212 protein-coding genes, 8 tRNA genes, 3 rRNA genes, 1 other RNA gene and 1 riboswitch (2 of these 225 cut by a window edge) are annotated in these 226,342 nt (G+C 60.5%); of the genes, 121 read left to right on the top strand and 103 right to left on the bottom strand.

All coding sequences use genetic code 11. The annotated features are described in order from the left end of the window. Positions 1-34, bottom strand: the 5' portion of a protein-coding gene (locus tag ABFB52_RS25130) for a polyprenyl synthetase family protein (protein WP_007950962.1). Its footprint begins 935 nt before the window's first position; the window shows 34 of its 969 coding nt (coding positions 1-34); the start codon lies at positions 32-34; its stop codon lies beyond the left edge, outside the window. 241 nt (positions 35-275) lie between these two features. Here ABFB52_RS25130 and rplU point away from each other — a divergent pair, with 241 nt between their 5' ends. The 5 genes from rplU to ABFB52_RS25105 all read left to right on the top strand — a co-directional run bounded on the left by rplU (position 276) and on the right by ABFB52_RS25105 (position 4,025). Continuing rightward, positions 276-587 (top strand): 50S ribosomal protein L21, encoded by a 312-nt coding sequence (gene rplU / locus ABFB52_RS25125; protein WP_003228361.1) that lies wholly within the window; start codon positions 276-278, stop codon positions 585-587. Positions 588-622: 35 nt separating this feature from the next. Further along, positions 623-880, top strand: coding sequence for a 50S ribosomal protein L27 (rpmA, locus tag ABFB52_RS25120; RefSeq protein ID WP_003228360.1), 258 nt, complete (start codon positions 623-625; stop codon positions 878-880). A gap of 193 nt (positions 881-1,073) precedes the next feature. After that, entirely contained in the window at positions 1,074-2,297 is a 1,224-nt protein-coding gene (gene cgtA / locus ABFB52_RS25115) for an Obg family GTPase CgtA (RefSeq protein ID WP_102686320.1), read from the top strand. 134 nt (positions 2,298-2,431) lie between these two features. After that, entirely contained in the window at positions 2,432-3,550 is a 1,119-nt protein-coding gene (gene proB, locus ABFB52_RS25110) for a glutamate 5-kinase (RefSeq protein WP_045121906.1), read from the top strand. 10 nt (positions 3,551-3,560) lie between these two features. Further along, positions 3,561-4,025 (top strand): CreA family protein, encoded by a 465-nt coding sequence (locus ABFB52_RS25105; protein WP_129972808.1) that lies wholly within the window; start codon positions 3,561-3,563, stop codon positions 4,023-4,025. A gap of 125 nt (positions 4,026-4,150) precedes the next feature. Here ABFB52_RS25105 and rpsT read toward each other — a convergent pair whose 3' ends face one another. Then, complete coding sequence (gene rpsT, locus ABFB52_RS25100; protein ID WP_003228351.1) at positions 4,151-4,423, bottom strand: 30S ribosomal protein S20; 273 nt, start codon at positions 4,421-4,423, stop codon at positions 4,151-4,153. Positions 4,424-4,675: 252 nt separating this feature from the next. On the opposite strand from rpsT, the gene murJ reads away from it, so the two are divergent. The 6 genes from murJ to ispH all read left to right on the top strand — a co-directional run bounded on the left by murJ (position 4,676) and on the right by ispH (position 12,097). Then, positions 4,676-6,214, top strand: coding sequence for a murein biosynthesis integral membrane protein MurJ (gene murJ, locus ABFB52_RS25095; RefSeq protein ID WP_102686319.1), 1,539 nt, complete (start codon positions 4,676-4,678; stop codon positions 6,212-6,214). 129 nt (positions 6,215-6,343) lie between these two features. Beyond that, positions 6,344-7,282, top strand: coding sequence for a bifunctional riboflavin kinase/FAD synthetase (gene ribF / locus ABFB52_RS25090; protein ID WP_085747713.1), 939 nt, complete (start codon positions 6,344-6,346; stop codon positions 7,280-7,282). 13 nt (positions 7,283-7,295) lie between these two features. Next, the gene (gene ileS, locus ABFB52_RS25085) at positions 7,296-10,127 is read left to right on the top strand and encodes an isoleucine--tRNA ligase (RefSeq protein WP_129972809.1); all 2,832 of its coding nucleotides are present in this window, start codon (positions 7,296-7,298) and stop codon (positions 10,125-10,127) included. Further along, on the top strand, positions 10,120-10,632 hold the full coding sequence (lspA, locus tag ABFB52_RS25080; RefSeq protein ID WP_074691487.1) for a signal peptidase II: 513 nt from the start codon (positions 10,120-10,122) through the stop codon (positions 10,630-10,632). The genes ileS and lspA overlap by 8 nt, the downstream gene beginning before the upstream one ends. A gap of 7 nt (positions 10,633-10,639) precedes the next feature. Then, positions 10,640-11,077 (top strand): FKBP-type peptidyl-prolyl cis-trans isomerase, encoded by a 438-nt coding sequence (fkpB, locus tag ABFB52_RS25075; protein ID WP_173892710.1) that lies wholly within the window; start codon positions 10,640-10,642, stop codon positions 11,075-11,077. 75 nt (positions 11,078-11,152) lie between these two features. Beyond that, the gene (gene ispH / locus ABFB52_RS25070; protein ID WP_038361699.1) at positions 11,153-12,097 is read left to right on the top strand and encodes a 4-hydroxy-3-methylbut-2-enyl diphosphate reductase; all 945 of its coding nucleotides are present in this window, start codon (positions 11,153-11,155) and stop codon (positions 12,095-12,097) included. Here ispH and ABFB52_RS25065 read toward each other — a convergent pair. Next, entirely contained in the window at positions 12,069-12,623 is a 555-nt protein-coding gene (locus ABFB52_RS25065; RefSeq protein ID WP_085747716.1) for a GspH/FimT family pseudopilin, read from the bottom strand. The genes ispH and ABFB52_RS25065 overlap by 29 nt on opposite strands. Positions 12,624-12,750: 127 nt before the next feature. Between ABFB52_RS25065 and ABFB52_RS25060 the strand changes: the two genes are divergently transcribed. From ABFB52_RS25060 to thiO, 7 genes are read left to right on the top strand one after another with little or no spacing between them, the layout of a single operon-like run. Next, positions 12,751-13,224 (top strand): GspH/FimT family pseudopilin, encoded by a 474-nt coding sequence (locus ABFB52_RS25060; RefSeq protein ID WP_085747717.1) that lies wholly within the window; start codon positions 12,751-12,753, stop codon positions 13,222-13,224. Further along, positions 13,221-13,670, top strand: coding sequence for a type IV pilus modification protein PilV (gene pilV, locus ABFB52_RS25055; RefSeq protein ID WP_085747718.1), 450 nt, complete (start codon positions 13,221-13,223; stop codon positions 13,668-13,670). Before ABFB52_RS25060 ends, pilV begins: the two co-directional genes overlap by 4 nt. Next, on the top strand, positions 13,667-14,380 hold the full coding sequence (locus ABFB52_RS25050; protein WP_085747719.1) for a prepilin-type N-terminal cleavage/methylation domain-containing protein: 714 nt from the start codon (positions 13,667-13,669) through the stop codon (positions 14,378-14,380). Before pilV ends, ABFB52_RS25050 begins: the two co-directional genes overlap by 4 nt. A gap of 10 nt (positions 14,381-14,390) precedes the next feature. Further along, entirely contained in the window at positions 14,391-14,870 is a 480-nt protein-coding gene (locus ABFB52_RS25045) for a PilX N-terminal domain-containing pilus assembly protein (RefSeq protein ID WP_085747720.1), read from the top strand. Beyond that, entirely contained in the window at positions 14,857-17,949 is a 3,093-nt protein-coding gene (locus ABFB52_RS25040; protein WP_346836109.1) for a PilC/PilY family type IV pilus protein, read from the top strand. The genes ABFB52_RS25045 and ABFB52_RS25040 overlap by 14 nt, the downstream gene beginning before the upstream one ends. A 15-nt stretch (positions 17,950-17,964) precedes the next feature. After that, positions 17,965-18,366, top strand: coding sequence for a type IV pilin protein (locus tag ABFB52_RS25035; protein WP_039771691.1), 402 nt, complete (start codon positions 17,965-17,967; stop codon positions 18,364-18,366). A gap of 56 nt (positions 18,367-18,422) precedes the next feature. Then, positions 18,423-19,523, top strand: a complete 1,101-nt coding sequence (thiO, locus tag ABFB52_RS25030; protein ID WP_085747723.1) for a glycine oxidase ThiO — start codon at positions 18,423-18,425, stop codon at positions 19,521-19,523. A 59-nt stretch (positions 19,524-19,582) separates the two neighbouring features. Here the strand turns inward: thiO and ABFB52_RS25025 are convergent, their stop codons facing one another. The 4 genes from ABFB52_RS25025 to ABFB52_RS25010 form a co-directional block, all read right to left on the bottom strand. After that, positions 19,583-20,929, bottom strand: a complete 1,347-nt coding sequence (locus ABFB52_RS25025) for a sigma-54 dependent transcriptional regulator (RefSeq protein WP_129972811.1) — start codon at positions 20,927-20,929, stop codon at positions 19,583-19,585. After that, complete coding sequence (locus tag ABFB52_RS25020) at positions 20,926-22,515, bottom strand: ATP-binding protein (RefSeq protein ID WP_129972812.1); 1,590 nt, start codon at positions 22,513-22,515, stop codon at positions 20,926-20,928. Before ABFB52_RS25020 ends, ABFB52_RS25025 begins: the two co-directional genes overlap by 4 nt. Continuing rightward, a complete protein-coding gene (locus ABFB52_RS25015) occupies positions 22,505-22,738 on the bottom strand; it encodes a PP0621 family protein (RefSeq protein WP_085747726.1) in 234 nt (77 codons plus the stop codon). Before ABFB52_RS25015 ends, ABFB52_RS25020 begins: the two co-directional genes overlap by 11 nt. 125 nt (positions 22,739-22,863) lie before the next feature. Next, positions 22,864-23,880: an outer membrane protein assembly factor BamD gene (locus tag ABFB52_RS25010; protein ID WP_085747727.1), complete on the bottom strand. Its 1,017-nt coding sequence runs from the start codon at positions 23,878-23,880 to the stop codon at positions 22,864-22,866. Positions 23,881-24,032: 152 nt separating this feature from the next. Here ABFB52_RS25010 and rluD point away from each other — a divergent pair, with 152 nt between their 5' ends. The 8 genes from rluD to ABFB52_RS24970 all read left to right on the top strand — a co-directional run bounded on the left by rluD (position 24,033) and on the right by ABFB52_RS24970 (position 30,909). Further along, on the top strand, positions 24,033-24,995 hold the full coding sequence (gene rluD, locus ABFB52_RS25005; RefSeq protein ID WP_085747728.1) for a 23S rRNA pseudouridine(1911/1915/1917) synthase RluD: 963 nt from the start codon (positions 24,033-24,035) through the stop codon (positions 24,993-24,995). Further along, entirely contained in the window at positions 24,992-25,714 is a 723-nt protein-coding gene (pgeF, locus tag ABFB52_RS25000; RefSeq protein ID WP_129972813.1) for a peptidoglycan editing factor PgeF, read from the top strand. Before rluD ends, pgeF begins: the two co-directional genes overlap by 4 nt. A gap of 129 nt (positions 25,715-25,843) precedes the next feature. Further along, positions 25,844-28,408 carry an ATP-dependent chaperone ClpB gene (gene clpB / locus ABFB52_RS24995; RefSeq protein ID WP_085747730.1) on the top strand — a complete coding sequence of 855 codons (2,565 nt, stop codon included), beginning with the start codon at positions 25,844-25,846 and terminating at the stop codon, positions 28,406-28,408. A gap of 298 nt (positions 28,409-28,706) precedes the next feature. Beyond that, positions 28,707-28,782, top strand: a tRNA-Asn gene (locus tag ABFB52_RS24990). 9 nt (positions 28,783-28,791) lie between these two features. After that, a tRNA-Pro gene (locus tag ABFB52_RS24985) sits at positions 28,792-28,868 on the top strand. Between the two features lie 5 nt (positions 28,869-28,873). After that, a tRNA-Lys gene (locus ABFB52_RS24980) sits at positions 28,874-28,949 on the top strand. Positions 28,950-29,046: 97 nt separating this feature from the next. Continuing rightward, positions 29,047-29,123: transfer RNA gene (locus ABFB52_RS24975), tRNA-Pro, on the top strand. Positions 29,124-29,283: 160 nt separating this feature from the next. Further along, positions 29,284-30,909, top strand: coding sequence for a methyl-accepting chemotaxis protein (locus ABFB52_RS24970; protein ID WP_129972814.1), 1,626 nt, complete (start codon positions 29,284-29,286; stop codon positions 30,907-30,909). Between the two features lie 71 nt (positions 30,910-30,980). Here the strand turns inward: ABFB52_RS24970 and ABFB52_RS24965 are convergent, their stop codons facing one another. From ABFB52_RS24965 to ABFB52_RS24945, 5 genes are all read right to left on the bottom strand, one after another. Then, on the bottom strand, positions 30,981-31,388 hold the full coding sequence (locus ABFB52_RS24965) for an EF-hand domain-containing protein (RefSeq protein ID WP_129972815.1): 408 nt from the start codon (positions 31,386-31,388) through the stop codon (positions 30,981-30,983). A gap of 211 nt (positions 31,389-31,599) precedes the next feature. Continuing rightward, positions 31,600-32,898 (bottom strand): NAD(P)/FAD-dependent oxidoreductase, encoded by a 1,299-nt coding sequence (locus ABFB52_RS24960; protein ID WP_064599500.1) that lies wholly within the window; start codon positions 32,896-32,898, stop codon positions 31,600-31,602. A gap of 63 nt (positions 32,899-32,961) precedes the next feature. After that, the gene (locus tag ABFB52_RS24955) at positions 32,962-33,135 is read right to left on the bottom strand and encodes a DUF3094 family protein (RefSeq protein WP_003228304.1); all 174 of its coding nucleotides are present in this window, start codon (positions 33,133-33,135) and stop codon (positions 32,962-32,964) included. A gap of 51 nt (positions 33,136-33,186) precedes the next feature. Continuing rightward, entirely contained in the window at positions 33,187-33,714 is a 528-nt protein-coding gene (locus tag ABFB52_RS24950) for an MOSC domain-containing protein (protein WP_102686306.1), read from the bottom strand. Beyond that, complete coding sequence (locus ABFB52_RS24945) at positions 33,711-34,337, bottom strand: DUF1780 domain-containing protein (RefSeq protein ID WP_007959580.1); 627 nt, start codon at positions 34,335-34,337, stop codon at positions 33,711-33,713. The genes ABFB52_RS24950 and ABFB52_RS24945 overlap by 4 nt, the downstream gene beginning before the upstream one ends. A 130-nt stretch (positions 34,338-34,467) precedes the next feature. On the opposite strand from ABFB52_RS24945, the gene ABFB52_RS24940 reads away from it, so the two are divergent. The 3 genes from ABFB52_RS24940 to ABFB52_RS24930 all read left to right on the top strand — a co-directional run bounded on the left by ABFB52_RS24940 (position 34,468) and on the right by ABFB52_RS24930 (position 35,902). After that, positions 34,468-34,935: an FAD/FMN-containing dehydrogenase gene (locus ABFB52_RS24940; protein WP_085689765.1), complete on the top strand. Its 468-nt coding sequence runs from the start codon at positions 34,468-34,470 to the stop codon at positions 34,933-34,935. After that, entirely contained in the window at positions 34,932-35,621 is a 690-nt protein-coding gene (locus ABFB52_RS24935) for an energy-coupling factor ABC transporter permease (RefSeq protein ID WP_129972816.1), read from the top strand. Before ABFB52_RS24940 ends, ABFB52_RS24935 begins: the two co-directional genes overlap by 4 nt. A 65-nt stretch (positions 35,622-35,686) precedes the next feature. Continuing rightward, positions 35,687-35,902: a hypothetical protein gene (locus tag ABFB52_RS24930; RefSeq protein WP_129972817.1), complete on the top strand. Its 216-nt coding sequence runs from the start codon at positions 35,687-35,689 to the stop codon at positions 35,900-35,902. 6 nt (positions 35,903-35,908) lie between these two features. On the opposite strand, the gene yacG is transcribed toward ABFB52_RS24930, so the two are convergent. Genes yacG through pilB form a run of 5 tightly spaced genes read right to left on the bottom strand, consistent with a single transcriptional unit; the run spans position 35,909 to position 40,520 of the window. Further along, positions 35,909-36,109, bottom strand: a complete 201-nt coding sequence (yacG, locus tag ABFB52_RS24925; protein WP_011335983.1) for a DNA gyrase inhibitor YacG — start codon at positions 36,107-36,109, stop codon at positions 35,909-35,911. Then, a complete protein-coding gene (gene coaE, locus ABFB52_RS24920) occupies positions 36,106-36,729 on the bottom strand; it encodes a dephospho-CoA kinase (RefSeq protein WP_007959586.1) in 624 nt (207 codons plus the stop codon). Before coaE ends, yacG begins: the two co-directional genes overlap by 4 nt. Further along, entirely contained in the window at positions 36,726-37,598 is an 873-nt protein-coding gene (locus ABFB52_RS24915; RefSeq protein WP_102686305.1) for an A24 family peptidase, read from the bottom strand. The genes coaE and ABFB52_RS24915 overlap by 4 nt, the downstream gene beginning before the upstream one ends. A 1-nt stretch (position 37,599) precedes the next feature. After that, positions 37,600-38,817: a type II secretion system F family protein gene (locus tag ABFB52_RS24910; protein WP_129972818.1), complete on the bottom strand. Its 1,218-nt coding sequence runs from the start codon at positions 38,815-38,817 to the stop codon at positions 37,600-37,602. Positions 38,818-38,819: 2 nt separating this feature from the next. Then, on the bottom strand, positions 38,820-40,520 hold the full coding sequence (gene pilB, locus ABFB52_RS24905; protein WP_085747736.1) for a type IV-A pilus assembly ATPase PilB: 1,701 nt from the start codon (positions 40,518-40,520) through the stop codon (positions 38,820-38,822). 226 nt (positions 40,521-40,746) lie between these two features. On the opposite strand from pilB, the gene ABFB52_RS24900 reads away from it, so the two are divergent. Further along, the gene (locus ABFB52_RS24900; protein WP_085747737.1) at positions 40,747-41,169 is read left to right on the top strand and encodes a pilin; all 423 of its coding nucleotides are present in this window, start codon (positions 40,747-40,749) and stop codon (positions 41,167-41,169) included. A gap of 297 nt (positions 41,170-41,466) precedes the next feature. Beyond that, positions 41,467-41,823 carry a BON domain-containing protein gene (locus ABFB52_RS24895; protein WP_011335977.1) on the top strand — a complete coding sequence of 119 codons (357 nt, stop codon included), beginning with the start codon at positions 41,467-41,469 and terminating at the stop codon, positions 41,821-41,823. A 167-nt stretch (positions 41,824-41,990) separates the two neighbouring features. Here the strand turns inward: ABFB52_RS24895 and ABFB52_RS24890 are convergent, their stop codons facing one another. The 14 genes from ABFB52_RS24890 to dksA form a co-directional block, all read right to left on the bottom strand. After that, positions 41,991-42,287, bottom strand: coding sequence for a DUF2845 domain-containing protein (locus ABFB52_RS24890; RefSeq protein ID WP_085747738.1), 297 nt, complete (start codon positions 42,285-42,287; stop codon positions 41,991-41,993). Then, complete coding sequence (locus ABFB52_RS24885; protein ID WP_129972819.1) at positions 42,287-45,238, bottom strand: DUF748 domain-containing protein; 2,952 nt, start codon at positions 45,236-45,238, stop codon at positions 42,287-42,289. The genes ABFB52_RS24890 and ABFB52_RS24885 overlap by 1 nt, the downstream gene beginning before the upstream one ends. Before the next feature lie 133 nt (positions 45,239-45,371). Continuing rightward, a complete protein-coding gene (locus ABFB52_RS24880) occupies positions 45,372-46,388 on the bottom strand; it encodes a class I SAM-dependent methyltransferase (RefSeq protein ID WP_129972820.1) in 1,017 nt (338 codons plus the stop codon). A 145-nt stretch (positions 46,389-46,533) separates the two neighbouring features. After that, positions 46,534-48,471, bottom strand: coding sequence for an acetate--CoA ligase (gene acs, locus ABFB52_RS24875; protein WP_129972821.1), 1,938 nt, complete (start codon positions 48,469-48,471; stop codon positions 46,534-46,536). 114 nt (positions 48,472-48,585) lie between these two features. Beyond that, positions 48,586-50,250 (bottom strand): glucose-6-phosphate isomerase, encoded by a 1,665-nt coding sequence (gene pgi, locus ABFB52_RS24870; protein WP_011335972.1) that lies wholly within the window; start codon positions 50,248-50,250, stop codon positions 48,586-48,588. Positions 50,251-50,596: 346 nt separating this feature from the next. Next, on the bottom strand, positions 50,597-51,457 hold the full coding sequence (panC, locus tag ABFB52_RS24865; RefSeq protein ID WP_007959604.1) for a pantoate--beta-alanine ligase: 861 nt from the start codon (positions 51,455-51,457) through the stop codon (positions 50,597-50,599). After that, positions 51,454-52,254 carry a 3-methyl-2-oxobutanoate hydroxymethyltransferase gene (gene panB / locus ABFB52_RS24860; protein WP_085747744.1) on the bottom strand — a complete coding sequence of 267 codons (801 nt, stop codon included), beginning with the start codon at positions 52,252-52,254 and terminating at the stop codon, positions 51,454-51,456. The genes panC and panB overlap by 4 nt, the downstream gene beginning before the upstream one ends. 396 nt (positions 52,255-52,650) lie before the next feature. Beyond that, positions 52,651-53,136 (bottom strand): 2-amino-4-hydroxy-6-hydroxymethyldihydropteridine diphosphokinase, encoded by a 486-nt coding sequence (folK, locus tag ABFB52_RS24855; RefSeq protein WP_129972823.1) that lies wholly within the window; start codon positions 53,134-53,136, stop codon positions 52,651-52,653. Between the two features lie 3 nt (positions 53,137-53,139). Then, complete coding sequence (locus tag ABFB52_RS24850; RefSeq protein ID WP_007959609.1) at positions 53,140-54,540, bottom strand: polynucleotide adenylyltransferase PcnB; 1,401 nt, start codon at positions 54,538-54,540, stop codon at positions 53,140-53,142. A 734-nt stretch (positions 54,541-55,274) separates the two neighbouring features. Then, positions 55,275-56,711, bottom strand: coding sequence for a sigma-54 dependent transcriptional regulator (locus tag ABFB52_RS24845; RefSeq protein WP_085747746.1), 1,437 nt, complete (start codon positions 56,709-56,711; stop codon positions 55,275-55,277). A gap of 22 nt (positions 56,712-56,733) precedes the next feature. Beyond that, entirely contained in the window at positions 56,734-59,688 is a 2,955-nt protein-coding gene (locus ABFB52_RS24840; protein WP_007959612.1) for a sensor histidine kinase, read from the bottom strand. Beyond that, positions 59,672-59,848, bottom strand: coding sequence for a hypothetical protein (locus ABFB52_RS24835; protein ID WP_003176118.1), 177 nt, complete (start codon positions 59,846-59,848; stop codon positions 59,672-59,674). The genes ABFB52_RS24840 and ABFB52_RS24835 overlap by 17 nt, the downstream gene beginning before the upstream one ends. A 77-nt stretch (positions 59,849-59,925) precedes the next feature. After that, a complete protein-coding gene (gluQRS, locus tag ABFB52_RS24830; RefSeq protein ID WP_102718629.1) occupies positions 59,926-60,822 on the bottom strand; it encodes a tRNA glutamyl-Q(34) synthetase GluQRS in 897 nt (298 codons plus the stop codon). Positions 60,823-60,905: 83 nt separating this feature from the next. Then, positions 60,906-61,349 (bottom strand): RNA polymerase-binding protein DksA, encoded by a 444-nt coding sequence (dksA, locus tag ABFB52_RS24825; protein WP_039771633.1) that lies wholly within the window; start codon positions 61,347-61,349, stop codon positions 60,906-60,908. A gap of 334 nt (positions 61,350-61,683) precedes the next feature. Between dksA and ABFB52_RS24820 the strand changes: the two genes are divergently transcribed. Further along, positions 61,684-62,856, top strand: coding sequence for a pyridoxal phosphate-dependent aminotransferase (locus ABFB52_RS24820; protein WP_085747748.1), 1,173 nt, complete (start codon positions 61,684-61,686; stop codon positions 62,854-62,856). Beyond that, a complete protein-coding gene (gene sfsA, locus ABFB52_RS24815; protein ID WP_129972824.1) occupies positions 62,856-63,569 on the top strand; it encodes a DNA/RNA nuclease SfsA in 714 nt (237 codons plus the stop codon). Before ABFB52_RS24820 ends, sfsA begins: the two co-directional genes overlap by 1 nt. Here sfsA and ABFB52_RS24810 read toward each other — a convergent pair. Continuing rightward, entirely contained in the window at positions 63,566-63,883 is a 318-nt protein-coding gene (locus tag ABFB52_RS24810) for a Rieske (2Fe-2S) protein (protein WP_085747750.1), read from the bottom strand. The two genes, sfsA and ABFB52_RS24810, sit on opposite strands and share 4 nt — an antisense overlap. Positions 63,884-64,045: 162 nt before the next feature. Here ABFB52_RS24810 and ABFB52_RS24805 point away from each other — a divergent pair, with 162 nt between their 5' ends. The 4 genes from ABFB52_RS24805 to ABFB52_RS24790 are packed head-to-tail and all read left to right on the top strand — an operon-like array spanning position 64,046 to position 67,592. Beyond that, on the top strand, positions 64,046-64,918 hold the full coding sequence (locus tag ABFB52_RS24805; protein WP_102718627.1) for an ABC transporter substrate-binding protein: 873 nt from the start codon (positions 64,046-64,048) through the stop codon (positions 64,916-64,918). Positions 64,919-64,968: 50 nt separating this feature from the next. Then, complete coding sequence (locus ABFB52_RS24800) at positions 64,969-65,952, top strand: iron ABC transporter permease (protein WP_170928972.1); 984 nt, start codon at positions 64,969-64,971, stop codon at positions 65,950-65,952. Continuing rightward, entirely contained in the window at positions 65,952-66,719 is a 768-nt protein-coding gene (locus ABFB52_RS24795; protein ID WP_102718626.1) for a heme ABC transporter ATP-binding protein, read from the top strand. The genes ABFB52_RS24800 and ABFB52_RS24795 overlap by 1 nt, the downstream gene beginning before the upstream one ends. Before the next feature lie 21 nt (positions 66,720-66,740). Continuing rightward, entirely contained in the window at positions 66,741-67,592 is an 852-nt protein-coding gene (locus ABFB52_RS24790; protein WP_129972825.1) for a ChaN family lipoprotein, read from the top strand. A 226-nt stretch (positions 67,593-67,818) separates the two neighbouring features. On the opposite strand, the gene ABFB52_RS24785 is transcribed toward ABFB52_RS24790, so the two are convergent. The 4 genes from ABFB52_RS24785 to ABFB52_RS24770 all read right to left on the bottom strand — a co-directional run bounded on the left by ABFB52_RS24785 (position 67,819) and on the right by ABFB52_RS24770 (position 71,102). Then, the gene (locus ABFB52_RS24785) at positions 67,819-68,601 is read right to left on the bottom strand and encodes a cyclic nucleotide-binding domain-containing protein (protein WP_129972826.1); all 783 of its coding nucleotides are present in this window, start codon (positions 68,599-68,601) and stop codon (positions 67,819-67,821) included. 15 nt (positions 68,602-68,616) lie between these two features. After that, positions 68,617-68,889: a TfoX/Sxy family protein gene (locus ABFB52_RS24780; RefSeq protein WP_003228231.1), complete on the bottom strand. Its 273-nt coding sequence runs from the start codon at positions 68,887-68,889 to the stop codon at positions 68,617-68,619. A 220-nt stretch (positions 68,890-69,109) separates the two neighbouring features. Further along, the gene (locus ABFB52_RS24775) at positions 69,110-69,454 is read right to left on the bottom strand and encodes a pentapeptide repeat-containing protein (protein ID WP_007959639.1); all 345 of its coding nucleotides are present in this window, start codon (positions 69,452-69,454) and stop codon (positions 69,110-69,112) included. Between the two features lie 91 nt (positions 69,455-69,545). Further along, a complete protein-coding gene (locus ABFB52_RS24770; protein ID WP_102718623.1) occupies positions 69,546-71,102 on the bottom strand; it encodes a bifunctional aminoglycoside phosphotransferase/ATP-binding protein in 1,557 nt (518 codons plus the stop codon). 118 nt (positions 71,103-71,220) lie between these two features. Between ABFB52_RS24770 and mrcB the strand changes: the two genes are divergently transcribed. Genes mrcB through ABFB52_RS24755 form a run of 3 tightly spaced genes read left to right on the top strand, consistent with a single transcriptional unit; the run spans position 71,221 to position 74,643 of the window. Beyond that, positions 71,221-73,545 carry a penicillin-binding protein 1B gene (mrcB, locus tag ABFB52_RS24765; protein WP_007959641.1) on the top strand — a complete coding sequence of 775 codons (2,325 nt, stop codon included), beginning with the start codon at positions 71,221-71,223 and terminating at the stop codon, positions 73,543-73,545. Positions 73,546-73,561: 16 nt separating this feature from the next. Then, entirely contained in the window at positions 73,562-74,308 is a 747-nt protein-coding gene (locus ABFB52_RS24760; protein WP_129972827.1) for a hypothetical protein, read from the top strand. After that, positions 74,308-74,643, top strand: a complete 336-nt coding sequence (locus ABFB52_RS24755) for a YqcC family protein (protein ID WP_064599443.1) — start codon at positions 74,308-74,310, stop codon at positions 74,641-74,643. The genes ABFB52_RS24760 and ABFB52_RS24755 overlap by 1 nt, the downstream gene beginning before the upstream one ends. Positions 74,644-74,661: 18 nt before the next feature. Here the strand turns inward: ABFB52_RS24755 and ABFB52_RS24750 are convergent, their stop codons facing one another. Next, positions 74,662-75,078 (bottom strand): DUF4124 domain-containing protein, encoded by a 417-nt coding sequence (locus ABFB52_RS24750; protein ID WP_085747757.1) that lies wholly within the window; start codon positions 75,076-75,078, stop codon positions 74,662-74,664. A gap of 400 nt (positions 75,079-75,478) precedes the next feature. Between ABFB52_RS24750 and ABFB52_RS24745 the strand changes: the two genes are divergently transcribed. The 14 genes from ABFB52_RS24745 to ABFB52_RS24680 all read left to right on the top strand — a co-directional run bounded on the left by ABFB52_RS24745 (position 75,479) and on the right by ABFB52_RS24680 (position 90,942). Then, the gene (locus ABFB52_RS24745; RefSeq protein WP_129972828.1) at positions 75,479-77,203 is read left to right on the top strand and encodes an acetolactate synthase 3 large subunit; all 1,725 of its coding nucleotides are present in this window, start codon (positions 75,479-75,481) and stop codon (positions 77,201-77,203) included. Between the two features lie 2 nt (positions 77,204-77,205). After that, complete coding sequence (gene ilvN, locus ABFB52_RS24740; RefSeq protein WP_003176102.1) at positions 77,206-77,697, top strand: acetolactate synthase small subunit; 492 nt, start codon at positions 77,206-77,208, stop codon at positions 77,695-77,697. 48 nt (positions 77,698-77,745) lie between these two features. Further along, positions 77,746-78,762, top strand: coding sequence for a ketol-acid reductoisomerase (gene ilvC, locus ABFB52_RS24735; protein ID WP_007959661.1), 1,017 nt, complete (start codon positions 77,746-77,748; stop codon positions 78,760-78,762). Positions 78,763-78,909: 147 nt separating this feature from the next. Continuing rightward, positions 78,910-79,767, top strand: coding sequence for a CDP-diacylglycerol--serine O-phosphatidyltransferase (pssA, locus tag ABFB52_RS24730; RefSeq protein WP_039771608.1), 858 nt, complete (start codon positions 78,910-78,912; stop codon positions 79,765-79,767). Between the two features lie 62 nt (positions 79,768-79,829). Continuing rightward, positions 79,830-80,843, top strand: a complete 1,014-nt coding sequence (msrP, locus tag ABFB52_RS24725) for a protein-methionine-sulfoxide reductase catalytic subunit MsrP (protein ID WP_085747758.1) — start codon at positions 79,830-79,832, stop codon at positions 80,841-80,843. Continuing rightward, the gene (gene msrQ, locus ABFB52_RS24720) at positions 80,843-81,466 is read left to right on the top strand and encodes a protein-methionine-sulfoxide reductase heme-binding subunit MsrQ (protein WP_007959665.1); all 624 of its coding nucleotides are present in this window, start codon (positions 80,843-80,845) and stop codon (positions 81,464-81,466) included. The genes msrP and msrQ overlap by 1 nt, the downstream gene beginning before the upstream one ends. Before the next feature lie 541 nt (positions 81,467-82,007). Continuing rightward, a 16S ribosomal RNA gene (locus tag ABFB52_RS24715) occupies positions 82,008-83,544 on the top strand. A 123-nt stretch (positions 83,545-83,667) separates the two neighbouring features. Continuing rightward, positions 83,668-83,744: transfer RNA gene (locus ABFB52_RS24710), tRNA-Ile, on the top strand. Between the two features lie 10 nt (positions 83,745-83,754). Then, positions 83,755-83,830: transfer RNA gene (locus ABFB52_RS24705), tRNA-Ala, on the top strand. Between the two features lie 238 nt (positions 83,831-84,068). Further along, a 23S ribosomal RNA gene (locus ABFB52_RS24700) occupies positions 84,069-86,959 on the top strand. 152 nt (positions 86,960-87,111) lie between these two features. Continuing rightward, positions 87,112-87,227, top strand: a 5S ribosomal RNA gene (rrf, locus tag ABFB52_RS24695). The 16S, 23S and 5S rRNA genes sit together here with 2 tRNA genes alongside, the layout of an rRNA operon. Positions 87,228-87,376: 149 nt before the next feature. Continuing rightward, positions 87,377-88,036 (top strand): paraquat-inducible protein A, encoded by a 660-nt coding sequence (locus tag ABFB52_RS24690; protein WP_007951772.1) that lies wholly within the window; start codon positions 87,377-87,379, stop codon positions 88,034-88,036. Further along, the gene (locus ABFB52_RS24685; RefSeq protein ID WP_007951771.1) at positions 88,023-88,646 is read left to right on the top strand and encodes a paraquat-inducible protein A; all 624 of its coding nucleotides are present in this window, start codon (positions 88,023-88,025) and stop codon (positions 88,644-88,646) included. The genes ABFB52_RS24690 and ABFB52_RS24685 overlap by 14 nt, the downstream gene beginning before the upstream one ends. Then, positions 88,639-90,942: an MlaD family protein gene (locus ABFB52_RS24680; RefSeq protein WP_085745417.1), complete on the top strand. Its 2,304-nt coding sequence runs from the start codon at positions 88,639-88,641 to the stop codon at positions 90,940-90,942. Before ABFB52_RS24685 ends, ABFB52_RS24680 begins: the two co-directional genes overlap by 8 nt. A 69-nt stretch (positions 90,943-91,011) precedes the next feature. On the opposite strand, the gene mksF is transcribed toward ABFB52_RS24680, so the two are convergent. The 3 genes from mksF to mksB are packed head-to-tail and all read right to left on the bottom strand — an operon-like array spanning position 91,012 to position 95,820. Next, positions 91,012-93,852, bottom strand: a complete 2,841-nt coding sequence (gene mksF / locus ABFB52_RS24675; RefSeq protein ID WP_085745416.1) for an Mks condensin complex protein MksF — start codon at positions 93,850-93,852, stop codon at positions 91,012-91,014. Next, positions 93,849-94,550, bottom strand: coding sequence for an Mks condensin complex protein MksE (mksE, locus tag ABFB52_RS24670; protein WP_085745415.1), 702 nt, complete (start codon positions 94,548-94,550; stop codon positions 93,849-93,851). Before mksE ends, mksF begins: the two co-directional genes overlap by 4 nt. Further along, positions 94,540-95,820 (bottom strand): Mks condensin complex protein MksB, encoded by a 1,281-nt coding sequence (gene mksB, locus ABFB52_RS24665; RefSeq protein WP_162803847.1) that lies wholly within the window; start codon positions 95,818-95,820, stop codon positions 94,540-94,542. Before mksB ends, mksE begins: the two co-directional genes overlap by 11 nt. A 231-nt stretch (positions 95,821-96,051) precedes the next feature. Between mksB and ABFB52_RS24660 the strand changes: the two genes are divergently transcribed. Both ABFB52_RS24660 and rimI read left to right on the top strand, forming a co-directional pair. Next, complete coding sequence (locus ABFB52_RS24660) at positions 96,052-96,798, top strand: energy transducer TonB (protein WP_129973087.1); 747 nt, start codon at positions 96,052-96,054, stop codon at positions 96,796-96,798. Next, positions 96,791-97,243: a ribosomal protein S18-alanine N-acetyltransferase gene (gene rimI, locus ABFB52_RS24655; protein WP_129973084.1), complete on the top strand. Its 453-nt coding sequence runs from the start codon at positions 96,791-96,793 to the stop codon at positions 97,241-97,243. The genes ABFB52_RS24660 and rimI overlap by 8 nt, the downstream gene beginning before the upstream one ends. 15 nt (positions 97,244-97,258) lie before the next feature. On the opposite strand, the gene ABFB52_RS24650 is transcribed toward rimI, so the two are convergent. After that, entirely contained in the window at positions 97,259-97,663 is a 405-nt protein-coding gene (locus tag ABFB52_RS24650; RefSeq protein ID WP_129973083.1) for a serine kinase/phosphatase, read from the bottom strand. Between the two features lie 142 nt (positions 97,664-97,805). Between ABFB52_RS24650 and can the strand changes: the two genes are divergently transcribed. After that, the gene (gene can / locus ABFB52_RS24645; RefSeq protein ID WP_011335942.1) at positions 97,806-98,450 is read left to right on the top strand and encodes a carbonate dehydratase; all 645 of its coding nucleotides are present in this window, start codon (positions 97,806-97,808) and stop codon (positions 98,448-98,450) included. Between the two features lie 8 nt (positions 98,451-98,458). Here the strand turns inward: can and ABFB52_RS24640 are convergent, their stop codons facing one another. From ABFB52_RS24640 to ABFB52_RS24620, 5 genes are all read right to left on the bottom strand, one after another. After that, entirely contained in the window at positions 98,459-98,986 is a 528-nt protein-coding gene (locus ABFB52_RS24640; RefSeq protein WP_102687515.1) for an SET domain-containing protein-lysine N-methyltransferase, read from the bottom strand. A 180-nt stretch (positions 98,987-99,166) separates the two neighbouring features. After that, on the bottom strand, positions 99,167-100,339 hold the full coding sequence (locus tag ABFB52_RS24635) for a hypothetical protein (RefSeq protein ID WP_129973082.1): 1,173 nt from the start codon (positions 100,337-100,339) through the stop codon (positions 99,167-99,169). A gap of 61 nt (positions 100,340-100,400) precedes the next feature. Further along, on the bottom strand, positions 100,401-102,128 hold the full coding sequence (locus tag ABFB52_RS24630) for a J domain-containing protein (protein ID WP_129973081.1): 1,728 nt from the start codon (positions 102,126-102,128) through the stop codon (positions 100,401-100,403). A gap of 11 nt (positions 102,129-102,139) precedes the next feature. Beyond that, complete coding sequence (locus tag ABFB52_RS24625) at positions 102,140-103,837, bottom strand: molecular chaperone HscC (RefSeq protein WP_129973080.1); 1,698 nt, start codon at positions 103,835-103,837, stop codon at positions 102,140-102,142. Positions 103,838-104,048: 211 nt separating this feature from the next. Continuing rightward, positions 104,049-105,467 carry a TIGR00366 family protein gene (locus ABFB52_RS24620; RefSeq protein WP_007951749.1) on the bottom strand — a complete coding sequence of 473 codons (1,419 nt, stop codon included), beginning with the start codon at positions 105,465-105,467 and terminating at the stop codon, positions 104,049-104,051. A gap of 199 nt (positions 105,468-105,666) precedes the next feature. Here ABFB52_RS24620 and ABFB52_RS24615 point away from each other — a divergent pair, with 199 nt between their 5' ends. The 5 genes from ABFB52_RS24615 (at position 105,667) to ABFB52_RS24595 (ending at position 109,983) form a co-directional block, all read left to right on the top strand. Continuing rightward, positions 105,667-106,980 carry an MFS transporter gene (locus tag ABFB52_RS24615; protein WP_129973079.1) on the top strand — a complete coding sequence of 438 codons (1,314 nt, stop codon included), beginning with the start codon at positions 105,667-105,669 and terminating at the stop codon, positions 106,978-106,980. A 117-nt stretch (positions 106,981-107,097) separates the two neighbouring features. After that, positions 107,098-108,414, top strand: coding sequence for a PAS domain-containing methyl-accepting chemotaxis protein (locus ABFB52_RS24610; RefSeq protein ID WP_102716929.1), 1,317 nt, complete (start codon positions 107,098-107,100; stop codon positions 108,412-108,414). A gap of 87 nt (positions 108,415-108,501) precedes the next feature. Next, a complete protein-coding gene (locus tag ABFB52_RS24605) occupies positions 108,502-109,101 on the top strand; it encodes a flavin reductase family protein (RefSeq protein ID WP_129973078.1) in 600 nt (199 codons plus the stop codon). A gap of 92 nt (positions 109,102-109,193) precedes the next feature. Continuing rightward, positions 109,194-109,754, top strand: a complete 561-nt coding sequence (locus ABFB52_RS24600; protein ID WP_129973077.1) for a DUF2975 domain-containing protein — start codon at positions 109,194-109,196, stop codon at positions 109,752-109,754. A gap of 7 nt (positions 109,755-109,761) precedes the next feature. Continuing rightward, positions 109,762-109,983, top strand: a complete 222-nt coding sequence (locus ABFB52_RS24595) for a helix-turn-helix transcriptional regulator (RefSeq protein ID WP_129973076.1) — start codon at positions 109,762-109,764, stop codon at positions 109,981-109,983. 87 nt (positions 109,984-110,070) lie between these two features. Here ABFB52_RS24595 and ggt read toward each other — a convergent pair whose 3' ends face one another. Beyond that, positions 110,071-111,903 carry a gamma-glutamyltransferase gene (ggt, locus tag ABFB52_RS24590; protein ID WP_129973075.1) on the bottom strand — a complete coding sequence of 611 codons (1,833 nt, stop codon included), beginning with the start codon at positions 111,901-111,903 and terminating at the stop codon, positions 110,071-110,073. Positions 111,904-112,058: 155 nt separating this feature from the next. On the opposite strand from ggt, the gene ABFB52_RS24585 reads away from it, so the two are divergent. Further along, entirely contained in the window at positions 112,059-113,165 is a 1,107-nt protein-coding gene (locus tag ABFB52_RS24585) for a DUF2817 domain-containing protein (RefSeq protein WP_129973074.1), read from the top strand. 77 nt (positions 113,166-113,242) lie between these two features. Here the strand turns inward: ABFB52_RS24585 and ABFB52_RS24580 are convergent, their stop codons facing one another. From ABFB52_RS24580 to ABFB52_RS24550, 7 genes are all read right to left on the bottom strand, one after another. Next, positions 113,243-113,494 (bottom strand): bacteriocin immunity protein, encoded by a 252-nt coding sequence (locus ABFB52_RS24580; RefSeq protein WP_129973073.1) that lies wholly within the window; start codon positions 113,492-113,494, stop codon positions 113,243-113,245. A gap of 6 nt (positions 113,495-113,500) precedes the next feature. After that, entirely contained in the window at positions 113,501-114,751 is a 1,251-nt protein-coding gene (locus tag ABFB52_RS24575) for an S-type pyocin domain-containing protein (RefSeq protein WP_129973072.1), read from the bottom strand. A gap of 262 nt (positions 114,752-115,013) precedes the next feature. After that, a complete protein-coding gene (locus ABFB52_RS24570; RefSeq protein WP_236191694.1) occupies positions 115,014-115,238 on the bottom strand; it encodes a bacteriocin immunity protein in 225 nt (74 codons plus the stop codon). Continuing rightward, positions 115,238-115,513, bottom strand: coding sequence for a bacteriocin immunity protein (locus tag ABFB52_RS24565; RefSeq protein ID WP_085745396.1), 276 nt, complete (start codon positions 115,511-115,513; stop codon positions 115,238-115,240). Before ABFB52_RS24565 ends, ABFB52_RS24570 begins: the two co-directional genes overlap by 1 nt. A gap of 7 nt (positions 115,514-115,520) precedes the next feature. Further along, positions 115,521-116,768, bottom strand: coding sequence for an S-type pyocin domain-containing protein (locus ABFB52_RS24560; RefSeq protein ID WP_346836108.1), 1,248 nt, complete (start codon positions 116,766-116,768; stop codon positions 115,521-115,523). 224 nt (positions 116,769-116,992) lie between these two features. Beyond that, positions 116,993-117,069: transfer RNA gene (locus ABFB52_RS24555), tRNA-Met, on the bottom strand. Positions 117,070-117,184: 115 nt separating this feature from the next. Beyond that, complete coding sequence (locus ABFB52_RS24550; protein ID WP_129973070.1) at positions 117,185-119,242, bottom strand: methyl-accepting chemotaxis protein; 2,058 nt, start codon at positions 119,240-119,242, stop codon at positions 117,185-117,187. 333 nt (positions 119,243-119,575) lie between these two features. On the opposite strand from ABFB52_RS24550, the gene ABFB52_RS24545 reads away from it, so the two are divergent. After that, positions 119,576-120,793 carry an MFS transporter gene (locus tag ABFB52_RS24545; protein ID WP_129973069.1) on the top strand — a complete coding sequence of 406 codons (1,218 nt, stop codon included), beginning with the start codon at positions 119,576-119,578 and terminating at the stop codon, positions 120,791-120,793. 63 nt (positions 120,794-120,856) lie between these two features. On the opposite strand, the gene ychF is transcribed toward ABFB52_RS24545, so the two are convergent. The 8 genes from ychF to ABFB52_RS24505 form a co-directional block, all read right to left on the bottom strand. After that, entirely contained in the window at positions 120,857-121,957 is a 1,101-nt protein-coding gene (gene ychF / locus ABFB52_RS24540; RefSeq protein ID WP_085607001.1) for a redox-regulated ATPase YchF, read from the bottom strand. 22 nt (positions 121,958-121,979) lie between these two features. After that, positions 121,980-122,564: an aminoacyl-tRNA hydrolase gene (pth, locus tag ABFB52_RS24535; RefSeq protein WP_007951726.1), complete on the bottom strand. Its 585-nt coding sequence runs from the start codon at positions 122,562-122,564 to the stop codon at positions 121,980-121,982. 171 nt (positions 122,565-122,735) lie between these two features. Next, a complete protein-coding gene (locus ABFB52_RS24530) occupies positions 122,736-123,338 on the bottom strand; it encodes a 50S ribosomal protein L25/general stress protein Ctc (protein WP_102687527.1) in 603 nt (200 codons plus the stop codon). 141 nt (positions 123,339-123,479) lie between these two features. Then, a complete protein-coding gene (locus tag ABFB52_RS24525; protein WP_003171603.1) occupies positions 123,480-124,421 on the bottom strand; it encodes a ribose-phosphate pyrophosphokinase in 942 nt (313 codons plus the stop codon). Positions 124,422-124,468: 47 nt separating this feature from the next. After that, positions 124,469-124,543 (bottom strand) — tRNA-Gln (locus ABFB52_RS24520). Positions 124,544-124,580: 37 nt separating this feature from the next. After that, complete coding sequence (gene ispE / locus ABFB52_RS24515; protein ID WP_007951723.1) at positions 124,581-125,432, bottom strand: 4-(cytidine 5'-diphospho)-2-C-methyl-D-erythritol kinase; 852 nt, start codon at positions 125,430-125,432, stop codon at positions 124,581-124,583. A gap of 3 nt (positions 125,433-125,435) precedes the next feature. Continuing rightward, the gene (lolB, locus tag ABFB52_RS24510; protein WP_007951721.1) at positions 125,436-126,053 is read right to left on the bottom strand and encodes a lipoprotein insertase outer membrane protein LolB; all 618 of its coding nucleotides are present in this window, start codon (positions 126,051-126,053) and stop codon (positions 125,436-125,438) included. A gap of 3 nt (positions 126,054-126,056) precedes the next feature. Beyond that, positions 126,057-127,781: a tetratricopeptide repeat protein gene (locus ABFB52_RS24505; protein ID WP_085745392.1), complete on the bottom strand. Its 1,725-nt coding sequence runs from the start codon at positions 127,779-127,781 to the stop codon at positions 126,057-126,059. Positions 127,782-127,963: 182 nt separating this feature from the next. Here ABFB52_RS24505 and hemA point away from each other — a divergent pair, with 182 nt between their 5' ends. The 6 genes from hemA (at position 127,964) to ABFB52_RS24475 (ending at position 133,325) form a co-directional block, all read left to right on the top strand. After that, a complete protein-coding gene (gene hemA / locus ABFB52_RS24500) occupies positions 127,964-129,250 on the top strand; it encodes a glutamyl-tRNA reductase (RefSeq protein WP_007951716.1) in 1,287 nt (428 codons plus the stop codon). Further along, the gene (gene prfA, locus ABFB52_RS24495) at positions 129,247-130,329 is read left to right on the top strand and encodes a peptide chain release factor 1 (protein WP_007951714.1); all 1,083 of its coding nucleotides are present in this window, start codon (positions 129,247-129,249) and stop codon (positions 130,327-130,329) included. The genes hemA and prfA overlap by 4 nt, the downstream gene beginning before the upstream one ends. Next, positions 130,330-131,160, top strand: coding sequence for a peptide chain release factor N(5)-glutamine methyltransferase (gene prmC, locus ABFB52_RS24490; protein ID WP_129973068.1), 831 nt, complete (start codon positions 130,330-130,332; stop codon positions 131,158-131,160). Then, positions 131,154-131,909 (top strand): molybdopterin-synthase adenylyltransferase MoeB, encoded by a 756-nt coding sequence (locus ABFB52_RS24485; protein WP_129973067.1) that lies wholly within the window; start codon positions 131,154-131,156, stop codon positions 131,907-131,909. The genes prmC and ABFB52_RS24485 overlap by 7 nt, the downstream gene beginning before the upstream one ends. Next, the gene (gene murI, locus ABFB52_RS24480) at positions 131,902-132,693 is read left to right on the top strand and encodes a glutamate racemase (protein ID WP_129973066.1); all 792 of its coding nucleotides are present in this window, start codon (positions 131,902-131,904) and stop codon (positions 132,691-132,693) included. The genes ABFB52_RS24485 and murI overlap by 8 nt, the downstream gene beginning before the upstream one ends. A gap of 113 nt (positions 132,694-132,806) precedes the next feature. Continuing rightward, a complete protein-coding gene (locus tag ABFB52_RS24475; RefSeq protein ID WP_039766327.1) occupies positions 132,807-133,325 on the top strand; it encodes an acyloxyacyl hydrolase in 519 nt (172 codons plus the stop codon). Between the two features lie 54 nt (positions 133,326-133,379). Here the strand turns inward: ABFB52_RS24475 and ABFB52_RS24470 are convergent, their stop codons facing one another. The 12 genes from ABFB52_RS24470 to ABFB52_RS24415 all read right to left on the bottom strand — a co-directional run bounded on the left by ABFB52_RS24470 (position 133,380) and on the right by ABFB52_RS24415 (position 143,410). After that, positions 133,380-133,685 carry a YkgJ family cysteine cluster protein gene (locus tag ABFB52_RS24470; protein WP_011335918.1) on the bottom strand — a complete coding sequence of 102 codons (306 nt, stop codon included), beginning with the start codon at positions 133,683-133,685 and terminating at the stop codon, positions 133,380-133,382. Positions 133,686-133,737: 52 nt separating this feature from the next. Beyond that, entirely contained in the window at positions 133,738-134,229 is a 492-nt protein-coding gene (locus tag ABFB52_RS24465; protein WP_129973065.1) for a DUF2878 domain-containing protein, read from the bottom strand. Next, positions 134,222-135,493, bottom strand: a complete 1,272-nt coding sequence (locus ABFB52_RS24460; RefSeq protein ID WP_129973064.1) for a cyclopropane-fatty-acyl-phospholipid synthase family protein — start codon at positions 135,491-135,493, stop codon at positions 134,222-134,224. The genes ABFB52_RS24465 and ABFB52_RS24460 overlap by 8 nt, the downstream gene beginning before the upstream one ends. Continuing rightward, entirely contained in the window at positions 135,480-136,295 is an 816-nt protein-coding gene (locus tag ABFB52_RS24455) for a DUF1365 domain-containing protein (protein WP_129973063.1), read from the bottom strand. The genes ABFB52_RS24460 and ABFB52_RS24455 overlap by 14 nt, the downstream gene beginning before the upstream one ends. Continuing rightward, positions 136,292-137,539 carry an FAD-dependent oxidoreductase gene (locus tag ABFB52_RS24450; protein ID WP_085745385.1) on the bottom strand — a complete coding sequence of 416 codons (1,248 nt, stop codon included), beginning with the start codon at positions 137,537-137,539 and terminating at the stop codon, positions 136,292-136,294. Before ABFB52_RS24450 ends, ABFB52_RS24455 begins: the two co-directional genes overlap by 4 nt. Further along, on the bottom strand, positions 137,536-138,318 hold the full coding sequence (locus tag ABFB52_RS24445) for an SDR family NAD(P)-dependent oxidoreductase (RefSeq protein WP_085745384.1): 783 nt from the start codon (positions 138,316-138,318) through the stop codon (positions 137,536-137,538). Before ABFB52_RS24445 ends, ABFB52_RS24450 begins: the two co-directional genes overlap by 4 nt. Then, entirely contained in the window at positions 138,315-138,737 is a 423-nt protein-coding gene (locus ABFB52_RS24440) for a nuclear transport factor 2 family protein (RefSeq protein ID WP_085745383.1), read from the bottom strand. The genes ABFB52_RS24445 and ABFB52_RS24440 overlap by 4 nt, the downstream gene beginning before the upstream one ends. Beyond that, positions 138,730-140,175: a deoxyribodipyrimidine photo-lyase gene (phrB, locus tag ABFB52_RS24435; protein ID WP_129973086.1), complete on the bottom strand. Its 1,446-nt coding sequence runs from the start codon at positions 140,173-140,175 to the stop codon at positions 138,730-138,732. Before phrB ends, ABFB52_RS24440 begins: the two co-directional genes overlap by 8 nt. Before the next feature lie 20 nt (positions 140,176-140,195). After that, entirely contained in the window at positions 140,196-141,137 is a 942-nt protein-coding gene (locus ABFB52_RS24430) for a MerR family transcriptional regulator (protein WP_102716915.1), read from the bottom strand. Next, the gene (locus tag ABFB52_RS24425; RefSeq protein WP_085745380.1) at positions 141,137-142,099 is read right to left on the bottom strand and encodes a DUF523 and DUF1722 domain-containing protein; all 963 of its coding nucleotides are present in this window, start codon (positions 142,097-142,099) and stop codon (positions 141,137-141,139) included. Before ABFB52_RS24425 ends, ABFB52_RS24430 begins: the two co-directional genes overlap by 1 nt. 112 nt (positions 142,100-142,211) lie before the next feature. After that, the gene (locus ABFB52_RS24420; RefSeq protein ID WP_129973062.1) at positions 142,212-142,427 is read right to left on the bottom strand and encodes a TIGR02450 family Trp-rich protein; all 216 of its coding nucleotides are present in this window, start codon (positions 142,425-142,427) and stop codon (positions 142,212-142,214) included. Then, positions 142,424-143,410, bottom strand: a complete 987-nt coding sequence (locus ABFB52_RS24415; protein ID WP_085745378.1) for an FAD-dependent oxidoreductase — start codon at positions 143,408-143,410, stop codon at positions 142,424-142,426. The genes ABFB52_RS24420 and ABFB52_RS24415 overlap by 4 nt, the downstream gene beginning before the upstream one ends. Before the next feature lie 197 nt (positions 143,411-143,607). Here ABFB52_RS24415 and ABFB52_RS24410 point away from each other — a divergent pair, with 197 nt between their 5' ends. Further along, complete coding sequence (locus ABFB52_RS24410; protein WP_129973061.1) at positions 143,608-144,510, top strand: TIGR01777 family oxidoreductase; 903 nt, start codon at positions 143,608-143,610, stop codon at positions 144,508-144,510. Positions 144,511-144,523: 13 nt separating this feature from the next. Next, positions 144,524-145,549, top strand: coding sequence for a ferrochelatase (hemH, locus tag ABFB52_RS24405; protein WP_129973060.1), 1,026 nt, complete (start codon positions 144,524-144,526; stop codon positions 145,547-145,549). Positions 145,550-145,681: 132 nt separating this feature from the next. On the opposite strand, the gene ABFB52_RS24400 is transcribed toward hemH, so the two are convergent. Next, on the bottom strand, positions 145,682-146,956 hold the full coding sequence (locus tag ABFB52_RS24400; RefSeq protein ID WP_007951684.1) for a uracil-xanthine permease family protein: 1,275 nt from the start codon (positions 146,954-146,956) through the stop codon (positions 145,682-145,684). Between the two features lie 2 nt (positions 146,957-146,958). After that, positions 146,959-147,597, bottom strand: coding sequence for a uracil phosphoribosyltransferase (upp, locus tag ABFB52_RS24395; RefSeq protein ID WP_007951682.1), 639 nt, complete (start codon positions 147,595-147,597; stop codon positions 146,959-146,961). A 165-nt stretch (positions 147,598-147,762) separates the two neighbouring features. Here upp and ABFB52_RS24390 point away from each other — a divergent pair, with 165 nt between their 5' ends. From ABFB52_RS24390 to ABFB52_RS24375, 4 genes are all read left to right on the top strand, one after another. After that, entirely contained in the window at positions 147,763-148,320 is a 558-nt protein-coding gene (locus ABFB52_RS24390) for a hypoxanthine-guanine phosphoribosyltransferase (RefSeq protein WP_007951681.1), read from the top strand. 3 nt (positions 148,321-148,323) lie between these two features. Further along, positions 148,324-148,797: a WbuC family cupin fold metalloprotein gene (locus tag ABFB52_RS24385; protein ID WP_085745375.1), complete on the top strand. Its 474-nt coding sequence runs from the start codon at positions 148,324-148,326 to the stop codon at positions 148,795-148,797. Positions 148,798-148,911: 114 nt separating this feature from the next. Next, positions 148,912-149,391 (top strand): hypothetical protein, encoded by a 480-nt coding sequence (locus ABFB52_RS24380; protein ID WP_085745374.1) that lies wholly within the window; start codon positions 148,912-148,914, stop codon positions 149,389-149,391. Between the two features lie 63 nt (positions 149,392-149,454). Further along, positions 149,455-149,742 (top strand): PA4642 family protein, encoded by a 288-nt coding sequence (locus ABFB52_RS24375; protein WP_007951679.1) that lies wholly within the window; start codon positions 149,455-149,457, stop codon positions 149,740-149,742. A gap of 75 nt (positions 149,743-149,817) precedes the next feature. Here the strand turns inward: ABFB52_RS24375 and mqo are convergent, their stop codons facing one another. Then, positions 149,818-151,326, bottom strand: coding sequence for a malate dehydrogenase (quinone) (gene mqo, locus ABFB52_RS24370; protein WP_102687540.1), 1,509 nt, complete (start codon positions 151,324-151,326; stop codon positions 149,818-149,820). A 700-nt stretch (positions 151,327-152,026) separates the two neighbouring features. Next, complete coding sequence (locus tag ABFB52_RS24365) at positions 152,027-152,260, bottom strand: hypothetical protein (RefSeq protein WP_039766297.1); 234 nt, start codon at positions 152,258-152,260, stop codon at positions 152,027-152,029. Between the two features lie 190 nt (positions 152,261-152,450). Between ABFB52_RS24365 and ABFB52_RS24360 the strand changes: the two genes are divergently transcribed. Next, positions 152,451-153,035 (top strand): YajG family lipoprotein, encoded by a 585-nt coding sequence (locus ABFB52_RS24360; protein WP_007951676.1) that lies wholly within the window; start codon positions 152,451-152,453, stop codon positions 153,033-153,035. A 55-nt stretch (positions 153,036-153,090) separates the two neighbouring features. On the opposite strand, the gene ABFB52_RS24355 is transcribed toward ABFB52_RS24360, so the two are convergent. Beyond that, positions 153,091-153,297 (bottom strand): hypothetical protein, encoded by a 207-nt coding sequence (locus ABFB52_RS24355; RefSeq protein WP_129973059.1) that lies wholly within the window; start codon positions 153,295-153,297, stop codon positions 153,091-153,093. 193 nt (positions 153,298-153,490) lie between these two features. Here ABFB52_RS24355 and ABFB52_RS24350 point away from each other — a divergent pair, with 193 nt between their 5' ends. Further along, on the top strand, positions 153,491-153,769 hold the full coding sequence (locus ABFB52_RS24350) for a hypothetical protein (protein ID WP_011335898.1): 279 nt from the start codon (positions 153,491-153,493) through the stop codon (positions 153,767-153,769). 49 nt (positions 153,770-153,818) lie between these two features. Here ABFB52_RS24350 and ABFB52_RS24345 read toward each other — a convergent pair whose 3' ends face one another. Further along, positions 153,819-154,982 carry a 1-acyl-sn-glycerol-3-phosphate acyltransferase gene (locus ABFB52_RS24345; protein ID WP_170929378.1) on the bottom strand — a complete coding sequence of 388 codons (1,164 nt, stop codon included), beginning with the start codon at positions 154,980-154,982 and terminating at the stop codon, positions 153,819-153,821. A gap of 140 nt (positions 154,983-155,122) precedes the next feature. On the opposite strand from ABFB52_RS24345, the gene ABFB52_RS24340 reads away from it, so the two are divergent. The 3 genes from ABFB52_RS24340 to ABFB52_RS24330 are packed head-to-tail and all read left to right on the top strand — an operon-like array spanning position 155,123 to position 156,236. Then, positions 155,123-155,305, top strand: a complete 183-nt coding sequence (locus ABFB52_RS24340) for a CPXCG motif-containing cysteine-rich protein (RefSeq protein WP_007951671.1) — start codon at positions 155,123-155,125, stop codon at positions 155,303-155,305. A 9-nt stretch (positions 155,306-155,314) separates the two neighbouring features. After that, positions 155,315-155,575, top strand: coding sequence for a DUF2007 domain-containing protein (locus tag ABFB52_RS24335; RefSeq protein WP_011335895.1), 261 nt, complete (start codon positions 155,315-155,317; stop codon positions 155,573-155,575). Positions 155,576-155,612: 37 nt separating this feature from the next. Then, positions 155,613-156,236, top strand: a complete 624-nt coding sequence (locus tag ABFB52_RS24330; protein WP_127799865.1) for an SOS response-associated peptidase — start codon at positions 155,613-155,615, stop codon at positions 156,234-156,236. Between the two features lie 201 nt (positions 156,237-156,437). Here the strand turns inward: ABFB52_RS24330 and ABFB52_RS24325 are convergent, their stop codons facing one another. Further along, positions 156,438-158,579 (bottom strand): methyl-accepting chemotaxis protein, encoded by a 2,142-nt coding sequence (locus ABFB52_RS24325; RefSeq protein WP_129973058.1) that lies wholly within the window; start codon positions 158,577-158,579, stop codon positions 156,438-156,440. A gap of 263 nt (positions 158,580-158,842) precedes the next feature. Here ABFB52_RS24325 and ABFB52_RS24320 point away from each other — a divergent pair, with 263 nt between their 5' ends. Then, entirely contained in the window at positions 158,843-159,661 is an 819-nt protein-coding gene (locus ABFB52_RS24320; protein ID WP_129973057.1) for a M48 family metallopeptidase, read from the top strand. 44 nt (positions 159,662-159,705) lie between these two features. On the opposite strand, the gene ABFB52_RS24315 is transcribed toward ABFB52_RS24320, so the two are convergent. From ABFB52_RS24315 to ABFB52_RS24305, 3 genes are all read right to left on the bottom strand, one after another. Beyond that, on the bottom strand, positions 159,706-160,290 hold the full coding sequence (locus ABFB52_RS24315) for a TMEM165/GDT1 family protein (protein ID WP_129973056.1): 585 nt from the start codon (positions 160,288-160,290) through the stop codon (positions 159,706-159,708). 88 nt (positions 160,291-160,378) lie between these two features. Beyond that, a riboswitch (yybP-ykoY riboswitch) is annotated at positions 160,379-160,501 on the bottom strand. Between the two features lie 40 nt (positions 160,502-160,541). After that, the gene (locus tag ABFB52_RS24310; RefSeq protein ID WP_129973055.1) at positions 160,542-161,540 is read right to left on the bottom strand and encodes a class I SAM-dependent methyltransferase; all 999 of its coding nucleotides are present in this window, start codon (positions 161,538-161,540) and stop codon (positions 160,542-160,544) included. 33 nt (positions 161,541-161,573) lie between these two features. Then, positions 161,574-162,539: a 2-hydroxyacid dehydrogenase gene (locus tag ABFB52_RS24305; protein ID WP_129973054.1), complete on the bottom strand. Its 966-nt coding sequence runs from the start codon at positions 162,537-162,539 to the stop codon at positions 161,574-161,576. A 91-nt stretch (positions 162,540-162,630) separates the two neighbouring features. Here ABFB52_RS24305 and ABFB52_RS24300 point away from each other — a divergent pair, with 91 nt between their 5' ends. From ABFB52_RS24300 to ABFB52_RS24270, 7 genes are all read left to right on the top strand, one after another. Beyond that, a complete protein-coding gene (locus tag ABFB52_RS24300) occupies positions 162,631-163,260 on the top strand; it encodes a LysE family transporter (protein WP_129973053.1) in 630 nt (209 codons plus the stop codon). Between the two features lie 156 nt (positions 163,261-163,416). After that, entirely contained in the window at positions 163,417-165,099 is a 1,683-nt protein-coding gene (locus ABFB52_RS24295; RefSeq protein ID WP_129973052.1) for a fatty acid--CoA ligase, read from the top strand. A gap of 336 nt (positions 165,100-165,435) precedes the next feature. Then, the gene (locus ABFB52_RS24290) at positions 165,436-167,325 is read left to right on the top strand and encodes a DUF1302 domain-containing protein (RefSeq protein ID WP_085745365.1); all 1,890 of its coding nucleotides are present in this window, start codon (positions 165,436-165,438) and stop codon (positions 167,323-167,325) included. A gap of 26 nt (positions 167,326-167,351) precedes the next feature. After that, entirely contained in the window at positions 167,352-168,716 is a 1,365-nt protein-coding gene (locus ABFB52_RS24285) for a DUF1329 domain-containing protein (RefSeq protein ID WP_085745364.1), read from the top strand. A 187-nt stretch (positions 168,717-168,903) separates the two neighbouring features. Continuing rightward, complete coding sequence (locus ABFB52_RS24280; RefSeq protein WP_129973051.1) at positions 168,904-171,639, top strand: LuxR C-terminal-related transcriptional regulator; 2,736 nt, start codon at positions 168,904-168,906, stop codon at positions 171,637-171,639. A 101-nt stretch (positions 171,640-171,740) separates the two neighbouring features. Then, positions 171,741-172,385: an MBL fold metallo-hydrolase gene (locus ABFB52_RS24275; RefSeq protein WP_085745362.1), complete on the top strand. Its 645-nt coding sequence runs from the start codon at positions 171,741-171,743 to the stop codon at positions 172,383-172,385. 114 nt (positions 172,386-172,499) lie between these two features. Beyond that, a complete protein-coding gene (locus tag ABFB52_RS24270) occupies positions 172,500-173,231 on the top strand; it encodes an OmpA family lipoprotein (protein WP_007956806.1) in 732 nt (243 codons plus the stop codon). 67 nt (positions 173,232-173,298) lie between these two features. On the opposite strand, the gene ABFB52_RS24265 is transcribed toward ABFB52_RS24270, so the two are convergent. Beyond that, positions 173,299-173,733, bottom strand: coding sequence for a DUF1043 family protein (locus ABFB52_RS24265; RefSeq protein ID WP_007956803.1), 435 nt, complete (start codon positions 173,731-173,733; stop codon positions 173,299-173,301). Between the two features lie 144 nt (positions 173,734-173,877). Between ABFB52_RS24265 and ABFB52_RS24260 the strand changes: the two genes are divergently transcribed. The 3 genes from ABFB52_RS24260 (at position 173,878) to zapE (ending at position 177,072) form a co-directional block, all read left to right on the top strand. After that, positions 173,878-174,507, top strand: coding sequence for an alpha/beta fold hydrolase (locus ABFB52_RS24260; protein ID WP_129973085.1), 630 nt, complete (start codon positions 173,878-173,880; stop codon positions 174,505-174,507). Positions 174,508-174,531: 24 nt separating this feature from the next. After that, positions 174,532-175,887: a tryptophan--tRNA ligase gene (locus ABFB52_RS24255; protein WP_129973050.1), complete on the top strand. Its 1,356-nt coding sequence runs from the start codon at positions 174,532-174,534 to the stop codon at positions 175,885-175,887. A 90-nt stretch (positions 175,888-175,977) separates the two neighbouring features. Continuing rightward, positions 175,978-177,072 (top strand): cell division protein ZapE, encoded by a 1,095-nt coding sequence (gene zapE / locus ABFB52_RS24250; protein ID WP_039766273.1) that lies wholly within the window; start codon positions 175,978-175,980, stop codon positions 177,070-177,072. A gap of 62 nt (positions 177,073-177,134) precedes the next feature. On the opposite strand, the gene ABFB52_RS24245 is transcribed toward zapE, so the two are convergent. After that, positions 177,135-178,031 (bottom strand): GlxA family transcriptional regulator, encoded by an 897-nt coding sequence (locus tag ABFB52_RS24245; RefSeq protein ID WP_176240469.1) that lies wholly within the window; start codon positions 178,029-178,031, stop codon positions 177,135-177,137. A 246-nt stretch (positions 178,032-178,277) separates the two neighbouring features. Between ABFB52_RS24245 and ABFB52_RS24240 the strand changes: the two genes are divergently transcribed. Next, complete coding sequence (locus ABFB52_RS24240; protein ID WP_085745359.1) at positions 178,278-179,414, top strand: acyl-CoA dehydrogenase family protein; 1,137 nt, start codon at positions 178,278-178,280, stop codon at positions 179,412-179,414. A gap of 137 nt (positions 179,415-179,551) precedes the next feature. On the opposite strand, the gene ABFB52_RS24235 is transcribed toward ABFB52_RS24240, so the two are convergent. Next, positions 179,552-180,592, bottom strand: coding sequence for an NADP(H)-dependent aldo-keto reductase (locus ABFB52_RS24235; protein WP_085745358.1), 1,041 nt, complete (start codon positions 180,590-180,592; stop codon positions 179,552-179,554). A 244-nt stretch (positions 180,593-180,836) separates the two neighbouring features. Here ABFB52_RS24235 and rplM point away from each other — a divergent pair, with 244 nt between their 5' ends. The 7 genes from rplM to ABFB52_RS24200 all read left to right on the top strand — a co-directional run bounded on the left by rplM (position 180,837) and on the right by ABFB52_RS24200 (position 185,722). After that, the gene (gene rplM / locus ABFB52_RS24230) at positions 180,837-181,265 is read left to right on the top strand and encodes a 50S ribosomal protein L13 (RefSeq protein WP_003228062.1); all 429 of its coding nucleotides are present in this window, start codon (positions 180,837-180,839) and stop codon (positions 181,263-181,265) included. A gap of 14 nt (positions 181,266-181,279) precedes the next feature. After that, complete coding sequence (rpsI, locus tag ABFB52_RS24225; RefSeq protein WP_007956794.1) at positions 181,280-181,672, top strand: 30S ribosomal protein S9; 393 nt, start codon at positions 181,280-181,282, stop codon at positions 181,670-181,672. Between the two features lie 268 nt (positions 181,673-181,940). Continuing rightward, positions 181,941-182,534: a ubiquinol-cytochrome c reductase iron-sulfur subunit gene (petA, locus tag ABFB52_RS24220; RefSeq protein ID WP_007917031.1), complete on the top strand. Its 594-nt coding sequence runs from the start codon at positions 181,941-181,943 to the stop codon at positions 182,532-182,534. Continuing rightward, positions 182,534-183,745, top strand: a complete 1,212-nt coding sequence (locus ABFB52_RS24215) for a cytochrome bc complex cytochrome b subunit (RefSeq protein ID WP_007956792.1) — start codon at positions 182,534-182,536, stop codon at positions 183,743-183,745. Before petA ends, ABFB52_RS24215 begins: the two co-directional genes overlap by 1 nt. Next, on the top strand, positions 183,745-184,527 hold the full coding sequence (locus ABFB52_RS24210) for a cytochrome c1 (protein ID WP_007956790.1): 783 nt from the start codon (positions 183,745-183,747) through the stop codon (positions 184,525-184,527). The genes ABFB52_RS24215 and ABFB52_RS24210 overlap by 1 nt, the downstream gene beginning before the upstream one ends. A gap of 147 nt (positions 184,528-184,674) precedes the next feature. Continuing rightward, on the top strand, positions 184,675-185,292 hold the full coding sequence (locus tag ABFB52_RS24205; RefSeq protein WP_011335872.1) for a glutathione S-transferase N-terminal domain-containing protein: 618 nt from the start codon (positions 184,675-184,677) through the stop codon (positions 185,290-185,292). A 16-nt stretch (positions 185,293-185,308) separates the two neighbouring features. After that, a complete protein-coding gene (locus tag ABFB52_RS24200; RefSeq protein ID WP_007956787.1) occupies positions 185,309-185,722 on the top strand; it encodes a ClpXP protease specificity-enhancing factor in 414 nt (137 codons plus the stop codon). A 51-nt stretch (positions 185,723-185,773) separates the two neighbouring features. Here the strand turns inward: ABFB52_RS24200 and ABFB52_RS24195 are convergent, their stop codons facing one another. The 4 genes from ABFB52_RS24195 to ABFB52_RS24180 form a co-directional block, all read right to left on the bottom strand. Continuing rightward, the gene (locus ABFB52_RS24195) at positions 185,774-186,352 is read right to left on the bottom strand and encodes a BON domain-containing protein (RefSeq protein WP_011335871.1); all 579 of its coding nucleotides are present in this window, start codon (positions 186,350-186,352) and stop codon (positions 185,774-185,776) included. Next, a complete protein-coding gene (locus ABFB52_RS24190) occupies positions 186,349-186,942 on the bottom strand; it encodes a phosphoheptose isomerase (RefSeq protein ID WP_007928463.1) in 594 nt (197 codons plus the stop codon). Before ABFB52_RS24190 ends, ABFB52_RS24195 begins: the two co-directional genes overlap by 4 nt. 102 nt (positions 186,943-187,044) lie before the next feature. Continuing rightward, on the bottom strand, positions 187,045-187,407 hold the full coding sequence (locus ABFB52_RS24185) for a YraN family protein (RefSeq protein ID WP_007956783.1): 363 nt from the start codon (positions 187,405-187,407) through the stop codon (positions 187,045-187,047). Then, entirely contained in the window at positions 187,407-189,218 is a 1,812-nt protein-coding gene (locus tag ABFB52_RS24180; RefSeq protein ID WP_129973048.1) for a penicillin-binding protein activator, read from the bottom strand. The genes ABFB52_RS24185 and ABFB52_RS24180 overlap by 1 nt, the downstream gene beginning before the upstream one ends. Positions 189,219-189,395: 177 nt before the next feature. On the opposite strand from ABFB52_RS24180, the gene rsmI reads away from it, so the two are divergent. The 18 genes from rsmI to lpxC all read left to right on the top strand — a co-directional run bounded on the left by rsmI (position 189,396) and on the right by lpxC (position 208,947). After that, the gene (gene rsmI, locus ABFB52_RS24175; RefSeq protein ID WP_085745355.1) at positions 189,396-190,301 is read left to right on the top strand and encodes a 16S rRNA (cytidine(1402)-2'-O)-methyltransferase; all 906 of its coding nucleotides are present in this window, start codon (positions 189,396-189,398) and stop codon (positions 190,299-190,301) included. A gap of 73 nt (positions 190,302-190,374) precedes the next feature. Then, an RNA gene (gene rnpB, locus ABFB52_RS24170) (RNase P RNA component class A) lies at positions 190,375-190,728 on the top strand. A 401-nt stretch (positions 190,729-191,129) separates the two neighbouring features. Then, entirely contained in the window at positions 191,130-191,585 is a 456-nt protein-coding gene (gene mraZ, locus ABFB52_RS24165) for a division/cell wall cluster transcriptional repressor MraZ (RefSeq protein ID WP_007917012.1), read from the top strand. 2 nt (positions 191,586-191,587) lie between these two features. Further along, positions 191,588-192,529: a 16S rRNA (cytosine(1402)-N(4))-methyltransferase RsmH gene (gene rsmH / locus ABFB52_RS24160; protein ID WP_102687561.1), complete on the top strand. Its 942-nt coding sequence runs from the start codon at positions 191,588-191,590 to the stop codon at positions 192,527-192,529. Then, positions 192,526-192,819, top strand: a complete 294-nt coding sequence (gene ftsL / locus ABFB52_RS24155) for a cell division protein FtsL (protein WP_007956777.1) — start codon at positions 192,526-192,528, stop codon at positions 192,817-192,819. The genes rsmH and ftsL overlap by 4 nt, the downstream gene beginning before the upstream one ends. Next, positions 192,819-194,558, top strand: a complete 1,740-nt coding sequence (locus ABFB52_RS24150) for a penicillin-binding protein 2 (RefSeq protein ID WP_170929382.1) — start codon at positions 192,819-192,821, stop codon at positions 194,556-194,558. Before ftsL ends, ABFB52_RS24150 begins: the two co-directional genes overlap by 1 nt. Then, the gene (locus ABFB52_RS24145; RefSeq protein WP_129973047.1) at positions 194,558-196,021 is read left to right on the top strand and encodes a UDP-N-acetylmuramoyl-L-alanyl-D-glutamate--2,6-diaminopimelate ligase; all 1,464 of its coding nucleotides are present in this window, start codon (positions 194,558-194,560) and stop codon (positions 196,019-196,021) included. Before ABFB52_RS24150 ends, ABFB52_RS24145 begins: the two co-directional genes overlap by 1 nt. Continuing rightward, complete coding sequence (gene murF, locus ABFB52_RS24140; RefSeq protein WP_129973046.1) at positions 196,014-197,381, top strand: UDP-N-acetylmuramoyl-tripeptide--D-alanyl-D-alanine ligase; 1,368 nt, start codon at positions 196,014-196,016, stop codon at positions 197,379-197,381. Before ABFB52_RS24145 ends, murF begins: the two co-directional genes overlap by 8 nt. After that, positions 197,381-198,463 (top strand): phospho-N-acetylmuramoyl-pentapeptide-transferase, encoded by a 1,083-nt coding sequence (mraY, locus tag ABFB52_RS24135; RefSeq protein WP_007956769.1) that lies wholly within the window; start codon positions 197,381-197,383, stop codon positions 198,461-198,463. The genes murF and mraY overlap by 1 nt, the downstream gene beginning before the upstream one ends. Before the next feature lie 5 nt (positions 198,464-198,468). After that, positions 198,469-199,815, top strand: coding sequence for a UDP-N-acetylmuramoyl-L-alanine--D-glutamate ligase (gene murD, locus ABFB52_RS24130; protein ID WP_039766248.1), 1,347 nt, complete (start codon positions 198,469-198,471; stop codon positions 199,813-199,815). Between the two features lie 2 nt (positions 199,816-199,817). Continuing rightward, the gene (gene ftsW, locus ABFB52_RS24125) at positions 199,818-201,029 is read left to right on the top strand and encodes a putative lipid II flippase FtsW (RefSeq protein ID WP_170929383.1); all 1,212 of its coding nucleotides are present in this window, start codon (positions 199,818-199,820) and stop codon (positions 201,027-201,029) included. Beyond that, positions 201,019-202,089: an undecaprenyldiphospho-muramoylpentapeptide beta-N-acetylglucosaminyltransferase gene (gene murG, locus ABFB52_RS24120; protein ID WP_011335863.1), complete on the top strand. Its 1,071-nt coding sequence runs from the start codon at positions 201,019-201,021 to the stop codon at positions 202,087-202,089. Before ftsW ends, murG begins: the two co-directional genes overlap by 11 nt. Then, a complete protein-coding gene (murC, locus tag ABFB52_RS24115; RefSeq protein ID WP_102687553.1) occupies positions 202,082-203,542 on the top strand; it encodes a UDP-N-acetylmuramate--L-alanine ligase in 1,461 nt (486 codons plus the stop codon). Before murG ends, murC begins: the two co-directional genes overlap by 8 nt. After that, positions 203,539-204,513 carry a D-alanine--D-alanine ligase gene (locus ABFB52_RS24110; protein ID WP_007956758.1) on the top strand — a complete coding sequence of 325 codons (975 nt, stop codon included), beginning with the start codon at positions 203,539-203,541 and terminating at the stop codon, positions 204,511-204,513. The genes murC and ABFB52_RS24110 overlap by 4 nt, the downstream gene beginning before the upstream one ends. Before the next feature lie 4 nt (positions 204,514-204,517). Beyond that, a complete protein-coding gene (locus tag ABFB52_RS24105; protein WP_007956757.1) occupies positions 204,518-205,384 on the top strand; it encodes a cell division protein FtsQ/DivIB in 867 nt (288 codons plus the stop codon). A 15-nt stretch (positions 205,385-205,399) separates the two neighbouring features. Beyond that, positions 205,400-206,659: a cell division protein FtsA gene (ftsA, locus tag ABFB52_RS24100; RefSeq protein WP_007956755.1), complete on the top strand. Its 1,260-nt coding sequence runs from the start codon at positions 205,400-205,402 to the stop codon at positions 206,657-206,659. Between the two features lie 67 nt (positions 206,660-206,726). Next, positions 206,727-207,923, top strand: a complete 1,197-nt coding sequence (gene ftsZ / locus ABFB52_RS24095; protein ID WP_007956754.1) for a cell division protein FtsZ — start codon at positions 206,727-206,729, stop codon at positions 207,921-207,923. A gap of 112 nt (positions 207,924-208,035) precedes the next feature. Then, entirely contained in the window at positions 208,036-208,947 is a 912-nt protein-coding gene (gene lpxC / locus ABFB52_RS24090) for a UDP-3-O-acyl-N-acetylglucosamine deacetylase (protein ID WP_007956752.1), read from the top strand. A gap of 61 nt (positions 208,948-209,008) precedes the next feature. Here lpxC and ABFB52_RS24085 read toward each other — a convergent pair whose 3' ends face one another. From ABFB52_RS24085 to ABFB52_RS24055, 7 genes are all read right to left on the bottom strand, one after another. After that, on the bottom strand, positions 209,009-210,514 hold the full coding sequence (locus ABFB52_RS24085; RefSeq protein ID WP_129973045.1) for a sensor domain-containing diguanylate cyclase: 1,506 nt from the start codon (positions 210,512-210,514) through the stop codon (positions 209,009-209,011). A gap of 108 nt (positions 210,515-210,622) precedes the next feature. Then, entirely contained in the window at positions 210,623-211,939 is a 1,317-nt protein-coding gene (locus ABFB52_RS24080; RefSeq protein ID WP_129973044.1) for an OprD family porin, read from the bottom strand. 196 nt (positions 211,940-212,135) lie between these two features. After that, positions 212,136-212,357: a hypothetical protein gene (locus tag ABFB52_RS24075; RefSeq protein ID WP_127799824.1), complete on the bottom strand. Its 222-nt coding sequence runs from the start codon at positions 212,355-212,357 to the stop codon at positions 212,136-212,138. Between the two features lie 296 nt (positions 212,358-212,653). Continuing rightward, on the bottom strand, positions 212,654-214,018 hold the full coding sequence (locus ABFB52_RS24070) for a heavy metal sensor histidine kinase (RefSeq protein ID WP_129973043.1): 1,365 nt from the start codon (positions 214,016-214,018) through the stop codon (positions 212,654-212,656). Beyond that, on the bottom strand, positions 214,008-214,685 hold the full coding sequence (locus tag ABFB52_RS24065) for a heavy metal response regulator transcription factor (RefSeq protein ID WP_011335857.1): 678 nt from the start codon (positions 214,683-214,685) through the stop codon (positions 214,008-214,010). The genes ABFB52_RS24070 and ABFB52_RS24065 overlap by 11 nt, the downstream gene beginning before the upstream one ends. Before the next feature lie 8 nt (positions 214,686-214,693). Next, positions 214,694-217,795: a multidrug efflux RND transporter permease subunit gene (locus ABFB52_RS24060; protein ID WP_085606911.1), complete on the bottom strand. Its 3,102-nt coding sequence runs from the start codon at positions 217,793-217,795 to the stop codon at positions 214,694-214,696. After that, positions 217,792-218,952 carry an efflux RND transporter periplasmic adaptor subunit gene (locus ABFB52_RS24055; protein WP_129973042.1) on the bottom strand — a complete coding sequence of 387 codons (1,161 nt, stop codon included), beginning with the start codon at positions 218,950-218,952 and terminating at the stop codon, positions 217,792-217,794. Before ABFB52_RS24055 ends, ABFB52_RS24060 begins: the two co-directional genes overlap by 4 nt. A 920-nt stretch (positions 218,953-219,872) precedes the next feature. Here ABFB52_RS24055 and ABFB52_RS24050 point away from each other — a divergent pair. The 3 genes from ABFB52_RS24050 (at position 219,873) to ABFB52_RS24040 (ending at position 222,331) form a co-directional block, all read left to right on the top strand. Then, positions 219,873-220,232: a DUF6124 family protein gene (locus ABFB52_RS24050; protein WP_011335854.1), complete on the top strand. Its 360-nt coding sequence runs from the start codon at positions 219,873-219,875 to the stop codon at positions 220,230-220,232. A 134-nt stretch (positions 220,233-220,366) separates the two neighbouring features. After that, entirely contained in the window at positions 220,367-220,594 is a 228-nt protein-coding gene (locus ABFB52_RS24045; RefSeq protein WP_039765632.1) for a hypothetical protein, read from the top strand. A gap of 147 nt (positions 220,595-220,741) precedes the next feature. Next, positions 220,742-222,331, top strand: coding sequence for a PAS domain-containing methyl-accepting chemotaxis protein (locus ABFB52_RS24040; RefSeq protein WP_134020500.1), 1,590 nt, complete (start codon positions 220,742-220,744; stop codon positions 222,329-222,331). On the opposite strand, the gene ABFB52_RS24035 is transcribed toward ABFB52_RS24040, so the two are convergent. The 5 genes from ABFB52_RS24035 to norR all read right to left on the bottom strand — a co-directional run. Beyond that, entirely contained in the window at positions 222,328-223,077 is a 750-nt protein-coding gene (locus tag ABFB52_RS24035; protein ID WP_085745342.1) for a YkgJ family cysteine cluster protein, read from the bottom strand. The two genes, ABFB52_RS24040 and ABFB52_RS24035, sit on opposite strands and share 4 nt — an antisense overlap. An 87-nt stretch (positions 223,078-223,164) precedes the next feature. Beyond that, the gene (locus ABFB52_RS24030) at positions 223,165-223,482 is read right to left on the bottom strand and encodes a hypothetical protein (RefSeq protein WP_085745341.1); all 318 of its coding nucleotides are present in this window, start codon (positions 223,480-223,482) and stop codon (positions 223,165-223,167) included. Positions 223,483-223,544: 62 nt separating this feature from the next. Beyond that, positions 223,545-224,003 (bottom strand): N-acetyltransferase, encoded by a 459-nt coding sequence (locus tag ABFB52_RS24025; protein WP_129973677.1) that lies wholly within the window; start codon positions 224,001-224,003, stop codon positions 223,545-223,547. A 27-nt stretch (positions 224,004-224,030) separates the two neighbouring features. Beyond that, positions 224,031-224,933 carry a chemotaxis protein gene (locus ABFB52_RS24020; protein ID WP_129973663.1) on the bottom strand — a complete coding sequence of 301 codons (903 nt, stop codon included), beginning with the start codon at positions 224,931-224,933 and terminating at the stop codon, positions 224,031-224,033. A 307-nt stretch (positions 224,934-225,240) separates the two neighbouring features. Beyond that, a protein-coding gene (gene norR, locus ABFB52_RS24015; protein ID WP_129973664.1) for a nitric oxide reductase transcriptional regulator NorR crosses the window boundary here: on the bottom strand, positions 225,241-226,342 show its 3' portion. Its footprint extends 455 nt past the window's final position; only the last 1,102 of its 1,557 coding nucleotides appear in the window; the start codon falls outside the window, past its right edge — the gene reads right to left on this strand; its stop codon occupies positions 225,241-225,243.

Raw genomic sequence — 226,342 nt, 5'->3', positions numbered from 1 at the left:
CCGCCACCGCGCGGTAGAAAGCTTGGGGTTGCATCAGCGACAGGTGCTCCAGAAGGGTTGCGCGGCATGCTAGGACCCACGTCCGGGCCTGTCAAGGCGCGATGGACGGCCCCTTGCACGACTTCGAAGGCTTGCGTACAATCGCGCACCCTGAACTTCCTGGGCAGCACCTGCCTTACGCAATTGCACTTGGGCCGTTCCAGCCCCATGCAGCCATGCCAGCCAATACCTCTTCTTATAAAGAGCTGGGTGAGCAGGATTATCGGAGAAATACCATGTACGCAGTAATCGTTACCGGCGGTAAGCAATACAAGGTCGCTGAAGGTGAATACCTGAAGATCGAAAAACTGGAAGTCGCTACCGGCGAATCCGTGACTTTTGACCGCGTTCTGTTGGTCGCCAATGGCGACGACGTGAACATCGGCGCACCTGTTGTTGCTGGCGCAACCGTCAAGGCTGAAGTGATCTCCCAAGGTCGTCACGATAAAGTCCGCATCATCAAGTTCCGTCGCCGTAAGCACCACATGAAGCGTATGGGCCACCGCCAGTGGTTCACCGAGATCAAAATCACCGGTATTCAGGCTTAATTACAGCCTAATTCCTCACTAGGAGAATTGAACTCATGGCACACAAAAAAGCTGGTGGTAGTACCCGTAACGGTCGCGACTCAGAAGCCAAACGCCTTGGCGTGAAGATGTATGGCGGCCAGGTCATCAAGGCCGGCAACATCATCGTGCGTCAGCGCGGCACCCAATTCCACGCTGGCTACGGCGTTGGCATGGGTAAGGATCACACCCTCTTCGCGAAAATCGAAGGCGTGATCAAGTTTGAAGTAAAAGGCGCCTTCGGTCGTCGTTACGTGAGCGTTGTCGCAGCCTAACTGCGAGAGTGCTGGAGAAGCCCTGTCTTGCGACGGGGCTTTTTCGTTTGTGGGGTGAGTCTCTTGCAAAGCTGTTTGTATGGGCTGCCGGCGTGCGATGCAGGTCGTGGATTGGGGTCGCTGCGCTCATTTTTGCAAGAGTCTTATGTCTTGATTGTTTTTCGGCTCGTCCGTACGGCGAGAGGCGTTGGTTATGAAGTTTGTTGATGAAGTATCGATCCGCGTAAAGGCTGGCGACGGCGGCAATGGCTGCATGAGTTTCCGTCGGGAAAAATTCATTGAAAACGGCGGTCCGAACGGTGGTGATGGCGGTGACGGCGGTTCCATCTACATGATGGCCGACGAAAACCTCAACACCCTGGTGGACTACCGTTACACCCGGCACTTCGATGCCGAGCGTGGCTCCAACGGCGGCAGCACCGACTGCACCGGCAAGAAGGGTGAAGACCTGATCCTGCGCGTGCCGGTCGGCACCACCGTGATCGACTCCGCCACCCAGGAAGTCATCGGCGACCTGACCAAGGCCGGTCAGAAACTGATGGTGGTGCAGGGCGGCTGGCACGGTCTGGGCAACACCCGTTTCAAATCCAGTACCAACCGTGCGCCGCGCCAGACCACGCCGGGCAAGCCGGGCGAGCAGCGCGACCTGAAACTGGAAATGAAGGTTCTGGCCGACGTTGGCCTGCTGGGCCTGCCGAACGCCGGTAAAAGTACCTTTATCCGTTCGGTATCGGCTGCCAAGCCGAAAGTCGCCGATTACCCGTTCACCACGCTGGTGCCGAACCTGGGTGTGGTCAGCGTCGACCGCTGGAAAAGCTTCGTCATTGCTGACATTCCGGGTCTGATCGAAGGCGCTTCCGACGGTGCCGGCCTGGGCATTCGTTTCCTCAAGCACCTGGCGCGTACCCGTCTGTTGCTGCACCTCGTGGACATGGCGCCGCTGGACGACAGCAGTGCGCCGGACGCCGCTGAAGTGATCGTCAACGAGCTGATCAAGTTCAGCCCGTCGCTGGCTGAGCGTGATCGCTGGCTGGTGCTGAACAAGTGCGACCAGATCCTCGAAGAAGAGCACGAGGAGCGGGTCAAGGAAGTGGTCGAGCGTCTGCAGTGGGAGGGTCCGGTCTATGTGATCTCTGCCATCGCCAAAGAAGGTACCGAGCGCCTGACGCGCGATATCATGCGCTACCTGGAGGATCGTGCCGATCGTTTGGCCAATGACCCGGCCTACAAGGAAGAACTGGCCGATCTCGATCAGCGCATCGAAGACGAAGCCCGTGCTCAGTTGCAGGCGCTGGATGACAAGCGTGCCCTGCGTCGCAGCGGCGTGAAGTCGGTCCATGACATCGGCGACGATGACTGGGACGAAGAAGATGTGGATGACGAAGACGGTCCGGAAATCATTTACGTGCGTGACTGATTCGTTGCAGTAAACTTAAGCGCCGCTCAATCGAGCGGCGTTTTAGTATCTGGAAATCGGTTGGTCACGAATAACCACGAATAACGTCACGGGCAGCGCTGGGTCGCGTTGCCCTCAAGCTAAGGTTGAAGATGATGCGGAGCAAGGTGACAGGTGCGCAGCGTTGGGTCGTGAAGATCGGCAGCGCTTTGCTGACGGCGGATGGCAAAGGGCTGGATCGCGCGGCAATGGGTGTCTGGGTCGAGCAGATGGTGGCTTTGCACGAGGCCGGCGTCGAGCTGGTGCTGGTGTCCTCCGGGGCAGTGGCGGCGGGCATGAGTCGCTTGGGCTGGACCGCTCGACCCAGCGCGATGCACGAGCTCCAGGCCGCTGCCGCAATCGGCCAGATGGGCTTGGTGCAGGCCTGGGAATCGAGCTTTGCCGAGCACGGTCGGCACACTGCGCAGATTCTCCTGACCCATGACGACCTGTCCGACCGCAAGCGCTACCTGAATGCCCGCAGCACCTTGCGCGCGCTGGTCGAGCTGAAAGTCATCCCGGTGATCAATGAAAATGACACCGTGGTCACCGACGAAATCCGTTTCGGCGACAACGATACGCTCGCGGCGCTGGTGGCCAACCTGGTCGAGGCCGATCTGCTGGTGATCCTGACGGATCGCGACGGCATGTTCGACGCCGATCCGCGCAATAACCCTGACGCCCAACTGATTTACGAAGCGCGCGCCGATGATCCGACGCTGGATGCGGTGGCGGGCGGTACTGGTGGTGCATTGGGTCGTGGCGGCATGCAGACCAAGCTGCGCGCGGCGCGGCTGGCGGCACGTTCCGGGGCGCATACCATCATTGTTGGTGGGCGTCTGGAGCGCGTGCTTGATCGTCTGAAGGCGGGTGAGCGCATTGGTACGTTGCTGTCGCCTGAGCGCGGCATGCTCGCGGCGCGCAAGCAGTGGCTGGCCGGACATCTGCAAACCCGTGGCACGCTGGTGTTGGATGATGGTGCGGTTTCCGCGTTGTCCCAGGGTAACAAAAGCTTGCTGCCGGTTGGTGTCAAACTGGTTCAGGGCAGTTTTCGTCGCGGCGAAATGGTGGTTTGCGTGGCACCGGACGGTCGTGAGATCGCCCGTGGCCTGGCCAACTACAGCGCGCTGGAAGCGCAAAAAATCATCGGTCAGTCGTCTGATGCGATTGTCGGTTTACTGGGTTACATGGCTGAGCCGGAACTGGTTCACCGTGACAACCTGATTCTGGTGTAAGGAAAACGCGATGCGCAAGGCAAAAGGATTGTTGGGCTTGTTGGTGGCGCTGCCATTGCTGGCCTCGGCCGAGGAAATCGGTCAGGTATCGACGGTGTTCAAATTTGTCGGGCCCAACGACCGGATCGTGGTCGAGGCATTCGATGATCCGAAGGTTGAAGGTGTGACTTGCTACCTGTCGCGCGCCAAGACGGGTGGTGTGAAGGGTGGGTTGGGTCTGGCAGAGGATCGTGCCGAGGCGTCCATTGCTTGTCGTCAGGTCGGGCCGATCAACTTCAAGGGTGAGTTGAAGGATGGCGAAGAGGTGTTCAAGGAGCGCACTTCGCTGGTGTTCAAGACCATGCAAGTGGTGCGATTCCTCGACAAGAAGCGCAATACGCTGGTGTATCTGGTCTACAGCGATCGTCTGATCGAGGGTAGCCCGCAGAATGCGGTGACGGCGATCCCGATTTTGCCGTGGGCGTCGGCTCGTTAATCGCGCGTAAAAAAAAGAGGAGTCGGTTGGCTCCTCTTTTTTTTGCCTGTGATTTGCTGAGGTCAGAGCAAATCGCAGGCAATAAAAAACCGACCCTGAGGTCGGTTTTTTAATGACTACGTCGCTTAGGCAGCTTCTTTCAGTGCCTTGACGTGGCCATTCAGGCGGCTCTTATGACGAGCAGCCTTGTTCTTGTGGATGATGCCTTTATCGGCCATACGGTCGATAACTGGCACAGCCAGAACGTATGCAGCTTGAGCTTTTTCAGCGTCTTTTGCGTCGATGGCTTTAACTACATTCTTGATGTAGGTACGAACCATGGAACGCAGGCTGGCGTTGTGGCTGCGACGCTTCTCAGCCTGTTTTGCACGTTTTTTGGCGGAAGGTGAGTTGGCCACCGTCGAGCTCCTCGAAAGACTTTTTAGGAAATAGCAAACAAAATAGGCCGCGAATCATGCCGATGAAGAGATGTCTTGTCAAGGGCGCTTGAGACGTTCCGCTAAGTGGTAGGTATAAAGAGGCGGGATATTTATTTCCGGCGCTTGACCTGTAAACTCGCGAGCTTTGGCTCTGTGCTGTTGCGGCGCGGAGTATCGCACAAGTGGGCGCGTTATTCGCCTGCTGTTTATCGACAGGCACACATTCCTTCAATGAATCTGCTCAAATCGTTGGCCGCCGTCAGCTCTATCACGATGCTTTCCCGGATTCTCGGGTTTGTTCGCGACACGCTCATCGCCCGTACCTTCGGCGCCGGAATGGCGACCGACGCCTTCTTCATCGCCTTCAAACTGCCCAATCTGCTGCGCAGGATTTTTGCCGAGGGGGCGTTTTCCCAGGCTTTTGTGCCGATCCTGGCCGAATATAAAAACCAGAAGGGCGAAGAGGCAACTCGCACCTTTATTGCATACGTTTCCGGCCTGCTGACGCTAGTGCTGGCGCTGGTCACCGCGCTCGGCATGATCGCCGCGCCCTGGGTGATCTGGGCCACGGCGCCGGGTTTCACCGATACGCCGGAAAAATTCCAGCTGACCTCCGACCTGCTGCGAGTGACCTTCCCCTATATATTGCTGATCTCCCTGTCTTCACTGGCGGGTGCGATCCTCAATACCTGGAACCGTTTCTCGGTGCCGGCATTCGTGCCGACCCTGCTCAACGTCAGCATGATCGTGTTTTCGCTGTTCCTGACGCCGTACTTCGATCCACCGGTCATGGCCCTCGGCTGGGCAGTGCTGGTTGGTGGTCTGGCGCAGTTGCTCTATCAACTGCCGCACCTGAAAAAGATCGGCATGCTGGTGCTGCCGCGCCTGAATCTGCGTGATACCGGCGTCTGGCGGGTGATGAAACAGATGCTGCCGGCGATCATCGGCGTCTCGGTCAGCCAGATTTCCCTGATCATCAACACCATTTTCGCCTCGTTCCTGGTGGCGGGTTCGGTGTCGTGGATGTATTACGCCGACCGTTTGATGGAACTGCCGTCCGGTGTGCTGGGTGTGGCGTTGGGCACGATTCTGCTGCCGACCTTGGCCAAGACCTACGCCAGCAAGGATCGCCACGAATATTCGCGGATTCTCGACTGGGGCCTGCGCCTGTGCTTCGTGCTGGTGCTGCCGTGTGCGCTGGCGCTGGGGATTCTGGCCGAGCCGTTGACGGTTTCGCTGTTCCAGTACGGCCAGTTCAGCGGTTTTGACGCGGAAATGACGCAGCGGGCGCTGATTGCCTATTCTGTCGGTCTGCTCGGGATTATCGTGATCAAAGTGCTGGCGCCGGGCTTTTATGCGCAACAAAACATCCGTACGCCGGTAAAAATCGCAATCTTCACCCTGGTGGTTACTCAACTGTTCAACCTGGTGCTGATCGGTCCGCTGGCCCATGCCGGTCTGGCGTTGGCGATCAGCGCCGGTGCCTGCCTGAATGCCGGGCTGCTGTTCTATCAATTGCGCAAACAGCAGATGTATCAACCGCAGCCGGGCTGGTTGAAGTTCGGTTTCAAGCTTGTGGTTGCGGTGGCGGTGATGTCGGCGGTGCTGTTGATCGGCATGCATTTCATGCCCGCTTGGGATCAGGGCCACATGTTGGAGCGCTTCCTGCGCCTGGGCGCGTTGGTGGTTGCCGGCGTGGTCGCTTATTTCGGTATGTTGCTGCTGCTTGGTTTCCGCCTGCGCGACTTCAATCGCAAGGCGTTGAACTGAGGTTTCACCCTTGAAAGACGGGCGCGAGCCGGCAGTTTTGTCGGCTCGATCACTTTGGGTTACGGTGTTGCCTGTCGTCGGCCGTCGGGTGTGGTTATAATCGGCCACTTTATGAGCAAGAAGCGCGTTATGCAGCTGGTTCGAGGCCTCCACAATCTGCGCCCCCAGCATCGGGGCTGCGTCGCCACTATTGGCAACTTTGACGGTGTTCACCGTGGTCACCAGGCTATTCTGGCCCGACTGCGTGAGCGTGCGCTCGAGTTGGGCGTACCCAGCTGCGTGGTGATTTTCGAGCCGCAGCCACGGGAATTCTTTGCCCCGGAGACCGCGCCGGCGCGTCTGGCCCGGTTGCGCGACAAGCTGCAACTGCTGGCCGCCGAAGGCGTCGACCGGGTCTTGTGCCTGGCCTTCAACCAGCGCCTGAGCAAACTCAGCGCCAGCGAGTTCGTCGATACCATCCTGGTCGATGGCCTCGGCGTGCAGCATCTGGAGGTCGGTGACGATTTCCGCTTCGGTTGCGACCGTCTCGGTGATTTTGATTTCCTGTTGCAGGCCGGGCAGGTTCACGGTTTTACCGTGGAAGCCGCGCAAACCGTCGAGCTGGACGGCATTCGTGTCAGCAGCACCCAGGTGCGCAACGCGTTGGCCGCCGCCGATTTCGCGCTCGCCGAACGTTTGCTCGGTCGCCGATACCGGATTGCCGGTCGCGTGCTGCATGGCCAGAAACTGGCCCGTCAACTGGGTACGCCCACGGCGAATATTCAACTGAAACGCCGTCGCGTGCCGTTCACCGGGGTTTACCTGGTCGACGTCGACATCGACGGCAAGACCTGGCCCGGCGTCGCCAATATCGGCGTTCGGCCCACGGTCCAAGGTGATGGCAAGGCCCACCTTGAAGTCCATCTTTTAGATTTTGCCGGCGATCTGTATGACCGGCGTTTGACGGTGGTTTTCCACCAGAAGCTGCGTGAAGAGCAGCGTTTCGCCTCCCTGGAGGCATTGAAAACGGCGATCAGCGCGGATGTCGCCGCCGCCCGTGCACTAGCCGCACCTAGCGCCCATCGCTAATGAAGAGCCTTAAATGACCGACTATAAAGCCACGCTAAACCTTCCGGACACCGCCTTCCCAATGAAGGCCGGCCTGCCACAGCGCGAACCGCAGATCCTGCAGCGCTGGGACAGTATTGGCCTGTACGGAAAGTTGCGCGAGATTGGCAAGGATCGTCCAAAGTTCGTCCTGCACGACGGCCCTCCGTACGCCAACGGTACGATCCACATCGGTCACGCACTGAACAAGATTCTCAAGGACATGATCATCCGCTCGAAGACCCTGTCGGGCTTCGACGCGCCGTATGTCCCGGGCTGGGATTGCCACGGCCTGCCGATCGAGCACAAGGTTGAAGTGACCCACGGCAAGAACCTGGGCGCGGACAAGACCCGCGAACTGTGCCGTGCCTACGCCACCGAGCAGATCGAAGGGCAGAAGTCCGAATTCATCCGTCTCGGCGTGCTGGGCGACTTCGCCAATCCGTACAAGACCATGAACTTCAAGAACGAGGCCGGTGAAATCCGCGCCCTCGCCGAAATTGTCAAGGGCGGTTTCGTGTTCAAGGGCTTGAAACCTGTGAACTGGTGCTTCGATTGCGGTTCGGCCCTGGCCGAAGCGGAAGTCGAGTACGAGAACAAGAAGTCCTCGACCATCGACGTAGCGTTCCCGATCGCTGACGAGGCCAAACTGGCCGCCGCATTCGGTCTGCCGTCCCTGGGCAAACCGGCCTCGATCGTGATCTGGACCACCACCCCGTGGACCATCCCGGCGAACCAGGCGCTCAACGTTCACCCGGAATTCACCTACGCTTTGGTCGACATCGGCGACAAGCTGCTGGTGCTGGCTGAAGAACTGGTCGAATCCTGCCTGACCCGTTACGGCGTCGAAGGCACCGTATTGGCCACCGCACCGGGTTCGGCGCTGGAACTGATCAATTTCCGTCACCCGTTCTATGACCGTCTGTCGCCGGTGTACCTGGCCGACTACGTGGAACTGGGCGCCGGCACCGGCGTGGTTCACTCCGCCCCGGCCTACGGCGTGGACGACTTCGTGACCTGCAAGAAATACGGCATGGTCAACGACGACATCCTCAACCCGGTACAAAGCAACGGCGTTTACGTGCCGTCGCTGGAATTCTTCGGCGGCCAGTTCATCTGGAAAGCCAACCCGGCCATCGTTGAAAAACTCACCGAAGTCGGTGCGCTGCTGCACACCACTGTCATCGAACACAGCTACATGCACTGCTGGCGCCACAAGACCCCGCTGATCTACCGCGCCACCGCGCAGTGGTTCATCGGCATGGACAAGGAGCCGGTATCCGGCGACACCCTGCGCGTGCGCTCGCTCAAAGCCATCGAAGACACCAAGTTCGTCCCGGCCTGGGGCCAGGCGCGCCTGCACTCGATGATCGCCAACCGTCCGGACTGGTGCATCTCCCGTCAGCGCAACTGGGGCGTGCCGATCCCGTTCTTCCTGAACAAGGAAAGCGGTGAACTGCACCCACGCACCGTCGAGCTGATGGAAGAAGTCGCCAAGCGCGTTGAAGTCGAAGGCATCGAAGCCTGGTTCAAACTCGACGCGGCCGAACTGCTGGGCGATGAAGCGCCGCAGTACGACAAGATCAGCGACACCCTCGACGTCTGGTTCGACTCGGGCACCACGCACTGGCACGTCCTGCGCGGTTCGCACCCGATGGGCCACGAAACCGGCCCGCGTGCCGACCTGTACCTGGAAGGTTCGGACCAGCACCGTGGCTGGTTCCACTCGTCCTTGCTGACCGGTTGCGCCATCGACAACCACGCGCCGTACCGCGAGCTGCTGACCCACGGTTTCACCGTGGACGAGTCCGGCCGCAAGATGTCCAAGTCCCTGGGCAACGTGATCGCGCCGCAGAAAGTCAACGACACCCTGGGCGCCGACATCATGCGTCTGTGGGTCGCGTCGACCGACTACTCGGGCGAGATGGCCGTGTCCGAGCAGATCCTGCAACGCAGTGCGGATGCCTACCGTCGTATCCGTAACACCGCACGCTTCCTGCTTTCCAACCTGACCGGTTTCAACCCGGCCACCGACCTGCTGCCGGCCGAAGACATGCTGGCGCTGGATCGCTGGGCGGTGGATCGCACCCTGCTGCTGCAACGCGAGTTGCAAGAGCACTACGGCGAATACCGTTTCTGGAACGTCTACTCGAAGATCCACAACTTCTGCGTGCAGGAGCTGGGTGGTTTCTACCTGGACATCATCAAGGATCGCCAGTACACCACCGGCGCCGACAGCAAGGCCCGTCGTTCGTGCCAGACCGCGCTGTTCCACATCTCCGAAGCGCTGGTGCGCTGGATCGCGCCGATCCTGGCGTTCACCGCCGACGAGCTGTGGCAATACCTGCCGGGCGAGCGCAACGAATCGGTGATGCTCAACATCTGGTACGAAGGCCTGACCGAGTTGCCGGAAGGCTTCGAGCTGGGTCGCGAGTACTGGGATCGCATCATGGAAGTGAAGGTGGCGGTCAACAAAGAGATGGAAATCCAGCGCGCGGCCAAGGCCGTCGGTGGCAACCTGCAAGCCGAAGTGACGCTGTTCGCCGAAGACGCGCTGACCGCCGACCTGGCCAAGCTGAGCAACGAGCTGCGCTTTGTCCTGATCACTTCGACTGCCACTGTTGCACCGTTCGTGCAGGCTCCGGCCGATGCTGTGGCCACCGAAGTCAGCGGCCTGAAGCTGAAGATCGTCAAGTCCGCCTTCCCGAAATGTGCCCGTTGCTGGCACTGCCGCGAAGACGTCGGCGTGAACCCGGAGCATCCGGAAATCTGCGGCCGTTGCGTGGACAACATCGATGGCGCCGGCGAGGTTCGTCACTATGCCTAATGCCGTTGGCCGTTTCGGACGGCTGAGCTGGCTCTGGTTGAGCTTGCTGGTTCTGGTCATTGACCAGGCCAGCAAGTTCTACTTCGAAGGCAAGCTCGAGATGTTCCAGCAGATCGTGATCATCCCTGATTACTTCAGCTGGACACTGGCCTACAACACCGGCGCTGCCTTCAGCTTCCTCGCGGACAGTTCTGGCTGGCAGCGCTGGCTGTTCGCCCTGATCGCGATTGCGGTCAGTGCGGTGCTGGTGGTCTGGCTCAAGCGCCTGGGCCGCAACGAAACCTGGCTGGCCATTGCGCTGGCGCTGGTTCTGGGCGGCGCACTGGGCAACCTTTATGACCGCATTGCCCTGGGCCATGTGATCGACTTCATTCTGGTGCACTGGCAGAACCGCTGGTACTTCCCGGCGTTCAACTTCGCCGACAGCGCCATCACCGTTGGCGCGGTGATGCTGGCACTGGACATGTTCAAAACCAAGAAATCCGGAGAAACCGTTCATGACTGAACAGGTATTGGCTGAGCAACGCATCGGCCAGAACACGGAAGTCACCTTGCACTTTGCATTGCGCCTGGAGAACGGCGACACAGTCGACAGCACCTTCGACAAAGCCCCGGCGACCTTCAAGGTCGGCGACGGCAACCTGCTGCCGGGCTTCGAGGCGGCGTTGTTCGGCTTCAAGGCCGGCGACAAGCGTACCCTGACCATTGAACCGGAAAACGCATTCGGCCAGCCAAACCCGCAAAACGTACAGATCATTCCGCGTTCGCAGTTCGCGGACATGGAACTGTCGCCGGGTCTGCTGGTGATCTTCAACGATGCGGCCAATACTGAGCTGCCGGGTGTGGTGAAAGAGTTCGACGACGCGCAAGTGACCGTCGACTTCAACCACCCGCTGGCCGGCAAGACGCTGACCTTTGACGTGGAAATCTTCTCCGTCAAAGCGCTGTAATTGCTGTTCTTCAGGAGCCGGCTGACCGGCTCCTGTAATGATCCAATCTTTCGCGCGCAAGACACGAGGCACCGCATGCAAATCAAACTCGCCAACCCCCGTGGCTTCTGCGCCGGCGTGGACCGGGCGATCGAAATCGTCAACCGCGCCCTGGAGGTTTTCGGGCCGCCGATCTATGTGCGTCATGAAGTGGTGCACAACAAGTTCGTGGTCGAAGACCTGCGCAGTCGTGGCGCGATCTTCGTCGAAGAGCTCGATCAGGTACCGGACGACGTGATCGTGATCTTCAGTGCCCACGGCGTTTCGCAAGCCGTGCGCACCGAAGCCGCCGGCCGTGGCCTGAAAGTGTTCGACGCCACCTGCCCGCTGGTGACCAAGGTGCATATCGAAGTCGCGAAATACAGCCGCGACGGTCGCGAGTGCATCCTGATCGGCCACGCCGGTCACCCGGAAGTCGAAGGCACCATGGGCCAGTACGACGCCAGCAATGGCGGCGCGATCTACCTCGTCGAAGACGAGAAGGATGTCGCCGAGTTGCAGGTGCACAACCCTGAAAAACTCGCCTTCGTCACCCAGACCACGTTGTCCATGGATGACACCAGCCGTGTCATCGATGCGCTGCGTACGCGTTTCCCGGCTATTGGCGGGCCGCGCAAGGACGATATCTGCTACGCCACACAAAACCGTCAGGACGCGGTCAAGCAATTGGCCGACGAATGCGACGTGGTGTTGGTGGTCGGCAGCCCGAACAGCTCCAACTCCAACCGCCTGCGTGAACTGGCCGAGCGCATGGCCACGCCGGCCTACCTGATTGATGGCGCCGAAGACCTGCAAAAAAGCTGGTTCGACGGTGTCGAGCGTATCGGCATCACCGCCGGCGCCTCCGCTCCGGAAGTACTGGTGCGTGGCGTGATTCAGCAGTTGCAGGCCTGGGGCGCCACCGGCGCCGACGAACTGGCCGGGCGTGAGGAGAACATCACGTTCTCGATGCCTAAAGAGCTGCGCGTTCGCTCGATCTGATCGCTTTATCCTTTCGGCATAACGCCTGTTCAGTCTTTTGGCTGGTCAGGCGTACGCGACCGGTTGCTGCCAGCACCACCTGGAGCCGGCTGACCGGCTCGCGAGCCGAGCATAGATGTAACGTCCCCGCCTGAAACTTCCGATCCGGCACCAGTGGCTGGCCCAGGCTGCTGAAGCGTATGTAGCGGCTCACCAGCCAGTTGCCGACAATCGGTATCCGTCCGTCACTCGCCTGCTCGATCAGCAATGGATTACCGGCATCTACCGGACCCTTTCCGCTGATATCCAGAATGATCCGCCAGCCCTGACCCCAATCACCGTTGATGCCATGAATCACCACGCTCTGATTGCGCGTGATGGCCATGGTCCGGGCATTACGAATCCCGTCGAGCAAAGACTGCGCGGCCTGCTGCCGCCGGTTTGATTCGGTGAAGTCCGCCAGCGCCGGACTGACCAGCGACAGAACAATTGCGCCGATCGCCAGTCCCATAAGCAGTTCGACCAGACTGAAACCCTGTTGCGGCATGTGCGCCTCCTCCCTGGATTGTGCACGGCGGCGCAATCCGTGCGCCGCACGCGGTAAATCAACCGGCGCATGCCGGTCGAATGTTCTAGGTTTGTACAGGTATAGCCGACGGCAACGGAGGGCATCGATGGATCATCGTACAAAAGGTTTCACGCTGATCGAGCTGTTGGTGGCGCTCGCGGTGTTTGTGATCCTGATCACGATGGCGGTGCCGGCATTCACCCGTTCGGTGCAGGGCAGCAAGGCCGACACCGAGGTCGGCGACCTGCAACGGGCCCTCAATTACGCAAGGCTCGAGGCGATCAACCGGGGCGTCACCACCCGCTTGCGGCCGAGTGCCGGCGGCACGGTCTGGACCGGTGAACTGTCGGTCTACGACAGTACTGGCACTCCGGCCAATGTATTGCGGGTTGTTCCAGCGATGAGCAGCGGCGCGACTCTGACGCTACCCTCTGGAGTGACCGCGCTGGATTTCAACAACCTGGGCGGGCTGGCGGCACCGTCCACGGCGGTGGCCATCAGTTATGTGCTGGGAACGCAAAGCAGGACGCTGAACGTGTGTCTGAACGGACGAATTCAATTGGGTGGAAATTGCGGATGAGGGCAGGGAGCAAGCACGCACAGGAGGGCATGACGCTGATTGAAGTGCTGGTCGCGTTACTGATTCTGACGGTCGGGTTGCTGGGCGCAGCAGCGGTTCAGCTCAATGCGCTGAAGTACACCGACAGCTCACGGATGACCAGCCAGGCGAGTTTCATCGCCTACGACATGATGGACCGGATCCGTGCCAATTCGGGCGCCGACTACACTGTCACGCCGCCGACTACGGGCAACCTGAGTGTCGCCCGGGATCAGGATCTCTACGACTTCACCACCAACATCGTCAATTTTGGCGGACCGACCGCCACCGGCAGCATCACCCTCAATCAGCGCGTGTACACCATCACCATCACCTGGAGTGACGCGCGTGCTGCCAATACGACCAGTGCAACCCGCAGCTTTGTGCTGACCAGCCGCGCTGCGGTCGATCCGGTGGCCACGCCATGAAGCGCAAAAACCTGGGCTTTGGCCTGATCGAAATGCTGGTTGCTCTGGCGCTGGGGTTGATCGTGGTACTCGGCGTGGTGCAGATTTTCCTGGCGGCGAAGAATACTTACGTCAGCCAGAACAGTGCGGCCGCCATGCAGGAAGACGCGCGGTTCGTGTTGAGCAAGATGATTCAGGAACTGCGCATGGTGGGTATGTTCGGCTGCCTGGGCACGATTACCGATTCCAGCTCGGCGGGGGATTTCAATACGGCGCAGATCACGCCGATCAGCTGGGACAACGCCAACCTCAAGCTGACCCTGGTTACCGCCGATGTCGGCAGTGCGGGCGGGACACCGACCTGGACCGTGGTCTCCGATTGCCGCAACAGCGCCACCGCTTATACCGGCGCGCGGGCGGCGGCGACGGGCCAGATCGCATTTCCGATCCGTCGGCTGGTCTACAGCTTCAGCAACAACCAGATTCTGATGGGCACCGGCAGCGGTAACCCGGCCCAGCAGGTGCTGGTGAACAACGTCAGCGCGTTCACGGTGATGTTTGGTCTTGCGAGTTCCGCGACCGACGTGGCGGCGTCCACCTACAGCGCCAACCCGGGTGATCCGGCGCGGATCCGCAGCGTGCGCCTGAGCCTGACCCTCACTGACCCGAATAACCGGGTCCGCAATCAAACCTTCAACGTGGTTGCCGCCTTGCGCAACCGCTTGCAGTGAGGGGCGAGCGATGAACGTTTCTCTCCATCGGCGACGGTCCCAGGGCGGCATGGTGTTGCTGGTCAGTCTGGTGTTTCTGCTGCTCCTGACGGTGATCGGCCTGTCATCGATGCAGAGCGCCAACCTGCAGGAAAAAATGGCTGGCAGCGTGAGCCTGCGCAATCAATCGTTCCAGACTGCCGAGGCGGCACTGCGTATCGGTGAAAGTGCGGTGCAACTGGACGGCTACGCGCTGGCGGTGTGCGCCAGCACCACTCAATGTGCGCCGCCGGCGGAATCCTCGGTGGTCAGCGCAGCGGGGCTCAACTCCACGTCGGGCGTGACCTGGATCGCCGCTGGCAGCGGGTTTTACGGAGTGCAGAACATCGGCACGACCCTGACGGCGGTGAATGTGCCGAGCAACACCTCGGCGACTTTGTACAGGGTCACGGCCGTCGGCATCGCCGGTACTTCGCGCAGTGTGGTGGAGAGTGTTTATGCGAAGTACTGAGCGACGCTTCAAGTGGCTGTCGCTGCTGCTCGGCATGCTGACCGGGCTTTATCTGGCTGCACCGGCGTTTGCTTTCACGCCGTCCGATTCGCCGCTGTTGAGCGCGGCGGCCGTGCCACCGAACGTGATGTTGATGATCGACGACTCGGGCAGCATGAACAGCATCATTTATGCGACGGGTTTTGATCCGACCGTGGATCGCACGGCGGCCCGCCAGTGCAACGCGGTCATCGGCCTGTGCCTGAGCTCAACTGCCATTACCGGCGATACGATCTTTCTGTCGAGCCTGCCAACCTCCGGCTGCTCCGGCGGTGCCTATGCGTTCTACAACAACAGCCTGACGCCGCTCTGCCTGAAGCTGCCGGATCCGGTGGGCAGCGGCAACACTCGCTATTCGGCGGATTACATTTCCTATGTGGTCGGGCTGGCGATCAACAACGGCACGCGCGACTTCACCACCGGCGCGATTCCCAACGACTACCGGATCAACGTGGCGCGCAACGTTTCCACCGCACTGGTCACCAGCAACCGCAACCTGCGCATGGGTCTGGCCACCTTCAACCCGGCCACCAGCAATAACCCTGGCAACGGTGGTTTCATTGCCCGCTCCATCAGCGACCTGTCACCGGTCAGCGGCAGCGTGACCCAGGCCCAGGCCGACACCAACTACAACGCACTGATTTCGTCGATCAACGGCCTGAGCGCGGTGGCCAACACGCCGCTGGCCGAGACCTACTACGAAATCACCCGCTACATGCGCGGGATGGCGCCGTACTACAACAGCACGCCGAGCACTTACACCAGCCCGATCCAGTACCGCTGCCAGAAAAACTACGGGGTGGTCATTACCGACGGTTTGCCGACCTACGACCGCACCTTTCCGAGCAATGATCCACTGGGTGGCAGCCGCTTGCCGAACTGGGACGGCATCAACAATGACGGGAACAACCTGAACGGGGACGGGGAGGGCGATACGCTGTATCTGGACGATATCGCCAAGTTCGCCTTCGATATCGACATGCGTTCGACCGGTACCGACGCGGCAGGCAAGAGCTGGAATGCGGTGGATTTTCCCAGGCAGAACATGAACACCTACACCGTGGGTTTTACCGCTTCCAACGACATGCTCTCGGACGCCGCCGATTACGGACAGGGCCGCTACTACCAGGCGACCGACAGCGCCGGCCTGAATGCCGCGCTGTCCTCGGCGTTGAGCGACATCACCTCCAAGGCCGGCTCCGGCGGCAGCGGTGTCGCCAGCGGGACGACGCTGGCGAGCGGCACCAGTTATTTCCAGACCAGTTATGACCCCAAGGACTGGCGCGGCACGATCAAGTCCTTTGGCTTCAACTCGGCCGGGGCAGTCAACACCTCGGCGGTATTGTGGACCACCGACACCGCCATCGTGCCCGGCGCTACCGCGCCGACCTACCAGTCGTGGAACACCCTGAACAACGCGGCGGTGACGCTGGCTTACGGCAATTTCTCCCCGGCCCAGCAGACCGTTCTCAGCCAGGGTTTACCCGTCGGCATCAGCGGCATCGACCTGGTCGAATGGAGCAAGGGCACCAACAAGGCCGGGCTCAAAGTGCGCAGCGTATTGCTCGGGGACATCATCAACTCGCCGCTCGTATTGGCTTCGCCCACGGAAAAAACCGCTTCCGATCTGGCCGGTGACACCACCTACAGCACCTACCTGACCACCAAGGCTTCGAACATGAATGCCAGCCTGGTGGTGAACGCCAACGACGGTTTTGTCAGCGTCATCAACTCGGCCAACGGTACCCGGCGCTATGCCTACATGCCGTCCAGCGTATTGCCCTCGCTGCGCCTTATTGCCGATCCGAACTACGTCAACGGCGTCAGCCACAAGTTTCTGGTGGATGGTCAGATCGGTGTGTTCGACGCGCAATTCGGCACGGCCTGGAAAACCCTGGCCATCGGCGGGACGGGGGCCGGTGGCAAGAGTTTCTACGGGCTTCAGCTGTTCGACGCCTCGGCGGGCAACGTTATCCGCGCCTTGTGGGAAGTCAGCGCGCCCGCCACCGCCAGTACTTCCAACGCTTTCAATGATCTGGGTTACGCCTATGCCCGTCCGGAGGTGGCACGCTTGGCCGATGGTCGCTGGGCGGCGTTCATTGCCAACGGTTACGGCAGCAACTCCGGGGTGGCGGCGCTGTATGTGCTGGATGTGCGTGACGGCTCGCTGATCAGGAAAATCGTCATCGACAGTACGGAAACCACCAACGGTTTGTCCTCGGTGAAGCTGCGGGTCAATTCGCAGAACGTGGTACAGGCCGCATATGGTGGTGACTTGAAGGGGCGCTTGTGGAAATTCGACCTGAGCGCCACGTCGTCCGACAGCTGGGGCGTGGCGTTTTCCGGCAAACCGTTGTTCACCACGGCTGGCGGGGCAACTCAGCCAATCACCGCGCAACCGTTGCTGGCGGACAATGCTCTGGGCGGCAAACAGATTTTCGTCGGCACCGGCAAATTCAATGAAACCGCCGACAAGACCAACAAGGATCTGCAGGCGTTCTATTCGGTGTGGGATGCCGATGGCGGGTCGGGCCAGATCACAGTCAGCAGTTTGCAGGCGCAGGCGATTACCGGGGTGTTCTCCGGCAGTACCGGGCAGTTCGTCACCACCAGCCAGAACGACACGACCTATCCAGCGGAGAAGGGCTGGTACCTGCCGCTGGTGTACAACAACGCGTTGACCGGCGAACGGGTGATCAACCAGGCCAGTCTGGTGCTGGGACGCATCGTGTTCACCACGGCCAGTGTCGATACCACCGACCCGTGTTCCAGTTTCGGTACCGGCAAACTGATCGAACTCGATGCGTTCAGCGGTAAGATGCTCAACTACGCGGTGCTCGACACCAACGCTGATGGCGTGGTCGACAGCAACGATACGATTTCCAGCGGCGTGGTGTTCACCGGCGGTATCCCGACCCTGAACGCCATCGTCAACGGTGCATCACGCAAGGTCGTGAACGATTCCAGTGGCGGTATCACCACCCTGGTGGAAAAATCCGGCGGCGGCAGCCGTCGTATCATGTGGCGCCAAATTCAGTAAGCGAGAGTTCGAGGCATGCGCAGATCCAACCGAGGTTTCACCCTGATCGAAATCATGATCGTGATTGCGATCATCGGTATCGTCATCACCATCGGCTATCCGAGCCTCACCGAATACGTGAAGAAGGGCCGCCGTGCCGACGTGGTCAGCAATTTGTCGGAACAGGCACAGATCCTCGAACGCTTCTATTCGAAGAACAACGTCTACACCGGTGTCACCGGGTTGAGCACCGGCAACGATTTCTACACCATCACGCCGACGATCACCGATCAGACCTTCCTGCTGACTGCGACCCGCAAGACCGGCACGGCCATGGCCACTGACAAGTGCGGGGATTTCACCCTCACCAACACCGGTGTCAGAAGCATGAACAACGCGACCACCGGGCTGACCACCAAGGATTGCTGGGGCCGCTGAGCCGCTTAATTTCGGGCGCCATTTGCGCCCACTGTCTTTTTACGGTTGGATCAAACATGACCAGGCAACAGCAAGTGGTGATTGTCGGTGGCGGAGTGATTGGCCTGCTCACCGCGTACAACCTCGCCTCCGAGGTCGGCAGCGTGGTGCTGCTGGATCGTTCGAACGTCGGCCAGGAATCGTCCTGGGCCGGCGGCGGTATCGTCTCTCCGCTGTACCCGTGGCGCTACAGCCCTGCCGTCACCGCGCTGGCGCACTGGTCGCAGGATTTTTATCCACAACTGGGCGAACGCCTTTTTGCCGATACCGGGGTCGATCCCGAAGTGCACACCACCGGCCTGTACTGGCTGGACTTGGATGACGAATCTGAAGCGCTGGCGTGGGCCAAAAGGGAAAACCGCCCACTGCGGGCTGTGGATATCTCGGCGGCGCATGATGCGGTGCCGGTGCTCGGTGGCGGTTTTTCCCGGGCGATCTACATGGCCGACGTAGCCAACGTGCGCAATCCGCGGCTGGTGAAGTCTTTGAAAGCGGCGTTGCAGGCGCTGCCGAACGTGACGATTCACGAGCAGTGTGAAGTCAGCGGGTTTGTCCGTGATGGCGAGCGGGTGGTAGGCGTGCAGACTTCCACGGGTGTGATCGCTGGCGATCAGGTCGTTTTGACCGCAGGCGCGTGGAGCGGCGAATTACTCAAGACTCTGAATCTTTCCCTACCGGTGGAGCCGGTGAAGGGCCAGATGATTCTCTACAAGTGCGCGGCGGATTTCCTGCCGAGCATGGTGCTGGCCAAGGGGCGCTACGCGATTCCGCGCCGCGACGGGCATATTCTCATCGGCAGTACGCTGGAGCACGAAGGCTTCGACAAAACCCCGACGGACAATGCGCTGGAAAGCCTCAAGGCATCGGCGGTCGAACTGTTGCCGGCGCTGGCCGATGCCGAAGTGGTGGGGCACTGGGCCGGGCTGCGGCCGGGCTCGCCCGAAGGCATTCCTTACATTGGCCGGGTTCCGGGTTTTGACGGTCTGTGGCTGAACTGCGGGCATTACCGCAACGGGCTGGTGCTGGCGCCTGCATCCTGTCAGTTGTTTGCCGATGTGATGCTGGGGCGTGCGCCGATCATTGATCCGGCGCCGTATGCACCGGCCGGACGGATCTAGTCAGTTTTTCTTTCGGCGACTGACAAATCGCTTTCGCGGGCAAGCCCGCGAAAGAGGCGTTAATCCAGACCCAGCTTCTTCAGCCTGTAGCGCATCGACCGAAACGAAAGACTCAACCGCTGCGCTGCCGCCGTGCGATTCCAGCGAGTCTCCTCCAGCGCCTGCAGAATCAGTTTGCGTTCGACGCTCTCCAGATAGTCTTCCAGGTTGTCGATTTGCGTGAGATCGGCAATACCACCTTCAGCGGCGGCGTTTCCTTCACTCAGGCGTAAATCCTCGGCCTCGATCGTGCGGTTTTCACACAGGGTGTGCGCCCGCTCAAGCACGTTCTCCAGCTCCCGCACGTTGCCCGGAAAACGGTAGTTTTTCAGCGCCTCTAGGGCATGAGGATGAAGACGTGCAGCCGGTTGCCCGGTGCCATTGGCCAGGCGCTTGAGCATATGGACGGCCAGTGCTTCGATGTCCTCGCGACGTTCGCGCAGGGACGGCACACGCAGTTCGATCACGTTGAGCCGGTAATACAGATCCTGACGAAAACGCTCGGCAGACACTTCCGCGTCGAGGTCCTTGTGCGTTGCGCAGAGGATGCGCACATCGACCACGGTTTCCTGTTGCCCGCCGACGCTGCGCACGGCTTTTTCCTGGATCGCCCGCAGCAGCTTGACCTGCATCGGCAGCGGCAGGTCCGCCACTTCATCGAGAAACAGCGTGCCGCCATGGGCCGCTTGAAACAGCCCCGGTTTATCCTCCACCGCACCGCTGAAACTGCCTTTGCGGTGGCCGAAGAACTCGCTTTCCATCAACTCAGACGGAATCGCCCCGCAGTTCACCGGCACAAATGGCTGGCTGGCGCGCGGGCCCTGCTCATGAATCAATCGGGCCACCAGTTCCTTGCCACTGCCGGACTCGCCGCTGATGTAGACCGGCGCCTGGCTGCGGGCCAGTTTGTCGATCTGTTTGCGCAGGCTGCGCATCGGCGGAGAGTCGCCAAGCAACCGCCGGTCGATCGAAGTGCAGACATTGCCCGGCGCCGGCATGCGCAATGCCGAGCCGACCAGCTCGCGCAGGCGTGTCAGGTCCACCGGTTTGGTCAGGAAGTCGAAAGCCCCGGCTTTCAGGGCGTTGATCGCCGTTTCCAGGCTGCCGTAGGCGGTGATCATTGCCACCGGCAGTTGTGGATAACGTTGCTGAATGTGCTGCACCAGTTCCAGGCCGGTGCCGTCGGGCAGGCGCATGTCGGTCAGGCACAGATCGAAGGTCTCGCGGTGCAGCAGCGCCTGGGCTTCATTGAAATTGCGTGCGCTGAAGGTGTCGAGTTTCATCCGTCCCAGGGTAATTTCCAGGAGTTCGCGGATATCCGGCTCGTCGTCGACGATGAGGATTTTTTGCCGTGGGCTCGTGTTCAACTTTGTTTCCGTCCGTGAGCAAAGGTGATGCGAAAGCAGCCGCCGCCTTGGCGTGATTTGAAGTCTAGGCGCGCTTGATTGCTTTCGCACAGCTCACGGGACAGATAAAGCCCAAGGCCGGTGCCCTGGCTGCTGGTGGTAAAGAACGGTTCGAACAGGTGAGCCTGCTGATCCAGCGGCACGCCGGGGCCGTTGTCCTGCACTTCGAGCACGGCCAGCGTGCTCTCGGGGTCGATGGACAGCGTCAGCCAGACCTCGGCCGGATCGTGCAAAAGGGCGCTGTGGCGCCAGCCGTTGCGTAACAGATTGTCGAGAATCTGCGTGAGCTGGCCGGGATCCATCAACGTGCGGAAATCCCCCGGGCCGATGTGCAGATGAATGTGCTGGCGCTCGCCGGCCTGTTCGCGGCTCTCGCTGACGAACTGCTCCAGCCACGGTTTGAGATCCAGCCGTTGCGGCGCGCTCTGCTGGCGGCGGGACAGTTGCAGGACGTTTTCGATGACTCGGTTCATGCGCAGGGAGTGGTCTTGAATGATCTGCGTCAGACGCCGATCCGCGCCGTCGAGTTCCTCGGATTCCTGCAACAGCTGCGCGGCATGACTGATGGCCCCCAGCGGATTGCGGATTTCATGGGCGATACCGGCGGTCAGCCGGCCCAGCGCGGCCAGTTTCAATTGCTGGGCCTGCTGGGCGATCTGGGCGAGGTCTTCGAGAAACACCAGGGTCTGGCGATTCGGGCTCTGTTCCAGGGCGATGAAGCTCGGCTGCAGCTCCAGGCCGTTGCCGGCGATTTTCAGGCTTTGCGGGCGCAGGGTCGGGTTGTTCAGCCACAGTTGCAGGCGTTCGACCAATGCGCTCGAGTGGTCGTCGATCAAGTCACCTTCAAGATGCGTTTGGCCCAGCAGGATCCTGGCGCTGTGGTTGGCCAGTTGCACCCGGCGCTGTTCGTCGAGCACCAGAATGCCGGTGCGCATGCGTTGCAGGATCAGCGCGTTGAGGGCTTCGAGCCCCACGACCTCGCTGGCGCGCAACTCGGCCAGGTTCTCACTGACTTCGAGACGACGGATCAACCCTTGCACCAGCAGCGAGGCGGCAAAGCACAAGGCGCCGAGGGTGCCGGCCTGCAGATAGTCGTTGGCGCTCAGGGGATGGCTGAAACTCAGCAGAAAGCTGAGCCCGACGATGCCGAGGGTGGCGACGGCGGCGATCAGCAGGCCGATGCGTCGTCGCAGCAAGGTGTTGCTGATGGCCACCGAAACGATCAGCAAGTTGCCGATCGCACTGGCCACACCGCCCGCTGCGTAGAACACGCCGCACAGCAGCAGAATGTCGACCAGTGCCAGAGCGAACAACTGGGCTGGGCGGCGGATGTTCTCGAGAAACACCACCAGCAGGATGTTCAGCACCAGGTACAACCAGCTGCCATTGCGCAGCAACTCGTCGTTGGCCGAGGTCAGCAGGCGGTTGTCCATGTTGCTGGAGATCAGCAACACCAAGGTGATGCCGACACTCAAACGGTACAGATGATAGAGGCGCAGCAGTCGCTGGGCCTGTTTGCTGTCGGCGTTTTCGGCCTCAGCGATCACTGGAACCGGGGCCTTGCTCAAGGTGAGCCTGGCTGCAATACCACTGCTGTTGAAGGTTCAGCGCGCGGTCGCGGGGCAGGTGCACGCCGCAGTGGGCGCAGCGCACCATCGGTGCGGCATCCTGTTCGCGAGGCGGTCGGGCGGACGAGGCGGGGGCCTTGAATTTGCGCCACAACCAGACAGCAGCGGCGATCAAGGCAATCCAGAACAGTAAACGAAGCATGATGGGCGGCTTTTCGGCTAATGATTCGGCAGTTTAGCCAAGGACCCGACAAGCGCACAGCCCAATCACACGCCGCAATAAAAAGGGAGATCCGAAGATCTCCCTTTTTTGCATCACCGAAGTGATCAGTCGAACAGACCGAAGGTCATGTAGCTGAAGATGGAACGGTCGCTGTCGCTCGACTCCGGTTCCGGCTCTTCGATCACGTCGCCGTTTTCGTCTTTTGGCTTGAGCTCGTTCGGGATCGCGTCTTTCGCGTCCTGGAACTGCTTCTGCACGTCCTGGTTGGCGCGGGTCTCTCCCGGCGGCAGCGGCGGACGGGATTCGATCAGGCCCAGAGTGGCCTTGCTCAGGAACGAACGGTTGTCGGCTTCGGCAACGCGAGGCACGAACTGACCGTCCTGCAGGCTCGGGTGGTTCGGGTAGTTGAGCTTCAGGGTTTCCAGGCTGGTGGCCGCCAGTTCGTCCAGATGCAGACGCTGGTAGGCTTCGGTCATTACCGCCAGGCCGTCGCCGACCGATGGGGTCTCCTGGAAGTTTTCCACTACGTAACGGCCACGGTTGGCAGCGGCGACATAGGCCTGACGGGTCAGGTAGTAGTCGGCCACGTGGATTTCGTAGGAAGCCAGCAGGTTGCGCAGGTAGATCATGCGCTGCTTGGCGTCCGGCGAGTAGCGGCTGTTCGGGTAGCGGCTGGTCAGCTGGGCGAACTCGTTGTAGGAGTCGCGGGCGGCGCCCGGGTCACGCTTGGTCATGTCCAGCGGCAGGAAGCGCGCCAGCAGGCCGACGTCCTGGTCGAACGAGGTCAGGCCCTTCAAGTAGTAGGCGTAGTCCACGTTCGGGTGCTGCGGATGCAGACGAATGAAGCGCTCGGCGGCGGACTTTGCAGCTTCCGGCTCCGAGTTCTTGTAGTTGGCGTAGATCAGTTCCAGCTGTGCCTGATCGGCGTAGCGACCGAACGGATAACGCGACTCCAGAGCCTTCAGCTTGGCTGTGGCGCTGGTGTAGCTGTTGTTGTCCAGGTCCTGTTGAGCCTGCTGGTACAGCTCGGCTTCACTCAGGTTTTCGTCTACGACTTCCTTCGATGAGCAAGCAGCGGTCAATGCGAGGATGGCGATCAGCAGCAGGTGTTTCACTTGCATGGCGGCTTGCGTCCCTATGACGGCCGCTGTCTTGGGCGGGGCCGTCCTGTTATGATGAGCGCCCCGTTGAAAAGCCCCGGGGCAAAAGACGCCGTATTTAACCACAAGCGCGCAGCCGAAACCAAAGGCTGTAGCCGACGCCCAGTCCGAGCATGTCCGATAAAATTGAACTTCGCGCAGAGGTGCCGTCCGAATTGGGCGGCCAACGCCTCGATCAAGTCGCCGCCCAACTCTTCGCCGAGCACTCGCGCTCGCGCCTTTCCGCCTGGATCAAAGAAGGTCGCCTGACTGTGGACGGGGCGGTCATCCGCCCGCGCGACATCGTTCATGGCGGTGCCATCCTTGAGCTGACTGCCGAGCAGGAGGCCCAGGGTGAATGGGTCGCTCAGGACATCGAACTCGACATCGTCTATGAAGACGACGACATTCTGGTGATCAACAAGCCTGCGGGCCTGGTGGTGCACCCGGCTGCCGGTCACGCTGATGGCACCTTGCTCAACGCCTTGCTGCACCACGTTCCGGACATCATCAATGTCCCGCGCGCCGGTATCGTGCATCGTCTGGACAAGGACACCACCGGTCTGATGGTGGTGGCCAAGACCATTCAGGCGCAGACCAAACTGGTCGCGCAGCTGCAAAGCCGCAGCGTCAGCCGGATCTACGAGTGCATCGTGATCGGCGTGGTGACCGCCGGCGGCAAGATCAACGCCCCGATCGGTCGTCACGGCCAGCAGCGCCAGCGCATGGCGGTGATGGAAGGCGGCAAGCCGGCCGTCAGCCACTACCGCGTGCTGGAGCGCTTCCGTTCCCACACCCACGTACGGGTGAAGCTGGAAACCGGTCGTACTCACCAGATTCGCGTGCACATGGCGCACATCAACTTCCCGTTGGTCGGCGACCCGGCGTACGGCGGTCGTTTCCGCATTCCGCCGGCCGCGAGCCAGACCATGGTCGAATCCCTCAAGCACTTCCCGCGTCAGGCCCTGCACGCGCGGTTCCTTGAGCTGGATCACCCGACCACCGGTGAGCGCATGAGCTGGGAATCGCCGCTGCCGGAAGATCTGGTGTGGCTGCTGACCCTGCTCAAACAGGACCGCGAGGCATTCATCGGATGAACTGGCTGACGCCGGACTGGCCCGCGCCGGCCAGCGTCAAGGCCTGTGTCACCACTCGCGAGGGCGGCGTCAGCGAGGCGCCGTTCGACAGCCTCAACCTGGGCGATCATGTCGATGACCGTCCCGAGGCCGTCGTCGAAAACCGTCGGCGCCTGACCGAACACTTCTCTATAAAGCCTGTCTGGTTGCAGCAAGTGCACGGGATTGCCGTGGCGCATGCTGATTCGTCCGTGGTGGCCACGGCGGATGCCAGCTGGACGGCAACACCCGGTATCGCGTGTGCGGCGATGACCGCCGACTGCCTGCCGGCGCTGTTCTGCGACCGTGCCGGTACTCGCGTCGCGGCGGCTCATGCCGGTTGGCGTGGATTGGCGGCCGGCGTGCTGGAGGCCACCCTCGACAGTCTGGAAGTGCCCGCCGAAGACGTTCTGGTCTGGCTCGGCCCGGCCATCGGCCCGCAAGCCTTTGAAGTCGGCCCGGAAGTCCGGGAAGTCTTCATCAATCAATTGCCCGAAGCCGAGACAGCCTTTGTCCCGAGCCACAACGCCGGCAAGTTCATGGCCGACATCTATGAGCTGGCGCGACTGCGTCTGGCGGTTCGTGGTGTCACCGCTGTTTATGGTGGCGGTTTCTGTACCGTGACCGATCCGCGCTTCTTTTCTTATCGCCGTGCGTCACGTACCGGTCGCTTTGCCTCCTTAGTCTGGCTTACCCGCTAAACTCTCTGATCTGCATCAACTCCCTGACGCTTGAATCTTCCAGAATCGACCGCATCTATAGCGGTATCTGGCAGGTTTCTTTATTCAGGACGGTTTTCAGGTCCGGCCTGCTCAAAAGGAAGGTGACCCATGCGTATAGACCGTTTAACCAGCAAATTGCAGTTGGCGTTGTCCGATGCCCAATCTTTGGCCGTCGGCCACGATCATCCAGCCATCGAGCCGGCGCATTTGATGCAGGCCATGCTTGAACAGCAGGGTGGTTCGATCAAACCCCTGTTGATGCAGGTGGGCTTCGACGTCAACAGCTTGCGTAAAGAGCTGACCAAAGAGCTCGATCAATTACCGAAAATCCAGAACCCGACCGGCGACGTGAACATGTCGCAGGATCTGGCGCGTCTGCTCAATCAGGCCGACCGTCTGGCCCAGCAGAAGGGCGACCAGTTCATTTCCAGCGAGCTGGTGCTGCTCGCCGCGATGGACGAGAACAGCAAGCTTGGCAAGTTGCTGCTCGGCCAGGGCGTGAGCAAAAAGGCGCTGGAGAATGCGATCAACAACCTGCGCGGTGGCGAGGCGGTGAATGATGCCAACCACGAAGAGTCGCGTCAGGCGCTGGATAAATACACCGTCGACCTGACCAGGCGCGCCGAAGAAGGCAAGCTTGACCCGGTGATCGGCCGTGACGACGAGATCCGTCGCACCATTCAGGTTCTGCAACGCCGCACCAAGAACAACCCGGTGCTGATCGGCGAGCCTGGCGTGGGTAAAACCGCGATTGCCGAAGGACTGGCCCAGCGCATCATCAACGGCGAAGTGCCGGATGGCCTGCGCGGCAAGCGCCTGCTGTCTCTCGATATGGGGGCGCTGATTGCCGGTGCCAAGTATCGTGGCGAGTTCGAAGAGCGCCTGAAAGCGCTGCTCAACGAGCTGTCGAAGCAGGAAGGGCAGATCATTCTGTTCATCGACGAACTGCACACCATGGTCGGCGCCGGTAAAGGCGAAGGCTCGATGGACGCCGGCAACATGCTCAAACCGGCCCTGGCCCGTGGTGAGCTGCATTGCGTCGGCGCGACCACGCTCAACGAGTACCGCCAATATATAGAGAAGGACGCGGCCCTCGAACGGCGCTTCCAGAAAGTGCTGGTGGACGAGCCGAGCGAAGAAGACACCATCGCGATCCTGCGTGGCCTCAAGGAGCGTTACGAGGTTCACCACAAGGTGGCGATCACCGACGGCGCGATCATCGCGGCAGCCAAGCTCAGCCATCGCTACATCACTGACCGGCAACTGCCGGACAAGGCGATCGACCTGATCGACGAGGCGGCCAGCCGCATCCGCATGGAGATCGACTCCAAACCGGAAGTGCTGGATCGTCTGGAGCGGCGCCTGATTCAACTGAAAGTTGAATCCCAGGCACTGAAGAAAGAAAGCGACGAAGCGGCGATCAAGCGCCTGGAAAAACTCCAGGAAGAAATCGTCCGCCACGAGCGTGAGTATTCGGATCTGGAAGAAATCTGGAACTCGGAAAAAGCCGAGGTGCAGGGTTCTGCACAGATTCAGCAGAAGATCGAACAGTCCCGTCAGGAACTGGAAGCCGCGCGCCGTAAAGGCGACCTGAACCGCATGGCCGAGTTGCAGTACGGGGTGATCCCGGATCTGGAACGCAGCCTGCAAATGGTCGACCAGCACGGCAAGAGCGAAAACCAGTTGCTGCGCAGCAAGGTGACCGAAGAGGAAATCGCCGAAGTCGTTTCGAAGTGGACCGGTATTCCGGTGTCGAAAATGCTCGAAGGCGAGCGCGACAAGCTGATGAAGATGGAAAGCCTGTTGCATCAACGCGTGATCGGCCAGGACGAAGCAGTGGTTGCCGTGGCCAACGCGGTGCGGCGTTCCCGTGCCGGGTTGTCCGATCCGAATCGCCCGAGCGGCTCGTTCATGTTCCTCGGCCCGACCGGTGTCGGTAAAACCGAGCTGTGCAAGGCGCTGGCCGAATTCCTCTTTGATACGGAAGAGGCGATGGTGCGGATCGACATGTCCGAGTTCATGGAGAAACATTCCGTGGCACGGCTGATCGGTGCGCCACCGGGCTACGTCGGCTACGAAGAGGGCGGTTACCTGACCGAAGCGGTACGGCGCAAGCCTTACTCGGTGATCCTGCTGGACGAAGTCGAGAAGGCGCACCCGGACGTGTTCAACATCCTGCTGCAAGTGTTGGAGGATGGCCGTCTGACCGACAGTCATGGCCGCACGGTGGACTTCCGCAATACCGTGATCGTCATGACCTCCAACCTCGGTTCGATGCAGATCCAGGAACTGGTCGGTGATCGTGAAGCGCAACGGGCAGCGGTGATGGATGCGATTTCCACCCACTTCCGTCCGGAGTTCATCAACCGGGTCGACGAAGTAGTGATCTTCGAGCCATTGGCGCGGGATCAGATCGCGGGCATTACCGAGATCCAGCTGGGCCGTCTGCGCAGCCGTCTGGCCGAGCGCGAGCTGAAGCTGGAGCTGAGCCCGGAAGCGATGGACAAGCTGATTGCCGTCGGCTACGACCCGGTCTACGGCGCACGGCCGCTGAAGCGGGCGATCCAGCGCTGGATCGAGAACCCGTTGGCGCAGTTGATCCTGTCGGGACGCTTCATGCCGGGCGAGACTGCGACCGGTGTGGTGGAGAACGACGAGATCACGTTCAACTGACGCTCGACGGTGGTGAAGTAATCAAGGCCTCGCAATGCGAGGCCTTTTTTTTCGCCAGGCTGTTGAACTCAAAGGAAAAGGCTTGTAAAGTGCGCCCCGCAGTCAGTCACCAACACGGTTTCAGCTCACTGGGCAGAAATCTGAAATAAGTTGCAAATCATTAACTTGAAAGCAATTTAGGGGGTTGACAGAGGTGTTCTAGGTTGTAGAATAGCGCGCCTCAGACACACGAACGCAGCGATGCGAAAACGATGTCGAGAAGCTGCAAGTTTCACCGTTGTAAATTGAAATATGTAGTTCCGTGATAGCTCAGTCGGTAGAGCAAATGACTGTTAATCATTGGGTCCCAGGTTCGAGTCCTGGTCACGGAGCCAATTTCAAACCGGGGTATAGCGCAGTCCGGTAGCGCGCCTGCTTTGGGAGCAGGATGTCAGGAGTTCGAATCCCCTTACCCCGACCATTTTTGGGTCGTTAGCTCAGTTGGTAGAGCAGTTGGCTTTTAACCAATTGGTCGTAGGTTCGAATCCCACACGACCCACCATTTTTGAAACCAGGTAATACTGGGATCGAATCTTAAGATCAGAAGCCAAAAGCGCTGATCGAAGAAGGCGATCTTTGAAAGGTCGCCTTTTTTTTACCGGGGTATAGCGCAGTCCGGTAGCGCGCCTGCTTTGGGAGCAGGATGTCGGGAGTTCGAATCCCCCTACCCCGACCATATTAAAAATCCTCGTATCGAAAGATACGGGGATTTTTTTTGCCCTGCGGAAATGTTTCATTCAAGTCGTCATACAACTTGCCGATAGCCCGCTAACGAAAGGGGCCTGCCGCATCAAGCGCTCCTGAATTCTGCCAATACAAGAAAAAGGGCGTTCGTCATGTTGCTTCGTCAGTTGAATATTGCTCCCCGTGCCGCCCTGAGCTTTGCCCTGATTGCGGTGCTCGTGGCGTTGCTCGGGGTGTTTGCGCTGGGGCAGATGTCGAGCATCCGCGACAGCGAAGTGGCGGTAGAGACGCAGTGGCTGCCGAGCATTCGCGGCGGCGACGAGATCCGCGAAATCATGTTGCGCATTCGCACCATTTCCCTGCGCATGGCGCTGGATCAGGATCCGGCCAACATCGCCACCTACCGCAGCCAGATGGACACCCGCGACAAGGAACTGAGCGAGAAAATCGCCGCCTACGACCGGCTGGTGACCACCCCGGAAGGCCAGCAGTTATACGATCAGTTCAAGAAAACCTTCGCCGCCTACCGCACCGGCATCGCCCAGTCGTTCACCCTCGCGGAGCAAGGCAAGCGCGATGAGCTGACCAAGCTGCTGCTGGTCGACATGAAAACCGTGGTCGACGGCTCCGGTAAGCAACTCAACGATCTGGCCGATCTGTTCGCCCGCCAGGTCGCCGCCGAAAGCCAGAACTCTGCCGCCCACTACGAAACCTCGCGCACCATCGTGACCTTGTTCATCGCTCTGGCGGCGTTGGCAACCGTGGCCCTGGCCATGTTGCTGACCCGTAGCATCGTTCGCCCCTTGAGCGCCGCCGTCGACGCTGCCGAGCACGTCGCCAGAGGCGATCTGACCCGTCCGATCGAAACCCACGGCAATGATGAAGTCAGCCGCTTGCTCAAGGCGTTGGCGACCATGCAGCAGAACCTGCGCGAAACCCTGCAGGGCATCAGCGGCTCGGCCACGCAACTGGCGACTGCTTCCGACGAACTGAGCGCGGTGACCCACGACAGCACGCAAGGGCTGCAACAGCAGAACAACGAGATCGAACAGGCCGCCACCGCCGTCAACGAGATGACCACGGCGGTCGAGGAAGTTGCCCGCAATGCGGTGTCGACGTCTGACGCTACCCGCCAGTCCAGCGAGTCGGCACAGTTGGGCCAGGAACGGGTCAGCGAAACTGCTGGGGCCATCAACGCCCTGGCCAGCGAAGTCGAGCACACCGGCGAACTGGTGCAATCGCTGGCCAATCAGTCGCAAAACATCGGCAAAGTGCTGGACGTGATCCGAGCGATCGCCGAACAGACCAACCTGTTGGCGCTCAACGCAGCCATCGAAGCCGCGCGGGCCGGGGAGAGCGGGCGCGGATTTGCGGTAGTTGCCGATGAAGTCCGGGCGCTGGCTTATCGCACGCAGCAATCGACCCAGGAAATCGAGCAGATGGTGCAGGGCATGCGCAGCGGTTCGAGCCTGGCGTTGGAGTCGATGCAGGCCAGTGCCTCGCGCGCCGCCACCACCCTGGTGCTGGCCGAGCGGGCCGGTGAAGCGTTGCAGACGATCACAGCCTCGGTCCACGAAATCCACGAACGCAATCTGGTAATCGCCAGCGCCGCCGAAGAGCAGGCGCAGGTGGCGCGGGAAGTGGATCGCAATCTGGTGAACATTCGCGATCTGTCGGTGCGCTCGGCGGCGGGTGCCGATCAAACCAACGCATCCAGCCATGAACTATCGCAACTGGCCAACGCCTTGCAGGGCATGGTGCGACGCTTCCAGCTGTAATCGTGCAGGCGTGAAAAAGCCGCGCTTCTCGTCAGAGATCGCGCGGCTTGTTTTGTCGGGCAGGCTGAAAATCAGGCACCATCCTGGTCTTTCAGGTGTTCGAACAGGCCTTTCGGCATTTTCTTGCCATTGGCTTCGAAATTGGCCTTGACGTTGTTGTACGCCTCTTGCTTGTCGATGAAGCCGTCGTGGTTGGTGTCGATCTTGTCGAAGTCGGACTTCGGCGCGACCTTCAGGAACTCGGCGCGCGAGACCTTGCCGTCGCCATCGGTGTCGGTCTTGGCCATCGACGCATCGCCGCATTTGCCTTCACCGCATTTGCCTTCCGGGGTTTTCACCGAGGTTTCAGCCGAGGCAACCATGTAGCCCTGGGCCAGCGGTTGCGCGGCGAACACCGAGCCGGACAGCATCAGGCCGCCGGCCAGTACGGCACCGAGCAGGCCAAGGGAGTTTTTGCCGATTTTCGAAGTACGGGACATTGCATTCTCCTTCGGTTGCACTGCGCAACCACACGTTAAGGGCGATCAAGCCGGAGCAGTTGTGCTCGGGTGTGGCCATTAAGCGGTGGCGGTGTATCGCGTCTGTGTCGAGGAGCGGGACGTTTGTAAGCGAAGGTGGGGAAAGCAGGGGGCAGATACAGTAGAAGACAAAACACCGTGAGGGCGAGCCCGCCCCCACGGTGTTATTACATCAGTGCAGCTTCAGGCGTGGCTCGGTGCCGCGTCCGATCTTGCTGCCCAGCATCAGCATCGCCGTGCGGAACGGCCCGTACAGCGCCATCTGGTGCATGCGGTACAGCGACACGTAAAACATCCGCGCCAGCCAGCCCTCAAGCATCACGCTGCCGGTCAGGTTGCCCATCAGGTTACCCACCGCCGAAAAACGCGACAGCGAAATCAGCGAGCCGTAGTCGGTGTACTTGTACTCCGGCAGGGTCTTGCCTTCGATGCGCAGTTTCAGCGACTTGGCCAGCAGCGAGGCCTGTTGATGCGCGGCCTGGGCCCGAGGTGGAACGTTGCGATCCGAGCCCGGTTGCGGGCAGGCGGCGCAGTCACCGAAGGCGAAAATGTTTTCGTCGCGGGTGGTCTGCAGCGTCGGCAGCACTTGCAGCTGATTGATGCGGTTGGTTTCCAGACCGTCGATGTCCTTGAGGAAACCCGGTGCGCGGATCCCGGCGGCCCAGACTTTCAGACTGGCCTTGATCTCGTTGCCATCGGCGGTGATCAGGCTGTCGGCGGTGACCTGACTGACCGACGCGTTGGTCATCACGTTGACCCCGAGTTTCTCCAGAGTCTTGTGCACCGGCCCGCTGATGCGCTCAGGCAGGGCTGGCAGCACCCGTGGCCCGGCTTCGATCAGGGTGATGTGCATGTTTTCCGGTTTGATTCGGTCCAGACCGTAAGCCGCCAGTTCATGGGCGGCGTTGTGCAGCTCGGCCGCCAGTTCGACACCCGTGGCGCCGGCGCCAACGATGGCCACGCTGATCTGCTGGACCACATCGGTCTGCCCGGCGTGAGCACGCAGATAGTGATTGAGCAGTTGCTGGTGGAAGCGCTCGGCCTGTTTGCGGGTGTCGAGGAACAGGCAGTGTTGCGCGGCGCCCTGGGTGCCGAAATCGTTGGTGGTGCTGCCGACCGCGATCACCAGCGAGTCATAGGGCACTTCCCGCGCCGGAACCAGCTCAACGCCGTTTTCGTCGTAGGTGGCAGCCAGCTGGATCTTCTTCTGCTCACGATCGAGCCCGCTCATGCGCCCCAGCTGGAACTCGAAGTGGTTCCATTTGGCCTGGGCGACATAGTTGAGTTCGTCTTCGGAAGAGTTCAGCGATCCGGCGGCCACTTCGTGCAACAGCGGTTTCCAGATGTGCGTGAGGTTCGCGTCAACCAGCATGATGCTGGCGGTGCCGCGTTTGCCCAGAGTCTTACCCAGACGGGTAGCCAACTCCAGACCGCCGGCGCCGCCGCCGACAATGACAATACGATGGGACATAGGGATAGCTCGCAAGGTTTTGAAAGGAAATCGGTACGGCTACCCGAGCGAGCGCGATGCAGCTCATAGCGTCAGGTAACTGATAAGTCGGCTCAACAGGCCCAGACCAATAGTCACTGCCAGCACCAGCACCAGGAGCATCCACGGCCGGAATGGCCGGCGCTCGACACGGTGTTGGGACAACTGCAGGTACTCTTCGACATGCTTCTGGTCTTCGGGGTTCAGGCGGCTGGTCATAAAGGCCTCGTCAGGTAGACGTTACTGAATGAGAACACGCTACAGCGGTTTTCAACCGGGATTGAACGCAGCATAGCCACTGTCCGGGACCGGTTCGACAGACACACTGTCCCCGAGGCGAATGATCCCGCTTTGTAACACTCGCGCGGTGATTCCGCCATGCCCGCGCACGGCCTGGAATGTTCCGGGGCCAAGGTTGTTTTGCAGGCGCGCACACGGCTGGCACCAGCCCGTGGTTTCGAAAATCGCCTGACCAATGCGAAAGCGCCGCCCCTTGAGGCTGAACAGGTTGATCCCGCTTATAACGAGATTGCGCCGCAGATCTTCAGGCGTGACCGGTTGTTCGGCCGACCGGCCCATCAGGGCGCTGATCACGGCCAGATGCTCCCACTGAATCAGCGTCACCTGCCGCGCATTGCGCACCCCGGGACGAGCGTGATCGCCAGTGAGCCCGGCTTCAAGCCGCGCCTCCACCGCATCGAGCGCAAGCATCGGCCCCCGTGACTCGGGGCGCACGCCAATCCAGCGCACGCATCCGGTCTGCGGAACATCGGCAATCAATTGTTGAAGTGGCGTCACAGGCTGATCCCGACATCGAACACGATGCTGCGCCCCAGGTTACCGCGCAGAAAGTCCGGGGCATCGGGATGGGCGAACAACACCCGGGCAAAGGTCGGCCCGACCAGCGACAGCGAACGCCAGCCCTGACGCAAATATTCGGTGGGCGGCGGAAAATGGCTGTTGAGGTCGAGCACTTCGCGTTTGAGGCTGGCGAAGGCAATGATGTCCAGCTCGCCGAGATCCATGCCGCGTTCCTTGTAGTTGTGCGCTTTCTTGCGCAAGGTCGGCGCCAGTCTCAGCAGAAATTCATTGGCCGGAATCCGCCGTGGCTTGGCTTCACGGCGCACCAGTTGGCTGAGGGAAAACGCACTGCGCCGACGTTGCAGCTCATCGCGCCATTCGTCGTTGAGCCGACGGCCCTCGTCGAGGACGAAAAACACCTCGAAATTGGCGTCGCGAAACAAAACGTCCGGCGGCTCACCGGCGGGCGCGAATTCGTCGGCACGATAAGGAATGTTCAAGCCTTGCAGCAGGCGCTGGCAGACCCAACGCTCACGCTCCCATTTGCGGGCATTGGACAGGAATGCGTTGGCTTGCTCGGCCGCGATGGTCAGCAGGCGTAAATAATCTGAGTCATCCATAGGCCCTAGCTTAGCGTTCAATTGCGACAAGCAGAAAGCGTTCGCGCGGCAAAGTGCATCAGTGGGCAGTCGGGAGGGGCGGTGTAGACTGAGGGCACCGTGTATTAACGTCGAATGAAAGGGGCTGAATGTGAAATTTCGCTGGCTGTTATTGTTCGCTGTCGTTCCGCTATGGGCCCATGCGCTGGAAATAGGTGAGCGACTGGCACCCTGGACGCTGCTGGACCAGTACGATCAGCCGTTTACTCTCGATGACCGCACTACGACGCTGTTGGTGGCGCGTGACATGGACGGTGCGAAACTGCTCAAGCAAGCCATGGCCGATCAGCCCAAGGGCTATCTGGAGGCGCGGCATGCGGTGTTTGTCGCCGATATCCAGCGCATGCCGGCGCTGATCGCGAAGATGTTCGCCGTTCCGGCGATGCGTGACTACAGCTATCGAGTGTTGCTTGATCGCGAAAGTCGCGTGGCCTCGCGCTACCCCGGGGCCGAAGGCGCGGTGCTCTGGCTGCAGCTCAAGGACGGGCGTTTGCTGGCCCGGCACGAATACACCCAGGCGGCTGAACTACGTGAGGCGCTGGAGCAGGCTCGCCCATGATCGGCGCCGAGCTGCTGTCGTCTGCGAGCCTGCTGCTGGGATGGTTGATTTACCTGCCGGTGCTGCTCTGGGCGATTGTCCGCGCACCGTGGGTCGAGCTGTTCAGCGATAACCGCCGTCAGCATTTGCTGTTCGGCACGGTGTTCGCGTTGTTTCTGCTGTGGCTGGTGCGCAGGGATTTCGACACCGGCGTGTCCTACCACTTCATCGGCATGACGGCTGTGACGCTGCTGCTGGACTGGCCGCTGGCGATCGTCGGCGGACTGGTGGCGCAACTGGGACTGGTGCTGTTGGGGCGTCAGGACCTGGTGGCCGTCGGGGTCAATGGCGCCTTGCTGATCCTGTTGCCGGTGCTGATCACCGAATGCGTGGCAATCCTGGTCGAGCGCGCCCAGCCGCGCAATCCGTTCGTGTACATCTTCTGTTCCGGCTTTTTCGCCGCGGCGCTGTCGGCGTTGTTCTGCCTGACGCTGAGCCTGACGTTGCTCTGGTACGACGGCCTCTTTGCCATGCCGGAATGGCTGGAAGATTTCATCGGTTACCTGTGGTTGCTGATTTTTCCCGAAGCCTTCATCAACGGCATGGTGGTCAGTGCCTTGGTGGTGTTCTGCCCGGAATGGCTGGAGACCTTCAACCGCACACGCTACCTTTCGGCGCCGTGGAAGGACGACGATCCCAAGTCTTGATCCACATCAAATCCACCCAGCGCGCGGCATTTCATGCTCGGCCAAATCCCTTCAGGAGCAGCGGCATGAGTGTGTACGAGTGGGCGAGGCAGGAAACCCGGCAGAGTCTGGAGATGGCGCAGGAGGTGGGATTCGATCCGGGCCTGAGCCTGCGCGCCTTGCTCAGTGCGGTGGTGCAGCAGAGCAAGGCGGTGCGCAATGCCGAAGACCTGGCCGACGAGTTGCGTTTTCTGGCGGAAAACCTCGACGACGATCAGGACTACAGCTTCATGCGGCTCTGAGCAGGATCAGTGACGCGGGTCGAAATCGCCGGAAAACAGTTCGTCCTCGGCATCCGGGGCCACCGGAATCTTGTGCTCTTCCGACGCCCAGGCGCCGAGGTCGATCAGTTTGCAGCGGTCCGAGCAGAACGGACGGTATTTGTTTTCCGGGGTGAATTCCACGGGCGCGCCGCAAGTCGGGCAGTTGACGGTTGGGGTCTGGCTCATGATTGGCCTCCGGATAAAGTCAGGTAAAAGTGATGCAGGCGCTCGACCTCGCTGTGCAGCCAGGCGAGGTCGCGGTCGTTGACCACCACGTCGTCGGCACGGCTGACGCGGTCTTCGCGGCTGGACTGGGCCTTGAGGATCGCCTGAACCTGCTGTTCGCTGGTCTGGTCACGCTGCAAGGTGCGTTCGATCTGCAGTTGTTGCGGGGCGTCGATCACCAGGATTCGCTGAGTCATCGCGTATTGCCCTGATTCGATGAGCAGCGGCGAGACCAGAATCGCGTAAGGCGATTGTGCCAGCGCCAGATGATGGGCGATTTCCTCGGCGATCAGCGGATGCAGCAGCGCTTCGAGCCAGCGCCGTTGCTCCGGCACCTCAAAGATAAGTTTGCGCAGGGCCGCACGATCCAGCGTGCCGTCGGCCTGCAACACATCGGGGCCGAAGTGTTCGGCGATCTTCGCCAGCGCCGGACGGCCCGGTTCGACCACCCAGCGCGCCGCGTGGTCGGCGTCCACCACGTGGATGCCAAGATCGATGAAGTGCTGGGCGGCAGCGCTTTTGCCGCTGCCGATGCCGCCGGTCAGGCCGAGAATCCAGGGTTTTTCCACAGGGGTATTCATTTCAAACCGACAAACTGCCAATAGAAGCCGGTTATTTGACCACCCCAGAGCAAGGCAATCCAGCCGGCAATTGCCAGATACGGGCCGAAGGGAATCGGCGTCGAGGTTTTCTGGTCCCGCAGCTTGAGCAAAATCACCCCTAGCACGGCACCCACCAGCGAGGACAAGAGGATGGTCAGCGGCAAAATCTGCCAGCCGCCCCAGGCCCCAAGCAGCGCCAGCAGCTTGAAATCGCCGTGACCGATGCCGTCCTTGCCGGTGATCAGCTTGAACAGCCAGAACACCGACCACAGCGCCATATAACCCAGCACCGCGCCCCACAGGGCGTCGTGCAGCGTTACGAACAGCTCGAAGCTGTTGACGATCAGACCCAGCCACAGCAGCGGCAGCACCAGCACGTCGGGCAGTAACTGATGCTCGGTGTCGATCAGGCTCATGGCCAACAGGCCCCAGGTCAGCACGATCAGCAGGCACGCCGGCCAGCCGAAACCCAGGTGCCAGGCAATGAATGCCGAGAGCAGGCCGCAGACCAGTTCGGTGAGCGGGTAGCGCTTGCTGATCGGGGCGCTGCAACTTGAGCAGCGCCCGCGCAGGAACACGTAACTCAACACCGGAATGTTTTCCCACGCGCGGATCCGGTGGCCACAGTGCGGGCATTGCGAGTGCGGCAGCATCAGGTTGTAAGTGGGCAACGGCGCTTCAACGGGCAGCCCCAAAACATCGTGAGCCTGCTGGCGCCATTCACGCTCGAGCATTTTCGGCAGGCGCCAGATCAACACATTGAGGAAACTGCCGACCACCAGCCCCAGCAGCAGGGCGGTGAAGACAAAGGCCAGTGGATAGAGACTGAAGAGTTCGTCGATAGGCATGTCAGATCGCTGAGCCGAGTTGGAAGATCGGCAGGTACATCGCCACCACCAGACCGCCGACGATCACCCCGAGCACCACCATGATGAACGGCTCCATCAGGCTGGTGAGGTTGTCGACCATGTTGTCCACTTCGTCCTCGTAGAAACCCGCGACCTTGTCGAGCATCTCGTCCAGTGCGCCGGACTCTTCGCCGATGGCGGTCATCTGCACCGCCATGTTCGGGAAGATGCCGGTGGAGCGCATCGAGAAATTCAGCTGCATGCCGGTGGAAACGTCCTGACGGATACGCAGCACGGCGCGCTTGAACACCACGTTGCCGGTGGCCCCGGCCACCGAGTCCAGCGCTTCAACCAACGGCACGCCGGCTGCGAAGGTGGTCGACAGGGTCCGGGCGAACCGCGCCACTGCGGACTTGTACATCAGCGTGCCCACCAGCGGCAGCTTGAGAAACCAGGCGTCACGCCGGTCGCGCATGGCCTGGGATTTTTTCAGGGCATGGCGGGTGCCGAAAAAACCGGCCACCAGCAGACCAAGAATCGCCCACCACCATTGCTGCATGAATTCGGACAGGCTGATCACCATCAACGTAAAGGCTGGCAGTTCGGCACCGAAGCCAGAGAACACCGACTGAAACTGCGGCACCACCTTGACCAGCAGAATCCCGGTAACCACCGCCGCCACCAGCACCACGGCCGACGGGTAGGTCATGGCCTTCTTGATCTTGGCCTTGAGGCTTTCGCTCTTTTCCTTATAGGTCGCGACCCGTTCCAGCAGGGTGTCGAGCGCGCCGGACTGTTCACCGGCATCCACCAGGTTGCAGTACAACTCGTCAAAATACTGAGGCTTCTTGCGCAGCGCGGCGGCGAAGCTGTTGCCGGCGGCGACTTCCTGTTTCACCTCGTCGACCAGTTTGCGCATGGCCGGGTTCTCGAAGCCTTCGCCAATGATGTCGAACGACTGCAACAGCGGTACGCCGGCCTTCATCATGGTCGCCATTTGCCGGGTGAACAGGGCAATGTCCTGGGCCTTGATGCGCTTGCCGAAGCTCAGCAACGAGGTGGATTTCTTGCGCACCTTCCCGGGGTTGATGCCTTGCTTGCGCAACTGGGCCTTGACCAGTGCGGGGTTCTGGCCACTCAACTCGCCGGTCACCTTGCTGCCTTTGCGGTCCGTACCTTCCCAGGCGTAGATGCTGATTTTCGCTGCCTTGACCGCCATGTTCAGTCCTTGGTGACCCGGTTGATTTCTTCAAGGCTGGTGATGCCTTGCATGGCCTTGATCAGGCCCGAGGTGCGCAGGTCGTTGAAGCCGTCCCGGCGCATCTGGGTATCGATTTCCAGTGAGTTGCCCTCGGCCATGATCAGCCGTTGCAGTTCGGGGGTGTTCTTCACCACTTCATAAATCCCCACGCGACCCTTGTACCCGCCGTTGCAGTGATCGCAACCGGCGGGCTCATAGATCGTGAAATGGCCGATGCGTTCCTCGGGGAAACCTTCCTTGATCAGGGTTTCGCGGGGGATCTCGATGGGTTTCTTGCAGTGGCTGCAGAGTTTTCGCGCCAGACGCTGGGCAATGATCAGGCTCACCGAGGTCGCGATGTTGAAGCCGGGGATGCCCATGTTGTGCAGGCGGGTGAGGGTCTCTGCTGCGCTGTTGGTGTGCAGGGTGGACAGCACGAGGTGACCGGTCTGGGCGGCCTTGATCGCGATTTCGGCGGTTTCGAGGTCGCGGATCTCGCCGACCATGATCACGTCCGGGTCCTGACGCAGGAACGAGCGCAGGGCCTGGGCAAAGTCCAACCCTTGGCGTGGATTGACGTTGACCTGGTTGATGCCTTCCATGTTGATCTCCACCGGATCTTCGGCGGTGGAGATGTTGATGTCGACGGTATTGAGGATGTTCAGCCCGGTGTACAGCGACACGGTTTTGCCGGACCCCGTGGGGCCGGTTACCAGAATCATGCCTTGGGGCTGCTTGAGGGCGGCCATGTACAGGTCTTTCTGTTCCGGCTCGTAGCCGAGGGCATCGATGCCGATCTGGGCGCTGGAGGGGTCGAGGATCCGCATCACCACTTTCTCGCCCCAGAGCGTGGGCAGGGTGTTGACCCGAAAATCGATCGACTTGCTCTTCGACAGACGCATCTTGATCCGCCCGTCCTGGGGTTTGCGCCGTTCTGAAATGTCGAGGCTGGCCATGACCTTCAGGCGCGCGGCAATGCGCCCGGCGAGCTGAATCGGCGGCTTGGCCACCTCCCGCAGAATGCCGTCGGTGCGCACCCGCACCCGGTAGTTCTTTTCGTAAGGCTCGAAGTGCAGGTCGGACGAGCCGCTCTTGATCGCGTCCAGCAGCATCTTGTGCACGAAGCGCACCACCGGAGCGTCGTCGGCGTCGATTCCGCCGAGGGTGTCCTGTCTGCTGTCGTCGGCCGACTCGATGTCCAGCCCGTCGAGGTCGACATCGGCCATCTCCTCCAGGCCGGTGGCGTGGGTGTCGAAGAATTTTTCAATGGCGTCGGTGAGTTTGTCGTCTTCGACCAGAATGGCTTCGGTGCTCAGCCCGGTGCTGAACTGAATGTCATTGATCGCCTGGTGATTGCTCGGGTCGGAAATCCCCACGAACAGTTTGTTGCCGCGCCGCCAGAGGGGCAGGGCGTGGTGCTGGCGCACCAGTTTTTCACTGACCAGGCCCTTGGGCTGGGTTTCCTTGTCGAGACAGTTGAGGTCGAGAAATGCCATGCCGAAATGCTCCGAGGCTATTTCGGCGACCTGCCAGCTCTTCACCAGTTTGTTCTGCACCAGGTAACTGACCAGCGACAGGCGATTGCGCTGCGCCTGCTGCCAGGCCTGCTGGGCACTCTTTTCCGTGAGCAATTCGGCCTGGACCAGTTGTTTGGCCAGACCGCTCAGAGCGATGTCATTCATGGGGTTTCCACGTGCTTGCCGTTCATGACTTATAGCCTAGTCAAGTGACAGCGCCAAACACCCGGGGTGCAGGTGACAAAAAGTGTCAGATAGTGCGGTTACGGGCTGTAGGAATCGGCACGATGTCCGGTTCACGCCCAGCAGGCCGGGGCTGCGAGCGCTTGGCACGGGCTGTGCTGATTCCTGTTCAGATCATGAGATTCCGACTCATGCATGGAGCGTGTCTATGAAGAAACAACAAGGTTTCACTCTGATCGAGCTGCTGATCGTTGTGGCGATCATCGGTATTCTCGCGACTGTGGCGCTGCCGCAGTACTCCAAATATCAGGCGCGGTCGAAGGTGACGGCGGGGCTGGCCGAAATCTCGGCGATGAAAGTGCCGTTCGAAGACATCATCAATCAAGGGACGAACCCCACGCTGGCTGCCGTTAAAGGCGATGCGGGCACTACCACCTCCAACTGTGCACTGACCGCCTCGGGGACAGCTGCAGATGGAGCGGGCACCATCGTTTGTACGCTGGCCAATGCGCCGGCACCGGTGGTGGGCAAAACCATCACGCTCACACGAACCGCTGCCAACGGCTGGTCGTGTGCAACGACCGTTGCGCCGGACTACTCCCCTAAAGGCTGTACAGCAAGCGGTACCTGATCCATTTGGAAGTCCGAACGATGCCCCGCTCTGCGGGGCATTTTCGTTATGTCGACTACCTGGCAAAAGGTTCAATAATTTCAGTGCTTTAGGAACTTTTCGAAAAGCCGCAACTTGCATGTAAATATTTCACCGGTCATGCAATTTGCATGATTCTGAAAATATTCATAGTTTCTAAATTGTTGATTTATAAGGAATTATTAAGATTTTAAAAGTTGGCACAACGTTCGCAATATCTACGGTAACCCTGCTGACAAGACACGCAGCAGACTTTCCAGAAAAACAGGAGTTACTCGTATGAAGAAGTTCGCTATCACTGCCGCTGCTGCTACCGCGCTGACCCTGACCATGGCTTCCGGTGCATTTGCTCAATCGACCCAGACCACTCAGGCTCCAATGACTTTGGCTGCCGGTGAAGTCACCAAGGCTAAAGAAGCTACTTCCGATACCTGGATCACTACCAAAGTCAAAAGCGACCTGGTAACCGAAAAAGGCATTCCTGGTACCGACATCAAAGTCGAAACCAACAAAGGTGTGGTTTCCCTGTCTTCTGACGTCGCTATCACCGAGGCTCAGAAAACCACCGCAGTGAACATCACCAAGAAAATCAAAGGCGTGAAAGCGGTCTCCGCTGACGGCCTGAAAGCCGAGTAAGGCAAGACTTCTCGCCTGAACCGGGAGAAGACGCGACAGGCGGGCCGAGCAATACGTCTGCCGCACTTTAGAGTTCATGCGACCGGCCACACGGAATGTGGCCATTACAGGCCCCGGCACATGTGTCGGGGCCTGTTCTATTCAGGGGCCGGAAAAGGCGGGGAAGGTCAATTGCCGCGTTTGCTGTTGATCTGCTTCAGGCGATTGCCTTCAAAGCGCAGGTATTGATACATGCCGTTGCTCGGGCCGTAGGTCCATTCCTCGACCTGAAACTCTTCACGACGGTTGGCGCTGCGTTTGTAACCGAGCAGATCGCGACCAACCGGCTCACCACATTTTTGCAGCACCTCGCTGGCGCGGTCGCCAAGGCTGACGAGTTGGCTGCCGCAGCGCAGGGTATCGGACGCCGCAGCCTGGCTGGCGATCAATGCCAGCCCCATTGCAGTCAGCCAGTTTCGGTTCATCACTCGGCATCCAGATGCATTTGCGTCACCACTCGCCCGTCGCTCTCCGCTTCGCCGAGATTGGCGTCGATGAAGTACACGCGATCGTCGGCCAGTTGGCCTTTATCCACCAGGTAGTCCTTGATGCTGCTTGCACGGTCCTGACCGAGCTGGCGCAACAGCACGTCGCTGGAGCTCCAGAACTTGATCACGTCGGCACGCATTTTCGCCGTGCGTTCTTCCTTGCCCAGATCCTTCCATTCGGCCGGTGGCTGGGTTTTCAGACGGGTGCGATAGATGCCCTCAAGCAGCGGGCCTTTTTCGTTATCCGGTACCTGAATCAGCGAAGCCTGAGCCGGCACCTTGTCGCCCCGGCGCTGGAGCATCTTGTAGTAGTTGTACTGGTATTCACGTTCCAGGCGCTGTTCTGCGAGCAACGGACCGTCGCTGCTTTTTGCCGCGGTGCCTTCGATTTCCAGGCGCAGGGCCGGACGCTCCTTCAGCGCTTGCGACAGCTTCACCAGCGCCGCTTCGGCGTCCTTGCTCAGGTCGCTGGATCCCGGTGCGAAGGACACGGTGCCGAGGTCTTCCGAGCTGCCACCGCTGACCAGTCCGCCGATCAGCTTGAACGGTGCGGCGGCGGCCTTGACGATCAGGTTGCGCAGGGTCTGCCAGACAATCGGCATCACGCTGAATTGGGGGTTGTTCAGGTCGCCGGTGACCGGCAACTCAATGGAAATCTTGCCGTCGACGTCCTTGAGCAGGGCGATCGCCAGTTTCAGTGGCAGGCTCACGGCATCCGGGCTGTCGACTTTCTCACCCAGTTGCAGTTGCTCGACCACCACTTTGTTCTCGGCCTTGAGCTGGCCTTTGGTGATCAGGTAATGCAGGTCGAGGTTGAGCCGGCCCTTGCGGATCCGGTAGCCGGCGAACTTGCCGGAGTAGGGAGTCAGGGTGGTCAGTTCGACGCGTTTGAAACTGGTGGCGATGTCGAGACTGGCCATCGGGTCGAACGGGTTGACCGCGCCCTTGATGGTCACCGGCGCATAGCGGTCGACCTTGCCCTTGATGTCGACGCTGGCCGGTTTCGCCTGACGGCTGTCGATGGTGCCGATCTGGCCGTTGAGCTGCTGGATCGCGGTGGCGAAGTTGGGGGTCAGGCTGAAGTCGGCGAAGTTGGCCGAGCCGTCGTTGATCGCGATGCCGCCGATGTGAATACCCAGCGGTTTGTCATTGCTCGCCGGTTTCGCCGCGGCGGTCTTCGCCCCGGAATCGGCCGGCTGCGGAATGAGCAGGTCGTCAATGTTGGTGGTGCGATCATCGTTGATCATGAACCGCGCATACGGCTGGAACAGGTTGACCCTGTCGATCGACAGGCTGTCGCCGTGCTGATAGTTCAGGCCTTCGACCACCACCTGCTGCCATTTGAGAAAGTCGCGGGTTTTCAGGGTGTCGAGGGTGTGCAACTGATCGACCTGAGCACGACCGGTGACGCTGAGGGCCAGCGGGTCAGTGCTTTTCAGGTTCACTTTCAGGTCGCTGCCGAGCATGCCGCTGCGCAGTTCGAGACGAATGAACGGGTTGATGTAGGACTGCGCGACCCGCAGGTCGATGTCCTGGGTTTTCACGTTGAGCTGCGCGCTGACCGGGGCCAGATTGACCACGCCGTCGGCGCTGATCTTGCCTTGCTTGCCCAGACCGGTATCGAGTTTGAGGTTGAAAGGCGAGCCGTTGAGGCTGTCGAAGTTTTGCAGATCGACGTTCAGCGGGGTGACGTCCAGGGTGACTTCCGGCTTCGCCGAACGGTCGGCCAGATGCACTTTGTAGTCACGCAGTTGCACGTCCTTGATCAACACTTGCCACGGTTTGCTCGGCGCGGTCGGTTCAGGTTTCGGCGAGTCGGCGGCCGCCGGGGTGCTTTTCGGCTCCGCTGCAGCTTTGGCAGCGGGTTTCGATGGCTGGCTGGCGAACAGTTTTTGCCAGTCCAGTTTGCCGTCCGCTTCCAGCGCCGCCCAGGTTTCCAGTTTCTGACTGCGGATCTTGCCGACCACCACTTGCTGTTTGGCCAGGTCCACCGTGGTGTCGCTGACGTCGAGACGCTCGAGTTTCGCCAGCTGACGTCCGTCCGGCGCCTTGATCGCGAACGGCGCGATGTTGACCGCGACGTTGCTCAGCAGCAGTTCGGTTTCCTTGGACAGGTTGAGCTTGTAGTCGGTGCTCAAGCTGACGACACCCTCTTCCAGCACCAGTGGCACGGCGTCGCGCACGTAAGGCCAGAAGGCTTTCATCTTGCCATCGGTGATCTTGAGGGTGCCTTCGGAGGCGATCGGGATCAGGCTGAAGTTGCCTTTCCAGTCGATCTGCCCACCGGCCGGGCCGATCGCGACGAGGGTCATGTCGGCGTTGTCTTCGGGCAGGGTGCTGAGGTTTTTCAGCTCGAAGTCGAGCTTGTCGTAGAGAAATTCGATCAGCTCGCTGGGCCGCGCATCCACAAAATGCAGGTTGCCGCCAGCCAGCTGGATGCGGTCGATGCGCAGCGGAAACGGTTTGGCGTCGGGATCGGCCGGGGTGGGCTCGCTGGCCGGGAGCTTGAACAGACCGAGAAGATTGAGCTGACCGTCTTTGGCGAACAGGATCTCGGTTTTGGATTTTTCCAGTTCGATGTCGGACAGATGCAGGGCTTTGGTCCACAGACTGTCGAGTTGCAGGTTGGCGTACAGACGTTCGAAGCCGACCTGTTCCTTGCCCGGCTCGCCGATCACCAGGCCCCACAGTGTGAGTTCAAGGCTGAACGGGTTGAGTTCGATGCGCTGCAGATGCGCCGGCACCGTGGCGTAGTTGGCCAGTTGCTGATTCACCACCCTGAGCGCAATGCCCGGCAAAATCAGGAACCCCAGCAGGCTGTAGAGGGCCAGGGCAGTCAACAGGGCGCCAATCGCGCGAATCAATCCTTTGGGCATGTGCGGCTTCATCTGTCTGAATCGGAGTGCCTTGGAGTATGGCACGCGATTCCGGTTCCGAAGTACATCGCACGAGACAGGATTGTTCAGATTTGTCTGCAATTTCTGTAGGAGCTTCCGAAGGCTGCTCCTGCATGGGTAAAGATCATAGCTGCAGAATCAGTGTCTTCAACGGCGGTTGTTGATCCATCGACGGGAAGTCCCGGCCCGGAGTCATCACGCTCCATTCACGCACCGGCCGCCCGGCTTTTTCGGCGCAGCGCAGCACTTGTTCGCGCCAGTCGTCCATGCTGACTTTCGCCAGATTGTTGCAGCAGATCAGCACGCCATTTTCGGCGGTGGTCAGCAGGGCCGGCTTGAGCAGGCTTTGATAATCGCGCAGCAGGTCGACGGTGCCAAACGCGCTCTTGGCCCACGCGGGCGGGTCGAGGAGTACCAGATCGTACTGGCGCTGTTCCAGGCGCTGATAGCTCGGCAGTTTCTGCCCGCGACGCTGACTGATCGGCAGGCCGGCGAGTTGGCGGATCGCCGGGAAGTAGTCGGACTGGATGAACTCCATGGCCGGCAGGTGCGGATTGAGCTGACCGTTCTCGCGCCCCACCGCCAGATTGCCCTCGGCGAAATCCAGGTTGCACACCTCACGTGCACCGCCGGCTGCTGCGCTGAGGCCGACGCCGCAGGTGTAGGCAAACAGGTTGAGCACGCTTTTGCCCTTGGCGTGATCCTTGACCCAGCCGCGGGTGTTGCGCAGGTCGAGGAACAGCAGCGGATCCTGTCCGGCATGGCGTCCGCGCACACGATAATTCAGGCCCCATTCGTGGCCGACCAGATCGGCCAGCGCGGCGTCGTCGGCGCGGTAGACGCTGTCTTCACGGTCGATTCGCGAGTTGCCACGGGAGCGGTCGTTGTAGACCAACAGGGTTTCAAGGCCCAGGGCCTGGTTGACCATGGCGTGCAGTTGCAGCAGGTCTTCGCGTGCCAGGGTCTGGTGGAAACTTTGCACCATCAGTTGCGGGCCGTAGCGGTCGATGGTCAGGCCGCCGGCACCCTCCTGGCTGCCGTGGAACAGCCGATAGCAGTCGGTGCCTTGGCGGTGCAGCTCGGCGAGCAGATCCTGGCGTTGATCGAGGGCGGCGCGCAGCGCCAGGTTCAAGGAAGACATGCGGGCGCCTTGCTGGAGGGAATCGGGGCGCGGGAGTTTAGCAGTTTGGCAGGCAATCGAGGGGTTCCCATCGCGAGCAGGCTCGCTCCCACAGACGATCATAAGTCCTTGTGGGAGCGAGCCTGCTCGCGATGCTTTTGCGGCCTTACTGGTTCAGGCGTTTATCGATCAAGCCCTGCACCACGCTCGGATCCGCCAGCGTCGAAGTGTCGCCAAGGCTGTCGAGTTCGTTGCAGGCGATCTTGCGCAGGATCCGCCGCATGATCTTGCCCGAGCGGGTTTTTGGCAGGGCCGGGGCCCACTGGATCAGGTCCGGTTTGGCGAAGCTGCCGATTTCCTTGCTGACGTGGGCCAGCAGTTCTTTCTTCAGCTCATCGTTGGGCTCGGTGCCATTCATCGGTGTGACGAACGCATAAATCCCCTGACCTTTGACGTCGTGGGGATAACCGACCACGGCGGCCTCTGCAATGCTGTCGTGCAGCACCAACGCACTTTCCACCTCGGCGGTACCGATGCGATGGCCGGAGACATTGATCACGTCATCGATGCGCCCGGTGATCCAGTAATCGCCGTCCTCGTCACGACGGGCGCCGTCGCCGGTGAAGTAGTAGCCGGGGTAGGGCTTGAAGTAGGTGTCGACCATGCGCTGCGGATCGCCGTAAACGCTGCGGATCTGCGCCGGCCAGCTCGACTTGATCGCCAGTACGCCACTGCCGGCGCCCTTGATTTCCTTTCCGTGCTCATCGAGCAGCACCGGTTGCACGCCGAACATCGGCCGGGTGGCGCAGCCTGGTTTGATCTGCTGAGCGCTGACCAACGGGCTGAGCATGATGCCGCCGGTTTCGGTCTGCCACCACGTATCGACAATCGGGCAGCGCTGTTCGCCTACGACGTTGAAATACCATTCCCACGCTTCCGGGTTGATCGGCTCACCGACACTGCCGAGCAATCTGAGGCTTTCGCGAGACGTTTCCTGCAAGGGCCCGGCGCCTTCACGCATCAGTGCGCGCAGGGCGGTGGGGGCGGTGTAGAAGATGTTGACCTTTTGTTTGTCGATCACCTGCCAGAACCGCGAAGTGTTCGGGTAGCTCGGCACGCCTTCGAAGATCAGGGTGGTCGCGCCGTTGGCCAGCGGGCCGTAGACGATGTAACTGTGGCCGGTGACCCAGCCGACGTCGGCGGTGCACCAGAACACTTCGCCGTCGCGGTAGTCGAGCACGTACTTGAAGGTCATCGCCGCTTGCAGCAGGTAACCGCCGGTGGTGTGCAGCACGCCCTTGGGTTTGCCGGTGCTGCCGGAGGTGTAGAGGATGAACAGCGGGTCTTCTGCGTCCATCGGTTCCGGCGGGCATTCGTCGCTGACGTCGCGCACGGCCTGGTGATACCAGAGGTCGCGGCCTTCGACCCAGTCGACTTTGTTCTGGGTGCGCTCGACCACCACGACGGTGCTGACATTCGGGCAACTCTGCAGAGCCTTGTCGACGTTCTGTTTCAGCGGCACGAATTTGCCACCGCGCACGCCCTCGTCGGCGGTGATCACGGTGCGGCAGTCGGCGTCGAGAATGCGGTCGCGCAATGAGTCTGGGGAGAAACCGCCAAACACCACCGAATGAATCGCGCCGATCCGCGCGCAGGCGAGCATCGCGTAGGCGGCTTCGGGGATCATCGGCATGTAGATGCAAACCCGGTCGCCTTTCTTCACGCCACGGCTTTTCAGCACGTTGGCCAGGCGGCAGACGTGGTGATGGAGTTTGCTGTAGGTGATTTGTGTCGATTCTGCGGGGTCGTCGCCTTCCCAGAGGATGGCGGTCTGATCGCCACGCTTTTCCAGATGACGGTCGATGCAGTTGTAGCTGACGTTCAGCTTGCCACCGGCAAACCAGGCGGCTTGGCCGGTCCTCAGGTCATAGCGCTGGACGGTCTGCCACGGTGTGCTCCAGTCAAGGAAGCGGGTGGCCTGTTCGGCCCAGAAGGTGCTGGGGTGTTCAATGGATTCGCGGTACAGGCGCTGGTAGTCGTCCTGACTCAACTGTGCAGCCCGGCGGACGGCATCGGCTTTGGGGAACGTGCTGATATCGAACATGACGGTTCCTTATTCTTGTTGTGCGACAAGGATAAAGATGCGCCGAGAGCGGGGAGGGTTCAATACCTGTAAACAAACACCCCCTCATGGTGAGGGGGTGTGTTCAGGGCTGGATCAGCCGCGGTGACGGCCGCGGAAGTAGTTGATCAGGCCTTGGGTGGACGCGTCTTCAGCGGCGGTTTCTTCGCTGCCGACCAGACGGTTGTACACGCCCTTGCCCAGTTCCTTGCCCAGCTCCACGCCCCACTGGTCGAAGGCGTTGATGCCCCAGACCACGCTTTGCACGAAGACTTTGTGTTCGTACATCGCCACCAGTGCGCCGAGACGACGCGGGCTGATGCGCTCGACCACCAGGGTGTTGCTCGGACGGTTGCCCGGGATCACCTTGTGCGGTGCGAGTTTCTGCACCTGGTCTTCGCTCATGCCCTTGTCGCGCAGTTCCGCTTCGGCTTCCGGCAGGGTCTTGCCGAGCATCAGCGCCTGGCTCTGCGACAGGCAGTTGGCGTACAGCCACTGATGGTGGTCGGAGACCGGGTTGAAGCTGACGATCGGCACGATGAAGTCGGCCGGGATCAGTTGGGTCCCTTGGTGCAGCAACTGGTGATAAGCGTGCTGACCGTTGCAACCGACGCCGCCCCAGATCACCGGGCCAGTGTCGGTCGACACCGGCGTGCCGTCCTGACGCACGCTCTTGCCGTTGGATTCCATGTCCAGCTGTTGCAAGTGCTTGGTGATGTTACGCAGGTAGTGGTCGTACGGCAGGATCGCGTGGCTTTGCGCGCCCCAGAAGTTGCCGTACCACACACCGAGCAGGGCCAGCAGCACCGGCATGTTCTGTTCGAATGGCGCGCTCTGGAAATGCTGGTCCATGGTGTAGGCACCGGACAGCAGTTCTTTGAAGTTGGACATGCCGATGGCCAGCGCGATCGGCAGGCCGATGGCCGACCACAGCGAGTAACGACCGCCGACCCAGTCCCACATCGGGAAGATGTTTTCTTCGCGGATACCAAAGGCCACGGCTGCCGCGTTGTTGCTCGATACGGCGATGAAGTGGCGATACAGCTCGGCTTCCGAACCACCCTGGGCCAGGTACCAGGCGCGTGCGGCCTGGGCATTTTTCAGGGTTTCTAGGGTGTTGAACGATTTCGACGAAACGATGAACAGCGTGGTCTCGGCGCGTAGTTTTTGCGTCAGCTCGTGGAACTCGCTGCCGTCGATGTTCGCCAGGTAATGGCAACGCACGCCTTTCTGGGCGTAGGACAGCAGGGCTTCGGAGACCAGCTCGGGGCCGAGGAACGAGCCGCCGATGCCGATGTTCACAACGTCAGTGATCGGCTTCTCGGTGTAACCGCGCCACAGACCGTCGTGGATGCGGCCCACGAGATCGGTGATCTGGTTCAGCACCTTGTGTACTTCAGGCATCACGTTGACGCCGTTGACCGACAGCTTGTCGCCGACCGGGCGACGCAGGGCGGTGTGCAGCGCCGGGCGGCCTTCGGAGGAGTTGACGATTTCGCCGTCGAACAGCGCCTTGATCGCGCCCTTGAGATCGACTTCATTGGCCAGACCCACCAGCAGGTTGCGGGTCTCGGCGTTGATCAGATTCTTCGAATAGTCGAGAAACAGTCCGCAGCTGCTGAGAGTGAACTGATTGAAGCGCTGCGGATCGGCGTTGAAGGCTTCGCGCATGCTGAAATCCTGCATGGCTTGGCGGTGATCTTTCAACGCTTGCCAGGCAGGCAGAGCGGTAACGTCATGAGGAGTGCGGTAGTACGCCATCGCTGCGGTTTTCCTTTTTACTTGAACGGCCTTTTGAACACTGAAAAGACCTCCCCGCCATGTTTGGGCGAGGGGGCAACTGCGTCGACACGATTACTTTGGCGCAGGGCGAATACAGTAAACCCAGCGCCGCGATCTGTCTTGGCTTTGTCTGACCTGTTTTCGGTACTTTTTTAACATTGATAACAGACGGGGCCGACAAACGGCGGGTAATGCGAGCAGTCCCTGCTATTGGTGTCGAGTCGAACGGCGGGAGTTTGCCCGATGGGCAGGTGCTCAGCAATACGGTCTGGAAGTGCGTGCAGACGCTGTGGGAGCGGGGGGCTCCCACAGCGTTTGCCGGTGTTCAGGCGGGGGTATCGAGATTCAGATGCAGGTTGTCGATCAACCGGGTGGTGCCGAGGAAGGCCGCGACCAGAATCACCAGATCACGATCCTCCGCCGTTGCCGGACGCAGGGTCAGGGCGTGGCGGATTTCCAGATAGTCCGGACGCAGGCCGGCGGCTTCCAGTTGCTGGCGTTGCGCCTGGATCAGGGCAGGGAAGTCGCGTTCACCTTGCTTGATCGACTCGGCAATGCTGCTCAGGGTGCGATAGACCACCGGCGCCACAGCGCGCTGTTCTTCACTGAGGAAACCGTTGCGCGACGACAGCGCCAGACCGTCGGCGGCGCGTACGGTCGGCTCGCCAATGATCTGGATCGGCATGTTCAGGTCGTGCACCAGCGCGCGGATCACCGCCAGTTGCTGGAAGTCTTTCTGGCCAAAGATCGCCAGGTCCGGCTGGACCATGTTGAACAGCTTGCTGACCACCGTCGCCACGCCTTCGAAGTGCCCCGGACGGCTGGCGCCGCACAGGCCTTCGGACAGTTGCGGCACGCTGACCCGGGTCTGCCCGGCCATGCCGTCGGGGTACATTTCCTCGACGGTCGGGGCGAACAGCAGATCGCAGCCGGCTTCCAGCAGTTTTTCCTGATCCGCCGCCAAGGTGCGCGGGTATTTGTCGAGGTCTTCGCCGGCGCCGAACTGCAGCGGGTTGACGAAAATGCTCGCGACCACGAAGTCCACGCGCTGGGTGGCCTTGGTGATCAGCGCGATGTGGCCGCTGTGCAGGTTGCCCATGGTCGGCACGAAGCCGATGCGCTTGCCTTCACTGCGGGCGCGCGCCACGGCGGCGCGCAGTTCACGTACGGTTTTGACGGTGTTCATGCAGAGAATCCGTGTTCGATCCCGGGGAAAGTGGTGGCTTTGACTTCACTGACGTAAGCCTTCAGCGCGGACTGGATGCTGTCCTGACCCTGCATGAAGTTCTTCACGAATTTCGGCACACGGCCGCTGATCGACAGGCCGAGCATGTCGTGCAGCACCAAGACCTGACCGTCGGTATTCGAACCGGCGCCAATGCCAATCACCGGGATTTTCAAGGCCTGGCTGATTTCAGCCGCCAGTTCGCTCGGCACGCATTCGAGCAGCAGCATGGCTGCACCGGCCTGCTCCAGCGAGATCGCGTCGGCGCGCATCTGGCGTGCCTGGTTCTCGTTGCGACCTTGCACTTTATAGCCACCGAGAATGTTCACGGCTTGCGGGGTCAGGCCCATGTGGGCGCAGACCGGCACACCGCGTTCGGCCAGCAGGCGGATCGAATCCGCCAGCCACAAGGCGCCTTCGACCTTGACCATGTGCGCGCCGGCCTGCATCAGCAGGGCGCTGTTGGTCATGGTTTGCTCGAGGGTGGCGTTGGCCATGAACGGCAGGTCGGCCAGGATCAAGGCATCAGAGTTGCCGCGTTTGACGCTGGCAACGTGGTAGGCCATTTCTGCGGTGGTCACCGGCAGGGTGCTGTCGTGACCCTGCAGGACCATGCCGAGGGAGTCGCCCACCAGCAGCACTTCGACACCGGCCTCGTTGCAGGCGTGGGCGAAGGTCGCGTCATAGCAGGTCAGCATGGTGATCTTTTCACCTTTCTGCTTGAGGCTCTGGAGCGTGGTCAGGGTGATGGCTGGCATGTAAGAAATCCTCGTTCAGGCGCTTTGGAAACTACTGCGAGTAACGCGCGTGATTCGTCATCTATTCAGGCGCACGCTCTTTTGTCGTGCTTATAAGGCCTGGATTGCGCCCTTGTATGCCGGGTTGGCGGCAGCGGGACGCCTATAGTCGTGATGAGGCCTCAGGAAGTCAATTGCATGTGTTACCGCATTGTTACGAGGGGAGTGTTACCGGCGTTACTGATGCGATTCAGCGGGCCGGCGGGCCTGATCTGCGGGGTTTTTGTCCTACAAAAACCGGGATTTGGACAGGTCGATGTGGGAGCGGGCTTGCTCGCGAAGGCGTCGTGCCAGTCAGCATCTTATTGAGCTGATACACCGCATTCGCGAGCAAGCCCGCTCCCACAGGGATAGATGTCAGGGGTGGGGAAGGCGTTCGAGGCCGACGAACGGGCAGGCTGCGAGAAGATCGGCAAGGGTGCGGCCATCGGCCAGGCGCAGATCTTCGGGCGCCAGTTCGGCCAGGGGATAGAGAACGAACGCGCGTTCCTGCATGTGGTAATGCGGGACTTTCAGGCGCGGCTCGTCGATCAGGCGATCACCGAACAGCAGAATGTCCAGATCCAGCGTGCGTGGGCCCCAGCGCTCAAGGCGTTCGCGGCCCTGATCGTTTTCGATCGCCTGCAAGGCATCGAGCAGATCAAGCGGGGCGAGCGCGCTGTCGAGCGCGGCAACCGCGTTGGTGTAACGCGGTTGGCCCGGCAGCAGCGAGTCGCTTTGGTAGAAGGCAGATACGCCGACCAGTTCGGTCTCGGGCAATTGCCCCAGCGCGTCGACCGCGCTGCGCAGTTGTTCGGCCGGGTCAGCCAGGTTGCTGCCCATGCCGATGTAGATGCGTTCCATGCCTTATTCGCCCGTGGCGCTCGGTGCGCCGGCGCGTTTGCGTTTGGAGCCGCTGCTGCGGCGACGCTTGCGCGGTGCGCCACTGGCGTCATCACCCTTGCCACTGAGGTCGCGGATCATGTCGCGACGTTCGCTGTCGTTGGCGTCCTGATAATCGGTCCACCATTCACCCAGGCCATCGGTCTGCTCGCCAGCGCTTTCACGCAGCAGGAGGAAGTCGTAGCCGGCGCGGAAGCGCGGATTGTCCAGCAGCAGGTCGGCGCGTTTGCCGCTGCGGCGTGGCAGGCGTTCCTGCATGTCCCAGATCTCGCGGATCGGCATGGTGAAGCGTTTTGGAATCGCGATGCGCTGGCACTGTTCGGCGATCAGTTCGTGAGCGCCTTCCTGCATGGCTGGAATTGGCGGCATGCCGCGCTCTTGCAGACGTAGCACTCGGGCCGGCAGGGCAGGCCACAGCAGGGCAGCAAACAGGAACGCCGGGGTTACCGGTTTGTTCTGCTTGATCCGCAGGTCGGTGTTGGTCAGTGCTTCGCTGATCAGCGTGTGGGTATATTCCGGGTTGTGTTCCAGCGCATCGGCACTGGCCGGGAACAGCGGCGCGAACAGTTGCAGGTCGACCAGCATCTCGAACGTGATCGCGCCATGACCGGAGAGGAACAGCTTGAGCACTTCCTCGAACAGGCGGGCCGACGGAATCTCGCGCAGCATCGGCGCCAGTTCGCGAATCGGCTGGACGGTGTGCTTCTCGATACCGAAATTGAGCTTGGCGGCGAAACGCACGGCCCGCAGCATCCGCACCGGGTCTTCCTGGTAGCGTTGCTTCGGGTCGCCGATCAGACGGATCAGGTGATTGCGGATGTCGTGTACGCCGTTGGCGTAGTCGAGGATGCGCTCGCTGACCGGATCGTAATACAGGGCGTTGATGGTGAAGTCGCGGCGTTGCGCGTCTTCTTCCAGGGTGCCGTAAACGTTGTCACGCAGAATGCGCCCGCTCTCGTTGCGCGAAGACTGGTTGCTGTCTTCGTCGTCTTCGTTTTGCGGGTGATTGGCGCGGAAGGTCGCGACTTCAATGATTTCGCGACCGAAATGGATGTGTACCAGCTTGAACCGGCGGCCGATGATCCGCGCATTGCGGAATTCGGCGCGAACCTGCTCGGGGGTGGCGCTGGTGGCGACGTCGAAGTCTTTGGGCGTGATGCCCAGCAGCATGTCTCGCACGCAACCGCCAACCAGGTAGGCCTGGTAGCCGGCGCCCTGCAGACGTTCGACGATGTTGACCGCGTAACGGCTGAATTGCGCCTTCTGCAGCGAGTGTTGGCCGCTGTTGAGGACTTCAGGCGTGCTACGGATGTGTTGCGTACGACGCAGGGGAGTTCGGAATGACTGGAACAGCTTCTTCAGCATGGGATGCACTGTTTGAAGGAATGTTCGGCCATACCAGAGAATGACCGCATGATGGGCCGGGATTCTAGCATTTAGTCGAGGGATGGTGTAGGACGCTGCCGTTTTGCGCTGCAAGCCGCAGGCTAGAGGGGGTGGAGATGCGTCAGAAGGGGGGATTTGCCAGAAAGGAGAAACTACAAGGGGAGCCGAAGCTCCCCAAGAAGTAGTTGCGTGCTCTTTTTATTATTGATTCGGGCTTCTTGTTTTTGTTGAGTGCCCTCGCCATGAAGCTTTTCCTTCATGACCCTCCCAATCGGGAGCCAAGAGCAAACGGATTGCTTTGGTCGCTGTGTTGCAGTGATCTTGCGATCCAACCAGTACAGGCTCTGTCTTAAGACAGTTTTTGTTGTTCTCGGCCTGGTCGTGGGGCTAGCCCCAAATACAACGCCTCTCCAAAAGAATCAGTTAGCTGCGCCTCTCGCCGTCTTGTTTTTATTGTGCGTGAGTCGATTCGTCTTATTTTTATTGTCTTGTGCATTGCTTGTTATTGTTCTTGTACCAAACATATAGCAGGTGCCGTGCCAACTTTTGAGAACCCCAATAAAACAAGGGGTTAGGTCGATATAACCGTTTTCGCAGGTCGAAAAAAAGCCGGGGTTTCGTTACCGATAACCCCGGCTTCTGTTACGTGAAAAGACTGAGGTAACAGTTTTTTCACCTCTTCAACGGTAGCCCGCACACTCGACAGGTAACGTTCAGCTCTCGCTGGCGACCCCGGTCTTGCGCCGTGGAATGCCCAGACGCTGACGGCGTTCCCACAGGCATTTGCGGCTGACGCCCAGTTTGCGCGCCAGTTCGGTCTCGGTCATGTGGTCCTGATGCTCGAGTACGAAATGCTGGAAGTAGTCTTCCAGTGACAGGTCTTCGGTCGGCTCGTGGCTGCTGTTGCTGGCGTTACCGGCCGTTTGCGCCGGCAGGCCGATGAATTCGTCGTCCTCCAGATCGCCCAGCTCGATGTCGATACCCAGCAGGTCGGCAGAGATTTCCGGGCTTTCGCTCAGAATCACCGCGCGCTCGACGGCGTTTTCCAGCTCCCGCACGTTACCCGGCCAGGAATAGTGCCGGATCGCCTGTTCGGCATCGGCGGCAAATTTCAGGTCGGTGCGGTTGATGCGGGCGCTCTGACGAGCAAGGAATGCATTGGCGATTTCGTTGACGTCGGCGCCACGCTCGCGCAGGGCCGGCAGTTTCAATGCGATCACGTGGAGGCGGTAGTACAAGTCTTCACGGAACTGGCCGATTTTCGCCAGGCTCTTGAGGTCCCGGTGGGTCGCGGCGATCAATCGGACATCGACCTTCTGCGACTGCACCGAGCCAACACGGCGAATCTCGCCTTCCTGCAATACGCGCAGCAAACGAGCCTGGGCTTCCAGTGGCAACTCGCCAATTTCGTCGAGGAACAGCGTGCCGCCGTCCGCCGCTTCCACCAGACCGGCGCGACCGGCGCTGGCACCGGTGAACGCGCCTTTCTCGTGGCCGAACAGTTCGGACTCGATCAGGCTTTCCGGGATGGCGGCGCAGTTCACCGAGATCATCGGCGCCTTGGCACGTTTCGACAGGTTGTGCAGGGCGCGGGCCACCAGTTCTTTACCGGTACCGGACTCGCCCTGGATCAGCACGTTGGAATCGGTCGGGGCGACTTTACGGATCTTGCCGTAAAGATCCTGCATCGGCGGACACGAGCCGATGATGCCGATTTCGCCATTGCTGTTATCGATCGCGGATTTGCCGCTGCCATTGGCCGATTTGGCGGGAGCTGCTTCGCCGACGGCAGGCGCCGACTGGCGATCGCGCAGGATCCGCGCGACAGCCTGAAGCATTTCATCGTGGTCGAAAGGCTTGGCGATGTAATCCACCGCGCCCATCTTCATCGAGTCGACCGCCGAGCGCAGGCTGGCGTAGCTGGTCATGATCAAAACCGGCGTGCCCTGGCCGAGCTTGATCAGCTCGGTACCCGGAGCGCCCGGCAGACGCAGGTCGCTGACGATCAGATCGAATGTGGGAATACTGAAGCGTTCTTGTGCTTCCTGCACTGAACCGGCTTCGCTGACCTGGTACTGGTTGCGTTCCAGCAGGCGGCGCAAGGCGGAGCGGATAATGGTTTCGTCTTCGACGATCAAAATGTGCGGCATTGATTCGATACTCTCGACGGTCTCAGTTCACAGCGGACGTCGCTTCGACATGGCGCGGCAATGTCACCCGGATACGGGTGCCGCGCTGGCTCTGAACATCAGCCGGGCTGTCGATGGTGATTTGTCCATAATGCTCTTCAACGATGGAATAGACCAGTGCAAGGCCCAGACCGGTGCCTTCGCCAGGATCCTTGGTGGTGAAGAAGGGTTCGAACAATCGGTCCATGATGCTCGACGGAATACCGCTGCCTTCGTCTTCGACGATCAGATCGACCGTGTGTTCGCCGGCTTCGCTCTTGACCCGCACCGCACTGCCCGCAGGCGAGGCGTCACGGGCGTTGGAGAGCAGATTGATCAGCACCTGGGCGAGCCGCTGCGGGTCGCCTTCGACCCAGTGATCGGGATCGCACAGGTTATAGAACTGGACTTCGAAATTGCGCCGGTTCAGGGCCAACAGGCCGATGGCGTCCTGAGCCACTTCCGCCAGACAGACGGGCTCGTCACTGTGTTGATGGCTGCCGGCGTGGGCGAAACTCATCAACGACTGGACGATGCGTGACACGCGTTTGGTTTGCTCGAGGATCTGGCCGCTGATTTCCGTCAATTCGCCGTCTTCTTCGCGTTCCTCGCGAAGGTTTTGCGCAAGGCAAGCGATGCCGGTGATCGGGTTGCCGATTTCGTGAGCAACACCCGCCGCGAGTCGACCGATGCTGGCAAGGCGCTCGGAGTGCACCAGTTTATCTTCGAGCATCTGGGTTTCGGTCAGGTCTTCCACCAGCAGCACCAGGCCGCTGTTGCCCGGTGCCAGCGGCTCGTCGATCGCCGCTTTGTGCAGGTTCAGCCAGCGGGTCTGGCCGTCGAGGGCCAGATGCTGTTTGTGCAAGTGTTCGTCGGGCAGGTGGATGAAGCCTTGCAGCAGATCTTTCCACGGATTGGCGATGGTGCTCAGGCGCGAGCCGACCACCCGTTGCGCGGCAATCCCGGTCAGTTCTTCCATGGCCTTGTTCCACATCAGGATCTCCTGATCCTTGGCCAGCGAGCAGACGCCCATCGGCAGTTCCTGCAGGGTCTGGCGGTGGTAACGGCGCAGGGCATCGAGTTCGGCGGCCAGCCCGGTCAGACGCGAGTGGTAATCCTCGAGGCGGCTTTCGATGAAATGGATGTCTTCGGTAACGTAGTTTTCGCCGCCAGCCTTGTACGGCAGGAAGGTTTCCACCATGTCCTGGGCGACGCTCGGGCCCATCAGGCCGGAGAGGTTGGCTTCGATCCGGTCACGCAGGCGGCGCAAGGCATAAGGGCGGCGCTCGTCGAAGGGCAGATAAAGGTCGCGCAGGGCCTGTTCGACTTCTTTTTGCGCAGCCTTGGCGCCCAGCGGCTTGGCCAGTTGCGTGGCGAATTCCTGCGGCGAGGCTGCGTGCAATTCGCGGCGTTGTGGGCGACGTACGTTGTCCACAGCGCAGGCTTCGGCGGCGCTGGCCTCTTCCGGACTGGCATTGGTGAACAACGAAATCAGCGTGAACATCAGGACGTTGGCCGCCAGCGAGGCGATGGCCGCCATGTGCCAACTGGTGTCGTCCAGCACGTAGATCATGTTCAGCAGCGGAATATAGAAACCCTGCAGATTGCCGACCAGCGGCAACAGCATGGTCACGACCCACACCACAATCCCTGCCAGCAGACCGGCGATGAACCCCCGACGATTGGCGGTCGGCCAGTACAGCACCGACAGCACACCCGGCAGGAATTGCAGGGTCGCAACGAAGGCGACGATGCCGAGGTTGGCCAGATCCTGCTCGGCGCCGAGCATCAGATAGAAGCAAAAGCCGGCCATGATGATTGCGACGATCAGCGCCCGGCGGGTCCATTTCAACCAGCGATAGATATTGCCCTCGGCCGGTGGCTGATAGAGCGGCAGCACCAGATGGTTCAGGGCCATGCCCGACAGCGCCAGCGTGGTGACGATGATCAGACCGCTGGCCGCCGACAGACCGCCGACATACGCCAGCAACGCCAGCGACTTGCTGTTGGCGGCGATGCCGATACCGAGGGTGAAGTATTCCGGATTGGTGGTGGCGCCGAGTTTCAGGCCGGCCCAGAGAATCAGCGGCACAGCCAGGCTCATCAACAGCAGGAACAGCGGCAGGCCCCAGCTCGCGCTGACCAGCGAGCGCGGGTTGAGGTTTTCGGTGAAGGTCATGTGATACATGTGCGGCATCACGATCGCCGAGGCGAAAAACACCAGCAGCAACGTGCGCCACGGGCCTTCCTGCAACGGGGTGTGCAGGGCGGCGAGGGCGGTCTGGTTCTGCAGCAGCCACAGTTCAAGTTGCTGCGGGCCGTCGAACACGCCGTATAGCGCGTAGAGGCCGACGCCGCCGAGGGCTGCCAGTTTGATCACTGATTCGAAGGCAATCGCGAATACCAGCCCTTCGTGCTTTTCACGTGTGGCGATATGACGGGAACCGAAGAAGATCGTGAACAGAATGATCAGCGCACAGAACGCCAGGGCTACGCGATTTTGCACTGGTTCGCCGGTGAGGATGCCGATGGAATCGGCCACGGCCTGGATCTGCAACGCCAGCAGCGGCAATACGCCGATCAGCATGAAAATCGTGGTCAGCGCACCGGCCCAGGTGCTGCGAAAGCGGAAGGCGAACAGGTCTGCCAGCGACGACAGTTGATAAGTGCGGGTGATCTTGAGGATCGGATACAGCAGCACCGGCGCCAGCAGAAACGCGCCGGAGACCCCGAGATAACTGGACAGAAAGCCGTAGCCGTACTGATAGGCCAGACCCACCGTGCCGTAGAACGCCCACGCACTGGCGTAGACCCCCAGCGACAGGGTGTAGGTCAACGGATGGCGAATGATCGCCCGCGGGATCATGCCCCGTTCACTGATCCAGGCCACGCCGAACAACGCGGCCAGGTAGGCGGCGCTGATCAGCAGCATCTGGGTCAGGCTAAAGCTCATCGGCATCTTTTTGGCTCTGCAGGATGAAGGTCACGACAATCAGGATCAGCCAGAGCAGATAAGGGCGATACCAGGCGCCCGTAGCGTCGATCCACCAATCCATGATGGCGGGAGAAAACAGGTAGATCCCCACGACCAGAAGCAGGACCAAGCGATAGATGTACATCCCGGCCTCTCTTTTTTATGCGCGTGCCCGAAAACGTGCGGCGATGGTAACGGATGGGCGCGCCACTGCAAGTGTCGTCACAGCAGTTGCGCTTCGGGCAGGGTCAGTGTGCGCGGGATTTTCAAGGCATCCCAGTGGACGCAGCCCCAGTTCAACAGTTCTTGCGGCGTGGCGTGGGCCAGTTCGGGCCCCGGGTCTTGCCCCAGTGCGCGCAGGGCCCGCAGCAACAATGGCGTGGCCTGATCGGCTTCCAGTGGTGGCGAGCGATAGGACTTGCCGAGCTTGTTGCCGTCCGGCTGGGTAATCAGTGGCAGATGCAGATAGCGCGGTTGGCGCAGGCCCAGCAATTCCTGCAGGTAGAGCTGGCGCGGTGTGGAGTCGAGCAGATCGGCACCGCGCACGATGTCGGTGATGCCCTGCCAGGCGTCGTCCAGAACCACCGCCAGTTGGTAGGCGTAGAGGCCGTCGCGGCGGCGGATCACGAAATCTCCCACGTCACGGCCCAGATGCTGGCGGTATTCGCCCTGTACCCGGTCGATGAAATGGTATTCGAGCTCTGGCACGCGCAGGCGGATCGCCGCGTCTTCCTGGCCATGGCCGGCATTGCGGCACAGTCCCGGATAAATGCCGTGGTATGGCTCCAATTGTTTGCGCGAGCAGGTGCAGGCGTAGGCGAGGCCGTGATTGAACAGGCTGTCGAGCACTTGCGCGTAGGCCTCGTGCCGATCGCTCTGGCGAACCATCTCGCCGTCCCATTCGAAGCCATAGCTTTCCAGCGCCTTGAGAATCGCCGCTTGCGCGCCCGGCTCTTCCCGGGGCGGATCGAGATCCTCCATGCGCACCAGCCAGCGACCGCCCACCGAGCGTGCGTCCAGATAAGAGGCCAGGGCGGCAACCAGCGAACCGAAGTGCAGGTGCCCGCTGGGGGTCGGGGCAAAGCGGCCAATATAGGCGGGGGAGGTGTTGGCAGTCATGAGGGCGATGTTACTTGAGAGTCAAAAAACGGCAGAAACAAAAACGGAGCGTTCGCACGCTCCGTTTTTCGTTCAGGCCGGGATTATTTGCCGACCTGCTTTTCCTTGATTTCCGCCAGGTTCTTGCAGTCGACACACATGTCGGCTGTCGGACGGGCCTCGAGGCGCTTGACGCCGATCTCGATACCGCAGGAATCACACCAGCCGTACTCTTCGTCTTCGATCAACTGCAGGGTCTTGTCGATCTTCTTGATCAGTTTGCGCTCGCGGTCGCGGGCGCGCAGCTCGAGGGCGAACTCTTCTTCCTGACTGGCACGGTCGGCCGGATCAGGAAAGTTGGCCGCTTCGTCTTTCATGTGATCAACAGTGCGGTCGACTTCCTGCATCAAGTCGAGTTTCCACTTGGTCAGGATCTTGGTGAAATGCGCACGCATAGGCGCGCCCATGTACTCTTCGCCCTCTTTAGGGACGTAAGGTTCGAAACCGCTGAGTGTCTGACTTGCCTGTTGCTTTGCTTGGGTGGGCATGAAATGGACCGCCTCTACTCTTGTAATCCATTGCGCAGGATTGCTCCATCACCGACACCTGCCGGCCCTGCGGCTGCAAGCGGGCGAACTTACCAGATCAATTCGACCCGCGCTACTCCCGGATGTCGAGCGCGTGGCCGAGGGGACTTGCAAATGTTTGCCAAGCCATGTCCGGCGGTGCTGCAAACCTGCTCAATCACTGATTTTAGTCAATCCTGGAGCGTACGCGCGGGTCGTTACAGTCCAGTGTTCTTGAGGCTGTGACCGCTGCGGGTTCTCGCTCGTTCCGGCAGATGGGTAGAATCGTTTCTTTTCCCCCGTTGAAGGAAGGCCAATGGCTCAGCCCTACAGTGCGCGCAGTCGTGCGATCGAACCGTTCCATGTCATGGCGTTGCTGGCGCGGGCCAATGAATTGCAGGCCGCCGGCCACGACGTGATCCACCTGGAAATCGGCGAACCGGACTTCACTACCGCCGAACCGATCATCCGCGCCGGCCAGCAAGCCCTGACAGCCGGGAAAACCCGTTACACCGCAGCCCGTGGCATTCCCGAACTGCGTGAGGCGATTTCCGGCTTCTATCAGACGCGCTACGGCCTGAACATCGATCCTCGACGGATTCTCATCACCCCCGGCGGTTCCGGGGCGTTGCTGCTGGCCAGTGCGTTGCTGGTGGATCCGGGCAAGCACTGGCTGCTGGCCGACCCCGGCTATCCCTGCAACCGACACTTTCTGCGATTGGTTGAAGGCGCGGCGCAGCTTGTGCCGGTGGGCCCGGACGTGCGTTATCAACTGACGCCGGACCTTGTGGCGCGCCACTGGGACCACGACAGCGTCGGTGCGCTGGTCGCCTCGCCGGCCAACCCGACGGGTACGATTCTGACCCGCGATGAGCTGGCCGGGTTATCCACAGCCATCAAGGCCCGTCACGGGCATCTGGTGGTGGACGAGATCTATCACGGCCTGACTTACGGCACCGACGCCGCGAGTGTGCTGGAAGTGGACGACAGCGCCTTTGTCCTCAACAGTTTCTCCAAATATTTCGGCATGACCGGGTGGCGCCTCGGCTGGCTGGTGGCGCCGGACGCAGCGGTCAGTGAGCTGGAAAAGCTCGCGCAGAACCTCTATATCAGTGCGCCAAGCATGGCCCAACATGCGGCGCTGGCCTGTTTCGAGCCGGACACCATCGCGATTCTCGAAGAGCGCCGCGCCGAATTCGGCCGTCGCCGTGACTTCCTGCTGCCGGCATTGCGGGAGCTGGGCTTCGACATTGCCGTAGAGCCGGAAGGCGCGTTCTATTTGTATGCCGATATCAGCCAGTTCGGCGGCGATGCCTTCGCGTTCTGTCGCCATTTCCTTGAGACCGAACATGTGGCATTCACTCCGGGGCTGGATTTCGGTCGCTATCAGGCCGGTCATCACGTGCGCTTTGCCTACACGCAAAACCTCCCTCGCTTACAGGAAGCGGTGGAACGCATCGCCCGTGGCTTGAAGAGCTGGCAAGGCTGATGCGCTTTCATCCTCCTCTTGAAGAAGGCCGGTTGATCCGCCGTTACAAGCGTTTTCTCGCCGATATCGAAACCGTTGGCGGCGAGTTGCTGACCATTCATTGCCCGAACACCGGCTCGATGCTCAATTGCCAGGTTGAGGGCGGGCAGGTCTGGTTCAGCCGTTCCAATGACCCCAAGCGCAAATTGCCTGGCACCTGGGAAGTCGGGGAAACCCCGCAGGGCCGACTGTTTTGCGTGAACACCGGACGCGCCAACGCACTGGTCGAAGATGCCTTGCAGGCCGGTGTCATCAGCGAATTGAGCGGGTTTACCGGGCTCAAACGTGAGGTGGCGTACGGGCAGGAAAAGAGCCGGATCGATTTTCGCCTCGACTACCCGACGGGCCCGGCGTATGTGGAAGTGAAAAGTGTCACGCTGGGTTTCGACGGCACGGCGGTCGCGGCATTTCCCGATGCAGTGACCGATCGCGGCGCCAAGCATTTGCGTGAGCTGGCGCATCTGGCCAGGGACGGGATTCGCGCGGTCCAGTTGTACTGCGTCAATCTCTCCGGCATTGAAGCAGTGCGTCCGGCCGAGGAAATCGACTCGGCCTACGCCGCTGCGCTGCGCGAGGCGGTGGCGTGCGGGGTCGAAGTCCTGGCGTACGGCGTGCGTTTGAGCCATGAAGAGATGGTGATCGACCGGCGCCTGGACGTGCTGCTCAACGGTTAAACATCGATCCACAGCCCTTGCGCGTCTTCACGGCAAGGGATGGCCGTCAGCGATTGCCCGGCGCACGGGCCGGCGACGCATTCACCGTCTTCGATCAGAAACAGTGCGCCGTGGGTGGCGCACTGGATCAGGCTGTTGCTTGGGTCGAGAAACTGGTCGGGCTGCCATTCCAGTCCGACGCCCCGATGCGGGCAGCGATTGAGGTAGACATAAGCCTGCCCCGCGCGGCGCACGGCGAACAGTTTTTTCCCGTCGATATCGAAACCGCGACTGCCGTCCTCAACCAGATCGGCACCCGCGCAAAGAAACTTCATGGCTATCCTCAAATGTCGGCTCGTGTCCGGATATGTCCGAGCTTGACGTTCAAATGCAAACAATTATCAAATGGCCGCCTTCACCCGTGGCGAGGTGACCGCTGCCGAGGATACTTGGCCTGCCGTCCCGATGTCCGGGAAAACATTTCAAGGAAGCTGTCTATGCGCCTGAGTACCCGCGTTGCCGTGCTGTGTGTCGGACTTTTGGTCAGCCACCAGGCTGCAGCGGCCGAGTTGCCGCAACGTTGGGTCAGCGCCGGCGGCGCGTTGTCGGAGTGGGTGAGTGCGCTGGGTGGCGAGGCCAAACTGGTAGGCGTCGACACCACCAGCCAGCATCCCGAGTCTCTCAAGTCGCTGCCGAGCATCGGCTATCAGCGCAGCCTGTCGGCCGAAGGCATTCTCAGCCTGCGCCCGGACATCCTGATCGGCACCGAAGAAATGGGCCCGCCGCCAGTGATTTCGCAAGTTCGCAGTGCCAAGGTGCAGGTGGAACTGTTCTCGGCTCAGCCGGATCTGCCGACATTGGAAAAAAACGTTACCCATCTGGGACGGTTGCTGGGCGCTGAAAGCCAGGCCGCGCAATTGCTGCAAAGTTATCAACAGCACCTCGATGCGCAAAAGGCCCGTGTAGCTGAAGCGCAGACTAAACAGAAAGCGCCGGGCGTGCTGTTGCTGCTTGGACATGCCGGCGGCAAACCGCTGATCGCCGGCAAGGACACCGCCGCCGACTGGCTGCTGCAGCAGGCGGGCGGGCATAACCTTGCGACCCACACCGGTTACAAACCGTTTTCCGTGGAATCCCTGGCCAGTCTCGATCCTGAAGTGCTGGTGTTCGCTGACCGTGCGCTAACTGGTGAGGCGGCGAAAGCGGCTCTATTTAAGGAAAACCCGATCCTCAATTCCAGCCGTGCGGCCAAGACCGGACGTGTGCTGGAGCTGGACCCGACGCTGCTGGTGGGCGGGCTCGGGCCGCGTTTGCCGGCAGCGCTGAAGGCCCTGTCTGACGGTTTCTACCCGGCCAAGAGCGGCCAATGACCACGCTGGTCAAACCCCGTGGCTTGTTTATCGGCCTGATCCTGCTGTGTCTGCTGGCGATCTGGCTGTCGCTGGCGCTGGGACCGGTCAGTCTGCCGTTGTTCGATACCTTGCGCGCAGCACTGCGCATGATCGGTGTGCCGCTGGCGCCGGACGGGCTGGAACAGGCTGAACTGATTCTCGGGCAGATTCGTCTGCCGCGTACGTTGCTCGGGCTGGCCGTCGGTGGCGTGCTGGCGCTGTCCGGGGTGGCGATGCAGGGGCTGTTTCGTAATCCACTGGCGGATCCAGGGTTGGTTGGCGTGTCCAGTGGCGCGGCGTTGGGCGCGGCGGTGGCGATTGTCGGCGGTTCGTTTTTTGGCGGACTGCCCGAGTGGTTCGGGCCTTACCTGCTGTCGGTGTGTGCGTTTCTCGGTGGTCTGGGTGTGACGGCGCTGGTTTATCGGCTCGGCCGCCGTAATGGGCAGACCAATGTGGCGACCATGCTGTTGGCGGGTATTGCCCTGACGGCACTGGCCAGCTCGGCGGTGGGGCTGTTTACCTATCTGGCGGATGACGCGACATTGCGCACGTTGACGTTCTGGAACCTGGGCAGCCTTAACGGCGCGAGCTATGCGCGGTTGTGGCCGCTGCTGATCATCACCGCCGGTGTTGCACTGTGGCTTCCGCGTCGGGCGAAGGCGCTAAATGCGTTGCTGCTCGGCGAATCGGAAGCCGGGCATCTGGGGATCGATGTCGAACGGCTCAAGCGTGAGCTGGTGTTCTGCACGGCGCTGGGCGTCGGCGCGGCGGTGGCAGCGGCGGGCATGATCGGTTTTGTCGGGCTGGTGGTGCCGCATCTGGTGCGCTTGCTCGCGGGGCCGGATCATCGGGTATTGCTGCCGGCATCGGTGCTGGCCGGGGCGAGTCTGTTGTTGCTAGCGGATCTGGTGGCGCGGCTGGCACTGGCACCGGCGGAGCTGCCGATCGGCATCGTCACCGCGTTCATCGGTGCGCCGTTCTTCCTTTATCTGCTGCTGCGAGGGCGTGCCTGATGCTGCGTGCGCACAATCTGCACATCCGCCGTGGCCGCAAGTCCGTTCTGGCCGATGTCAGCCTGCAACTCGAACCGGGCGAAGTGCTTGGCGTGCTGGGGCCGAATGGCGCCGGCAAAAGTACCTTGCTCGGTGCGTTGTGCGGTGAGTTGAGCGCGCACGAGGGGGAAGTGCTGCTGGACGGAGAGGCCTTGAGTCATTGGAGCGGCACTCAGCGCGCCCAGCGGCTGGCGGTGTTGCCGCAGGTGTCGACCTTGGATTTCGCCTTTCGTGTTGAAGAAGTGGTCGGCATGGGGCGTCTGCCTTACCAGAGCGGGCGGGTGCGCGATGACGAGATCGTCGCTGCCGCGTTATTGGCGGCCGATGCCGGGCATCTTAGTGGCCGCAGTTATCTGGCGCTGTCCGGCGGCGAGCGTCAGCGGGTGCATCTGGCGCGGGTGCTGGCGCAACTCTGGCCGGGTCAGGCGGGGCAGACGTTGCTGCTCGATGAGCCGACCTCAATGCTCGATCCGTTGCATCAACATACGACGCTGCAAGCGGTGCGCGAGTTTGCCGATCGTGGCGCGGCGGTGCTGGTGATCCTGCATGATCTGAATCTGGCGGCGCGCTATTGTGATCGCATCCTGCTGCTGGAGGGCGGGCGCCCGGTGGCGCTGGATACGCCGCAACAGGTGTTGCGCCCGGAATCGCTGAAGGCGGTTTTCGGTCTGGAAGTGCTGGTGCAGCCGCACCCGGAGCGCGGGCATCCGCTGATCATCGCCCGCTGATTTCGTCATCGAGGTGAGTGTATGCGCGGGATTCTGCTGTTGGCGGTGTTGTGGCTTGCAGGTTGCCAGCATGTTGCGGCGCCGCCGGTCGTGGGCGAGATTCGTGATCTGCGCAGCGGCGAGCGTCTGACGGCGCAGCAATTACTGACGCAATTGAGCGAGCCATCGCGGCTCATCATTGGCGAGCAGCATGACAACGCCGATCACCATGCCCTTCAATTGTGGTTGTTGCAGAACCTCGAACGAACGCGACCCCAAGGCAGTCTCCTGTTGGAAATGCTGACGCCCGATCAACAGTCGCGCGTCGATGACGTGCGCCATGCCGCAACGCCACCCACTGATCTTCCTGCAGCATTGGCCTGGCAGGACGGTTGGGACTGGAATCTCTACGGACCGATTGTTCGGTTTGCCCTGACACAATCCTGGCCAGTGCTGGCGGCCAATCTCGATAACATCGAAATTCGTGCGTTCTATCGTGATCCTCCGGTTTTGAGCGGTGAGCGCAGCAACGCCAAATCTGTGAAAGAGACGCTGTTGGAGCAGATCGGCGATTCTCACTGCGGCTTGCTGCCGTCATCGCAAATGCCGGCGATGCTGGCCGTTCAGCAACAACGGGATCGGCGCATGGCCTCGCGTTTGTTGGCGGCGCCCGCGCCGGCATTATTGTTGGCAGGTGCGTATCACGCGCGAAAGGATGTGGGTGTGCCGCTGCATGTGCTGGATCTGGGCGCGCCCGAAGTGCCGACGGTGCTGATGCTGGCGGAGCAGGGCAGTCGGATTACGGCGGCGATGGCCGATTATGTCTGGTTCACACCCGCCACACCGAAACCGGATTACTGCGCCGAGATGCGTAAACAGTTCAGTAAGAAATGACTTTTCCACAGGCAAAAAAAGACCCGGTAAAAACCGGGTCAAATAACCGTGATTAGCCTGATGAGGAGATAATCTGAGAGTCCGAACCAAGGGCTTTTCAGAATATCGACTGATCTCGCGATCAGTTGTGATAATCATAGCGATTCTCATTACCAAGTCAACTGCTGTTTTTTCATTTCTGTCGTTTCGTCCTGGCAATGGCGTAAACGCCCCGTGAATACGGGCGTCAGGTCTGGGCTGTGAGCTGCTTGTTGAGCTGGTCGATACGCCGCGCCATGCTTTCGATCAGGCTGTGGGCGATTTTCGGATTGGTGCGGGTCATGCTCAGAAACTGATCGCCGGGAATCAGCATTACCGTGCTTGCCTCCCGTGCTATGACCGTCGCGTTGCGCGGCTCGCCCGTGAACACAGCCATTGCACCGAATATTTCATCCTTGGGAACGTCGCCTACCTTGTGCCCGTTAACAAACGCTTCGGCGTGTCCTTCGATAATCACGAACACATGATCGGCGTCATCGCCCTCACGAATCAGAACGTCTCCGGCTTCAACCCGCTTGAAACCATTGGTGCTGCGAAACTCGCGCGGCTTGAACTCGGCAACGGCGTGGGCCAGCAGCGCCATTTGACCGAGCAGGTAGCGCAGAAACTGCTCCGAGCGCGATGGTTCGCCATACACATGTTGAAACAAATCACTTCGGCGATAGGGCAGTAATGTCAACGGGTTGTCTGAGCACAGCGTGCAATCCGCCCATTCCGGCCCTTGTTGCAGACCGATCAAATCTCCCTCGTGCCAGTAGAACAAGCCTCGACCGCTGACTCGGCCGGTGATGACACCTTGCGTGAGCAAGAACAACTGATCGTCCGGCAAGGGTGCCAACAGATCATCCGTTGCTTCCAGTTCCAGCGCTGGCCCGCACGGCGCCAGGCCCTCAAGCCATTGCGCAGGCAAGCACTGCAAGTGGTTGATCAATGCATCGGCCTGGGCCGATTGTTCCCCGAGCAGGTACATGACGGTCGGTACCCGTTAGTTCTTGTGGCGAGAGGAAATGGCTTCCAGCTGCTTGTTCAGCGCGTCCTTGCGTTCGGCGGGAATGTCGTTCCAGTGCACGTCCATCAGCGCCCCTTCGATCGCGTACAACAACACCTTCGACGCCCGAAACCCGCGAGTGCGCACGGCCCGGTAGGCATCCACCGCACCGAGGCGACGCAAGTCCGAGGCGCTATGGATGCCCACGGCATGCAGCCATTGCGCCGACGTCTTGCCAAGATTCTTCAGGTGTTGCAGTTCATCATTCATCAAGCCTCCTTGCGACGGCCGAATGGTGCGTGGGCGAGCTTCTCAGGAGTGTAGCCATCAGTAGGAAAAGCGTGGTTGTTTGGTCGGATTCGACGCAAACGCTTCTAAGAAACGTCAGCTTCCGCTGATGAATCAGGATGGGGAGGGCGAGGGAGAATTACCAATAGCACGCAGTCCAGCGCAAAGCGGGGGCGCTGGACGAGTTTGGGTGGTGCGAGGCTCAGCGGGTGCGATAACGCAGGCGCGTACCGAAATTCATCGACATCAGGATTTCGTCGGCACTCAGCTCTGGCGGGAAGTAGGCCCCGGAGATCTGCGCGTGGGCCAGGCTCGCGCCTTCCAGCGAGGCGTTGCGAAAGTCGATGCCGCGCAGGTCGGCGGAGCGGAAGTAGGCGTCCCGGAAATCCACGCCATCGGCGTTCAGTTCACGCAGGTCCAGGCCGCGAAAATCACCACCAACCATGTCGATCGGACCGTCTTTCGGGCGTTCATTGTTGAAACCTGTGATGTCGTCTTTGTGCAGCAAGGCATAAAGCGGGGTGTCGAGTAGTTTTGGCTGGCTCATGTCAAATCACCTGTTGGTTTTATGACGCCAGTATAGTGCCACTATTTGACGGCCGTGAAGCAAGCGAGGGCTTCACGGCCGAAATAGTTTCTTACAGGCCGGGCAGGCGCTGGCGAATCTGCGCCACGACGGTGTCCAGGGTCCCGGATTCATTGGTCTGCACGCGTTTGCTGCGCAGAATTTCTTCCGGGGTCAGGGCTTCGCGGTTGGCTTGTTGAGCTTCGATCACGGCGAGGGTCGCGTCGGACGGATCTTTTTTGTCTGCCTGACGAATCGCCAGCCAGCTCTCGATCACTGCCTGCGGAGCGTTGCAGTCAAGGATCAGGAAAGGCGTGCCAGTGGCTTCAGCGACTTTGGCGGCGTTGTCGCGTTGTTCGCGCTTGAGGTAAGTGGCATCGATCACCACCGGGAAACCGGCGTGCAAAATCACTTCGGCAATTTCATGCAGACGCGCATAGGTTGCAGTGCTGGCGTCGGTGCTGTAGATCCCGGCCTGAACATCATTGGCAACGGTTTGCTCACCGAACAGGCGCTTGCGCTCGACATCGGAACGCAGGCGGATCGCGCCCAGTGCTTCGACCAGACGCATGGCCACGTGGCTTTTGCCTACAGCGGACACGCCGTGGGTAATCGCCATGAAGCGCGAAGGAATGGTGCTGTAGCTTTCCGCCAGGTTGGCGTAGTTGCGGTACTGGCGCAGGGTGGTGGCACGCTGCACCGGAGTGGCATCGGCCGGCATGCTGAACAGTGCGACTTTCGCACGTACCAAGGCGCGGTAAGCCTTGTAGAAGTTCAGTACTTCCAGGCCTTGGTAGTCGCCGGTCAGTTCCAGGTACTGGCTGATGAAGCGACGGGCCAGGGATTTCAGGCCACGGTCTTCCAGGTCCATTGCCAGGAAGCCGGTGTCGGCCCAGACGTCGGTGAAACGGAACGGTTCGTTGAATTCGATGCAGTCGAAGATCACGACTTTGCCGTCGATCAGCGTGGCGTTGCCCAGGTGAATGTCACCGTGGCATTCGCGAGTGAAGCCGTCCGCCTTGCGCTGGGCGAACAGCGTTTTCAGGCGATCGAAGCTGCTTTCGGCCCACGCTTGCAGGGCGTCGAGTTGCAGAAGATCGTTCTTGTCGCTGAGGAACGGCAGGATCTGTTCGAAGTTCTGGCGCACCGGCGCCATTACGCTTTCAGGCGTGCCGGCATCGTGTTCCGCCGGGACTTTCGGCGCGTTGAGGTGGAAGCGGGCGATCTGTTCGGCCATTGCGTCGACGTGCGCGGTGGTCAGCTCGCCGTTGGCTTGCAGGGTGCTGAGCAGGCCGCTCTGCGGGAACTGGCGCATTTTCAGCAAGTATTCGATGGCCGGGCCTTCGCCGCCCAGTTGCGGAGCTTCCGCACTGCCGGTTACGGGAATCACTTCCAGATACAAATCTTCGGTCAGGCGCTGGTTCAGGCGCAGCTCTTCACCGCAGAAGTGTTCACGGGAATCAAGGCCGGTGAAATCGAGGAAGCCGAAATTCACCGGCTTCTTCACTTTATAAGCGTAGGGACCGGTGAGCAGTACCCACGAGATATGGGTTTCGATGACCTGGAACCCTTCGACGGGATGCGGGTAGAGGGCCGGGTTTTGCAGGGCAGCGATCAGGGACTGGCTCACGGACGATCCTTCAGAGACTGGGAGAAATTCAAGGCGCTCATTATGGCCGCTCGCCAGCCCGACGCAAACCTCGGAGCGCTCCTGTTGAGTATGAATAAAGTGCGTATAATCCGCCGCCATGACTCGTACTCGATCCCCCCGTACCCCTAAAAAACCAGCTTCCCGGGGCCTGCGCCCATGGTTGGGCTGGGCCCTTAAACTCAGTCTGGTCGGCCTTGTGGTGCTGGCCGGCTTCGCCGTTTACCTCGATGCCGTGGTGCAGGAGAAGTTCTCCGGCAAGCGCTGGACCATCCCGGCCAAGGTTTACGCGCGCCCGCTCGAGCTGTTCGTCGGACAAAAGCTGAGCAAGGACGATTTCCTCACCGAACTCGATGCCCTGGGCTATCGCCGCGAAGCCGTGAGCAACGGTCCCGGCGCGGCGGCGGTCAATGGCAATACGGTTGATCTGAATACCCGTGGCTTCCAGTTCTATGAAGGCCTCGAGAAACCGCAGCCGGTGCGCGTGCGTTTCTCCGGCGATTACGTGGCCGAACTCTCGGCGACCAACGGTTCGAAGCTCTCCGTGGTACGCCTGGAGCCGCTGATGATCGGCGGTATCTACCCGAAAAACCTTGAAGACCGGATTCTGATCAAGCTCGATCAGGTGCCGCCGTATCTGCTGGAAACCCTGGTCGCCGTGGAAGACCGGGATTTCTACAGCCACTGGGGCGTGTCGCCGAAATCGATCGCCCGTGCAGTCTGGGTCAACACCTCGGGCGGCAAGATGACTCAGGGCGGCAGTACGCTGACCCAGCAACTGGTCAAAAACTTCTACCTCACCAACGAACGCAGTCTGACCCGCAAGCTCACCGAAGCGATGATGGCGATGCTGCTCGAGCTGCATTACGACAAAAAGGAAATCCTTGAGGCGTACCTCAACGAAGTCTTTGTCGGTCAGGATGGTCAGCGGGCGGTGCACGGTTTCGGTCTGGCGAGCCAGTTCTTCTTCGCTCAGCCTTTGTCCGAGCTGAAACTGCATCAGGTCGCGCTGTTGGTCGGCATGGTCAAAGGTCCGTCCTATTACAACCCGCGTCGCAACCCGGAGCGTGCGCTGGAACGACGCAATCTGGTGCTCGACGTGCTGGAGCAGCAGGGCGTCGCTTCTGCCGAACAAGTCGCCGCTGCGAAGAAAATGCCGTTGGGCGTGACCACACGCGGCAAGCTGGCCGACAGCTCGTTCCCGGGCTTCATCGATCTGGTCAAACGCCAGTTGCGTGAAGACTATCGCGACGAAGACTTGACCGAAGAAGGCCTGCGGATCTTCACCAGTTTCGATCCGATCCTGCAGATGAAAGCCGAAGCGTCGGTCAACGACACCTTCAAGCGTCTGTCCGGCCGTAAAGGTTCCGACGACGTGGAAGCGGCGATGGTCGTAACCAACCCGGAAACCGGTGAGGTCCAGGCCATGATCGGCAGCCGTCAGGCGAGTTTTGCCGGGTTCAACCGGGCGCTGGATGCGGTGCGGCCGATCGGCTCGCTGATCAAACCGGCGGTTTATCTGACGGCACTGGAGAAACCAAGCCAGTACACGCTGACCAGTTGGCTGTCGGACGACCCGCTTTCGATAAAAGGCGCAGACGGACAGGTCTGGAAACCGCAGAACTATGATCGTCGCTCCCACGGCACAGTGTTCCTATATCAGGGGCTGGCGCATTCCTACAACCTCTCGACCTCGCGTCTCGGTCTGGCGGTCGGTGTTCCGAATGTCCTCAAGACGCTCGCGCGACTGGGCGTAACCCGCGAGTTTCCGGCGTTCCCGTCGATGCTGCTCGGTGCTGGCGGCATGACCCCGATCGAAGTCGCGACCATGTACCAGACCCTGGCCAACGGTGGCTTCAATACGCCGATGCGCGGGATCCGCAGCGTGCTGACTGCCGATGGCGAGCCGCTCAAGCGTTATCCGTTTCAGATCGAGCAGCGTTTCGATCCGGCCTCTATCTACCTGATCCAGAACGCCATGCAGCGGGTCATGCGTGAAGGTACCGGCAGTTCGGTTTATAACGTGTTGCCAAGAACCCTGACACTGGCGGGCAAGACCGGTACCAGTAACGATTCGCGCGACAGCTGGTTCGCCGGTTTCAGCCAGGATCTGCTGGCGGTGGTCTGGCTCGGCCGTGACGACAACGGCAAGACGCCGTTCACCGGGGCCACCGGTGCGTTGCAGGTCTGGACCAGTTTCATGCGCAAGGCCGATCCGCTGCCGCTGGACATGCCGCAGCCGGACAACGTGGTGCAGGCCTGGGTCGATTCGCGTACCGGCCAGGGCTCCGATGCCAACTGTCCGGGCGCCGTGCAGATGCCGTATATTCGCGGCAGCGAACCGCCACCCGGCGCCTCCTGCGCGGGCGAAAGCCCGGCATCGGGCGAGTCGGTGATGGATTGGGTCAAGGGCTGGATGAATTAAGCAAAGAGGGTTTCAAGTGAACAAGTGGTTGATTCCAGCGGTGACCGCCGTGGCTTTGCTCAGCGGCTGCTCCACCGTACAGCGTGGTGCGATCCCGGTTGTGGATTCCGGCACCGCCGTGTCCAACAGCGAGCGTATTTCGGCCAATGGCGGTTTCCGTCAAACGACGGTGAAACGTCCTGCACAGGCCCAGACTCAGGCGATCCCGCAAGGCGATACCGGTGTGGTAGTGATGGTGCCGGGCGGCGCAGCGGCTTCGGCACCGATCAGCTCTTCGCCGATCGTTCCGGGCCCGGCATCCGGCGGCATCACGCCGGGGCCGTATAACCCGTCGGCGGTCGAGTCGGCGCCGATCAGCTCCGGCAGCTACAGTATGCCTTCGACGCCGAGCGGCATTCCTTCGGCCAGCAGCGGCGGCGGTCTGTCTGCCGATGAACAATTGGACGGTCCGGTTCTCGCGTTGTTGAGCACTGCGCAACAGCAGCAGGCCGGTGGCGACCTCAACGGCGCGTCCTCCAGCCTGGAGCGCGCCCAGCGTGTAGCGCCGCGCGAGCCGCAAGTGCTTTACCGTCTGGCGCAGGTACGTATGGCCCAGGGCGATGCGCCGCAAGCCGAGCAGACCGCTCGCCGTGCGTTGACCATGGCCAATGGTCGTCCGGACTTGCAGGCCAGTCTGTGGGAATTGATCGCTCAGGCACGTGAGAAGCAAGGTGATTCCGCCGGCGCCACTCTGGCCCGTCAGAAGGCCAAGGTTTCGCTGTGATGGACAGTCGTTTCTCCAAAGTCGCCGATCAACTGCTGTTGATCGAGCGTGAACTGCGCGCCCAGGGCTGGTGGGATGACGTCCAGCCCTCGGTCGAAGCCCTGAGCAGTGTCGAGCCGTTTTCGGTCGACACCCTCGATTTCGAGCAGTGGCTGCAATGGATCTTCCTGCCGCGGATGAAGATGATCCTCGAACAGGATCTGCCATTGCCCAATGCCTCGGGCATTCAGGAAATGGCCGAGATGGTTTTTGCCCAGCGCAATCTGCAGGGCAAGGATCGGCAGCTTCAGGTATTGCTCAAAGAGTTCGACCTGCTGATCACCGCTTCGCGCTGAACCGAAAACTGCCAGTGGTTACTGGCAGTTTTCCGCAATCTGTTTTTGTGCCTCCGCAGTACGTTGCTGTCGCTGTTCGTCGCTCAGCCGCCGCAATTCTCCCTCCACTTCCTCCCTCAAGCGCGGATTGTTCTGCAGTTGCGCGAGATTCGTGCGTGCCTGTTCGCAAAATGCCTTGAGCTGATTCTGTTGCTCGGCCACTTGCTTTTTTACCTTGTCATCGATGGCTTTCTGATCGCCCAGCGCGCCGCTGCCAGGTAATGCGGCAGGTATTGGTGCGGGAGATGAGGGCGTCTTCACGGCGGTGGATGACTGCCCTTGTGGTGGCTGTTGATCAAAATGGGTGACGCCTTGGGCATCGACCCATTTGTAGATCTGACCGGCCATACACCATGGGCTGGCGCCGATTAGCAGAGTTAATAGAAGCGTTCGCATGCTGATTCCTTGGCAAAACTGCGCAATTGAAGCTAACAGAGTAGCGGTTTCCAGGTTTTTTCTTGCGTTCTCATGTGCTTACCCACAATTAAGCACATAGACGGCTTGACTTGCAGAGGGCGAAACAGAAGAATCCAAAGTCCGCTGTACAGGGACTGCCAGAAGCAGACCCTCTCGGCAGATCATGAGGCGCATATCCGCGTCGACCTGTTACACCCGCAACGCGTTACCTCGCGCTGGGTGGGAAAGGCCCGCAACACTTGGGACGATCCCAATACTTGCTCAGTCAGTGCTGACGTAGTCGGCGACCACCGTCGCTCATGCTCTGCCGAGAAGTAAACCTATTAAGACCCGTTCGCTTTTTTGTGGACGGTATTCTGGCGTTTTAGAGGTGAACAACGTGGAGCTTTTATCTGGCGGTGAGATGCTCGTCCGCTTTTTGCGTGACGAAGGCGTCAAATATATCTACGGGTACCCGGGTGGTGCTCTCCTTCATGTTTACGATGCCCTGTTCAAAGAACCGGAAGTGACCCACATCCTGGTTCGTCACGAACAAGCGGCTACCCATATGGCTGACGGCTACGCCCGTGCCACCGGTAAAGCCGGCGTGGTATTGGTGACTTCCGGTCCAGGCGCCACAAACGCCATCACCGGTATCGCCACTGCCTATATGGACTCGATTCCAATGGTGATCATTTCCGGTCAGGTGCCAAGCACCATGGTCGGCACCGACGCGTTCCAGGAAACCGACATGATCGGTATCTCCCGGCCGATCGTGAAGCACAGCTTCATGATCAAGCACGCTTCGGAAATCCCGGAAGTCATGAAGAAGGCCTTCTACCTGGCGCAATCCGGTCGTCCGGGCCCGGTCGTGGTCGATATCCCGAAAGACATGACCAACCCGGCCGAGAAGTTCGAATACATCTTCCCGAAGAAAGCCAAACTGCGTTCCTACAGCCCGGCCGTTCGCGGTCACTCCGGGCAAATCCGCAAGGCGGCAGAAATGCTCCTGGCGGCCAAGCGTCCCGTGCTGTACTCCGGCGGTGGCGTAATCCTCGGCAACGGCTCCGCGCCGCTGACCGAGCTGGCGCAAATGCTCAACCTGCCGGTTACCAACACCTTGATGGGCCTGGGTGGCTACCCTGGCACTGACCGTCAGTTCATCGGCATGCTCGGCATGCACGGCAGCTACACCGCGAACCTGGCGATGCACCATGCCGACGTGATCCTGGCGGTCGGCGCGCGTTTCGACGATCGAGTGATCAACGGCGCGCCGAAGTTCTGCCCGAACGCCAAGATCATTCACATCGACATCGACCCGGCTTCGATTTCCAAGACCATCAAGGCCGACGTGCCAATCGTTGGTCCGGTGGAGAGCGTCCTGACCGAAATGGTCGCGATCCTCAAGGAAATCGGCGAAACCCCGAACAAGGAAGCCGTTGCCAGCTGGTGGAAGCAGATTGATGAATGGCGCGGTGATCGCGGCCTGTTCCCTTACGACAAGGGCGACGGCAGCAAGATCAAGCCGCAGACCGTGATCGAAACCCTGTGCGAAGTGACCAAGGGCGACGCCTTTGTGACCTCCGACGTGGGCCAGCATCAGATGTTTGCTGCGCAGTACTACAAGTTCAACAAGCCGAACCGCTGGATCAACTCCGGTGGCCTGGGCACGATGGGCTTCGGTCTGCCGGCCGCGATGGGTATCGCGCTGAGCTTCCCTGACACCGATGTTGCGTGTGTCACCGGTGAAGGCAGTATCCAGATGAACATCCAGGAATTGTCGACCTGCCTGCAATACGGTTTGCCGGTCAAGATCGTCATTCTGAACAACGGTGTTCTGGGCATGGTTCGTCAGTGGCAGGACATGAGTTACGGCAGCCGTCACTCGCACTCCTACATGGAATCCTTGCCTGATTTCGTCAAGCTGGCCGAGGCCTATGGCCACGTCGGCGTGCGCATCACCGAATCGAAAGATTTGAAGTCGAAGATGGAAGAGGCGTTCGCCATGAAAGATCGCCTGGTGGTGATCGACATTTCGGTCGACACCAGCGAGCACGTCTATCCGATGCAAATCAAAGACGGCTCCATGCGCGATATGTGGCTGAGCAAGACGGAGCGTACCTAATCATGCGGCACATTATTTCCTTGCTTCTGGAAAACGAACCCGGTGCTTTGTCTCGCGTAGTCGGCCTGTTCTCGCAGCGCAACTACAACATCGAAAGCCTGACTGTGGCGCCAACCGAAGACCCGACCCTGTCGCGTCTGACGCTGACCACAGTCGGCCACGATGAAGTCATCGAGCAGATCACCAAAAACCTGAACAAGCTGATCGAAGTGGTCAAGCTGGTGGACCTGTCGGAAAGCGCTCACATCGAGCGCGAACTGATGCTGGTCAAGGTCAAGGCCACTGGCGCCCAGCGCGCCGAGATCAAACGCACCACCGATATTTACCGTGGACAGATCGTCGACGTCAGCGCCAGCGTGTATACCGTTCAACTGACCGGTACCAGCGACAAGCTCGACAGCTTCATTCAGTCCATCGGCACCGCATCGATTCTGGAGACCGTCCGCAGTGGCGTCACCGGTATTGCCCGCGGCGACAAAGTACTCAGCATCTAAACCAAATTAGCGAATGGCCTGAACGGCCTGGATATAAAGGGGAAATTCATGAAAGTTTTCTACGATAAAGACTGCGACCTGTCGATCATCCAGGGCAAGAAAGTTGCCATCATCGGTTACGGCTCCCAGGGCCACGCCCAGGCGTGCAACCTGAAAGATTCCGGTGTCGACGTTACCGTCGGTCTGCGTAAAGGTTCGGCTACCGTCGCCAAGGCTGAAGCCCATGGCCTGAAAGTGACTGACGTGGCTGCCGCTGTTGCCGGTGCCGACCTGGTCATGATCCTGACCCCGGACGAGTTCCAGTCCCAGCTGTACAAGAACGAAATCGAGCCGAACATCAAGAAAGGCGCCACCCTGGCTTTCTCCCACGGTTTCGCGATCCACTACAACCAGGTTGTTCCGCGTGCCGACCTCGACGTGATCATGATCGCGCCGAAAGCCCCGGGCCACACCGTACGTTCCGAGTTCGTGAAAGGCGGCGGTATCCCTGACCTGATCGCGATCTACCAGGACGCCTCGGGCAATGCCAAGAACGTTGCACTGTCCTACGCCGCCGGCGTGGGTGGCGGTCGTACCGGCATCATCGAAACCACCTTCAAGGACGAGACCGAAACCGATCTGTTCGGCGAACAAGCCGTTCTGTGCGGCGGTACCGTCGAGCTGGTAAAAGCCGGTTTCGAAACCCTGGTTGAAGCTGGCTACGCGCCGGAAATGGCCTACTTCGAGTGCCTGCACGAACTGAAACTGATCGTTGACCTCATGTACGAAGGCGGTATCGCCAATATGAACTACTCGATCTCCAACAACGCTGAGTACGGCGAGTACGTGACCGGTCCGGAAGTGATCAACGCCGAATCCCGTCAGGCCATGCGCAACGCCCTGAAACGTATTCAGGACGGCGAATACGCCAAAATGTTCATCAGCGAAGGCGCAACCGGCTACCCTTCGATGACCGCCAAGCGTCGTAACAACGCCGCTCACGGTATCGAAATCATCGGCGAGCAACTGCGCTCCATGATGCCGTGGATCGGTGCCAACAAGATCGTCGACAAAGCCAAAAACTAAGTCGTCGAACCTTGTATGAAAAAACGCGGCCTCGGCCGCGTTTTTTCGTATGGGCGGGCGGTTCTGGTATAAAGCTGCATCGTTTGTGGCCGAACCGTCGTCCCAGACACCTGTCGAAAATGTCCAATCCGTTGCAAGGTACTGTCCATGAGCGAACGTCCCGAAGAGCCGAACCAGGCTTCCGACGCCGAAAGCCTGCTGCCCATCGATGAGCACATCGAAGAAGGGCATGACGCAGAAGGTCGTAAAGTCCGGCATCGTGGTATCTATCTTCTGCCGAATCTGTTCACCACTGCGAACCTGTTCGCAGGGTTCTATTCCATCATCAACTCGATGAGTGCCCAGGCTGCGTTGAGTGCCGGGGACGCGGCGAATGCGAGCAAGTATTTCGCCTTTGCCGCCATCGCGATTTTCGTCGCCATGGTGCTCGACGGCCTTGATGGTCGCGTGGCACGCATGACCAATACCCAAAGTGCGTTCGGTGCCGAGTACGACTCGTTGTCGGACATGGTTGCCTTCGGTGTCGCGCCGGCGCTTCTGGCTTTCGGCTGGGCACTGGGTGACATGGGCAAGGTCGGCTGGATGGTTGCCTTCATCTATGTGGCGGGTGCGGCGTTGCGTCTGGCGCGTTTCAACACTCAGGTGGGGACCGCCGACAAGCGCTACTTCATCGGTCTTGCCAGCCCGGCTGCTGCCGGCGTTGTTGCGGGGATTGTCTGGGCGTTCAGCGATTACGGGATCCAGGGTTCGAAGATGTCGTTCCTGGTCGCACTGATGGTAGCGGCCGCCGGCATGCTGATGGTCAGCAACATCAAGTACAACAGCTTCAAGGAGCTGGACTTGAAGGGGCGCGTGCCTTTCGTGGCGATCCTTGCCGTGGTGTTGGTCTTTGCCGTGGTGTTCAGCGATCCGCCTCGCATTCTGCTGCTGGTGTTCCTCGCTTATGCCGCGTCGGGCCCGGTGCAGTATCTGTTGCATCTTCGTCGTCACAAACACGCCGAGTGATGTAATTTCCCTCATACTCCGCAGTCTATGGTGCATCTGTCCTCCAAAGCTGCGGAGTTGCCATGCTGATCAAAGTCCCCAAAGCGTCCGACTGCCATGAGTCGGACGTCACGCCTGAATCCATTTATCTCTCTCGCCGACAATTGCTCGGAGCGACCGCGGCCGGTTTGGCCATAAGCAGTCTGCCGCGCTGGGCCAGTGCCGAAGAGGCTGCCCGCTACGCCGATGTCGAAGCCGGAAAAGCGCCCGCCTGGTTTGCCGAGAAGTTGCCCTCTGTCAAATGGGGTGCGGTGAACGTCAAGGATGAGGCGATCACACCTTTCAAGGACGCGACCCATTACAACAACTTCTATGAGTTCGGTACTGACAAAGGTGACCCGGCAGCCAATGCCGGTTCGCTGAAAACCGAACCGTGGAGTGTTGTCGTGGACGGGGAGGTGGGTAAACCGGGGCGTTATGCTCTGGAAGACTTCATGAAGCCTTACCAGCTGGAAGAGCGTATTTATCGCCTGCGCTGTGTCGAGGCGTGGTCGATGGTGATTCCCTGGATCGGTTTTCCCATTTCGGCACTGTTGAAGCAGGTAGAACCTACTTCGAATGCCAAATACATTCGCTTCGAAACCTTACAGGATCCGAAGAGCATGCCGGGACAGCGTTCGGGATTTGCCCTGATCGACTGGCCCTATGTAGAAGGCTTGCGTCTGGATGAGGCGATGAATCCCTTGGCGATTCTGGCGGTGGGTATGTATGGCCGCGAATTGCCAAACCAGAACGGTGCGCCGTTGCGTCTGGTGGTGCCTTGGAAGTACGGATTCAAGAGCGTCAAATCCATCGTGCGGATCAGTCTGGTCAGCGAGCAGCCGAAGACGACGTGGCAGAGCATTGCGGCGGATGAGTACGGGTTCTATGCGAATGTGAACCCTACTGTCGACCACCCACGTTGGACTCAGGCTCGGGAGCGGCGACTGCCTAACAGTCTGTTCAAGCCGAATGTGCGTGATACGCAGATGTTCAACGGCTACTCGGATGAGGTCGCTTCTTTATATACAGGGCTGGATCTGCGGAAGAACTACTGATGCGATATCCGATCTGGCGTGTAGGCGTTTTCCTGGCTGCGGCGATCTGGCCGCTGTTGTGGTTCTATCAGGCTTTTGCGGATCTGCTTGGGCCAGATCCGGGGAAGGTTCTGGTTGATCGGCTGGGGCTTGGGACATTGGTATTGCTGTTGATCACCCTGAGTATGACGCCGCTGCAGAAACTTACGGGGTGGGCCGGGTGGATTGCTGTGCGCCGTCAGTTGGGGCTCTGGTGTTTTGCCTATGTGGTTCTGCATCTTTGCAGCTATATGGCGTTCATTCTCGGTTTCGACTGGTCGCAACTGGGTGTCGAGCTGCGCAAGCGTCCTTACATCATTGTGGGTGCTCTGGGTTTTCTGGGGTTGTTGGCATTGGCGATTACCTCCAACCGATACAGTCAGCGTCGTTTAGGTACCCGCTGGAAGAAATTGCACCGGCTGGTGTATGTGATTCTCGGGTTGGGATTGCTGCATATGTTGTGGATTGTCCGTGCTGATCTTAAGGAGTGGGCAATCTATGCCTTTATAGGTGTTTTCCTTTTGGCGTTGCGTATTCCTCCTTTGACCCGCCGGATCCCGCGTTTGATGGGTAAAAAGCAGGTTTTTCAGGAAAAGCGAAATTAAGGGTTGACGGGAGATTCTGAGTCTCTATAATTCGCCCCACTTCCGGCACAGTCGAAACGGAAAACTCCTTGAGATTCAATGAGTTAAGTAGGTTTCGAAAGCGGGTCGCTTCAGTTCATCGAAGCCTGGAAGCAGTTGGAAATGTCGACTTGTTCGGCGCTTTCAACGGTTCGATCTTCTCGGTCGAAAGCGGAGAAAAAGAGGTGTTGACAGCAGCGTGTAACGCTGTAGAATTCGCCTCCCGCTAACGAGAGATCGGAAGCGCAAGTGGTTGAAGTTGTTGAAGAAATCTTCGAAAGCTTCTGAAAATAATCACTTGACAGCAAATGAGGCTGCTGTAGAATGCGCGCCTCGGTTGAGACGAAAGATCTTAACCAACCGCTCTTTAACAACTGAATCAAGCAATTCGTGTGGGTGCTTGTGGAGTCAGACTGATAGTCAACAAGATTATCAGCATCACAAGTTACTCCGCGAGAAATCAAAGATGTAACCAACGATTGCTGAGCCAAGTTTAGGGTTTCTTAAAAACCCAAAGATGTTTGAACTGAAGAGTTTGATCATGGCTCAGATTGAACGCTGGCGGCAGGCCTAACACATGCAAGTCGAGCGGATGAAGGGAGCTTGCTCCTGGATTCAGCGGCGGACGGGTGAGTAATGCCTAGGAATCTGCCTGGTAGTGGGGGACAACGTTTCGAAAGGAACGCTAATACCGCATACGTCCTACGGGAGAAAGCAGGGGACCTTCGGGCCTTGCGCTATCAGATGAGCCTAGGTCGGATTAGCTAGTTGGTGAGGTAATGGCTCACCAAGGCGACGATCCGTAACTGGTCTGAGAGGATGATCAGTCACACTGGAACTGAGACACGGTCCAGACTCCTACGGGAGGCAGCAGTGGGGAATATTGGACAATGGGCGAAAGCCTGATCCAGCCATGCCGCGTGTGTGAAGAAGGTCTTCGGATTGTAAAGCACTTTAAGTTGGGAGGAAGGGCAGTAAATTAATACTTTGCTGTTTTGACGTTACCGACAGAATAAGCACCGGCTAACTCTGTGCCAGCAGCCGCGGTAATACAGAGGGTGCAAGCGTTAATCGGAATTACTGGGCGTAAAGCGCGCGTAGGTGGTTCGTTAAGTTGGATGTGAAATCCCCGGGCTCAACCTGGGAACTGCATCCAAAACTGGCGAGCTAGAGTATGGTAGAGGGTGGTGGAATTTCCTGTGTAGCGGTGAAATGCGTAGATATAGGAAGGAACACCAGTGGCGAAGGCGACCACCTGGACTGATACTGACACTGAGGTGCGAAAGCGTGGGGAGCAAACAGGATTAGATACCCTGGTAGTCCACGCCGTAAACGATGTCAACTAGCCGTTGGGAGCCTTGAGCTCTTAGTGGCGCAGCTAACGCATTAAGTTGACCGCCTGGGGAGTACGGCCGCAAGGTTAAAACTCAAATGAATTGACGGGGGCCCGCACAAGCGGTGGAGCATGTGGTTTAATTCGAAGCAACGCGAAGAACCTTACCAGGCCTTGACATCCAATGAACTTTCCAGAGATGGATTGGTGCCTTCGGGAACATTGAGACAGGTGCTGCATGGCTGTCGTCAGCTCGTGTCGTGAGATGTTGGGTTAAGTCCCGTAACGAGCGCAACCCTTGTCCTTAGTTACCAGCACGTAATGGTGGGCACTCTAAGGAGACTGCCGGTGACAAACCGGAGGAAGGTGGGGATGACGTCAAGTCATCATGGCCCTTACGGCCTGGGCTACACACGTGCTACAATGGTCGGTACAAAGGGTTGCCAAGCCGCGAGGTGGAGCTAATCCCATAAAACCGATCGTAGTCCGGATCGCAGTCTGCAACTCGACTGCGTGAAGTCGGAATCGCTAGTAATCGCGAATCAGAATGTCGCGGTGAATACGTTCCCGGGCCTTGTACACACCGCCCGTCACACCATGGGAGTGGGTTGCACCAGAAGTAGCTAGTCTAACCTTCGGGAGGACGGTTACCACGGTGTGATTCATGACTGGGGTGAAGTCGTAACAAGGTAGCCGTAGGGGAACCTGCGGCTGGATCACCTCCTTAATCGACGACATCAGCTGCTCCATAAGTTCCCACACGAATTGCTTGATTCATTGAAGAAGACGATAGAAGCAGCTTTAAGCTCCAAGCTGATAGCTCACAGCTAGCAGTTACAAGCTCGAAATTGGGTCTGTAGCTCAGTTGGTTAGAGCGCACCCCTGATAAGGGTGAGGTCGGCAGTTCGAATCTGCCCAGACCCACCAATTTTGTTATGGGGCCATAGCTCAGCTGGGAGAGCGCCTGCCTTGCACGCAGGAGGTCAGCGGTTCGATCCCGCTTGGCTCCACCATAAACTGCTTCGAAAGTTTGAGAGTTTAGAAATGAATATTCGAACTGAATATTGATTTCTAGTCTTTTGATTAGATCGTTCTTTAAAAATTTGGGTATGTGATAGAAAGATAGACTGATGGCCACTTTCACTGGTGGTGATCAGGCTAAGGTAAAATTTGTGAGTTCTCTTAGTTGAGAAATTCGAATTTTCGGCGAATGTCGTCTTCACAGTATAACCAGATTGCTTGGGGTTATATGGTCAAGTGAAGAAGCGCATACGGTGGATGCCTTGGCAGTCAGAGGCGATGAAAGACGTGGTAGCCTGCGAAAAGCTTCGGGGAGTCGGCAAACAGACTTTGATCCGGAGATGTCTGAATGGGGGAACCCAGCCATCACAAGATGGTTATCTTGTACTGAATACATAGGTGCAAGAGGCGAACCAGGGGAACTGAAACATCTAAGTACCCTGAGGAAAAGAAATCAACCGAGATTCCCTTAGTAGTGGCGAGCGAACGGGGACTAGCCCTTAAGTGGCTTTGAGATTAGCGGAACGCTCTGGAAAGTGCGGCCATAGTGGGTGATAGCCCTGTACGCGAAAGTCTCTTAGTCATGAAATCGAGTAGGACGGAGCACGAGAAACTTTGTCTGAATATGGGGGGACCATCCTCCAAGGCTAAATACTACTGACTGACCGATAGTGAACTAGTACCGTGAGGGAAAGGCGAAAAGAACCCCGGAGAGGGGAGTGAAATAGATCCTGAAACCGTATGCGTACAAGCAGTGGGAGCAGACTTTGTTCTGTGACTGCGTACCTTTTGTATAATGGGTCAGCGACTTATTTTCAGTGGCGAGCTTAACCGAATAGGGGAGGCGTAGCGAAAGCGAGTCTTAATAGGGCGTCTAGTCGCTGGGAATAGACCCGAAACCGGGCGATCTATCCATGGGCAGGTTGAAGGTTAGGTAACACTGACTGGAGGACCGAACCGACTACCGTTGAAAAGTTAGCGGATGACCTGTGGATCGGAGTGAAAGGCTAATCAAGCTCGGAGATAGCTGGTTCTCCTCGAAAGCTATTTAGGTAGCGCCTCATGTATCACTGTAGGGGGTAGAGCACTGTTTCGGCTAGGGGGTCATCCCGACTTACCAAACCGATGCAAACTCCGAATACCTACAAGTGCCGAGCATGGGAGACACACGGCGGGTGCTAACGTCCGTCGTGAAAAGGGAAACAACCCAGACCGTCAGCTAAGGTCCCAAAGTTATGGTTAAGTGGGAAACGATGTGGGAAGGCTTAGACAGCTAGGAGGTTGGCTTAGAAGCAGCCACCCTTTAAAGAAAGCGTAATAGCTCACTAGTCGAGTCGGCCTGCGCGGAAGATGTAACGGGGCTCAAACCATACACCGAAGCTACGGGTATCACGTAAGTGATGCGGTAGAGGAGCGTTCTGTAAGCCTGTGAAGGTGAGTTGAGAAGCTTGCTGGAGGTATCAGAAGTGCGAATGCTGACATGAGTAACGACAATGGGTGTGAAAAACACCCACGCCGAAAGACCAAGGTTTCCTGCGCAACGTTAATCGACGCAGGGTTAGTCGGTCCCTAAGGCGAGGCTGAAAAGCGTAGTCGATGGAAAACAGGTTAATATTCCTGTACTTCTGGTTATTGCGATGGAGGGACGGAGAAGGCTAGGCCAGCTTGGCGTTGGTTGTCCAAGTTTAAGGTGGTAGGCTGAGATCTTAGGTAAATCCGGGATCTTAAGGCCGAGAGCTGATGACGAGTTGCCTTTAGGCGACGAAGTGGTTGATGCCATGCTTCCAAGAAAAGCTTCTAAGCTTCAGATAACCAGGAACCGTACCCCAAACCGACACAGGTGGTTGGGTAGAGAATACCAAGGCGCTTGAGAGAACTCGGGTGAAGGAACTAGGCAAAATGGCACCGTAACTTCGGGAGAAGGTGCGCCGGTGAGGGTGAAGCACTTGCTGCGTAAGCCCACGCCGGTCGAAGATACCAGGCCGCTGCGACTGTTTATTAAAAACACAGCACTCTGCAAACACGAAAGTGGACGTATAGGGTGTGACGCCTGCCCGGTGCCGGAAGGTTAATTGATGGGGTTAGCTAACGCGAAGCTCTTGATCGAAGCCCCGGTAAACGGCGGCCGTAACTATAACGGTCCTAAGGTAGCGAAATTCCTTGTCGGGTAAGTTCCGACCTGCACGAATGGCGTAACGATGGCGGCGCTGTCTCCACCCGAGACTCAGTGAAATTGAAATCGCTGTGAAGATGCAGTGTATCCGCGGCTAGACGGAAAGACCCCGTGAACCTTTACTATAGCTTTGCACTGGACTTTGAATTTGCTTGTGTAGGATAGGTGGGAGGCTTTGAAGCGTGGACGCCAGTTCGCGTGGAGCCATCCTTGAAATACCACCCTGGCAACTTTGAGGTTCTAACTCAGGTCCGTTATCCGGATCGAGGACAGTGTATGGTGGGTAGTTTGACTGGGGCGGTCTCCTCCTAAAGAGTAACGGAGGAGTACGAAGGTGCGCTCAGACCGGTCGGAAATCGGTCGTAGAGTATAAAGGCAAAAGCGCGCTTGACTGCGAGACAGACACGTCGAGCAGGTACGAAAGTAGGTCTTAGTGATCCGGTGGTTCTGTATGGAAGGGCCATCGCTCAACGGATAAAAGGTACTCCGGGGATAACAGGCTGATACCGCCCAAGAGTTCATATCGACGGCGGTGTTTGGCACCTCGATGTCGGCTCATCACATCCTGGGGCTGAAGCCGGTCCCAAGGGTATGGCTGTTCGCCATTTAAAGTGGTACGCGAGCTGGGTTTAGAACGTCGTGAGACAGTTCGGTCCCTATCTGCCGTGGACGTTTGAGATTTGAGAGGGGCTGCTCCTAGTACGAGAGGACCGGAGTGGACGAACCTCTGGTGTTCCGGTTGTCACGCCAGTGGCATTGCCGGGTAGCTATGTTCGGGAAAGATAACCGCTGAAAGCATCTAAGCGGGAAACTTGCCTCAAGATGAGATCTCACTGGAACCTTGAGTTCCCTGAAGGGCCGTCGAAGACTACGACGTTGATAGGTTGGGTGTGTAAGCGCTGTGAGGCGTTGAGCTAACCAATACTAATTGCCCGTGAGGCTTGACCATATAACACCCAAGCAATTTGAGTCGAAAGGCCAGATTGCGGTGTGTGAAGACGAAAATGAACCGAAAGTTCGACGCTCACAAAACACCGAAAGCTGTCACATACCCAATTTGCTGAAGCGAGGCCCTCTGGCCACGACTCAGTACCCGAATTTCTTGACGACCATAGAGCGTTGGAACCACCTGATCCCATCCCGAACTCAGAAGTGAAACGATGCATCGCCGATGGTAGTGTGGGGTTTCCCCATGTGAGAGTAGGTCATCGTCAAGATTAAATTCCGAAACCCCAATTGCGAAAGCAGTTGGGGTTTTGTTTTGCCCGCAGGAAAGTTTTTGCTCGTTTCAGCGAACAAATTTGCACAGTTATTTTCGAATCAGAACACTAGAATAGATCCCAACTTTCTCGGAGCCAGAGCCCTTATGTCAGATTCGGTTGACGCCCCCGGGCTGTCAGATTTACCGCTGGATGACTTGGTGGCCTGCCATGAGTGCGATCTGCTGATGCGCAAGCCCAAGCTTGCTCACGGCGAAAAAGCCCTCTGCCCACGCTGCGGTTACGAACTGTACGCTCACCGTCATAACGTGGTGCAGCGCAGCCTCGCCCTGGTCATTGCCGCGCTGTTGCTCTACGTGCCGGCGAACTTTTTACCCATCATGCAGCTCAATGTTCTCGGGCAATCGTCGCAGGACACCGTCTGGAGCGGTGTTATCGGTCTGTTCAACACCGATATGCGCGGTGTTTCGGTTGTCGTATTCCTTTGCAGCATGGCGATTCCACTGTTGAAACTGCTGTGTCAGCTGATCGTGTTGCTGACGATCCGTTTCAACATCGGACGCAGTTATGGTCTGCTGCTCTACCGCATTTATCACCACCTCAAAGACTGGGGCATGCTCGAGGTGTATCTCATGGGCGTCTTGGTCGCGATCGTCAAACTGGCGGACATGGCGGCTATCACCGTGGGCCTCGGTCTGGCGTGTTTCATCGGCTTGTTACTGGTTCAGGTCTGGCTCGAAGTGGTGATGTCGCCGCACCAGATCTGGCAGGCGTTATCAGGAGAAGATGCCCATGCGGGCGATTGATGCAGGCATTCTGATCTGTACCGAATGCCACGAACTGAACAGGCAGGATACCGACAGCGATGTGCAGACCTGCACCCGATGCGGTGCGCTGGTTCACGCCCGGCGGCCCAATAGTCTCGCGCGAACCTGGGCGCTGCTGATCACGGCCGCGATTATCTACATCCCTGCCAATGTTCTGCCGATCATGACCGTCAGCTCTCTGGGCCAGGGTGACCCGAGTACGATCATGTCCGGCGTCATCCAGCTGGTGCAGCACGGCATGATTCCGATCGCTGCCGTGGTGTTCATCGCCAGCATCCTGGTGCCGACCTTCAAACTGGTGGGCATCGCGCTGCTGCTGTTTTCCGTACAGCGCCGCCAGCCGTTGTCCGCCCGTCAACGGATCTGGATGTACCGCTTCATCGAGTTCATCGGCCGCTGGTCGATGCTCGATATTTTCGTGATCGCCATTCTGGTGGCGGTCGTCAACTTCGGCCGGCTTGCCAGTGTCGAAGCCAATCTTGGCGCCATCGCCTTCGCCAGTGTGGTGATTCTGACGATGCTTGCCGCTGTCACTTTCGATCCCCGACTGATTTGGGATAACACGGAGTCGGACGCCGACCATGACTGATTTGCCTGTAGCGAAAACCCGACCGGCTTCGAACTGGTCTGCCATCTGGGTGCTGCCCCTGATCGCCTTGATTATTGGCGGCTGGCTCGGCTGGCGTGCCTACACCGAAACCGGTATCGAGATTCAGGTGCGGTTTGAAAGCGGTGAAGGCATACAGGCCAACAAGACCGAAGTGGTCTACAAAGGCATGCCGGTCGGTAAGGTGAAAACCCTCAAGCTCGATGATGAAGGCAACTCCAAAGGTGTCATCGCGACCATCGAGATGAACAAGGATGTCGATCAGTATCTGAAGACCAGCACCCGTTTCTGGCTGGTCAAACCGAGCGTGACCCTGGCCGGTATCACCGGCCTGGAAACCCTGGTATCGGGTAACTACGTCGCCATCAGTCCTGGCGAAGGCGAGCCGACCCGCAAGTTCAAGGCCCTGGCCGAAGAGCCGCCGCTATCGGATTCGAAGCCCGGTCTGCACTTGACGATCAAGGCCGACCGTTTGGGTTCGTTGAATCGCGGCAGCCCGGTGTTCTACAAGCAGATCAAAGTCGGTCAGATCAAAAGTTACGTGCTGTCGGAAGACCAGAGTACGGTCGAGCTCAAGGTGTTCATCGAACCGACTTACGCCAAACTGGTGCGCAAACACACACGTTTCTGGAACGCCAGCGGCATCAGCATCGACGCCAACCTGTCCGGTGTGAAAGTGCGCAGCGAATCCCTGGCCAGCATCGTCGCCGGCGGTATCGCCTTCGCCACCCCGGAGAACCGCAAGGACAGCCCGCCCACCGATCCAAGCCTGCCGTTCCGTCTCTACGAAGACTTCGATGCGGCCGCCGCCGGTATCCGCGTGAAGGTCAAACTCAGCGATTTCGAGGGCCTGCAAGCCGGGCGCACCCCGGTGATGTACAAGGGCATTCAGGTCGGTAACCTGAAAGCGCTGAAGATTGACCCGGACCTGTCCAGCGCAACCGCCGAACTGACCCTTGATCCGCTGGCCGAAGACTATCTGGTCACCGGCACGCAATTCTGGGTGGTCAAACCTTCGATCTCCCTGGCCGGCATTACCGGTCTGGAAGCGTTGGTAAAAGGTAACTACATCGCCGTACGTCCGGGCGACAAGGGTGGTGCGCCACAACGTGAATTCGAGGCCCGGCCAAAAGCCCCGCCGCTGGATCTGCGCGCACCCGGCCTGCACCTGGTCCTGTTCACCGATACCTTAGGCTCGATCGACGTCGGCAGCCCGATCCTCTACAAGCAGGTCAAGGTCGGTTCGGTGCAGAGCTATCAGTTCTCCAAGACCCGCAAACAACTGGTGATTGGCGTCCACATCGAGAAGGAATACGAAAACCTGGTGAACGCCTCGACCCGTTTCTGGAACGTCAGCGGTGTCACGCTGACCGGCGGGTTGACCGGCGGGATTCAGGTCAAGAGTGAATCGCTGCAGACCCTGATGGCCGGCGGCATTGCCTTCGAAACGCCACAAGCCAAAGCACCGTTACAAAAACGCATCCCGCGCTTCCGTCTGTTCGCCAACCATGATGAAGCGAATCAGAAAGGCGCCGTCGTCACCATCAAGGTCGATCGCGCGGACGGTTTGCGCAGTGGCACCCCGGTGCGCTTCAAGGGACTGGACGTCGGCAAGATCGAAAGTGTCGACCTGACCGATGATCTGCAATCGGTAATCCTCACCGCGCGCATCACTGAAGTGCCGGAGAAGATTGCTCGAGTCGGCAGTCAGTTCTGGGTGGTCAAACCGGAGTTGGGTCTGATCAAGACCTCGAACCTGGAGACCCTGGTCACCGGCCAGTACATCGAAGTGCAACCTGCGGCCAAGAACCTCGGCCCGCAGAAGAACTTCGTGGCCCTGGCCAATCCGCCGGAAGTCACCAAGCAGGAGGCAGGCTTGAGCCTTGTGTTGAGCGCTGCCCGTCGCGGCTCGCTGAAACCGGGTGTTCCGGTGACCTACCGAGAGATCACCGTAGGCAAAGTCACCGGTTACGAACTGGGCCAGACAGCGGATCGCGTACTGGTGCACATCCTGATCGAACCGAAATACGCGCCACTGGTGCGCAGCGGCAGCCGTTTCTGGAACACCAGTGGTGTCGGTTTCGATATCGGCCTGTTCAAAGGCATGACCGTACGCACGGAGTCGCTTGAGACCGTGATTCAGGGCGGTATCGCCTTCGCCACACCGGACGGCGAGAAGATGGGCAACCCCGCGCGTGCCGAACAAACCTTCCCACTGTTCGACAAGTTCGAAGACGAATGGCTGACCTGGGCGCCGAAAATCCCCCTCGGCAAATAATCCCGAGCCCATGAAAAAGGGCCGCGATCCATTGGATCGCGGCCCTTTTTTGTGCCCGTCAGTTAAGCATCAAACCGCATCCAGCTCCGGCTCGTCCGCTTCGACATTGATGGTGGCTTTCACCAAATCGTGACGGCGGATGTATTTCCAGTCCGCCTCGTCGATGTAGATGCCGGCCGGGCCGCTGCCGCCTTCCAGGTCGATGGCGACACTGGCGCAGACCTGCGGCTTCACACTCGCCAGAATCGGCACGAAGCCCAGTTGCAGGCTGGTTTCCAGCAGAGCGGCCTGGTTCTTCTCGTCGATGTCCGCCGCTTCGTCGAGGTAGTACGGCAGGCGCACGCGACCGGCCAGGTCGCGATCCATCAAGTGCAGCAACAAGTACATGTTGGTCAGCGCCTTGATGGTCATCGTGGTGCCGTTGGACGCCGCGCCATCGATGTCGGTGTGGATCACCGGCTGGCCGTTGACCTTGGTGATCTCGAACGCCAGTTCGAACAAGTCCTTGAGGCCGAGCTGGTTGTGGTTTGCCGCCACCAGCCGCGCCAGGTACTCCTTGGCCTCTTCGTTCTTGTTGTCCTGCTCGGCGCTCTGGCTCAGGTCGAACACCGACAAGGTTTCGCCTTCTTCGTACTGACCGGCGCTGTGGATGATCTGGTCGATGTGCTTGAGCGCTTCCTTGTTCGGCGCGAGCACGATGCGGAAGCTCTGCAGGTTGGAGACCTGACGCTTGTTGATCTCACGGTTGAACAGCGCCAGTTGGTGCTCGAGGCTGTCGTAGTCGCTGCGGATATTGCGCAGGGTCCGCGCGATATCGGTCACGGCTGCGCGACGCGCCTTGCCGAGGGTCAGGGCTTCGTCGGTACGGTGCGCGTAAGCGTTGATCAGCAACGACAGACGGCGCTCCATGTCGTCTTCGCTGTCGAACTTGGCCACGCCCTTCAGGCGCACTTGTGCGTACAGCGCTTCGATCTGGCCATCGGCACGCAGCAGGCCTTGCCAGCTGTCCTGATAGTCATTGAGCAGCGGCAGCAGGTTGTCCATGGAATCGTCGACCGGATCCATGAACGGCGTGCCGAATGGCAGATCCGCCGGTAGCAACTGACGGCGACGCAGGGCATCGTCGAGGGTGCGTTGCTTGGCTTCCATGTCGGCAATCTGCCGGCCGACCAGTTGCAGCTTGGCCGACAGTTGCTGGACGCGCTCGGTGAACGCATCGCTGGAACGCTTGAGTTCGTCCTGCGCGGCTTCCATTTGCGCCAGTTGCTCCAGCTTGTCGCCTTCTTCGGCGCTCAGGGTCTGGGTGCGGCGGAAATCTTCCAGCGCCTTTTGCGCATCCAGCACCTGCTGGTACAGCGCTTCGGTCTGGGTCTTGCTCGCAGCGCGGTCGGCGGCCACCGCTTGCTGGGTCTTGAGTTGTTTGAGCTCTTTTTCCAGACGCTCTTTCTGATCGCGCAGCGCGGCACGGTCGGCCAGCGCTTGAAGAGCCGGTGGCTCGATGTGCGAGATGTCGATCGACAGGCCCGGCACTTCGAAACGCTCGCCCTTGAAGCCGTCGAGGATCAGCTCGACCGATTTTACCCACTCGCCGTTCTCGTCGAGGGTGATGCCGTGTTCGCCCAGCGGCAGGCTGAACAGCGCACTGTTGAACAGGCGCATCAGGCGCTCGACATCCTGTTGCGAGAACTCTTCGCGCAGGCGTGCATAGCTGTTGTTGTCGGCGTGATCGAGTTGTTGCTTCACCGACTTCAGGCGTTTTTCCAGATCGCGAAGACGTTCTTCGAGATCCTCGGCACTGAACTGACGGGACTGCGCCAGCGCACCGGCCAGTTCGTCGTGAGCGTCCTTGGCCGCCAGCAGTTGCTGCTCCAGGACTTTGACGTCATCGACCAATGCGAAGCGGTTCTTCAGAACGGACAACTCGCCGAGCCAGCGCTGGATGCCGGAGATTTCCCGCTCCAGACGCATCAGTTCCTGAGTGCCGCCGCGCTGATCGTTTTGCAGGTCGTCCTGCTCGCGACGGTAGTGCTCGGCCTGAATGGTCAGCTCTTCCTTGCGCGCCGTGGCGTAGTCCGACCAGGTGCCGAGCAACGAGTCGAGCAGCGGCGACAGGCGATGCAGTTTGCCGCGCAGCACGTCGCGCTGTTTCACACCGTTGGCCAAGGCTTCGACCAGCGGGCCGGCAGCTACCAGCGAGTTGTAGTCCTGTTCCATGCGACGCACATCGCGGAAGGCTTCTTCGCACGCCGCGATGTAATCGACGCTGCCGGACCGCAGGCTGTGTTCGAAGGCATCGAGGAACAATTGCTTGAGCTTGGCTGCGGTGATTTCGCGCATGTGCAGCAGGTTGATGAACAGCGCGCGGAAGGTCTTCAGGCTCTGCTCGCTGGTGGAGCGCAGCGGAATCAGCGTCAAATCGAGCGGGATCGACGTGTGACCGCCCACCAGCAATCGGCGCAGCTCATCGGGCTTGAGTTCGTAGGCTTTCAGGCCTTCTTTCTCAAGGTTGCTGAACAGCTCTTTCTGCCGCAGGCAGGTGTCGTTCTTCTGGTAATGCGCCAGATCGAGCTTGCCGGCATAGGCAAAAAACTGGTGACCGAAACCGCCGCCCGGGCCGCGACCGACCACCCCGATCACGTGCGGGCCGTGGGGCAGGTTCACTTCGACGAGGATGTAGCTGGTGTCGGAGGCAAAGTAGAAACGCCGGGACTGTTCCAGGCTGTACTTGCCGAAACTCATGTCCGACATGCGCGCCAAAATCGGAAACTGCAAGGCGTTGATCGAGGCGGATTTGCCGAGGTTGTTCGCGCCGTAGACCGACAGCGGTTCTTCCAGCGGGAACAGGCCGAGGCTGTAACCGGCGGTGTTCAAAAGGGCAAAGCGGCGGATGCCGTAGCGTTCCTGGCTCATGCGTCGGACTCCTGTTCTTCGGCAATGGCTCTGGCCAGTGCGTCTTCTTCGCTCTCTTCTTCAAATTCGGATAGATCGAGCGGGTCGTCGGTGGCGAGAAATTTCGCCTCGGCGGCTTCGTCAATCAGTACCGGTGCCGGCAGCGGCAGAACGCTGTGCACGCTGGCCGCCAGATCGCGGTCTTGCTGGACCGACAGGCAGACGTCGAGGAAGCGATGCATCGGCGGCAGGAAACGGTACACGCCGTTTTCCTCGCTGGCGAAGCCGAGCTGGGTCATGCGGCGCATGATTTTTTCTTCCAGCTCTTCAACGGTCTGCACTTCGGCCTGGATAAACAGGTCGCGGTACTTTTCCAGCAGCGACGGCAGTTCTTCGCGGCCGAGGCTGCCGCCGTCGAGCACGGCGATCGGATCGCGACCCTGATCGGCCAGATGCTCGACGAGGATGAAGGTGAACAGCGCCAGACGCTGAGCAGTCTTGTTCACCGCCGCTGCTGCCATGTCCGGCACGAAGTAATAGAAACCACGGGTGTCGCAGACCAGTTCGAAACCCAGTGCCTTGAACAGCGTGCGGTACTGGTCCTGTAAGTTCGACAGTTGTGCGTACAGCTCCGGGTCGCGGCGGCTGACGTGGTAGCCCTTGAACAGCTCGCGGAAGATCGGCGCCAGCTGAGACAGTTCGGAAAGATCAAGATGCATTGGGAATGCTCGCAGAATCCTCGGCGGCGGTGTCGCCGGCCGAGAGCAGGGCGAAGGAGCGCAGGCTGACCTGGTGCTCGTGAGTGTGGTATTCGCGGCGTTCCAGACGCTCGCGCTTGAAGCGTTTCTCCCGCGACAGGCGCGAGAACCAGTAAAGCAATTCGTCGGTCGCGCCGTCCGGTTCCTGCTCCAGCAGCCAGGTCATCAGATCCGGCATCGGCAGGGATTCTTCGCAGCGGTCGACCATCTCGCGCACGGTGCGCGGTGCGCGCGGGGCATCGCCAGTCTTCTGCGACTTGTGCGCCTTTGGGAAACGCGCCGGTTTCGGCTCGAAACGGGCCAGGGCGTAGACGTAGGCTTCAACCTGACTGGCGCTACCGAGGAAGGTGCTTTGCGGCCGGGTGAACAGCGGCATCGCGGCTTGCGGCACGGCGTCGATGCCTTTGCGGCGGATCGCGGCCAGCGCAAGTGCGGCACCACGTGTCACGGCGTTGTGCCGGCGCGCTTCTTCACGCAGCGGCAGCAGCAATTCCCGAGCGTGACGCAGGGTCAACTGGGCGCTGGTCTGCATTTCGAGGATGCGCGCGTGGGTGCGCAGCAGCATGTCGTCATCGACCAGATGGCCGAGGCGCTGCTGTTCGCTGAGCATCTTCAGCAGCACGGTTTCGACCTTGCGCACGCCTTGCTCGAAGGCGCCGTCGGCGTTCACCAGATCGATCATCGGCTCGACGTATTCGTCCCAGGTCGCCAGCACTTCGGCGTAACGCTGACGCAGCGGAATCTGCCGGTCGCTGGTCTTGGCCCGTTCGGCCACGGCCACCAGCGCCTGTTCGTCGTTGTCGAGTTTCTTCAGAACGTCGCGCACGCGCATGTCGAGCAGGCGCAACTGACGCGCCAGGTCATTGCCGTCACGGACGTCGAACGCATCCTGGATATAACCGGCCAGACGCTCAAGGTGACGCAGATAGGCTTCGATTTCCAGGCACAGGCCCAGACGGTGTTCCCGACGCAGATAGGCGAGGAAGTCGTGAATCTGCGCGTTCAGCTCGAAACGGTTCGGGCTTTTCGCCACGGGAACCAGAATGTCGAGGCGGATCCACACGTCGAGCAGGCTGGTGATGTCCTGCGGCGTGCTGTCCAGTTGCTGGGCGGCCAGTTGCGTACGCAGTTCGTTGAGGCTCAGGGTGCCCTGGTCGAAGTGCTCGCACAGTGGCTCCAGAAGTGCCCAGTGTTCAGCGAGGGCGCGCAAGACGCGCTTGGGTTCGATCATCGGAATGGCCGGCTGGTTGGCGATTAAAAGCCGCGATTGTACTGCATCACGAAGGATGCGATTCACTCTCGGGACGGGCTGTCGCTTTTCTTTGCGTCAAGGTATCGGTCAAGACTATCGATCAACAGCGCGCGATCTTGAGCGAAGGGCGGTAGAATCAGCGCACTTCAGTTATCCACAAGTGGCCGACCCTTGCTAATCGAGTCCCGCCGCCGCGCCTATTTGAACGCCATGCAGGTGGTCAACTGGCTGCCGCGCACCGAATTGCCTTTTGCCGCGCCGTCGCGGCCCGAGCTGCTGGACATGCCCGAGCCCGAGATTGCCGCACCGGTGATCCCGGCTACCCCGGCCGAAGCGCCGGAGCAGCCGGCCGCGCGTCCGGTCGAACGGCCGAAGATCGAGGTTCCGCGACCTTCGCTCGCCAGCACCCGCACGGGTGCCAAACCGGTCGAAGAAGTCGACGAAACACCTGTGGTGGCCAAGCCGGCGCCGGTGCCGCCACCGCGTTTTTCCCTGCAATTGCTGCGCGCGGGCCGTTGCCTGCTGCTGGTGGAGTTACCCACAGGCGAAGCCTTTCAGTCCCGCGATCCTGCTTATCTGTTGCTCAAGGACATGCTGCGTGCCGCCGGTCTGCCGGACGCGCCGCAGATTGTCGGTGAGCCGGTGCGCTGGCCATGGCTGAACCGCGGCACGATGGATCAGGGCCCGGAAGCGGCCCGGGATTTCGTCCAGGGTTTCCTGTCGGTGCAGATGGAGGCGGCGCCGTGCGCCTGCCTGTGGCTGATCGGCCTGCCGGCGGTGCGCTTTGCCGGTGAGGCGGATGCCGAAGCGTTCAACCGTGAATTGCAAATCGAGGGTCTTGGCTTGGCGTGGGCCGTGCCGGGGCTGGAATTGTTGATGGAAGAGCCACAGCGCAAGGCCGCCGTGTGGCAAGCCATGCGTCGGCTGATGGCGCGCTGGAAAGAATCGAATGAGTGACGCTGTATCGTTTCGCCCGATGACCGAGACGGATCTGGACGCTGTGCTGAAGATTGAATTCGCCGCGTACAGCCATCCGTGGACCCGCGGGATTTTTCTCGACGGCCTGGGCAAGTACCAGATCTGGCTGATGTTCGAAGGTGAGCAGCAGGTGGGCCACGGGGTGGTGCAGATCATTCTCGATGAAGCGCATCTGCTCAACATCACGGTCAAACCGGAAAACCAGGGTCGCGGGCTGGGGCTGACCCTGCTCGAATACCTGATGTCCCGCGCCTACGCCGCCGATGCCCGGGAATGTTTCCTGGAAGTTCGCGACAGCAACACGTCGGCCTTTCGCCTTTACGAGCGCTATGGCTTCAACGAGATCGGCCGGCGCCGGGATTACTACCCGGCGGTCGGCGGGCGTGAAGATGCCGTAGTCATGGCCTGCACGCTCGTCGACTGATCGCGGCAGGAGCCCTCAGCGCTTGCGATCCAGCGGATCGCGACGCGCCAGTTCCGCTTCATCCAGCCCGTTGCCGCCGCCGATATCGTCCTCGTCGACCACGCTCAGATCCCAATCGGCCTGATTGCCTTCCCCGAGCTCTTGGGCATCCCGGGCGCCATCTTCACGGATCAGGGTTTCCGGGCTCAGGTCATCGTCGGTGGGTTCGTGATCGGCAGTCGATGCCCCGGTGAAACCGGCTTCACGCACGCGGTCACGGGGCATCAACTGTTCGCGCTCGCGCTCGGGCAGCTCATCGCCGATCTTCGCACTGGGCTGTTCGTCGTCGAAGTCCAGCTCATGCACCGAACCCATGCGGTCTTCGTTATCATCGATGGGCTCCGGTTGCACCGCATCGAAGGGGCGTCGTGAATCAGTCATGGCAATTCCTCATACTGTGGGCCTTACTGGGATGGACTCACCGGGTGCACGAGAAATTCAAAGCAAATCACCCACGACCCCCGCGTGACCCCGACGGGCGGTCGACTGTCATACCAGCGCATCTTTCTTGAGGCCTTACAGCATGCATGACTTACAAGACCTGATTGATAACAACGAGCGTTGGGCTGACGCGATCACCAAGGAAGACCCGGATTTCTTCGCCAAGCTGGCCCGTCAGCAGACGCCTGAATATCTGTGGATCGGCTGCTCCGACGCACGGGTGCCGGCCAACGAAATCGTCGGCATGCTGCCGGGCGATCTGTTCGTTCACCGCAACGTTGCCAACGTGGTGCTGCACACTGACCTCAACTGCCTGTCGGTGATCCAGTACGCAGTGGACGTGCTAAAGGTCAAACATATTCTGGTGACCGGGCACTACGGCTGCGGCGGTGTGCGGGCGTCGATGCAGGATCGTCAGTTCGGTCTGATCGACGGCTGGCTGCGTTCGATCCGCGACCTCTACTACGAAAAGCGCGAAGAACTGGCCAGGCTGCCGACCGAAGAAGAACAGGTCGACCGTCTGTGCGAGCTCAACGTGATCCAGCAAGTGGCCAACGTCGCCCACACCAGCATCATCCAGAACGCCTGGCATCGCGGGCAGAGCCTGTCGATCCACGGCTGCATCTACGGCATCAAGGATGGTCGCTGGAAGAGCCTGAACACCACGATCAGCGGTTTCGAGCAATTGCCGCCGCAATACCGTTTGCGTCCGGTCGGCGCGCCTTGACCGGTCGTTCAGCGTAAACCTTGCCGGCGGCGCCAGCTCAACAAGTAGCGCTGGCCTTCAAGATTGGGTGATTCGTCGTAACCGGTGATCCACCCACGGCAGCGCGAGGAGCCGCAACCGCAGGCGAACTGCCGCAGCAGTTTGTCTTCGGTGGCGGTGTAGTCCATGGTCAATCGTTCACCTTCGGCAATGTCGCGCAGAGCCCAGAACCATAATTCTACTGCGTCAAAGAAGGTGTTTGGATCGCATGAGTGTTCGAAAAGTCCGCAAAAGCGTGGATCGTAGATATGAATCCCTGGCATCAGTTGCCGGGTCTGCCGGCAGCGATAGGGCAGCAACTGGCCTGAAACCCGGCACATTCGGGTGATGCGCAGGAACTCCCGGCACGCTACGACAGCGGTGGCTACGCCCTCGGGATCGTGAACAATCTCGAAATCCTGTTTTGACGGAAATCCCATGCGCACGGGGAGTCCGGCAAAAGGATAAATGCCCTCGGTATCGCGTGCCGGTTTACCCGGTAATGCGTGAGTGTTCATAACGTTCCCTGTTGGCCAGGTGTCGCGACTTTCCCGAGCTGACGTCCTGTCAGTCCTGCAACACGATCATTGGATCCAAGATCCCGTAAATCACATTAGCGGTCTACTGTCAGATCTGACAGGCGAAATAGACGCTTTCCCGGGTCAGCCAAGGCTGACACGGGAACATCGCATGTCCTTTCAGAGATGGGCCGCGGGCGCGGCCATGTCCGGCAATGGGCTTTTGAGCTGTTGCAACTGGGATTTGACTGGTGCGGTCGAGCAGGTCTTGTCCGCCTGTGCCACGGTCTGGTTGCGGATCGTGGTGTAGAACAGCTCGCAGGTCTTGGCTTTCTGCGTCACTTGCCAGGTCTGGGTGCAGCTGTTGAGCAGTGTCTTCGGATCGGTGTCCGGTTTGCTGCCCATCCCGGCCTGCCAGCAGGCGGCGCTCAGGTCTTGCCCCATTACCTTCAGACCGGCCGCATCGGCCTTGGCCTGGGCATCGTCGCCGGTGTAGTTGCTCGGGTCGGCGGCGTACCAGATGTAGCTCGGGTGGTTCGAACCCAGCACCGGCACGTTCACCCCCGTGCTCGGGCTGATGGTTGCCAGACCCAGTACATTCACGGTCGCGCCGTATTGCTGCTTGATCCAGTTACGCACCGGCGCACCGAAGGCAACCATCGGCAGCACGGCGCCGCTGGCGTTCTGGCTGACCTGCTTGACCATGGTGGTCTGGTAATCCTTGAAGTAGTCGTACACGCCTTCCAGATCCTTGCCGGCGCTGGCGGGCGCGGCGATCGGGGCGATGTCGATGATGGTCTGGTAGGCCGGCGTCTGGTCGGCGGGGATGCCATTGTCGGTCAGCAGCGCGGCCCAGCGGTCGGTGGTGTTCGAGCGCAGGTAATCCTGGGCCTGGGTCAGTGAGTAATCCGGCGGGAAGTGCAACAGCTCGACACTTTTGCGGTTTTCCAAGGCCATGCCCAGCGGCAGGAACAGGTACCAGCTGTATGCCCATTTGCCGTCGGCATTGAGTTTGCTGGCGCCTTTGTAGGCCAGATCGCCGGCGTCCAGCAGCGCGGTCAGCGGCTTGTCGTAGCCCTTCGGTACGCCGCTGATTTCGGCGTAGAGCTGATCGTTGTCGTTTTTCACCAGCACTTTGGCGTTGGTGTAGCCGTCGCGCTGCACGCTCTGGCTCAGGTAATGGGCGACGGTCTGCTCCAGCGTCCAGTTGCGAAAGCAGATCACGCTGCAATTGTTGGGGTAGGCGAAGAGGCGGGTGACGCGTTCGGTGCTGCCCAGTTTCAGGTCGACATCGGCGTGGGCGGCGGCGCTCAACGTGAGCGCCGCGAGGGTGAGGCCTGCGAGTTTCAACATGCTCAGATCCTTTTCAGCGAGGGTAAAACCTTGGTGGAGGGCAATCCGGCCCGCGTCCAGCCTAGCCGGGGAACAGGTGTTTCAGCGAATAACCAAGCTGACTGGCGAGAATCACGCCGGTCATGACCACCAGAAACAGCAGTTGCAACGGGCTGAAATGCGCCCAGTGCAGCGCGGTCAGCCACGGGTGCTTGTCGCTGAACTCCGGGTCGAGCGTACCGATGCGCCGCTTGTGCCAGAGCCCGATCAGGATCACTCCGATATAGGTGAAGGCTCCCAGCCCACCGAGCATGACCGAGAACAGCAGGATCATGACGGCTTGCGGTACGCCATGGCGCAGCACGAGCCAGCGGGTATCAGGGTTCCATCGGCGCGGAATGATCCTTTCGGTCAACCACAGATCCTGAACGATCAAATGGGCGCTGATCAGAAACCAATAACTCAAGCCGATCCGGAAAAACCAGACAGGAACACAGGCGAAGGCCAGGGGAATGACGATGCTCATCGCCGTGGTCTTGTGCTCGGCGGGCAGATAGAACAGCCACAGCGCCAGCGCAATCGCGGCCCATGAGCGCAACCAGGTTTCGGCGGCGATGTAGCGCGGCAGAAACCGTCGCCAGTAGAAAACATCGGCGTAGGGCAGGCGGGCGAGCAGGTCGGGAAAGCGCCACTTGAGGGTTTCCGACAACTGCTGGCAGGCCTGCCAGTCAGCCGGAATGAACCGGTCGGTCATGTCTTTCTGTTGCCGCGGCTTCATCGGGCTGATCAGCATCCGCGCGGCCAGAGCGTCGGGCGACCCGTTGCGCTGATCTTCGGCCCGGGCGCACAGGGTGTCGTAGAGGCTTTCCTGGTTGCAGCGCTCGATCAGCGCCTGCCAGAGCCAGTCCGGTTGCGGATGAATACCCTTGGTGTCGTCCCAGCCAAATAATTGGGAGATACGGTCGAACAGCGGAACGCTCCACTCTGTGTCCTGCAGCAGTTGCAGGATGATCTGCTGCCAATGTTCCCGACGGTCGAACACCTGGAGCCAGGGTTGGGCCGTGTAAGTCTTGAGCTGCGCGAGACATTCACGCTCGTTTTGCGAGGCGAGCAGCGTTTCCAGCGATTGCCGGTAATCCTTCAGCAACTCGCTGGCGAGAATGCTGCGCTGCCCGTCGCCGATGGCGATCTCCTGCCACGGCCCCAGCCAACCCAGGTGCTGTACCGCCCAGCGGGCAATCGGAAGGCGCAGGGCGGGATGATCGAAGCACAACGTCAGCAACAGCGCCTGGAACGCTTGCGCACAATCCTGCTGGCGCGCTTGCTCCCAGCGCTGGTCCAGATTGGTGTCCGAGAGGCCGTTCAGCAATTGCGATGCGGCTTCAATGGCCGGGTCGGCAGTCGGCTGCTCGGGTTCCAGGTTAAGAGGCTCCGGACTCAGGGGCTGTACCCGCAAGGTCTGCGACTCGAGCGGTGCTTCGGGCGCGGCCGGGGTCACCGGTTCGAATAGCGCCGCAGGGTAATCCCACGCATCGGTCCCGGTCTTCTGCAGCGGCTGAACCATGGATTGCTCTTGCACCGCCAGAGCGGCGATCCCAGGAGCCAGCACGACGTCGCCGTGCTCCTCGGTCTCTTCGTTTTCCAGGCGCCATTGGGCAATCGACAGTGCGCGCTCATAGGCCTCGCGCAGGCGCTGGAAGCCTGCAGCATCTTCATCGGGCCGAAAGACTTTCAGCAGCCGCGCATAACTGCGTTTGATATCACGCAGCCCGGCGTCTTCGGGCAGTTGCAGGACAGACCAGCATTCCATGTCGTGCTTCCTTACTGCCAGGGGTTACGGTCGAGGGCGCTCAACTGCTTGCTCAGTTCGGTACGGGTTTCACGGATCTGCCGCTCGTCCTGGGAATCCAGCGCCTGCTGGAATTGCTTGGCCCAGTAGCCGATCTGATCGCGAAGGTCGCCCAGGCTTTCCTGATACAGACGTTCCAGCCGTGCGCTGAGCAGGGTGTTCACCTGTTGCTCGCGCGGATGGATCTTCAATTGCGCCAAGGCTTGCAGACGCTGCTGGATTTCCTCCGGCGTCAGCACGCCGGGGTTGTTTTCGATGACCAGCGAATGTTGCTGACCGGTCAGGGGAATGCTGACTTGGGCTTCCAGCAAACCGTTGTTGTCGTAGGTGAAGCGCACATCCAGCTCGACTTCGCCGGCCTTGCGCTTGGGCACCTTGATGTCCAGTTGGCCGAGCGCCACGTTGTCTTTGACCAGGCGGCTTTCGCCCTGAAAGATTTTCACGACCACCTGTTCCTGATTGTCGTGAAGGGTCTGCACGGTTTTGACCCGGCTGACCGGGACGATGCTGTTGCGCTCGATGATCGGCAGGTAGTGACCGCTTTCATACTGGCGACCGACCTGCGTGGAAGTCTCGATCCCCAATGTGTAGGAGCAGACATCAGTGAGCACCACTTCTTCCAGCGCGGCCGAACGGGCCTTGAGCGCTGCCTGAATCGCCGCGCCCTGAGCGACCACTTGATCCGGATCGAGGCTGATCGACGGGAAGCGGCCGAACAGCCCGGCAGCCAGTTTGCGCACCAGCGGCATGCGGGTGGTGCCGCCGACCAGCAGGATTTCATCGAGGTCGCTGACGCGGATGCGTGCGTCACGCAGGGCCCGTTCGATCGGCGCGCGCAGACGTTCGAGCAGCGGCATGTACAGCGTCGCCATTTGCGCCTGAGTGATGGTCTGGGTCCATTGCTTTTCGCCAACCTGCAATCTGAATTCGGTGCTGGCGTCCTGACCCAGTGCACGGCGCACACGTTCTGCCTCGCGGCGCAGCGGCTGGAGGATGGTCGAGCGCTCGGGGAAGTCCGACACGCTGCGATGCTGATCGATAAAGTGCTCAAGCAGCACGTTGTCGAAATCCTCGCCGCCGAGGAAGTTGTCACCGGCGCTGGCGCGCACCTCCATGACCCCCTCGAAGAGTTCGAGAATCGACACGTCGAACGTACCGCCGCCCAGATCGAACACCAGGAACGACGTTTCCTTGTCCCGTTGGTGCAGGCCGTAGGCGAGTGCGGCGGCGGTGGGTTCGTTGATCAGCTTTTCTACTTTGAGTCCCGCCAGTTCACCGGCAATGCGCGTGGCCTTGCGCTGGGCGTCGCTGAAATAGGCCGGAACGCTGATCACGGCTTCCGTGACGGTCTGCCCGTAGGTGCGCTCGACGTCTTCTTTCAGGCTCTTGAGCACCAGCGCCGACAGCTCTTCCGGACGGAATTTTTTATCCCCGAGGTAGACCTCCGTCGCACTGCCCATATGGCGCTTGAACAGCGAAGCGGTCAGGCGCGGATGAGTGTGCAGGCGTTCGCGGGCAGCTTGCCCGACCAGAATCCGGCCCTGATCGTCCAGACCCACCACGCTGGGTGTCAGGAACTGCCCCAGGGCGTTAGGCACCAACTCAGTGGCATCGCCACGCCATACGGCAACAAGGCTGTTGGTGGTTCCCAGGTCAATCCCGACGATCATTGCAACGAACTCCCTTTGCGCTCAGACAAAAAATGAAACAGATATTGGGCGCGCAAGAATATTACCGAGGCAGTGGCGCGGTAAAGAAAGATGATGGCTCTGAGCCATTATTTACGACAGGCAACCGCAGGAGGGATGGTTCGGGTCGCTTTTTGTCGAAGGGGTCGAAGGGAAAGACAGGGCGCCGGAGCCGGCGCCCTGTGGTCATCGTTTAAGGCATGACCGGCGGCAAGTACGAAAGCGTCGTGCCCAGCGCCCACAGCAGCACCAATACCAACGGCGTGTGCACCAGTAATTGCACGAACGAGAAACCGATCAGATCCCGCGCCTTCAGCCCCAGCACGCCCAGCAACGGCAGCATGTAGAACGGGTTGATCAGGTTCGGCAGGGCTTCGGCGGCGTTGTAGATCTGCACCGCCCAACCGAGGTGATAGTTCAGATCGTTGGCCACCTGCATCACGTACGGCGCCTCGATGATCCACTTGCCACCGCCGGACGGAATGAAGAAACCGAGAATCGCCGAGTACACACCCATCAACAGCGCATAGGTGTCGTGGGAAGCGATGCTGACGAAGAACGTCGAGATGTGATGGGCCAGGGTCTGGGCGTCAGTGCCCTTGACCGTGGTCATCAGCGCGGCAATCGAACCGTACAGCGGGAACTGGATCAGCACCCCGGTGGTGGTCGGCACGGCGCGTGACACCGCATCGAGGAAACTGCGCGGGCGCCAGTGCAGCAACGCGCCGAGCATGATGAACAGGAAGTTGTAGGTGTTGAGCCCGGAAATCGCGGTGATCGCCGGTTTGGTCGAGAACTCGTGGAACAGCCATCCGGCCGCCAGCAGCACCAGCAGGATGATCAGCAACGGGCTGTGTTCCAGCCATTCGCCGGGGCGGGTGCGCGGTTGCAGCGGCGGCAGGTTGAAGGCCGGGTCGATGCCGCAGGCCTTGGCGTCACGCGCCGAGTTCGGGCCGGGCGCGGTGGCGTAGGCGATGATGATCGAAATCACGATCAGCGCCAGCAGCATGACTCCCGACTGCCAGAGGAAAATCGTCTGGGTGAACGGAATCACCCCGGTGATCGACAGAATCGACGGCGGCAGACTGGCCGGGTTGGCCTGCAACTGCGCGGCGGACGACGACAGGCCCAGCGCCCAAACGGCGCCGAGGCCAAGATAGGCGGCGGCACCGGCGGCGCGGTAGTCCATTTTCAGATCGGTGCGGCGGGCGAGAGCGCGCACCAGCAGACCGCCGAACACCAGCGACAGGCCCCAGTTCAACAAGGACGCGACCATCGAAATCAGCGCGACCCAGGCCACGGCCGAGCGACCGTTCTTCGGGATCCGCGCCAGGCGATCGATCAGTTTTACGGCGGGCGGCGAACTGGCCACGACATAACCACCGATCACCACGAAGGCCATCTGCATGGTGAACGGGATCAGGCTCCAGAACCCGTCACCGAAGGCCATGGCCGCGTCGGTGGGTTTGGCGCCCATGGCCAGGGTCGCCAGCGCGACGATGATCACCGCCAGCGCGGCGAATACCCAGGAGTCGGGAAACCAGCGTTCGGCGAAACTTGAACAGCGCAAGGCAAAGCGCGCAGAGCGGCTATCTTCGATATCAACGGCCACGGGAGTACCTCGGATTTTTATGTTTATTGTGGTCTTCGGGGCTTGGCCGGCCCGTCTGGACAGGTGCCAACAGTAAATCAACCGGCGGATTTTTGTGACCGTGTTTTGCTGAATCAGACTATGGTCTAACGGGTTGTCCGGCGGCCCGTTTGCGTAGACCATGGGCGCCTTGGTTTTTTGCCTGCCAGAGTTCTTTGCCATGACTGCCCATTCCACTGCCCGACCGGCGCCGTTCAGCCGTTCCGACTACAAGACCCTCGGCCTTGCGGCCCTGGGCGGGGCGCTGGAGATCTACGATTTCATCATTTTCGTGTTCTTCGCCCTGACCCTCAGCCAGCTGTTCTTCCCGCCGGAAATGCCCGAGTGGCTGCGCCTGCTGCAAAGCTTCGGGATCTTCGTCACCGGCTATCTGGCGCGCCCGCTGGGCGGGATCCTGATGGCGCATTTCGCCGACCGGCTGGGGCGCAAGAAGGTTTTCAGCCTGAGCATCCTGATGATGGCGCTGCCGTGCCTGCTGATCGGGATCATGCCGACTTATGCACAGATCGGTTATTTCGCACCGCTGTTGCTGCTGGCGCTGCGCATCCTGCAAGGCGCGGCGGTGGGCGGTGAAGTGCCGAGCGCCTGGGTGTTCGTGGCCGAGCACGCGCCGGCCGGGCATCGCGGTTATGCCCTGGGCTTTCTGCAGGCCGGGCTGACCTTTGGTTATCTGATCGGCGCATTGACCGCGACTTTTCTCGCGCAAATGTTCACCCCGGCCGAAGTGCTCGATTACGCGTGGCGTTATCCGTTCCTGCTCGGTGGTGTGTTCGGCGTGATCGGTGTCTGGCTGCGCCGCTGGCTGAGCGAAACCCCGGTGTTCATGGCGATGGAAGCGCAGCGCGAGGCGCGGGTCGAGCTGCCGCTGCGCACCGTGCTGCGAGATCATCGCCTGGCCATGTTGCCCGCGATGCTCCTGACCTGCGTGCTGACCTCGGCGGTGGTGGTGTTCGTGGTCATCACCCCGACCATGATGCAGAAAACCTTCGGCATGACCGCTGGCCACACCTTCGCGTTGAGCGCGCTGGGCATCGTTTTCCTGAACATCGGCTGCGTGATCGCCGGCCGACTGGTCGATCGCATCGGTGCCTGGCGCACGGTCATGCTCTACAGCCTGCTGCTGCCGCTGGGCATCGGTCTGCTTTATAGCTGCCTGATCAGCGGCGGGGATTGGGTCGGTCTGGCCTACGCCATCGCCGGCTTGTGCTGTGGCGTGGTCGGTGCGGTGCCGTCGGTGATGGTCAGCCTGTTCCCGGCGCGGATCCGCGTTTCCGGGATCTCCTTCACCTACAACATTGCCTACGCCGCCTGGGCCAGTTTCACACCGTTGCTGCTGATCGGTCTGATGCCGTGGAGTCCGTGGATCTGCGTGATGTTCTGCACGGTGATGGGCGCGGTGGGCGTCGTCAGCGCAGCGTATTTCGGCTCGCGCATGCCGCGCGCAGATCACTGTGCGGTGGCCGGCACCGCCTGAATTGTCGAGGCGTAACTATTTTTGTAGGACACGCCTCAAGCGCTCTTCAGAAAAGATTTCCAAGGCCGATGGTTAGGCTGCATACCCGCTATCCATCCAGTCCATCGGTGCTTTCCCATGTTCAACAAACGCCTGAAGCAAGAGCTGGCGGCTCTTCGTGAAGAACTCTCCAGCCTTCTGCAAGTGAAGGAGAGCCTGGAAAGCGAGATGCTGGTGCTCACCCTTGAGCCCGACGGACGGATTCAGTCGGTCAATCAGAACTTCCTCAACGAAATGCTCTACAAGAGCCACGACCTGATCGGCCGCGCCATCGAAGATATCGTGCCGGCCCATGTGAAGTCGGACGAGTTTCATCACCGCTTCAAGGCCGCCCTGACCCGTGGCGAGCATTTCGCCGGCGCTGTGCGTCTTTCCCGCGGTAACGGCGAAGAGGCGTGGTTGCGTTCGATCGTGCAGCCGATTCGCTCGTCGGATGGCCGGATCAAGCATTTCTCGATTTTCTCCAGCGACCTGACCCGCACTATCGAGGCCTCCCGCGAACACGAAAACCTGATCGGCGCGCTGGTGCGTTCGACCGCCGTGATCGAGTTCGACCTCAGCGGTAACGTGCTGAGTGCCAATGAACGGTTCCTGCAAGGGATGGGTTACAGCCTGGCGCAGATCAAGGGCAAACATCACCGCCAGTTCTGCGAGCCGGAGGAGTACAACAGCGCCGAGTACCAGAACTTCTGGCGTCGTCTGAACAATGGCGAATTTGTCGCCGGCCGCTTCAAGCGGGTCGACAGCCATGGCCGGACGGTCTGGCTGGAGGCGTCCTACAACCCGGTGCTCGACGCCAACGAAAAACTCTACAAAGTGGTGAAGTTCGCCACGGTGATCACCGATCAGGTCAATCAGGAACAGGCCGTCGCCGACGCCGCCAACATCGCCTACAGCACGTCCCTGCAGACCGACAGCACCGCCCAGCGCGGCACCCGTGTGGTGACGGAAGCGGTCAACGTGATGCGCGATCTGTCGAAGCACATGCAGACCGCCGGCGAAGGCATCGAGGCGCTGAACGAGCAATCCCAGGTAATCGGCACCATCGTCAAGACCATCAGCGGCATTGCCGAACAGACCAACCTGTTGGCGCTTAACGCGGCCATCGAAGCCGCTCGCGCGGGTGAGCAGGGCCGAGGCTTTGCCGTGGTGGCCGACGAAGTGCGGCAACTGGCCTCGCGCACCAGCCAGGCGACCGAGGAAATCGTCGGTGTGGTGCGCCAGAACCAGGACATGGCGCGCAACGCCGTGGCGCTGATGACCGACGGCAAGCAACAGGCCGAACAAGGGCTGGCGCTGGCGGCGGAGGCCGGTACGGTGATCGTCGAGATCCAGGATGGCGCGCAGAAAGTGGTGGATGCAGTCGGCCAGTTCGCCAACCAGTTATCCAACTGATGCCTGCCAGGCGATGGGATGGTTCACGGCCATCCCTTCGTTGTTTTTATCCCGCTACAATCGGCTCTTTTTCCCGGAGCAGATCCCATGAGCGAGTCCTTCCGTCGCCCGGTTCCCCTGAACAAAGCCTACCGTCTGCTCAATCACGGGCCGACCGTGCTGGTCAGCGCCGCCCATGACGGGCAGCGCAACATCATGGCGGCTGCGTGGGCCATGCCGCTGGATTTCGAACCGCCGAAAGTCGCGGTAGTTCTCGACAAATCTACCTGGACCCGACAATTGCTCGAGGCCTCGGGCACCTTTGTTCTCAACGTTCCTTGTGTGAATCAGGCCGACATCGTGCAGACCGTCGGCTCGACATCGGGCCTGGAAATCAATCGCGATCAAGGTCAGGACAAGTTTCAGGCGTACGGCTTGCAGAGCTTTGCTGGCGAGCAGGTCGAGGCACCAATGCTGGACGGTTGCGTGGCCTGGCTCGAATGCCGGTTGCTGCCGGAGCCGCACAATCACGAGCAATACGATCTGTTCCTCGCCGAGGTGATCGCGGCGCAGGCTGATTCGCGGGTGTTCAGCGATGGACGCTGGCATTTTGAAGGGCACGATGAGCTGCGCACGCTGCATCACGTGGCCGGTGGCAACTTTCTGAAGATCGGTGATCCGGTGGTCGGTAAAAATCTTGATGCCTGACGTTTATTAATGTTTTGCAGCAATTAATTATTGTTTTGCGATAATTTTATTCGTTAGGGTGGCGCTCACATTCATTCTTGTGAGGCTTTCCCATGACCACCCACGGGCTCGTGCAATTCAGTCGGCGCATGGCGACGGTGACGTTGATCCTGATCGTCGTGATGCTGCTGCTCAATGCTGTCATTTGGGTTTACCCACCGTTGGCGGAAAAGGAAGGCTGGGGGCTGGGGTTTGCGCTGACCGAGCGCCAGCTGTCACACATGGCCGACACCGCCACGCTGTTTCCATGGTGGCAGAAGCTGGGCGGGATCGTGCTGTCGAGCATTCCCCTGCTGGCGCTTGCGTCGGGCCTGAACCATTTGCGCCGGCTGTTTCAGAGTTACGCGCGAGGTGAGTATTTCGCCCGGGAAACAGCGGAGCATCTGGGCAAGGTCGGGCGAGCAGTGGCGATCTGGGTGCTGCTGGATTTCCTCTGTGAGCCGATGCTCAGCCTGTGGGTCACCCAGAACGCGCCGGTCGGTGAGCGGTTGTTTACCCTGAGCATCACGGCGGCCTCATTCGTCGCGTTGTTTCTGGCCGCGTGCATTTCGATCATCGCGCGGATTCTGGCGCAGGCCAGCGAAGTGGATCGGGAAAACCGTACGTTTATTTGAGGTCCTCATGCCTATCGTGATTCAACTGGATGTGATGCTCGCGCTGCGCAAGGTCAAATCCAAAGACCTTGCAGCCGCCATCGGCATCACCGAGGCCAACCTGTCGCTGTTCAAACAGGGCAAGGTCAAAGGGCTGCGACTGGCGACCCTGGATGCCATCTGCGAGTACCTCAACTGTCAGCCCGGTGATCTGCTGGTTCGGGTGGCGGGGGAGGAGGGTGAAGCCTGAGGGTTTCAGTTGGCGCTGGAAATGAATTCATGGACATACAAAAAAGGCTTACCTCTCGGTAAGCCTTTTTCAGTTGGCAGTGCTGATTCAATCCCCCAACGCTACCCCTTCACGCCGAGGATCTGCCCCACCTGCCAGCGTTGCCTTCCCTTGAGCATCCTTGACCCGCACGATGGCCTGGGTGCCGCTGGTCATGTCGATTTCGTTGACGGTGTGGTCCTTGTCCTTGAGTGCCTGGATCAGCGTCGGGCTGAACTGGCCCTGTTCCAGTTCAGTGGGGCCGTTGCGGCTGCCGAAGTTGGGCAGGCTGATGGCGCTTTGCGGGTCGAGGTTCCAGTCGAGCAGGCCGACGGTGGTTTTGGCCACGTACTCGATGATCTGCGAGCCGCCGGGAGAGCCGACGGTGGCGACGAACTCGCCACTGTTGCGGTCGAAGATCAGGGTCGGCGCCATCGACGAGCGCGGGCGTTTGCCGGGCTCCACGCGGTTGGCGACCTTCTGTCCGTTCTCTTCCGGGATGAACGAGAAGTCGGTCATCTGGTTGTTGAGCAGGAAACCCTGAACCATCAGGTGCGAGCCGAACGCTGCTTCGATGGTGGTGGTCATCGACACGGCGCCACCGAAGTCATCGACCGCCACCACTTGCGAGGTGGAAATGCGCAGCGGCGAGCGATCCGGCGCGTAGGCGACCTGTACGCCCGGCGGTGTGCCGGGTTTGGCTGTGCCCATGCTGCGTTCGCCGATCAGGCTGGCGCGGCTGGCCAGGTAACCCGAGTCGACCAAACCTTTGACCGGCACCGGCACGAAGTCGGTATCGGCTACGTATTGCGCGCGGTCGGCGTAGGCCAGGCGCTCGGCTTCGGCGATCAGGTGCACGGCTAGCGGCGCAGGTTCGATGCCGGCAGGTCTATCGGTTTTCACTGGCTTGAGCGGCGTCAGAGCCAGACGCGGATCGCGGGTTTCCAGCGCCTGCAAGGTGCCGAGAGTCTGCGCCACCGCAATCCCGCCCGATGATGGCGGCGGCATCCCGCAAACCTGCCAGCGCTTGTAGTCGGTGCACAGTGGCGCGCGCTCCTTGGCCTGATAGTGCTGAAGGTCGTTCAGCGACAGGCTGCCGGGGTTGGCGTGGCCCTGAACCTTGGCCACGATTTCTTCGGCGATCGGGCCTTTGTACAGCGCGTCCGCACCTTCGTTGGCGATGCGTTTGAGCACGGCGGCCAGCGCCGGGTTTTGCAGTCGCGTGCCGACGGCTTTGACGCTGCCATCGCTGTTCAGAAAGTACCTGGCCATGTCCGGCGAGCGGCGAATCACCGGGTCGGATTCCAGCAGTGAATGCAGGCGTGGGGAGATCGCGAAACCTTGCTCGGCGAGTTTGATTGCCGGCTCGAACAATGTCGCCCATGGCAAGCGGCCGTGCTTTTTGTGCGCCAGCTCCAATGCACGCATCACCCCCGGCGTGCCGACAGAGCGTCCACCGATCTGCGCCTGCGGGAACGGCATCGGTTTACCGTCGGCCTGCAGAAACAGTTTCTCGGTCGCACCCGCCGGTGCCGTTTCACGACCGTCGTAGGTGCGCACCTGTTTGCCGTCCCACAGCACGATCATCGCGCCACCACCGATCCCGGAGGATTGCGGTTCGACCAGGGTCAGCACCGCTTGCATCGCTATAGCGGCATCGATGGCGGAACCACCCTGACGCAACATCTCTCGACCGGCCTCGGCGGCCAGCGGATTGGCAGCGGCGGCCATGTGTTTTTCGGCGTGGCTGGCTTGCAGGCCGGTGCGGTAACCGGAGGCGGCTTCCGGTGCCAGCGGCAGGGTCGAGGAGGGCGGGGCGTTGCAGGCCGTGAGGGCGATGGCGCTGACGATCAGTGTCAGGGCGGGCAGGCGAAACCGGTTCAGGGGCAGGGCTGGAAACACGCGGGGCTCTCCGTCCGTGGGATAAAGGTCTGACGGACTGTATCGGCCGACCGTGTACGACGCAAACCGCAGGCACCTTTGTCCTTCATGCCTTGGCGGAATTTCTGTAGGGTCATGGGCAAACGTGAAGCCAGAACAATCAACAAGAGGCCGCCATGCACAACGAGTTTCCGACCCAGCCCAGCTATCGCGAACAGCGCGAGCGCTTTTTAGCCGCCGCGAAGGTGGCGGGTGCAACGCTCTCTTCGTACGCGCATCCGCTCAATGGGCCGTTTGGCGAGTCTTTGAGTACCGATGTGGCGGTGCTGGGGGATCCGTCGACCAAGCGGCGCCTGGTGGCGCTCAGCGGCACCCATGGAGTTGAGGGTTATTACGGCTCGGAGTGCCAGATCGACTGGCTGAAGCATTTCACGCCGGATTCGCTGCCGAAGGATGTCGCGGTGGTAATGGTTCACCTGATCAACCCGTGGGGCACGGCGTGGCTGCGGCGGGTCAATGAAGACAACATCGACCTCAACCGCAATCACCTGGATTTCAACCGACCGCTTCCGGACAACCGCGTTTACGCGGCGCTCCATGAAATTTACGCCTGCACCGATTTGAATGGCCCCGAGCGGCAAAAGGCTGATGCCTTGCTGGATGCGCAAATTGCCGAGCACGGCTGGCCGGCTGTCATGTCGATTGTCGAGGGCGGTCAGCACAGTCATCCCGACGGATTGTTCTTTGGCGGACTCGCGCCGAGTTGGTCGAATCGCACGCTGCATTCAATCATCGAGAATCATCTGGCCGGTGCTGAAACCGTGATGTGTTTCGACCTGCACACCGGTGCCGGGGAGTACGGGCATCCGATGCTGCTGACGATTACCCAAGCGCCGTATCCAGCACTGGCCCAAGCGCAATCGATTTACGGCCCGTGGCTCTACACGCTGCACACCGGCGCCGAAACCCTGAGCGAAACCGGTGTCGCGGCAACCGCTACCGGTTACACCTCGCAGGCGTTGCTCAACGCGTTGCCGAATGTGCAACTGATGCCGTTCGTGATCGAGTGCGGGACTTATTCGGGGCCGGACGTGCATCGTTATCTGCGCGACGATCACTGGCTGCATCTGCATGGCGATCCGCTGGATGCGACGGGGCGGGCGATCAAGTTGAATCTGCTGGAGCAGTTTTATCCGGCGGATCCGGACTGGCGGGCGATTGTCGGTTTGCGGACGCGGCAGATTTGGGCGAGAGGGCTGGCGGCGTTAATGGGCGAGGGATAAACAAACGGCTTACCTTTCGGTAAGCCGTTTTGACTGCCTGGTGATGCGCAGCGGTTTTGACTATGGATGCCGGAGGGTTACTGCTTGAATCCTGGCAGTCCGTTGGCGGCGCGCCATTCTCTTACGGTCTTCGTAATGCCCACGGCAGAGTTGTCCTCTCCTGGTTCGGGATAAAAAATCAAGTCGGTGCCGTCCGGGTGGCTGGTAAGCTTTCTGAATTGTGCCAGCAGCTCGCCAAGCTCCGTATCCGATCCACTTTTATTGGTGGCACGTATTTTTTCGATGAAACGGATAAATTCGGTTTCAGTGTATTCAGATATTTTTTCCATGTGCGTTCACTGTTTTTTGTGTTGAAAGATGTGATTTTTAGGGGTGTTGATTCGGAGGTTGTCTATGTCGTAGACAGCGCCGCCATCAGTGATCCGCTCGACGTGATGTATTTCAAATACCCCTCTTGTGCCTACAGACTCCCTGTCTCGAACCGCGGGTGCGTTGCCCGACATTAAACGATCTTGGGCATCCGAATTGAACTGATCGAAAAGTTCTGGATCATCCCGCACGGCTTGCCAGAATGCTTTTCTGAACGCGTCGAAGTTTGAAAACTCCCTCCCTCTGAGTCTGTCCGCAATCCGCGTCGGAATCGGCACTCCAATCCCTGTTCCAGCTCCTGCCAGCCATACACCGGAAACATCCTCACCAATCCCCGTCACCGTCTCCGGCATCAATCTCGCCGGTTTCGAAAACACCACATACAACGACTTCAGCCCGGTCTCAGCCGGAAACACCAGAATACAATCCTCGGCGGTGATGTCTTCGCCGGGCAGGATTTCTATCTGGCTGTCGGTGTTCGCGGCGATCGGGTGGACGAGGATCGTGCTCAGTGGTTCGCCGTGCTCCGGATAAACCAGCGGCGGCATCGCTCCCAGCGGCCCGCGTTGCGGCGTCCACAAAATCGTGATGTCGTTGAGCTTCGCCTCCATGGCGCTCTTGTCGTTGTTCCACTCGACTTTTACGGTACGCACCGAGTCGTCGCCCGAGGCTCCGGTGTGGATGCCGTAGACCTGCATGACCCCTTCGGCATCGCGTCGGAACTGGAACCGCACGCGAGTGGTTGCGCGAGACAAGGTGCGTAGCTGATCGTCGGTGTAGAGCGTGCCGTCGCCCATTCTGGCCGGCAGCATCCCTAGGATGAAAACACTGGCCGGGCCTGTCGCACCACGGATTGCCCAGTTGAGACGTTGCTGCAGAATTCCACCGCCCGCCATGCGCCCCAACGCCAGATCGGCGCCGATGGCCTTCGCTACGGCGTGACTGGCAGCGGGAATGCGCAGGGCGCCTGCCACCATGACTTTGCCGAAGTGAGAGGCGGGCTCAGGTGTTGTGCCGGCATCCGTTCGACACCAGTTATCCGGTGTGCAGGGTTTGGCAAATACCAGATCGTCGCGAGGCTTTGGCGATGGCCATTCGTCTGTCGGGACGTAGACAGGCTCTGGCTCCGGGCGCGGATTCCAGGCAGCCCACGAGGCGCCGCCGTTCGGAAGTTTTCGGCGCCAGATATCGTCGAAAGGGTCTTTGTCCGGGGCCATGACAACTCCCTGTCTGTCTTTGGATCAAGACAGGGGAGCTTGTCGGTCAGTCGGGATGGCGATCAAATCGACTTGCCGGGATGCAGAGGCCTGATCGAACGAATAATCCTCTTCGTACGCCTTTCGCGCTCTGTTCCTACGGAATCATGCCGGCCCACTGAAGTGGGGCACTTTTCTTGAGGCATAAAAAACGGCCTAACTTTTGGTAAGCCGTTTTAATACTTAGTGGTGTGAAGTCTTTTCAGTGATTGACCATGAATCTTCACTTCTTGAAGCCAGGCAGTCCGTTTGCTTCATGCCATTTCGCGATTGTACGGGCTATGCCAGAGGACGACGTGTCAGCACCTGGCTCAGGGTAGTAGATAAGGTCCATCTTGCTCGGATGCCCAACGATCTCGTTGAAGTGCAGCAATAGAATATCTGCCCGTTCATCTGTAGGTGCCTTGTCTTCCTTTCTGATCTCGTCAATGACACGGCGTTGAGTCATTACTGACCTTTGAACCCAGGCAGACCCTGTGAAGCTCGCCATTCTTTCACAATCTGCGTGACCCCCCGAGGAGAGCTATCCGCGCCTGTCTCCGGGTAATAGATCAGATCGGATCCGGCCGGGTGTTCGCTGATTTTCTCGAAGTGCAACAGTAACAAATCAGCCCGACCATCGTCTTCGGCTTCTTCATCTTCTTTAACGAGTTCTTCCAACAACGCAACGAACTCGGTCTCTGTGTACTCCGAAATGCTGCTTTTCAGTAGATTGTCTTTCATGACTGGCCTATTCGTTCCGGTGGATATCGATGTGGTTTCGAGGTGTATTTACTCGTAGATTATCAACGTCGTAGACGTCGCCACCCTCGGATACTTTTTCGAGATGATGAAGCTCGTAAGATCTTCTGCCGCCGACACTATCGGCTTTGCGCACCCTTGGTGCTTTACCTTTACGCATACGGCCAACACTTTGCTTTATGAACTGATCCGCCACGGCAGACTCCGAAACGGCTTTCCAAAAAGCCCTTCGGAACGAATCGAAGCTTTGGAATTCGAGTCCCCTGAGTGAGTCTGCCACGTCTGTTGGAATTGGAACTCCCACCCCCGAGTTTGCTCCGACGAGCCATATGCCCGACGAATTCTCCCCAACCCCCGTCACCGTCCCCGGCATCAATCTCGCCGGTTTCGAAAACACCACATACAGCGACTTCAGCCCGGTCTCAGCCGGAAACACCAGAATACAATCCTCGGCGGTGATGTCTTCGCCGGGCAGGATTTCAATCTGGCTGTCGGTGTTCGCGGCGATCGGGTGGACGAGGATCGTACTCAGTGCTTCGCCGTGCTCCGGGTGAACCAGCGGCGGCATCGCTCCCAGCGGCCCGCGTTGCGGCGTCCACAAAATCGTGATGCCGTTGAGCTTCGCCTCCATGGCGCTCTTGTCGCTGTTCCACTCTACTTTTACGGTACGCACCGAGTCGTCGCCCGAGACGCCGGTGTGGATGCCGTAGACCTGCATGACCCCTCCGGCATCACGCCGGAACTGGAAGCGCACGCGAGTGGTGGCGCGGGGTAGGGTGCGCAGTTGTTCGTCGGTATAAAGGGTGCCGTCGCCCATTCTGGCCGGCAGCATCCCTAGGATGAAAACACTGGCCGGGCCTGTCGCACCACGGATTGCCCAGTTGAGACGTTGCTGCAGAATTCCACCGCCCGCCATGCGCCCCAAGGCCAGATCGGCGCCGATTGCTTTCGCTACGACCTTACTGGCTGCGGGAAAGCGTACGGCGCCCGCCACCATGATCTTGCCGAAACTGGAGGCGGGCTCAGGTGTTGTGCCGGCATCCGTTCGACACCAGTTGTCCGGTGTGCAGGACTTGGCAAATACCAGATCGTCGCGGGGCTTTGGGGTTGGCCATTCATCTGTTGGAACGTAGACGGGCTCTGGCTCTCGGGGCGGATTCCATGCTGCCCATGAGGCGCCGCCGTTTGGAAGCTTTCGGCGCCAGATATCATCGAAAAGGTCTTGGTCCAGGTCCATGACAACTCCCTGTCTGTCGTTGGATCGAGACAGGGGAGCTTGTGGGTCAGTGGGGATGGCGATCAAATCGACTGGTAGGGATGCAGGGGCCTGATCGAACGAAAAATCCTCTTCGTACGCTTTTCGCACCCGGTTCCTACGGAGCCAGCCGACTCACTGAGGAAGGGCACTTTTCTCTAGGCATAAAAAAACGGCCTACCTTTCGGTAAGCCGTTTTTAGTACTTGGTGGCTACACAGGGACTTGAACCCCGGACCCCAGCATTATGAATGCTATGCTCTAACCAACTGAGCTATGTAGCCAAGTGGCGCGCATTATTCCCCTGAAATGGAAAAGCGTCAAGCGTAAATTCAAAATATTTCTTCTTATTTTCAACCGCTTATCCTCCCGCGCCGAAAATCGGGGCGGGAGGGGCTTTCAACGCAGCTGAAATCTTCCGGTGTTGGCACTCAAGGCATGGCTGCCCTGGCTCAAGGTGTCCGCCGCGAGATTCACGGCCCGCGCGCCTTCGAGCAGGCGAACCGCCGCTTGATCCACCTGCTGGATATTGCCGCTGACCTCATCGGCGGTGCTCGCCTGTTCTTCCACTGCCGTGGCGATCTGGGCGAGGGTGTCGGTGACGCTCTGCACGGCGCTGGCGATTTCCCCCAGGCGTTCGCCAAGTCCCGTGACCGCAGCGGCATCCGATTGCGCCTGGCCGCACGCAGCCTCCATCAGGCTCACGGCTTCGTTGACCGTATTGCGCAAGCTGTCGACCGTACCGGCGATCTGCGCTGTGGACGATTGCGTACGTTGCGACAGGCTGCGCACCTCGTCGGCTACCACGGCAAAACCACGACCTTGTTCGCCGGCGCGAGCTGCTTCAATAGCCGCGTTGAGCGCCAGCAGGTTGGTCTGCTCGGCGACGCCACGAATGGTATCGACCACCAGTTGAATCTGCTGCCCTTGCTCGCTGACCCGGCCGAGCGCTGCGGCAGTTTCGTTCAGGCGCTGATTGAGCTGCTGGATGCTCGCCGTGGTCCGTTGACTGTCACGGCTACTGTCGGCGGCAATGCGCCGGGTGTGCTGAGCGCTGCCGGAAGCCTGTTCACAACTCTGCGCCACGCCTTGAGACGTCGCCGCCAGTTGCGTGGCGGCTGCGGCGATCTGGCTGATCTGCAATTGCTGCGCTTCGACTTCGCTGAGAGCGCCGCTGGAGTGATCGTTGAGGCTGCGCACCGCGTTGCTCAGTTGCGACGTCTCGTGATCGACTCCCAGCAGGCTGGTGCGCAATTGCACCACCGCCACGTTGAGTGCGGTGCTGATCGAGGCCAGTTCATCGCGACCCACGACCGGCACCTGCAGGCTCAGATTGCCGTCGCGCAGAGCCTCGGCCAGCAGCGTGATGCCGCTGGCACTGCGGCGGATAGAGGCTTGCAGGCAGACGAACAGGTACAGCGCCGCAAGTAACAGGAAACCGAACACAGCCGCGACAATGATGAACTGACGAATTGCCGATCCGTGGTAGTCATCCAGCCGCTGATCCAGCGACACCAGCGATTGCTGGCGCAGCGTGGCGAGGTTGCCGAGCAGGGCATCGAGAGTGCGCTCGAATTCTTCAGGCTTGAGATTGATGCTGCCGCCGAACACGCCGTCATCCAGCACTTTCAAACCGGCGTCCAGCTGTTTAAGGCTGTCGTGATATTGCCCGGCCCAGCCTTGCAGGGCTGGCGGCAGACGCGCTTCGAGCAGGCTCGCGGTTTTCACCAGCTGCTCGCGGGCATCGCCGATGCGGCTGCGCAGGTCGCGCAGTTGCAGACGGCTTTGCAGGGTGAACTGACCGGAAACCACGGACGCCTGGCCGACGGCTGCCAGTCGGCCGACCCGTTCGATTAGGTCCGGTGCATGTTGGGTGGAAATCTGCGTCAGCAGATAGGTCTCCAGCCACGGCGCGAGGATCAGGCGATTGTCCATCGCGATCTGTTCGCGCAAGGCTTGCAGGGCGCTGAGGGCGTTGGTGAAACGGTCGTAACCGTCCGGCCACCAACCGACACCGGAAAGGCTTTTCGAGTCCAGGCCATTCAGCGCGGCTTGCAGGGCCTGATAGCGGGTCTGGGTTTCACCTTCCGCGCCTTCGGCTTGCAAGGCATTGCCCAAGTCCAGCGTCGCCTGGGCAACAGCAGGTTGTACGCCATCGAACGCAGCCATCGCGGCAAGGGTCGCTGGCGTCGGCTGGCGGTTGGTTTCCGTGGCGCGCCAGCGGGCGGCGCGGTCGCGTTGGGCGGCGAGCAGGTTGTCGAGAGCATCGAGGGCGAGCAACTGCCGCACACCGGCACGTTCGCCGGCGATCAGGTTGAGTTTGTCGCGATAGTCCTGGCCGATCATCAACAGGCTGCCGGCCAATGGCAGGATAAACAGCAGAAACAACAACTGGAATTTACGCGCGAAGCCAAACCGCCCCAGCAACCTGATCCCCGGTGATAAAAAAGCCTGCATGCCCCATGACTCCTCTGGACACCACGCACCATCGGCGTGCATCGCGGTCGTTGCGACCGGGATTGGTGCCCTGCTAAAAGGCCTCGAAAGTTCACCCTTGCCCGCTCTGTAGGCAGGCTCTGTAGCGAAACTTCCCATTCTCGATGCCCTTTGTAAGGGCGCCGCGTTCAAGCGGATAAGCAAGGCAAGATTCAGACCATGGCGTTGCGCTATCACTTGTAGCGCGACGACTGAATAGTTCGTTAGCTGGCTAAGGGGATGGCGCTGGCGCACCGAAAAATGGCACATTGACGCACCTGCCCGCGTGCACCCATCTGCAGTCCGGAAACTCCCATGGCTATCAGCAACGTTCAGACCGCCGCTGCCTCGGCGTCCGCTCCTTCACAAAGCAGCCCTTTGGTGATGCGCATCATCGGCGCGGTGGCGCTGGCGCATTTGATCAACGACCTGATCCAGTCAGTGCTGCCGTCGATCTATCCGATGCTCAAGGCCAACTATGGCCTGAGTTTCACCCAGGTCGGCCTGATTACCCTGACATTCCAATTGACCGCTTCGCTGCTGCAGCCGTGGGTCGGTTATCACACCGACCGGCATCCGAAACCGTGGCTGTTGCCGGCAGGTTCCATGTGCACGCTGATCGGGATTGTGATGATGTCGATGGTTGGCAGTTTCCCGTTGATTCTGCTGGCGGCGGCGTTGATCGGTATCGGCTCTTCGACTTTCCACCCTGAAGCTTCTCGTATCGCGCGGCTGGCGTCGGGCGGGCGTTTCGGTCTGGCGCAATCGACGTTCCAGGTCGGTGGTAATGCGGGTTCGGCATTCGGCCCGTTGCTGGCAGCGGCGATCATCATTCCTTTCGGCCAGGGTAACGTGGCCTGGTTCGGGCTGTTCGCGGTGTTTGCGTTGTTCGTGCTCTATCGCATCAGCCGCTGGTACGCCCATCACCTGAACCTGTTCAAGCTCAAGGCTGGCCAGGCCGCCACTCATGGACTGTCGAAGGGCAGAGTGATCAGCGCGTTGGTGGTGCTCGGGTTGCTGGTGTTCTCCAAGTATTTCTACATGGCCAGCCTGACCAGTTACTTCACCTTCTACCTGATCGAGAAGTTCGACCTGTCGGTGGCCAGTTCCCAGCTGCATCTGTTCCTGTTCCTCGGCGCAGTGGCGGCGGGCACGTTCTTCGGCGGGCCGATTGGCGACAAGATCGGGCGTAAGGCGGTGATCTGGTTCTCGATCCTCGGCGTGGCACCGTTCACACTGCTGATGCCGCATGTCGATCTGTTTTGGACCACTGTCCTGAGCGTGGTGATCGGCTTCATCCTCGCTTCGGCGTTCTCGGCGATCGTGGTGTACGCGCAGGAGCTGGTGCCGGGCAATGTCGGGATGATTGCCGGGGTGTTCTTCGGTCTGATGTTCGGCTTCGGCGGGATTGGCGCGGCGTTGCTCGGTCATCTCGCGGACATTCACGGCATCGAATACGTGTACTTCCTGTGCTCGTTCCTGCCGCTGTTCGGGGTGCTGGCGATCTTCCTGCCGAGAACCAAAAAGGCCTGACGGGCCGAATTTCAGGCACAAAAAAGCCGCGTATCAAACGCGGCTTTTTCATGGGTGCAGCTTTTACACGTTGAAGCGGAAGTGCATCACGTCGCCGTCTTTGACGATGTAGTCCTTGCCTTCCAGACGCCATTTACCGGCTTCCTTGGTGCCCGCTTCGCCCTTGTACTGGATGAAGTCGTTGTAGGCGATCACTTCGGCGCGGATGAAGCCTTTCTCGAAGTCGGTGTGGATCACGCCAGCGGCTTGCGGTGCGGTGGCACCGACGCGGACGGTCCAGGCGCGGACTTCTTCGACACCGGCGGTGAAGTAGGTCTGCAGGTGCAGCATTTCGTAGCCGGCGCGGATCACGCGGTTCAGGCCAGGCTCTTCCAGGCCCAGGGCCTCGAGGAACATGTCTTTCTCTTCACCGTCGTCCAGCTCGGCGATTTCCGCTTCGATCTTGTTGCAGACCGGAACGACCATGGCGCCTTCTTCTTCGGCGATGGCCTTGACCACGTCCAGGTGCGGGTTGTTCTCGAAACCGTCTTCAGCGACGTTGGCGATGTACATGACCGGCTTGGTGGTCAGCAGGTGGAAGCCCTTGATGATCGCTTTTTCGTCGGCGCTCATGTTCTTCATCAGGCTGCGTGCAGGCTTGCCTTCAGTGAAGTGCGGGATCAGTTGCTCGAGCAGGGCCTTCTGGGCCACTGCGTCCTTGTCACCACCCTTGGCGTTGCGCGCGACTTTCTGCAGTTGCTTCTCGCAGCTGTCGAGGTCCGCGAAGATCAGTTCCAGGTCGATGATTTCGATGTCGCGCTTCGGGTCGACGCTATTGGAAACGTGGATCACGTTTTCGTCTTCGAAGCAGCGCACGACGTGAGCGATCGCGTCGGTTTCGCGGATGTTGGCCAGGAACTTGTTGCCCAGGCCCTCACCTTTCGACGCGCCGGCAACCAGGCCTGCGATGTCGACGAATTCCATGGTGGTCGGCAGGATGCGCTTTGGATTGACGATGGCCGCCAGAGCGTCCAGACGCGGATCCGGCATCGGCACGATGCCGCTGTTCGGCTCGATGGTGCAGAAGGGGAAGTTCTCGGCCGCGATCCCGGATTTGGTCAGGGCGTTGAACAGGGTGGACTTGCCGACGTTAGGCAGGCCGACGATGCCGCAATTGAATCCCATGGTGTTTCCCCTCGGATTAGAGTCAGGCCTTCTGGCTGTGCAGGTTTTTCATCGCGCGGTTCCATTCACCGGCGAGGATATCCGGCAGCACGCCGAGGGCAAAGTCGATGCTGGCATCGAGTTTTTCCTGTTCGGCGCGTGGCGCACGACCCAGGACGAAATTTGAAACCATACTGGCGACGCCCGGGTGGCCGATGCCAAGCCGCAGGCGGTGGAACGTATTCTGATTGCCCAATTGCGCAATGATGTCGCGCAACCCGTTGTGACCGCCATGGCCGCCGCCGACTTTGAGTTTGGCGACGCCCGGAGGCAGATCGAGTTCGTCGTGCGCCACCAGGATTTCTTCAGGCTTGATGCGGAAGAAACCGGCGAGTGCCGCCACGGCCTGGCCGCTGCGGTTCATGTAGGTGGTGGGAATCAGCAGACGAACATCCTGACCCTGATGCGAGAAGCGCCCGGTCAGGCCGAAATACTTGCGATCGGCCACGAGATTCACGTTCTGTGCGTGGGCGATGCGCTCAACAAAAAGGGCCCCTGCGTTATGCCGGGTCTGCTCGTATTCAGCGCCTGGATTTCCCAGGCCAACGATCAGTTTGATGGCAGTCACGATAGGGGCCCTTCCTTTGAGTGGTGGATAACATCGCCGCGATCAGGGAAGGCGGCGAAAGTGGACGAAAAATGCTCATTTACCATGGATGTAAACTCCGCGTTCCCGCCCGCTTTCTCGCTACGTTCCAGTCCGCGATGTTACCTGCTCACTCAGGCATGACAGAGTGAATTACTCTGCTGCGCCTTCTTCGGTAGCTTCTGGAGCAACACGTGGAGCGTGGACGTTGGCAACAGCCAGGTCGTTACCGTGAGCCAGAGCAACGAACTCAACGCCTTTAGGAGCTTTGAGGTCGGACAGGTGAACGATGGTGCCGATTTCAGCGTTAGCCAGGTCGACTTCGATGAACTCAGGCAGATCTTTCGGCAGGCAGGAAACTTCGATCTCGGCAACAACGTGCGAGATTTCGCCGCCTTTCTTCACTGGAGCAGCTTCGTTGATGAAGTGCACAGGAACGATAGCGGTCAGTTTCTGGCCAGCTACAACGCGTACGAAGTCAGCGTGCATCACGTGGCCTTTGGCCGGGTGACGCTGCAGAGCCTTGATGATCACGTTTTGCTTGGTGCCACCAACGTTCAGCTCGATGATGTGGCTGTAAGCCGCTTCGTTTTCGAGCAGTTTGGCAACTTCTTTGGCCAGCATGCTGATGGATTCAGGGGCTTTGTCGCCACCGTAAACAACAGCTGGAACCAGGGCAGCGAGACGACGCAGGCGGCGGCTCGCACCTTTCCCCAGGTCGGAACGCGCTTCAGCATTCAGAGTAAAATCGTTCATTTTGTATCTCCAAAATAGCCATGACCGAGTGGCGTTTGCGACCAGCGCCGAACACGGTATGGGCAAAAAAGCCCCGCCCCGGCAGGAATGCCGGGGCGGGGCGCTTTTCGTCAACGAGACATTTCGAGAAGGGCAGGGCCCTTAACGGAACATCGCGCTGATCGATTCTTCATTGCTGATGCGGCGAACCGCTTCGGCAACAACCGGTGCGATATCCAGTTGACGGATACGTGCACAGGCTTGTGCTGCAGCGGACAGCGGGATGGTGTTAGTGACCACCAGCTCGTCCAGCACGGAATTTTCGATATTCTCGATGGCCCGACCCGACAGCACAGGGTGTGTGCAGTAGGCAAAGACCTTAGCTGCGCCATGCTCTTTCAGGGCCTTGGCCGCGTGGCACAGAGTGCCGGCGGTATCGACCATGTCATCGACCAGAATGCAGGTACGCCCTTCGACATCACCGATGATATGCATCACTTCAGAGTGATTGGCTTTCTCACGGCGTTTGTCGATGATCCCGAGATCCACGCCCAGGGATTTGGCAACGGCACGTGCACGCACGACGCCACCAATGTCCGGGGACACGATCATCAGGTTCTCGAAGCGCTGATCTTCGATGTCATCCACCAGAACCGGGGAGCCGTAGATGTTATCTACCGGAATATCGAAGAAACCCTGAATCTGGTCAGCATGCAGATCAACCGTGAGAACACGGTCGATGCCGACTACGGTGAGCATGTCAGCAACGACTTTCGCGCTGATAGCCACACGTGCGGAACGCGGACGGCGATCCTGACGGGCATAACCAAAATAAGGAATAACAGCAGTGATACGAGTAGCCGAGGAGCGGCGGAAGGCATCAGCCATCACTACCAGTTCCATCAGGTTATCGTTGGTCGGAGCGCAAGTCGGCTGAATAATGAAGACGTCTTTACCACGAACGTTTTCATTGATCTCGGCTGTAATTTCACCGTCGGAAAATTTACCGACAGAGATGTCACCGAGAGGGATATGCAGCTGACGTACGACACGCCGAGCCAGATCGGGGTTAGCGTTCCCCGTAAAGACCATCATCTTGGACACGCGCAGTACCTGAAGGCTGAGGGTATACCTGGATGAGTATAGGAAAATGGCAGGGGCGGCTGGATTCGAACCAACGCATGGCAGGATCAAAACCTGCTGCCTTACCGCTTGGCGACGCCCCTGTATCTGTTGCTTGCAAGTGCCGGGCACTTGGTTCCTTTAGAGCAGACTTTGCAGCTTGCGATGCAACATCGAAACGTTGCTTCCTTTCGCTACAAACCCTGTAAGGGTCTCTGTCAGAAGGGCCGAGACTTTATCAGCTTCAGCTTTGCTTGGGAAGCCCCCAAACACACAACTTCCAGTTCCGGTGAGTTTTGCTTCGGTAAAATTACCTAACAAATTCAATGCGTTACGTACTTCTGGATAACGCCTCGAGACCACCGGCAAGCAGTCATTTCGACTGTTTCCCTCGGGAACGGGGCGCACTTTAATGGGCGGCGTGTTACGTGTCAACAATGGATCTGAAAAAATTTCTGCCGTACTAACAGAGACTTGCGGAACGAGCACGACGTACCACGGTTCGGCGGGCTCGACCGGGGTCAGTTTCTCGCCGACACCTTCGGCGAAAGCTGCGTGGCCACGCACGAACACCGGCACGTCCGCGCCCAGTGTGAGACCCAGTGCAGCCAGGCGATCTTCATCCCAACCCAGTTGCCACAAGTGATTGAGGCCGAGCAGGGTGGTGGCCGCGTTCGAACTGCCACCCCCGATGCCGCCGCCCATCGGCAGGATCTTGTCGATCCAGATGTCGATGCCGAGCGAGCAGCCGGATTGTTCCTGCAGTTTCTTCGCCGCGCGCACGATCAGGTTGCTGTCGTGGGGCACGCCGTCGAATTCGGTGTGCAGGCGAATCACGCCGTCGTCACGCACGGCGAAGGTGATTTCGTCGCCGTAGTCGAGGAACTGAAAAAGCGTCTGCAACTCGTGATAACCGTCTTCACGGCGACCGAGAATGTGCAGCATCAGATTGAGTTTGGCCGGCGAGGGCAGAGTGAGGCGTGGAGCGGTCATGCGTTATTGCCCCAATTTGCGCGGTTGCCAGGTCTTGATGACCAGCGTCACGTCCAGGTCGGTGCCGTGCAGCTTGATCCGCTCGGGCAGCCAGTAACCGTTCTGTTCGGCATAGCTGAGGTATTCGACCTGCCAGCCATCCTGATCCAGATTGGCCAGACGGCTGTTGCCGTCCAGAGTCAGACGGCTTTTGCTGTCCGGTGCCGGGAGGCCGCGAACCCACCAGGCCAGATGCGAGACCGGCAGTTTCCAGCCCAGTTGTTCTTCGACCAGTGCTTCCGGAGTCGGCGCTTCATAACGGCCCTGATTCGCCACTTCCAGCGACACCGCGCCCGGACGGCCGGTCAGCCGAGCGGCGCCACGACCCAGCGGGCCGGACAGACGAATGTCGTAGTAGTCCTGACGTTGCAGCCAGAACAGCGTGCCGCTGCCCGAGTCTTTCGGGGCGCGGATGCCGATCTTGCCGTCGATCTGCCAGCCGTCGAGGCCGGTCAGGTGTTGTTTGTTCGCGGCCCACTGTGCCGGATTGCCGTGGCCTTCGACCGACTCACGGGCGCCGAAGCCCGCACAACCGGCGAGCAGGGCGATGAAGCTGAAAACTATGACGTGGCGCAAAAACATGAGTTAAAGAGTCTCGGATCCGGTCAGGCGCTTGATGGTGCTGCGCAGGATGGTGCTGTCAGGCTGGTCCTTGAGGAACTTGCCCCAGATTTGTTTCGCTTCGCGCTGCTTGCCCTTGGCCCACAGCACTTCGCCCAGGTGCGCGGCGACTTCGTGATCGGGGAAGCGCTCGAGGGCCTGACGCAGGTATTTCTCGGCGTCTTCCAGATTGCCCATGCGGAAGTTCACCCAGCCGAGGCTGTCGAGAACCGCCGGGTCTTCCGGGTTGATCTGGTGCGCCTGCTCGATCAGCGCCTTGGCTTCAGCGTAGCGGGTGGTGCGGTCGGACAGGGTGTAGCCGAGGGCGTTGAGGGCCATGGCGTTGTCCGGATCGCGCTTGATGATCAGGCGCAGGTCTTTTTCCATCTGCGCCAGGTCATTGCGTTTTTCCGCCTGCATCGCACGGGTGTAAAGCAGATTCAGATCGTCCGGGTATTGCTGCAACGCTTGTTGCAGGACTTTCCAGGCCTTGTCGCCCTGATTGTTGGCGGACAGGGTTTCGGCTTCGATCAGGTATAACTGGATCGCGTAATCCGGCTGCTCGTCACGCTCGGCGGCCAGTTTGCTCTGGGCTTCGGCGGTCTTGCCGTTGTTCATCAGAATATCGGCTTGACGCAGCTGCGCCGGCAGATAGTCGTTGCCCGGGCCGACCTGGGCGTACTCGATGAGCGCGCCTTGCGGGTCGTTGCGTTCTTCGGCAATGCGGCCCAGGTTCAGGTGCGCCGAATCGACATGGCTTTCCCGGGCGATCAGGTCTTCCAGATAGCCCTTGGCCTCGTCCCAGGCCTTGGCTTCCAGGCAGACCAGCGCCAGGGAATAACGCAGTTCGTCGTCTTCCGGGTATTGCTGAACCAGGGTGGAGAACTCGACCTTGGCGTCGTCCATCCGGTCCTGTTCCACCAGCATCCGCGCGTAGGTCAGGCGCAGGCGCTTGTCGTCCGGATACTTCTTGATGCTCTTTTGCAGCAGCGGCAGCGCTTCGTCGCCGCGATTCAGCCCTTGCAGCAGGCGCGCGCGCAGCAGGATCGGGGCGATCTCGCCGTCTTCCGGCGGGTTGTCTTCGAGCAGGGCAAGCGCACCTTTGGTGTCGCCGTCCTGCTGCATCAGCAGGGCCTTGCCGAAAATCAGCTGATTGTTGTTCGGGTGACGCTGCAACAGGCGGTCGAAGCTTTTCATCAGGCCGTTGCGGGTTTCCTGATCGGTATCGGCGGCCGACAGCGCGAGGAAGTCGAAATGGGTGTCGCCTTTGCCCTGCAGGACTTTCTCCATATAGACCATCGAGTCGTCATAACGCCCGGCGCGAGCCAGTTGCACGGCGGCGGCGCGTTGCGCTTCGAGGTCGTCCGGGGCGTTTTTCGCCCAGATCAGCGCGGTATCGAGAGCCGGCTGATCGGCACCCAGATACTCGGCGATGCGGAACGCACGCTCGGAAACGCCCGGGTCCTGGGTGTTGATGGCCTGGGTCACGTAGTTGTCCAGGGCAATGTCGAAACGATTGCGCTGGCCAGCGAGCTCGGCGCTCAGCAGGCTGAACACCGTTTCCTGGCTGAACGAGCTGTAAACCTTGGGCTTTTCAGGGGCCGGCGTGGTGTCTTCGACCGGTGAGGCACCGTCCTGCGAAACGGGGGCCAAGGCCTGGCAGCCGCTGAGGAAGACAAAAGCGAGGAGCAACGCGGAAGATCTATTCATATAGGAAGAGGACGACTAACCTGCGGTCGGATCATCATGACACAAGCCTTCGGCCAAACATAACCGAGTCTCGATTGTGGCCATTATAGGGGCCGACAATTGGGACAATAGTCAGCGGTAGTTGTTCTGAATCTGACGAAGTAGGACAATTGCCGGCTTCACGTCACCATCAGCGACCTTGAATGGCCTTCCTTGCACTCGGTATCAACCACAAGACTGCTTCAGTAGACGTCCGCGAGCGCGTGGCCTTTACCCCTGAGCAGCTGGTGGAGGCCTTGCAGCAGCTCTGCCGACTCACCGACAGCCGCGAAGCTGCGATCCTCTCCACCTGCAATCGCAGTGAGCTGTATATAGAACAGGATCAGCTTTCGGCCGATATCGTGCTGCGCTGGCTGGCCGACTATCACCATTTAAGCCTCGATGAGCTGCGCGCGAGTGCTTATGTGCATGAAGATGATGCGGCAGTTCGTCACATGATGCGCGTCGCCTCCGGGCTCGACTCGCTGGTGCTGGGCGAACCGCAGATTCTCGGCCAGATGAAATCGGCCTACGCCGTTGCCCGCGAGGCCGGCACCATCGGGCCGCTGCTCGGGCGACTGTTTCAGGCGACCTTCAACGCCGCCAAGCAAGTGCGTACCGACACCGCGATCGGTGAGAACCCGGTGTCCGTGGCGTTTGCCGCCGTCAGCCTGGCCAAACAGATTTTCAGCGACTTGCAACGCAGCCAGGCCCTGCTGATCGGCGCCGGCGAGACCATCACCCTGGTCGCCCGTCACCTGCATGAACTGGGGGTCAAGCGCATCGTGGTCGCCAACCGGACGCTCGAGCGCGCCAGCCTGCTGGCCGAACAGTTCGGTGCCCACGCGGTGTTGCTCTCGGACATCCCGGCCGAACTGGTGCGCAGCGACATCGTCATCAGTTCTACCGCCAGTCAGTTGCCGATCCTCGGTAAAGGCGCGGTGGAAAGCGCGCTGAAGCTGCGCAAGCACAAGCCGATCTTCATGGTCGACATCGCCGTTCCCCGTGACATCGAGCCTGAAGTCGGCGAACTCGACGACGTTTACCTCTATAGCGTCGACGATCTGCACGAAGTGGTCGCCGAAAACCTCAAGAGCCGTCAGGGTGCAGCGCAGGCGGCTGAAGAGATGGTTTCGGTCGGCGCCGACGATTTCATGGTGCGCCTGCGCGAGCTGGCGGCGGTCGACGTGCTCAAGGCCTATCGTCAACAGAGCGAACGCCTGCGCGACGAAGAACTGCAAAAGGCCCTGCGCCTGCTGGCCAACGGCGGCAACGCCGAAGACGTGCTCGGGCAACTGGCCCGTGGCCTGACCAACAAACTCCTGCACGCCCCGAGCGTGCAGTTGAAAAAGCTTTCTGCCGAAGGCCGCCTCGATGCGCTGGCCATGGCTCAGGAACTCTTTGCCCTCGAGGGCTCACCGGATAGCTTTTCGGATAAAAAACCGCAATGAAAGCGTCACTGCTCAATAAGCTGGACATTCTCCAGGACCGTTTCGAGGAACTGACCGCGCTGCTCGGCGACGGCGAAGTCATTTCCGACCAGACCAAATTCCGCGCCTATTCCAAGGAATACGCCGAACTTGAGCCGGTGGTACAAGGCTATAAAAAGCTGCTCGGCGTACAAAGCGATCTTGAAGGCGCGCAGGCGCTGCTCAAGGACAGCGACCCGGACATGCGTGAAATGGCCGTGGAAGAAGTCCGCGAAGCCAAGGAGTTGCTGATCACGCTGGAATCCGACCTGCAACGCATGTTGCTGCCCAAGGATCCCAACGACGGGCGCAACGTGTTTCTCGAAATCCGCGCCGGCACCGGTGGCGACGAGGCGGCGATCTTCTCCGGCGACCTGTTCCGCATGTACTCGCGTTACGCCGAACGGCGTGGCTGGCGCGTGGAGATCCTCTCGGAAAACGAAGGCGAACACGGCGGCTATAAAGAAGTCATCGCCCGCATCGAAGGCGACAACGTTTACGGCAAGCTGAAATTCGAATCCGGCGCGCACCGCGTACAGCGTGTACCCGCCACCGAATCCCAGGGCCGTATCCACACCTCGGCCTGCACCGTGGCGGTATTGCCCGAGCCGGACGAGCGTGAAGCCATCGAGATCAACCCGGCGGATTTGCGCGTCGACACTTACCGCTCCTCCGGGGCCGGTGGTCAGCACGTCAACACCACCGATTCGGCGATCCGCATCACCCACATACCGACCGGCACCGTTGTCGAGTGCCAGGAAGAACGTTCCCAGCACAAGAACCGTGCCCGTGCGATGGCCTGGCTGGCGGCCAAACTCAACGACCAGCAGACGGCGGCGGCGGCCAACGCCATCGCCAGCGAACGTAAATTGCTGGTGGGTTCCGGTGACCGCTCCGAGCGCATCCGTACCTACAACTTTGCCCAGGGCCGGGTCACCGACCACCGCGTCAACCTGACCCTGTATTCCCTCGACGAAATCCTCGCCGGTGGCGTCGAAGCGGTGATCGAGCCGTTGCTGGCCGAATACCAGGCCGACCAGCTCGCAGCGATAGGTGAGTAAATGACCATCATCGCCAGCCTGTTGCGCGCCGCCGAACTGCCGGATTCGCCCACCGCGCGCCTGGACGCCGAATTGCTTCTGGCCGCCGCGCTGGGCAAGTCGCGCAGTTTTCTCCACACCTGGCCCGAGCGCATCGTGCCCAGCGAAGCCGCACTGGTTTTTGCCGAGTACCTGCAACGTCGTCGCAGCGGCGAGCCGGTCGCCTACATTCTGGGTCAGCAGGGTTTCTGGAAGCTGGATCTGGAAGTCGCACCGCACACGCTGATCCCGCGCCCGGACACCGAACTGCTGGTGGAAGCCGCACTGGAATTGCTGCCGGCGATCCCGGCCAAAGTTCTCGATCTGGGCACCGGCAGCGGAGCGATTGCCCTGGCCCTGGCCAGCGAACGCCCGGCGTGGAAAGTCACCGCCGTGGATCGCGTGCTGGAAGCGGTGGCCCTGGCCGAACGCAATCGCCAGCGCCTGCACTTGAACAACGTCACGGTGCTGAGCAGTCACTGGTTCAGCGCCCTCGAAGGCAAGCGTTTCGAGTTGATCATCAGCAACCCGCCGTACATTCGCGCGGCCGATCCGCATCTGGTGGAAGGCGATGTGCGCTTCGAGCCGGAAAGCGCCTTGGTGGCCGGCATCGACGGGCTCGGCGATCTGCGCCTGATCATCGCCCAGGCGCCGGCCCATCTGGAGGCCGGTGGCTGGCTGATGCTCGAACACGGCTATGATCAAGCCGAAGCCGTGCGCGATCTGCTGCTGACGCAAGGTTTCGACGAAGTCCACAGCCGCACCGATCTGGGCGGCCATCAACGGATCAGCCTGGGGCGCCTGCCGTGCTGAATGATCAGGAATTGTTGCGCTACAGTCGGCAGATCCTGCTGCAACACATCGACATCGATGGCCAGTTGAAGCTCAAGGACAGCCGGGTATTGATCGTCGGCCTCGGCGGTCTCGGCGCGCCGGTGGCGCTGTACCTGGCGGCGGCGGGTGTTGGTGAATTGCACCTGGCGGATTTCGACACGGTCGACCTGACCAACCTGCAACGCCAGATCATCCACGACACCGACAGCGTCGGCATGAGCAAGGTCGACTCGGCGCTCAAGCGCCTGAGCGCGATCAACCCTGAAATCAAACTGATTCCTCATCGTCAGGCGCTGGACGAAGATTCTCTCGCCGCAGCCGTGGCGTCGGTGGATCTGGTGCTCGACTGCTCGGACAATTTCTCCACCCGCGAAGCGGTCAACGCCGCTTGCGTGGCGGCGCGCAAGCCATTGGTCAGCGGCGCGGCGATTCGCCTCGAAGGACAACTTTCGGTGTTCGACCCGCGCCGCGCCGAAAGCCCGTGCTACCACTGCCTGTACGGTCACGGCAGCGAAGCCGAACTGACTTGCAGCGAAGCGGGTGTGGTCGGGCCGCTGGTCGGTCTGGTCGGCAGCCTGCAAGCGCTGGAAGCCTTGAAGTTGCTGGCGGGATTCGGCGAGCTGCTGGTGGGGCGTCTGCTGTTGATCGATGCACTGGGCTCGCGATTCCGTGAGCTGCGGGTCAAGCGCGATCCGGGTTGCAGCGTCTGTGGTTCGCAGCATGCGTGAAGCGCCGATCGCCGTATTCGATTCCGGCGTCGGCGGATTGTCGGTGCTGGCGGAAATCCAGCGTCTGCTGCCGACTGAATCGCTGCTCTACCTCGGCGATTGCGGCCATATTCCTTATGGCGAGAAAACTCCGGAATTCATCCGCCAGCGTTGCAGCGTGATGGCCGGTTTTTTCCGCGAGCAGGGCGCCAAGGCGCTGGTGATCGCGTGCAACACCGCGACCGTGGCCGGCGTCGCTGATTTGCGCCGGGACTTTCCCGAGTGGCCGATTGTCGGCATGGAGCCGGCGGTCAAACCGGCCGCCGCCGCCACCCGCAGCGGCGTGGTGGGCGTGCTAGCCACTACCGGCACTTTGCAGAGTGCGAAGTTTGCAGCGCTGCTCGATCGTTTTGCCACGGATGTGCGGGTCATCACGCAGCCGTGCCCCGGACTTGTCGAGCGGATTGAAAGCGGCGATCTTCACAGCCCCGAGTTGCGTGCATTGCTCAAGCACTACGTCGATCCGCTACTGGCGAACGGTTGCGACACGATCATTCTGGGCTGCACCCACTATCCGTTTCTCAAGCCGATGCTCAAGTCGATGATCCCCGAGAGCATCAGCCTGATCGACACCGGCGCGGCAGTAGCCCGCCAATTGCAGCGGCTGCTGGCCGAGCGGGATCTGCTCGCCGAAGGGCCGAACCGACCGGTCAGATTCTGGACCAGCGCCGATCCCGAGTCTTTGCGCAACACGCTGGCCCTGTTGGGCCAAGTCGCCGGCGACGTCGAAAAATTCACCTTGTAAAAAAAATGTGAAATATCTAAAAAGTCAGCTGAACTTCTGACCAAGCGCAGATTTCTATAGCGCAGAGTGACCTAGAAAAACCAAACGATCGTTCCGGAAAAGGAAGTTTCAACGTGAAGCGACTATTCTGCTTGGCCGCGATTGCGGCTGCACTGATGGGGCAAAGTTTTACCGCACAGGCTGCTGGCGTCGAGTTTGCAGTGGGTGCCACCAGCGATTCGACGATGACTTATCGCCTGGGCATGAATTTCGACTGGGACAAGAGCTGGCTGCAAAGTGACGTCGGTCGTCTGACCGGTTACTGGAGCGGCGCCTATACCTATTGGGAAGGTGACAAGACCTCCAGCAACAACAGCCTGTCGTTCTCGCCGGTGTTTGTTTACGAGTTTGCCGGTCAGTCGGTCAAACCGTATGTCGAGGCGGGGATCGGCGTGGCGCTGTTCTCCAACACCGAGTACGAAGACAACAAGCTCGGCGGCTCCTTCCAGTTCGAAGACCGTATCGGTTTCGGCCTGCGCTTCAATGGCGGGCATGAGGTGGGAATCCGTGCGACGCACTATTCCAACGCCGGTCTGAGCAGCGACAACGATGGGGTCGAAAGCTACGCATTGCATTACACGATGCCGCTATAAGCCCCCAGAAAGTAAGCCCCATAAAAAAGGAGCGCCTGGCGCTCCTTTTTTTATTCAGCGATACGCCGTGGCAATCCCCTGACGTTCGTCGATGCATTCCGGTGCGCCCATTTCGAACTCGCGGCAGATCAGCGGACGCTTCTCGTAAATCGTGCACATCATCGTGTCGCGATCCAGCGCCGCGCACCAGCCGTCGTCCAGACGCAGCATCACCTCACCACCCCAATCGTCGGTATCGATAAAACGCTCGGGTACGCCGGTGTCGGTGATCAGCATCACTTCGAGCTGGCAACAACAGGCTGCGCAGGTCGAGCAGGTGACCACGGGTTCGGCGATTTGCCGGTGGGGAATGGTTTTCATGGCGCCAGTGTACGGCAGTGGCCGATGACCGTGTGAAAGGCCTGACAGGCGTTTAGCGCGCCAGTCGCCGGGACAACTTGTGCAGCAGCGGAAACAGCAACGCCCACAGCAGCGCGATGCCGATCAGAGTCGGTAACTCACCGAAAGGAAACTGCACACCGGCCAGTCGTCCGCCGGCGCCATAGGACAGCGCGCCACCTGCCGCCCCCAGCAGGCTGGCCAGCCACCACGGCCTCGCGCTCCATTGCAGGCAATGACGCAATGTCGTGGCAAACAACGCCCACAGCAACATCAGCCACAGCGGAATCAGCGGTGACAGGTCCTTGAACTCGAAAACCCCGAGGCCGCGCAACAGGCTGTCCACCGCCGTGCCGATGATCACCACGCTGAGGATCAATCGGCCTTCCTGCGCCCAACTGCTGATCCAGCACAGATGAATCACCAACACCGTCAGCGCCAGCAGCAACCACAAACTGTTACCACCGAGCACGCAGGCCAGCCAGCCGATCTGGAATAGCACCGCGTTGGCCAACCGTTCAAGCATCGAAACGGCCCAGCAAAGGCGCGGTCATTGCCGCCGGTTTCGCCAGCACCAGCTGTGCAGTGCCAATGGTGCGTTCGAGAAATCCGCCCTCGCAGTAACACAGGTAGAACTCCCACAGCCTCAGGAAGTAATCGTCATAGCCCAGTTCGGTCAGACGGCCGTGAGCATGGCGAAAGTTCTCGTGCCACAGACGCAGGGTGCGGGCGTAATGCAGGCCGAAGTCTTCCATGTGCAGCAGGTTCATGTCGGTGTCGCGGCCGACGATTTCGAGCATTTTCTGTACGCAGGGCAGGGCACCGCCGGGGAAAATGTAGCGCTGGATGAAGTCCACGCCACGGCGGGCCTGTTCGTAACGCTGTTCGCGGATGGTGATCGCTTGTAGCAGCATCAGGCCGTTGCTCTTGAGCAGCTGCGCGCATTGCTTGAAATAGGTCGGCAGGAAGCGGTGGCCGACCGCCTCGATCATTTCGATCGACACCAGTTTGTCGTACTGGCCGGTGAGATCACGGTAATCCTTGAGCAGCAGCGTCACCTGATCCTGCAAGCCGAGGCGTTCGATACGGGCTGCGGTGAAGGCGAACTGCTCCTTCGACAGCGTCGTGGTGGTGACTTTGCAGCCGTAGTGCTGCGCCGCGTAAAGCGCCATGCTGCCCCAGCCGGTGCCGATTTCCAGCAGATGGTCGCCGGGCTTGAGCGCGAGCTTCTGACAGATCCGCTCGAGTTTGTTCAGTTGCGCCTGCTCCAGGCTGTCGTCGGGGCTGAGAAACTGCGCGGCGGAATACATCATGGTCGGGTCGAGAAACTGTTCGAACAGGTCATTGCCGAGGTCGTAATGCGCGGCGATGTTTTTCTGCGAGCCCTTGCGCGTATTGCGGTTGAGCCAGTGCAGCCCGCGCACCAGCGGCCGACCGAGCCGGGCCAGGCCACCTTCCATCCCGTCGAGCACTTCAAGGTTGCTGACGAAGACCCGCACCACGGCCGTCAGATCTGGCGAGCGCCAGTAACCATGAATGAAAGCCTCACCGGCGCCGATCGAACCATTGCCGGCGACCAGACCCCAGGCGGCCGGATCCAGCACCTGAATTTCTCCTACCAGCGCGCTGCCCGGCGTACCGAAGACGTGGCGTTCGCCGTCTTCGATGACGAACAGTTGGCCCTGTTTGAGCTGCTCCAGCTGGCGCAGTACTCCCCGGCGCAGCAGCGAACCGCTCAGGCCATGGGGGCTGAGCAGGCTGGCTCTGGCCGAGACGCTAGTGGATTTCATGGTGGCGTTCCTCGGTCGGTACGGTGGCGGTTCGAAAACGGTCGTCGGCGCGTTGGTGGTCATACACCGGGGTGCGCTTGAGCAACAGGCGCAACGCCTGCCAATAGATCGCCAGCGCGGTCTTGGCGGTCATCCAGGGAAAGCGCCACAGGTGCCGGTGCAAGTGGTGTCGATCAAGGGGTTCACGTCGCAGGTCGAGGGTGGCGTCGAACAGTTTTTGCTCGCCTTGCCAGTCGGCCATGTGCACACCCAGGACCTGCGCGGCGGGGCTGAAGCTCATGCGGTATTCCAGATCCGGCGGCAGGAACGGCGACACATGAAAGGCCTTGGCCACGGCAAAGTGCTGGTGAAAGTCCTGCAGATTGCTGGGCGCTCTGGCCGGCAACACGTAGTGAAAACGCTCGCGCCACGGGGTATTGCTGACTTCGCAGAGAATCGCCGCCAGTTGGCCGTCGGCCTCGTGGCAATAGAAAAAACTCACCGGGTTGAACGACAGGCCCCAGCTGCGCGGCTGGGTCAGCAGGCAGATTGAACCTTGCGGCGCATGGCCCAGGGCTTCGCCGACAAGCTGGCGCACCGCATCGCTCAGGCGCACGCCCCGGCCGGTGAAGGTTTTCAGGTAATCGGTTTCGCGGAATGAAAACGGCGCAAAGCGGCTGGAACCCGCCAGTCGGGACAGGCCCAGCACGGTCTCCTGTTCAGCCAGATCGAGGTACAGCATGCCGATCCGGTAACGGAATTGATGACGGCGCGGTGCGAATCGCCGATGGGCAATCCAGCCACTGTAGAGCGCGCTGTTCACAGACTTTCTCCGAAGGACGCGGCCACGCGCAGGGCGCTGACCACGCCGTCCTCATGAAAACCGTTGGCCCAATAGGCGCCGCAGTAATGCGTGTGTTGCGCGCCGTCGATTTCAGCCCAGCGCTGCTGTGCCGTCACCGCCGCGAGGCTGAATTGCGGGTGGGCGTAGGTGAAGCGCGCCAGCACTTTGGACGGCGTGATGCCAGCGCTCTGGTTGAGGCTGACGCAGAACGTGGTGTCGCTCTGGATGCCTTGCAGAATGTTCATGTCGTAGGTCACGGCCGCCCGGGTATGACCGGCTCCGCCGAGGCGATAGTTCCAGCTGGCCCAGGCCCGTTTGCGTGTGGGCAGCAGGCGGGTATCGGTGTGCAGCACCACTTCGTTGTCGGCATAGGGTAGGGCGCCGAGGATTTCCCGTTCTTTATCGTCAGGATTTCCCAGCAGTCGCAGGGCCTGATCGCTGTGGCAGGCCAGCACCACTTTGTCGAAACGTTCGATGCCGGCCGGGCTGTGGATAACCACGCCGTGCGCATCGCGATCGATCCGGCCCACCGGGCAATTCAGGCGGATACGCTCCTTGAACGATGCGGTCAACGGCGCAATGTAAGCGCTGGAACCACCCTCGATGACCTGCCATTGCGGACGGTTGCTGACCGACAGCAACCCGTGGTTCTCAAAAAAACGCACGAAGAACTGCAACGGAAAATTGAGCATTTCGGCCATCGGCATCGACCAGATCGCTGCGCCCATCGGCACGATGTAATGCAGGATGAAGCGCTCGCCGTAAGCGCCGGCCTTGAGGTAATCGTCGAGTGTGGTGTCCGCGGTGATCCGCTGTTCGGCAAGGTCGCGCCGGGCTTCTTTATTGAATCTCAGAATGTCGCGCAACATGCCCCAGAATCCGGGGGACAGCAGATTGCTGCGTTGGGCGAACAGGCTGTTGAGGTTGTTGCCGTTGTATTCCAGGCCTGTGTCCGGATCGTTGACCGAAAAACTCATCTCGGTAGGCTTGAAGGCCACGCCCAACTGGCCGAGCAAACGAATGAAGTTCGGATACGTCCAGTCGTTGAACACAATGAAGCCGGTGTCCACCGCATACTCGCGCCCGTCCACGGTGACCGGCACCGTGTGCGTATGACCGCCGACCCGGGCGTCGGCTTCGAACACGGTGATGTCATGTCGGCGAGCAAGCAGGTATGCGCAGGTCAATCCTGCGATGCCACTGCCGATAATGGCGATTTTCATGTTGCATCCTTGAGCGGCGGGTTGCTGCGCACCATGCGCTTGCCGATCGCCAGTTGTACCCGCGCGGGCATTTTCGACAGTGGCCACAGGGCCGCGATGAACAGCGCCGGGAAAGCGATCTCAAGCGGCCGGTCCTTCAGCTTGGCGAAGATATGCCGCGCGGCTTTATCCACAGGCCAACTGAGCGGCATCGGGAAGTCATTTTTGGCGGTCAGGGGCGTGTCGACGAAGCCTGGACTGATTACTGTGACTTCAATGCCTTCGGCCGCCAGGTCAATGCGCAGGGATTCGAACAGATAGCGCAGCCCGGCCTTCGACGCGCCATAGGCTTCGGCGCGGGGCAACGGCACATAGGTCACCGAGCTGGCCATCCCCACCAGATGCGGTGCCGTCCCTTTGCGCAGCAAGGGCAGCGAGGCTTCGATGCAATAGCTGCTGGCGAGCAGGTTGGTGCGCACCACGTGCTCGATGATCGAGGCGTCGAACTGCCGGGCATCGACGTACTCACAGGTGCCCGCGTTGAGGATCACCGAGTCCAGCGAGCCCCAGTCCGCTGCGATCTGTTCGCCGATTTCGCGCACGGTCTGACTGTTGGTCAGATCGCCGGGCACCACCAGTACCTGTCCCGGATAACGTTGCGACAGCACTTTGAGCGGTGCGACCTGACGGGAACTGACCGCCAGATGTGCACCGGTCTTGAGGATTTCTTCTGCCAATGCTGCACCGATGCCACTGCTGGCACCGGTCAGCCAATATCGCCGTGGAGCTGTACGACTCATCCCAATCTCCTTTTCAGCCAGGCGATCACCCGGCCCAATACGGGTAAATGTTCATAAAGCAGCGCCCCGGCATCGAAGTAATCCCGGTGGCGGTAAACCTTGTCGCTCCAGAGCAGGTGCGAGCAGCCCGCGACGCGTATCAGTTGCCCACCGCTCAGACGCGGGTGGCGGTAGCTCATGACCCAACGCAGATAGCCTTCGCCGTGGCTGATCTGGTCGAAGCCGTGGAAATCGAAGCGCAGTTCGTTGACGTTGGCGTACAACTCACTGAAGTAAGCGCGCAGGTTCGTCAGCCCCTGCACTTCGTGTAGCGGGTCGGTGAAATGAATGTCCTCGCTGTACAGCTCGTCCAGGGTGCGCAAGTTGTCTTTGTTCAACTGTGCGAACCGCTGGGCGAAACTGCGCAGAAATTCACTCATCGCTCTCTCCTTGAGACGCGCGTGACGGCAGGTTCTTGAACGCTGTCAGCGCCCGTTCCCGTGATGCGCTCAGATTGACGATCGGCGCCGGATAGTCCGCCACGCCGAACAGTCCGCCGGCACTGGCCGGGTTGTGGACTTCTTTCTTGTTCAGGCCGGCCAGTTCCGGAAGCCAGTGCTTGATGAACAAGCCTTCGCTGTCGAATTTTTCCGACTGACTGACCGGGTTGAAGATCCGGAAGTACGGCGCCGAATCGGTGCCGGTCGAGGCGCTCCACTGCCAGCCGCCGTTGTTGGCGGCCAGGTCGCCGTCGATCAGGTGGCGCATGAAGAAACGCTCGCCTTCACGCCAGTCGATCAGCAGGTTCTTGGTCAGAAACATCGCCACCACCATTCGCAGGCGGTTGTGCATCCAGCCGGTTTCCAGCAATTGGCGCATGGCCGCGTCGATGATCGGCAAACCGGTGCGGGCTTCCTGCCAGGCGGCCAGATCCGCAGGCGCATCGCGCCAGGCCAGGGCCTCGGTTTCCGGGCGGAATGCGCGATGCCGTGAAACCCGTGGGTAACCGACGAGGATGTGTTTGTAGAACTCGCGCCACAGCAGTTCGTTGATCCAGGTGACAGCCCCGACCTTGCCGCTTTCGAATTCGCCCTGATTGCTTTGCAGGGCGGCGTGCAGGCATTGGCGCGGGGAGATCACGCCAGCGGCCAGATAAGCCGAGAGCTGGCTGGTGCCGGGTTTGGCCGGGAAGTCGCGTTCGCTCTTGTAGTAGTCGATCTGCGCATCGGCGAACGTATCGAGGCGGCGTCGGGCCTCGGCTTCACCGGCGGGCCACAGGGCGCGCAGGGATTCGAACGGTGTCGGGAACCCTTCGATGGCTTCTGGTACGGGATCGCTGGCGATGTTCAGCGCCGATTGTTTGCCCGGCGCCTGTTTCAGCGACGGCATCGAGCGGTGCAGGCGCTCGTAGCAGACCTTGCGGAACTGGCTGAACACCTGAAAGTAAGTGCCGGTTTTGGTCAGTACGCTGCCGGGTTTGAACAGCAATTGGTCGAGGTAGCTGTGGAAGGTGATGCCTTCGGCTTGCAACGCCTCGGCAACGGCCTCGTCGCGACGGCTTTCGTTGATGCCGTATTCCTCGTTGACGTGCACGGCCTCGATCTTCAGTTGACGGCACAGTTCCAGCAGCACGGCGGGTGCCTGATCCCAGTGAGGCGCGGTGCGGATCAGGAGCGGGATGTTCAGGGCACCAAGGCTTTTGCTCAAATCGCGCAAATTGCGCAGCCAGAAATCGATCTTGCACGGCGCGTCGTCATGTTCCTGCCATTGCAGCGGGCTCAACAGGTACACAGCCACGGTCGGGCCACGCTCGGCGGCGGCCGCGAGGGCGGTGTTGTCGTGTTGGCGCAGGTCGCTGCGCAGCCAGATCAATTGCATGTCGGTCTCTGTCTGAATCATTAAATCAATCCACGCTGAATGAGCACCCGATGCGCCGAAAGAGGGTCTTCGGCCAGGAGCAGATCAGCGAAATCGGAAGTCTTTGCGGACAACTCGGCGTGGTGAATGCACACCGTGGGTCCGGCAATCAGTTTCGGGCAGCTGACGCCATTCAACAGTTTCGGTAGCTGCGCAAGGTTCAGGGCTTTGCTGGAATACAGCAGTACGCCACGGGCTTGCAGGGTATCGGTTGCCAGTGCCAGCTCTCCGGCCGGCAGCGGCCAGTCGAACACCTGCACCGGGCAATCGGCGCTGCTGATCAGCCAGGCGCAGAGCCAAAGGTGCGGCTCCAGCGGTAAATCCGAGTGATTGATCAGCAGCAGCGGCGCGGTGCGCAACTGACGGTTGTTATGGTAGATGCGTGCGCCGAATTTGCTGCGTAACCAGGCAAAAAAGAACACGCGCTCCATCTGCGCGCCGAACTGGCCCTGCCAGCGCTGTTCGAGATCGCTCAGCAGCGGCAGCAGCAATTGCTCGCAAAGTGTGCGCGGCGGATACAACGCCATCGCCTGGTTGATGCTGTCGTCGAGGCTGCGCTCGTTCAGGTGAGTGACCGCCAGCAGAGCAGCCTGGCGCAGCGGATGCCATTCGTCTTCAACCGGTTCGTTTAACGCCTGTGCCGTGTCGAGCAGCGGTTTGACCTGGCTGACCGCCACGCCGCGGTTGAGCCAGGTGAGGATGTTCTGGATGCGCTGCACATGGTCGGCGCTGTACAGACGATGACCCTTGGGTGTGCGCTGCGGAACGATCAGCCCGTAGCGTCTTTCCCAGGCGCGCAGGGTCACGGCATTCACGCCGGTCTGGCGCGCGACTTCGCGGATCGGCAGCCAGCCTTCGTCGAGGGCTTTCTTGAAGTCGGCGCCGAGGTCTTCACGGGCGCTGGTGTCGGGTGAGTCGTTCATCAAATGGCGTTTCGCAGGCTGAGGTTTTCCGGATGCGGTTGCAGGTACACCTGCTGCGCGATGTAGGGATCCGGGTGGAGGCGAAAATGATGCTTGAGCAGCGTCAGCGGCACCACCAGCGGCACGATGCCGTGCCGGTACTGGCCGATGATGTGTTGCACTTCCTGTTTGTCTTCGGGGGTGATGACCTGTTTCAGGTAGCCACTGATGTGCTGCAGGACATTACTGTGGGTGCGGCGGGTGGCGCATTTTTTCAGCGCCGCCATCAGTTCACTGAAATAGCGCGGGCCGAGCTCGTCCGGCGCTGTCTGGCCCATGTTGCCCAGCAGATTGCCCAGCGTCTTGTATTGCACCGGGTTGTGGGCCATCAGCAGGTATTTGTAGCGCGAGTGAAATTCGGTCAGTGCACGGCGGCTCAAGCCCTGCTCGAGCACCTGCTGCCATTCGCGGTAGGCGAGCACGCGGGTGATGAAGTTTTCCCGCAGCACCGGATCGTTCAGGCGCCCGGCTTCCTCCACCGGCAGATCCGGATGCTGCGCACAGAACGCCTCGGCGTAAATGCCACGCCCGCCACCATTCACCGGTGCACCGTTGGCGTGGTAGACCTTCACGCGCTCCAGACCGCAGGAGGGCGATTGCTGCATGAAGATGTAGCCGCAGATGTCACTGAGTTCCCCCGCCATTTTCTCGCCGTAAGCGGCCAGTGGCTGGGTGACGTTAATCGACGGATTGACGGTGCCGACCGCTTCAGGCTTGGCCGGGTCGCCCACAAGTCGAATCGGCTCGCGGGGAATTCCCAGACCGATCGCTACTTCAGGACAGACGGGAACGAATTCAAAATGCTCGGCCAGGGTGCGGCTGCACAGCCGCGATTCCTTGTGTCCGCCGTTGTAGCGGACCTCGGCGCCCATCAGGCAGGCGCTGATGGCGATTTTCGGTAGGGACGTCGATGAGTCGGACATGCAGCAACCTCGAATCTAAACCTGTACAGACAAACTGATCTGTACAACATGCCTTCAGCATAGATTCATGGGTGTACAAGTCAAATTGTTTGTATAAGTTTTTTTGAGGTTTTTAGCGCCAGCCCATTTTCCAGCGTGAGTCATCCTGCAGGACCTGCCAGTCGCATTGCTCGGTACGCCGGGTCAGCACCGCCTGCAATTCGATCGCCAGCACCGTACCTTCTTCGTCGCGTAACAGTTCGGTCACCAGAAAATGCTTTTCACGGTTTTTCGGGTGGGCTGCTGTCCATTTCGACAGCAGCAATTTGCGCGGATTGATGCGGTTCACTGCAGGTGTTCGTGCAAGCGTCTTGCAGCCTCCTGACCACTGAGCCACGCCCCTTCGACCCGACCCGACAGGCACCAGTCGCCACAGGCGTAAAGGCCCAGATCGGCATCGGCCAGGGTGCCCCATTCATGACTGCTGGCCGGCCGGGCATAGAGCCAGCGGTGGGCGAGGCTGAAGGTCGGGGCCGGCATGGCGCTGTGCAGCAATTCGGCGAAGGCGCCGTGCAATTGTTCGATCACCGCTTCCTTGGGCAAGTCGATGTGCTGCCGGCTCCAGGCACTGGTGGCGTGCAGGACCCAGGTGTCGCACGTGGTGTCGCGTCCCGGTTTGCTGCGGTTGCGGGCCAGCCAGTCGAGGGCGCTGTCCTGGACGAAGCAGCCTTCGATCGGCGTATCCAGCGGCGTGTCGAAGGCGAGGGCGACCGCCCAGGTCGGATCCATTTTTACCCCGGCGGCGGCACCGGCGAGTTTCGGCGCGGCGGCCAGCAGGGCGGTGGCCTGAGGCGCCGGCGTGGCGATCACGACGTGGCTGAACGGCCCGTGGGTGAAGCCTTCGGCGTCCTGCAGGTGCCAGTGTTCTTCACCGCGATAGACCTCGGTGATCCGGCAGGCGAACTGCACTTCCAGTCCGTCGAGCAGGCCTCGGGTGATGGCGCTCATGCGTGGCGTGCCGACCCAGCGGGTCTGTTCGTCCGGCGACAGGTTCAATTGCCCGCCATGAAAGGTGTAGAGCTGCGGTGCCCATTCGGCGACCCAGCCTTTGCTTTGCCAGCGCTGGACTTCGGTCACGAAGCGCCGGTCACGGGCGGTGAAGTATTGCGCGCCCATGTCCAGCGAGCCGGCGTCGCTGCGCTTGCTCGACATGCGCCCGCCGCTGCCGCGGCTTTTATCGAACAACTGAACGGTATGCCCGGCATCCGTCAGGGCCTGGGCGGCGGAGAGTCCGGCGATGCCGGTGCCAATGATTGCGATAGGTACAGTCATAGGGGCCTCGTTTACCTTTCTGTACAGACTACGCCGTGGATGAAACCTGTACAATTCTGTTTTTTGGTATAACTTCCAGCGTTCTGGTTCTGACAGCTTGGCCTATGGTTAAACAATAGAGCCTGCCCGATAGAAAAGATCCCTGTTTATAAAAATAGACTAGTGATCGGGGTAAAACGCCACGCGAGGTAGAAGTCATGCACATATTGCTGACCGGCGGTACTGGATTGATCGGACGTCAGCTTTGCCGGCACTGGTCCGGGCAGGGTCATCGCCTGACGGTCTGGAGTCGTCGTCCGGAAAAAGTCGCGAAAATCTGTGGCGACCAGGTGCGTGGTATTGCGCGTCTGGAGGAACTTGGCGAGGAGCCGGTCGACGTGATCGTTAACCTCGCCGGCGCGCCGATTGCCGACCGGCCGTGGACCCATCGGCGAAAGGCATTGTTGTGGAGCAGCCGGATTACGCTGACCGAATCGTTACTGGCGTGGCTGGAACATCGCGGGCAGAAACCGTCGCTGCTGATCTCGGGTTCGGCCGTGGGTTGGTACGGTGACGGCGGCGAGCGCGAGTTGACCGAAGACTCGCCGCCGGTGATCGACGATTTCGCCAGCCAGTTGTGCATCGCCTGGGAGGAAACCGCGCAACGCGCCGAAGCGATGGATATTCGTGTGGTGCTGGTGCGCACCGGGCTGGTGCTGTCGGCCGAGGGCGGCTTTTTGTCGCGCCTGCTGCTGCCGTTCAAGCTTGGGCTGGGCGGGCCTTTGGGCAATGGTCGGCAGTGGATGCCGTGGATTCATATCGATGACCAAATCGCCCTGATTGATTTTCTTCTGCACCGCAATCAGGCGAGCGGTCCTTATAATGCGTGCGCGCCGAAACCTGTGCGCAATCGCGAATTCGCCAAGACGCTGGGCAGCGTGCTGCACCGCCCGGCGTTCATGCCGATGCCGGCCCTCGCGTTGAAGGTCGGGCTCGGCGAGATGTCATTGCTGTTGCTGGGTGGCCAACGGGCCACGCCGAAACGCTTGCTGGAAGCGGGATTCACTTTCCGGTTCACGGATTTACGCGCGGCCCTGGACGATCTTTCCGGCCGCCTCTGAAATAGGACGTTGCATGACCGATCACGCCTTGCTTCTGGTCAACCTGGGTTCGCCGGCCTCCACTTCGGTGGCCGACGTGCGCCGCTACCTCAATCAATTCCTGATGGACCCGTACGTGATCGACCTGCCGTGGCCGGTGCGGCGGCTGCTGGTGTCGCTGATCCTGATCAAGCGCCCGGAGCAGTCGGCCCATGCCTACGCTTCGATCTGGTGGGACGAAGGTTCGCCGCTGGTGGTGCTCAGTCGTCGCCTGCAACAGCAGATGAAGGCGCAGTGGACTCACGGTCCGGTTGAGCTGGCCATGCGTTACGGCGAGCCGTCGATCGAGACAAGCCTGCTGAAACTGGTTGCGGCGGGGCATAAACGCATTACCCTCGCGCCGCTTTATCCACAGTTCGCCGACAGCACCACCACCACGGTGATTGAAGAAGCCAAGCGTGTGGTGCGTGAGAAAAAGCTCGATGTGCAGCTGTCGGTGTTGCAACCGTTCTACGATCAGCCGGAATACCTCGACGCGCTGGTGGCGAGCGCCAAGCCGCACTTGCAGCAGGATTACGATCACCTGTTGCTGAGCTTCCACGGTTTGCCGGAACGGCATCTGACCAAGCTCGACCCGACCGGCAATCATTGCTTCAAAAATGAAGATTGCTGCAAGAACGCCTCGGCGGCCGTAATGGCCACCTGTTATCGCGCCCAATGCCTGCGCACAGCGGCGCTGTTCGCTGAGCGCATGGGGCTACCGGACGGCAAGTGGTCGGTGTCGTTTCAGTCGCGGCTGGGCCGGGCGAAGTGGATCGAACCCTACACCGAAGCGCGGCTGGATGAGCTGGCCAAAAACGGCGTGAAGAAGATTCTGGTGATGTGCCCGGCGTTTGTTGCCGATTGCATCGAGACCCTGGAAGAGATCGGCGATCGCGGCAAGGAACAGTTCTGCGAAGCGGGGGGAGAGGAGTTGATGCTGGTGCCGTGCCTGAATGACGACCCGCAATGGGCGAAGGCGTTGGCAACGCTGTGTGAACGGGCGCCACTGGCCCTTTGATGATCGTCGATGATTGATCGTTCCCACGCTCCGCGTCACTGGACGCGGAGCGTCCCCAGAGGCATTCCCACGCAGAGCGTGGGAACGATCAGTGTGGGGTGATCCGCGTGGGAACGATCTTGAAGCCAAGGCTTAGATCAGCGGCTCATCCGCCTTCTTGTGCTTCCAGCTGTCATTGCCCGGCAGGATCAGGTTCAGCGCAATCGCCACCACCGCGCACAGCGCGATGCCTTTGAGGCCGAAGTCGTCCGGGCCGGTGCCGGTGCCGACCAGCACACCGCCAATCCCGAACACCAGGGTCACCGACACGATCACCAGGTTGCGCGCCTCGCCCAGGTCGATCTTGTGACGGATCAGGGTGTTCATCCCCACCGCCGCGATCGAACCGAACAACAGGCACAGAATCCCGCCCATCACCGGCACCGGAATGCTTTGCAGCAGGGCGCCGAACTTGCCGATGAACGCCAGAGTGATGGCGAAGATCGCCGCCCAGGTCATGATTTTCGGGTTGTAGTTCTTGGTCAGCATCACCGCGCCGGTGACTTCCGCGTAGGTCGTGTTGGGTGGACCGCCGAACAGGCCGGCTGCGGTGGTGGCGATGCCGTCACCGAGCAGGGTGCGATGCAGGCCTGGTTTCTTCAGGTAGTCGCGACCGGTCACGCTGCCGACCGCAATCACGCCGCCGATGTGCTCGATCGCCGGGGCCAATGCTACCGGGACGATGAACAGGATCGCCTGCCAGTTGAACTCCGGCGCGGTGAAATGAGGAAGCGCAAACCATGGGGCCGCCGCAATCTTAGCGGTGTCGACGACACCGAAATAGAAGGACATGGCGAAACCCACGAGCACGCCGGAAATGATCGGCACCAGACGGAAGATGCCTTTGCCGAACACCGCCACGATCAACGTGGTCAGCAGTGCCGGCATCGAAATCATCATCGCGGTCTGGTAATGGATCAGCTCGGAACCGTCACCGGCCTTGCCCATCGCCATGTTTGCGGCAATCGGCGCCATGGCCAGGCCAATGGAGATGATCACCGGGCCAATTACGACTGGCGGCAGCAGACGGTCAATGAACCCGGTGCCTTTGATCTTCACGGCCAGGCCGAGGAAGGTGTAGACGAAACCGGCCGCCATCACGCCGCCCATGGTCGCGGCGAGGCCGAACTGGCCCTTGGCGAGAATGATCGGGGTGATGAAGGCGAAGCTCGACGCCAGGAACACCGGCACCTGACGCCCGGTGACGATCTGGAACAGAATTGTCCCAAGACCTGCGGTAAACAGTGCCACGTTCGGGTCCAGGCCCGTGATCAGTGGCATCAGCACCAGGGCGCCGAAAGCCACGAACAGCATCTGTGCGCCGGACAGTACCGTGCGCCAGAGCGGATCGTTGAACTCTTGCTGCATGCTTACGCGTCCTTCTGCTTGGTGCCGAAGATCTTGTCACCGGCATCGCCAAGCCCAGGAATGATGTAACCGTGCTCGTTGAGTTTCTGATCGATGGACGCGGTGTAGATGATCACGTCCGGGTGAGCTTTCTCGACAGCGGCAATGCCTTCCGGCGCGGCAACCAGCACCATCGCGCGGATGTCCTTGCAACCGGCCTTCTTCAGCAGGTCGATGGTCGCAACCATGGAGCTGCCGGTGGCGAGCATCGGGTCGATGATCATTGCCAGGCGTTCGTCGATTTCCGGAACCAGTTTTTCCAGATAGGTGTGGGCCTGCAGGGTTTCTTCGTTACGGGCAACGCCGACGGCGCTGACCTTGGCACCCGGGATCAGGCTCAGCACGCCTTCGAGCATGCCGATGCCGGCACGCAGGATCGGCACGACGGTAATCTTCTTGCCGGCGATTTTCTCGACCGACACGGTGCCGCACCAACCTTCGATATCGTAGGTTTCCAGCGGCAGGTCTTTGGTCGCTTCATAGGTCAACAGGGCACCGACTTCCTGCGCGAGTTCGCGGAAATTCTTGGTGCTGATGTCTGCACGGCGCATAAGGCCAAGTTTGTGACGGATCAGCGGATGGCGGATCTCTTGGATGGACATGGGGAAAGGCTCCGGCGGCGGGCAAAAAAACCGGCCTAGATTAATCTATCCGAGGGTGATGTCCTATAGGACATACAGTACGTTAGTCCACAAATGCTTGATTCGGCCCCGGTTGATGCGTACCTTTGCCCGCTTTTCCGAAATCCGTCCCCCCTGGAGAGCGCCATGTCCGCTGATCTCGAGCATATCCGTCAAATCATGCGAGAGGCTGACTGCCTGTACACCGAAGCTGAAGTCGAGGCTGCCATTGCCCGCGTCGGTGCACAAATCAACGAACAACTGGCCGACAGCAACCCGGTGGTGTTCTGCGTGATGAACGGTGGTCTGATTTTTTCCGGCAAACTGCTGACCCATCTGCAGTTTCCGCTGGAAGCGTCCTACCTGCACGCCACCCGCTATCGCAACGAAACCAGCGGCGGCGACCTGTTCTGGAAAGCCAAGCCGGAAGTCTCGTTCATCGACCGCGACGTGCTGATCATCGACGACATCCTTGACGAAGGTCACACCCTGGGCGCGATCATCGACTTCTGCCGTCACGCCGGCGCACGTAAAGTGCACACCGCTGTGCTGATCGACAAGGACCACGACCGCAAGGCTCGCCCTGACCTCAAAGCCGACTTCGTCGGTCTGCCGTGCATCGACCGTTACATCTTCGGCTACGGCATGGACTACAAAGGTTACTGGCGCAACGCCAACGGAATTTTTGCCGTCAAGGGAATGTAATCAATGAACACGCCGGGCTTTCTTGATCAAACGCTGTTTGCCGAGTTGGCCGAGAAAGCCGCGGCCAGTCCTCGCGGGCGTCAGCACCACAACTTCCATCAGATGGAGGAGGCCTGCCACCGCATGGCGGTAGGGCTGCAACCTTGCACCTACATTCCGCCACACCGTCATTTGGGTGACAACAAGGCGGAAACCTTGCTGGTACTCAAAGGAAAGCTCGGTTTGCTGATCTTTGACGAAACCGGTGCGGTGGTGAAAAAGCAGGTATTGCAGGCCGGTGGCGAGTGCCTTGGGGTGGATCTGCCAGTCGGGGTATTCCACGGTCTGGTCGTTCTGGAAGCCGACAGTCTGATGTTCGAGTGCAAGGCTGGGCCCTATCGTCCGGTTGGAGAGGGCGAGCTTGCGCACTGGGCCCCACGCGAAGGCGAGGCCGGGGTTGCGGAGTATCAGGCCTGGATGCGCGCGCAATTCGACTGAGCGAATCCGCAATGAAAAGGCGCAAGCGTCCGTAGGTGAAGCTTGCGCCTTTTGCTTTACAGAACCCTGTAAAACCCGTGCTAGAGTGCTCGGCCCCGCCCCCCGGAGCCTGTCATGAGCCTCTTGATCCGCAGCTGCGCCGCCCTGTTGCTGACCCTCAGCCTGCCCCTGGCCGCCGCCCCGATGCACAGTCAATTCCTGCCGCCGGACGACCTGACCCTGCGCGATGCCGAACCCGAGCAGCAGCAACTGTTGCAGGTCACCGATTATTCCGTGGTCGTGGGGGCCCAGCGCCAGTCCAACCAACAGCCGATCCCGGTGACCTCGCCATTGATGATCCGCCTCAAGGGCAAATCCCTGAACAAGGGCGCGACGATCAATCAGGTGCTGGTCAACTTCGATGGCGAAAGCAAAAGCCTGAAAAAACCGATTTATGACGACAAGAGCAAGACCCTGACGCTCTTCTACCCGCTGGCCCAGTACCGGGTGGTGATCGATCTGTTGCGCAACGACACCGTGTATTGCCAGTTCCTGACCTATGCCAATGGCCACATCTGGGCCGATTTGCACACCGGCAGCACGCGCTCGCGTTGAGCCTTGTGCCTGCGCAGGGGTAAACTGCCCGCCCCGTGAAATGTCTGCGAGCTGGAGTCGGCAATGCGTAAAGATAAGAAGCAAGTGATTGGTGACGAGATCGGCGATGAGCAGATCAAGCTGTTCCTCGATTTTGAGCCGGTCGACGCCACCTCGCCGTCGCTGCACAAACTGGTCAAGGCTTACCGTGGCCTGCGCATCGACGATTTCGAGCGTTTTCTGACGTTCTTCGTTGCAGCCGGTTATGACGTGGACGGCAAGGACGAGCACGGCAAGACCTTCGTCGACCAGATCCGCGATCAGCGCAACGCCCCGGAATACATCGAGCTGATCGAGAAAGCACGCGGCTGATCGCCCGAAGTTTTCCACAGGCATAAAAAAACGCCCCGCACTCACCGAGTGCGGGGCGTTTTTCATGGAGCCGAATCAGGCGTAGCTTTCGGTCTCGTTGCTGGCTTCAACCAGTTCCAGCGCGACGTTGTTCTGCGTGTTGATCTTGCGATACAGCGCAGCGTCGGTTTCCAGGACCTTTTCACGGGCCGGGAAGATTTCCGCCAGTTTGGCAGCCCACTCACCCTTGGCCTTGGCCGGGAAGCACTTCTCGATCAGTTCCAGCATGATCGAAACGGTCACCGAAGCACCCGGCGAAGCGCCGAGCAGGGCGGCGAGGGAGCCGTCCTTCGCAGCCACCAGTTCGGTACCGAACTGCAGGATGCCGCCTTTTTTCGGGTCTTTCTTGATGATCTGCACCCGTTGGCCGGCCACTTCGAGGCGCCAGTCTTCGGCTTTCGCCTCGGGGTAGAAACGGCGCAGGGATTCCAGGCGCTGTTCCATCGACTGCATCACTTCGCTGACCAGGTACTTGGTCAGGTCCATGTTGTTTTTCGCCACGGCCAGCATCGGCCCGATGTTGCCGGCGCGAACCGACAGCGGCAAGTCCATGAAGGAGCCATGCTTGAGGAACTTGGTGGTGAAGCCGGCGTATGGCCCGAACAGCAGGGATTTCTTGCCGTCGACCACGCGGGTGTCCAGGTGCGGCACGGACATCGGTGGAGAACCGACGGCGGCCTGGCTGTAAACCTTGGCCTGGTGATGCTTGACCACTTCCGGGTTGTCGCAACGCAGCCACTGGCCGCTGATCGGGAAGCCGCCGAAGCCTTTGCTTTCTTCGATGCCCGAGGCTTGCAGCAGCGGCAAGGCCGCGCCACCGGCGCCGAGGAATACGAACTTGGCGTCGACTTCACGGCTGCTGCCGCTGTTGACGTCCTTGATGCTGACGGTCCAGCCGTTGCCGTTACGCTTGAGGCCGGTCACGCGCTTGCAGTACTTGACCTGGGCATCGGGTGCGCTGGTCAGGTGCTTGAGCAACTGATTGGTCAGGGCGCCGAAGTTGACGTCGGTGCCGTTGATCACGCGGGTGGCGGCGAGCACCTGGTCTTTCGGACGACCCGGCATCATCAGCGGCATCCACTCGGTCATCTTCGCCTTGTCTTCGGTGTATTCCATGTCGGCGAAGGCGTGGTGCTTGCGCAGCGTATTGAAACGTTCCTTGAGGAACGACACGCCTTTCTCACCCTCGACGTAACTCAGGTGCGGCACCGGGCTGATGAAGGATTTGCACGAGCCGAACGTGCCTTTCTTGGTCAGGTACGACCAGAACTGCTTCGACACCTCGAACTGGGTGTTGATGTGCACGGCTTTCTTGATGTCGACGGTGCCGTCGGCAGCCTGTGGCGTGTAGTTCAGCTCGCACAGGCCGGCGTGGCCGGTACCGGCGTTGTTCCAGGGGTTGGAACTCTCCGCGGCACCGGAATCCATCAGCTCGACGACTTCCAGCTTGATCGCCGGGTCGAGTTCCTTGAGCAGTACTGCGAGGGTGGCACTCATGATGCCGGCCCCAACCAGAACTACGTCGACTGCTTCGTTATGCGCCATTTAACGCGTCTCCAAAATCTGCAGCACCAAATTGTCGGCATGGCTGCCAGGCGTCCAGGGCAGGTCAGTTGAGCCCCGGGTATCCTTGGTCAGGTGTGCCATGTCCGAATCTTCGCAATTTTTCGCAACTTCGACGGATGCGTGCGGCCTGGCTTCAAGAGTCCTATGAACTCATTTCGGCACGGGGCTGGCAATTCGACTTATGGTCGAGACATCCGTTTGTGCAACCAAATCCGTAGCGGACAGGCTTCAGGCTCCGGTATTCGAGGCGTTCCCGTTCCTGTGTCGTTGGGCTGTTTCAGACGCTAATGGTGCATGTTCAGACGCAAAACTATTCATTTGCTCGCCACACTCTTGTGAAGTTGTGAAAACCCGTTTTTTTCACGCTCTTTTGAAGACGTGAACCTCAAAAAGGGCTGTCCGGGGCTGGCACCGTGCCCGAGGGGGCAAACAACTCAGTGGCCGAGCGTCATGACAGCTCTGCAGATTCGCGAAAAGCGGGATTTGCCAGGGAAACAGCAAGCACGCCAGCTTCACTCGATCTGTGTGGGCGGCTCTCTGTGGGCGATTTGGATGCCAATGCAAGCGCATTGACGCTGTTGCGGGGCCCGATCAGGAGACGTCCTTATAATCGGGGGGAGATTGTATCGAAGAAATGCGGGGAGTTGGTCGAGTTTAATGACTTTTATTAGGCATCCGGTCAGATGCTCAACATCGCCTGAGCACGTGCGCGTGGGCGCTGCTGTTCGACCCGGGCGCTGGCGGGGAGTGGCTGGTGCAACCAGTTGAGGCGGATTTCCTCGATTTCGACCCAGCCGTCACCCATCGGTTGCAGGCTGCATTGCTTGAAGGCCTGGCAATGGCCGTTGCGGTCGAGCAGGGCGAAGCTGCGGTGCAGCGGGCGTGGGGCGAACAACGAGATCAGATAGCGCATGGCAGTGTTCCTTTTGGGGATCTGTGAGGAAGATTGGCAAAGGGCCGTGACGCGCACGTGTATGGGGGGTGAAGAATCTGTGACAGGAACCGCCGGCAGCGGGTTTTGTCTGACATTTCAGTGCTGGTGACCCACAGTGGCCCACCGCTATACTGCCGGCCTGTCTGTGCCTGATTCTGGAGAGAAGAGCATGTTGCAACGCCTGTTGTTCGGTTTGATCACTGTGACCAGTTTGACCCTGGTTGGCTGCGCCCACAGCCCGCAACAACTGAGCCCGGAACCGAAGCTGACCACTCAGCTGGCACCGGTCGGCCATGGTCAGCCTGTCGTGGTCCGCGTGGTCGACGGTCGTCCGTCGCCAACTCTCGGCACCCGTGGCGGCCTGTACCCGGAAACCAGCGCCATCACCGTGCAGCGCGAGCAGATCCTGCCGAAGCTGCAGGCCCAGGCTGAAGCCGCCGTGCGTCTGCTCGGGTTCACCCCGACCAACAACGCGCCCAATGCACCGCAACTGACCGTGACCCTGGCCGAACTGAAATACCAGTCGCCGAAGGAAGGCATGTACGTGACTGAAGCCACCATCGGTGCGACCTTCCGCTCCGACGTGCAGAACGCCAACCGTCGCTACAGCGGCCGTTACGGTGCCTCGCTGGACCAGCGTTTCGGCATGGCGCCGAACCAGGAAACCAACACCAAACTGGTCAGCGATGTGCTGAGCGATGCGCTGACCCGTCTGTTCAAGGATCCGACCGTGGGTCAGGTCCTCGCCGAATAATTTTTCGGTTGATGTGAAAAAGCCCGGGGCCAGTGATGGTTCCGGGCTTTTTCGTTCAGGCAGCTTGCGAATAGAAGTCGAGGATGCTGACACCAGTCAGCAAATCAGTCTCGGGCAAGTCCGCATGCTGGTGCCCGCCGAGGGCGCAATACACCAGCCAGTGACGGTCCTGAACATTGAAGGCCAGGCTGCCGACGAGGGTCTGCTGTTCGTCGGACGGGGAGATGAGGTACAGGCGATCCTGGTTTTCAGCGTGAAGCATGTCGCGTTCCGTGTCGGTTTCGAGGCGCGCAGGGTGACTGAAACAAATGACGATGCCGTGACACAGGACAGCCATCGGTCGATTGAGGGGTTATTTGTCGCAAAGGCTAGGGCAGTCGGGGAGGGTTTCGGTAGAATCCGCGCCGCGGTCGTCGGTCTGGCGTTCGCCATACCGGTTTAGATTGAGGTCTGTGATGTCGCTGCACTTGATGACGCTGTTTACCGCCCATCCCGCCAAACTGATCAACCTGCTGGCCCTTTTGCTGGCCTTCCCCGGCAGTTGGCTGCTGCACGCGACCCGCCGCCGTGAACAACGGGCGATGGCCAGTATCGCGGCCCAGCGTCAGAGTCAGCCGGATCAGGAACCGGTGCTGGATTGGGCGACCCTGCGCATGAACCGCTTCTTCTACCGCTTCGGTTTTGCCTGCCTGGGCCTGGCATTGCTGGTGTCCTGGATCAGTACCCGCTTCTGAACGAAGAACGGCGCCCGAAGGCGCCGTTTTTGTCTCTTGCCGAAACCGCTTACAGCGGCAGGCCAGCCTTGACCCGGTACTGATTGCGCACCGGCGTCGCATATTGCAGCACCAGATACGGACGATGCTCCTCGGGGCAGGCGTCCAGACGGTTCTGCCATTCTTCCTGGGCCTTGGCCAGTTCTTCGGCGCCAAACACCTCGGCAGCCTTCGGTACGTTCAGCTGGGGATCGGCATCGGCCCACTGCGCGTACGCCAGGTAGTGCACCGGGAACAACCGGTAGCCACCGAGAATCTGCTTGTCCATCTCGACCGCCAATTGCTTGGTGTCCTCGAACAGCTCGGTGATCGGCGCGGCGAAGTTCACGTGCACCCGGCCCTTGTAGCCGGTGATGCCCTTGGCAATGCTCACGTCATCCTCGCCCGGTGCCTTGCTGTAGGTGCCGGTGGTGGCGCGGATGTACAGCTCGCGGGCCTTGGCCTGGTCGCACGGATCGTATTCGTAGCTGATCGACACCGGGGTCAGGTTCAGCGACTGAATGACTTCGCCGAACGGCTCGTCCTTGCGGCTCATGTGGAACATCTTGAGGATCGCCGACTCGGTACGGTCGTCGCCATCCTTCGCGCGGCCTTCGGCCTGGGCGATCCAGATCGAGGCGCAGTCATTGCGGATCGAGTGGTTGATGTAGGCCGACAGCAGTTGGTAAGCGGCCATTTTCTCGCGGCGCCCGGTGATCGAGCGATGCACGATGAAGCTCTTGTTCAAGCGCATCAGGTCGCTGACGAACGGCTTTTGCAGCAGGTTGTCGCCAATCGCGATGCGCGGGGTCGGCAGGCCGGCGTGGTACACGGCGTAGTTGACGAAGGCCGGGTCCATCACGATGTCGCGGTGGTTGGCGATGAACAGATAAGCGCTGCCGGACTTGAACTGCTCGACACCGGTGTAGGTCACGCCGTCGGTGGCGCGCTCGATGGTGTGGTCGACGTAGAACTCGACCTTGTCCTGCAAAGTGGCCACGGAGGTCACGTCGGCAAACTCACGACGCAGCCGATGGGCTATAAGTGGTTTGAGCATCCAGCCGAAGGCACCGGCAAAACGCGGGAAGCGGAAGTGGGTGAGGATATCTAGAAACGCCTTGTCGCCGAGCAGTCGCGCCAGTACCGCAGGTACTTCGCTGTCGTCGTAAGGTCGGATGGCATCGAATTCGCCCATCATGCTCTCTTGTTGGAAACGGCTAGGGTAAGTAAAGGTTTTGATCGAAAACCAACGGGGCACGGTCTGAAAAAGTAGCCAGACAAAAATAGCCCTGCAAAGACCGGCGATTATACGCACAAGTCACCCGGGAGACCGCGATGCTGGAAAGCGCAGTATATGAATGTCCGTATTGTGGTGAAGAGGTCGAGACGACCGTGGATCTCTCCGGTGGCGACCAGACCTATATTGAAGACTGTCAGGTGTGCTGTCGGCCGATCACCTTTGTGTTGCAGGTCCATGGAGAGGACTGGTTTCTGGAAGTCTTCAGCGAAAACGAGTGAGGCGCGCCCATGCAGCGAATCTACGAGCCGGAAAACCTGATGGAAGGCGAGATGCTCAAGGGCATGCTCGCCAGCGAGGGCATCGAGGCGCATCTGGTCGGGCGCGATCTGCTGGGCGGCACGGGGGAGTTGCCGATCTTCGGACTGCTGGGCCTGTCGGTCGATAACGACCAGGCCGAATACGCCCGCGAGCTGATCAGTGCGTACAATGCCGCGCTGCCGCTGCCCGGCGATGAACCGGACAGTTATCCCGGGACGCTGGTCTGTTAGGCTGGCGTTCGTTTTATTTGTGAGTCGTGCTGCCCCCATGTGTGGACGTTATGCCCTGTTTCGCTGGAACCGCGATTTCGCGAACCTGCCCGGTTTTCCTGCCGATCAGCAGGCGCAGTGGAACATTTCCCCCAACGATTCGGTGTTGATGCTACGCGCCGAACCCGACGGCCAGCGCACGCTGGCCCGTGCCCGTTGGGGGCTGACACCGCCATGGCTGACCGACATGTCGCGCACCCCGGCCCATGCCAGGGCCGAAACCGTTGCCGAACAGCCGATGTTCCGCGAAGCCCTGCGCCTGCGCCGCTGCCTGCTGCCGGCCAACGGTTTTTACGAATGGCGCGGCAACGTACGCAAGCGGCCGTACTGGCTGACACCGGGGGAAGGGGCGTCGTTGTTTTTTGCGGCGATCTGGGAAGCGTATCCGGTGCAGGAACAGGTGTGGCTGAGCACGGCGGTGATCACTCAGTCAGCGGCCAGTCAGCGCCGGCCGTTGATTCTCGATGAGGCGGGGCAGGCGGCATGGCTTGATCCCGAGACGCCGCTGCATGTCCTGCAAGGTTTGCTCGCCAGCGAGCCCGCTGCCTTGCGCGAGCGGGTGCTGGCGAATCTGGTCAATGATCCGAAGCTCAACGGGCCGGAGTGTCTGACTCCGGCCTAGCAGCAGATCAAGAGCCCCCCTCACCCTAACCCTCTCCCGGAGGGAGAGGGGACTGACCGAGAGATATTGCAGTAATACACCGACTTGAAAGTTCTTTGCTGAATCCATAATCGACACTAATTACCAGGTCGATGTATGACGGAAGACAGCTCGGTCGGCTCCCTCTCCCTCCGGGAGAGGGCTGGGGTGAGGGGGTGGCTCTTAAACCTTGAACTGGTTGATCAACCGCCGCTGCTGCTCCGCCAGTTTGGTCAGATCGGCACTCGCCGAACTCGACTCATCCGCGCCACCGGCCACTTCATTGGCCACCTGACCGATATTGATCACGTTGCGGTTGATGTCATCGGCCACCGCGCTCTGTTCTTCGGCGGCGCTGGCGATCTGGGTGTTCATGTCGTTGATCACCGATACCGCCTGAGTAATGGTCTCCAGCGCCTCGGCTGCCTTGGCCGCGTGCTGCACGCTTTCGTCGGTACGATTCTGGCTGTCTTCCATGACCCGCACCACATCGCGGGTGCCCTGTTGCAGTTGCTGGATCATGCTCTGGATTTCTTCGGTGGCCTTCTGGGTTTTCTGCGCCAGGTTGCGCACTTCATCGGCCACCACCGCAAAACCGCGTCCTTGTTCACCGGCGCGGGCCGCTTCGATCGCCGCGTTGAGGGCCAGCAGGTTGGTCTGCTCGGCGATTCCGCGAATGGCGATCAGGATCGCGTTGATGTTTTCGCTGTCCTTGGCCAGGTTCTGCACCACGTCCACGGCCTTGCCGATTTCTACGGCCAGCACGCCGATCGAATTCGACGTGTCGCGCACGATCTGCATGCCCTGACTGGCGGCCTGATCGGCGTGGCTGGCGGCTTGTGCCGCTTGGGTCGCGTTGCGCGCCACGTCCTGCGCGGTGGCGGTCATTTCCTGCACGGCGGTGGCGACCTGATCGATCTCGGCCATCTGTTTCTGTATGCCGATATTGGTCCGGATCGCGATGTCGGCCGTGTGCTCCGAGGAATCGCTGACGCTCTGTACCGACGACACTACCTGCGTGATCATCCCCTGCAATTTGGCGAGGAAGGTATTGAAGCCTTTGGCGATTGAACCGAGTTCGTCATTGCGATCACTGGTCAAACGACGGGTCAGATCACCTTCGCCCTGGGCGATGTCATCGAGCATGGTCACCATTTGCTTCAGCGGACGGGCGATGCCGTGGCCCACCAGCCAGATCACCAGCAAGCCGAGACCGGCAATGATCAGACCGACCATGGCCATGCCGAAGGTGTCGGATTTGCGCTGGGCGTCGAGGTCACCTTGCAGCTTTTGCAGGTCGGCCATCACCGCGTCGAGCGGCAGTTGCAGCATCAGCGTCCAGCGCGCGTCGGTCTGGCCGATGCCGAACGGCAGGTACAACTCGATCCGGCCTTGCTCTTTATTGACGGTGTACGTCACTTCGCCGCGCTTGAGATTGGCCATGTTGGCAATCTGTTGGGCGTCGAGGATGTCGCTGACCTTCTCGCCGAATTTGCTCGGGTCCTTGGTGTAGGCGACGATCCGGCCGTTGCCGCCGATCAGGGCCATCTGTCCGGCGCCGCTGTACAGTTTCTGGTTGGCGCCCAGGAGCATTTCCTGGATGAAGTTCACCGACAGGTCGGCGCCGACGATGCCCTGGAACGCGCCGTTGAGCATGATCGGTTCAATAAAGGAGGCGAGCATGACGATCTTGTCGCCGACCTTGTACGGGGCCGGATCGATCACGCAGGATTTTTTGGTTTCCTTCGAGCACAGGTAGTACTCGCTGGCGCGCACGCCGGTGGACAGGACTTTCTGGTCGTCGACGTCCACCAGTTTGTCCAGACCGAGGGTGCCATCGTCGTTGCGGAACCACCACGGCAGGAAACGCCCGTTGGCGGCGTCGATACCGACCACGCTGGTGCCGACGTAGGCCGAATCGTTGTGGTCGAGTGCGTTCTTTTCCCAACCGATGTAGGTGCCGAGAATCTTCGGGTTCTTCTCGACGTTTTCCTTGATCAGGCTGATCAGTTGCTCACGGCTGACGGTCAGTCGCGGCTGGCCATCGGCGCCCGGCGTGCCGAGCAGGGCGTTGACGCGCACCAGCCCACCGGCAATCAGAAGCGGCGCTTCCAGTTCGCGCTGGATCTGGCTGACCTGGGTTTGTGCCAGCGAGGTCAGGCGCTGTTCGATGACTTGCTCGAACTGGGCCTGGGTCCGTTGCTGGACCATTTCCTGGGTGCGGGCACCGGAGAACAGCGCGTACAGCACCAGCGCGGCGACTACGCTGAGTACGATGGCGCCGGCCAGGGCGGCTACGGAAAACTGGATCGACTTGAACTTCATGGGAGCTCCGCACGCGAGAGGACGTCTGCGCTGCTGTATCGGCAGCCACTATTGCGCCATGAGGTAAAGGGGGAGTAATTGCAGCGCAATGTCGCAAATGGATCAGTGCGCGACGCAGTTGCAGCGGGCCTGGTGGCGGATGTGAATTTTTTCCTACAGGTCTGGCGGGAGTTTTCTGAAAGTAGATGCAACACGTCCATTGTATCTGGCGTCGATACAATTACCCGCCTAGGATACGCGACAGGTTTTCAGGGAGCTTTTGAATGAACAAGACATTGGTTGTAAGTGCACTGAGCGCAGCGCTGTTGCTGGCCGGTTGTCAGTCGGTCAACACCACCAGCGGCGGTGCCGTGGGCGTGGAGCGCAAGCAGTACATGTTCAGCATGCTGTCCTCGCAAGAGGTCGACCAGATGTATGCCCAGTCCTACCAGAAGACCGTGGGCGAGGCGTCCACCAAAGGCGTGCTGGACAAGACCAGCAACGATGCCAAACGCATTCAGGCCATCGCCAACCGGCTGATCGCCCAAGCACCGAATTTCCGTCCGGATTCGGCGCAGTGGAAATGGGAAGTGAATCTGATCAAGAGTGACGAGCTCAACGCCAACTGCGGTCCTGGCGGCAAGATCATTTTCTACACCGGGCTGATCGACAGCCTGAAACTTACCGACGATGAAATCGCCGCGGTCATGGGTCATGAAATCGCCCACGCCCTGCGCGAGCATGGTCGTGAAGCCATGTCCAAGGCCTATGGCATCGAAATGGCCAAGCAGGGTGCCGGTGCGTTGCTCGGCCTGGGTCAGGACAGCCTGGCGCTGGCCGACACTGTGGCCAACTACGGCATGACGCTGCCCAACAGCCGCGCCAACGAAAACGAGGCTGACCTGATCGGTCTGGAACTGGCAGCTCGTGCCGGCTACAACCCGAACGCCGCCATCACGTTGTGGAACAAGATGAGCAAGGCATCCGAAGGGGCCCCTCCGGAGTTCATGAGCACTCACCCGGCGTCGTCCAGCCGGATCGCTTCGCTGGAAGCGGCAATTCCGAAGGTCATGCCGCTTTACGAGAAAGCGCCCAAGTCCTGAAACCATGATCGCTCCCGCACTCGGTGCGGGAGCGATCTGCCGGATCAAACCCAGCCGCTGCTCTGCGTCGCCTTGTACACCGCGACGATCGCCAGGATCAGGAACGCCGAGGCGGCCAATCGACGGATCAGGGTCAACGGCAGTTTCTCCGCCGCAAAATTACCCGCCAGTACCACCGGCACGTTGGCAATCAGCATCCCCGCCGTCGTACCGATAATCACCAGCCACAGCTCCGGGTATTGCGCGGCCAGCATCACGGTGGCGATCTGAGTCTTGTCGCCGATTTCCGCGAGGAAGAACGCAATCAGCGTGGTCAGGAATGGCCCGAACTTGCGGGCGGTGCTGGCTTCATCGTCGTCCATCTTGTCCGGTACCAGCGTCCACAGGGCGGTAGCGGCGAAGCTCGCGGCGAGAATCCAGTGCAGGACGGAATCGGAGAAGAAGCTGCCGAACCAGGCGCCGACCGCACCGGCTGCCGCGTGGTTGGCCAGGGTCGCAGCGACGATACCGGCAATGATCGGCCAGGGTTTGCGGAAGCGAGCGGCGAGAATCAGCGCGAGCAGTTGCGTCTTGTCGCCGATTTCGGCCAAGGCAACGATTGCGGTGGGAACGAGTAACGAGTCCAGCATCAGGATTTCCTAAGGGGCGGGTCGACACGGCTATGACACGTACAGCCTTCCCGCCCCGGGTAAGGTGTGCGTGTCATAGGTCTTGTCAAACCCTGCGATCCGTCTGCTGCGGACGCTTGGGTCGCATACGCCATGATCTGAGGATCAAGTATGTTGACGTATGCCGGACGAGCTTGGCGCTCGTGGGAGACTACTCCCCTAGGACGGAGCGGATTCTGCCTAGGCAGAACCCATTCGGCAAGTGCTAATTTTCAGCCGCGCTTGGCCCGGTAAATCCGGAAACCATTGCCTTCGGCCTTGATCGCGCAGACCCCGAGATGCTCTTCGATCAACGGTTGATACTTCAGGAAACTGTTGGCAACCAGGCGAAGTTCGCCGCCGTTTTTCAGATGTTTGGCTGCTTTTCGCAGCAAGTTCTCGGTGGCGAAATAATCGGTGTGCACGCCGACGTGGAATGGCGGGTTGCTCAGAATCGCGTTCAAACCCATCGGCGCGGCGTCGATGCCGTCACCGGTCAGTACCTCGGCTTCCAGACCGTTGGCCGCCAGGGTCAGCCGGCTGCTGGCGGCGGCGAAGGCATCAACGTCGAGCAACGTGACCTGATTGTGCGGGTAACGACGCTTTACCGCCGCACCGAGTACGCCGGCGCCGCAACCGAAGTCCAGCAGATGACCGCTTGGCAGTTTGTCCAGGTGCTCCAGCAGCAGGGCGCTGCCGCGATCCAGTCGGCCGTGGCTGAACACGCCCGGCAGGCTGATGACTTTCAACGGGCCTTCGGCCAGCGGCAGTTCGTAGGTCTGCGCCAGGCTTTCCAGCGGTTTGGCTTGCGGGGCGTTGGCCACGGTCACTTGCCACAACTGGCAATGGCGTGCGCTGTCGAGCTTGCGCGGCTTGCCGAACGGGTTGAGCTGTTTGGAAGCGCCTTCGATACCGCTGCGTTTTTCCCCGACCAGATACACCTCACGCCCGGCCAGGCGCGAAGCCACGGCGTTGAGGATGTAATCGGTCAGGTCCTTGGCCTTGGGCAGGAACACCACGGCGTTGGTGAATTCGCGTTCCGGGACGTTCACGCCAAAATGGCTGCGGCCTGCGAAGCGGGCTTCGAGTGCGGCCTGATCGCCGGCGTGCCAGCACCAGCCAAACGCATCGGGCAGGCGCCCCAGCAGATCATCGGCAGGCAAACCGGCCAGCAACACCGAACCCTGGAATAACTCGGCCTGACGAAGCAGTACTTCACTGCGCGGATCCATAACTGCTCCTGTGAAAAAAAGTGCCGCAGTTTATCAACTGACGACCCGCAGCGCCTTACCGCTGAAGAACGCCTGGGTGTTTTCCACCAGTTGGCCGACGATACGCTGCCGCGCTTCGCGGCTGCCCCAGGCGTTGTGCGGGGTGACGATCAGGCGCGGGATGTCGGCAGCCAGCAGCGGATTGCCGTTGGTCGGTGGTTCGACGCTCAGTACATCGGTGGCCGCGCCGCCCAGATGACCGCTGCGCAAGGCGTCGGCCAGGGCCTGTTCGTCGATCAGCCCGCCCCGGGCGGTGTTGACCACGAACGCGCCGGGTTTCATCGAGGCGAGTTCGCGGGCGCCGATGAAATGCCGGGTGTGTTCGTTGAGTGGGCAGTGCAGGGTGAGGGCGTCGATCTGCGGCAACAGTTCTTCCAGCGGCAGACGATCCGGACGGGCCGGGCGCCCCGGAATCTGTCCCAGCAACACGCGCATGCCAAAGGCTTCGGCCAGACGCGCGACCGCGCCGCCGAGTTCGCCGTGACCGAGCAAACCCAGGGTTTTGCCTTCCAGTTCGACGATCGGGTAATCCAGCAGGCAGAACTGTTTCGCCTGTTGCCAGCGGCCTTCGCCGACGGCTTTTTGATAATCGGCCAGGCGTGTGGCGAGGTTGAGCAACAGCATGATCGTGTGTTGCGCCACCGACGGCGTGCCGTAACCCTGGCAGTTGCACACCGTGATGCCGTGGGCGCGGGCGGCGGCCAGATCGACGTTGTTGGTGCCGGTGGCGGTGATCAGGATCAGCTTCAACTGTGGGTTGGCGGCCATGGCGGCGGCGTCGATGAGGATCTTGTTGCTGATTGCCACGGTCGCACCTTGCAGGCGTTCGCTCACTTGCGCAGGCAGCGTCTGGGCGAACAGTTGCAGGTCGCTGAAGCAGTCACGCAAAGGGCTCAGATCGAGATCGCCAAGATCCAGCGACGGGTGATCGAGGAATACGGCGCGGTGGGCGTTCGTCATCAACTGTACCTGTTGTGCTTTGAAGGGAAGGCGTAATCTGCCGAGCCTACCAGATGAAACAACTCGTTACGCTTGGCCGAAAGGAGCCCCCATGTACTGGACCGAATTCTTGACCGTTGCCCTGATCCACCTGTTGGCCGTCGCCAGCCCCGGTCCTGATTTCGCCGTGGTGGTGCGCGAAAGCGTGACCCACGGGCGACGCGCGGGGACCTGGACCGCGTTGGGCGTGGGCACGGCGATTTTCCTGCACGTGGGTTATTCGCTGCTGGGAATCGGGCTGATCGTTTCCCAATCGATCGTATTGTTTAATGCCTTGAAATGGGCGGCCGCCGCGTACCTGCTTTACATCGGCTTCAAGGCTTTGCGTGCGCTACCGGCGAAAACCGTGACCGACGACCTGCACAAAGAAGCTGGCGAGCGCACCGCTCGGGGCGCCTTCACCTCAGGCTTCGTGACCAACGGTCTGAACCCGAAAGCCACGCTGTTCTTCCTGTCGCTGTTCACCGTGGTGATCAACCCGCACACCCCGCTGACAGTCCAGGCCGGTTACGGCATTTATCTCGCCGTCGCGACCGCCACCTGGTTCTGCCTGGTGGCCATGCTGTTCAGCCAGCAGCGCGTGCGCGCCGGTTTCGCCCGCATGGGCCACTGGTTCGACCGCACCATGGGCGCGGTGCTGATCGCCATCGGCGTGAAACTCGCGTTCACCGAGATGCATTGATCCTTCTGGGCTGTCATCTGTTTCGGCAAATGCTGGCGCAAAGCTAGCATTTGTACGGCTCTGCAAATCATTCCTTTGGCTGATTTGACTGACGTATAACGGTTCTAGAGTACGAAACTCCAAAGCCAACACCGTGCAGTCAGAAAAGGGATTCTTATGTTGCAGACTCGCGTTATTCCGCCCGCCGAAGGGGCGTACCAGTATCCACTGCTGATCAAACGGCTGCTGATGTCGGGCGCCCGTTACGAGAAAACCCGCGAGATCATCTACCGTGACCAGCTGCGCTACAGCTACCCGACCCTGATCGAGCGGGTCGCGCGGCTGGCCAACGTACTGACGGCGGCCGGCGTGAAGGCCGGTGACACCGTGGCGGTGATGGACTGGGACAGCCATCGCTACCTCGAGTGCATGTTTGCGATCCCGATGATCGGCGCGGTGATCCACACCATCAACGTGCGCCTGTCGCCGGAACAGATCCTCTACACCATGAACCACGCCGAGGACCGCTTCGTGCTGGTCAACAGCGAGTTTGTCGGGCTGTACCAGGCCATCGCGCCACACCTGACCACGGTGGAGAAAATCCTGCTGCTGACTGATCTGCCGGAAAAAACCGCGGATTTGCCGAATCTGGTGGGGGAGTACGAGCAACTGCTGGCGGCCGCGAGTCCGCAGTACGACTTCCAGGATTTCGACGAAAACTCGGTCGCCACTACGTTCTACACCACGGGCACCACCGGCAATCCGAAGGGCGTGTACTTCACCCATCGGCAACTGGTGCTGCACACCATGGGCGTGTCGACCATCATGGGCGCCATCGACAGCGTGCGGCTGCTGGGCACCAACGACGTGTACATGCCGATCACCCCGATGTTCCACGTGCATGCGTGGGGTCTGCCGTATGTGGCGACAATGCTCGGGCTCAAGCAGGTTTATCCGGGGCGTTACGACCCGGAGTTTCTGGTCGAGTTGTGGCGCAAGGAAAAGGTCACATTCTCCCATTGTGTGCCGACCATCCTGCAGATGGTGCTCAACGCCAAGGGCGCGCAAGGCACCGATTTTGGCGGCTGGAAAATCGTCATCGGCGGCAGTGCGCTCAATCGTACGCTGTACGAAACGGCCAAGAGCAAGGGCATTCAACTGACGGCCGCCTATGGCATGTCGGAAACCGGGCCGCTGGTCTCGTGCGCGCACCTCAACGATGAATTGATGGCAGGCACCGAAGACGAGCGCACCACCTACCGCATCAAGGCCGGCGTGCCGGGGCCATTGGTCGAAGCGGCGATTGTCGACACCGAGGGCAATTTCCTCCCGGCGGACGGCGAGACCCAGGGCGAACTGGTGTTGCGTGCACCGTGGCTGACCGACGGTTATTTCAACGAACCGCAGAAGGGCGCCGAGCTGTGGGCCGGCGGCTGGCTGCACACCGGCGACGTCGCCACGCTCGACAGCATGGGCGTGATCGACATTCGCGACCGGATCAAGGACGTGATCAAGACCGGCGGCGAGTGGATCTCCTCGCTGGACCTCGAAGACCTGATCAGCCGTCACGTCGCGGTACGTGAAGTAGCAGTGGTGGGCATCGCCGATCCGCAGTGGGGCGAGCGTCCGTTTGCCTTGCTGGTGGTCCGCGAAGGGCACGCCATCGGGGCGCGCGAGCTCAAGGAACACCTCAAGCCATTCGTTGAACTGGGGCACTTGAGCAAGTGGGCGATTCCGAGCCAGATCGCGCTTGTTACTGAAATTCCCAAGACCAGTGTCGGCAAGCTCGACAAGAAGCGCATCCGCCTCGACATCACCGAATGGCAGGCCAACAACAGCACCTTCCTCTCGACGCTCTGAGCCTCCTCTGGCGCGCCGAAAACGGCGCGCCAGACCCACCAAGCAAGCGCTTGGCTTGTGAAATTCGAATTTTCAGCCATCCTTGCCGTGCCGACATGTGTCGGACTGGCGAAAGGACTGTTCCAGAGTGGTCGGCAGCTGCAAATCACACTTTAGAGGGATCAAGCAGTACCACCTGCTGGCTATAGTCCGCTCAAGGATTTTTAAGAACGGGGCAAACGCACAAACGGGGCGATGCAACATTGAAGCGATCTCGGGAAGCCTCTGGCGCCCGGTCCTTCAGGCGTTTTTAAAAGTACTCACTGCCATAACAATAATGCACATGGAGTAGCGTCGATGACCTCAGTAAACCAGTTCTGGCGCCGGGCAAAGCTGCCTCTGGCCGTCAGTCTTGCTTCTTCGCTCGCCGGGCCCGCATTCGGCGTCAGTTTCAACGTCGGTGAAATCGAAGGCCAGTTCGACTCCTCCCTGTCGATCGGTGCCAGCTGGTCCACCCAGAGCCCGAACAAGAACCTCATCGGCGTCAACAACGGCGGTCACGGTCTGTCCCAGACTTCCGACGACGGCCATGCCAACTTCAAGAGCGGCGAAACGTTCTCGAAGATCTTCAAGGGCATCCATGACCTCGAACTGAAATACGGCGATACCGGCGTGTTCGTCCGTGGCAAGTACTGGTACGACTTCGAACTCAAGGACGAGAGTCGCGAGTTCAAGGACATCAGCGACAGCAACCGCAAGGAAGGCGCCAAGTCCGCCGGCGGTCAGATCCTCGATGCCTTCGTCTACCACAACTATTCGATCGCCGATCAGCCGGGCTCCGTGCGCCTGGGCAAACAGGTGGTGAGCTGGGGTGAAAGTACCTTCATCGGCGGCGGCATCAACTCGATCAACCCGATCGACGTGTCCGCGTTCCGTCGTCCAGGCGCCGAGATCAAGGAAGGCCTGATCCCGGTCAACATGTTCTACGTGTCCCAGAGCCTGACCGAAAACCTGTCCGCCGAAGCCTTCTATCAGCTCGAGTGGGACCAGACCGTCGTCGACAACTGCGGGACCTTCTTCTCCCAGCCGGACATCATTGCCGACGGCTGCACCGACAACCTGCGCGTGCTGAACAAGCGCTCGCAGATCCCGGCCATTGCCCTGGGGCCATTGGCAGCCAACGGCGTCGACGTCAACGAGGAAGGCGTGCTGGTACGTCGCGGTCCTGATCGGGATGCCCGAGACAGCGGTCAGTGGGGCGCGTCCCTCAAATACATGTTCGAGCCACTGGACACCGAGTTCGGTGCCTACTTCATGAACTATCACAGCCGTGCGCCGATCTTCAGCGCCACGGGTGCACCGCAATCGGTCTACAACGGCGTGGCGGCATTGCCGGCAGCATTCCGGGCCCTGGGGCCGCTGGTGGTTGCAGGCAACTCGAACTACTTCGTCGAGTATCCAGAAGACATCCGCCTGTACGGTCTGAGCTTCTCCACCACCCTGCCTACCGGCACCGCCTGGAGCGGTGAGATCAGCTACCGTCCGAATGCGCCGGTACAACTGAACTCTACCGACATCCTGTTCGCCGGTGTGCGTCCCTTGGGCGGCACGTTTGCGAACGCATCGCTGCTCGACGGCGTGCCGGGTCAGGATCTGCACGGTTACGAGCGCAAGGAAATCACTCAACTGCAGACCACCTTCACGCACTTCTTCGATCAGGTCATGGGCGCGAGCCGTCTGACGCTGGTGGGTGAAGTGGGCGCGACTTACGTGGGCGGTCTGGAGAGCCGATCCGACAAGCGCTATGGCCGCGACCCGGTCTTCGGCCCGGGCGAATTGCCAGCCACCGGCGGCACCAACACCTGCGTCAACATCCTCAACAACGGCACCATCAATGGCGCCGGGCCAGGTTCCCCACAGAACAACCGTAGCCGCAATTGCAACAATGACGGTTTCACCACGTCGGTTTCCTGGGGTTATCGCGGTCGCGCCATCTGGGAATACAACGACGTGTTCGCCGGCGTGAACCTCAAACCGAACGTGGCCTGGTCCCATGACGTCAGCGGCTACTCGCCAGGCCCTGGCGGCAACTTTGAAGAAGGTCGCAAGGCGGTGAGCCTGGGCGTCGATGCCGAGTACCAGAACACCTATACCGCGAGCCTGGCTTACACCAACTTCTTCGACGGCAAGTACACCACCGTGGATGACCGCGACTTCGTGGCGCTCAGCCTCGGCGTGAACTTCTAAGCACTGCATTCAGGACGAACGAATTTATGAAAATAACAAAGAGTCTGTTCCACGCCGGTGTTCTGGGCCTGTCGCTGCTGGCGACCGGCGTCATGGCGGCAGTGCCTGCCGCCGAAGCGGACAAACTGGGCAAGAGCCTGACCCCGATGGGCGCCGAAATGGCCGGTAACGCCGACGGCTCGATCCCGGCCTGGAAACCGATGCCGAAGAACGCCGGCACTGTCGACAGCAAAGGCTTCCTGTCCGACCCGTACGCCAGTGAAAAACCGCTGTTCACCATTACCAAACAGAACGTCGATCAGTACAAGGCCAAGCTCGCGCCGGGTCAGTACGCGATGTTCCAGCGTTACCCTGATACCTTCAAGATGCCGGTCTACCCATCCCATCGCGGTGCCACCGTGCCGGATGCGGTATTCGCCGCCATCAAGAAGAACGCCACCACCACGACGCTGGTGTCGGGCGGCAACGGCCTGGAAAACTTCGATACCGCCGTGCCGTTCCCGATTCCGAAAACCGGTGTGGAAGTCATCTGGAACCACATCACCCGCTATCGCGGCGGCAGCGTGACCCGTCTGGTGACCCAGGCCACGCCGCAACCGAACGGCTCGTTCAGCCTGGTGTATTTCCAGGATCAGTTCGTGTTCCGCGACAAGATGAAAGATTACGATCCGGCGAACCCGGGCAACATCCTGTTCTACTTCAAGCAGAAAGTGACCGCGCCGGCACGTCTGGCCGGTGGTGTACTGCTGGTGCACGAAACCCTCGATCAGGTGAAGGAACCGCGTTCGGCGTGGGTCTACAACGCCGGTCAGCGTCGTGTGCGCCGCGCACCGCAAGTGTCCTATGACGGCCCGGGTACCGCGGCGGATGGTCTGCGTACTTCCGACAACCTGGACATGTTCAACGGCGCACCGGATCGCTACGACTGGAAACTGGTCGGCAAGCAAGAGATGTACATCGCCTCCGACAGCTACAAGCTCGACGATCCAAAGCTCAAGTATGCCGACATCATCAAGGCCGGGCACATCAACCAGGATCTGGCGCGCTATGAACTGCGTCGCGTCTGGCACGTGACCGCGACCCTGAAGGAAGGCCAGCGTCACATCTACGCCAAGCGTGACTTCTTCATCGACGAAGACACCTGGCAAGCGGCCGTGATCGATCACTACGACGGTCGCAACCAACTGTGGCGCGTGGCGGAAGCTCACTCCCAGGACTACTACAACGTGCAGGTGCCTTGGTACACCCTGGAAACCCTCTACGACCTGCAGTCCGGCCGCTACCTGGCTCTGGGCATGAAGAACGAAGAGAAATCGGCGTATGACTTCGGCTTCACTGCAACCACCGCAGACTTCACGCCCCAAGCCCTGCGCCAGGACGGTATTCGCTAAGCTCCTGTAAACCGAGGCCGCATCCTCGTTAAAACGCCCCGACCGGTTCGGGGCGTTTTTTTGCCTGTCGCTTTTTCCGTAGCCTTTTTGTAGCCATTTGTAGCAACGACCTTCATAACCGCTCCGTTTAAGGCTAGTCTGCGGGCATCTGCTACGCCGCCAACAGCCATACGAACAAGAGCCGGCCATGACTGATCTGTCCCCACTTCCGGGCCCTGCAAGCGTTGCCGTCGCGGCACTGGACGGACGTTTTTTCCGTCCGCCGCTACCCGACGGCTACGTGCTGCGACCCCGTTTGTGCGAGCGCCTGAGCGCCGGGCTCAGAGGGCGTTTGTTGCTGGTCAGCGCCCCGGCCGGGTTCGGCAAGAGCTCGCTGGCGGTGGAGTTCTGTCAGAGTCTGCCGGCGCACTGGCAAAGCCTGTGGCTGGGTCTGAGTCCGCGGGACAACGATCCGGGGCGGTTTCTTGAGCGACTGCTCGAAGGTCTGCAGGACTATTTTCCGCAATTGGGCAGCCGGGCACTGGGACTGCTGAAAATGCGTCAACGTCATCAGCCGTTTGCGTTCGAAGAATGGCTCGACGGCCTGCTGGATGAACTGGCGCTGCATCTGCAACCGACGGCTCCGCTGCTGTTGGTACTGGATGACTACCACCTCGCTCAAGGGCCGGTGCTCGACCGTTGCCTGCAATTTTTCCTCAATCATTTACCGGACGGCCTGGTGGTCATGGTCACCAGTCGGCAGCGCCCGGACTGGCACCTGGCACGTCTGCGCCTGTCGCGCCAGTTGCTGGAACTGCACGAACAGGACCTGCGCCTGACCCACGACGAAGCCTTGGCACTGCTTGATCGTCACAGCAGCTCCCTGCGCGGTGAAGCGCTGGAAAACCTGATCCAGCGCAGCGAAGGCTGGGTGGCCGGGCTGCGTTTCTGGCTGCTGGCGATCGCTGAAGTCGGCACCGAATCAGCCTTGCCACAAGCGTTGAACGGCGGGGAAGGGCTGATCCGCGAATATCTGCTGGAAGAAGTCATCGATTGCCTGCCCGCCGAGGTCCAGGCGTTTCTTTATGACACCGCGCCGCAGGAACGCTTTTGCAGCGAGCTGTGCGACGCGGTGCGCGAAGCCCACGACAGTGCGGAAATCCTGCGTTTCCTGCTGGCGCATCAGGTGTTCCTCGTGCCGCTGGACGAGCATGGGCACTGGTATCGTTATCACCACCTGTTTTCCGACCTGTTGCGCAGCCGGCCTATCGCCCGGGCACTGGTGCCGGCCGCGACGCTGCATCTGCGCGCCTGCCGCTGGTTCAATGCCCAGGGCCTTCTGGATGAAGCTGTCGAGCAGGCGCTGCGCGCAGGGCATCTGGACGTCGCGGCCAATCTGGTACAAAACCTGTCCGAGGAACAACTGCTGGCCGAGCAAAACGTCGGCATGCTGCTGCGCTGGAAAATGGACTTGCCCGACAGCCTGCTGATCAGCACCCCGCGCCTGATCGTGTTGTACAGCTGGGCGCTGGGGCTGGCCTGTCAGCTTGATGCGGCCGAAGAACTCGCCAGTCATCTGAGTCGTTTTCTGCCGGCACCTTCGGCCACCGCCCAGAAATCCATGCTGGCCCAATGGCTGGCGCTCAAGGGCATCATCGCCCGCGGGCGGGGCCATCGCGAGCAGACCATCGAGTATTGCAGCGAAGCACTGGAAAGCCTGCCGGCCAAGCGTTACGGCCAGCGTCTGATGTGCCTCTCGACCCTCTCCAATCTCGCGATTGCCGACGGCGATCTGTGGCGTGCACGGGGCCTGAACCGCGAGTCGCTTGAGCTGGCGCAGCGGGTCGGCAATCCCTTGTTCGAGGCGCTGGCGCATTATGATCGTGCCCGCGTCCTGCAGGCCCGCGGCGAAATCCTGCGCGCGCTCGATGAAGTGCGCCAAGGGTTGGAGCGCTTGCGCGGATTGTCCGCGCAGCGTTTGTACGCCGTGCGTGCGCGACTGACGCTGTATGAGGGTTTTCTGCTGGCCATGCGATTGCAGCCTCAGGCGGCAAGGGCGCGATTGCAGGCGGGCCTGACTGAAGCAAGGGCCTGTCGTGACATCAGCGTGCTGATCGGCCACTGCGTGATCGCCCGGCTCGACGGCAGCAGCGGCGATTTCGCCAAGGCCTTCGCCGAACTGGCCGAAGCCGAAAGGCTGATGCACATATGGGATGTCCCGCCGATCTACTACCTGGCGATGATCACCCTGGTCAAATGTGAGCTGTGGCTGGCTCAGGGGCGTATCGATCTGGCCGAAGCCTGGCTGGCGCGACTGGGCCAGACCTACACCGGTGAATACGCGGCGGCACCGCCGGAATTTCATCCGCAACTGCCCTTGCACGTCGAGCTGCAACAGGCGTTGCTGGACGTCATACAGGGGCAACCGATGCTCGCCGAAGGGCGATTGAACGTGCTGCTGGAGAACGGCCAGCAAACCGGACGGCAACTGCTCAGCGTGATGGCGCTGACGCAAAAAGTGGTGTTGCTGTTGGCGGGTGGGCGCGAGCCTGAAGCCCGCAAGGCGTTGAATCAGGCGCTAGAAGCGGCGGCCGGCGGCGTCCTGCAACCTTTCGATGTGCTGGTCAAAGAGCATGCGGACTGGTTGCGAGGGCAACTGTCACTGACTGCACCGACAGCTGCCGGTCAGCAATTGCTGGAACATTTCCCCCAGGCGCCGGCTCGTCCTGCAGCGGAATCCACGACGACCGAATCGCTCAGCAGTCGTGAGCTCGCCGTCCTGAGGTTGATCGCTCAGGGCTGCTCGAATCAGGAAATCAGTGATCAGCTGTTCATCTCGCTGCACACCGTGAAAACGCACGCCAGTCACATCAACAGCAAGCTGGGTGTGGAACGGCGCACGCAAGCGGTGGCGCGGGCGAAAGAGTTGGGGGTGTTGAACTGAATCTGCTGTTTTGCGCTGTGTCGGCATCCTGCGAGCCAACAACGTAAAATGGCGGAAATCAGCCTCTGCGCACTGTCTTCAATGTCTGTTCAGGATCTCCCATGACCGCTGCAAATCCCGCGCTCATTCGCGAAACTTTCCCCGTCGGCCCGCTCCAGTGCAACTGCACGATCATCGGCGATCCGATCACCAAAAAAGCCATTGTCGTCGATCCGGGCGGCAACCCTGACCTGATCATGGCCCGGCTCGATGCCCTCGGTCTGAAAGTGGTCAGCATCATTCACACTCACGCGCACCTCGACCACTTCCTGGCTTCCGGACAGATGAAAGAGAAGACCGGCGCCACCTTGCATCTGCACAAAGAGGATCAGTTCCTGTGGGACAACCTCGAGATGCAGTGCCAGATGTTCGGCGTGCCTTACACACCGGTACCGTCTCCCGATCGCTGGTTGAGCGATGATGAGGAGCTGGCCTGCGGCTGTGGCGTGGCGCTGCACACGCCGGGGCATACGCCAGGTTCCATGAGCTTCTGGTTTTCCGAGGCTAAGCTGTTGATTGCCGGCGACACGCTGTTTCGTCGCGGAGTAGGGCGCACGGATTTGTGGGGCGGCGATCAGGCGACCATCGTGCGATCGATCAAGCAACGGCTATACACCCTGGATGAAGACGCTACCGTTGTAGCCGGGCATGGTCCGGATACGCGTCTGGGGGATGAGATGCGCGAGAACCCGTTTGTGCGTGCCTAAACATTTTGTCACGGGTGCCCGGCGGAATTTTTGTGCATTGTCATGATCCAACGCCCGCACGGGCCAGTTGCCAATGGCCGCTGCACCACAGAATGCAAAATGTAGGAGCACTCCATGTTCACCACGCGTCGTTTGATTATTGTCGCTACTGCCGTGGCCGTCTTGTCCGGCTGCGCCTCGCCCAACCCGTATGACAATCAGGGTCAGGCCGACGGTGGCTCCCAGGGCATGAGCAAAACCGCCAAGTACGGTGGCCTCGGTGCGCTGGCCGGCGCGCTGGCCGGTGCCGCCATCGACCACAACAACCGCGGCAAGGGTGCGCTGATCGGCGCAGCCGTCGTCGGTGCCTCGGCCGCCGGTTACGGCTACTACGCCGACCAGCAGGAGAAAAAACTGCGCGCCAGCATGGCCAACACCGGGGTTGAAGTGCAGCGTCAGGGCGATCAGATCAAGCTGATCATGCCGGGCAACATCACCTTCGCCACCGATTCGGCGAACATAGCTTCCAGTTTCTATCAGCCGCTGAACAACCTGGCCAACTCGCTCAAAGAGTTCAACCAGAACCAGATCGAAATCGTCGGCTACACCGACAGCACCGGCAGCCGTCAGCACAACATGGACCTGTCCCAGCGTCGTGCGCAGAGCGTGGCCACCTACCTGACTTCGCAAGGCGTCAGCGGTGCCAACCTGAGCGCCCGCGGTGCCGGTCCGGATAATCCGATCGCCAGCAACGGTGACGTCAATGGCCGGGCGCAGAACCGTCGCGTCGAGGTTAACCTCAAGGCGATTCCGGGCCAGCAGTACGGTGGTCAGCAGCAGCCGGGCACGGTTCAGCAGTACCCGTAACCGTCAGGTACAAAAAAGCCCCCGGACAAGTGATTGTCCGGGGGCTTTTTGTTGGCGCGAAGGCTGATTACTTCTTCAGGCCGTAATGCTCGTCGAGCATGCCCGGCGAGTTCGGGGTCTTCGGCGCATAGTCACGCGGCGGTTCCTGATCCCGTGGTGGCGTCAGGCGTTCCCGTGGGGCCTGTGCCGCGTCGGCGTGCAGCGAGGCCAGCAAGCGTTGACGGGTCTGCTCGTCCAGGGCCAGGCGGTTGGCACCCTCGGCGAGGTGATCCTGCACTTCCTGATAGCTCTGGGTCAGTTTCTTGACCAGATTGGCGGTGCTGTTGAAGTGGGTCACCACTTCGTTCTGATAACTGTCGAAACGTTCCTGAATATCATCCAGTTGACGCTGCGTGCGGCTGGGCGCGGCGTTCGGCGCAACGCGAGCGATCAGGAAACCAATGGCGACACCCACAACCAGGGCAAGAGTCGGTAACAACCAAACTAAGAGCGAGTGTTCCACGAGTCCTTCCTCTATAAACGGCTTTGCTTTACGTTAACGGCTCGAACCTGCGCTGTATACCGCGATTCACTCGCAATAGACTGGCACAGACAATTTGCTAGACGAGTCGACCCGATTCGAGGTCACGGAGTTCCTTCCTTGCTGATGCGTGAAACCCCTGTAGTGATTGATGGCCCGGTGGGGCAACTTGAGTCTTTGTATCTGGACAATGAGCAGCCACGCGGCATCGCGCTGATCTGCCACCCGAACCCGGTGCAGGGCGGCACCATGCTCAACAAGGTCGTCTCGACCCTGCAGCGCACCGCGCGCGACGCCGGCCTGATCACCTTGCGCTTCAACTATCGCGGCGTCGGTGCCAGCGAAGGTTCCCATGACATGGGCACCGGTGAAGTCGATGACGCCCAAGCCGCTGCCGCATGGCTGCTGGAAAAACATCCGGATCTGCTGCTGACCCTGTTCGGTTTCTCGTTCGGTGGATTTGTTGCAGCAAGTCTCGGCGGTCGTCTCGAATCCCGGAGCATCGCGCTCAAGCATCTGTTCATGGTCGCGCCGGCGGTGATGCGTCTGGGCAATCAGGATCAATTGCCGCAGCAGGGTGAGCTGACCGTGATCCAGCCGGAAACCGATGAAGTGATCGATCCGCAGCTGGTCTACGACTGGTCTGACAAACTCCCGCGCCCCCATGAGCTGCTGAAAGTGGCAGAATGCGGACACTTTTTTCATGGCAAGCTGACCGATCTCAAGGATCTGATCCTGCCGCGTCTCTCGAATTGATTGCAGTCTGACAAGCGATTACCCATGACGAACCGTACCCGCATCCTCACCGGCATCACCACCACCGGCACCCCGCACCTGGGCAACTACGCCGGCGCCATCCGCCCGGCGATCCTCGCCAGCCGCGACAGCAATGCCGACTCGTTCTACTTCCTGGCCGACTATCACGCCCTGATCAAGTGCGATGACCCGCTGCGCATCCAGCGCTCGCGTCTGGAAATCGCCGCGACCTGGCTGGCCGGTGGCCTGGATGTGGATCGCGTGACCTTCTACCGTCAGTCCGACATCCCTGAAATCCCCGAGCTGACCTGGCTGCTGACCTGCGTTGCCGCCAAAGGCCTGCTCAACCGCGCCCACGCCTACAAGGCTTCGGTGGACAAGAACGTCGAGACCGGCGAAGACCCGGATGCCGGTATCACCATGGGCTTGTACAGCTATCCGGTGCTGATGGCGGCGGACATTCTGATGTTCAACGCGCACAAGGTGCCGGTCGGCCGCGACCAGATCCAGCACGTGGAAATGGCCCGTGACATCGGCCAGCGCTTCAACCACCTGTTCGGCCAGGGCAAGGAGTTCTTCACCATGCCCGAAGCGCTGATCGAGGAAAGCGTGGCCACGTTGCCGGGCCTGGACGGTCGCAAGATGTCCAAGAGCTACGACAACACCATTCCGCTGTTCTCCAGCGCCAAGGAAATGAAGGACGCGATCTCGCGCATCGTTACCGACTCCCGCGCGCCAGGCGAAGCGAAAGATCCGGACAACTCGCACCTGTTCACCCTGTTCCAGGCGTTCGCCACACCGGCGCAGGCTGACGAGTTCCGCAGCGAGCTGCTGGGCGGTCTGAGTTGGGGCGAGGCGAAGAACCGTCTGTTCCAGCTGCTGGACAACGAGTTGGGCGAGTCCCGCGAGCGTTATCACCAGTTGATCGAGCGTCCGGCAGATCTGGAAGACATCCTGCAACACGGCGCCAAAAAGGCCCGTGCGGTGGCGACGCCGTTCCTCAACGAGCTGCGTGAAGCGGTCGGCCTGCGCTCCTTCGTCAATCAGGTTCAGGTGGCCGCGACCACCAAGAAGAAAGCCGCGAAAGCCGCACGTTTCGTCAGCTTCCGTGAAGACGACGGCAGCTTCCGTTTCCGTCTGCTGGCGGCCGACGGCGAGCAATTGCTGCTGTCGCGCAACTTCGCCGACGGTAAAACCGCCGGTCAGGTGACCAAGCAGCTGCAATCGGGTCAGGCGCTGGATGTGCGCAGCGAAGAGCTGAGCTTCAGCGTCTGGCTGGAAGGCGAGTGCGTTGGCGACAGCCCGGCGTTCGCCGACGTGGCTGCGCGGGATGCGGCCGTCGAGGCCCTGCGGATCGCTCTGACACCGGTTCAGGAATAATCAACGGGCCGGCCCGACCAAGGGCCGATTGCCATTCCCACGGGCCATCGCTACAGTGACGGCCCGTTTTTGTTGCCTTGCTAACGAATTATGACGCCCCTAGAACGATATCAAGCTGATCTGAAACGCCCGGACTTCTTCCATGATGCGGCGCAGGAAACTGCTGTGCGTCATCTGCAACGCCTGTACGACGATCTGATCGCGGCCGAGCAGAACAAGCCGGGTTTGCTGGGCAAGCTGTTTGGCAAAAAGGATCAGACGCCGGTCAAGGGCCTGTACTTCTGGGGCGGCGTGGGTCGCGGCAAAACCTACCTGGTGGACACCTTCTTCGAAGCGCTGCCATTCAAGGAAAAGACCCGCACTCACTTCCACCGCTTCATGAAGCGCGTGCACGAAGAGATGAAGACCCTCGGCGGCGAGAAAAACCCGCTGACCATCATCGCCAAGCGCTTCGCGACTGAGTCGCGGGTCATCTGCTTCGATGAATTTTTCGTTTCCGACATCACCGACGCCATGATCCTCGGCACGCTGATGGAAGAACTGTTCAAGAACGGCGTGACCCTGGTCGCCACGTCGAACATCGTGCCGGACGGCCTGTACAAGGACGGCCTGCAACGCGCGCGCTTCCTGCCGGCCATCGCGCTGATCAAGCAGAACACCGAGATCGTCAACGTCGACAGCGGCGTCGACTACCGTCTGCGCCACCTCGAACAAGCGGAGCTGTTCCATTTCCCGCTCGACGAAGCTGCTCACGAAAGCCTGCGCAAGAGCTTCAAGGCACTGACCCCGGAATGTACGGCGGCAGTGGAAAACGATGTGCTGATCATCGAGAATCGCGAAATCCGTGCCCTGCGCACTTGCGACGACGTGGCCTGGTTCGACTTCCGCGAACTGTGCGACGGCCCGCGCAGCCAGAACGACTACATCGAACTGGGCAAGATCTTCCACGCCGTGCTGCTCAGTGGCGTGGAGCAGATGAGCGTCACCACCGACGACATCGCCCGTCGCTTTATCAACATGGTCGACGAGTTCTACGACCGTAACGTCAAACTGATCATTTCTGCCGAAGTCGAGTTGAAAGACCTGTACACCGGCGGACGCCTGACGTTCGAGTTCCAGCGTACCCTCAGCCGTCTGCTGGAAATGCAATCCCACGAATTCCTGTCCCGGGCACACAAGCCTTAAGCGGATTCGGCAAACAAAAAGGGCCTGCACATGCAGGCCCTTTTTTGTGTCTGGTCGAATCGTCAGGCAGCTTGCTGGAACTGCTGCCGGTACTGGTTCGGCGACAGTTCGGTGTGCTGGCGGAACAGCCGTGCGAAGAAGCTCGCATCGTCGTAGCCGACTTCGTAGCTGATGGTCTTGATGCTCTTGCGACTGCCGGAGAGCAAGCCCTTGGCGGTCTCGATGCGCAGCCGTTGCAGATAGTGCAGCGGCTTGTCGCCGGTGGCGGTCTGGAAGCGGCGCATGAAGTTGCGGATGCTCATGCCGTGCTCGCGCGCCACGTCTTCGAAGCGGAACTTGTCGGCGAAATGCTCTTCGAGCCAGTGCTGGATCTGTAGGATGATCACGTCCTGGTGCAACTTCTGACCGCCGAAACCAATGCGTCCCGGGGCGTAGCTGCGCTGCACTTCATAGAGAATGTCGCGGGCCACAGCCTGAGCCACGTTGGCGCCGCAGAAGCGCTCGATCAGATAAATGTAGAGATCGCAGGCCGAGGTCGTACCGCCGGCGCAATACAGGTTGTCGGCGTCGGTCAGGTGCTTGTCCTGATTGAGGTAGACCTGCGGGAAGCGCTCGGCGAAGGCGTTGAAGAAGCGCCAGTAGGTGGTCGCTTCCTTGCCGTTGAGCAGCCCGGCCTCGGCCAGCCAGAACACCCCGGTGGCCTCGCCGCAGAGCACGGCGCCCCGGGCATGCTGTTCGCGAAGCCACGGCAGGATCTGTGGATAACGTTGGCACAGCGTATCGAAATCGTCCCAGAACGCCGGGAGGATGATGACGTCGGCGTTTTCCAGGCTACCGTCCACCGGCATGACCACGTCACTGAAGCTGTTCACCGGTTTGCCGTCGGGACTGACCAGGCGGGTTTCGAACGCCGGAGTCAGGCCGTGGCCCAGTTGTTTGCCGTAACGCAGGCTGGCCAGATGGAAGAAATCCTTGGCTTGCATGAGGGTGGAAGCGAAAACCCGGTCGATCGCCAGGATGCTGACGCGCCGCAAGGGCGTGGAGACTTGCTTGGACATAATTCAACTTTTGTTTTTATAAGGGAAAGTGGTCACCAGACGGCTGGATCGTCTTATTTTTTGTCGGATGTGTCCAGTGTCCTGTATCGGAAGCGAGGCTTAGTCTCTAAAGGTCTGATCCCTCCAACAATAAAGAAAAGGTGCCGCATGATTCCCAGAACCTTGTTCAGCTCCGAGCACGAATTGTTCCGCGACAGCGTACGAACATTCCTCGAAAAAGAGGCCGTGCCGTTCCATGGGCAATGGGAAAAACAAGGCTACATCGACCGCAAACTGTGGAACAAGGCGGGGGAGGCGGGGATGCTGTGCTCGCACCTGCCGGAGGAATACGGCGGGTTGGGGGCGGACTTTCTTTACAGTGCGGTCGTGATCGAAGAAGTAGGGCGGCTGGGCCTGACCGGCATCGGTTTCTCGCTGCATTCGGACATTGTTGCGCCGTACATCCTGCATTACGGCAGCGAGGCGCTGAAGCAGAAGTACCTGCCGAAACTGGTGTCCGGCGAGATGGTCACCGCGATCGCCATGACTGAACCGGGTGCCGGTTCCGACCTGCAAGGGGTCAAGACCACGGCGGTGCTGGATGGCGACGAATATGTGATCAACGGCTCGAAAACCTTTATCACCAATGGCTTCCTGGCGGATCTGGTGATCGTTGTCGCCAAGACCGATCCCAAGGCCGGCGCCAAGGGCACCAGCCTGTTTCTGGTGGAGTCGAACACGCCGGGCTTCGACAAGGGCAAGCGCCTGGAGAAGGTCGGAATGAAGGCGCAGGACACGTCGGAATTGTTCTTCCAGGACGTGCGAGTGCCGAAAGAAAACCTGCTGGGTCAGGCCGGGGCAGGGTTTGCCTATCTGATGCAGGAACTGCCGCAGGAGCGTCTGACCGTGGCGATTGGCGGTCTGGCTTCAGCCGAGGCGGCGCTTCAGTGGACGCTGGATTACACCCGCGAGCGCAAGGCGTTCGGCAAGTCGATTGCCGACTTCCAGAACACCCGCTTCAAACTGGCGGAAATGGCCACCGAGATTCAGATCGGCCGGGTGTTCGTCGACCGCTGCCTGGAGCTGCATCTGCAAGGCAAGCTCGACGTGCCGACGGCGGCGATGGCCAAGTACTGGGGCACCGACCTGCAATGCAAGGTGCTCGACGAGTGCGTGCAGCTGCATGGCGGCTACGGTTTCATGTGGGAATACCCGGTGGCCCGGGCCTGGGCGGATGCGCGGGTGCAGCGGATCTATGCCGGCACCAATGAAATCATGAAGGAGATCATTGCGCGGTCGCTTTGAGTTTTGCAGTGAGTGTGATCGTTCCCACGCTCTGCGTGGGAATGCCGCCATTGACGCTCTGCGTCCGCTTTGGGAGTGACGCGGAGCATCGCGGTATGCGTTCCCACGCTGAGCGTGGGAACGATCATCGTCCTGGATCACGGCGCCGGGTTCGGATGATCCTTGTGAATCGCTTCGATCCCTTCCAGCACTTCCTTCGACAGTTTCAGCTCGTAGCTGGCGATGTTGCTGTCCAGTTGCTCCAGCGTTGTCGCTCCGATGATGTTGCTGGTGACGAACGGTTGCTGATTCACAAAGGCCAGGGCCATTTGTGCCGGATCCAGGCCGTGTTCACGGGCAAGCGCCACGTAACGGCTGCAGGCCGCCTCCGATTGCGGGTTGAAATAGCGGCTGAAGCGGCTGTAGAGGCTCAGGCGGCCTTTCGGCGGACGCGCCCCACCTTCGTACTTGCCCGACAGGAAACCGAACGCCAGCGGCGAATAGGCGAGCAGGCCGCACTGTTCACGGATGGCGATTTCCGCCAGGCCGATCTCGAAACTGCGGTTGAGCAGGTTGTACGGGTTCTGAATCGACACGGCGCGCGGCCAGCCGCGGGCTTCGGCGAGGGCGAGAAAGCGCATGGTGCCCCACGGGGTCTCGTTGGACAGGCCGATGTGACGGATCTTGCCGGCCTTCACTTGCTCATCGAGCGCTTCGAGGGTGTCTTCGAGCGGCGTCAGGTTGGCTTCGGTCTGGTGCTTGTAGCCCAGTTGTCCGAAAAAGTTGGTGCTGCGCTCCGGCCAGTGCAATTGATACAGATCGATGTAGTCGGTCTGCAGGCGCTTGAGGCTGGCGTCCACGGCCTCGGTGATGTGGTGGCGGTTGTGGCGCAGGTTCTTGTCGCGGATGTAGTCGATGGTGTTGCCGGGGCCGGCGATCTTGCTGGCGAGAATCCAGTCGGCGCGGTCGCCACGGCTCTTGAAGTAATTGCCGATGTAGCGCTCGGTGGTGGCGTAGGTTTCGGCTTTCGGCGGCACCGGGTACATCTCGGCGGTGTCGAGGAAATTGATCCCGGCCTCTTTTGCCCGTTCGATCTGGGCGAAGGCTTCAGCTTCAGTGTTTTGCTCGCCCCAGGTCATGGTGCCGAGGCAGATTGCACTCACGTTCAGGTCGGTACGGCCTAGCTGGCGATAGTCCATCGGGTGCTCCTTGGGCAAAACAAGCATAAAAGCAGGTTGAAATTTTTTTCGCAATCTGCATAATTGCCGACCTCTTTCTGCAGTGGAAGTGATGCGCCGCCGCCGAAGAATCTTGCCGTTGAACGGACGCGCCGACCCGAGCCCCCGAAAGCGTCTGTATCCGGCTGCCTTTGACTTGTCAAAGTACGCACTATTCAGTAAGATCCGCCGTCTTATTTACAGGCGGCCCCTGAGGCTATAAAGAATGAAAACTTTTACTGCTAAACCGGAAACAGTAAAGCGCGACTGGTTTGTCGTCGACGCTGCTGGTCAGACCCTGGGTCGTCTGGCCACCGAAATCGCGAGCCGTCTGCGTGGCAAGCACAAGCCTGAGTACACTCCTCACGTTGACACCGGCGACTACATCGTCGTAATCAACGCCGAGCAGATCCGTGTTACCGGTGCTAAAACCACTGACAAAATGTACTACTCCCACTCCGGTTTCCCGGGCGGCATCAAGTCGATCAACTTTGAAAAGCTGATCGCCAAGGCCCCTGAGCGCGTGATCGAGACCGCGGTTAAAGGCATGCTGCCTAAAAACCCACTGGGTCGCGACATGTACCGTAAGCTGAAAGTCTATGCGGGCGCTGCACACCCTCATACTGCTCAGCAGCCCCAAGAACTGAAGATTTAACGGAATAGTTCATTATGTCGGCGACTCAAAATTACGGCACTGGCCGTCGCAAGACCGCAACCGCACGCGTTTTCCTGCGTCCGGGTACTGGTAACATCTCCATCAACAACCGCTCCTTGGACACGTTCTTCGGTCGCGAAACTGCCCGCATGGTAGTTCGTCAGCCGCTGGAACTGACTGAGACTGTCGAGAAGTTCGACATCTACGTCACCGTCATCGGTGGTGGTGTAAGTGGTCAAGCTGGCGCAATCCGCCACGGCATCACTCGCGCTCTGATGGACTACGACGAAACCCTGCGTAGCGCTCTGCGCAAAGCTGGCTTCGTTACCCGCGACGCCCGTGAAGTTGAACGTAAGAAAGTTGGTCTGCGTAAAGCGCGTAAGCGTCCGCAGTACTCGAAGCGTTAATTTCGCTTCCACGTTCAAAAAGAACGCCCGATTCCTCACGGAACCGGGCGTTTTTTTATGCGTGCGATTTCTTGAATAATTGCGCTGTGACAACTTGCCACATTCGTAGACCCCCTATACTACAAGGCTTGAGGGCCAGCCCTCCGGGTAATTACCTTGTCAGAATTGGGGGTTTTCATTACCATTCGGCAAAATTTTTATAAGTACATAGTTTCAATTTAGTAGACGCCTGATTTAACAGGCCACAAAGCTGATGGGAGAGGACTGAATGAGCAATGACGGCGTGAATGCAGGCCGGCGTCGCTTCTTGGTAGCAGCCACATCCGTGGTGGGTGCTGCAGGAGCGGTGGGGGCTGCGGTCCCGTTCGTGGGGTCATGGTTTCCCAGTGCCAAGGCGAAGGCTGCCGGAGCACCGGTGAAAGTGAATGTCAGCAAAATCGAGCCAGGACAGCAGATGATTGCTGAATGGCGCGGCCAGCCGGTGTTCATTGTCCGCCGTACCGAGGAAATCCTGGGGAATCTCAAGAAGATCGAGGGCCAGCTCTCCGATCCGACCTCCAAAAACTCCACGCAACCCACTTATGTCGACCCTGAAGTGCGTTCGATCAAGCCGGAAATCCTCCTGCTGATCGGGATCTGCACTCACCTGGGTTGCTCACCGACCTTCCGTCCCGAAGTGGCACCCGCAGATCTGGGCAAAGACTGGGTAGGCGGCTATTTCTGCCCTTGCCACGGTTCCCACTACGATCTGGCTGGCCGCGTCTACAAGTCGCAACCTGCGCCTTTGAACCTGCCAGTACCCCCGCATTCCTATGAGACCGATGACCTGATTGTCATTGGCGTCGATACGGAGAAAGCGTGATGAGCAAGTTCATGGATTGGGTTGATGCGCGCTTCCCCGCCACCAAGATGTGGGAAGACCATCTCAGCAAGTATTACGCTCCAAAAAACTTCAACTTCTTCTACTTCTTCGGCTCGCTGGCGCTGCTCGTTCTGGTCAACCAGATCGTCACCGGTGTCTGGCTGACGATGAGCTACACCCCGTCGGCGGAAGAGGCGTTCGCCTCCGTCGAATACATCATGCGCGACGTCGAGTACGGTTCGATCCTGCGCCTGCTGCACTCCACCGGCGCTTCGGCGTTCTTCATCGTGGTCTATCTGCACATGTTCCGTGGCCTGCTCTATGGTTCGTACCAGAAACCGCGCGAGCTGGTGTGGGTCTTCGGGATGCTGATCTACCTGGCGCTGATGGCCGAAGCCTTCATGGGTTACCTGCTGCCGTGGGGCCAGATGTCCTACTGGGGTGCCCAGGTTATCATTTCGCTGTTCGGCGCGATCCCGGTCATCGGCAACGACCTGACCCAGTGGATCCGCGGTGACTACCTGATTTCCGGGATCACCCTGAACCGCTTCTTCGCCCTGCACGTGGTTGCCCTGCCGATCGTGATTCTCGGTCTGGTGGTGCTGCACATCCTGGCGCTGCACGAAGTCGGTTCGAACAACCCGGACGGCGTGGACATCAAGAAGCACAAAGACGAAAACGGTATCCCGCTGGACGGTATCGCCTTCCACCCGTACTACACCGTAAAAGATATCGTCGGCGTCGTGGTGTTCCTGTTCATCTTCTGCTTCATTGTGTTCTTCTTCCCGGAAATGGGCGGTTACTTCCTCGAAAAGCCTAACTTCGAGCAAGCCAACCCGTTCAAGACCCCTGAGCACATTGCACCTGTCTGGTACTTCACACCGTTCTACGCAATCTTGCGTGCGGTCCCTGACAAGCTCATGGGTGTTATCGCCATGGGGGCGGCGATTGCGGTGCTGTTCGTCCTGCCGTGGCTCGACCGCAGCCCGGTCAAGTCGATGCGCTACAAAGGCTGGATGAGCAAGATCTGGCTGGTGGTGTTCTGCATTTCGTTCGTGATCCTCGGCATTCTGGGTGTTCTGGCCCCGACGCCAGGCCGTACGCTGCTGTCGCAGGTCTGCACCTTCCTGTACTTCGCCTACTTCATTCTGATGCCGTTCTACACCAGGCTCGAGAAGACCAAACCGGTTCCGGAAAGGGTGACTGGCTGATGAAAAAGTTATTTTTTGCTCTGATTTTTGCTGCTCTGCCAGTGCTGTCTTTCGCGGCCGAACACGGTGGTCCGGAACTGGAAAAGGTCGACATCGACGTTTCCGACAAGGCTGCCTTGCAGGATGGTGCGCGTACCTTCGCCAACTATTGCATGGGTTGCCACAGTGCCAAGTTTCAGCGTTACGAGCGTGTGGCCGATGACCTCGGCGTTCCGCACGAACTGATGCTGGAGAAACTGGTGTTCACCGGCGCCAAGATCGGCGATCACATGAACATCGGCATGCAACCGGCCGACGCCAAGACCTGGTTCGGCGCAGCGCCGCCGGACCTGACCCTGGTGGCTCGTGTTCGCGGCACTGACTGGCTCTACGGTTACCTCAAGTCGTTCTACGAAGATCCTGCACGTCCATGGGGCGTGAACAACAAGGTCTTCCCGAACGTCGGCATGCCTAACGTGCTGGTCGGCCTGCAAGGTCGTCAAGTCGTAGGTTGCAAACAGGTGCAGATCGTCGAAGACGGCAAGAAGCAATATGACCCGCTGACCGGTACGCCTCTGACTCATGAAGCGTGCGATCAGCTGACCATCGTGCCGAAAACCGGAACCCTCAACGAAGAGCAGTTCGATGAGAAGGTCAAGAATCTGGTAACCTTCCTGGCTTACTCGGCTAACCCGGTTAAGCTGCAACATCAGCGCATCGGTACTTACGTCTTGTTGTACCTGGCGTTCTTCTTTGTGTTCGCCTACCTGCTCAAGCGTGAATACTGGAAAGACGTGCACTGATAACGCTTCAAGCAATTGCTGTTAATCGCGCGCGCCCAAGGGCGCCTCTGAAACGCAACGCCTGGTTCGCCAGCCGTTGCGGGAGGCGCCCTCTGGGCGCGCGCGTTTTTCCGGCTCCGACTATTTCAACAAGCGAGGAGGATCGCCATGGGCGTGACCAATCGGTTGGCCTGTTACTCCGACCCCGCCGACCACTATTCCCACCGAGTGCGCATCGTGCTTGCAGAGAAGGGTGTCAGCGCCGAAATCATTTTTGTGGAGGCTGGTCGTCAGCCGCCTAAACTGATTGAAGTGAACCCTTACGGCAGTCTGCCCACGCTGGTCGATCGTGACCTGGCGTTGTGGGAGTCGACCGTGGTGATGGAATACCTGGATGAGCGTTACCCGCATCCGCCATTGATGCCCGTGTACCCGGTGGCGCGTGCCAACAGCCGTCTGCTGATTCACCGCATTCAGCGTGACTGGTGTGGTCTGGTGGATCTGATTCTGGATTCGCGCACCAAGGAAGCGGCCCGTGCCGTGGCGCGCAAGGAATTGCGCGAAAGCCTGACGGGCGTGTCGCCGCTGTTTGCCGACAAGCCGTTTTTCCTCAGTGAGGAACAAAGTCTGGTGGATTGCTGCCTATTGCCAATACTCTGGCGTTTGCCGATTCTGGGTATAGAACTGCCGCGGCCGGCCAAGCCGCTGCTTGATTATATGGAGCGTCAGTTTGCGCGTGAGGCTTTCCAGGCGAGTCTGTCTGGTGTCGAACGCGACATGCGCTAAGGCTTAAGGAGCCGCTATGAACTCCAGTCGACCTTATCTGGTCCGCGCGCTCTACGAGTGGATTGTGGATAACGATTGCACCCCGCACATGCTGGTCAATTCCGAGTACCCGGCGGTGCAGGTGCCACAGGGCTTTGCCAGTGACGGGCAGATTGTCCTGAACATTTCGCCGAGTGCCGTGCGGCACTTGCACATGGACAACGACGTTGTGACCTTCGAAGGTCGCTTCGGTGGCGTCCCGCACAGTCTGTACGTGCCGATTGCTGCAATCCTGGGGATCTATGCCCGGGAGAACGGTCAAGGCATGGTGTTCGATCTGGAGTCGCCGATGGATGACGAAGACGAGATCGAGCAGGATGACGATGTTCCGCCACCGGACAGCGAGCCGCCGCGCCCAAGCGGCCGGCCAAGCCTGAAAGTGGTGAAGTAATAAAAAAGGCGATCCGGTTGGATCGCCTTTTTTGTGCCTGCGTTTTGCGGGTCAGTCGATGTATTCGAACAGCTTCACAATCTTCTGTACGCCGGAAACGCCCTGAACCAGGTTGGTCGCCTGGGCGGCTTCCTGTTTGGTCAGCAGGCCAAGCAGGTAAACGATGCCGTTCTCGGTCACGACCTTGATCCGCGAGCCGGGAATGCTGGCGTCGGTGAGCATCTGGGTCTTGATCTTGGTGGTCAGCCAGGCATCGTTCTGGCGGGCCAGCAGGGAGGAGGGCTGCAACACTTGCAGTTCGTTATGGACCTTTTTCACGCGCTGAACGTTGGCGGCGGCCTGTTCGGCCTTTTCCTTGAGGTCTGCGCGCGGGGTCTGGCCAGCCAGCAAAACGACGCCGTTGAAGCTGGTGACGACGATGTGCGAGTCGTTGTCCAGGGCCGGATCGGCCTTGGCCACGTTGACGCCGACTTTGGTTTCGATCAGCGAGTCATCGATCTTGCTGCCGAAAGTGCGGGTGCCGCGGTCGTCTTCGATCGGCGCTTCACGGCTGGCATTCACCACCGAGGTGCAGCCGCTGATGCCGAGGCACAGGGTCAAGGCCAGAAGGCCAAGGCGATTAGGGGTCATTCTTCACTCCCGAACAGTTGGCTGTCGATCAGATCGCAAAGGCAATGGATCGCCAGCAAGTGGACTTCCTGAATACGTGCGGTGACGTTGGCCGGTACGCGAATCTCGACGTCTTCGGGCAGTAGCAGCGAAGCCATGCCGCCGCCATCGCGTCCGGTCAATGCTACGACAATCATTTCGCGATCATGTGCGGCCTGGATCGCCTGAATAATGTTCGCCGAGTTGCCGCTGGTCGAAATCGCCAGCAATACGTCACCCGGCTGGCCGAGTGCGCGGATCTGCTTGGAGAACACTTCGTTGTAGCTGTAGTCGTTGGCGATCGAGGTGATGGTCGAGCTGTCGGTGGTCAGCGCGATCGCCGGCAGGCTAGGGCGCTCGCGCTCAAACCGGTTGAGCAGCTCCGAGGAGAAGTGCTGGGCATCGCCGGCCGAGCCGCCGTTGCCGCATGAGAGCATTTTCCCCTCATTGAGCAGTGCGTTGACCATCACCTGGCTGGCTTGCTCGATGTGCGGTGCAAGTACGTCCATCGCCTGTTGCTTGGTGTCGATGCTGGCCTGGAAAAGCTGGCGAATTCGGGATTGCATGTCCATCTGTGTGACCTTAATTAGCGCGGCTGTCCGGCACGTGAATGTGCAGCCCGCAAAGCAAAGAGCAAAAGTGTTGAGTGAAAGTGTCCGGGTCGGAGCAGGCGGTCAACTGTCGAACGCATTCTGCAACCAGTTCAGCTGACCCTGGTGGCTGTCGATGGCCACCACGTCGAAGCGGCAGGGGGAATTGGCCCAACGCGACTCGCGCTGAAGAAAATACTGTGCGGCGAAAATCAGTTTCTGCCGTTTGCGCCCATCGATGCTGTCGAGTGCGCCACCCCATTGAGTGTTCTTTCGGTAACGGACTTCGACGAATACTACTGTATCGCCATCAAGCATGACCAGATCAAGCTCACCGCGTTTACATAACCAGTTCTGCGCCAGCAGGCGCAGACCCTGGTGTTGCAAATGCTCGAGCGCCTGACGCTCGGCATCCTTGCCGCTTTGCAGGTGTGACCTGTCGGGCATCAGCGTGGAGTGTCCGGCAGGCGCTGGATTTGACCGCTGACGAACTGTGCCCATGGCAACTGACGGACGACGCGTTGGGACTGGGTCATTCCCAGGCTGCCCGACTGGCCTTCGATGCGGCTGTCCGGCAATGCTTTCAGTTGATCCAGACGTGGCGCCAGACGATAGGCATCGACGCCCATCGCATACAAGCGACCGAGGCTACCGGCAGCTTGTGGCCATTGCGCGGTGACCTGCTGACGCAGCGGATCGCTGGTTTCCAGCAGCCACGGGGTTTCGCAGAAGCGCACGCCGTTCATGTCGTTGTACTGGTTCACGTCACCGCTGGCGCTGAACACGTGGGAGGTCGCATAGACCGGCACGTCACCGGCGTACTGAAAGTTCAGGGTCGGCTTGATCTGCTGCGCCTGCTGAGGGGTGGCGGCGAGGAAGATGAATTCGATGTCCTGGCGACGCGAAGGCTGGGCGGCAACGTTGGTGCCGGCAGCATTCTGCAGGCTCTTGGCGCGAGCTTCGCTCTGACGCAGCTGGAACATGTCGGCGATCTGCTGGGCCAGTTGCACCGGCTGGTCGACGCGTTCGGTGGCGACAATGCTGCCGCCGTTGGCTTGCCAGTCCTGGCTGAAAGCACGCAGGACGCGGTCGCCCCATTCGCCTTTCGGCACCATGATGGCGGCGCGATGCAGACCGTCGGCACGGGCGCGGCGTGAGACTTCGCGGGCTTCGTCTTCAGCGGCCAGACCGAACTGGAACAGCTGCGCCGGACCTTGATCGCCTTCGCTGTAGTTCAGGGCGAGGGTGGTGATCGGCAGTTGCGGGCGAGTGCTCAACTGTTTGACCAGCGGTTTCTCCAACGGGCCGACGACCAGTTGCACGCCATCGGCCTGGGCCTTGCGGTAGAACTCGTCGAGGTTGGTCAGTTTCGAGCTGTCATAGAACTCGATGGCCGGCGGTTTCTGACCGGCTTGCTGAGCCTGATAGTGCGCGGCCATGAAGCCGTCACGCAGGGCCTTGCCGACCGAGGCCAGTTGGCCGTCCTGCGGCAGGAGCAGGGCGATCTTGCTCAGGGGCTGGCTGGCCAGTTCCTTGAGTTTGGTCAGGGGCAGCGGCAGGTTGATTGCGGCTGGATGCTTTGGATGCTGGTTGCGCCAGTTGTCGATGGCGGCTTGCTGCTGTTCCAGGGTGCCGGCGGTTTTCACCGCCAGGGCCAGGCTCATCCAGCCGCCGAGGTCATCGGTGGTGTTCGCTTGCAGTTGATCGGCCGGCAGCGACGCAATCAGGGTCCAGATCGCTTCGTGGTTCTTGCTGGCAGCTTCGCCTTCCAGCATCGGCGCGATGAAGATGCGCTCGCGGGCGGCGGCCAGGGTCTGACCGTCGGCTTCAAGGGCGCGGGCGTGAACGGTGCCGGCGCGAACTTGCAGCGGTACCGACATTTCGCTCAGGCGTTGCAGGCTTGGATGGCTCAAGGCAGTCAGCGCGGCTTTCGGCTGGTTGCGAGTCATGGCCAGCTCAGCAGACAGCGTGCTGGCAAATGCCTGCTGGCCCGGCTGGAGTTGCTCCATCGGCACTTGCTGCAGGATTTGCGCGGACTGTCCGGCATTGCCTTGGCGGTACGCCATGTCTGCCGCACTCAAGCGCAGCAGTGCAGCCTTGTCCGGCGATTTGGCCTGGGCAGCCTGTTCGAGCAATTGCTCGATGGTGGCATCCGGGGTCCGTGGAAGTTCGCCAAGGCTGGAGGAAAGGGAGCTGGCGCAAGCCGCCAGCAAGGCAGCGAGGCAGAGGGCAGTGAACAGCCGCAGGCAAGCGATCATGTAAGTGTTCCTGATACTCGATCAAATTAGCGTCGAATTGTACCCAAGCACTGGCCGGGGCGCGATGTTACTGGCGTGAAACCGTCAATTTAGCTGATACAAAGAGTGCGCAGCCTCACAATGGTGCGACAAACCGTGTCCGACCCGGGCGCGTCGACCGGCGCACGACGCGCTACAATGGCGGCTTTTACCGATCATGAGGTGTGCGCTTTGACTGCTCCAGGTCCTTTGAATTCCGCTGCGGGCTCGCTTTATGTGGTGGCGACGCCCATCGGCAACCTGGATGACATCAGCGCCCGGGCGTTGAAGATCCTGCGCGAGGTGGCGCTGATCGCAGCCGAAGATACGCGCCATTCCCAGCGCCTGATGCAGCACTTTGGCATCTCCACGCCGCTGGCAGCCTGTCATGAACACAACGAGCGGGATGAGGGCAGTCGCTTCATTACCCGTCTGTTGGCGGGCGACAACGTCGCACTGATTTCTGATGCCGGTACGCCGCTGATCTCCGATCCCGGTTATCACCTGGTGCGTCAGGCGCGTGCGGCCGGGATCAATGTGGTGCCGGTGCCAGGTGCGTGCGCGTTGATCGCGGCGTTGTCGGCTGCCGGTCTGCCATCCGACCGCTTTATCTTCGAAGGTTTTCTGCCGGCCAAGGCTGTGGGGCGCAAAGCACGCCTGGAAGCCATTAAAGAAGAGCCGCGCACGCTGATTTTCTACGAGGCGCCGCATCGCATTCTGGAATGTCTGCGGGATATGGAAGCGGTGTTCGGCGCTGATCGTCCGGCATTGCTCGCTCGTGAAATCACCAAGACCTTTGAAACGCTCAAGGGCTTGCCGCTGAGCGAGTTGCGGGCATTCGTCGAGGCCGACAGCAATCAGCAGCGTGGCGAATGCGTCGTGGTGGTGGCGGGCTGGACCGCGCCGGAGTCTGAAGATGCCGTCAGCAGCGAGGCGATGCGCATCCTCAACCTGTTGCTGGAAGAGATGCCGCTCAAGCGTGCGGCGGCTCTGGCGGCGCAAATCACCGGTGAGCGCAAAAACGTGCTGTATCAGGTGGCGCTGGACCGGCAAAAAGACGCGTAACCCGTCGCGCAGACCGGTTTGCGGGCTATTAGCGCTTGTTCTTCGGCCGCTCTGCCGTTAACCTGCGCGGCGGAGAGTCGATCGGACAGTCGCTGCCCTCTATGAAAATTAGGGGGGGGAGGAAAGTCCGGGCTCCATAGGGCGAAGTGCCAGGTAATGCCTGGGAGGCGTGAGCCTACGGAAAGTGCCACAGAAAATAACCGCCTAAGCGCTTCGGCGCCGGTAAGGGTGAAAAGGTGCGGTAAGAGCGCACCGCACGTCTGGCAACAGTTCGTGGCTAGGTAAACCCCACTTGGAGCAAGACCAAATAGGGTCCCAAGGCGTGGCCCGCGCTGGGACCGGGTAGGTTGCTAAAGATGTCCAGTGATGGCCATCGTAGACGAATGACTGTTCAAGACAGAACCCGGCTTACAGATCGACTCTCCACCTTTTTCTTTTCCCTGCTTGAATTAAAGGCGACAGGGCTGTTTATTATCAGCAGGCCTGCGCTGAAACCGGCAGCGGCAAACGCAGTAATAGCCATTTCCCACCGTGCTTCAATCAACAGCAGAAGCGCTTTTGTAATACCGAAAAAATCTTACTCTTAACAAATTACTTTAACTTTCGAGCGCAGCTTTCAGTGCTGCTTCAAGTTATTGGATAAAAGCATCCGCCAGATTCTCGTTGCTCCTCCTTTTATGCTCCTAAATCTCCGTTCTGTAAGGGTTTTCCTTTAATCCGCGCCTTGACGGTGTGGTGGGCGCATTCCTATAGTGTGCGCAAGTGGCGGAAAGTGGCATGAAGTGGGTTTTTTGAGCTCAAAACGATAAAAATTGGAGAAACGCAGACGTGTTTCGCGGAGCTAACGCTATCAGTCTCGACGCAAAGGGCCGTCTCGCCATGCCGAGCCGGTACCGTGACGAGCTCGATTCGCGCAGTTCCGGCCAGTTGATCGTGACCATTGATGCCGTTGATCCATGTTTGTGTGTCTACCCGCTCGATGAGTGGGAAATTATTGAAACCAAGTTGCGCGCGCTCCCTTCGCTTCGCGAAGAGAACCGTCGTCTGCAACGTTTATTGATTGGTAATGCCGTTGACCTCGAGCTCGACGGCAGTGGTCGTTTCCTGGTGCCGCCGCGCCTGCGCGAATACGCGAAGCTCGACAAGCGCGCGATGCTGGTGGGCCAACTGAACAAGTTCCAACTGTGGGACGAAGATGCCTGGAATGCGGTTTCTGCCGCTGACCTGGCTGCCATACAACAACCGGGCGCCATGCCTGACGAACTGCGTGATCTGATCCTGTGACTATTGATAGCGGCTTTAACCACATCACCGTACTGCTTGACGAAGCCGTCGAGGCTCTCGCCGTACGTCCTGATGGCTGCTATCTGGACGGCACGTTCGGGCGCGGCGGGCACAGCCGGTTGATCCTGAGCAAGCTCGGGCCGGATGGTCGGCTCATCGGATTCGACAAGGATCCTCAAGCGATTGCCACCGGGCAAACGCTGGCGGCCGAAGACGGCCGCTTTGTCGTTGTGCAGCGCAGCTTTGCCGAGCTCGGTTCGGTCGTTGCCGAACAGGGGCTGGCCGGCAAGGTCAGCGGCATTCTGCTGGATCTGGGCGTGTCTTCGCCGCAGCTCGATGATGCCGAGCGTGGCTTCAGCTTCCTCAACGATGGCCCGCTGGACATGCGCATGGATCCGTCCCGTGGCATCAGCGCAGCCGAGTTCGTCAATACCGCGCCAGTGGAAGAAATCGCCCGTGTTTTCAAGGAATACGGCGAAGAACGTTTCTCCGGCCGCATGGCCCGTGCCGTGGCCGAGCGTCGTGACATCACGCCGTTCGAACGCACCGCCGATCTGGCCGAAGTCCTGAAAGTCGCCAACCCTGCGTGGGAAAAGGGCAAGAACCCGGCAACCCGCGCTTTCCAGGGCCTGCGAATTCACGTCAACAACGAACTGGGCGATCTGGAAGCGGGTCTTGAAGCCGCGCTCGAATGCCTGGAAGTGGGCGGTCGTCTGGTCGTGATCAGCTTCCACTCGCTGGAAGACCGTATCGTCAAACTGTTCATGCGCAAGCTGGTGAAAGGCGAAGCCGACAACCTGCCGCGCAACCTGCCGGTTCGCCACGTTGCGTTCGAACCGAAAATCAAAGTCCATGGCAAAGCGCAGACGGCCTCCGACGCCGAACTCAAAGCCAACCCACGTTCCCGTAGCGCCGTCATGCGCGTCGCGGAGAAGCTGCGGTGAGCAAGCTTTTCGCCAAGCCACTGCCCGGCGGCAGCTTTTTCATGCTGCTGCTGTTCATCGGCGTGCTCGTGTCGGCCATCGGCGTGTCTTACAGCGCCCACTGGAACCGGCAGTTGCTCAACACCCTGTACAACGAACTGAGCGTGCGCGACAAGGCGCAGGCCGAGTGGGGGCGCCTGATCCTGGAGCAAAGCACCTGGACCGCCCACAGCCGGATCGAAGTGCTGGCCACTGAACAACTGAAGATGCACATCCCAGGCGCAGCTGACGTGAAGATGGTGGCGCCATGATGAAACTCGAGGGGGCTCTCTTCCCGTGGCGTTTCCGTCTGATGGTGGCACTTCTCGGCGTGATGGTCGCGGCGATCTGCTGGCGCATCATCGACCTGCAAGTGGTTGACCGTGACTTCCTCAAAGGTCAGGGCGATGCGCGCAGTCTTCGGCACATTCCGATTCCGGCTCACCGTGGTCTGATTACCGACCGTAACGGTGAGCCTCTGGCCGTGAGTACCCCGGTGACCACGCTGTGGGCGAACGCCAAGGAAATGCAGACCGCCAAAGAGAAGTGGCCTGCGCTCGCTGCCGCGCTGGGGCAGGATCCGAAAGCCCTGGCCGAACGTCTCGAGGCCCAGGCCAACAAAGAATTCATTTATCTGGTGCGCGGGTTGACCCCTGAGCAGGGCCAGGCCGTGCTCGACCTGAAAGTGCCGGGCGTCTACGGCATCGAAGAATTCCGCCGGTTCTATCCGGCCGGTGAAGTGACGGCGCACATGGTCGGGTTCACCGACATCGATGACCACGGTCGTGAAGGCGTCGAACTGGCCTACGATGAATGGCTGGCCGGCGTGCCCGGCAAGCGGCAAGTCATCAAGGATCGGCGCGGACGGCTGATCAAGGATGTCCAGGTCACCAAAAACGCCAAGGCCGGCAAGCCCTTGGCGTTGTCGATTGACCTGCGCCTGCAATATCTGGCCAACCGTGAGCTGCGCAACGCGATCATCGAGAACGGCGCCAAGGCCGGCAGTCTGGTGATCATGGACGTGAAGACCGGCGAGATTCTCGCCATGGTCAACCAGCCGACCTACAACCCGAACAACCGTCGCAACCTGCAACCGGCGATGATGCGTAACCGCGCGATGATCGACGTGTTCGAACCCGGTTCGACCATGAAAGCGATCTCGATGAGCGCCGCGATCGAAACCGGCCGCTGGAAACCGAGCGACACCGTCGAGGTGTATCCGGGCTCCCTGCAGATCGGCAAGTACACCATCAAGGACGTATCGAAGACCGAAGGTCCGGTGCTCGACCTGACCGGCATTCTGATCAATTCCAGTAACGTCGGCATGAGCAAGGTCGCGTTCGATATCGGCGGCGAAACCATTTTCCGCCTCGCACAGAAAGTCGGCCTCGGCCAGGACACCGGCCTCGGCTTCCCGGGCGAACGTGTCGGCAACCTGCCGAACTACCGCGAGTGGCGCAAGGCCGAGACCGCAACGCTGTCGTACGGCTACGGTATTTCGGTGACGGCAATTCAGCTGGTGCACGCGTTCTCGGCGCTGGCCAACAACGGTCGTCTCGCACCGCTGACTCTGATCAAAACCGACAAGGCGCCGCAAACCACCCAGGTGCTGCCGGAAGCCGTCGCGAAAACCATGCAAGGCATGCTGCAACAGGTGATCGAAGCCCCGCGCGGCGTGTTCCGTGCGCAGGTGCCGGCGTATCACGTGGGTGGCAAGTCCGGTACCGCGCGTAAAACATCGGTCGGCACAAAGGGCTACGCCGAAAACTCTTACCGCTCGCTGTTCGCCGGTTTCGGCCCGATGAGCGATCCACGTTATGCAATCGTCGTGGTGATCGATGAACCGACCAAGGCCGGTTACTTCGGTGGTCTGGTCTCGGCGCCGGTGTTCAGCCGTGTGATGTCGGGCACCCTGCGCCTGATGAACGTCACCCCGGACAACCTGCCGACCACACAACAGGCCAACGCCACCCCGGCCGTTCCGCTGAAAGCCAATGGAGGGCGCGGCTGATGTCTCTGAGTCTGAACAAGATTTTCCCCCACGCCGGCCACGATCTGTTGATCCGTGAACTGGCGCTCGACAGCCGTAACGTTCGCGCGGGTGACCTGTTCCTTGCCGTGCCGGGCGGCAAGTTCGACGGGCGTGCGCACATCGCCGACGCCTTGCAGCGCGGTGCTGCTGCCGTGGCTTATGAAGTGGAAGGCGCCACCGTGCTGCCGATCACCGAAGTGCCGCTGATTCCGGTCAAGGGCCTGGCAGCGCAGCTGTCGGACATCGCCGGGCGTTTTTACGGTGAGCCGAGTCATCACCTGAACCTGATCGGCGTGACCGGCACCAACGGCAAGACCAGCGTGACCCAACTGGTGGCGCAGGCGCTGGACCTGCTCGGCCAGCATTGCGGCATCGTCGGCACCTTGGGCTCCGGTTTCCATGGCGCGCTGCAAAGCGGCCTGCACACCACGCCGAATCCGATCGCCATGCAAGCGACGTTGGGCGACCTGAAAAAGGCCGGCGCCAAAGCCGTGGCCATGGAAGTCTCGTCCCACGGTTTGGATCAGGGCCGGGTCACCGCGCTGGCGTTCGACGTGGCGGTGATGACCAACCTGTCCCGCGATCACCTGGATTACCACGGCACCATGGAAGCGTACGCCGAGGCCAAGGCCCGGCTGTTCGCCTGGAATGACCTGAAGTGCCGCGTGGTCAACCTCGACGACGATTTCGGCCGGCAACTGGCCGTTGAAAAGCGCGAGTCGCGGCTGATCACTTACAGCCTCCTCGACAGCAGCGCCTACCTCTATGTGCGTGAAGCGCAGTTCGACGACCATGGCGTGCGCGCCACGCTGGTCACGCCGCAGGGCGAGCACCATCTGCGCAGTACGCTGCTCGGTCGTTTCAACCTGAGCAACGTACTCGCCGCCGTCGGCGCCTTGCTCGGTCTGGACTACGCCCTCGACGAAGTTCTCAAGGTGTTGCCGAAGCTCGAAGGCCCGGCCGGACGCATGCAGCGTCTCGGCGGTGGCACTCAGCCGCTGGTGGTGGTCGATTACGCCCACACCCCGGACGCGCTGGAAAAAGTCCTGACCGCATTGCGCCCGCACGTCAAAGGCCAATTGCTGTGCCTGTTCGGCTGCGGCGGTGACCGCGATCGCGGCAAACGTCCGCTGATGGCCGAGGTGGTTGAGCGTCTGGCCGACCGCGTGCTGGTGACCGATGACAATCCGCGCACCGAAGATCCGGCGGTGATTTTCGATGACATCCGCGCTGGCTTCACGGCTGTGGATAACGTGACGTTCGTGGCTGGCCGTGGCCAGGCCATCGCGCAACTGATTGCCGGCGCTTCGGCGGATGACGTGATCGTTCTGGCCGGCAAAGGTCACGAGGACTATCAGGAAATCAACGGCGAGCGCCATGCGTTTTCCGATCTGGTCGAGGCTGATCACGCCCTGACCGCGTGGGAGGTGGCCCATGCTTAAGGCCCTGAAACTCAGCGAACTGACCAACGCGCTTGACGCCCGTCTGGTCAGCGCCGACGCCAGTTTTGACGGCGTGAGCATCGACAGCCGCGCGATCAAGGCTGGCCAACTGTTTATTGCCCTGACCGGCCCGCGTTTCGACGGTCATGACTATCTGAATGAAGTCGCCGCCAAAGGCGCCGTTGCGGCATTGGTCGAGCGCGAAGTCGCCGACAGCACGCTGCCGCAATTGCTGGTCAAGGACACCCGCCAGGCCCTCGGCCAGTTGGGTGCCTTGAACCGTGCCGCGTTCACCAAACCGGTCGCGGCCGTTACCGGTTCCAGCGGCAAGACCACGGTCAAGGAAATGCTCGCGAGCATCCTGCGCACGCGCGGCTCGGTGCACGCGACCCGTGGCAACCTGAACAACGACCTCGGCGTACCGCTGACCCTGCTCGAACTCGCCCCGGAACACAGCGCGGCAGTGATCGAACTGGGTGCCTCGCGCCTGGGTGAAATCGCTTACACCGTAGGGCTGACCAAGCCGCACGTGGCGATCCTCAACAACGCCGGGACCGCCCATGTCGGTGAGTTCGGCGGGCCGGAGAAAATCGTTGAAGCCAAAGGCGAAATCATCGAAGGGCTGGCGGCCGACGGCGTCGCCGTGCTGAACCTCGATGACAAGGCGTTTGGTATCTGGAAGACCCGCGCCGGCGCCCGCAAGGTGCTGACGTTTGCCTTGAGCAACACTCAGGCGGATTTTTACGCCAGCGACCTGGCTACCGATGCCCTCGGCTGCCCGGCGTTCAACCTGCACAGTCCTGAAGGTGTGGAGCGGGTTCAACTGAACCTGCTCGGCACCCACAACGTCGCCAACGCCATGGCCGCCGCCGCTGCCGCTCACGCACTGGGCGTGTCGCTGTTCGGCATCGCCACCGGGCTTGGCGCGGTACAACCGGTCAAGGGTCGCACCGTCGCGCAACTGGCTAAAAACGGCATGCGCGTGATCGATGACACTTACAACGCGAACCCCACCTCGATGTGCGCGGCCGTTGATATACTCGCCGGCTTTTCCGGCCGCACCGTCCTGGTGCTCGGGGATATCGGCGAGTTGGGCGACTGGGCGGAGCAGGGGCACCGCGACGTGGGCGAATACGCCCGAGGCAAGGTTTCCGCGCTATACGCCGTCGGGCCGAACATGGTCCACGCCGTGAACGCATTCGGTAACGAGGCGCATCACTTCGGCACCCAAGCCGAACTGATCCAGGCCCTCGACGCCGAGCAGGACAAAAACACCACCATTTTGATCAAGGGTTCGCGCAGCGCAGCGATGGAAAACATCGTTGCGGCCCTGTGCGGGTCCAGTCTGGAGAAACATTAATGCTGCTGCTGCTAGCGGAGTATCTGCAACAGTTCTACAAAGGCTTCGCGGTCTTCCAGTACCTGACCCTGCGCGGGATCCTCGGTGTGCTGACCGCGCTGGTCTTGTCGCTGTGCTACGGCCCGTGGATGATCCGCACCCTGCAGAACCGTCAGATCGGCCAATCGGTTCGTAACGACGGCCCGCAATCGCACCTGTCCAAATCCGGTACGCCGACCATGGGCGGCGCGCTGATCCTGTCTTCGATCGGTGTCAGCACCCTGCTGTGGGCTGACCTGAGCAACCGTTATGTGTGGGTCGTGTTGCTGGTGACCTTGCTGTTCGGCGCCATCGGCTGGGTCGACGACTACCGCAAGGTGATCGAGAAGAACTCCCGTGGTCTGCCGAGTCGCTGGAAATATTTCTGGCAGTCGGTGTTCGGCCTCGGTGCGGCGATCTTCCTTTATATGACTGCCAGCACTCCGGTGGAAACCACCCTGATCCTGCCGATGCTCAAGGACTACAGCATTCCGCTGGGCGCCGGTTTCATCGTGCTGACGTACTTTGTGATCGTAGGCTCGAGCAACGCGGTCAACCTCACCGACGGCCTCGACGGTCTGGCGATCATGCCGACCGTGATGGTCGGCGGTGGCCTGGGCATCTTCTGCTACCTGTCGGGTAACGTGAAATTCGCTGAGTACCTGCTGATCCCTTACGTACCGGGCGCAGGCGAACTGATCGTGTTCTGCGGCGCACTGATCGGTGCCGGCCTGGGCTTCCTGTGGTTCAACACCTACCCGGCGCAAGTTTTCATGGGCGACGTCGGCGCACTGGCGCTGGGCGCGGCCCTGGGCACCATCGCGGTGATCGTCCGTCAGGAAATCGTCCTGTTCATCATGGGCGGCGTGTTCGTGATGGAAACCCTGTCAGTCGTCATTCAGGTTGCCTCCTTTAAGCTGACCGGTCGCCGTGTGTTCCGCATGGCACCGATTCACCACCACTTTGAACTCAAAGGCTGGCCCGAGCCGCGCGTGATCGTCCGTTTCTGGATCATCACCGTGATTCTCGTGCTGATCGGCCTTGCCACCCTGAAGCTGAGGTAGAACGAGTGTCTCTGATCGCTTCTGACCACTTCCGCATCGTTGTCGGCCTCGGCAAGAGCGGCATGTCCCTGGTTCGCTTCCTGGCGAACCGGGGCGTGGCGTTTGCCGTGGCCGATACGCGGGAAAATCCACCGGAACTGGCCACGCTCCAGCGTGACTATCCGCACGTGGAAGTGCGTTGTGGCGAGCTGGACGTCGAATTCCTGTGCCGTGCCGATGAGCTCTACGTGAGCCCCGGCCTGGCGCTGGCGACCCCGGCCCTGCAAGCCGCCGCGGCCCGTGGCGTGAAGCTGTCCGGCGACATCGAGCTGTTCGCGCGTAACGCGAAGGCCCCGATCGTGGCCATCAGCGGTTCCAACGCGAAAAGCACCGTCACCACCCTGGTCGGCGAGATGGCGGCTGCGGCCGGCAAGCGCGTGGCCGTGGGCGGCAACCTCGGTACGCCGGCGCTGGATCTGCTCAGCGATGACGTCGAGCTGTACGTGATGGAGCTATCGAGCTTCCAGCTGGAAACCACCGACCAGCTCAACGCCGAAGTGGCGACCGTGCTCAACATCAGCGAAGACCACATGGACCGCTACAGCGGTCTGCCGGCCTATCACCTGGCCAAGCACCGGATCTTCCGTGGTGCGAAGCAGTTCGTGGTCAACCGTCAAGACGCCTTGACCCGGCCGCTGATGGGCGAGGGCCAGCCGTGCTGGACCTTCGGCCTGACCAAACCCGATTTCAAGGCATTCGGCCTGCGTGAAGAGAATGGCGAGAAATACCTGGCCTTCGAATTCCAGAACCTGATGCCGGTGCGCGAATTGAAGATTCGCGGCGCCCACAACCAGTCCAACGCCCTGGCGGCGCTGGCGCTCGGCCACGCGGTCGGGCTGCCGTTCGACGCCATGCTGGCAGCGCTGCGCACCTTCGCCGGTCTCGAACACCGTTGCCAGTGGGTGCGTGATCTGGACGGCGTCGGTTACTACAACGATTCCAAGGCCACCAACGTTGGCGCCGCACTGGCTGCCATCGAAGGCCTGGGTGCGGACATCGACGGCAAGGTCGTGCTGATCGCCGGTGGCGACGGCAAGGGCGCCGACTTCAAGGACCTGCGCGATCCGGTGGCGGCCCATTGCCGCGCCGTGATCCTGATGGGCCGCGATTCCGACAAGATCGGCGAAGCGATCGGCGATGCCGTGCCGCTGATTCGCGCGACCACGCTGGTCGATGCGGTCGCCCAATGCCGCGCCGCCGCCCAACCGGGTGACGTCGTGCTGCTGTCGCCGGCCTGCGCCAGTTTCGACATGTTCAAAAACTACGAAGACCGTGGTCACCAGTTCGTCCGCGCCGTGGAGGATCTGGCATGAGCTTGAGAAACATCATCAAGCCATACCCGTCGCCGCTGATCACCGGACGCGGGATCGACCTCGACTTCCCGATGCTCGCCGGTTGCCTGGCGTTGCTCGGTCTGGGCCTGATCATGATCGCTTCGGCATCGACAGAAGTCGGCGCGGCGCAGTCGGGCAGTGCTCTTTATTACATGACCCGTCACCTGATCTACGTGGTGCTGGGCCTGGGCGCGTGCGTCGTCACCATGATGATTCCGATCGCCACCTGGCAGCGGCTGGGCTGGCTGATGCTGATCGGTGCGTTCGGTCTGCTGGTGATGGTGATCATCCCGGGGATCGGCCGTGAGGTGAACGGCTCGATGCGCTGGATCGGTTTCAGCTTCTTCAACGTTCAGCCGTCCGAGATCGCCAAGGTGTTCGTGGTGATCTACCTCGCCGGTTATCTGGTGCGTCGTCAGAAAGAAGTGCGCGAGAGCTGGATGGGCTTCTTCAAGCCGTTCATCGTGCTGCTGCCGATGGCGGGCCTGTTGCTGATGGAGCCGGACTTCGGTGCCACCGTCGTGATGATGGGCGCTGCGGCGGCGATGCTGTTCCTCGGCGGGGTCGGGCTGTTCCGGTTCTCGCTGATGGTGGTGCTGGCCGTTGGTGCGGTGGTGTTGCTGATTCAGATGCAGCCGTACCGGATGGCGCGTCTGACCAACTTCGCCGACCCGTGGGCCGACCAGTTCGGCGCCGGTTATCAATTGTCGCAAGCCTTGATCGCGTTCGGTCGTGGTGAATGGCTGGGCGTTGGCCTGGGCAACAGCGTGCAGAAGCAGTTCTACCTGCCGGAAGCCCACACCGACTTCGTGTTCTCGGTTCTGGCCGAAGAGCTTGGCGCCGTGGGCTCGCTGTGCACCGTGGCACTGTTCGTGTTCGTGTGTATTCGCGGCATGTACATCGGTCTGTGGGCCGAGAAAGCCAAACAGTTTTTTGCCGCTTATGTTGCCTACGGCCTGTCGTTCCTGTGGATCGGCCAGTTCCTGATCAACATCGGCGTGAACGTCGGCCTGTTGCCGACCAAGGGCCTGACCTTGCCGTTTCTCAGTTACGGCGGCAGTTCCCTGGTGATCTGCTGCGCCTGCCTTGGCCTGTTGTTGAGAATCGAGTGGGAGAGCCGGACCCACCTGGGCAGTGAAGAGATGGAATTCCATGAGAGCGACTTCGCCGAGGAGCCGAACCATGGGCGCTAACGTATTGATCATGGCCGGCGGCACCGGTGGCCACGTGTTCCCGGCGCTGGCCTGTGCCCGCGAATTCCAGGCGCGCGGCTATACCGTGCACTGGCTCGGCACGCCGCGCGGGATCGAAAACGATCTGGTGCCGGCGGCGGGTCTTGAACTGCACCGTATCAACGCCACTGGCCTGCGCGGCAAGGGCAAGCTGTCGCTGCTCAAGGCGCCGTTCATGCTGCTGAAATCGGTGTGGCAGGCGCGGGCGATCATTCGCCGCTTGCGTCCGGTGTGCGTGGTCGGATTCGGCGGCTATGTGACCGGTCCCGGTGGTCTTGCCGCCAAACTGGCCGGCGTGCCGGTGATCGTTCATGAGCAGAACGCCGTGGCCGGCACCGCCAATCGGTTGCTGGTGCCGTTCGCCGCCCGGGTGTGTGAAGCCTTCCCCGACACCTTTACCCTGTCGGACAGCCGCCGTACCACCGGTAACCCGGTGCGCAGCGAGCTGTTCCTCGAAACACCGCGCCCGGCCCTGGCCGGACGCAAGGCGCGTTTGCTGATCCTGGGCGGAAGCCTGGGCGCAGAGCCGTTGAACAAGTTGCTGCCTGAAGCCCTGGCACAAGTCGCTGCCGACTTGCGTCCGGAAGTGTTCCATCAGGCTGGCAGAAACCACGATGAAGTGACTGCAGAGCGCTACCGCGCCGCCGGCGTGGATGCGCAGGTGCAGCCGTTCATCAAAGACATGGCCCAGGCCTATGGCTGGGCTGACCTGGTGGTGTGCCGCGCCGGCGCATTGACCATCAGTGAACTGGCCGCCGCCGGTCTGCCCTCGATGCTGGTGCCCTTGCCCCACGCGATCGACGATCACCAGACCCGCAACGCCGATTATTTGGCCCGCGAAGGCGCTGCCTTCCTGATGCCGCAAAGAACGACTGGTGCCGCGGACCTTGCCGCGCGCCTGACAGAGGTCTTGATGCAACCGCAACGACTCGAACAAATGGCCCAAGCGGCCCGCCGTCTGGCGAAACCCGAAGCCACCCGTAGCGTGGTCGATACCTGTCTGGAGGTGGCCCATGGTTGAGAATCAGAAAGCCATGCCGCAACCGGAAATGCGCCGCATCCGTCGCATCCACTTCGTCGGGATCGGCGGCGTGGGCATGTGCGGCATCGCCGAAGTGCTGCTGAACCTGGGCTATGAAGTGTCCGGTTCCGACCTGAAAGCTTCGCCGGTGACCGAGCGCCTGGAATCCTTCGGTGCGCAGATCTTCATTGGCCACCGTGCCGAGAACGCCGCAGCCGCCGATGTGCTGGTGGTGTCGAGCGCCGTCAATACTTCCAACCCGGAAGTGGCGACTGCGCTGGAACGCCGCATCCCGGTGGTGCCGCGTGCCGAAATGCTCGCCGAACTGATGCGCTACCGTCACGGCATCGCCGTCGCCGGTACTCATGGCAAGACTACCACTACCAGCCTGATCGCTTCGGTGTTCGCGGCCGGTGGCCTGGATCCGACTTTCGTCATCGGTGGCCGTCTGAATGCCGCGGGCACCAATGCCCAGCTCGGCACCAGCCGTTACCTGATCGCCGAAGCCGATGAAAGCGACGCAAGCTTCCTGCACCTGCAACCGCTGGTGGCCGTGGTCACCAACATCGACGCCGACCACATGGCGACTTACGACGGTGACTTCAACAAGCTGAAGAAAACCTTCGTCGAGTTCCTGCACAACCTGCCGTTCTACGGTCTGGCGGTGATGTGCCTGGACGATCCGGTGGTGCGTGAAATCCTGCCGCTGGTCAAGCGTCCGACCGTGACCTATGGCTTCAGCGAAGACGCCGACGTGCGCGCGATCAATGTTCGTCAGCAGGGCATGCAGACCTTCTTTACCGTGCTGCGCCCTGATCGCGAGCCTCTTGATGTGTCCGTGAACATGCCGGGCAATCACAACGTGCTCAATTCCCTGGCGACCATCTGCATCGCCACCGACGAAGGCGTCAGCGACGAGGCCATCGTTCAGGGCCTGTCCGGGTTCCAGGGTGTCGGCCGACGCTTCCAGGTCTACGGCGAACTGCCGGTGGACGGCGGCAGCGTGATGCTGGTCGACGATTACGGTCACCACCCGACCGAAGTCGCAGCCGTGATCAAAGCCGTGCGCGGTGGCTGGCCTGAGCGCCGCCTGGTGATGGTCTACCAGCCGCACCGCTACAGCCGCACCCGCGACCTGTACGACGATTTCGTCAATGTACTGGCCGATGCCAACGTGCTGTTGCTGATGGAAGTTTATCCGGCCGGCGAAGAGCCGATCCCGGGTGCCGACAGCCGCAAGCTGTGCAACAGCATCCGTCAGCGCGGTCAGCTCGACCCGATCTACATCGAGCGCGGCGTCGACCTGGCGCCGGTGGTCAAGCCGCTGCTGCGTGCCGGCGATATTCTGCTGTGCCAGGGCGCCGGCGATATCGGCGGCCTCGCACCGAAACTGTTGAAAAGCGAGTTGTTCGCCGGTGCCGTGGCGGCATCGGTCGAGGGGAAGTTGAAATGACTGCTGCCTACGCCAACCTGTTCTCCACCATTGCCCCGAAGGATTTCGGCCGTGTGGCCGTGCTGTTCGGTGGCCTGAGTGCCGAGCGTGAAGTTTCGTTGAAGTCCGGCAACGCTGTGCTCACTGCGCTGCAAAGCGCGGGTGTGGACGCGTTCGGCATCGACGTCGGCGCCGATATTCTGCAGCGCCTGCTGAGCGAAAAGATCGACCGCGCGTTCATCATCCTCCACGGTCGCGGCGGTGAAGACGGCAGCATGCAGGGCCTGCTCGAAGTGGCCGGCATTCCGTACACCGGCAGTGGCATCCTGGCTTCGGCACTGGCGATGGACAAGCTGCGCACCAAGCAGGTCTGGCACACGCTCGGGATTCCGACGCCGCGTCACGCCGTGCTGCGCAGCGAGGCCGATTGTATTTCGGCAGCGACGGAACTGGGCTTCCCTTTGATCGTCAAACCGGCGCATGAAGGTTCAAGTATCGGGATGGCCAAAGTGAGTTCTGCGTCCGAGTTGATCGACGCATGGAAAGCGGCCAGTACCTACGATTCGCAAGTGTTGGTCGAGCAATGGATCCACGGTCCGGAGTTCACCATCGCCACCCTGCGTGACCAGGTGTTGCCTCCCATCGCCCTGGGTACGCCACACACGTTCTACGACTACGACGCCAAGTACATCGCCAACGATACCCAGTATCGGATTCCGTGCGGGCTCGATGCCGCCAAGGAAAAAGAACTCATGGACCTCACGGCGCAAGCCTGCGAGGCGCTGGGTATTGCCGGTTGGGGCAGGGCGGACGTGATGCAGGACGCCGACGGCAAATTCTGGTTCCTGGAAGTCAACACCGCTCCTGGCATGACCGATCACAGCCTGGTACCGATGGCGGCGAAAGCGGCCGGTCTGGATTTCCAGCAGCTGGTCCTGGCCATTCTGGCCGCCAGTGTCGATGCCGACGGCAAGAAAGAGGCGCGAGGTTAAGACCATGCAAGGCGCACAGCTCAGACATCAGCCACCCGCACCCGGCCGCAAGCCGGTGCCGCGGGGTGCCAGCCGAATGGTGGCCAAAGAGCCGATGTCCGCGCGCCTGCCAAAAGCCAACTTCGGCTTTTTGAAAGGTCTGTTCTGGCCGGTGCTGCTGGTGGCCCTGGGGTTCGGCACTTACGAAGGCGCACAGCGTCTGCTGCCGTACGCCGACCGGCCGATCACCAAGATCGCGGTGCAGGGCGACCTGAGTTACATCAGCCAGCAGGCGGTGCAACAGCGGATCGCCCCTTACGTGGCGTCGAGCTTCTTCACCATCGATCTGGCGAGCATGCGCACCGAGCTTGAGCAGATGCCGTGGATCGCCCACGCCGAAGTACGTCGGGTGTGGCCGGACCAGGTGGTGATCCGCCTCGAAGAGCAACTGCCGGTGGCGCGTTGGGGTGACGAGTCGTTGCTCAACAACCAGGGCCAGGCGTTCACGCCCAAGGAACTGGCGAATTACGAACACCTGCCGCAGCTGTTCGGTCCGCAGCGGGCCCAGCAGCAAGTGATGCAGCAATACCAGGTGCTGAGCCAGATGCTCCGGCCACTGGGCTTCTCGATTGCGCGGCTCGAGCTGCGTGAACGTGGCAGCTGGTTCCTGACCACCGGTGCCGGCAGTTCCGGCCCCGGGATCGAGCTGCTGCTGGGACGCGGCAACCTGGTGGAAAAGATGCGCCGCTTCATTGCCATCTATGACAAAACGCTCAAAGAACAGATTACGAACATTGCGCGCATCGATCTGCGCTATGCCAACGGCCTCGCTGTTGGCTGGCGGGAACCAGTAGCGCCGACGACAGCCCAACCCGCTGTCGCAAAGAATTAAGAAGAGGCAGGACCCATGGCAAACGTGCAAAGCGGCAAAATGATCGTCGGTCTCGATATCGGCACCTCCAAAGTGGTGGCGCTGGTCGGCGAGGTTGCGGACGACGGCTCGCTGGAAATCGTCGGGATCGGCACTCATCCGTCCCGCGGCCTGAAGAAAGGCGTGGTGGTCAACATCGAGTCCACCGTGCAGTCGATCCAGCGCGCGATCGAAGAAGCCCAACTGATGGCGGGCTGCCGCATTCACTCGGCGTTCGTCGGCGTGGCGGGCAATCACATTCGCAGCCTGAACTCCCACGGCATCGTGGCGATCCGTGATCGCGAAGTCAGCTCGGCTGACCTGGAGCGGGTACTCGACGCCGCCCAGGCGGTAGCGATCCCGGCCGACCAGCGTGTGCTGCACACCCTGCCGCAGGATTACGTGATCGATAACCAGGAAGGCGTGCGCGAGCCGCTGGGCATGTCCGGCGTACGTCTGGAAGCCAAGGTTCACGTGGTCACCTGCGCCGTAAACGCCGCACAGAACATTGAAAAATGCGTGCGCCGCTGCGGTCTGGAAATCGACGACATCATTCTCGAGCAACTAGCCTCGGCCTACTCGGTCCTGACCGACGACGAAAAAGAGCTGGGCGTGTGCCTGGTCGACATCGGCGGCGGCACCACCGACATCGCGATCTTCACCGAAGGCGCGATCCGCCACACGGCCGTGATCCCGATTGCCGGTGACCAGGTGACCAACGACATCGCCATGGCGTTGCGCACCCCGACCCAGTACGCCGAAGAGATCAAGATCCGCTACGCCTGCGCCCTGGCCAAACTGGCCGGTGCCGGCGAGACCATCAAGGTGCCGAGCGTCGGCGACCGTCCGCCGCGCGAACTGTCCCGTCAGGCCCTGGCCGAAGTGGTCGAGCCGCGTTACGACGAACTGTTCACCCTGATCCAGGCCGAGCTGCGTCGTAGCGGCTACGAAGACCTGATCCCGGCCGGCATCGTGCTCACCGGTGGTACCTCGAAGATGGAAGGCGCCACGGAACTTGCCGAAGAAATTTTCCACATGCCGGTCCGCCTGGGCGTGCCGCATGGCGTGAAAGGCCTGGATGACGTGGTACGCAACCCGATTTATTCCACTGGCGTTGGCTTGTTGATGTACGGCCTGCAGAAGCAGTCCGACGGGATCTCGTTCTCGGGCATCGGCAGCCGCGACAGCTACAGCAACGATGAGCCGCAGGCGCCGTTGCTGGACCGTTTGAAGAAGTGGGTTCAAGGCAACTTCTAACGCTTTACCGCAGCACCGCAACAAACAGCAGTAGGCGAAAAAACTAGAGAATGTAAGGAGAGGGAAAATGTTCGAACTCGTAGACAACATCCCCGCAAGCCCGGTAATCAAAGTTATCGGTGTTGGCGGTGGCGGCGGCAACGCTGTCAACCACATGGTCAAGAGCAACATCGAAGGCGTGGAATTCATCTGCGCCAACACCGATGCTCAAGCGCTGAAAAACATCGGCGCGCGCACCATTCTGCAACTGGGCACCGGCGTGACCAAAGGCCTGGGCGCCGGCGCCAACCCTGAAGTCGGCCGTCAGGCTGCGCTGGAAGATCGCGAGCGCATCGCTGAAGTGCTGGCCGGCACCAACATGGTGTTCATCACCACCGGCATGGGCGGCGGTACCGGTACCGGTGCTGCGCCGATCATCGCCGAAGTGGCCAAGGAAATGGGCATCCTGACCGTTGCGGTCGTGACCCGTCCGTTCCCGTTCGAAGGCCGCAAGCGTATGCAGATCGCCGATGAAGGCATCCGCATGCTCTCGGAAAGCGTCGACTCGCTGATCACCATTCCGAACGAAAAACTGCTGACCATCCTCGGCAAGGACGCAAGCCTCTTGTCGGCTTTCGCCAAGGCTGACGACGTACTGGCCGGTGCCGTTCGCGGTATCTCCGACATCATCAAGCGTCCGGGCATGATCAACGTCGACTTCGCCGACGTACGCACCGTGATGAGCGAAATGGGCATGGCGATGATGGGCACTGGCTGCGCCAGCGGTCCGAACCGTGCACGTGAAGCGACCGAAGCGGCGATCCGCAACCCGCTGCTGGAAGACGTGAACCTGCAAGGCGCACGCGGCATCCTGGTGAACATCACTGCCGGTCCTGACCTGTCCCTGGGTGAGTACTCCGACGTGGGTTCGATCATCGAAGCCTTCGCTTCCGAGCACGCGATGGTCAAGGTCGGTACCGTTATCGATCCGGACATGCGCGACGAACTGCACGTGACCGTGGTTGCCACTGGTCTGGGCGCGAAAATCGAGAAGCCTGTGAAGGTCATCGACAACACCGTTCACACCTCGATGGCGGCTGCTCAAGTGCAGCAACCGGCACCCGCTCGTCAGGAACAGCCTGCGGTGAACTACCGTGACCTGGACCGTCCGACCGTCATGCGCAACCAGGCTCAGGCCGGTGCTGCGACTGCCGCGAAGATGAATCCGCAAGATGACCTGGACTACCTGGACATCCCGGCTTTCCTGCGTCGTCAGGCCGATTGATGAAATGTATCAGGGGTATTCAGGTGATTGGTGTTCAGCAAAGGCTCGGTCTGCTATCATCGCCAGCCTTTGTTGATACCAGTTCGCAATTTGCGCTGAAGCGGCCCATGCCATGATTAAACAACGCACACTGAAAAATATTATCCGTGCCACCGGTGTAGGTCTGCACTCCGGGGAGAAGGTTTACCTGACCCTCAAGCCTGCACCTGTCGACACCGGGATCGTCTTTCGTCGTGCCGATCTCGATCCGGTTGTCGAGATACCGGCTCGTGCGGCCAACGTCGGCGAGACAACCATGTCGACGACGCTGGTCAACGGTGACGTGAAGGTAGACACGGTGGAGCACTTGCTCTCGGCCATGGCTGGCCTGGGCATCGATAACGCCTACGTCGAGCTCTCCGCGTCTGAAGTCCCGATCATGGATGGCAGCGCAGGACCTTTCGTATTCCTGATTCAATCGGCTGGCCTGGAAGAACAGGACGCCGCCAAGAAATTCATCCGCATCCTGCGTGAAGTGACAGTGGAAGACGGCGACAAGCGCGCCACTTTCGTCCCTTTCGAAGGGTTCAAGGTGAGCTTCGAGATCGATTTCGATCACCCGGTTTTCCGGGACCGCACCCAAAGTGCAAGCGTGGATTTTTCCAGCACTTCGTTCGTAAAAGAAGTCAGCCGCGCCCGTACTTTCGGTTTCATGAGTGACATTGAGTACCTGCGCAAGCACAACCTCGCACTCGGCGGCAGCGTGGAAAACGCGATCGTGGTCGATGCCGATGGCGTACTGAACGAAGACGGCCTTCGCTATGAAGACGAATTCGTGAAGCACAAGATCCTCGATGCGATTGGCGACCTGTACCTGCTGGGCAACAGCCTGATTGGTGAGTTCAAGGGCTTCAAGTCCGGCCACGCACTGAACAACCAGCTGCTGCGCAAGTTGATTGAGCAGAAAGATGCCTGGGAAGTCGTGACGTTCGAAGACGCCAGCACTGCACCAATCTCTTACATGCGCCCGGTTGCGGCGGTGTGAGTAAAAAACCTCTCTAGTTTTTTGAAGGCCACCTTTGGGTGGCCTTTTTTTATGCCTGTTTTCAGGCCACGACGACCCGGTTTCGCCCACCTTCCTTGGCCTGATACAACGCCCTGTCCGCCGCGAACAACAACTGCTCCAGGCTGATTTCGCTCGTCGCCGTCCAGGTACTGATACCGACGCTCACGGTCATCTGTGACTGGTCTTCATTCACGCTTGGCAGTTGTTCCACCGCTGCGCGAATGTGCTCGGCGATCTGCTGCGCCCCGACGCTGTCGGTTTCCGCGAGGATCACCGAAAACTCCTCACCGCCATACCGCGCCACCAGATCCGCCGGACGCCGCACATTGGCGGTGATCACTCTCGCCAGTTCACGCAACGCCTGATCCCCGGCCTGATGCCCGTGGCGGTCATTGAATGCCTTGAAGTGGTCCGCATCGATCATCAGCAATGACAGGGGTTGGCCCGAGCGTTGGGCGCGGAACCACTCGTGGCGCAGCGACTGGTCGAGCATCCGCCGGTTGGCGACCCCGGTCAGGGCATCGGTCGCCGCCAGTTGCGCCAGTTCGTGTTCGGCCCGTTGCCGCAGTCGCAGCTCCCGGGCCAGCAGCCAGGTCAGCCACAGCAGGCCGGCACACAGCACGCCGGTGGCGCCGCTGATCAGGATCGCCGTGCGTCGCCACGCGCCGAACACTTCCTCGCTGGACAGGGCAACGATCACCGTCAGCGGCAGATTGCCGACCCGCGAATAGGTGTACAGCCGTTGCTGATAATCCATGCTCGAAATGCTGTTGAAACTGCCATTGCCGTTGCTGTCGCGCAGAATCCGCACCACATTGGGCCGGGCAGCAAAGCTCTTGCCGATCGAATCGCTCTGCAGATAAGGCTTCTGCGCCAGCAGGATGCCGTCGTTGTTGATGATGTTGAGGGTGCTGTCGATGCCGATGTCGAGACTGTTGAACAGCTGATCGAAGTAATCGAGTTTCATCGACGCCACGGCCACGCCCAGAAACTCGCCGGTGTCCGAAGAGATGCGCCGGCTGAAACTGATCCGCCACTGGTTCGCGTCATCGCAGTCGCAGCGGGGTTTGAACGGACGGCTGATGAACATGCCGGTGTCGCGGTTGAAGGCGTGGGCGAGGAAGTAGTCGCGGTCGGCGAAATTGCCTGGCAGCGGATCGACCCGCGAGGAATCGGCGATCACCTCGCCATGCTTGTCGAGCAACAGGATGTCGCCCTTGAAGCGCGCGGTAGTAGAGCGATCGAACAACGCCAGATGGCGAATCTGCGGTGACACATCTTTCAGGTCGTCACGCTGGGCGGCAGCGATCAGCCCTTGCAGCGTCAGGTCATACAGCTCGACGGTGCGCAGCACGTCGGCGTCGATCAGCTGGGCGATGGTGGTGGCGCCGCGGGTGGCTGATTCCTGCGCGTTGGCGTGTTCGCGGATCAGCAGAAACGTCACGATGCACACAATCGCGATCACGCTCAGCAGACTGCCGAGGATCAGCAGCAGCTCGGAGCGTCCGGTCGTGCCGGGAACGGTAGGGGTGCGGCTCGCGATCATGGTTCGGTTTCGGTAAGGGATTCTTGTAAGCGTAGTCGTACCCGCTTCGCTGCCACAGGCAAGAAAAAGGCCAGCGCATCAGGCTGGCCTTTTACTGTAGCGCCGATCTTAGAAGACGTTGATCGGGTAGTCGATGATCACACGGTATTCATCTGTGTCCGTATCCAGCGCGCCGTAACCGTTGCCGCCACGGTTGGTCGCCCATTGCAGATGCACCGCGAGGTCTTTGGCCTGGCCGCTCTGCACCACGTATTTAAGATCGATGTCCCGCTCCCAATGCTTGGCGTTGCGGCCTTCGGCGCTGTACCACAAGGCGTAACCTTTGCTGCCCGGATCGACCTTGGTCAGGTCCAGCGTGCCGCGCGAGTAAGACAGCGCCGAGGTCAGGCCCGGCAGGCCGACGCCGGCGAAATCGTAGGCGTACTTGAGTTTCCACGAGCGCTCGTTCGGGCCGTTGAAGTCCGAGTATTGCTGCGAGTTGTCGAGGTAAACGCTGTCACCCTGGCTGATGTAATCGAACGGCGTGTTGCCGTTGACCCGCTGGTATGCAGCGGTAACGCTGTGGTTGCCGATACCGACGGTGAAATGCAGGCTGTAGGTGTTGTTGTCGATATTGCCCAGCAGCGCGTCGCCGGTGTCTTGGGTGTGATAGAAGTGCAGGCCCGGGTTGAGGGTCACCCGATCATTCAGCGCCCAGGTGTAGTCGAGGTCGTAGTAGTACTGGTTCCAGATGTCCTTCAGCTCGGACGCGTACAGGCTGCTGGTCAGGCCTTCGACGCCGCTCCAAGCCACGCCGGCCCAGTTCAGGTGCTGGCTCTTGTCGCCGTCGGCGAGGGTGCCGTAAGAGGTGCCGATGCGTTTGTGGCCGCTCTGGTTGTAGGGCTTGGTGAAGCTGGCCTGGCCGCCTTCGATCATCCAGCCATCGAAGCTGTGGTTGGTCAGGCTGAGGCCGCGAAAGGTCTGCGGCAGCATGCGCGTCTCGCCACCGGCGATCACCGGGTTGGCGAGGAACAGATCGCCGGCCTTCAGCTCGGTATCGAACGCACGCATTTTCAGAGTGCCGCCCGCCGTGGAGAACGAGCCCGGCGCTTTGCCGCTGCCGTCACTGACCGGCAGGATGCTGGAGTTGTCGGTGCCGCCACCGCCATCAAGTTTGAGACCGAGCATGGCGTGGGCATCGATGCCGAAACCAACCGTGCCTTCGGTGTAGCCCGACTCGAATTTGCCGAGGAAACCCTGGCCCCACTCGATGTTGTCATCCGTCTGCTGCAGGCGGTTGCGGTTCATGTAGTAGTTGCGGGCGTTGAGGTTGAGACTCGCGCCTTCGACGAAACCCTGTTTCTCGGCTTCGGCAGCGTGGGCGGCGGGGGCAATCGTTGCGGCAATTGCAATGAACAGCGGGGTGAAGCGAACTGGGTAACGCACGTGCGGTAAAGCTCCTTGGGGTCAACTGACACTTCAATGTCTGAGGTGCGGGATGTTTCTAATTGTTAAAGACGAACCGGACAGCTTACAGACCACAACGAAAAAAGGCCGCTGAAAATCAGCGGCCTGCAAGGACGACGGTTGAACGGGAAGAGCCAAACAACCGCGTCGAGGGAAACGATGCGAGGTGCGCGACTCAGCTGTCTTTCTCTGAAGCCTGAGTCTGGGAAGTTGCGGCCTGAGGGGCTTGCGTGGCGTCTTGAGCCTTGGCCATCACTTCTGCCTGATGCTGTTCGAATGCGTGAGCGCGAGCGGCGTTTTGCGCTACGAACGACTGCGATTCTTCAGCCATCGCCATCGGCGACAGGATCAATGAGGACAAAACGAAAGCGCTGGCAATACCCATACTGTTGGACATCTTGAAAACCTTCTTGCTTGGCAAGTGCTGTTTGGTGCGGGCAAAGATAAGGTTGCCGGGCGTTGGGAAACAGCGTGATTTTCATAAATGACTGTTACAGCAAAAGCAAAAGTCACCCCCTCATCGGAACGCCGCCCGCCCAGCCCTCTCCCCCAAGGGGGCGAGGGGGAAAGGGAGCCGATCTTCATGCTTTTCAAAGCCTGAGTTCGACTGGATTTTTCAGGTCGGCGTAACTCGAGAGAACAACTCGGTCAGTTCCCTCTCCCTCCGGGAGAGGGTTAGGGTGAGGGGGCTTTTCAGACCGGGAGGTGGATTCCGAAAGTATTCATCCCGCGATCACTGCGCACGAACACATCGCCGCCATGCATCAGCGCAATCGCCTTGACGATCGCCAGCCCCAGTCCGTGGTTGTTGCCGCTGTTGCTGCGCGACGCATCGACCCGGTAGAAACGCTCGAACAAGCGTGGCAAATGTTCGCTGGCAATCGGCGAACCGGGGTTGGCCACGCCGATGCTGACCTGATGTTCCTCGACCGCGATCTGCACTTCGATCACCTGACCGGGCGCGGTGTGTTGTACCGCGTTGCTCAGCAGATTGATCAAGGCCCGGCGCAGATGAGCGATCTCGATCTGCACTTGCGCATCACCGCTTACCCGAACCTGGACTTGCGCGTCTTCGAGGATGAAGTCGAGGTATTCGAGGGTGGTTGCCACTTCATCGGCCAGCGAGGTGGACGTCAGTTTGGTGGCCTTGCTGCCCTGGTCGGCGCTGGCCAGGAACAGCATGTCGTTGATGATCGAGCGCAGGCGTTCCAGCTCTTCGAGGTTGGATTGCAGCACTTCGAAATAATGCTCGGCGGAGCGCCCGCGAGTGAGGGCGACCTGGGTCTGGCCGATCAGGTTGGTCAGCGGCGAGCGCAGCTCATGGGCGACGTCGGCGTTGAAGGATTCGAGCCGCGAATAGGCCTGTTCAACCCGCTCCAGCGTCGAGTTGAACGAGTCGACGAACTGCTCCAGCTCCGGCGGCAACGGCGACAGACGCAGGCGCCCGGCCCGCAACGGCGGCGCCAGACGCTGGGCTTCGTGGGACAGTTTGATCAGTGGTTTGAGGCCGATCCGCGCCACCCAATATCCCAATGCCGATGCCAGCAGCACGCCGATCACCGCCAGGCTGACCAGCGCGATCAGCAACTGATGCTGGGTCTGGTGAAAGGTCTCGGTATCGATGCCGATCATGAAGCGTAGCGGCGGGCGCTGATCCTTGGCCGGCAGTTCGGTGAGCAGCACTTTGAGCGGATAAGGATGGTCGGGCAGTTGCAGGTCGCGCATGCCCAAGGGGCCTTGGGCGAATGAGCGGATCAAGGCATCCGGCTCGCCGAACTCGTAGCCCGGATTGCCGCTGACCACCCAGAAACGGATGCGCTTGTCCTCTTCGCCCAGCAGCTTGAGCTTGGCGTTGATCTTCACCCAATGCTCGGGGGTGCCATAGCGGTTGAGCGCGGACTCAAGCACGCTGTAACGCGCATCGAGTTCCGCTTCCGGCAACAGACCCAGGCCTTTGTCCACTTGTTGATACAGCGCGCCGCCGATCAACAGGAACACCAGCAGCGCCACCAGCGTGAACATTCCGCTCAGGCGCAGGGCGATGGAATTACTGGACACCACGGCTCTCCAGCACATAACCCATGCCGCGGATCGTGTGCAGCAGTTTCTCGTCGAACGGCCCGTCGAGCTTGGCTCGCAGGCGTTTGATCGCGACTTCGACCACGTTAGCGTCGCTGTCGAAATTGATGTCCCAGACCATTTCCGCAATCGCGGTTTTCGAGAGGATTTCGCCCTGACGCCGGGCCAGCACGCTGAGCAGCGAAAATTCCTTCGCGGTCAGATCCAGCCGGGTGCCGGCGCGGGTGGCCTTGCGGCTGATCAGATCGATCCACAGGTCGGCGATGCTCACTTGGACCGGTTCATGACCGCCACTGCGCCGGGTCAGCGCTTGCAGGCGCGCCACCAGTTCGAGGAAGGAAAAAGGTTTGCCGAGGTAATCGTCGGCGCCGTCGCGCAGGCCGCGGATCCGGTCTTCGACCCGCTCGCGGGCGGTGAGCATGATCACCGGCGTCTGCTTGCGCGCACGCAATGCGCGCAGTACGCCGAAGCCATCGAGGCCCGGCAGCATCACGTCGAGGACGATCACCGCGTAGTCGCTTTCCAGTGCCAGGTGCAGACCCTCGACGCCGTCGCGGGCCCGATCCACGGTGTAACCCTGTTCCGTCAGGCCGCGGTGCAGGTAGTCCGCGGTTTTCTCTTCGTCTTCGATAATCAGAACGCGCATGACCCGCCTCAGTCTGTCGTTGCCAGCGCCGCGATGGGCGCAGGTTTGGGCTTGTGGAACAGCCGCTCAAGCCACAAGTATATGACCGGCGTGGTGAACAGCGTCAGCATCTGGCTGACCAGCAGGCCGCCCACAACCGCTATCCCCAATGGTTGGCGCAGTTCGGCACCGGTGCCGTAACCGAGCATCAGCGGCAGTGCGCCGAGCAGGGCGGCGAGGGTGGTCATGATGATCGGCCGGAACCGCGTGATACACGCCTCGAAAATCGCATCCTGCGGCGACAGCCCGCGATGACGCTGCGCTTCAAGGGCGAAGTCGATCATCAGGATGCCGTTCTTCTTCACGATACCAATCAGCAGCACCAACCCGATCAACGCCATGATCGAAAAGTCCTGGCCGCAGATCCACAGCATGATCACCGCACCCAGACCCGCCGCCGGCAAGGTCGAAATGATCGTCAGCGGATGGACGAAGCTCTCGTAGAGCACGCCGAGAATGATGTACACCGCCACCAGTGCCGCGAGAATCAGCCACGGCTGACTTTTCAGCGAGCTCTGAAACGCCTGCGCCGCACCCTGGAAGTTGCCGCTGATCGCGGTCGGCATGCCGATCTCGGCCTTGGCCTGATTGAGCAGGATCACCGCGTCGCCCAGTGCCACGCCGGGCGCCAGGTTGAACGACAGGTTGGCAGCCGGGAACATGCCGTCGTGGGCGATGGACAGCGGACCGATGGTCGGCGCGTCGAATCGGGCCAGCGCCGACAGCGGCACCATCTCTCCGCTCAGCGGTGAGCGCAGGTAGAAATAGTTGAGGCTTTCGGCCTTGCCGCGCTGCTTGGTGTCCAGCTCCAGAATCACGTTGTACTGGTTGACCTGGGTCTGGAACTCGTTGATCTGCCGCTGGCCGAAGGCGTCGTACAGCGCCTCGTCGACATCACTCGCCGTCAGGCCGAAACGCGCGGCGGCGCTGCGGTCGATGCTGATGTGGGTGATGCTGCCGCCCAGTTGCAGGTCGTTGGAAATGTCACGGAACGCCGGGATGCTGCGTAGCTTTTCGGTGAGTTTCTGGGTCCAGGTGGCGAGGGTCGGCCCGTCGTTGCTCTTGAGCACGTATTGATACTGCGCACGGCTCGGGCCGGAACTGAGGTTGATGTCCTGGCCGGCGCGCAGGTAAAGCACGATGCCGGGGACTTTCATCAGTTGCGGACGAATACGGTCGATGAACTGGCTGGCTGAAACATCGCGGTCACCGCGTTTTTTCAGGGCGATCCAGAAGCGGCCGTTGGCGATGGTCTGGTTGCTGCCGGACACGCCCACCGAATGGGAAAACGCCTGGACAGCCGGGTCGGCGGCGACGATTTCGGCCATTGCCAGGTGTTTTTTCACCATGTCGCTGTAGGAGATATCGGCGGCGGCTTCGGTGGTGCCGAGGACGAAACCGGTGTCCTGAACCGGGAAGAACCCCTTGGGGATAAACACGTAGCCGCCAATCGCCAGCGCAACGGAAATGCCGAACACGCCGATCATCAGTTTCTGGTGGGCGAGGGCGCGGCGCAGGCCTTTTTCGTACCAGCCGAGCAGGCGTTCGCTGAAGCCCGGTTTGTCATGGGCGTGATGCACCGGTTTGCGCATGAACAGCGCTGCCAGCGTTGGCGCCAACGTCAGCGAGACCACCACGGAAATCATGATGGTCGAAGTGGCCGTCAGGGCGAATTCCTTGAACAAACGCCCGACCACGCCGCCCATGAACAGCAGCGGAATGAACGCCGCCACCAGCGAGAAACTGATCGACACCACGGTGAAGCCGATCTCGCCGGCGCCCTTGATCGCGGCGTCGCGCATGCTGTCGCCGGCCTCGAGGTGACGGTGGATGTTTTCCACCACCACGATCGCATCGTCGACCACGAAGCCCACCGCCACCACGATGGCGACGAGGGTCAGGTTGTTCAGACTGAAGCCGAGTAAATACATTAAGGCGAAACTGGCAGTCAGCGACACGCCGAGCACCGCCGAGACAATCATCGTCGCCGACAGCTGGCGCAGGAACAGCGCCATCACCGCCACCACCAGCAGGATCGCGATCAGTAAGGTGATTTCCACTTCATGCAGCGAGGCGCGGATGGTCTGGGTGCGGTCGATCAGGGTTTTGACCTGCACCGAGGCCGGCAGCATGGCTTCGAGGCCGGGCAGGGCGGCCTGAATCCGGTCTACGGTTTCGACGATGTTGGCGCCGGGCTGGCGGGAGATCACCAGGTTCACGCCCGGTCGATCGCCGGCCCAGGCTTGCACGTAGGCATCCTCCGAACCGTTGACGACTTTCGCCACATCCTTGAGGTGAACCGGGGCGCCGTCCTTGTAGGAAACGATGAGTTGGCTGTATTCCTCGGGGTGGAACAACTGGTCGTTGGTCGACAGCGTGGAAATGCTCGAGTCGCCGTACAAGGCGCCCTTGGCGAGGTTGAGGCTGGTCTGCTGGATCGCCACACGAATGTCGGCGAGGGTCAGGCCGATGGCCGCCAGTTTGTCCGCCGAAGCTTGAACGCGGATTGCCGGACGTTGCTGACCGGTGATGTTGATCTGGCCTACTCCGTCGATCTGACTGATCTGACGCGCGAGCAGGGTTTCCACAAGATCGCTGAGCTCGGTGCCGGGCATTTGCGTGGAGCTGACGCTGAGGATCAGCACCGGACTGTCGGCCGGGTTGACCTTCTTCCAGGTCGGCAGGGTCGGCATGTCTTTCGGCAGTTTGCCGGCGGCGGTGTTGATCGCGGCCTGCACTTCCTGGGCGGCGGTGTCGATGCTCTTGTCGAGGGTGAATTGCAGGGTCAGCAGGCTGGAGCCCAGCGCACTGCTGGAGGTCATCTGGGTCATGCCGGGGATGGCGCTGAACTGCACCTCCAGCGGCGTGGCCACGGACGAAGCCATGGTGTCCGGGCTGGCGCCGGGCAACTGCGCGGAGACCTGGATCGTAGGAAATTCCGCTTCCGGCAGTGGGGCAATCGGCAGGCGCGGGAAGGCAATCACCCCGACCAGCACCAGCGCGATGGTCAGCAGAATCGTCGCCACCGGGTGATCGATGCACCAGGTCGAAACGCCTTTGTGCTGCTTCATGGCTTGGGCTCCGCTTGCACCACCTGCGGCGGTTCGCTCATGACCTGCACGGTCGAACCGGGCTTGAGCCGCGACTGGCCATCACTGACCAGCACGTCGCCGGGTTTCACGCCTTTGATGATGTCCTGACCGCTGCCCTGATAAACCATTTGCACCTGCACCGCTTCAACCTTGTCGCCGTTGACCCGGTACACGAAGTGTTGATCGAGGCCGCGTTGTACGACGGTGGGCGGGACCACTAGCGCGTCTTTATCCAGCGCCGTCTGAATCTTTACCGTCACCAGCAGGCCCGGCCAGAGCTTCTGGTTCGGGTTGTCGAATTCGGCCTTGGCGCGGATGGTGCCGGTGTTTGCGTTGATCTGGTTGTCGATCAGGGTCAGGTGACCTTCACCGAGCAGGTTGTCGGTTTCGCCGTCGGTATCGGCGCCGATGTAAGCCTTGACCTGCGCGCGCTGCGGGTCGCTGATCAGGCCTTGCAGGGTCGGCAGCATTTGCTGGGGCAGGGAGAACTCGACGGCGATCGGGTCGATCTGGGTCACGGTGAACAGACCCTGGGTGTCGGTCATGCGCAGGAAGTTGCCTTCGTCGACCGTGCGAATCCCGACGCGGCCGGTGACCGGGGAGCGAATCTGGGTGTAGGAAAGTTGTACCTGTGCCGCGTCAATCGAGGCCTGATTGCCCTGAGCGGTGGCCTTGAGCTGGTTGACCAGCGCCTGTTGCTGGTCGTAGGTCTGCTTGGATACGCCGTCGTCGACGCTGAGCAGTTTGTAGCGCTTGAGGTTGACCAGGGCGACTTGCAGTTGCGCCTGGCTTTCGCCCAGTTGCGCCCGGGCCTGATCGAGGCTGGCGCGGATCGAGCGGTCGTCGATGGTGGCGAGCAGGTCGCCTTGTTTCACCAGTTGGCCCTCCTTGACCAGGAGCTTGGTGAGGATGCCGTCGATCTGTGGGCGCACTACGACGCTGTGCAGCGAGAGGACCGAGCCGATGCCGCTGGTGTAGCGGGGGACGTCTTTTTCGCTGACGGCGACGACCCGCACCGGGATGGCGGTGGGGGTTGCGAGTTTGGCCGGGGCGGGTTTGTATGCGTACCACAGACCGGCGGCTGCGAGGGCGATCAGCAGGGTGGCGAGCAGGGCTTTTTTCTTCTGGGTTTGCATGCTTGTGGGGCGCCAGGGGGACGGGGTTTGGGCAGGTTTTGTCTTTATAAACTTGTTTGGGGGTCAGGAGGGTGACGGCTAACTGACGGCGCTGTCAGTTTCGGCTTTTGACTTGGCGGCCTTTGGGCCGGCCATGCTTTGGGTGTTCTTTGTGAATATCCGTTTCTTCGGGTGTTGCGGATGGCGGTTCCGCTCTTACAGCGGCTCACTTTTTCAAACGCCAAAAAGTAAGCAAAAGGCTTGGCCCCTGCGTTCGGCGCCTCGCTGTGGCTTGGCGTTCCTTCGTTCCGGGATTCATCCGGGGGCATCGCCTACGGTTTGCTTCGCTGCACCTCCTCTCGATGCATGCGGCTGCGCCGCACGGTCGCTGCGCTCCCACCCCCGTATAAATCCCTCCACTCAGCCTTCCGATGGGGCCGGCACGTCAAGAGCGGTACTCGAGCTAACGCTCATCGTTTTGAGTGGTGAAGAGCGTAGTGCGGTGCTGCTCAAAACTGGAGTTCAGCTCGGTGATTCAGGTCGGTGTATTCCGTATAAACAACACCGTCAGTTCCCTCTCCCTCCGGGAGAGGGCTAGGGTGAGGGGAGCTTTTGAGGTTGTTTAAATCTCAACAACTACACCGGATCCTTCCCACAAGGTTTTCAGGTTGTCCGTCGGAAGTGCGCTCTCTAGTCTTTGGCTGTCGCTGCCAATTCAGCGAACAGGTGTGGAAACCTGATTTCAAGTAGTTGCAAAGCATCTCCCCGTAATCGTTGCCGATGTCTTCTTTCGTCTGCAAACTGCGTCGCGGCGGCTGTGCGCAGGCAGACTTCGGTCTGGCCGGTTGCCTACTTATCGGTTTTCCACCCTGCGTACAGCTGCCACCTCTTGTCGTGTGGAAACGACAAGGGATGGCTCCATAGCCAAGTAGGAGTTTTTCATGGACAAACTGATACCCGACCCACCCCTCGAATCACCCACCCCACTCGAAGAGGCCATGCGCGCCGAAGACCTCGCCCGTAACCGCGAAGCCATCAAACGCGCCCTCGACTACTACCTCTGCCCCAACCCCACCAAACCGCGCCCGAGCACGATGTATATGGTCACTCCCAACGTCGACACCGAAAGCCTGCTGGCCAATGCCTGCGAGTCCCTGGCGTCGGCCAGTACCATCGCCAGCAATTTCGCCAATGAGCTTTCGGGCCCGCAGCGCAGTACGGCACTGGGAATCCAGCAGATCATCATGCTGGCGGAGCTGGCGGTGAACCGGGCGCTGGATCGGGTTGATCCGCAAACGTGATCCGCTAGTCGAAGAGTCCCGAAAAGGCACAGGTCGTACCCTTTTTGGGACTCTTTAAACTCCGCTCACGCAGGTATACTGCGCGCTTTCGCGGCTCGTCCACCGGGCCGGACTTTTTGCTTCGCGGAGCTTTCATGACTTCCCCAATCGACAACGCTGTGAGCGATGTCCCGGCAGAGCTGGCCGAGGCCGGTGAATCCAAGCCGACCATTCCTGCGTTCAAATTTCCGTTCAAGCCAGGTGAGCTGGCGGCTGCCAAAGCGGCGAAGCAGCCGCAGTTCAAGGGCAAGGACGGTGATCGTCACGCCAAGATTCCGGGTGTGGCGCCTTCGGGTACTCGCCGTTCGATGGGCAAGCGCTGATTCCATCCCGCCTCGGCCGTCGCTGTGATTTTCGGTCACAGTGATGGCTAATTGCTCAGTTCCTGAGCCAGATCAACGTTTCACCAGTGAGTGCGCTTAGAGTCAGCAGCCCTGCCGACTCTTTCCAATAAAACGAGCGCGCTTTTCATGAAGATCAATCTCCCGGTGACCGGGCGCAATGTCGATGTTGCGCCGGATGCGAACATTCTCTCGACCACCGATCTGACCAGCGCGATCACCTACGCCAACGACGATTTCATCAGGATCAGCGGTTACAGCCGCGACGAGCTGCTGGGTGCGCCGCACAATTTGCTGCGTCATCCGGACATGCCGGCGCAGGCGTTTGCCCATATGTGGCAGACGCTCAAGCGCGGGCGGTCGTGGATGGGGCTGGTGAAGAATCGTTGCAAGAACGGTGATCACTACTGGGTCAGTGCCTATGTCACGCCGGTCACGCAGAACGGTGCGGCGGTGGAGTATCAGTCGGTGCGCACGCGGCCGGATGCGCGGCAGATGGCGGCGGCGGAGCGGGCGTATGCGCAGTTGCGTGAGGGGCGGGTGGCGCGGTGGCAGCGGCTGCCAAGCTTGAGTTTGCGGGCGAAGATCATGGCGTTGACCAGTTCGGTACTGGCGGTGGTGCTGGGGATTGAAGCCTGGCTGCGGCCGGAGTCCATCGGCATCGAGGCCGCTGCGCTGGTGGCCGGCAGTGGTGCGTGTGCGTTGGGCGTGGGTTGGTTGTTGCGGCCGCTGGAGCGTCTGACCGAGCGTGCCCGGCTGATTGCCGACAACCCGTTGAGTCAGGGCATTTATACCGGGCGGCGGGATCAGTTCGGGCAGATCGAGTTTGCGTTGCAGATGCTCGAAGCGCAGGTCGGCGCGGTGGTCGGGCGGATTGGTGATGCGTCGCAACGGCTGGCCGGACATGCGGCGCAACTGGTGGATCATCTGCATAGCAGTCACACCAGCACGTTGGCGCAGCAGGCGGAAACCGATCAGGTGGCGGCGGCGATTCATCAGATGGCGGCCAGTGTGGCCGAGGTCGCCAGCCATGCGCAGCAGGCGTCGGTAGCGGCGGATATGGCGGGGACGGAAACCCGTGAAGGTCATCTGTTGGTGGGCGAGAGTCGCAGTGCGGTGTTGCGGCTGGCCGAGGAGTTGGGGCGGGCGACCGAGGTGATTCATCAGCTCGAAGGTCATAGCAGCGAGATTTCCGGGGTGCTGGAGGTGATTCGCAGCATCGCCGAACAAACCAATCTGCTGGCGCTCAACGCGGCGATCGAAGCGGCGCGGGCCGGGGATGCGGGACGTGGATTTGCGGTGGTGGCCGATGAGGTACGCGGTCTGGCTCAGCGCACTCAACAATCGACCAACGAGATTCAACGGATGATCAGCACCCTGCAAAACGGCGCGCGGGATGCGGTGCTGGTGATGCAGCAGAGCAGCGAGCATGTGGATAACAGCGTCGAACAGGCGCAGCGTGCGGCCCGGGCCCTGGACGGGATCAGCGGGCGGGTCGAGCAGATTACCGAGATGAGCCTGCAGATTGCGGCAGCGGTCGAAGAACAGAGCGCGGTGAGCGAGGACATCAACCGCAACATCGTCAGCATTCGCACGGCGTGTGAGTTGACGGTGGATGAGGGGCGCCAGAGCCAGCTCAACTCACAGGATGTGGCGGGGCTGGCGGGGGATTTGCGTTCGCTGGCGCGGGAGTTCTGGGGGCGGCGGCAGGGCGCTTAGGCCGCGCGCAGTGAAATGAACGCGTAGGTCTGTGGCGGCTCGGACACCACTTGTGCCCCGGCCGCCCGTACTTGCCCGGCGATGTCGTCGCCGGAGACATGGAACAGCCATTCACTGGAAACTTCGCTCAATGGCTGCGCCGTGACCTGATCAATCACCGAGGCAAACGCGCCCATGTCCGGCAAGTAAGCGGTAAAGCCGTCGCCCTTGAGCGCGGTGGTGCGGATGCCGAGCAAGCCGCAGATCGCATCCTTGATCCGGATGTCGTCGCGATCCGCCTGACGGGAGCGCTGGATCAGCGTCACCAGTTCCTGATCCACCAGTTCTCCGCCGACGATAAGATCCGGCCCTTGCTCCCACGACTCCGGTGGGCAGTCCTTGGCCGCAGGATTCAACGGAATGTGCGGATTGATTTCGGCGGGATAGATGCGGCACACCAGCGGCCGGCGCTCGTAAATGCGGCACAGTTTGTTTTCGTCAAGATTCCGGCAGGGGCCGACGTTGTAGGCCGCGAAAGTGATCGCCACATGGGCGTCGGACATTCCGCTGCGCACCACCGCCGAACGCCGTTGCGCATGTTCGCGCTGCTGTTCCGGCAGGCCCAGGCCGTTGGCAAGAAACGCCTCCACCAGCACGATCACCTGACCGCCGTCAGCCGCCCACATGCGGGCTTCGGCCAGGGTCAGGGGCACGTGGTGATCGGTGCAGCATTTGCCGCAGCCTACGCAGGAAAAGGTCGTATTCATTGAGCGGGCAATCTTCAATCAGGGTGTGAATCGGCGACGTAAAGCCGCCGTACAGGCCCGGAGTGAAGCAAGTTGTGCGCCATGCGCTCAGGGTTTGGCGGTCGGGCGGATCGAGTCCCATTCGCTGACGAACGCGGTTTTCGACTTTTTGTTGTACAGGCACAGCTCGGTGCCTTGCTGGCCCTTCATGTGTTTTTGCGGGTACTGGCCTTGCAGCAACAGCGCGGTGTAGCCGACGCGATCATCGAATTGCGCGGCGTTGCCGACCGGTTTGGCGTTTTTCAGGCCGCTGGCCTTGGTGCAACTGGCGAGCACGGCTTTGTCGTAGGCCGCCCAGGCATCGGGGCTGGAGGCGTGGGCCAACGGGGCAATGAGGCAAAGCACGGAGAGGGCGAGGCGTTTCATGGTTCGGGCATCCTTGGAGGTTTGATCGCCAAGGTTGGAACATGCCGCAGGATTTTAGTTTGTCAGTCCGGCACCATTTCCCGGCGAACCACATACATTCCAGACATTTCGTACAAGCGCTGCGCTCGCTGATTGCTCTCCAGCACCTTCAGGTCGACAAATCCTTCGCGTCGATCCTGAAACGCCTTGAATGCATGAAGCAGCAAAGCCCGACCCAATCCACGTCCTTGGGCGCGAGGATGCACCACCAGGTTCTTGATGTAGGAACTGGTCCAGCATTGCGCCACCCCAATGACGCCTTCGGCATCGCTGGCGATGAAACACAGTGCCGGATCGTATTCCGGGTCGTTTTCAAACTGCTTTTGCCACACGTCCAGCGCTGGCACCCGACCACCGCCTTCGCGGTAGCCGATCTGCATCAGTTCATGCACGGTGGATGCGCGTTCGGCGCTGTAGGTGCTGAGTTCGATGCCGTTCGGCCATTCGATGGTCGGCACGTCCTGGCTCAGGTCGCGCCGCATCAAAAAGCAGAACGTCTCGCTCAAGACTCAGTGACCCTGAGCAGCGACATGCTTGGCCGCTTCGATCAGGCAGTGGGTCAGCTCCGGTGAGGAGAACTTGGTCAGCACGCCGTTGGCGCCGGCGAGGCGGGCCTTTTCGCTGTTCATCGCGCTGTCCAGCGAGGTGTGCAGCAACACGTAGAGGTGGGCGAAGTCCGGGGTTTCGCGCAGGGTACGAGTGAAGGCGTAGCCGTCCATCTCGGACATTTCGATGTCGGAGACGATCAGGTTGATCTGCTGCGCCGTGCCTTGCAGGTCCAGCAGGCAATCGATGGCTTCCTTGGCGCTGCGCGCGGTGTGGCATTGCAGGCCGAGGTTGCGCAGGGTGTGCACCGATTGCTGCAGCGCCACCTGACTGTCGTCGACCACCAGAATCCGCGCGTTGCCCAGCACTTCGGCGTCTTCCATGCTCAGCTCGGTCGGGGCCATGTCGATCTGCGCCGGGGCGATGCCGTGGATGACTTTTTCGATGTCCAGCACCTGCACCAGCGTGCCGTCCACCGAAGTCACGCCGGTGATGTAGGCGCGTGAACCGCCGGAACCGAACGGCGGCGGTTTGATGTCGGTGGTCAGGCAATGCACGATCTTGCTCACTGCCTGCACGTGCAGGCCCTGTTTCGAACGGCTGACGTCGGTGACGATCAGGCAGCCGCCGTTCGGATCTTCCAGCGGCCGCTCGCCGATGGCGCGGCTCAGGTCGATCACCGACAGCGAAGCGCCGCGCAGGGTGGCGATGCCTTTGACGTGCGGGTGCGACTCCGGCAGCTTGGTCAGCGGCGGGCAGGGGATGATTTCACTGACCTTCAGCAGGTTGATCGCCATCAGCTTGCCGCTGCGCAAGGTAAACAGCAGAAGCGAAAGTGAATCTGCGCGGGCTTTGTTGGAAGACATAAAAACCTTCTGTGGAAAAAGGTGATGGGCGAGAGTGGAAATCGCCAGAAACTATTGATGCCGGGTTATCGGCGTCAAAAGGTTGGGCTTTAGGTTAGTTGTCGGGTGGCTTTGAGATCCAGAGCCCCTCACCCCAGCCCTCTCCCGGAGGGAGAGGGGGCCGACCGAGGTGTCTGGCGTTGTACATCGACCTGAATGACCGAGTCGATCTGGATTCAGTAAAGATCGTTCACGTCGGCGGATTTCTGCAATATCCCCCAATCAGTCCCCTCTCCCTCAGGGAGAGGGCTAGGGTGAGGGTGTGCTTTTAGCCTTTCATCCCCAACCGCTTGGCCATCCGCGCCAGATTCGCCCGGTCCAGCCTCAGTTCACGGGCGGCACTGGCCCAGTTGTCCTGATTGCGCTCAAGCGCCGCGCTGATCAACTGCCGCTGATACTGCTCGGTGGCGGTGCGCAGGTCACCGCTGATCAATGGCAGGGCGGCAGTCGCTTCGGACGGCACCGACGAGTTATCCACAACCTCGCGCGGCAGATCGAGGTCCATCGCGCTCAGGCTGAGAATCTTCGGCCGCACCTTGCAGTTGCCCAGCGCTTTCAGTGCGCTGCGTCCGATCAAGTGTTCCAGTTCCCGCACGTTGCCCGGCCAGCTATAAGCCAGCAACGCCTCCTGGGCGTCGCTGTTCAGGCGCAGGCTGTTGAGGCCCATGCGCGAGCGGTTCTGTTCTAGGAAATAGCCGCTGAGCAGCAACACATCGCGACCCCGATCTCGCAGCGCCGGTACCCGCAACGGGTAGACGCTGAGGCGATGGTAGAAGTCGGCGCGGTAGCGGCCGCTGCGCACTTCTTCAGCCAGGTCGCGGTTGGTCGCGGCGATCAGGCGCACATCGACCTGGTGTTCCTTGTCCGAACCCAGACGTTGCAACTGGCCGCTCTGCAAAACCCGCAACAGCTTGGCCTGGACGGTCAGCGACAACTCGCCGACTTCATCGAGAAACAGCGTGCCGCCATTGGCCAGTTCGAACTTGCCGCGCCGGTCGCTGGTGGCGCCGGTGAAGGCGCCGCGCACGTGGCCGAACAGTTCGCTCTCCACCAGTGTGTCCGGCAGCGCCGCGCAGTTGAGGCTGATGATCGGTTTGTCGGCGCGCTTGGAAGCGGCGTGAATGGCTTGGGCCACCAGCTCTTTGCCGACCCCGGTTTCCCCGGTGATCAGCACGGTCAGGTCGCTGCCGCCGACCAGATTGATTTCTTCCACCAGCCGTTTGTGGGCCTTGCTCTGGCCGATCATTTCACGGTTTTGCTGACCGCTGGCCTGACGATAAACCTCGGCGCGCTGGTGTTCGTCTTCAGCGCGAATCGCCAGACGCTCGATGCGTTCAGCGGCATTCACAGTGGCCGAGGCGAGACTGGCG

It is taken from the genome of Pseudomonas sp. 9.2(2024) (assembly GCF_039695385.1).
Taxonomy (GTDB): Bacteria; Pseudomonadota; Gammaproteobacteria; order Pseudomonadales; family Pseudomonadaceae; genus Aquipseudomonas; species Aquipseudomonas paraglycinae.
Note: the sequence above shows the minus strand (reverse complement) of the source record. Positions and strands in the feature narration are given on the sequence as shown.

What these genes read in the sequence shown, in the direction of transcription:
- rplU (WP_003228361.1), top strand. Translation starts at nt 276, where the DNA reads ATGTACGCAGTAATCGTTACCGGCGGTAAGCAATACAAGGTCGCTGAA.
- rpmA (WP_003228360.1), top strand. Translation starts at nt 623, where the DNA reads ATGGCACACAAAAAAGCTGGTGGTAGTACCCGTAACGGTCGCGACTCA.
- cgtA (WP_102686320.1), top strand. Translation starts at nt 1,074, where the DNA reads ATGAAGTTTGTTGATGAAGTATCGATCCGCGTAAAGGCTGGCGACGGC.
- proB (WP_045121906.1), top strand. Translation starts at nt 2,432, where the DNA reads ATGCGGAGCAAGGTGACAGGTGCGCAGCGTTGGGTCGTGAAGATCGGC.
- ABFB52_RS25105 (WP_129972808.1), top strand. Translation starts at nt 3,561, where the DNA reads ATGCGCAAGGCAAAAGGATTGTTGGGCTTGTTGGTGGCGCTGCCATTG.
- murJ (WP_102686319.1), top strand. Translation starts at nt 4,676, where the DNA reads ATGAATCTGCTCAAATCGTTGGCCGCCGTCAGCTCTATCACGATGCTT.
- ribF (WP_085747713.1), top strand. Translation starts at nt 6,344, where the DNA reads ATGCAGCTGGTTCGAGGCCTCCACAATCTGCGCCCCCAGCATCGGGGC.
- ileS (WP_129972809.1), top strand. Translation starts at nt 7,296, where the DNA reads ATGACCGACTATAAAGCCACGCTAAACCTTCCGGACACCGCCTTCCCA.
- lspA (WP_074691487.1), top strand. Translation starts at nt 10,120, where the DNA reads ATGCCTAATGCCGTTGGCCGTTTCGGACGGCTGAGCTGGCTCTGGTTG.
- ispH (WP_038361699.1), top strand. Translation starts at nt 11,153, where the DNA reads ATGCAAATCAAACTCGCCAACCCCCGTGGCTTCTGCGCCGGCGTGGAC.
- ABFB52_RS25065 (WP_085747716.1), bottom strand. Translation starts at nt 12,623, where the DNA reads ATGCCGCAACAGGGTTTCAGTCTGGTCGAACTGCTTATGGGACTGGCG.
- ABFB52_RS25060 (WP_085747717.1), top strand. Translation starts at nt 12,751, where the DNA reads ATGGATCATCGTACAAAAGGTTTCACGCTGATCGAGCTGTTGGTGGCG.
- pilV (WP_085747718.1), top strand. Translation starts at nt 13,221, where the DNA reads ATGAGGGCAGGGAGCAAGCACGCACAGGAGGGCATGACGCTGATTGAA.
- ABFB52_RS25050 (WP_085747719.1), top strand. Translation starts at nt 13,667, where the DNA reads ATGAAGCGCAAAAACCTGGGCTTTGGCCTGATCGAAATGCTGGTTGCT.
- ABFB52_RS25045 (WP_085747720.1), top strand. Translation starts at nt 14,391, where the DNA reads ATGAACGTTTCTCTCCATCGGCGACGGTCCCAGGGCGGCATGGTGTTG.
- ABFB52_RS25040 (WP_346836109.1), top strand. Translation starts at nt 14,857, where the DNA reads ATGCGAAGTACTGAGCGACGCTTCAAGTGGCTGTCGCTGCTGCTCGGC.
- ABFB52_RS25035 (WP_039771691.1), top strand. Translation starts at nt 17,965, where the DNA reads ATGCGCAGATCCAACCGAGGTTTCACCCTGATCGAAATCATGATCGTG.
- thiO (WP_085747723.1), top strand. Translation starts at nt 18,423, where the DNA reads ATGACCAGGCAACAGCAAGTGGTGATTGTCGGTGGCGGAGTGATTGGC.
- ABFB52_RS25015 (WP_085747726.1), bottom strand. Translation starts at nt 22,738, where the DNA reads ATGCTTCGTTTACTGTTCTGGATTGCCTTGATCGCCGCTGCTGTCTGG.
- ABFB52_RS25010 (WP_085747727.1), bottom strand. Translation starts at nt 23,880, where the DNA reads ATGCAAGTGAAACACCTGCTGCTGATCGCCATCCTCGCATTGACCGCT.
- rluD (WP_085747728.1), top strand. Translation starts at nt 24,033, where the DNA reads ATGTCCGATAAAATTGAACTTCGCGCAGAGGTGCCGTCCGAATTGGGC.
- pgeF (WP_129972813.1), top strand. Translation starts at nt 24,992, where the DNA reads ATGAACTGGCTGACGCCGGACTGGCCCGCGCCGGCCAGCGTCAAGGCC.
- clpB (WP_085747730.1), top strand. Translation starts at nt 25,844, where the DNA reads ATGCGTATAGACCGTTTAACCAGCAAATTGCAGTTGGCGTTGTCCGAT.
- ABFB52_RS24970 (WP_129972814.1), top strand. Translation starts at nt 29,284, where the DNA reads ATGTTGCTTCGTCAGTTGAATATTGCTCCCCGTGCCGCCCTGAGCTTT.
- ABFB52_RS24965 (WP_129972815.1), bottom strand. Translation starts at nt 31,388, where the DNA reads ATGTCCCGTACTTCGAAAATCGGCAAAAACTCCCTTGGCCTGCTCGGT.
- ABFB52_RS24960 (WP_064599500.1), bottom strand. Translation starts at nt 32,898, where the DNA reads ATGTCCCATCGTATTGTCATTGTCGGCGGCGGCGCCGGCGGTCTGGAG.
- ABFB52_RS24955 (WP_003228304.1), bottom strand. Translation starts at nt 33,135, where the DNA reads ATGACCAGCCGCCTGAACCCCGAAGACCAGAAGCATGTCGAAGAGTAC.
- ABFB52_RS24945 (WP_007959580.1), bottom strand. Translation starts at nt 34,337, where the DNA reads ATGGATGACTCAGATTATTTACGCCTGCTGACCATCGCGGCCGAGCAA.
- ABFB52_RS24935 (WP_129972816.1), top strand. Translation starts at nt 34,932, where the DNA reads ATGATCGGCGCCGAGCTGCTGTCGTCTGCGAGCCTGCTGCTGGGATGG.
- ABFB52_RS24930 (WP_129972817.1), top strand. Translation starts at nt 35,687, where the DNA reads ATGAGTGTGTACGAGTGGGCGAGGCAGGAAACCCGGCAGAGTCTGGAG.
- yacG (WP_011335983.1), bottom strand. Translation starts at nt 36,109, where the DNA reads ATGAGCCAGACCCCAACCGTCAACTGCCCGACTTGCGGCGCGCCCGTG.
- coaE (WP_007959586.1), bottom strand. Translation starts at nt 36,729, where the DNA reads ATGAATACCCCTGTGGAAAAACCCTGGATTCTCGGCCTGACCGGCGGC.
- ABFB52_RS24915 (WP_102686305.1), bottom strand. Translation starts at nt 37,598, where the DNA reads ATGCCTATCGACGAACTCTTCAGTCTCTATCCACTGGCCTTTGTCTTC.
- ABFB52_RS24910 (WP_129972818.1), bottom strand. Translation starts at nt 38,817, where the DNA reads ATGGCGGTCAAGGCAGCGAAAATCAGCATCTACGCCTGGGAAGGTACG.
- pilB (WP_085747736.1), bottom strand. Translation starts at nt 40,520, where the DNA reads ATGAATGACATCGCTCTGAGCGGTCTGGCCAAACAACTGGTCCAGGCC.
- ABFB52_RS24900 (WP_085747737.1), top strand. Translation starts at nt 40,747, where the DNA reads ATGAAGAAACAACAAGGTTTCACTCTGATCGAGCTGCTGATCGTTGTG.
- ABFB52_RS24895 (WP_011335977.1), top strand. Translation starts at nt 41,467, where the DNA reads ATGAAGAAGTTCGCTATCACTGCCGCTGCTGCTACCGCGCTGACCCTG.
- ABFB52_RS24890 (WP_085747738.1), bottom strand. Translation starts at nt 42,287, where the DNA reads ATGAACCGAAACTGGCTGACTGCAATGGGGCTGGCATTGATCGCCAGC.
- ABFB52_RS24885 (WP_129972819.1), bottom strand. Translation starts at nt 45,238, where the DNA reads ATGAAGCCGCACATGCCCAAAGGATTGATTCGCGCGATTGGCGCCCTG.
- ABFB52_RS24880 (WP_129972820.1), bottom strand. Translation starts at nt 46,388, where the DNA reads ATGTCTTCCTTGAACCTGGCGCTGCGCGCCGCCCTCGATCAACGCCAG.
- acs (WP_129972821.1), bottom strand. Translation starts at nt 48,471, where the DNA reads ATGTTCGATATCAGCACGTTCCCCAAAGCCGATGCCGTCCGCCGGGCT.
- pgi (WP_011335972.1), bottom strand. Translation starts at nt 50,250, where the DNA reads ATGGCGTACTACCGCACTCCTCATGACGTTACCGCTCTGCCTGCCTGG.
- panC (WP_007959604.1), bottom strand. Translation starts at nt 51,457, where the DNA reads ATGAACACCGTCAAAACCGTACGTGAACTGCGCGCCGCCGTGGCGCGC.
- panB (WP_085747744.1), bottom strand. Translation starts at nt 52,254, where the DNA reads ATGCCAGCCATCACCCTGACCACGCTCCAGAGCCTCAAGCAGAAAGGT.
- folK (WP_129972823.1), bottom strand. Translation starts at nt 53,136, where the DNA reads ATGGAACGCATCTACATCGGCATGGGCAGCAACCTGGCTGACCCGGCC.
- ABFB52_RS24850 (WP_007959609.1), bottom strand. Translation starts at nt 54,540, where the DNA reads ATGCTGAAGAAGCTGTTCCAGTCATTCCGAACTCCCCTGCGTCGTACG.
- ABFB52_RS24845 (WP_085747746.1), bottom strand. Translation starts at nt 56,711, where the DNA reads ATGCCGCACATTTTGATCGTCGAAGACGAAACCATTATCCGCTCCGCC.
- ABFB52_RS24840 (WP_007959612.1), bottom strand. Translation starts at nt 59,688, where the DNA reads ATGCCGATGAGCTTTAGCCTGACCCAGATGCTGCTGATCAGCGCCGCC.
- ABFB52_RS24835 (WP_003176118.1), bottom strand. Translation starts at nt 59,848, where the DNA reads ATGTACATCTATCGCTTGGTCCTGCTTCTGGTCGTGGGGATCTACCTG.
- gluQRS (WP_102718629.1), bottom strand. Translation starts at nt 60,822, where the DNA reads ATGACTGCCAACACCTCCCCCGCCTATATTGGCCGCTTTGCCCCGACC.
- dksA (WP_039771633.1), bottom strand. Translation starts at nt 61,349, where the DNA reads ATGCCCACCCAAGCAAAGCAACAGGCAAGTCAGACACTCAGCGGTTTC.
- ABFB52_RS24820 (WP_085747748.1), top strand. Translation starts at nt 61,684, where the DNA reads ATGGCTCAGCCCTACAGTGCGCGCAGTCGTGCGATCGAACCGTTCCAT.
- sfsA (WP_129972824.1), top strand. Translation starts at nt 62,856, where the DNA reads ATGCGCTTTCATCCTCCTCTTGAAGAAGGCCGGTTGATCCGCCGTTAC.
- ABFB52_RS24810 (WP_085747750.1), bottom strand. Translation starts at nt 63,883, where the DNA reads ATGAAGTTTCTTTGCGCGGGTGCCGATCTGGTTGAGGACGGCAGTCGC.
- ABFB52_RS24805 (WP_102718627.1), top strand. Translation starts at nt 64,046, where the DNA reads ATGCGCCTGAGTACCCGCGTTGCCGTGCTGTGTGTCGGACTTTTGGTC.
- ABFB52_RS24795 (WP_102718626.1), top strand. Translation starts at nt 65,952, where the DNA reads ATGCTGCGTGCGCACAATCTGCACATCCGCCGTGGCCGCAAGTCCGTT.
- ABFB52_RS24790 (WP_129972825.1), top strand. Translation starts at nt 66,741, where the DNA reads ATGCGCGGGATTCTGCTGTTGGCGGTGTTGTGGCTTGCAGGTTGCCAG.
- ABFB52_RS24785 (WP_129972826.1), bottom strand. Translation starts at nt 68,601, where the DNA reads ATGTACCTGCTCGGGGAACAATCGGCCCAGGCCGATGCATTGATCAAC.
- ABFB52_RS24780 (WP_003228231.1), bottom strand. Translation starts at nt 68,889, where the DNA reads ATGAATGATGAACTGCAACACCTGAAGAATCTTGGCAAGACGTCGGCG.
- ABFB52_RS24775 (WP_007959639.1), bottom strand. Translation starts at nt 69,454, where the DNA reads ATGAGCCAGCCAAAACTACTCGACACCCCGCTTTATGCCTTGCTGCAC.
- mrcB (WP_007959641.1), top strand. Translation starts at nt 71,221, where the DNA reads ATGACTCGTACTCGATCCCCCCGTACCCCTAAAAAACCAGCTTCCCGG.
- ABFB52_RS24755 (WP_064599443.1), top strand. Translation starts at nt 74,308, where the DNA reads ATGGACAGTCGTTTCTCCAAAGTCGCCGATCAACTGCTGTTGATCGAG.
- ABFB52_RS24750 (WP_085747757.1), bottom strand. Translation starts at nt 75,078, where the DNA reads ATGCGAACGCTTCTATTAACTCTGCTAATCGGCGCCAGCCCATGGTGT.
- ilvN (WP_003176102.1), top strand. Translation starts at nt 77,206, where the DNA reads ATGCGGCACATTATTTCCTTGCTTCTGGAAAACGAACCCGGTGCTTTG.
- ilvC (WP_007959661.1), top strand. Translation starts at nt 77,746, where the DNA reads ATGAAAGTTTTCTACGATAAAGACTGCGACCTGTCGATCATCCAGGGC.
- pssA (WP_039771608.1), top strand. Translation starts at nt 78,910, where the DNA reads ATGAGCGAACGTCCCGAAGAGCCGAACCAGGCTTCCGACGCCGAAAGC.
- msrP (WP_085747758.1), top strand. Translation starts at nt 79,830, where the DNA reads ATGCTGATCAAAGTCCCCAAAGCGTCCGACTGCCATGAGTCGGACGTC.
- msrQ (WP_007959665.1), top strand. Translation starts at nt 80,843, where the DNA reads ATGCGATATCCGATCTGGCGTGTAGGCGTTTTCCTGGCTGCGGCGATC.
- ABFB52_RS24690 (WP_007951772.1), top strand. Translation starts at nt 87,377, where the DNA reads ATGTCAGATTCGGTTGACGCCCCCGGGCTGTCAGATTTACCGCTGGAT.
- ABFB52_RS24685 (WP_007951771.1), top strand. Translation starts at nt 88,023, where the DNA reads ATGCGGGCGATTGATGCAGGCATTCTGATCTGTACCGAATGCCACGAA.
- ABFB52_RS24680 (WP_085745417.1), top strand. Translation starts at nt 88,639, where the DNA reads ATGACTGATTTGCCTGTAGCGAAAACCCGACCGGCTTCGAACTGGTCT.
- mksF (WP_085745416.1), bottom strand. Translation starts at nt 93,852, where the DNA reads ATGAGCCAGGAACGCTACGGCATCCGCCGCTTTGCCCTTTTGAACACC.
- mksE (WP_085745415.1), bottom strand. Translation starts at nt 94,550, where the DNA reads ATGCATCTTGATCTTTCCGAACTGTCTCAGCTGGCGCCGATCTTCCGC.
- mksB (WP_162803847.1), bottom strand. Translation starts at nt 95,820, where the DNA reads ATGATCGAACCCAAGCGCGTCTTGCGCGCCCTCGCTGAACACTGGGCA.
- ABFB52_RS24660 (WP_129973087.1), top strand. Translation starts at nt 96,052, where the DNA reads ATGCAGGTGGTCAACTGGCTGCCGCGCACCGAATTGCCTTTTGCCGCG.
- rimI (WP_129973084.1), top strand. Translation starts at nt 96,791, where the DNA reads ATGAGTGACGCTGTATCGTTTCGCCCGATGACCGAGACGGATCTGGAC.
- ABFB52_RS24650 (WP_129973083.1), bottom strand. Translation starts at nt 97,663, where the DNA reads ATGACTGATTCACGACGCCCCTTCGATGCGGTGCAACCGGAGCCCATC.
- can (WP_011335942.1), top strand. Translation starts at nt 97,806, where the DNA reads ATGCATGACTTACAAGACCTGATTGATAACAACGAGCGTTGGGCTGAC.
- ABFB52_RS24640 (WP_102687515.1), bottom strand. Translation starts at nt 98,986, where the DNA reads ATGAACACTCACGCATTACCGGGTAAACCGGCACGCGATACCGAGGGC.
- ABFB52_RS24635 (WP_129973082.1), bottom strand. Translation starts at nt 100,339, where the DNA reads ATGTTGAAACTCGCAGGCCTCACCCTCGCGGCGCTCACGTTGAGCGCC.
- ABFB52_RS24630 (WP_129973081.1), bottom strand. Translation starts at nt 102,128, where the DNA reads ATGGAATGCTGGTCTGTCCTGCAACTGCCCGAAGACGCCGGGCTGCGT.
- ABFB52_RS24625 (WP_129973080.1), bottom strand. Translation starts at nt 103,837, where the DNA reads ATGATCGTCGGGATTGACCTGGGAACCACCAACAGCCTTGTTGCCGTA.
- ABFB52_RS24615 (WP_129973079.1), top strand. Translation starts at nt 105,667, where the DNA reads ATGACTGCCCATTCCACTGCCCGACCGGCGCCGTTCAGCCGTTCCGAC.
- ABFB52_RS24610 (WP_102716929.1), top strand. Translation starts at nt 107,098, where the DNA reads ATGTTCAACAAACGCCTGAAGCAAGAGCTGGCGGCTCTTCGTGAAGAA.
- ABFB52_RS24605 (WP_129973078.1), top strand. Translation starts at nt 108,502, where the DNA reads ATGAGCGAGTCCTTCCGTCGCCCGGTTCCCCTGAACAAAGCCTACCGT.
- ABFB52_RS24600 (WP_129973077.1), top strand. Translation starts at nt 109,194, where the DNA reads ATGACCACCCACGGGCTCGTGCAATTCAGTCGGCGCATGGCGACGGTG.
- ABFB52_RS24595 (WP_129973076.1), top strand. Translation starts at nt 109,762, where the DNA reads ATGCCTATCGTGATTCAACTGGATGTGATGCTCGCGCTGCGCAAGGTC.
- ABFB52_RS24585 (WP_129973074.1), top strand. Translation starts at nt 112,059, where the DNA reads ATGCACAACGAGTTTCCGACCCAGCCCAGCTATCGCGAACAGCGCGAG.
- ABFB52_RS24580 (WP_129973073.1), bottom strand. Translation starts at nt 113,494, where the DNA reads ATGGAAAAAATATCTGAATACACTGAAACCGAATTTATCCGTTTCATC.
- ABFB52_RS24575 (WP_129973072.1), bottom strand. Translation starts at nt 114,751, where the DNA reads ATGGCCCCGGACAAAGACCCTTTCGACGATATCTGGCGCCGAAAACTT.
- ABFB52_RS24570 (WP_236191694.1), bottom strand. Translation starts at nt 115,238, where the DNA reads ATGACTCAACGCCGTGTCATTGACGAGATCAGAAAGGAAGACAAGGCA.
- ABFB52_RS24565 (WP_085745396.1), bottom strand. Translation starts at nt 115,513, where the DNA reads ATGAAAGACAATCTACTGAAAAGCAGCATTTCGGAGTACACAGAGACC.
- ABFB52_RS24560 (WP_346836108.1), bottom strand. Translation starts at nt 116,768, where the DNA reads ATGGACCTGGACCAAGACCTTTTCGATGATATCTGGCGCCGAAAGCTT.
- ABFB52_RS24550 (WP_129973070.1), bottom strand. Translation starts at nt 119,242, where the DNA reads ATGCAGGCTTTTTTATCACCGGGGATCAGGTTGCTGGGGCGGTTTGGC.
- ABFB52_RS24545 (WP_129973069.1), top strand. Translation starts at nt 119,576, where the DNA reads ATGGCTATCAGCAACGTTCAGACCGCCGCTGCCTCGGCGTCCGCTCCT.
- ychF (WP_085607001.1), bottom strand. Translation starts at nt 121,957, where the DNA reads ATGGGATTCAATTGCGGCATCGTCGGCCTGCCTAACGTCGGCAAGTCC.
- ABFB52_RS24530 (WP_102687527.1), bottom strand. Translation starts at nt 123,338, where the DNA reads ATGAACGATTTTACTCTGAATGCTGAAGCGCGTTCCGACCTGGGGAAA.
- ispE (WP_007951723.1), bottom strand. Translation starts at nt 125,432, where the DNA reads ATGACCGCTCCACGCCTCACTCTGCCCTCGCCGGCCAAACTCAATCTG.
- lolB (WP_007951721.1), bottom strand. Translation starts at nt 126,053, where the DNA reads ATGTTTTTGCGCCACGTCATAGTTTTCAGCTTCATCGCCCTGCTCGCC.
- ABFB52_RS24505 (WP_085745392.1), bottom strand. Translation starts at nt 127,781, where the DNA reads ATGAATAGATCTTCCGCGTTGCTCCTCGCTTTTGTCTTCCTCAGCGGC.
- hemA (WP_007951716.1), top strand. Translation starts at nt 127,964, where the DNA reads ATGGCCTTCCTTGCACTCGGTATCAACCACAAGACTGCTTCAGTAGAC.
- prfA (WP_007951714.1), top strand. Translation starts at nt 129,247, where the DNA reads ATGAAAGCGTCACTGCTCAATAAGCTGGACATTCTCCAGGACCGTTTC.
- prmC (WP_129973068.1), top strand. Translation starts at nt 130,330, where the DNA reads ATGACCATCATCGCCAGCCTGTTGCGCGCCGCCGAACTGCCGGATTCG.
- murI (WP_129973066.1), top strand. Translation starts at nt 131,902, where the DNA reads ATGCGTGAAGCGCCGATCGCCGTATTCGATTCCGGCGTCGGCGGATTG.
- ABFB52_RS24470 (WP_011335918.1), bottom strand. Translation starts at nt 133,685, where the DNA reads ATGAAAACCATTCCCCACCGGCAAATCGCCGAACCCGTGGTCACCTGC.
- ABFB52_RS24465 (WP_129973065.1), bottom strand. Translation starts at nt 134,229, where the DNA reads ATGCTTGAACGGTTGGCCAACGCGGTGCTATTCCAGATCGGCTGGCTG.
- ABFB52_RS24460 (WP_129973064.1), bottom strand. Translation starts at nt 135,493, where the DNA reads ATGAAATCCACTAGCGTCTCGGCCAGAGCCAGCCTGCTCAGCCCCCAT.
- ABFB52_RS24450 (WP_085745385.1), bottom strand. Translation starts at nt 137,539, where the DNA reads ATGAAAATCGCCATTATCGGCAGTGGCATCGCAGGATTGACCTGCGCA.
- ABFB52_RS24445 (WP_085745384.1), bottom strand. Translation starts at nt 138,318, where the DNA reads ATGAGTCGTACAGCTCCACGGCGATATTGGCTGACCGGTGCCAGCAGT.
- ABFB52_RS24440 (WP_085745383.1), bottom strand. Translation starts at nt 138,737, where the DNA reads ATGAGTGAATTTCTGCGCAGTTTCGCCCAGCGGTTCGCACAGTTGAAC.
- phrB (WP_129973086.1), bottom strand. Translation starts at nt 140,175, where the DNA reads ATGCAATTGATCTGGCTGCGCAGCGACCTGCGCCAACACGACAACACC.
- ABFB52_RS24430 (WP_102716915.1), bottom strand. Translation starts at nt 141,137, where the DNA reads ATGAACGACTCACCCGACACCAGCGCCCGTGAAGACCTCGGCGCCGAC.
- ABFB52_RS24425 (WP_085745380.1), bottom strand. Translation starts at nt 142,099, where the DNA reads ATGTCCGACTCATCGACGTCCCTACCGAAAATCGCCATCAGCGCCTGC.
- ABFB52_RS24415 (WP_085745378.1), bottom strand. Translation starts at nt 143,410, where the DNA reads ATGACTGTACCTATCGCAATCATTGGCACCGGCATCGCCGGACTCTCC.
- ABFB52_RS24410 (WP_129973061.1), top strand. Translation starts at nt 143,608, where the DNA reads ATGCACATATTGCTGACCGGCGGTACTGGATTGATCGGACGTCAGCTT.
- hemH (WP_129973060.1), top strand. Translation starts at nt 144,524, where the DNA reads ATGACCGATCACGCCTTGCTTCTGGTCAACCTGGGTTCGCCGGCCTCC.
- ABFB52_RS24400 (WP_007951684.1), bottom strand. Translation starts at nt 146,956, where the DNA reads ATGCAGCAAGAGTTCAACGATCCGCTCTGGCGCACGGTACTGTCCGGC.
- upp (WP_007951682.1), bottom strand. Translation starts at nt 147,597, where the DNA reads ATGTCCATCCAAGAGATCCGCCATCCGCTGATCCGTCACAAACTTGGC.
- ABFB52_RS24390 (WP_007951681.1), top strand. Translation starts at nt 147,763, where the DNA reads ATGTCCGCTGATCTCGAGCATATCCGTCAAATCATGCGAGAGGCTGAC.
- ABFB52_RS24385 (WP_085745375.1), top strand. Translation starts at nt 148,324, where the DNA reads ATGAACACGCCGGGCTTTCTTGATCAAACGCTGTTTGCCGAGTTGGCC.
- ABFB52_RS24380 (WP_085745374.1), top strand. Translation starts at nt 148,912, where the DNA reads ATGAGCCTCTTGATCCGCAGCTGCGCCGCCCTGTTGCTGACCCTCAGC.
- ABFB52_RS24375 (WP_007951679.1), top strand. Translation starts at nt 149,455, where the DNA reads ATGCGTAAAGATAAGAAGCAAGTGATTGGTGACGAGATCGGCGATGAG.
- mqo (WP_102687540.1), bottom strand. Translation starts at nt 151,326, where the DNA reads ATGGCGCATAACGAAGCAGTCGACGTAGTTCTGGTTGGGGCCGGCATC.
- ABFB52_RS24365 (WP_039766297.1), bottom strand. Translation starts at nt 152,260, where the DNA reads ATGCGCTATCTGATCTCGTTGTTCGCCCCACGCCCGCTGCACCGCAGC.
- ABFB52_RS24360 (WP_007951676.1), top strand. Translation starts at nt 152,451, where the DNA reads ATGTTGCAACGCCTGTTGTTCGGTTTGATCACTGTGACCAGTTTGACC.
- ABFB52_RS24355 (WP_129973059.1), bottom strand. Translation starts at nt 153,297, where the DNA reads ATGCTTCACGCTGAAAACCAGGATCGCCTGTACCTCATCTCCCCGTCC.
- ABFB52_RS24350 (WP_011335898.1), top strand. Translation starts at nt 153,491, where the DNA reads ATGTCGCTGCACTTGATGACGCTGTTTACCGCCCATCCCGCCAAACTG.
- ABFB52_RS24345 (WP_170929378.1), bottom strand. Translation starts at nt 154,982, where the DNA reads ATGGGCGAATTCGATGCCATCCGACCTTACGACGACAGCGAAGTACCT.
- ABFB52_RS24340 (WP_007951671.1), top strand. Translation starts at nt 155,123, where the DNA reads ATGCTGGAAAGCGCAGTATATGAATGTCCGTATTGTGGTGAAGAGGTC.
- ABFB52_RS24335 (WP_011335895.1), top strand. Translation starts at nt 155,315, where the DNA reads ATGCAGCGAATCTACGAGCCGGAAAACCTGATGGAAGGCGAGATGCTC.
- ABFB52_RS24330 (WP_127799865.1), top strand. Translation starts at nt 155,613, where the DNA reads ATGTGTGGACGTTATGCCCTGTTTCGCTGGAACCGCGATTTCGCGAAC.
- ABFB52_RS24325 (WP_129973058.1), bottom strand. Translation starts at nt 158,579, where the DNA reads ATGAAGTTCAAGTCGATCCAGTTTTCCGTAGCCGCCCTGGCCGGCGCC.
- ABFB52_RS24320 (WP_129973057.1), top strand. Translation starts at nt 158,843, where the DNA reads ATGAACAAGACATTGGTTGTAAGTGCACTGAGCGCAGCGCTGTTGCTG.
- ABFB52_RS24315 (WP_129973056.1), bottom strand. Translation starts at nt 160,290, where the DNA reads ATGCTGGACTCGTTACTCGTTCCCACCGCAATCGTTGCCTTGGCCGAA.
- ABFB52_RS24310 (WP_129973055.1), bottom strand. Translation starts at nt 161,540, where the DNA reads ATGGATCCGCGCAGTGAAGTACTGCTTCGTCAGGCCGAGTTATTCCAG.
- ABFB52_RS24305 (WP_129973054.1), bottom strand. Translation starts at nt 162,539, where the DNA reads ATGACGAACGCCCACCGCGCCGTATTCCTCGATCACCCGTCGCTGGAT.
- ABFB52_RS24300 (WP_129973053.1), top strand. Translation starts at nt 162,631, where the DNA reads ATGTACTGGACCGAATTCTTGACCGTTGCCCTGATCCACCTGTTGGCC.
- ABFB52_RS24295 (WP_129973052.1), top strand. Translation starts at nt 163,417, where the DNA reads ATGTTGCAGACTCGCGTTATTCCGCCCGCCGAAGGGGCGTACCAGTAT.
- ABFB52_RS24290 (WP_085745365.1), top strand. Translation starts at nt 165,436, where the DNA reads ATGACCTCAGTAAACCAGTTCTGGCGCCGGGCAAAGCTGCCTCTGGCC.
- ABFB52_RS24285 (WP_085745364.1), top strand. Translation starts at nt 167,352, where the DNA reads ATGAAAATAACAAAGAGTCTGTTCCACGCCGGTGTTCTGGGCCTGTCG.
- ABFB52_RS24280 (WP_129973051.1), top strand. Translation starts at nt 168,904, where the DNA reads ATGACTGATCTGTCCCCACTTCCGGGCCCTGCAAGCGTTGCCGTCGCG.
- ABFB52_RS24275 (WP_085745362.1), top strand. Translation starts at nt 171,741, where the DNA reads ATGACCGCTGCAAATCCCGCGCTCATTCGCGAAACTTTCCCCGTCGGC.
- ABFB52_RS24270 (WP_007956806.1), top strand. Translation starts at nt 172,500, where the DNA reads ATGTTCACCACGCGTCGTTTGATTATTGTCGCTACTGCCGTGGCCGTC.
- ABFB52_RS24260 (WP_129973085.1), top strand. Translation starts at nt 173,878, where the DNA reads ATGCGTGAAACCCCTGTAGTGATTGATGGCCCGGTGGGGCAACTTGAG.
- ABFB52_RS24255 (WP_129973050.1), top strand. Translation starts at nt 174,532, where the DNA reads ATGACGAACCGTACCCGCATCCTCACCGGCATCACCACCACCGGCACC.
- zapE (WP_039766273.1), top strand. Translation starts at nt 175,978, where the DNA reads ATGACGCCCCTAGAACGATATCAAGCTGATCTGAAACGCCCGGACTTC.
- ABFB52_RS24240 (WP_085745359.1), top strand. Translation starts at nt 178,278, where the DNA reads ATGATTCCCAGAACCTTGTTCAGCTCCGAGCACGAATTGTTCCGCGAC.
- ABFB52_RS24235 (WP_085745358.1), bottom strand. Translation starts at nt 180,592, where the DNA reads ATGGACTATCGCCAGCTAGGCCGTACCGACCTGAACGTGAGTGCAATC.
- rplM (WP_003228062.1), top strand. Translation starts at nt 180,837, where the DNA reads ATGAAAACTTTTACTGCTAAACCGGAAACAGTAAAGCGCGACTGGTTT.
- rpsI (WP_007956794.1), top strand. Translation starts at nt 181,280, where the DNA reads ATGTCGGCGACTCAAAATTACGGCACTGGCCGTCGCAAGACCGCAACC.
- petA (WP_007917031.1), top strand. Translation starts at nt 181,941, where the DNA reads ATGAGCAATGACGGCGTGAATGCAGGCCGGCGTCGCTTCTTGGTAGCA.
- ABFB52_RS24215 (WP_007956792.1), top strand. Translation starts at nt 182,534, where the DNA reads ATGAGCAAGTTCATGGATTGGGTTGATGCGCGCTTCCCCGCCACCAAG.
- ABFB52_RS24210 (WP_007956790.1), top strand. Translation starts at nt 183,745, where the DNA reads ATGAAAAAGTTATTTTTTGCTCTGATTTTTGCTGCTCTGCCAGTGCTG.
- ABFB52_RS24205 (WP_011335872.1), top strand. Translation starts at nt 184,675, where the DNA reads ATGGGCGTGACCAATCGGTTGGCCTGTTACTCCGACCCCGCCGACCAC.
- ABFB52_RS24200 (WP_007956787.1), top strand. Translation starts at nt 185,309, where the DNA reads ATGAACTCCAGTCGACCTTATCTGGTCCGCGCGCTCTACGAGTGGATT.
- ABFB52_RS24195 (WP_011335871.1), bottom strand. Translation starts at nt 186,352, where the DNA reads ATGACCCCTAATCGCCTTGGCCTTCTGGCCTTGACCCTGTGCCTCGGC.
- ABFB52_RS24190 (WP_007928463.1), bottom strand. Translation starts at nt 186,942, where the DNA reads ATGGACATGCAATCCCGAATTCGCCAGCTTTTCCAGGCCAGCATCGAC.
- ABFB52_RS24185 (WP_007956783.1), bottom strand. Translation starts at nt 187,407, where the DNA reads ATGCCCGACAGGTCACACCTGCAAAGCGGCAAGGATGCCGAGCGTCAG.
- ABFB52_RS24180 (WP_129973048.1), bottom strand. Translation starts at nt 189,218, where the DNA reads ATGATCGCTTGCCTGCGGCTGTTCACTGCCCTCTGCCTCGCTGCCTTG.
- rsmI (WP_085745355.1), top strand. Translation starts at nt 189,396, where the DNA reads ATGGCGGCTTTTACCGATCATGAGGTGTGCGCTTTGACTGCTCCAGGT.
- ABFB52_RS24150 (WP_170929382.1), top strand. Translation starts at nt 192,819, where the DNA reads ATGAAACTCGAGGGGGCTCTCTTCCCGTGGCGTTTCCGTCTGATGGTG.
- ABFB52_RS24145 (WP_129973047.1), top strand. Translation starts at nt 194,558, where the DNA reads ATGTCTCTGAGTCTGAACAAGATTTTCCCCCACGCCGGCCACGATCTG.
- murF (WP_129973046.1), top strand. Translation starts at nt 196,014, where the DNA reads ATGCTTAAGGCCCTGAAACTCAGCGAACTGACCAACGCGCTTGACGCC.
- mraY (WP_007956769.1), top strand. Translation starts at nt 197,381, where the DNA reads ATGCTGCTGCTGCTAGCGGAGTATCTGCAACAGTTCTACAAAGGCTTC.
- murG (WP_011335863.1), top strand. Translation starts at nt 201,019, where the DNA reads ATGGGCGCTAACGTATTGATCATGGCCGGCGGCACCGGTGGCCACGTG.
- murC (WP_102687553.1), top strand. Translation starts at nt 202,082, where the DNA reads ATGGTTGAGAATCAGAAAGCCATGCCGCAACCGGAAATGCGCCGCATC.
- ABFB52_RS24110 (WP_007956758.1), top strand. Translation starts at nt 203,539, where the DNA reads ATGACTGCTGCCTACGCCAACCTGTTCTCCACCATTGCCCCGAAGGAT.
- ABFB52_RS24105 (WP_007956757.1), top strand. Translation starts at nt 204,518, where the DNA reads ATGCAAGGCGCACAGCTCAGACATCAGCCACCCGCACCCGGCCGCAAG.
- ftsA (WP_007956755.1), top strand. Translation starts at nt 205,400, where the DNA reads ATGGCAAACGTGCAAAGCGGCAAAATGATCGTCGGTCTCGATATCGGC.
- ftsZ (WP_007956754.1), top strand. Translation starts at nt 206,727, where the DNA reads ATGTTCGAACTCGTAGACAACATCCCCGCAAGCCCGGTAATCAAAGTT.
- lpxC (WP_007956752.1), top strand. Translation starts at nt 208,036, where the DNA reads ATGATTAAACAACGCACACTGAAAAATATTATCCGTGCCACCGGTGTA.
- ABFB52_RS24085 (WP_129973045.1), bottom strand. Translation starts at nt 210,514, where the DNA reads ATGATCGCGAGCCGCACCCCTACCGTTCCCGGCACGACCGGACGCTCC.
- ABFB52_RS24075 (WP_127799824.1), bottom strand. Translation starts at nt 212,357, where the DNA reads ATGTCCAACAGTATGGGTATTGCCAGCGCTTTCGTTTTGTCCTCATTG.
- ABFB52_RS24065 (WP_011335857.1), bottom strand. Translation starts at nt 214,685, where the DNA reads ATGCGCGTTCTGATTATCGAAGACGAAGAGAAAACCGCGGACTACCTG.
- ABFB52_RS24060 (WP_085606911.1), bottom strand. Translation starts at nt 217,795, where the DNA reads ATGAAGCAGCACAAAGGCGTTTCGACCTGGTGCATCGATCACCCGGTG.
- ABFB52_RS24055 (WP_129973042.1), bottom strand. Translation starts at nt 218,952, where the DNA reads ATGCAAACCCAGAAGAAAAAAGCCCTGCTCGCCACCCTGCTGATCGCC.
- ABFB52_RS24050 (WP_011335854.1), top strand. Translation starts at nt 219,873, where the DNA reads ATGGACAAACTGATACCCGACCCACCCCTCGAATCACCCACCCCACTC.
- ABFB52_RS24045 (WP_039765632.1), top strand. Translation starts at nt 220,367, where the DNA reads ATGACTTCCCCAATCGACAACGCTGTGAGCGATGTCCCGGCAGAGCTG.
- ABFB52_RS24040 (WP_134020500.1), top strand. Translation starts at nt 220,742, where the DNA reads ATGAAGATCAATCTCCCGGTGACCGGGCGCAATGTCGATGTTGCGCCG.
- ABFB52_RS24035 (WP_085745342.1), bottom strand. Translation starts at nt 223,077, where the DNA reads ATGAATACGACCTTTTCCTGCGTAGGCTGCGGCAAATGCTGCACCGAT.
- ABFB52_RS24030 (WP_085745341.1), bottom strand. Translation starts at nt 223,482, where the DNA reads ATGAAACGCCTCGCCCTCTCCGTGCTTTGCCTCATTGCCCCGTTGGCC.
- ABFB52_RS24025 (WP_129973677.1), bottom strand. Translation starts at nt 224,003, where the DNA reads ATGCGGCGCGACCTGAGCCAGGACGTGCCGACCATCGAATGGCCGAAC.
- ABFB52_RS24020 (WP_129973663.1), bottom strand. Translation starts at nt 224,933, where the DNA reads ATGTCTTCCAACAAAGCCCGCGCAGATTCACTTTCGCTTCTGCTGTTT.